Below are 228,993 nucleotides of genomic sequence, written 5' to 3' on the forward strand. Positions count from 1 at the left end.
GCCATGCCCTTGTGCACGGCATTCAAGACAGCGCGATCCTCGTCGAATGCCCCGCGCACCGAAGAGGCGAACTGGCGCGAGACCTCCTGGTCGTCGGGCGCGAAGTTGCGCATCTGGAACCAGTAGTATTTCGTCTGGTTCTCATCGACCGGCGTCATGAAATTGTAGCTGTCCATCAGGAAGACGTCGTCGTGATATGGCTTGCCTTCGCCGCCGGTACGGGCGGGCACGAAAATCGCCTTGATGATGGCGTTGCTGGGGTAGCGCACCTCATAGTGCTGCTTGCGGTCGCAATGGCCCGAGAATTTCAGGAACGGCGCGTAGAACGGTGCTGGCTCGACATCGACCATCCAACGCCAGACGGTCACCCCGTTCTCACCCACGGTTGTTTCGAGCGGCGCATCCTCCATCGCCTGAACACCGCCAAACGATGACTGATGGACCCAGGAGACATGCGAGGGGTCCAGCAGATTGTCGGTCATGTAGAGGTAGTTGCAATCAAGCGTCATGGACTCGCCGCGATTGACGCCCCATGCCGGATCCCCCCAGTGCTCGACTTCGAAGATCCGCGCGGGATCGGCCTTCTGCATCTCGCCCATCCAGACCCAGAGCAAGCCATAACGTTCGGCGATCGGATAGGAACGCACACAGGCCACATGCGGTATCTTTTCGGCCCCGGGCACGCGGGTGCAGGTTCCGGTGCTGTCGAACGTCAAGCCATGATAGCCGCACTCGACCGTATCGCCCTTGATGCGGCCCATCGACAACGGCAGCTTGCGATGCGGACAGGCATCTTCGAGTGCGGCCACGACGCCATCGGTCTTGCGGTAGAGAACGATGTCTTCGCCCAGTATGCGCACAGGCTTGAGCCCACCGCTGACCTCCGCGTCCCACGCCGCTACGTACCAACAATTGCGAAGAAACATGGCCGTCCTCCCGAGCTTGCGACCAGCAAACTGATAGCTTTCGGGCAGGCGACGACAAAGGGCTTGCATCTGCGTTCTATTTTAGAAATGCTAAAACAAAACCGACCCCAGGATCGTCCCAGGTGAAGAACGCGCTCCCCCTCCGTGCGATCGAGGCCTTCGAGGCTTTCGGCCGTTGCGGCAGCGTTACGGCGGCGGCTGTCGAGCTTGGTGTTTCGGTCGGTGCAGTCAGCCAGCAGATCCGCAAGGCGGAAGATGCGCTCGGGCTCAGCTTGCTCGAACGCCGCGGCAGAAGCGTCGCGCTGACGTCCTGGGGGCGGACCTACCACGCCGCGATTTCTTCCGGATTCGAGAAGCTCCGCGACGCGCAGCACATTGTCGAGCGGGCGCGCTCGGAAAGCGCGCTGACGATCTCGTGCCTTCCCTCGCTTGCCAGCAAATGGCTGGCGCCACAGCTTCTGGATTGGCAGACAGCGCATGCCGGCGCGACGGTGCGCCTGATCGGCGCCGAGCAGGAGCCGCACTTTGGCAGCGATCAGGTGGATTTTCGGATCTCATACGGCACCAAGATTCACGAGTTCGATCATTATGCCGAGTTGTTCACGGATTGGGTGGTGCCTGCCTGCGCGCCTGGACTGCTGGCCAGCCGCCCTGTGAAGAGACCTTCGGACATCCTCGATTTCCCACTGCTTGGCATAGAATGGGCAAGCGACCATCAATCGCCGCCGGGCTGGGCCGAATGGGCCAGGACGATCGGCGCATCACATCGAAGGACTTCCGGCGAAGTGGCCTTTTCCCTGTCCAGCGCCGCGATAGACGCCGCGATCAATGGTAGAGGCTTCGTTCTTGCTCAATTGTCCATGGCCGCCGAAGACATCGCATCCGGCCGGCTAATCGTGCCGTTCAACGAGCGTGTGCAATTGCCTGCGGCCTATTTTCTTGCCTGGGACCGCGCTGCGCTGGACAAGCCATTCGGACCGCAGTTGCGGACCTGGATCGTTTCTATCTCCAAGCGGCTCGCTGCTTCTTGATCGAACCCACGGGGCTGCGGCGATGTTGTTGCAGAGCAACCGCGCGCCTATCGATCTCTTCCGGGGATGGCATGTTCTGCTCTTTGCCTTCGATGTTTGCAGGACACTCCAAGCAGTTACGCCTTCCCCTTAAGGGGAATGTGAGGAGCATGCGTCCCACCGTATGGTCCGAAGGTCTTTGTGAGCCGCGGCGTTGGACGCCCAAAGGCTGATCAAAAGCTTTCCTAACGCTTTGGATTGGTAGTGAAATATGCATGACGTCATCGTTGTCGGAGGCGGTCACAATGGACTGACAGCCGCAGCCTATCTCAGTGCCTCTGGTTTCAAGACGCTTGTCCTGGAACGGAGAGCTTTCGTTGGGGGGGCGGCCGTCACGGAAGAGATTGCTCCGGGATACCGCACCTCAACGGCCTCCTATGTGGTCAGTCTCCTGCGGCAAGAGGTTGTCGATGACCTGGACCTTAAACGTTACGGCTATGACCCGATTCCGATCGAGGCGAGCTTCGGGCCGGAACTGGATGGCCGCTATCTGCTCACCGATGGTTCCCCTGCGGACAAAGGCGAAATCGAAAAATTCTCCAAGAAAGATTACGACGCGAAAAAGCTGTTCGAAGCGCGATTGGAAAAAATTGCCGACGTCCTTCGCCGGGAAATGCTTGTCGAACCGCCTAAACTCCACGGGGCCTCGATCGGCACACTGTTCCGGGCCTTTGGGACAGCCAGACGACTGTCAAAACTATCTGCCGAAGAGCGTCAGCTCTTCGTCCAGATCATGACTTCGAGCGCGGCAACTATCCTCGATCGCTGGTTCGAGAGTGACGCCCTCAAGAGATATTATGCTTCATCGGCTACCGCCGGCAGCTTCAACAGCCTCCATACTCCCGGCAGTGCGCTCAACCTTCTTCATCTGAAGATTGGGGAACTCGAAGGTGTCCGGGGCGAGTGGGCGGTTTGCAGGGGCGGAATGGGGACGATTTCCCAAGCCCTGGCGCTTGCAGCTCAGAAACGTGGCACGGAGATCAGAACCAGCGCTGAAGTCCAGAAAATCGAGATATCCAACGGGCGCGCGGGCGGTGTCCTGTTATCAGATGGTTCGCGTATTGCATCGCGGATCGTGCTTGCGAATACCGATCCCAAGAGAACCTTTCTCACACTGGTCGGAGAGGAGCACCTGCCGGAGGAATTCGCTTCCGACATCAGATCATACCGCATGGGATCGGGGACACTGCGCATAAACATCGCGCTCAGCGAACTCCCTAGCTTCTCCTCGTTGCCGGGCAACCAGGTCGCCAGGCATCACAAGGCATTCATTCGCTTCATGCCCGACCTTGCCGCAATGGAGCGGAACTATCTCCGCGCGCGGGATGGTTTTGTGCCGGAAATACCTATCATCGACGCGATAATTCCCTCCGCACTGGATGCCAGCCTCGCGCCTCCCGGCGGGCACATTCTCTCCCTGCTTTGCCAGCATTATCCCTTTGATCTTGCGGAGGGATCCTGGGACGATCTGAAGGAGGATATCGCTGACAGCATCCTGATCCACCTCGAACAGTACATTCCAGGTCTGCGTTCAATTGTTGTCGGTCGTAGGATTCTTTCACCGCTCGATCTGGAGCGTGATTTCGGGCTTACGCGCGGCGACGTTTATCATGGTGCCTTGAGTATCGATCAGATGTTCAGCATGCGCCCACACCCTGAGGCGGCACAATACAGGACGCCTATCGCGAACCTCTATATCGGGGGAGCCGGCAGCCACCCCGGGGGCGGCGTTTCAGGAGCTCCCGGCTACAATGCCGCTCACCGGATCATCAGGTCGCATCGGCCCGGACCATGACTCATCGAGCTTGATGCAATCACCCACCCTTTCAGGGAATACTCGACCAGACGCCTTTCTCTAAAAGTAGCGAGAAAGAGATTTCACAATGGCTGCACTCAGGCTCCAATCATCGGTTTTTGACCATCAATGGTACAGTCGTATCGGCAGTGCGCTTTCGGCAGCAGGAACCGAAGGCTTCGTTTCCGAGTTGAAGGCCGCACTCTCCCTCGTGCTTTCCTTGGAATGTGTGCAGTTCGCTCTTGAGCGCGAAGGCGAACAACCCGTTTTGCTCTATGAGGAAGGTATCCCCGAAAACACCCATGCCGGGCTGATCGGCCGGTATTTCGACTTCGGCTACTTCCTGGATCCGCTCTGCCTCGCGGTTCAAGGCGGCATTGCGCAAGGCTTCTACTCCATGACGGAGGTTGCGCCGGACAACTTCACGAAGAGCGAATACTACAAACGCTTCTACGCGGCCAATGGCGTCTCCGAGGACTGCTACTTTGTCGTCGATCTCGATCCGGCCACCAAACTGACCTTGTGTTTTTTTCAGGGGCGCAGCGGAAGCCGGTTCACGACGAAGGAACTGGACTTCCTGCGCGCGGTCGAACCTCTGGTCAGGCAAATGCTGCTGTTGCACGCCCGCACAAAGCGGATCGGCGAACGGCACGGCCCGGTATCGGATGAGCGCGCCCAACAGCGCCACCTTGTTGCCGACCACATCAAGCAAGCCTTCGATACGTTTGGAAGCCAGACATTGTCACCGAGGGAACGTCATGTCGCCAAACTGATCTTGCGCGGGCATTCGGCAAAATCTGCATCCGACATTTTGCGCGTCTCGGTCGAAACTGTCCGAATGCACCGCCGTCACCTGTACGCCAAGCTCAACATCAACGCACAATCGGAGCTGTTCGCCAGCTTCCTCGATTGGCTTTCCACATCCGAAGTTTCTCCGAACACACCAGACAATGAGGCATCCAAGTGAACCACATCGTTGGCACTGCGGTGCGCGCCATGGGCGATGAGATCGCGGGTCTACAATATATCGACGCCCTGTGCGTGGATACGAATGGAGGTTTGCGTGGCAAGAGACTGCCTCGCGCCGATTTCGAGAAGCTCGAAAAAGGCCGGCTGAACCTGCCGCAGGCAGTGTTTGCGCTGTCGGTAAGAGGTGAAGCGCTGGACGGAGGTGGACGTGGGATCAGTGACGGCGATCCTGACGGCTACTGCTACCCGATCCGCTCCACATTCGCGCCAACACCATGGGCCCTTCAACCGAGTGCCCAGGTGTTGCTGGGGATGTGCGATTCCGAAGGAATGGCACTCGATATCGACCCGAGACGGTTGCTCAACGATGTGGCCCGCCGGATGCGAGCGCTCGGCTATACGCCGGTCGTCGCGCTCGAGCTCGAATTCTACCTGCTCGAAAAGGAAAAAAGCAGCTCATTTAGCCCGCGGCCCGTCGCGCTCCGAAACCTTGCGGGTGGTACGTGCTCGCAGAATTATGGCGTGGACGTGTTGGATGACCACGCGCGGGTGCTCAACACAATTGCCGACTACGCGGCGGCGATGGGGGTTCCGGGTCGCGCTGTCTCGGCGGAATCGGGCGTCGGGCAGTTCGAGATCAATCTCTCGCATGTCGCCGATCCCATCCTTGCGGCCGACCATGCAATATTGTTGAGACAGGCCGTCAAGAAGGCCGCGGACGCGCACGGAGTTGTAGCCACGTTCATGGCCAAGCCGTTTGGCGATCAGCCCGGCAGCGGAATGCATGTTCACATGAGCCTTCTCGATGGCCAAGGCGCCAACGCTTTTGACCCGGGTCATGCAGCACCACAGCTTGAGCACGCGATCGCGGGCCTGCAAGCGCTCATGCCGGGAAGTCTCTCATTTCTCGCGCCTAACGTGAATGCTTTCCGGCGGTTCAGACCTGGAAGCTTCGCACCGGTCAACAGGAGTTGGGGATACGATAATCGGTCGGTGGCGTTGCGTGTGCCAAGAGGCGAGCCCGCCAGCAGCCGCATAGAGCACCGTGTCGCCGGTGCTGACGCCAACCCCTTGCTGGTCACGGCCTGCATCCTTGCCGGCGCGATCCACGGCATCGAAAACCGACTGAAGCCGACACCACCGGCGACTGGAAACAACAACATCGGAGACGATCCGATGTTCCCCGCCAATTTTGCCGAGGCACTATTGGCTACCGAAAACGATACCGATCTCGCTCGCTACTTTGGCAGACACTATCTTCACTTTTACGCCGATCTGAAGCGACGCGAGCTTGCGGCGTTCATGAACGAGTACTCCGAGAAGGAGTACCAATGGTTCCTTTGATGGTGAGTGCAATGTGGAAGCCACTCGACGAAGGCCCTCGTGCGCATGCGACGAGAAAAGGGCAAGCCAAATCCGATGCCGGGTTGCCCGATCTGGCCCAGCATGGCGGCCAGCGCAATCCCGGCCCAGATCGGCTGCTCGCCATGGTCGCCTCTCTGCACGCCGAACGAGACCGTGATCATGACCAGTTCCCGCGCCATGAGGGCGGCGAGATCACGTATGTCCTGTGCCGCAGGTGCTGGCCGCCCAGTCAGGATTCTTGGGCTGGCCGTCCGACTCGCCCGTCAGATAGTTTCTGAACGCCGGCCAGCCGCTCGGGTAGCGCTGAAGATAGGCTGCGTCGTGCCAGTCGTTGCTGTGCAGTTAACGTGCCAGGGCGAGCATCAATGCTGTGTCGGTTCCCGGCCGCATTTGCATCCAGCTGGCGTTCTAGACTGCATCCAGATCGCTGCGGACAGGCGACACATTGATGATTCTGGCGCCATTCCCGGCCATTTTGTTGAGCTGCAGCGCGAGAGGCGCGAACACAGCAAGACGGCCTTCTGGCGGGCGGGCAATTGGCTTTGTCGAGACTTGCCTGCTCTGAACAACGGTTGGAGCAGTGCACCGCCGATGGAAGCGGTGAACTGCTCCAGCTCCTTTGCCCCTGGTGCAATTCCTGGGAGGTAAGCGTTTCGTGCTTTGCTGGAATTGCTCCGAGGGTCAAAATCCCGTCATCAATTGCCAGCCCAGGGGGCGCGGTCAGCCGGGCCGCTGTCGGGCTGCTGCTGCGCGTTCTGCTTGGCAATCTCATAGCGCGGCAGGGATGCCGCGTGGCTGATGGAAGAAGTGGTCTGGCTGTCGACGCCGGTAGCGAAGCCGCGGGTCGGATCACGATCCGGATTCTGGTTCGCGGCGAAAGAGATGCTGGTCGTTGCGACGAGGAGCATCAGGGCGGTTACAAGCTTATTCATGGTATTTCCTTTCCTTGATCGAGCAGATCCACCGATCAGTGCCTCAAACGGAATATTTGATCCGTTTTGATCAACTTTTCATGGCTTCCAGTCACATCACCGTGATTGACTTCCTGCTTACCTCTGAAATTTAAACTCGACCTGTCGCAGGTGTTTGCCCGGAATCGCTGAAATTGTATGAAAATGTACCAGAGGGCATCACCGCCTTCATCGCGTCAGCATAGCTGAGGACAACCGCGCTGACGGCGGAGGTGCGGTGGCCGGGGCATTGAACGCAAATGCCCTGATGCGGTCCAGCGGACGCACCAGGGCACAGGCTTGTGTCGAGAAGAGATTGCCAGGTCAGCGCTCGGCCACGACAGGCCCCGGCTGCTCGTCGATATGGCCGATTCTCGCCACAGGCTTGAACAGCTTGCGGGTGGTGACGAAGAGCAACGGGATGAAGAACACACCAAGCACGGTCGCCGAAATCATCCCGCCCATGACGCCGATGCCGATCGAATTCTGGCTGCCTGATCCGGGACCGTGTGCGATCGCCAGCGGCAGCACACCGAGAATGAAGGCGAGCGACGTCATCAGGATCGGCCGCAGCCGCTGACGGGCGGCTTCGAGTGTGGCGGCCACCAGTTCCTTGCCGGCCTTCTGCTGGTCGATGGCGAATTCGACGATCAGGATGGCGTTCTTGGCGGCGAGCCCGATCGTCGTCAGCAGGCCGACCTTGAAATAGACGTCGTTGGACTGGCCGAAAAGCATTGCGGCGGCCAGCGCGCCGAACACGCCGATCGGCACCGCCAGCATGACCGCGAAGGGGATCGACCAGCTTTCATAGAGCGCGGCGAGCGCCAGGAAGACGACCAGTATGGATATCGCATAGAGCTGCATGGCCTGGCTGCCGGAAAGCTTCTCCTGCGCCGACAGGCTCGTCCATTCGTGGCTGAAACCTTGCGGCAGCCGCGCCATCAGCGCGTCGACCTCGTTCATGGCGTCGCCGGAGCTGGCGCCAGCCGCCGCCGATCCTTGGATCGCGACGGCCGAGGCGCCATTGTACCGCTCAAGGCGTGGCGAGCCGTAGGTCCATTTGCCGGTGGCAAAGGCGGAGAACGGCACCATGGCGCCGTCGGAATTGCGCACATACCAGCGATCGAAATCGTCGGGCTGCATGCGGAAATTGCGGTCCGCCTGGACATAGACGCGCTTGACGCGGCCGCGGTCGACAAAGTCGTTCACATAGGTGCCGCCCCATGCGGTCGACATGGTGTCGTTGATATCGGCCAGGCTGAGGTTCAGCGCGCTCGCCTTCTCCTGATCGATGGTGATGGCGTATTGCGGCGTATCGTCCAGGCCATTCGGCCTTGTACCGCTGAGCACCGGGCTTTGCGCCGCCATGCCCAGCATCTGGTTGCGCGCCGCCATCAGCGCATCATGTCCAGCCCCGCCAGTGTCCTTGATGAAGAGGTCGAAACCGGCGGAGCTGCCGAAGCCGGGAACCGCGGGCGGCGCCAGCGCGATCACACGCCCATCCTTTATCCCGGAGAAGGCGGCCATCGCCCTTCCGGCAATCGCCCGCGCGCTCGATTGCGGCGTGGTGCGCAAGTCAAAATCCTTCAGGTCGACAAAGGCGATGGCGACGTTCTGGCCCTGGCCGCTGAAGTTGAAGCCGACGCTGCCGAAGACGCCATCGACGTAGTCTTTTTCCTTTGTGTTGAAGTAGGTCATGACCTGATCGAGCACCCGTCTCGTGCGGTCGGCGGTAGCACCTGGAGGCAGTTGGATCGTCGTGATCAGCCGCCCTTGGTCCTCCTCCGGAATGAAAGAGCTCGGCAGGCGGTTGAACAGATAGCCGACGGCCACCGCGATCAGCACGAACATGGCGAGAAAGACGAACGAGCGCCGGATCATGCCGTGAATGCCGCGCTGGTAGAGCTGCGTGCCGCGCTCGAAACCCCGGTTGAAGATCCCGAAGACACCACGCTGGCGCGATCCGCGCGTCGGCTTTTTCAGGATGGTGGCGCAGAGCGCCGGCGTCAGGATCAGAGCAACGATCACCGACAGGATCATCGCCGACACGATGGTCACCGCGAACTGGCGATAGATGACGCCGACCGAGCCCGAGAAGAACGCCATCGGCACGAACACCGCCGACAGCACGGTAGCAATGCCGATGAGCGCGCCGGTGATTTCCTGCATCGACTTGATCGTCGCCTGACGTGGTGAGAGGTTTTCCTCCTCCATGACGCGCTCGACATTTTCGACCACCACGATTGCGTCATCGACCAGAAGCCCGATGGCCAGCACCATGCCGAACATGGTCAGCGTGTTGATCGAATAGCCGCAGACGGCAAGCACGCCGAACGTGCCGAGCAGCACGACTGGAACCGCGAGCGTTGGAATGAGCGTGGCGCGGATGTTCTGCAGGAAGACGAACATGACGACAAAGACCAGCACGATCGCCTCGAACAGCGTCATGACGACCTGCTCGATGGAGAGTCTGACGAAGGGCGTCGTATCGTAGGGATAGGTGACCTGCACGTTGGGCGGCAGCGTGGAGCGCAAGCTGTCGATCGTCGACTGGACGGCGGCGGCCGTGTCCATGGCGTTGGCGTCGCCCGCCAGGCTGATGCCGAGGCCCGCCGCCGGCATGCCGTTGAACACGCCTGAGGTCGTGTAGCTTTCGGCGCCAAGTTCGACCCTGGCGACGTCGGACAGCTTCACCAGGCTGCCGTCGGGCTGGCTTTTCAGAATGATCGCTTCAAACTGCCGCGGTGACTGAAGGCGGCTGCCGGCGGTGATGGTGGCATTGAGCTGCTGGCCGTCGCGTTGCGGCAAGGCGCCGAGTTGGCCAACGGAAACCTGGGTGTTCTGGGCCTGGATGGCGGTGGCGACATCCGACACCATCAGCTGGTATTTTGCCAGTTCGTCGGGATTGACCCAGATGCGCATGGCGTAGCGTGCGCCGAACAGCTGGGTGTCGCCAACACCGGGGACGCGCTTCAGCGTGTCGTTGAGATTGGTGTCGATGTAGTCCGCCAGGTCGCTCGGCGTCAGCTTGCTGTCGGTGGAAACGAAGCCGACGACCATGAAGAAATTCGATGTCGACTTGGCCACGGTAATGCCGGTGTTTTGCACCACTTGCGGCAATTGTGCCGTCACCAGTTGCAGCTTGTTCTGCACCTGCATCTGCGCGACATCGGGATCGGCCTTGTTCGTGAAGGTCAGAGAGATCGACGTCTGCCCGGTCGCGGTCGAGGTCGAGGCGATATAGTCGAGATTGTCGATGCCGGTCATGCCTTGCTCGATGACCTTCGTCACCGAGTTCTCCACCGTCTGGGCGTCGGCGCCCGGATAGGTCGCCGTGATGCGCACCGTGGTCGGCGCGATCTGCGGATATTGCGCCACCGACAGCGTCGTGATCGACAGCGCGCCCGCCAGCATGATGGTGATCGCGACAACCCATGCGAAGACAGGGCGGTCGATGAAAAAACGCGACATGGGTGCAGCTCAATTCAGGGAGGAGGTCGTCAGGCCGGCTGGCGAGAGCACTGCCTGGCCGGAAGGCGACGGCCTGGAGCCGGCGTCCGCCCTCAGCTCTCCGGTCGCGTCGTCGACAACGACCGCGCTGACGGCCACGTCCTGACCGTCCTGGGTGCGCTGGCCGCCTTCGACGACGATGCGATCGCCATCCGCTATGCCCTGGCTGACCAACCAGCTGTTGCCGACGATACGATCGATAGCCAGCGTGCGGCTCTCGATCTTGTTGGCGGCGTTGACGAATTTGGCGACCGGCTCGCCCCTGGCATTGCGCGAGACGGCGCGCTGCGGCACCAGGAAGCCATCGATCGCCGTGCCCTCCTGGACGCTGGCGCGAACATACATGCCGGGCAAAAGGATGCGGTCGGGGTTTGGAAAGACGGCCCTCAACGTCACCGTGCCGACGGTCTCGGCGACGGCCGTGTTGGAGAACTGCAATTCGCCCGGCTGGCTGTAGACCGAGCCATCCTCGAGCTCGAGCTGAACGGGGATGTCATTGCCGCTTGCCTTGATGCGGCCTTGCGCGATCGCTTTCCTCAGCCGCAAAAGGTTCATGCTCGACTGGGTGAGATCGACCTTGATCCGGTCGAGTTCCCGGATCGTCGTCAGCGCGGTCGTCTGATCGGCGGTGACCAGGGCGCCGACCGTGACGGCCGAGGCGTCGATGCGTCCGCTGATCGGCGCGCGGATGGTCGCGTAATCGAGATTGATGCGCGCTGTCTCCATTGCCGCTTTCGCCGACGCGACATCGGCGCGCGCCTGCAGCGCGGCGACCTCGGCGTCGCCGAGTGCCTCGGCGCTGACGATCTTCTGTGTTTGCAGCGATTTGGCGCGCTCCAGCTTCGCCTCGGCATTGGGCACCGCGCCCTGCGCATGCTCGAGTGCCGCAGCCGCGGTGTCGTAGGCTGCCTGCAAGGGCGCAGGGTCGATCTCGTAGAGAACGTCGCCCGCCTTGATTTCACTGCCCTCGACGAAATTGCGCTTTTGGATGATGCCGCTGACCCGTGGGCGCACTTCGGCAACCAGATAGGCACTGGTCCGGCCGGGCAGTTCGGCGGTGATCGGCGCCGGTTGGGGGCGCAGCGTCTGCGCGCTGACCTCGAGCTTCGCCGCCGGCGGCGGCGTGCGTTGTGCCGCTGCCTGCTGCTCGCATCCCGACAGCAGGAATGTCGCCGAAATGCCGGCAATGACGTGGAGGGGAAGGCTTTTCACGGTCGACCTGGTCCTCAGACATGATGGGGAGGCCGGAAGCTAGTTTTGCCTTGTCGCACAGCTGTGCCGCAGACCGGTGAAATTGTATCAGTCCGCTCAGGCGAACCCTTAGATATCAGCAGCTTAGATCCGGCTCTGCGACAGCTTGATACATTTTTGTGCGTGCTGTCGATGCGAAATCCAGTATAGTTTGGCCCAGTCTCAATCAACCAAGTACAAGCTTGTGAACGCCCAACCGCACATCATCGTCGTCGATGATCATCGTGATATCAGAGATCTCGTCGGCAAATATCTGTCGCAGCACGGCTACCGGGTCAGCGTTGCCGACGGCGGGCCATCGCTGCGCACGATGATGCAGGCGGCGGCGCCGGACCTCATCATCCTGGATATCATGATGCCGGGCGAAGACGGGCTGGCCGTGTGCCGGCAGATCAGGGCAACCAACCAACTGCCGATCATTTTCCTGACGGCGATGGCCGAGGATACCGATCGCATCATCGGCCTCGAACTCGGCGCCGACGATTATCTGATAAAGCCGTTCAATCCCAGGGAGTTGCTTGCCCGGGTACGGGCGGTCTTGCGACGCGCGACGAGTTTGCCGCATCAAAGCGAGATGCTGCGCAGCGAGGTCATCCGTTTCGATCGCTGGCAACTCAATCTTGGCAGGCGCGAACTGCAGCGCAACGACGGCGTCGGCATACCGCTGAGCACGGCGGAATTCCGGCTGCTCAAGGTGTTCCTCGAACGCCCGAGGCTGGTGCTGACGCGTGACCAGCTGCTGGATCTCACGGTCGGCAGATCCTCTCACCCGTTCGACCGCAGCATCGACAACCAGGTGAGCCGGTTGCGCAAGAAGATCGAAACCGATCCCAAGAACCCTGGCATCATCCAGACCCATTGGGGCGGCGGCTACAGCCTCGTGGCCGAGGTCGAAGCGCTATGAACTGGTGGAAGAGAAGCCTTGCCTGGCAGTTCATCGGCTTCATGCTGCTTGCCTTGGTCATCGGGCAATGCATGTCCTTTACCTATGCCTGGAACGAGCGACGGAGCACGCTGCGCGAGGCCGCGCAAAGCGAATTGATCAGCCGCACCGCCACGCTTGCCGAGGTGCTCGATTCAATGCCCTCCGATTTGAAGCGCAATGTTCTACTGGCAAGTGCCACGAGCTACATCAGATACTGGATTTCGGACACAGATCCGCGCGCCGGCAACACCAGCGACTGGTATCAGCGGGCGATCGGCTATCTCAGTCAGCCGCTGTCGGAAATCCTCGACCAGGATACGACATCTCAGGGGCCGGCTGTGCCGCCCGATCCAAAGGATTCGCCGGTGACGGCATGGAGCAATCTGAACTCGCCCTTGTGGACGGTTTCCAGACCGGCGAGCTCTCTCAATTTCAGCGGCGCGGACGGCATGGGCCTGGTCACGCCGCTGAAGGGCAATCTGTGGCTTAATGCAGCCCTCTATAAACCGCTGACTTCCGATCTCTGGCGCGCGCAGTCGCTGCTTTCGATTGGCATTACCGGCCTGGTACTGTGCGCGATCGGCGTTTTTTTCGCCAACCGGATTGCCCGTCCGCTGCGCGAGCTTACAAGCTCGGCCGAGGCCATCGGTCGTGGCGAGGCGATCGCCAACATTCCCGAAGCCGGGCCGGACGACATCCGCCGGTTGTGCGAAGCGTTCAACCGCATGCAGTCGCGGCTGCGGCGTTTCGTCGATGACCGGACCAAGATGCTGGCGGCAATCGGACATGATCTGAGGACGCCGCTGACTACGTTGCGGCTGCGCGCCGAATTCATCGCCGATGAGGAATTGCAGCAGAAGATCCTGGCCACGATCGCCGAAATGCAGAACATGACGGAAGCAACGCTTTCCTTCGCCAAGGACGAAGCAGCGGTCGAGGAAACCCGAACCGTGGACCTCAATGCATTGGTCGAGAGCCTCTGCGAAGACCTGTCCGAGATCGGTCACGACGTGGACTTTGTCGAAGGCGATCCCCTCGCCTATCGCTGCAGACCGGACGGTATAAAACGCGCGGTCCGCAACCTGATCGAGAACGCATTGCGCTATGGTGGCCATGCTTCGGTGCGGCTGGTGTCCAGCCCCTCCACGGTAGACATATTGGTCGACGACGAGGGACCCGGCATTCCTCCGGCGGAAATCGAGCAGGTCTTTACGCCCTTCTACCGGCTGGAGCAGTCACGCAGCCGCGAGACCGGCGGCGTGGGTCTCGGGCTCTCGATTGCTCGGGCGATCATTCGCCATCACGGCGGCGACATCGTGCTTTCGCCGAACAACCCCGGCCTTCGCGCCGCCGTGACGCTGCCGCGTCTGTAGGCGCTGGCTCCGCGAGCACGACACTTCGATACACAACGGTCGAAGCTTGGCAAACTTCTGCGACAGACAGCTTGCATCCTTGCCGCGTCCCAATCGGCATGAGGAACGGTCAAATGCGCGAGCCAGCCGACCAGCCCGCTGCTAAACCCCAACCCATCGCGAAACCAATGAGAACCGCAGACTGGAATTTTACCGTATGCGCACTTCTCATCGTAACCCTTGGCATGATTGCGGCGACCTTCGTCAACCAGGCCTCGTTCGGCCAGGCCGCCATGCAACCTACATCTGGGCAAATGGCTTCGATAGATCTGTTCAATCGTATCGCAACCGTCATCCAGCATCCACGCTGCATGAATTGCCACACCTCGACGGATTTTCCCGGGCAAGGAGACGACAGCCACGGCCTTCACGACACCGGTACCGCGGCGGTGCAATGCGCGACCTGTCATCAAGGCGCCACTCGGACCAGCGACGCTGCCATATCTTGCCCATGGTGACCAAGATGTGGCTTTGGACGTTAAGTTGTGATGCTGGCTCGGAGTCCCGATGATGCCGGTTCTTCGACCTTCGCCGCGCCGGTCATGATGGCGACGACGTCGGCCATGGTGTGGGTTTTCGGGCTCACCACGGCCGCGCGTCGCCCGAGGCGCATGATGTGGATGCGGTCGGCGATTTCGAAGACGTTCGGCATGTTGTGGCTGATCAGGACGACAGGCAGTCCGCGCTGGCGGATTGCCCGGATCAGGTCGAGAACCTGGCCCGTTTCCCGCACACCGAGTGCTGCCGTCGGCTCGTCCATGATCGCAAGCTTCTTGGCAAACAGGGCTGCCCTGGCGACCGCGACGCCCTGACGCTGTCCGCCCGACAGCGATTCGACCGCGCTGCCTATCGACGGCAGGTGGAATTTCAGGTCAGCCATGCTGCGCTCCGCCTCCGCCCGCATGCCCTTTTTGTCGAGCATGCGCAGCACATTGCCGAGGAAGCCGGGGCGGCGGCGTTCCCGGCCAAGGAACAGATTGCTTGAAATATCGAGCGCGGCCGCAACCGCGAGATCCTGATAGACGGTCTCGATACCCAGCTTGCGTGCATCCAGCGGCCCTTTGAAATGGACCGGCTGGCCATCGAGCAGGATTTCGCCGCTGTCGGGGATGAGCGCGCCGGTCAGTGCCTTGATCAGCGAACTCTTTCCAGCGCCATTGTCTCCAACCACCGCCAGGATTTCGCCGGAGCGCAGTTCGAAATCGACACCATCGAGGGCGGTCACGTGGCCATAGCGTTTGACCAGGTTGCGCGCCTCGAGGATGACGCCAGCCGGGGCAGTTACCACCGGCGCTCCGGATGCAGCAGCAGCCATCACCGCTTCCCCCTGGTCAACTGATCGAGCGCGACCGCCACGATCACGAGAATGCCGGTGATCAGATCCTGCCAGAGCGGATCGATGCCGGCGAGCGTCAGCCCGTTGCGCAGCACGCCGACGATCAGCGCACCAATCAGGGTTCCGAGCAACCCGCCCCTACCCCCAAAGAGGCTGGTGCCGCCGATGACGACGGCGGTGATGGAATCGAGATTGGCGGTCTGCAAGGCATTGGGATCGGCATTGGGGATGCGGCCGAGCGCCAGCCAGGCCGCGATGCCATAGATGAAGGCCGCAAGCACATAGACCGAGAGCAGAAGCCGGCCGACCGGTATGCCGACAAGACGGGCGGCCTCCGGATTGTTGCCGACCGCGTAGACGTGCCGTCCCCACTGGGTCTGGTTGAGCAGGAACCAGATCAGCCCGTAGAGGAGGAGCATGATGATGACGCCGTAGGTCAGGATGAACCCGTTCAGGCGGATGGTGTTTCCCGTCCAGCCGAGAAATGCGTCGGTGACCGAAAATGCGCCGCCGGCCGAAATCAGCCTGAGCGCAGCAGTGATGATGCCCAATATGCCGAGGGTCACGATGAAAGGCGGCAGGCGCAGGCCGGCGATCAGGCCACCGGCCGCCACGCCCGCCGCCGTGCAGGCAAGAACGGCGAGCGCCATGGCCAAGACAGGGTCATAGCCGCTGTTCGCCAGCTTGCCCGCAAGGATGGTGCCCAGCACGCATATCGCGCCGACCGCAAGGTCGATGCCGGCTGTCAGGATGATCAAGGTCTGGCCGATGGCCAGGGTGCCGATGATCACCGTCTGCTGCAGAATGATCGACAGGTTTTGCGTGGCGAGAAAACGTGGATTGGTCAGCGAGAAGATCACGCCGAAAGCAAGCAGCACTAGCAGTGGACCCACCGACGGCGTACCGATGACCTTCTTGGCAATGCTCCTGCCGGAAGAGAGTGCCGATGGCGAATTCATAAGTGCCCCTCTGGAACGATCGCCGCATTCCCGGCCTCAGGATCGGGCCGGAAACGAACGGGACCATGCCAATACAGATAGCGCCTTGTCGACGGTCTGTCCGACATGGCCCCGCCGGGAGGATTCAAAAGCAATTCCAGGAAAAGTGTGAAACGGTTTTCCGTCCGGAATTGCGTCAAAACGAAGGGTTGTCAGTCACCCCAGCAGTTCTTGAGGCCCCATTCGGTATCCTTGGAGTCGATCCCTGCGATCGGCTTGTCTGTAATCAGGAACGAACCTGTGTTGACGAAGCCACTCGGCTTCTTGCCGCTGGCCGCATATTCCACGACAGCGTCGACGCCATTGGCCGCCATCTTGTAGGGGAACTGCATGACGGTGGCAGCGATCTGGCCGGCCTTGACGTTGCGAACGCCGGCACAGCCGCCGTCGATCGAGGTCAGCATGACGTCGGCTTCCTTGCCAAAGGATTTTAGCGCCGCATAGGCGCCGGCGGCGGCGGGCTCGTTGATGGTGTAGACCGCGTTGATGTCGCCGTTCTTGGAGAGCAGGTTTTCCATGCCGACCTGGCCCTTGTCCTGCGCGCCATTGGTGATGGCCGAGCCGGCAATGGCCGGATCGCCTTCAGCCAGCCCGAAGCCTTTCAGGTAGCCATTGTGGCGGAATGTATCGACGGTGCCGCCCGGCGTTCCGTCGAGCATGGCCAGCACCGGCTTCTTGTCGCCGAGCGCCTTGCGGGCATAGGCGCCCTGCTGCACGCCGGCCTGGAAATTGTCGGTGGCGAAGGTGGCGTCGACCGCATCGGCGGGATCGGTCGCCGTATCGAGTGCGATCACCAGCACCCCTGCCTCGCGTGCTTTCTTGATGACACCCAGCATGCCGGTCGAGTTGTTCGGCGTCACGAGGATACCTTTGGCGCCGGCGCTGATCAGATCCTCGATCGCGGTGACCTGGCCTTCATTGTCGCCGTCGAACTTGCCGGCGCGGGCGATCAGCTTGACGCCCTTGGCCTTGGCCTCTTCTTCGGCAGCCTGACGCATTTTCACGAAGAACGGATTGACCTCCGTCTTGGTGACGAGACCGACAATGACCTCATCAGCCGAGGCATGGCCGGTGACCGCAAAGGCGGTTCCGAAGATCACAAGGCCCGCGGCCGTCGATCTCGCGACGGTTCCGGACCTGACGTCGGTTGAGATACGCAAACTGGACATGAAACTCCTCCCTGGTTGTTGAACCTTTCTCCTCAAAGGCTCAGCGAGTTACGCATATCTTTTGCATATGGTCAAACATTATATCCGCAATTATGTATTTTTTTATACATAATTACTTGCGACTGCAGGCACCGCCGCCGTGCGGCCTACCAAAGCGTGTAGCCGCCATCAGCGACCAGTATGGATCCGGTGATGAAGGACGACGCATCGCTTGCGAGCATTAGTGCAATGGGAGCGATTTCGTCCGGGGTGGCGTATCGCTGCATCGGCACCTCGTCACGCCAATAGTGCCGGTAGTCCTCGTATTCGGTGTTGGCGATTTCGGTCTTGACGTAGCCTGGAGCGATGGCGTTGACGCGGATCCCCTTGCTCGCCCATTCGGCGGCCAGCGATTTGGTCAAATGGTGCACCGCCGCCTTCGAGATTCCGTAAGGCGAGTGCCATTGTGGCCTGTTGACGATCAGGCCCGAGATCGAGCCGATGTTGATGATCGAGCCGGTGCCGCGCGCCGCCATCTGCTGGCCGACGATCTGGCTGACCTTCCAGACCGCATCGAGGTTGATTGCGAACACACGCTGCCATTCCTCGTCCGTCATGGTCAACGCGTCGGCGTGGAAGCCAATGCCGGCATTGTTGACCAGGACGTCGATGGGGCCGAGCTCGCGCGTGACGGTTTCGACCATGTTCGCAATATCGGCACGCTCGCTGACGTCAGCACGCACGGCAGTCGCCTTCACACCAAGCTTCCGAAGTTCGGCGACAGTCTCGTCGTTTCTTGTCTCGTCGCGCGCCACGATGGCGACCGCGGCACCCGCTTCGGCAAACCCGACGGCTATTGCCTTGCCGATGCTGCGATTTCCGCCTGTGACGACGGCGATTTTGCCATGCAGCGAGAACTTGTCGAATATTGACATCGGTATGTTGTCCCAGTGGTGATGGTGAACGGCAGTCTATGCCGCCCGAGGCGGGGCGATAAGCGCGGACTGCACAGCTTCCGGTTCAAGCGCGCCGGTCATCACCGCGACGACATCGCTTCTCGATGTCGATTTCGGGCTTACGACGGCGGCGCGGTGGCCGAGCCGGTGGATGTGGATGCGATCGGCAATGGCAAACACATCCGGCATGCTGTGGCTGATGAGAATGACCGAGAGGCCTTGGTCTTTAACCCGCCTGATCAGGTCGAGGACTTGCCCGGTCTCCCGCACGCCGAGAGCAGCGGTCGGCTCGTCCAGCACCACAACCTTGCGTCCCCAGGCGGCGGCGCGCGCGACCGCAACCGCCTGGCGCTGCCCGCCGGACAGCGTCTCGACCTTCTGGTTGATCGACTGGATGCGAATGCCGAGATTGCGCATGTGCTCGGCGGCCTGGTTGCGCATCAGCTTCTTGTCGAGCTGACGGAACACCGTCCCGGCTATTCCTGATTTTCGCACCTCGCGCCCAAGATAGAGGTTTTGCGCGATGTTGAGCTGGGTCGCGACTGCCAGTTCCTGGTAGACCGTCTCGATCCCGGCCAGACGAGCGTTCAGCGGCGACTTGAAATGCACCTTCCGGCCGTCGAGATAGACATCGCCCTCATCGGGAATGACGGCGCCGGTCAAGGCCTTGATGAGCGTCGACTTGCCGGCACCATTGTCTCCGACCACGGCGAGTATTTCGCCCTGGGCGAGCTCGAAATCCGCGTCGTCCAGCGCAACAACATGGCCGTAGTGTTTTTTCAGGCCGACGGCTTGCATGACAGGAATTCGCGCGCTTTGATCCTGGGTCATGCCCGCCTCCCCCGCCCGAGAAACTGGTCGACACCAACCGCGAGCATGACCAGGAAGCCCGTCGCGATCTGTTGGTAGAGCGAGTCGATACCCGCCTGGGTGAGGCCGTTCTTCAGGACAACGACGATCAGGGCGCCAACGAAGGTTCCCGCCACACCGCCGCGCCCGCCGAACAGGCTCGTGCCGCCGATCACCACGGCGGTGATGCTGTCCAGATTCGCGATCTGGTAGCCGCTTGGATCGGCGATCGGCGTACGGCCGAGCGCTTGCCAGGCACCGAACGCGTAGAAGACGCCGGCAAGTCCGTAGACGCCGAAGATCATGGCGTTAACGTTGATGCCGTTCAGCCGCGCCGCGATCGGCGAATTGCCGATTGCGTAGACCCGGACGCCCCAGGCGCTTTGCGTCAGCGCGTAGCCGAGAACGATCGTCAGCACGATCCAGAGCATGCTGCCATAGGTTATCGTGATGGTGCCGATGCTCGGCCCGGTTCCGAGCACGGTGATCAGATCGGAATTGATCGGGAAGCTGCGCGATTGCGAATAGAGGCGCGCCGCGGCGGTCAATATCGTGAACATGCCGAGCGTCGCGATGAAGGGCGGCAGCCGGAAGCGCGTGACGGCGAGGCCGTTGAGCGAGGCCGCGGCCACGCACACCACCAGGCCAAGCAACAGAGCGGTGACCGGATCGCCATGCGCGGCGTAGCTTCCGATCACGACCGTGGCCAGCACCATGATGGCGCCGTTTGCCAGGTCGATGCCCGAGACGAGAATGACAAGCGTCTGGCCAAGAGCCAGCGTGCCCACGACCACGGATTGCTGCAATATCAGCGAGAGATTTCCGGCATTGAGGAAGGTCGACGTCGTCAGCGAGAAGACGAGCACGATGACCACAAGTGCAAACAGCGGACCCGTTATCGGATAGCTGAACAGTTCACGCAGCGTGCTGCCGCTCCAGACCGAAGCGACGGCGGGCACGGGGCCCGCCGCTGCGGCACCGGCGTCGCTGCCGGCTGCAGTCGATGCCAGTTCAGGTTCCGGCATTGTCATTCTCCCCAGCAGTTTTGCAGGCCCCATTTCGAGTCCTTCGACTCAACGCCATCCGCGGGGTGATCGGTGATCAGGATTGTGCCCGAATTGTTGACACCACTCGGCTTCTCGCCACCGCCGATCGCCTTGGCCAGTGCATCGACGGCCATTTCGCCCATCTTCGTCGGGAACTGCATCACCGTCGCGCCGATCGTGCCGTCGGCTACACTGCGCACGCCCGAGCAGCTGCCGTCGATCGAGGTGATCAGCACATTGGCTTTCGCCTGCCTGATCGCCAGGAAGGCGCCCTGCGCCGCAGGCTCGTTGATGGTGTAGATGACGTTGATATCGGCATGGGCAGACAACAGGCTCTCCATCGCAGTCTGGCCTGTCTCAACATTGCCCATCGTCAGCGCGGTTCCGGCGATTTCCGGCGACTGGTCATCGATGCCAAAACCCTTCAGGAAGCCGTCGTGACGGGCCTTGGCGGTTTTATCGGACAGGTCGTAGTCCAGCATGGCAATGCGGGCCGCGGTCGAGCCGAGCCGCGCTTTCGCCCATTTGCCGATCAGAACGCCGGCCTCCAGATTGTCGGTTTCGTAGGAGGCGTCAGCCGATGTCGCCGGATCCATCGAGGTGTTCGTGGTCACGACGAAGATACCGGCATCGCGCGCCTTCTTGACGACGGGGATCAGCGCATAGGCATTGGCCGGGTCGACGACGATGCCCTTGACCTGGCGGTTGATCATGTTCTCGATGGCCGCGATCTGGGTCGCGGAATCGCCGGCGACAGTCGCTTCGGCCGTCATCGTCTCGAAGCCGTGCTTCTTGGCGGCATCCACCGCGGCTTGCTGCAATTTTCCAAAGAACGGATTTGACAGCTGCAGTTCGACGATGCCGATGCGGACCGGATCGGCGGCATGGGTCACGGATGCGCCGTATAGTGACACGCCCACCAAACTGGCTGCCATCAGTGCGGATCTCGCAAAGAGCTGCCGGCTGCATTTCGCGTTGCGCAGAATATTCATCTGTTTCCTCCCTGGTTGATGGGTCGTTGCCGTCAATGCCGCGATTGGCACGCCAGCCTGAGTGGCCTTGGCGTTGTGTTCGGCACTGCAATTTCTTTCCTGAGGTGCAAACACGACCCCTTGAGTCCGCGCCTCCCTGCACCTGCGGATTTTCTCTACCAAACGGCAAAAGTTATGTCTATAAAAAAACATAAGTGACGTTTCTTTTGTCGGATAATTTCTAAATTTGCACTCATCGGCCTTGAGCAACCCCAAAATCGCGATCCTTTTGGGTTTCGATGCTTCTGCTTCGACACCAGCGCACGTGGCATCCGAGGACGACCCAGACGCTATTCCGGCCTTCCTATTTGAAGGATAGCTGGCGAACGGCGGCATGGATCCGACAACCGTGCGGCCCGTATCACCAGATCGTATAGCCGGCGTCGACCAGGATGATCGCGCCGGTCATGGCACTTGCCGCGTCGGAGGCGAGGAAGAGATTGACGGACGCCACTTCCTCAGGCTCGACCATCCGCTTCATCGGCGTGCCCTCCATCCAGGGGCTGAAATATGCCGGGTCCCTGGCCGTCACATTCGACATGACCGTGTTGACATAGGTTGGCGCCACGCCATTGACGCGCACCCCGCGATCCGCCCACTCACCCGCGAGCGACCGCGTCAGGTGGTGAAGCCCGGCTTTCGAGGCGTTGTAGTGGACCTGGGATTGCGGCTTGTTCGAAATGAAACCCGACATAGATCCGACGGTCACGATCGAGCCGCGGCGGCGTTCGAGCATGTGCCGGCCAAACGCGCGGCAGCTCCAGAACGCGCCGCTCAGATTGACGTCGATGACCTTCGACCATGCCTGATCATCCAGATCTTCCGCCCGCGTATCCGCCCAGGCGATGCCGGCATTGGCGATGAGGATGTCGACCGACCCCACGTCCCGGTTCATCCGCGCCGCGATCTCTGTGCAGGCGGCGGAGTCGGTGATGTCGAGCAGAGTGCTCGAGACAGGATAACCCTTGCCGCGCAAGGCGCCGGCAGCCGCATCGAGCGATGCTTCGTTGAGGTCGGAAAGGATGACCCGGGCGCCGGCTTCAGCCAGGGCCTCCGCCGTGCAGAAACCGATGCCGCTGGCGGCACCCGTTATGAACGCGATGCGCCCGTCAAGGCGTTGTTTTGCTGCGTACATAGTCAAATCCTAATAGTCGGGGCAGGCTCCAACACGCGTACGCGCAGGACCTGGAACTTGCTTGTTATGGCGCCGCACAAGGCTGTCCGTCTGCAACTCGTTCAGGCCACCGATTTTGTCTCTTCCGTCGACTGGCTTGCGAGTGGCGATGTTTCCACCCTTGCCAGATCGTGCATGACATTGCGCACCGTCCGGCTGTCACTCAGTTGCCGATAGTTCCTGTAGAGAGATTGGTAGGCGGCGGTGCTTTCGCGGCGAGGATTACAGGCCGTGAAGGTGCGCGCACCGAACCGGGCGGTGCCTTCCGCGAAACCGCTCACCAGTTCCGCCGCGACCGCGCCATGAACCGCCGCGCCGACGGCCGTCGCGTGGGCAATGCTTGGAACCTCCACCACACGGCCCAGCACATCGGCCATGATCTGCACCAGCAACGGGTTGTTCTGCGCCAGTCCGCTCGTCAGGATGACGCGGTCGATGGTAAAATCGCCGACTTCGAAGAGGTCGACCACAGTGCGCGCGCCAAAACACAGAGCCTCGATCAGTGCGCGATAGATGTCGACGCCGGTGGTCTCAGTGGTGAGGCCGAGAAGCAGGCCGCTGAGGTTTGAATCGGCAAGCGGCACGCGGTTGCCGTTCCACCAGTCGAGCGCCACCAGATGATTGGCGCCGGGTTCAAGTCCGGCTGCCTCACGGTTGTAGATACGGAAACTTTCCGCCTCATCCGCGCCGCGCGGAAAGGCCCTCACGAACCAGGCGAGCATGTCGCCAAACCCGGCTTGGCCTGCCTCATAGCACCAGAGATCGCGAACCGATCCATCCTTGGCCACGCCTTCGATGCCGGGCGGCAAGGGACGGAACTGTTCGCTCAAGAACAGATAGACCGCCGATGTTCCAAGCGCGCCGACGAGGCAGCCGGATGACACCGCTCCTACAGCAGGCAGCACGACATGGGAATCGATGACCGCCACCGCGACGACGGCGCGACCGCTGATGCCGGTGCGCGCCCGCCATGCCTCGGACAGGCTGCCACCCGACGTGCCGATACGATGCGGCACCGACAGCCTTTCCGACAGGCCGGGCACGACACCCTGCGGATAGCCTTCAGCCTCCGAATACTGGGCCTTGTAGGCCGCGAAACCCAGACTGCGCACCTCACTGCCGGTCAACTGCCAGACAAGCCAGTCGCCGGACTCGATGAACCGGCCGGCAGCAGCCCAGATATGGGGTGCCTCGTCCGCGATCTCGGCCGCCTTCGGCAGCAACCATTCCCCGGAAAGCTTGCCGCCGAAATTGCGCAGGAACGCCCCTCCCCGGCGGTTGATGGCGTCCGCATAGGGCTGCGCGGCGCGATGTTTCCACAGCTTGACATAGGCGTGCGGCTCGCCGGGATAAAGTTCCGAAAGGGCCGTGCCATCGCTTGTGGTCGGCATCGGGGAGCTGGCCGAGAAGCCGAGCCCGATCGACTCGATCACCCGACCTCGCCCCAACGCGCCCAGGATTTCTTCCGCCGCCTCCAGATAGTCGGCGGCGTTCTGCAACGCCCATGATCGCGGCAGAGGCGTGCCGTCAGCAAGGCTCTGCGTCATGACGTCATGGCGATAGGCCTGTGTGTGACTGGCGATCTGCTCGCCGGTCGCAGCGTCGAGCAACACGCCACGGGCGGACCCAGTGCCGTAGTCCAGTCCGATGATGTAAGTCGCGATCATCTCGCCCGCTGCCTTCCCAAATCCGGCGATGCGGCGCGATGCTTCTCGAGTGCCCTGTCGACAGCCTTCGTGACAGTCTCGACGTTCACGTGGAAATGCTCGTAGAGGATTTCGGCCGGGGCCGATTCACCGAACGTATCGATGCCCACGCACTCGCCCTCGAGGCCGACATATTTGCGCCAGTAGTCCGTGACGCCGGCTTCGACGGAGATGCGTGGAATGCCCCACGGCAGTACCTCGGCCTTGTAGCCATCATCCTGCCGGTCAAAGGCGTTGGTGGACGGCATCGACACAACGCGAACATGAACCCCACGTTTGGCAAACTGCTCCTGGGCGCCGACCGCGAACTGCACTTCGGAGCCGGTCGCGATGATGACCGCGTCCAACCGGCCCGCCTCCCGGCGCAGCACATATCCACCCCTGCGGACTGCTTGCAACTGAGCCTGGTCACGCGGCTGGAACGGAAGATTCTGACGGCTGAGCGCCAGGCTTGTCGGCGTCGCCACCTGCTCCAGCGCAACCTGCCAGGCGACCGCCGTCTCAACGGTGTCGCACGGTCGCCAGACGTCCATGTTCGGCATCAACCGAAGTGTCGCCAATTGCTCAATGGGCTGATGCGTCGGGCCGTCCTGGCCGAGCGCGATGGAATCGTGAGTGAAGACATAGATGGCGCCGAGCTTCATCAGCGCCGCCATGCGCAGCGCATTGCGCGCGTATTCCGAAAACATCAGGAACGTACCGCCGAAGGGACGAAACCCGCCATGGACCATCAGGCCGTTCATGATCGCGGCCATGCCGAACTCACGCACGCCGTAGTAAATGTAGTTGCCGCCTGAGGCTGAGGTGATCGGTGCGGCGCCCTTCCAAAGCGTGAGGTTCGAACTGGCGAGATCGGCGGAACCGCCGATCAGTTCGGGAAGGAAGCCGGCAAAGGCCTGGATGGCATTCTGACTGGCCTTGCGTGTCGCCAACGTCTCGGCCTTTTCAACGGTTTGCGCAACGAAGGTATCCGCTTTGTCGGCGAAGCCTGCGGGAAGACGATGCGCGGCGCGGCGTTCGAACTCCGCTGCTTCATCGGGATAGGCCGCGCGGTATGCTTCGAAGCGGCGCTGCCAGTCAGCCTCCGATGCCGCCCCGCTGACCGATGCGTTCCACGCAGCGCCGATCTCTCCAGGAATGTCGAACGGCGGATACGGCCAGTCGAGTGCGAGCCGAGCTCCCGCGACCTCGTCCGCGCCCAACGGCGATCCATGGCTATCATGACTTCCGGCCTTGGTCGGCGCGCCCTTGCCGATTGTCGTCTTGCAGCAGATCAGCGTCGGGCGGGTTGCCTGTGCCTTTGCCCGGGAAATCGCCTGGTCGATGGCCTCGACATCATGCCCGTCGACATCGGCGATGACCTGCCAGCCATAGGCCTCGAAGCGCTTGGGAGTATCGTCCGAAAACCAGCTCTCGACATGGCCATCGATGGATATGCCGTTGTCGTCGTAAAGCACGATCAGCCTGCCCAGGCCGAGCGTTCCGGCAAGCGAGCACGCCTCATGCGAAATGCCTTCCATCAGGCAGCCATCACCTGCCAACACAAAGGTGTGGTGGTCGACAATGTTGTGTCCAGGCCGGTTGAAGGCGGCGGCCAAGGTCTTTTCGGCGATTGCCATGCCGACCGCATTGGCCAGCCCTTGCCCGAGCGGTCCGGTGGTCACTTCGACGCCCGGCGTATAGCCATATTCGGGATGGCCGGGCGTCCTGCTGTGCAGCTGCCGAAATTGCCTGATGTCGTCGATCGAGACATCGTATGCGGTGAGATGGAGCACGCTGTAGAGCAGCATGGAGCCGTGACCGTTGCTGAGCACAACGCGATCGCGGTTGGGCCAGGCGGGATTGGATGGATTGTGGCTGATATGCCGGTGCCAGAGCGCGACCGCGATCTCGGCCATGCCCATCGGCATGCCGGGATGGCCGGACCTGGCGTTCTCGACCGCATCCATGGACAGCGCGCGGATGGCGTTCGCCAGGAGATTTGAAGGGGCGAAGTCCTTTTGCGCTGGCAACATGTGAGATTCCGTCGATCGAGTGACGGCAGAAAACGCTGAAACGGGCGCGGGCTGGTCCACGCTCAGATCCGTCGTTTTCTCCCTGATGACACGACCTTATTCAATGATATATCTATAAGTCAACGGCTTATTGGATACTTCTATACAAAACTCACTCGACATTCTTGCAGACATGCCTTTATCTCCCCCGGGTTTGTCGGTACATCTCCGGCAAACGGAAAAATCGGAATGCCCAAGACAAATGGTACGGCGGAACGCCCCGCTCTTGTAAACAGTGGTGAAATCCTCTCGCTTATCGCCACCGGCACCGCCACTTCCCGGTCAGCGCTACTCGAAGCGTCGGGACTGTCACGCGTGACCGTCACCCAGCGGCTGAATGCGCTGATCGAGACGGGCCTGGTTCGGGAGACGGCACGCACGATGCCAAGCGGCGGCAGACCGACGCGGGTGCTTGGGATCAACGAACAGGCAGGGTTCTTTCTCGTCGCCAATATTGGCGAAACCTACATCCATCTTGCCGCCATGGACCTTGAACCCGCCATCGTCTCGCAAAGCACGATTCCGTTCAACGCGTCGGACGGACCGGCGGTGTCGCTGGCGCAGATTTCCGATGGGTTCGACATCCTTGCAGCGAAAGCCAGAGCCAGTCATGGCTCGCTTTTCGGCGTCAGCCTCAGCATGCCCACGCCCGTCGATTTCAAGCGCGGCCGGGTCGTCGGCCCCTCGGTCCTGCACGGATGGGACGAATTCGACATCATTGGCTGGCTGCGCGGTCGTTTCGATGCGCCGATCTACGTCGAAAACGACGTGAACCTGATGGCGACCCATGAGCATCGCCAGAATTTCCGGCACGTGGACGACATGTTCTTTATCAAGGCGGGAACGGGTATCGGCAGCGGCATTGTAGCTGGCGGCAAGATCTTTCGTGGCGCCCAGGGCGCCGCCGGCGACATCGGCCACATCCAGTTCAGTTCCGAGAACGCGCCGCTGTGTCGCTGCGGCAAGCTCGGCTGCGTCGAAGCCCGCGCCGGCGGCTGGGCGATTGCCCGGGATTTGTCGAGCCGAGGCTTCACGGCGGAGAATGCGCGCGATGTGATTTCGCTGGTTGAAATGCAAAAGCCGGAAGCCCTGATGCTGCTGCGCAGCGCCGGCCGGGTGATCGGCGAAGTTGCCTCCGATGTCGTCAGCATACTTAATCCGAGCCTGATCGTGGTCGGAGGCACGCTGGCCAGGGGCGGCGAATTCCTGCTCTCGGGCATCCGCGAACTCGTCTATCAGCGATGCCTTCCGCTTGCCACGCGCGAGCTGCAGATCGTGCTTGCCAACCCGCAAAAGGACAGCGCACTTTTTGGCGCCGCCTATCTGGCGCTGGAGGATATCTTCAGCCTTGGAAAAGTAGAGCAGTTGATCGATCGACATACGATCGACCGAGCGCGTCCCCCCTCACAGAGCGGTGCGATTGCGGGCTGACCTGCTTGCCGCCGCTGCCCGATTTCGTTCGGACTTTCCCACTCAGGTCACACCCATGATCATGGCGACAAGGTCCTTCTGGACACCTTGACGCACTGTCATCTCACCCACGCTTCTGCCTTGCCGCATGACGACGGCGCGGTCCGCCACGCGCACGACGTGGTCCATATTGTGGCTGACGATGATGACCGACAGGCCGCGCTCTGGCAGGCGTCTCACCATCGTCAGGATCTCGTCGGATTCGCGCACACCAAGTGCCGCCGTCGGCTCATCCAGGATGACCACACGGCGGGCAAACGCCACCGCCCGCGCAACCGCCACCGCCTGGCGCTGACCGCCCGACATCAGGCCGATCTCCTGGGAGGGCGAGACGTGGCTGACGCTCAGCGCGCTCGCATGCTCGCGCCACTGTTTCTGCTCCTGTCCGGCGGAAAGGAAGCCCAACGGACCAAGCCAGCGGGGCCACGTCTGCTCGCGTCCGATCAGGAAATTGTCGGAAACGGTCAGATTGTCGAAAACGGCAAGGTCCTGGAACACCGTCTCGATGCCCGACGCACGCGCGTCGGCTGGCGAACGCAATCGCAGCGGACGACTATCAAGCTCGATGGCGCCGGAGTCCAGTGTCACGATGCCGGTGATCGCCTTGATGAGGGTCGACTTGCCGGCGCCATTGTCGCCGAGCAAGGCCACGATCTCGCCCTCATGAAGGTCGAGCGACGCGCCGGCCAGCGCGGTCACGAAGCCGTACGCCTTGCGCGCATCGCGGACCGACAGAACAAGGCGTTTGTCCGAGACCCCATTTGGAAGACTTTCAGACGAGGCGGTGTTCATTGGTTGACCTGCCTCGCCCGCAACGTGCGAATGCGGTTCTCGATATGCTTGCGCAAGACATCGAGCTCAAGCGCCACCAGGATGCCGATGCCGATCGCCACCGACGACCAAAAGGGTGAGACGTCGAGCTGCTGCAGGCCGCTGCGAATGGTGGCGATGATGAGCGCACCGAACAGCACATTGGTGATGCTGCCGCGGCCGCCGAACAGGCTCGCGCCGCCGACAACCACCGCCGTGATGGCGTCGAGTTCATAGCCGATTCCGGAAAGCGGCGAAGCCGAGCCGGTCCGGCCGTGATAGAGCATGCCAGCGATGCCTGCTGTCGTTCCACAGATGGCATAGGCGCTCATGATCAGCGTGTCGCGGGGAAGGCCTACCCATTGCGCGACATCCGGATTGCCGCCCACGGCGTAGAGCCAGCGGCCCCACTGCGTACGCCGCAACATCAACCAAAACAGCCCCGCGAGGATCAGCACCATCAAAGCACCGGCCGGAATCCCCAGCACCTTGCCGTTCGCCAGCCAATGCACGGCAGGCGAAACGCCCACCAGCGTGTTGCCGCCGCTGATCAGCAAGGCGACGCCGGCGACGATGCCGAGCATGGCAACGGTGACCACCAGGGGCTGTGGAATGCCGCCCTTGACGATGAGCAACCCGTTGATCAGCCCGACCACAAGGCCGACAAGCGGGTAGATGACCAGCGCAAACGAGGTCGGCTGATCGACACCGGTCACCGCAGCCACCGTCACGACGCTGAGCGCGATGACGCTGCCGACCGAGACATCGACGCCGCGAACCAGAATGACGAGGAATTGCCCTAGGCCTAGCGCGCAGACGATCGCGCTCTGGGCGAGGAGATTCTGAAGATTGCGCACCGATATGAAATGCGGGGCAAGCAGGCCGAAGGCGACGACCAGGGTCACGAGAATGATGATCGGTCCAGCCTGCAGAAGCCACAGCAGGACGGAGAGGGAGTCGCGGCGGCCCGTCACCGTGTCGGACGACTTCCCAGCAATGCCGGCCTGCGTTTCCATCGAAGGCGTTATTTCACGACTTCATCGACGTTGCCGGCCACCACGTCGGAGACCATCTTCAGCATGCCGGCGGCATTCTGCGAGGTCTGGACGGGCTGCGCCGGCACGACCACGAGCTTTTCGACGCTCTTGCCCCGCACCAGGTCGGCAGTGGTGTCCGTGGCCGTCCTGGCGATCACTTCGAAGGGATAAGGCACCGTGAACTTCCAGTTCTTGTTGTCGGCGGCGATCGACTTCAGCGCGTATTCCTGGCCGCCCACCGAGCCAACGATGACATTGGATCCTGCCGCCTCAAGCGCCTGCAGCGTTCCCTGCGCCGAGACATCAAAGATGTCGTAGATGCCGACAAGATTTGGATGCGCGTTCAGCATACCCTCGGCGATCGTGCGCGATTTCTCGGGATCGCAACGGGCGTCGCCCTCGGCAACGATGTTGAACTTCGTACCCTTCAGCGCATCCTTGAAGGCATTGATGAACGCGTCGGTGTCCGCCAGGCCCGCGATACAGCGGATGACGCCGATCTCGCCTCCCGCCGGGACCTGTTTGGTGAATTCCTGCACGACGGCCTTTTCCGCGCCGACCGGATCGTAGTTCACCTGGGCGGTCAGGTCATCGATGGGCGGTGGTGCGCCGTCGAAGGACAACACCTTGATGCCTTGCTTGGTCGCGTCGTTGAGCGCGCTGACCAGTTCCTTGGAGGTGGCGCCGGTATTGACGGCGATAACCTTGTAGCCTTCGGCGGGCGCGTTGACGATTTCCTGGATGAAGAAATTGACGTCGCCGCGCGAGCTTCCCGATTTGACGTCGATCTGGACGTCGTCGATCTTGCCGGCCCGGCCTTTGGCGACATTGTACTGGCGCACATAGGCCTGGTCGCCGAGATAGGAGAAAAGCATCAGCCCTTTGGGCTTGTCACCGGCAAAGGCGCTAGAGGCAATGCAGCAGCCTGCCGCAAGCAAGGTGACTGCGGAAGCACGCGAAAACAGCTTCATTTTCATTTTGTCCTCCTGGGTTCTAGGCCGCCTCCCAACCCGCAGCCTCCGTGCTTCAATACACCACCTCCGTCAATATGTATATGTTCATCTTAATTTGAAGGCATTTTTGTGTGTTTTTAAACATAATGGTGATAGATTATCCAGGCGTCACCATGTTGTTCGCATGAGGAAATGCGCATTCGGCTGGGCGATTGTCCCCTCGCGCCGTTGCCTGGCAGCGCGCGTTGGCGGACGCGAAGTCGCAAAGTCAGCGTGACCAAGGCAGCGCCAAGCCTACGACGGGGTAGAGCCAGTTGCTTTTGACGCAAATTGGTGGATTCAGCGCTGCTCTCGCGGATGCCGTCCTGACCGGCCTGCCGCGAAGCGATCCGACGGCATGAACTTCGGCTCATCGTTCCCAGAAGCGCGGCGACTTCCCTCGCCACTTCAAACTCACACCGCGCTGCGTGGTATGGGGTACGAGGTTGAAGCCTGGCTGGAGCAGCGTCGCCGGGCCTATTTCGAAGGCCGCGCGAGGATCGCATCCGGGTCGGACGTCCATCAGCGCAAAACCCGTCCGGTGAAACCCGCATCGAGGTGAAAGAGCTACCGCGCCTCTGGCGCTGTAGCCCAAATCAGCCATAAGCGACCTTCGTCGCGCATCTGGCGAACAAGGACGGGACGTTTTCGAAGGTCATGGTGTCGCATATCCGCGATTGCGGAGAACCGTGATGTCGAGCCGGGCACAAAGCAAACCCGCCTATTTTCACGCTACTCTACGCCAGAACCCTCTCACCCTCTGCGACCGCTTTGCACAGGCTGGGACTTGGATGCAGGCTGGATTTGCTAATTCTTAGAAGGAAATGAACGCCACTCAGGGTGAGTAGGGAAAGACGGAACGGCAGCGCAATCGCCGCCGAAACTATGCTATTGCCTGCCCCTCACTCCCACTCGATTCTCTCAAACCATCGTAACGCGCTGATTTATAAGCGCAAAATCTTTCTTCTGACGGTCAAAACCCGACCGTCGAGCCGTCAAAATTTTTCGCTTTTGATTTCAAAGGGAAATTCGCACGATTTGGATTTAGCGCGATTTCATCGTCTATCGACAACGATCGGTCAATTTTTGGCGCCATCAACCATGCAGGGGCACTACGCGCCGATTCGAAAGAAGACCGTCACCATTCATAGTACAGGACGTTCGTGCTCGCTACGCTCGCCGTCTCCCTCCCCTTCCAGCTCTACTCACTGGGCCGGCTGGCTTGATGCAAGGCGGAGGAGCGAATAGACAAGCGCCTCTTGCTGCGGCGGTGTGGAAGGACACACGGCCAGAAAAGGTCCGAGATGGTGACGAGAAGGCAGCGGCGTAATGGCTCGGTGCGCTAAGCCCATCCACTAACCGGTTTCGAGTCCGGTCCGCAGCAAATCGTCGGGATCGGCATCGATGCCGCGACGCTCTATGCCTGTTGTATCAAGCCGCCGCTCTCTACACGATCCTGCAATATTGCGATAAGACCAGCCATGACCAAGAGCATGAAATGGCTGCAGGCGAAGGCGCCCGGATTCAATCATCTCGCCAAAGATGAGCAGATCGCGATTACTGACTTCGCGCTACTCTGGAGCCTGTTCGAGTCCCGCGTCCTCGACACCGAGGGCAACGTCAAGGCGATCTGCGGCGCGGTCGAGGCGTGGCAGGAGACCGGGAGGCTCGATGCTGACGCCTTCAACGCCGAACTCGGCTACTTCCGGCAGCGCTATTATGCCGATGGCGCCTTCACCTATCACTTCGACCATTTGCATTTCAGGAATCCCGACCGCGAGGCCTTGGTGCGCTCCGTGATCGACGGCAGCGACAACGACCCATGCAGCCGCATGGCCGCCGTCCTCATCATCGTCTTCCGCTATCGCAACAACCTCTTTCACGGCGTGAAATGGCAGTACAAGCTGCAAGGCTAGCTCGGCAATTTCAGCACCGCGAACGATGTGCTCATGAAGGTGCTGGAACGGCACGGCGCGCTCGCTGACGGATAAGAGCGCTGGCGCACGCCCCCGACGGCCGGAGCTGTCCATGCCCGACACCAACGACGCCATCCCGCCAAACCTCGCCAGCCTTCATGCCGGCGAAGAATTCCTGCGCAGCAAGGCGATCGGCCTCGTCGCCGGCGACGAGCGCCTGCGGCTACACCTGGCCATCACCGAAGCGGCCATGGATCTCGCAGATGTCCTACGCCAGTTCGACACCGCCGACGAGGACCTCAAGGTCGTCCAACTCCTCGGCATGCGCACCTTCAACGCCTTCGGCGCGAGCGTGAAGCTTGCTCTATCGGGCTACGGCCAAAACAGCGCGCTCATCCTGCGTGACGTGGTGGAGACGGTCTTTCTGATCGACTATTTCGCCGGCGACCGGACCCTGATCGAGCGCTGGCGCTTCGCCGACAAGAAGGCGCGCCTAAGGGACTTCGGACCGGTGAAGGTTCGCGAGGCCCTCGACGCCCGCCACGGCTTCACCGACAAGAAGCGCTTCGCGATGTACGAAATGTTCTCCGAACTCGCCGGGCATCCCACGATGAAGTCCGCCTTCATGATGCGCCCGCAGCGCGACGGCGACGCGGTCATCGGCCCGTTCATGGAGGCGACGACCCTGGAGGCCGTCGTCTCCGAATTGGGCCGCCTCGCGATCCAGGTTGGCGAACAGCTCAACCTCTTCTTTCCGGCCGACTGGCCGCAGGGCCTTCCGAGCCGGCTCGCCTTCGCCAAGCTCAAGCAGCGCTGGATCGCAACCTTCTACCCGAGCCCCAGCCCCGCAGCACCGAAGTCTGACGAGCCCGGCGGCGCGTGACCGCCGGGCTTGTCGTCTACGATCCGCCGGATATCCGGGCCCAGACACGGCGCCAGAAGCCCGGTTCCTCCCTGGGCGGAGCAGGCTGTTCCGAAGGTTCGACCTTCGGCGACTCCCCGTAGAAGCGGGCTTTGGCGGTGCGGTCCCGACGACGCTCGGCTTCGACCTGCTCGGCGCTCCAAGGGCCGGCTTCGACCACCTTGCCGCGGTCGATCACATAATGCGATCGGCACTTCAGCGTCCAATTGCCGATCGATGGGCGTAGCGAAATGGTCTCGCCGTCGAAGGTCATCTTCCAGTCCGTCGGCGTGAAGGGCGCCACCACCTCCTCGCCGCAACCGCAGCAGCAGCTGTGGGCCGATGTCGCATATTCCATCGAGACATAGAGAATGCCTGGCTCAAGGCGCTCGGGGATGTGCTCGACGAAACGATGCTCGAGTCGCTTGTGCCGTATCACCCGAAGTCTCCGTTGATCAGCATGTTGCCGTCGGTCGTGTAGGTGCAGTGATGCTCGCCCTCGAGATCACGGTAGAAGCCGCGGATCTTCTTCCACTTGACGACCGCGAGGACCGCATTCAGGGCGTTGAGGTCCGCGACCTGGATGTTGGAAGCGTAGATGTCCTTGGCGCCGCCGCCGACGAAGGAGATGCGCTGGCGCGCATGATCCCGCTTCTCCGGCGTGCTGGCGGTCACCCGCAGGATACCGCCGAGCGACCCCTCGTCGAGCTCGAGGCCCATGCCGACATCGACGAACGCGGCGCTGATCGCCTCGAGCTTCTCGACGATCAACCGCTTCGCTTCGCCGGCGTCGAGCGACAGGAACGCGAAGGTGACGCCGTCGAGAAGGTGCAGGTTGTCGGCTCCGAGCTCGACATCGTGCGCCACGATGTTGCGGTGCATCCGGCTGTAGATGCGCTTCAGATAGTCGACCTTCTTCGGCGCCTCGCGCAGCTCCTCCAGGGTCGGCGCGCCCGGTGCCCGAAAGGCGTTGTGGGTCAGGAACTCGTCGCTGTCGAAGAGCCGAATCTCGCGGACCGGCGTCTTGGCGACGAAGTCCAGGATGTAACCACCGGTGCCGCCGCCGCCGATGATGGCGACCCGCTCGTTAACGAGCCGCTCGGTCAGGATGCCGATACCGACACGGTCGGAGGCGGTCTCGACATAGTTGAAGACGCTGTCCTCCTCCTCTTCCGGCTCGCGGAAGGTGCGGGGGGTCATGCCGGGCTTCAGCACCGCGGCCGGGCCCGCGATGATGTTCGCGTAGCTCGTCATCTTGTGGTGGTAGTCCGTGTAGCCGCCATCCGGCTTGCTCGAGAAGCTGTGCGTGGCTTTCAGACCGTGGCCGAGGTCGAAGGCCCCGGCCTGATGCGAGATTCCCTGGATAGGCGTCCCATCGGCGCGGCACGGAAAGTCGCCGTCCCAATGGACAACATGGGTGTCGGGCCTGCGCGTAGCATCGCCGGCCAGCGTGAGGCTCGAGATGAGGGTGCCGATGCGCACCTCGCGACGCGCATCGACATAGGGCACCTCCCGCATGACGAGATGCCCGCCCTGCCGCAGGACGAAGTAGCCTTCGTCCCGCAGCCGCTTGAGGTCGGGATTACGACTGAACAGTTCGCGTGACATTGAACACCGTGCCTTTCTTCTTGACGTCCACCGAGCCGCCAGCCCCAAGTTCGCCCGCGTGCGGCGTCGACGCCGCGTGCCGGTAGGTCATCGAGAAGACGACGTTCGGCTCGTGCTGGCCCGGGAAAGCGAGCTGGACGATCTGCTCGAACGTGACCGTGCGGGCGTTCACCGTGCGCGGCCGCGAATTGACGATGATCTCGAACGTCAGCCGCGCGGTGATGAACCGCTCGATGCCGGGCTCGGCCAGATCGATCAGCTCGCCATGCTCGATCAGGCGATCTTCGCCGCCGGGGACCTCGAGGAAAACGGCCTCTCCCTCGCCGGGCTTGGCGAGGCCGTAGAGCACCGCGCCGCTGATGATCGGCTTACCCCAGCGCAGCTCGTCGTCCTTCAGCGTGAACTTGAAGTCGCGATCCGTCAGGAAGGCGACGAACCGCTCGGCGCCGTGCTCGCGCAAGTCGAAGGGCTCGTTCAGCCGCACGTCCTCGAAGTCGCCCGAGGGCAGAATCGCGAACAGGCTGTAGCCGTCCCGCGGGTCCAGGGTGCCGGCCTCAAGCAACTGACGGCCGAGCGGCACGGGATCGCTCACCTGACGGGACTGGAAGTTGAGATCGCCCTGCGCGAGGAGAAAGCGATACCCCCGCGCCGGACGCAGCGCCCGGCCTTCGCGCAGGGCGTCGCCGAGGTCGTCGTAATCAAGCAGTTCTTCGGTGTTCATGAGATTGGGTCCTTAGGTTCTGCCGAGGCGACGCCGCGGCTCTAAGGGTCCAATCGGGGCGGGATCCGCCGACCGGTAAGGTCAGGCGAACTTTTTTTGCAGGGGGCCGTCGGGGGTCTGCCCGCAGATGAAGAAGGCCGGGCAATTCGGGCAGGTGCGCGACGAGACTTCGGCCGGAAACCGCCCAGCGCGGATGTCGCCGAGAAACTTGGCGAGCTTATCCTTGCGACCCTTCAGCTCCCGATCCGACAAGGCGAGCGCATGCGTCTCGCCGTCGGAGAGATGGACAAGCTCGGCGACGGCGCCAGGGAAGGCCTGCTGGACCGCCAGCATCAGCGCCGCCGCGCCGACATCCTTGCTCTCGGCCGACCGCCTGTGGCCCGTGCGGATGCGGCGCACGGCGCGAACGCCGTCGGGCCGCACCAGCACTTCGTCCGGCCGAACGATGATCTCTTCGCCGCCGAAATTGAGGCTGAGTGCGACCGGAACCTCGGCGACCGCGTCGGCGCGATTGGCCAGGAGGAAGCGCAGCATCGCCAGCGCCAAGTCGCGGAATTCTGCGCGATAGCCATGGTCGGCGAGCCCCTGGCCTGCAAGCGCCGCGTCGATGCTGTCCTCCAGGTCCCGCTCGGTTATAGGGCTATCCGAGGTGATCACCCCCCCGACCACCACGCGCACTGCCTCGTGTAGGTGCATGAAGGCGGTCGCGGTCCGACGCCCGCCGACCTGCAAGACATGCGTGTAGAAGAAGCGGCGCGGGCAGGACTCATAAAGGGCGATTTGCGCGGCCCCGAACTGCAGCCGGCCATCGACGATCAACTCGATGCCCTGGGCTTCCGCCGCCATCGGAAGCGGCCGCGCCGGCACGACCGAACGGCGCGTCAAGTTGGTCCCGAGACGGTCGAGGAATGGCGATAGCGGTCGATTGTGGCCGTTGCTCTTCTCGGTCGGCGCATAAAGGACCAGGCGGTCGCGGGCGCGCGACTGCGCCACGTAGAATAGGCACTCTTGTTCCTCGGCCTGGTCCGCGCGGAACGCCTCCAGCGCGCTGCCTTCGGCGCCCGCGATCATGCCGTCGGGCGCCGGACAGGGCGGCGCCGGGGGCGTGCGCGGGATGGTGTCGCTGTTGAGCCCTGGAATATGGACGCCGCCGAACTCCAGGCCCTTAGCGCCGTGAATCGTCATCAGCCGCACGGCGTCGAGATGCTGGGCGGCCGCCGGCAACTGGCGCAGGTCGCGATCGTCGCCGAGACGGACCAGCCTGCGCACCCGATCGAGCACGCGCGTGATCCGCAGTCCGCGGCCTGCCGGCTGGACCCGCAGGAAGTTGAGGAACTGCCAGATCGCGATGCCGCGTGTGCGATCGGCGAGATCCGCTGACGCGCCAAGGCGCGCGGCGATGCGGGTGCGATCGAGCAGCAACGTCGCGAGCACTGTCCAGGGCCAGGCCGTTTGGTCGAAGCCCGCGAGCGCGACCCTTAGCTTATCGAGCGCCTGGTGGCCGGCACCGCTGACGCCGGGGATCGCATCCACCTGCTGGAGCCAGCTGCCCGGGGCGTGGTCGGCCGCCCGCAGATGCTCGAAGACCGCCGCCACGTCCGCAAAGGACATGGTGAAGTCGGGCCAGCAGGCGATGCGCACTAGGCCCATGGCGCGACGGTCGACAAGGATGGAGAGCAAGGCGAGGAAATCCTTGACCTCGGCCCGCTCGAACAGGCTGCCCAGAAACAGGATGGGCACCCCGAGCCGCTCAAGGTCCTGCCCGATCATCGACAGCTTCTCATTGCCGGTGCAGAGGACCGCCTGGTCGCGATAGGCATATCCCTCGCCGCGAAGCGCCTCGATCGCGTCGGCCAGCGCCACTTGCTGCTGCTCGGCGCGCTGCACCGTGCGCAGCTCGGGCTTCTGGCCATTGCCGTCGCGCTCCGCGTCGAGACCACTGTCCGCGTCGCCCGCGCGCATCGTGATCGCGAAGCCGGAAAAGCTGGCGACGATCTCCGGCACTGAGCGATAGTTGCGCTTCAAGCGGCCGCGCTTGCCGCCGGGAAAGTCCCCCTTCCCGAACCGGGTCATGTTGAAGGATGACGCGCCTCGAAACCGATAGATCGACTGCTTGGCGTCGCCGACCATCCAGAGATTGCGGCCGTCTGGCCGCAGCGCGCTCAGCAAGCGCACGCTGCTGCGGTTCACGTCCTGATACTCATCGACCAGGACGTGGTCATATTGCGCCTGCAGCGTTGCGCGGATGGCCGCCTCGGTCTCGAGCAGCTTGACCGGCAGGGCGACAAGATCGCCAAAGTCGACGCAATGCGCGTTGCGCTTGAGCTGTTCGTAGGCGGCATAGACGCGGGCCACCTCGCCGGCGCGTTCGGCGGCCTCGCGCGTCACGGCGTCCGCCGCCTTGGCAAGCATGGCGTCGGCGAGCCCAGTGTAGGTTTCGGCGTCGACCACCTCGTCCTTCGCCCGCGAGACGGCGGCCAGCATGTCGGCGATGATCTGAGTCGGATCATAGAGATTGCGGTAATGCGCGAGCCTCAGCCGCGGAAACTCCTCCTCGAGGAGCTCGACCGCCTCGGTCCGATCCATCATCCGCGGGTCTTTCGGCAGCCCGAGCTCGGCATGGAAACGACGGATGATGTCGAGACCGAATGCGTGGAACGTGCCGATCCACATCGCGGCCGCAGCCTCGGGCCGCTTGCGCGCAATGCGCTCCGCCATCTCGCCCGCGGCCTTGTTCGAGAAGGTGAGCAGCAAGATGCGCCGCGGATCGACACCTTCCTCCAGAAGGCCTTCGACACGCGCGATCAGCGTCTGCGTCTTGCCGGTGCCGGGGCCCGCCTCGAGCAGATAGGCTTCGCCGCGATGCGCTGCGGCATCGGCCTGCAGGGGATTGAGTGGCCGCTCGATATGCATCGCGGCCGCGACAGGCGGCACCGCTGGCAGGAGCAAAGCGTCGAACAGCTGCTGCGCGACGACCTCGAACGGCGCGCCGAGCTTCGCAGCGATTGCGGAGGCGGGGAGCCCTTGGTCAAGATGGAGCACGCGCGCGACAGTGCGCGGCAGCAGCAGCTCGCGCGCAAACAGGTCCATCTGGACCTCGCGGCGCTGCCGGCGTCCATAATCGACAACCCGATCCATCCCGACCGGCGAGGGTTCGGCCGCGCGAGCCGGATCGATCATCGGCGCGGGTTCGCTTTCGGGATCGTCGCCGAGCTCGACATGGCCAATCTCGTGCGCCACGAGGAAGGCCTGCTCGAAGCGAGACCCCGCGCTCTCGTGAAGGATCAGATCGTCGGCGGCGACGAAGGTCGCGCGGCCGCCGTTGAGGACGGCCGCGCCGACGGCCGTCGGTTCGACATCGATCCCGCGCCGCTTGGCCTCAGCGACCGCAAAGTCATAGGGCGACCAAGGATCGGCGCCGGATGCGACGAGGCGAGCATGAAGCTCGGCAGCGATTTGCCTGGCGAGCTCCACGCCGTCCATCTCAGTCGGTCTCCGCCAACAGCTGAGCGCGCTTCTCGGCCGGGACGCCGGCGTCGATCAGCACTTGCTCCAAGCTGACCTGCTCGCCGGCCGTCGGCTTACTGTCGGCCTTGTAGCTGCGCGCCCCGGCCAGCTGACCCGGCCCCCAAGACGCTTCCAACTGCGCCACGGAGCTTCTCGCCGCCTCGGCGAATCGCTGGAGAAACCGCCGTGGGATGCTCACGAGGGATACCCGCCGTTCGCGCAATGCGGTCACGACCTGTCGAGGCACATCCAGACCTCGGGCCACCGCGCGCCAGTCATCGACCGTCAGCGCCGCAAAAGGGTCGGCGGCCGCCGCCGGCGAAGCCGCGGCGTGTTGCGACCATGCCGTGTCGATCAAGGCCTGGTCGACACCGGAAAGTGGTGCCGCATCGTCACGGGCTTCGCGACTGAGTTCGCGCGAGAGGTCAATCAGCTCCCCGGCATATTCCGGGTAGAGCAGCAGATAGCGCTGCAAGGTCGGCCGACCAGGCTCGCTCTCGACCGCAAACGCGTCGAGCACAGCTTCGCGGGAGGGACGTGCGCCAGCGGGACTCACCGCTCATCTCCGTCGGCCATGGCTGTCCGTAGCGCGGCGAAGGCCTTGTCGCGATAGGTTCGAACAGTCTTTTCGGAGCGACCCAGGGCTTTCGCGATGGTCATGACGTCCGGCTCCTTGGAGTCGATGGGAAAGCCTTGCCTCAGCATGTGAATGATCCTGCTTTGTTCTGTCGGTAGAGCCTCAATCGCCGCATCCAGGCGCAACCGGTAAGCCGGATCGTCGAAATCCGACGCCGCGAACGGGTCGTAGACCCCCGCGGCCGCCTCGACCTCCGGCGACAGCTCGCCGCTCTCCTCGTCAAATTCGAGGGGCTGGGAACGGTTCTCGTCGCGCCAAGCCTGCTCCTGCGCGTCGCGCCGCAGACTTGCCAGCGCGCCGTCGAAGCGCACCTCGAAATAGTCGACCTTGTCGACATAGCCGGCGCGATCCGCCGAAAGCAGCTCGACGAACCGGCCGAACACCTTGTCGCGAATGACCCCGCGCGTCATCGACTCCGTCTCACGGTCGAAGCTTTCCGCTCTGGGCAGACTACGCAGCACCCGTTCGGTCAGTATCCGATAGAGGCGCTCGAACCCCGCCTCATTATTGTCATGGCGGCTCGCGCGGAGGAAATAGACGAGACATTCGCTGGGGATATGGCCTGGGTCGGCGCGCTTCGTGATCGCGGCCCTGGCGATCAACGCGTCACGCGGCAGGACCGCCAGTTCGGCGATGAGCGCTTCTATCTTCGGGTCGCGCGCATAGAGCTCTCCGGTGAGGCGCCGTTTTCGCAGCGGCGTCACCGCCGCCTCGTCCGCACGGTGCGCGTCAGCCTCCAGCTTCATGCCGGCACCCTCCCCGAGCCTCGCCCGATCGTTCCCATAAGAAGATCGACCTTCGTTTCGTTGTCGGTCAGTATCACCTTCAGTTTCCCCCGCAGTCGACGCTCTGGAAGTCTCGCGACGACCAATATTTCTTCACACCCGATAGCCGTAACGCAGGACTTTCCGCCAAGAACGACTCGCAATGCTAGCTGTTCTGAATAAATTCGCCGCCCAGCTTACTGAGATCGCGCCGACAATCCCTATTCTATGAAAGCGCGTCGCGGAGCGATTGTAACAACGCCTCCGCTTCGTCGATCTTCTTCAAGATATCTACGTCACCTTTGAGTTCCTGCAGGGTCGAGAAAGGGACCATTTTCATCGCGTCTACCGCAGCTTCAAGATCGCCGGATAGGCCGCCCTTGACCGGCTTAGGCGCGGGCCCAAGACGCAGCATCGCCGACTCCAAATCTCCCGCATCGCTCAGAAACTGCGAACGCGCGACTGGATCGGGCAAGATCGTGCGGAGCTTCCGAAGGTCTTTCGAATTGGTAATGCGCTTCTGGTTGACCTTCTTGACCACCGCCTCGATGACAGTCGGCGTCAGTAGCTTCTTGCTCACCCCCATCAACTCACGCGACCAGGTGATTGCAGCGCTCGGGTCACGGAGACTGGTGAATTTTTCTGAGAGCTCAAATACATCGACCAGCTTGTCGAGCTCACGCACCGTGATGCCGAGGATGTTGGCGGCGCTCGACCGGCCCATCATGTCGACCAGGCGATAGGCCACCATTTCCTTTTCCTTGGCGTCCCATTCCTTCCGCTGGCGATGGATATAAATCCAGACCCGAAGCCGGTCCTCCTCGCTCAAGGTTCGGTCGGTAACCTCGATTGGGATCTGCCGATAATCTTCCTTCCCTTGTTCCACCAGAACCCGCGAGTTGGTCCACCGGCGGTCACCGTCGATGATCCGGAATTTTCCCGATAGGTCAGGATGTGGCTCGACAAGTAAGGGTTCGAAGAGACCGCCATTCGCTTCGATCTGCCGCTGCAGCTCTTCATCGATCTTCGGGCCCATGCGGGGCTGCTTTTCGTTCGGCACGATGTCGTCGATATCGGCCTTGGTCCGGTATGTGCGCAGGACGGTACGATCGAGCCGACGCTCCTGAAGATTGATGATATTGTCGCGCTGCGGGATGACCTGCGGGCTCGTCATTGAGGACTCTCCGGCGCGGACGCCGTACCGATGATGGAGTCGATCTGATTGCGCAATTCAGCCTGCACTTTCATGGCGGCGCGGATGGCAAGACCCTGCTGCTTCCAGACGTTTTCGTGGGCTTTGACCTCCTTCGTCTGAATATCCAGCAGCGACTCCGCCAGTTCGTCCAGCCGCGCGAATGAATCGGCGCACTGCTGGGAAGTAATGAAACTGTACAGGGCCGCGGTTTTCTGGGTGCGTTCGGCGTTGCTCATGCGCAGGGTGTGAGATTGAACCAGATGGGCGCGAACGAGCTGGATGAGGGCGACGACCCGCGCCGGGCATGCGATCACGACACCATCCTGGATATGCAGCTGCCGGGCGCCGGCCGGGAACTTGCTGGACGACAAGACGGCGTGGTCGGCCTGCGCACTCAACTGGTCCGACCGCAGTTTGGTCACGAAATCATTTCGCCACGCGTTGTGGTTCTTCGAATCGTAGATGATCGTGCCGCACTCCTGTCCGTTGTGAATGACGGTGTGCAGGATGTCTGCGCCTTGCTGGCCCTTGGTCACGCGCACGATGCGATCACCATCGAACTCAGCCTTCAGCGCTTCAAACAGATTGATTTCGGCGCCTTCGCCGAGCTCTTCGGCGGTCTTCTTCTCAAGGGCGCGTTGCAGTTCTTCCACCTTGTTGGCCAACTTCTGGCGGTCTTCAAACGTGGCCGACTTCTCGGCGTTGACAGCCGCTGTCTTGTCGGCCTCGAGGGCCTCACGCTGTTCTTGCAGCCGCTCATTGAGCTGGGCTTCGTGGGATTCTTGGAGGCTTTTCGCCGTCGCCTCCGCAGCGGCCGCCTTGGCTTCGGCGTCAGCCTTGGCCTGTTCGGCGGCGCCAATCTGCAGCTGGGCCGCGGCCTCAGCGGTCGCGCTGACTTCAGCACGAACTTCCACTTCGCGGGCGGCCGCTTTTGCCTGGGCGTCCGCCAAGGCCTGTTCGCTGGTCAGCCTGGCTTGCGCCAGTTCGGCCTTCAGTGCCTCGCCGGCATTTTCGGCGGTCACTTTCTGAGCCTCCACTTCCGCCAGCCGACTCGCAGCCGCTTCCGTGGCGATGCGCGCCGCCTCTGAGCGGATCGCGTCTTCCTGCGCCGCCGCGTCCGCCTTCACCTTCTCGATCGCGGCGGCGGATTCACGCTGCACCTGTTCGAGTTGGCCCTGAAGCGCAACCTTCGCCGCGTCAGCGTCGGCCTTCTCGGTCGCGGCCTCGACGGTCTTGGCTTGAAGCGCATCCTGGGCTGCAACACGCGCCGCTTCCGCCGCGTCCACCCGCGCCTTCGACTGGAGCTCAGCAGCCAGGCGGGCCTGTTCTCTGGCCTCGGTGATTTTTTGGTCGGCTTCTAACCGTGCACGCTCGAGGGCCTCTGCCTTCTCGGTGTCGAACTTCTCCTGCAGCCGCGCGGTGACAGTGGCGGACTGCGCCTGGTCTCGCGCCTGCAACCGCTCGGCGACCTCGTCGGCGCGGTCGTGTGGGATGGCCTGCTCGCAAACCGGACAGACGTCGTCGACCGGATGAAGGTGGTGGATGGGACTGGAACGCACGGTCGACGCTACTGAGGTCTGCGGATTCGCCATCATGGCCTCCAGATTGTTCTGGGACCTATTTTCTCCTAATTTATCCTGAAGTCAACCCCTGTGGCCGAGCGGATGGCCCGCGGGCCGACACTGCAGACCACAAGCCGAGGCAGCTGGCCTCGATCCCGGCGAGTTCGGCACCGTGGACCGCCAGCAGTGCTGCGCGATGCACGTTGAGCTTCATCGGTGCAGATTAGCGGCGCGCTCAGTCGAAGGCCTGATGCATCAGGGCCGGGATCAAGTGATCAAGTTCAGCCGCGACCTCAACCTGACCCGCCTGAACAGCGCCGGCCTTTTGTTGAAGCTCGTCGAACCAGAGCTGCGCGTCCAGAGACGGCGCGGGCACGACGATCGACTCCAAACCCTTGAGCCCGAGCGTGCGGTTGCGGCCTGCGCCCCCTGGTGAGGCAGCGCCGAGACGCTCCGTCCCCTCCGCAGTGAGAAAGTAATACAGAAGGAATTTGGACGTTGCCCGCTGAGGATCGGGAACGCAGGTCAGGAACCTATGCGATCCTACCCGGCCATGATCCGCAGCGCTCGCCAGCGCGACCGCTCCCTCCCAGGCAAACACGATATTGAAGAGTAGATCGCCCTCGTGAATTTCGAAAAGCCGCTTGTTACCGACCTCAATTCCCGAGAGTGATGGTTTTCGGAATGTCCCTTTGCCGAACGACCGCACGCCAAGTTCGGGGTAACTTCCGTCTAGATCAACTGCGATCGGTCGCCGCACGAGCGGCGCAATGTCCATCATCGCGACGCGCGGAGCGCCTGCGATCACCTTCCGAAACGCTGCCTTCATCGTTGCGTTGAGCTCCGCGCGCGCGGCATCGGCCGTCCGACGCATCGTCTTCAGTTGCAGCGCCGCGCCGTCGAGCTTCGCAATGATCCGACGTTGCTGCTCGATCGGCGGAAGGGGGATGGCATGATCGAGAAGACGCGTGGGATGCAGCCTCTCTCGGCGGGCGCCGATTCCCTTCCCGTCCGAGGCCAGTTGGCGCCAGACGCAGTCCTGCTTGAAGTACCAGCCGAGGAATCCCGGCTCGAGTCCATGATGCAGGTCGAAGGTCGGGAATTCGTTCGAGACGAAATACCCGTCGACCTCTGGCGAAACGATCGCATAAGCGCCCTCAAAAGACTTCAGGCGGCTATAGACGAACTGGCCCGCCCGGATTCGAAACAACTGCGTGGCGGCCATCTCCCGCCCAGTGACCGCTGCGCGCTGAATCATCCCGCGACCGAATCCATAGATGCCCGCGATCGGATATTCGCCGTCGGGCTCCACCCCGTGAGGGTCCGGTGCGTAGGTAAGGAGTTCACCCAATCGGATAAGCGGAAAGCTTGGCATGACCTACGCGCGCTCCGCCACGAGCGCCTTGATCTCGTTCAAGATGGCCAGCACCTGTCGCTCTTTGTCGATCGCGCTATCGACAATTTCCGCAGGCAAGCGGTGATCAATCGCCGCCTTCGCATGTGGATTTCTCAGATCCAGATCAACCGCGACGACGCGTCCCTGCTCATCGCGCTTGATCAAATCGGGACCGGACACCTTCCATGCCTGCGCGCCTTCCTCGCGGTCAGACCACCAGGCTCGGCAATCGGCGAACTCCTCATACTGCAACGGCTGCGTCTTGGAGTATTTCCGCCGGCCTTCCGGAAGCGGTTGCTCCCAGTACCAGATGTCGCGCGTCGGACCTGACGTGTCGAAGAAGATGATGTTCGTCGGGATGTCTGTGTATGGTGCAAACGTGCCGTCGGGCAACCGGACGATCGTGTGAACATTGAACTGTTCCAGAAGATCGGCCTTGATCCGCGCAGCAATGCCGTCGCCGAAGAGGATCCCATGCGGCACGACAACGCCGGCGCGCCCGAGTCCGCCGCGCTTGAGCCGCCGCATGATGAGCTGCAGAAACAGCACGCGGTCTCAGCAGTGCGGCGATCATCCGGAAAATTCGTGAGGATGCCGGCTTCTTCCTCACCGCCGAACGGCGGATTGGTCAGGATGACTTCGACCCTGTCCCGCTCGCCGATCTCGGTCAGCTTGAACCGCAGTGCGTTGCCGAATTCGATGTCGGGCGCTTCGATCCCGTGCAGCAGCAGGTTCATCTGCGCGAGCAGGAACGGGAGCGAGGAATCTTCGCCGCCACGCAAAGTCTTGCGCTGAAGGATTTCGCGTTTCTCAACCGTGCCGGCCTGCGGCTTCATATGGTCGAAAGCAGCAGCCAGAAACCCGCCCGTGCCGCAGGCGGGATCGAGCACGACTTCGCCGAGCTTGGGATCGATCGCCTCGACCATGAAACGCACGACGGGACGCGGCGTATAGAACTCTCCGTTCTGACCCGCGGCGTCGCGCATCTCCCGCAACAAAGTCTCATACATCCGACCGAGGGTCTGAATGTCCTCGGTGCTATCAAAATGGATGCCGTTGATCAGGTTGATGACATCCCGCAGCACATACCCGCTGGTCGCGTAATTCCGCAGGTCGCGAAACACCGCGGAGACCACGTCGCGCCGCTGGCGGCCAGCGCCATTGCCACGCAAACTGCGGAGGAAGGCGAACAGACCTAGGCCCTGAGTACCGTCCGCGCGAACGGATTGCTCGCCGTTGATGAACGAGAGCAGATCCGGCCCGGTGATGCCCGCGGGATCGGCCGCCCAGTCTCGCCAGCGGTAAGGTGCATCGATCAGGAGCCGGTACGGTTCGCCGGCGAGCACTGCCTCATCCTCGTGGACGCGCTCCATGTCGTCGATGAATTTCAGGAACATCAGCCAGGTAAGCGTAGGCAGCCGCGTGAGGTCCGTCTTCAGCTCGCGGTCCTTGCGCATTTTGTTGCGCGCGGACTTGATGAGGCTGTCGAGCCGCTGCGCCGTGGTTTTCAGCGTAATGATCTTCTTCTCACGGGGCATTCGTGGGTCTTCCTTAAGCGGCGTACAAGAGGCCGGACATTTCGTTGACCGCGTCGCGGAGCTTGTCCGGGCCGCCGAAGCGGCGTGCGATTTCGCTCGGATTGCCGAATCCGGCCAGCGGCGGCACCTTCAAGATACCCGGCAGGACGAACTGCGCGGCGCCGTGCTCCGCGTATTTCTCCAGCAACGCCTCCAGTACGGTCCGTGCAGCGTCGCCATACCGATCGAAGAAATCGGTGCGATCGCGCTTGAGACGTTCGGCGCGTTCACGCCGCGTGCGGAGCGGCGCGTTCCAGGCGAGATGGCAAAGGAGATCGAACGGATCATCCTCCGGCCGCCCGGCTTCCTCTGACAAGCTCTCGAGGTCGATGCCCCGTTCAGCGAGCGCCTCGACGATCGCGTGGCGCTTGTCCGCGAGCACCCAGTCGGCGCGGAAGCTTGCCGCGGTCGGATAGAGCGTGCGGACTTTCTCTCCGGTCCAGTCCGTCAGCTTCTTGCACGTTAGCCGTTTGCCATCCGTATCGAGTTCGTAGACCAGATGCGCGACCACTTCGACCGTCCCGCCATCGACGTAGAGTTTGCGCGGCTCTCCGGGCTCCTCGTCGGGTGGAAGGCCACCGTCGGTTTCCGTCTCGATCTCGTCCGGCCCCTCCGGCGCTGGATTTTCCTCTTCTTGGGTGGTGACGATCTCACCCTCGGCGTCGATCTCCGTGATTGTCTCCGCGGTCGGCTTACCGTCGAAGTCCGGATCGGCGAATTTTTCAGTCGCGGTGCCGGTGTAGTCGAGGATGTTGAAGAACAGCTTGCCGTAGTCTTCGCGCAGCCGGGTCCCGCGGCCGATGATCTGTTTGAACTCCGTCATCGAGCCGACCACCCGCGCCAGCACGACGTTCTTGCAAGTCGGCGCGTCGACACCCGTGGTGAGAAGCTGAGATGTCGTCAGAATCACCGGAACCTTCGTCTCGACGTCCTGGAATCGGCTGAGTTTGCCCTTGCCGACGTCGCCTTCGTCGGCCGTCACACGGCAGGCATAGTCCGGGTCGCTAGCAACGAGATCGGCGTTGAGATTGGCGAGCGCGCGCCGCATTTCGCTTGCATGTTCCTGGTCCACGCAAAAAACGATCGTCTTTGCGAAACGATCGGTCTGCGCGAGGAAATGCGTGAGGTGGCGCGCGATCGCCTCGGTGCGCGCGCGTAGCGCGACGACACGCTCGAAATCCTTTGTGTGATATTCGTCATCGGGGATCTCGCGTCCGAAGCGGTCGAGCTCGCCCTTGGTTGGTCTCCACCCCGCCGCATCATAGTCCGTGACGACACGATGCACACGATAGGGAGCCAAGAATCCGTCCGCGATGCCTTGCGCCAGAGAGTAAGTATAGAGCGGCGCGCCGAAATAGGCGTAAGTGTCCCGGTTATCTTCCCGCAGCGGCGTCGCCGTCATGCCGAGTTGATAAGCCGGCTCGAAATACTCCAGGATTTCCCGCCAACTGCTATCGTCGCGCGCGCTCCCGCGGTGGCATTCATCGATGATGATCAGGTCGAAGAAGTCCGGGGCATATTCTCGATACAGACCCGGCCGCCGTTCGTCGCTGGCGATCGCCTGGTAAATCGCGAAATAGATGTCGCGGCCATGGCTGATCTCGCCATTTTCGATCTTGAACCGCGCATCGCCGAATGGCGCAAAGGTTTTGGCCATCGGGTCGTCGACGAGAATATTGCGGTCGGCGAGGAACAGGATCTTGGGTTTGCGGAAGTCCCCGCGCTTGTTCCATCCGGCAGTCCACAGCCGCCAAGCGATCTGGAATGCCACGGCGGTTTTGCCGGCGCCGGTGCAGAGGGTGAGGAGCGCCCGACGCTGGCCGGTCAAAACCACCTGAAGCGCGCGATTGACGGCGATCTCCTGATAGTAGCGCAGCGGCCTTGCGGGATCGGGAAAGCCAGGTGCGAGCAGGCGCTCGGCGGCTGCGTCGTCGGTCAGGCCGAGACCGGCCCGTTGCCGACCCCACAGCTCAGCGGGCGTGGGGAAATCGGTCCGCTCGGTTTCCAAGCCAGTGAGAAAGTCGAATTCGAGAATCTCCGCGCCATTGGTGGCATAGGCGAATTTCAGTCCGAGAATTTCAGCGTAATCCTTGGCCTGCTGCATGCCGTCGGCGGCGGATTTGTACGCGGCCTTCGCCTCGACGATAGCGATCGGGTAATCGGCGCGGTAGCGCAGGATGTAGTCGGCGCGCTTTTGCCGGCCGCGCTTCGCCTTGCCACCGACGAAGATCACTCGACCATCGGTGAACGTCCGCTGCTCATTGATAGCGTGGGGCGCGCCTTCCCAACCCGCCGTTTGCAGGCGCGGAACAACGAATTTTCGACAAGTATCCGCTTCAGTATTCAACGGGTCTCTCCGCGTGGCCGCCCTGCCCGCCTCGCACGTGGCGCCAGCGATTTGTCGCCAGATTTCCAAGCTTTGACGTTCTGTGCTTTCCACCGCAGGGCCGGACTGGCTTCGATCGCGGCGCGCACCTGCTCCGGCGCCTCCAGCGCGGACGCGTCGATCTCACCCCGGTCCAGTATGGCATCCAGAAATGCCCTCTCCCCCGCCGTGAACTGAAACAGCAGCGCGAGCTTGTTCCGGCACTCGGCCGTGACGCTCTCGATCCAGGCGGCGGGCCCACCGAAGGCGTCGAAATACCGATCGTGCAGGCACATGGTCAGCTTACCGGTGATATCGCCGACCTCGCAGCCGATCGCCGCGGGTGAGGCTGAACGCCAATCGACGCTCTTGGCGCTCGCGCCGATCATCAAGGTAGCCGCCTTGATCTTCGACCAGTCGAGCGAGGGCATGGCGATGATCCGATACGCGTCGAACAAGTCGCGCGCGGTGCGGCGCGTGACCAGCGCGACCATCTTGCCGGCGATGATCTCATGGATATCGAGAACCGGCACATTCGTGGCCTGATAAGAGCCGATTGCCACCGACGGCATGCGATCCACGCCGTATAGGGGGCCGCGATAGAGATAGTTGATGTCGATCTCGATGGTCCCCGCGCCGCCCAGCGCGGAGGCATAGCGATAAATCCATTTGCCGCCGGCGTGCTCGGACGGCTCACGCCGCGCGGCATAGCCTTTCGATTCCATCAAGCGCTCGATCCGGTCTTCCAATCCTGGCCGGTCGGCGTCCATCTGCTCTTTCTCGAGCGCGCCGACATAGTTGACGTCGATATCGACCGAAAGGCGGTCCAGATCGGAGTGGAAGACGTTGAGCGCCGTGCCGCCCTTCAAGGCGATCCGCGGCCCGATCAGCGTATCGGCGCCGAACGCATCCAGAATATCGATCAGCCGGATCACCCGTTCGAGCGTCGCGGGTTGAAGCTGCCGCTCTGCCGCAATATCCTGAAGCGTTTCTCGCGACGCGACCATCACACGCCCTCAAAAGCAGCGTCGACAGCCTGCCGCGGCAGAAGCACACGCCACGCCTCGACGAGCACGGCATGACCAGGTTCGGCGCCCAACGCGTAATGCTTCGATCGTGGAAGACGACGCCGCAGGCGCGTCAGGACGTCGTCCGTGACGCCGAGCGCCGAACGTCGCCTCTCGAGCCACCAGCCGGAAACGGAAGCGAGCGACCGGTTGTCCAGCAGTTCGACATAGTCGGCGACTTTCGTCGGATCGAGATAGCGCACCAGATCCAGCGACTGCAGAACCTCCTCGACGCCGCCAGCGAGTTCCGGCCGGTGCAAGGCATCGACAACCGTGCGTTCAACCGCCGTCACACGGACCGCCACGCCCTGCCGATCCATGGTCGTGGTCAGGTAGTCTGCCTTGCCGGCCGCGGCCAATGCCTTCGGCGGCGCGACGAAGCGGCAAGCGCCAAATGGCAGATCCACGCGTTCGGTTCGCCCCGCACTGATGAGCTGGACCTCGTTGAACTCGGAATAGGCTATGCCGTGCAACTCAAGGGCTGAGTGAAACCCCAAGACGCCATCGGGGCGCAGCTTGCTCGCTGCAGCGAAGCGGTCGATCACCATCCGCTCGACCGCCAAGTGGGCCGGCACCGCGGCAAACACCTCACGACTGATACGCTTGATATTGCCGGCCCGCAGGTGATGCCGGAGCAGGCTCGTAACATTGGCCCCGCCCGCCGGGTGGCCGAAGGCCGCCGCGAACTCAGCGCGGGTGAACACCGGATGAGCCGACAGAAAGCTGGCCGTTTTGTGCTGGCGAGGTTGCATAGCGGGTCTACGATTCTGCGTTAAAGTGGGCAAGAAATAGCCATTTTGATGCATATTTGTCAACATCCGAAGACACGCCGCCCTCGTCTAAGTCGTAAAACACGCTCCGTATGGGCTATATATTACCTTATCCACCGCACTTTCTGAAACCACTCTTCACCCGAACCGCCGTTTGACGGGGAAAGCCTTCCCCCACAGCCGAGCCTTTGGTCTCTGCCGCCCCCTTCTGCGGGGACACCCCGCAACGCCCCGAGAGTGAGAGGGCTGCGGCTGTCGCCGTGACGAGTTGAGGGTCGAGAGAGAGGCTCCCGGCCGGCCCGTCATGGAGATTCTGCCATGACCGAGTTACCCACCATCGCCGATCGGGACGCCTTCGGCGCCCCGCCGGTTTCAGCCGGCTATAAAGTTGACATCTCGCGCGGCGGCCGGATCGGGCGCGTGTCGTCCGAATGGTTTTCGCGCCCCGACGACGAGCGCTATCTGTCGCTCAGCGCGCTCTACGCCGCCGTTCGCGCACGCGCGGACCGCGCCACTGCCCGCACCGTCGAGACCCGGACCCTTCGTGTCGAAGCCAGTCGCGACAACGCCGAACGCCTGGCGCTGATCGTGCCCGATCGCGAGGAGCCCGTCGCTCCCACGCACTGGTCGTTCGGCCAGATGTGCAGCCTGGTCGGCGCGCCTGCCGGCTATATGCGCCAGCTCCCCGCGCCGCTTGCCGGCATCAACATGCAGCACGGGCTGCTCTCGCACCGGGCCTTATCTTGACTCTGTGATCCTGTCTCAGAATCAGGCATGGAGCCGCGTCACCGGTGCTGCGGTGAAGCTCTTCAGACGTCCGGGTCAAGCGTTCCCGCAGCGTAAGCGAGGACAACGCTTGACGCGGCGGCGACTCCACAAACTTGTCAAGGGGTGCAGGCAAAGTCCTGCACCCCTGCCACGCGGCGAGCGGGAGAGCGCGAGGGGAACCCCTCGCAATCTAAACAAAAAGAGTCGCGCCGAAGGCGCTCCGCTTGGGTGTGTGCGTGCAATTGTATTTTACGAACCTTGACGCGCTGTCGCGTCCGCTTTCCATTGATGGCCTTGCAGTGAGGATCGCGCCCGGCGCGCTCGACGTTGGCGAGCGCGCCGGGCTGATTGACGGCATGCCGTTCATTCTAATGGATGACGGGAGCTACGATCTCCATCTCAATCGGTTCTTCCGCGCCTGCCCAGGTATGGGCGCGCGCTCGCCGAACACCTGGCGCTCCTACGCGCGGGACATTCTGGTCTGGGCCCGCTTTCTTTGTGAGCGGCGCGGCGGGAAGACAGTCTGGCAGGCCGACCGTCATGACGTTCTGGCGTTCCATCGGGCCCGGCGGCTATCGGCGGCTCCCTATCGCATCTCGGCGGCGAGCTGGAATCGGAGCGTTGCGGCGTTCGATAAGCTCTATCGGTGGGCCGTCGAAGAAGGGATCATGGCGTTCTCGCCCTTCAGCTACAGCGTGACCCTTCGCAGGACGGCGGGGACTCGCGCGTTGTTGGCCGTGACGGCGAACCGCTCGCGCGAACGTGCCGCGCGGCGGCACGATATGCGTTTCGTCGATCTTGGCAGCTATCTGCTGTTTCGCGACGTGGGCTTGCGGGGAAGGCTGCCTGACGGTGCCGAAGACCCGACCTGGCGCGGCCGCAATGGCGAGCGCAACGCGCTGTTCGCCGAACTCCTGGTCACGACCGGTCTGCGGTTGTCCGAGGGCCGCAGCCTGTTACTCGCCGATCTTCCGCGCAAGGCGGACTCCGGCATGCGCTCGCTCCCGTTTGACCTTCCCGGCGCGGTCGCCAAGGGCGGACGACCGCGCCGCATTCGCATTCCCCGCCGGGTTTTGAGGCTCATCAACGACTACATCGATCTTGAACGCGCGATCTCGGCAGCCAGGTCAGAACCGATCGTGTCCAATCCGCTTTGGTTGACGCCGGATGGCGAGAAGGTCGTCGACGCGATGGGCAAGCGGGTCCGCGTCGACCGGCTGACGCCGGGCGAGCGCGACCGTGCGTTGACCGGCGCGCCCGGCAAGGCGCAGCATGCCCTCCTTTGGCTAACGGAAGGCGGCGAGCCCGTCCCGTCAGCAACCTGGGAGGCGGCCTTCGGCCGCGCCTGCGCGCGCTGCAGCCGTTTCGGCATCGACGTTAACGTGACGCCACACACGCTGCGGCACACCTTCGCCGTCAACATGCTTTCCATGCTGATCCGTGAGCAAATCGGGATGGTGTTCGATCCGCAGGATCGGCATGGCGCAGCCTACCGCCGGATTCTCGGGGATCCGCTGCAGAAGCTCCAGCACCTGTTAGGCCACGCCAGCGTGACCAGCACCTACGTCTATCTCGACAGTCTTGCCGAGGCGCAGGAACTGGTCGACGCGGCCGCTGATCGCTGGGCCGAAGATGCGGCCGGTGACGCGCAATGACCGATCTGACAGCTAGGCCGGTGTGCCGGCCGGGACGCCGCGCACTGTTTCCTGAGGCGTTGCCTGATCCCGAGGGCGAAGCCGCCATCGCCATCGCATCGCTCCGATTCACCGTCACCCTCGCGGATCGCAGTATTACGATCGATCTGACCGCGCTGTCTGGCCGCAAGGTGTTGGCCCAACCGCTTGCGGGCGCGCTCTGGCGCGCTTGTCAGGTCGGCGGCCCGGCCGGCTCGGTTTCGACCGCGGCAGCTTATGCCAACGCACTCAAGTTCTTCTGGCGCTATCTCGATTCCACAAAGCCCCGCGTCATTCGCATCTCAGATGTAAGCGCAGCTTGCATCGACGGATTCGATGCTTGGATGGACGAGAGTGGTCTGCATCCCAATCATCGGCTTCACCGCATGAGCAAGGTGCTCAATCTGTTCCGGCTCGCCGAGGCCGCCGAGCCGGGTTGTCTGCCACCCGATGCCTCGCGGCGGCTGATGTACACGAGCGATCGACCAGGCGTCCGTGCCCTGCCACGTGATGCTTATGGCGATCCCATCGCCACAGCATTGCGGAATGCTGCTCGCGCCGATCTCACCGCACTTATGGGTCGCTTTGCCGAGACGGATCGCATTTCGACGCTCAAGGATGCCGATCGGACCAACGCTTTGCAGGTTGCGCACGAACGCGCGATGGTTGTAGTCGACGCCGAAGGCGTCATTGGCCACCGGCATCCTATCTTCAAGCAGCTCTACACGCTTCGCCGCGAGAGTGGCTTGCCGAACGATCGCTTGGTCCACGATCTGCATGGCCGCAGGTATCTGCTCGCCGCCGATCTCGTGCCGCTGATGGTTCTGCTGTCGCTCGATACCGGGCTGGAGATCGAAGCGATCAAGGAGTTGCGGGCGGATTGCCTGAAGAACCCTGCAGGCGGCTATGTCGAGATCGAGTATTGTAAGCGGCGGGCGCGCGGTGCCGAGTGGAAGCGGTTGCGCGTGCGTGATGGAGCTTCATCGACACCGGGCGGCCTGATCCGTAAGGTGCTGCAATGGACCGCTCCGGCGCGAGGCCGGCTTGCCGCCGTCACGCTCTGGGTTCACTTCGCCTGGGGGCGGTTGACCCCGCGCGTCCTCGCCACGAGGGAACTCGTCGCCTCATGGACCGAGCGACATCGTATTCGCGATGAAGAGGGGAAGCCTCTCCGGCTCAACCTGACACGCCTGCGCAAGACGCATAAAGCAGCATGGTATCGGCAAACCGGCGGTCAACTCGACCGCTTTGCGGTCGGCCACAGCGTGGCCGTTGCGGCCAATCACTACGCCGATATCCCCGCGCTTCGCCATATCCACGAAGCCGCCATCGCCGACGCCATGGGGGACGCGCTCGACGCCGCCCTGCATCCGTGCGTCCTCTCATCAGAAGATGAGGCGGCCATTCGAGCCGATCCGGACGAGGCCATAGGTCTGCCGGTTTCCGGGCGTGCCGCGATCAATGAGCTGTTCAGCGGCGAGCAGGATGTCTGGCTCGCTAGTTGCGGTGGTTTCTACAAGGGCCCGTTTGGCGCCGAAGGGGACGCTTGTCCGTCACCATTCTGGGGGTGCCTCGAATGCGGCAATGCAGTGATCACCGCACGCAAGCTGCCAGCGCTTTTGTCGTTTCTCGGCTTCATCCGGGCGCAACGACAGTCGCTCAGTGAAGCCGACTGGATCGCCAAGTTCGGCCGCGTTCATGGGCGGATCGCCGATCAGATTTTGCCGCGGTTCAGTGCGGCCGAGATCGAACAGGCCGGCCAGCTCGCGGCATCGGACCCGACGCTCATTTACCTGCCACCCGAAGCTGGAGCACCATGATGTCCGCCGTCAACAACGCCTTGATGGAGCGCGCAACGCTTCCATCGGCCATCTATGGTGACGACGAGCCCGTGCTTGCCGGCATTCCGGTCAGGGAGGATGCCGACCGAGCGCAGTTCCCGCGCTTTGGCGATGACTACTGGGATTTGGGGGCTGCCATCTTCCGGGTGAACGCCCGCTACAGCAATTACCGGCTCAATTTCGCTCCTATCATCGATCCTGTGACGCGGCGGCTCGCCAAGGAGTATGTGCTCACGCGCCTGCGCATCCATGTGCCGGGATACCGGGCGCCATGTGGTGTCGCTTGGGCGATCCGGCTGCTGCGCTACATCCAGCATTTCGCGGCGTTCCTCATCGCGCACGTTGGCGCCGTCGATCTGCGCCGGATCGACCAGCCTTTGCTCGACTCTTATCTGGCGCATGCTGGTGACGGCGGCCGGCGAACACCGCACGAGACAGTGAAGTATGTCGAGGTGCCGATCGACCTGCATCATCTGTCGCCATGGCTCACGGGTGGTGGCATCAGCTTTCTGCCGTGGCGTGGGCGTGCGGCTCACCATGTCGCCAAGCGGCCGCCGGCACCCGCCGAGAATGCTACGCCGCGTATTCCCGAACCGATCATCGGCGCCATGCTGCGCTGGTCGCTCAAATACGTCGAGGTCTTTGCACCGGATATCCTCGCCGCGCGAGTAGAGCTTGATGCGCTCGAAGCCCGTTGCGAGCAACTGATGGCGCAGGACGCGCAGGCCGGACAGGCAGTCGCCGAGACTTATCGAGCGCGGATGGCCAAATGGCTCGAGGCGCGCCGGATGGCCGGCCGAGGCGTACCGATCTGGGAGCGCGCGCCCAATGTCGCCCGCCGCATCGACCCGCAAACCGGCGATGAGAGCCCTCCGTACAATCTTCACCTGATGCGCCTGCACGTAGGCGCTCGCGAGAGCGGCCGCATCAGCCAGTCCAAACAGACCGCACGGCTGATCGATCAGGCGGCGGCCGAGCTCGGGACCGAGGTCGGCGGTCTCGATACGCCGATCTCCATCGATCCGGACACTGGCCTGCCGTGGCGCGAACGCTTCGACGGCCTGAGTCTTGCGCGAGAGGAACGCATGCTGCAGGGCGCCTGCTACGTCATCTGCGCTTACCTCACTGGGATGCGCGACAGCGAGGTGCAGGCCATGCAGCCGGGCTGCGTGTCGGCAGAGCGCAGCGCCGACGGATTGATCGAACGCTACCGCGTGCGCGGCACCGTCTACAAGCGCCAGGGTGCCCGCGGCGTGACGGCTGACTGGATCACGATCGAACCTGTCGCCCGCGCCGTTGCGGTGATGGAGGTTCTCTCGGCTCGTAATCGTCGAGAGAAGGGACTATCGTCCCTCTGGGTGGCGCTAAAGGACTGGCCCTGGAGTGCTGATCATCTCGGCATTGGTGCGACGCCGACGCTTAATCTTCTCCGCGAAGGTCTCGATGCGCGTTCTGGCAACGAACCGGTCATTCCTCGGATCGCGGATGAGCCCTGGAAGTTCACGACCCGGCAGCTTCGCCGCACGATCGCGTGGTACATCGCCAACCGGCCGTTCGGCACGATCGCAGGCAAGATTCAATACAAGCATGCTTCCGTCGCCATGTTCGAAGGCTATGCGGGCTCGGCCCATGGCGATTTTCGCTTGGCGGTCGAGCGTGAACGCGCGCTCGGTCAGCTCGACGACATCGTTGCTCATTACGAAGCGTTTCTTCATCATGACGGTCCGGCGGGACCCGGTGCCACGCGATTGCGACGCGAGTTCGCGCGTGTGCAGGACGAGCTTGGCGATCTGCCCGGCCGGATCGTGGACCGCAAGCGGTTGCGCACGATGCTCGCCCATCTCGGTCGAACCTTGCACGTCGGCTTTCTCAACGATTGCCTGTTCGAAGCCGCGACCGCGCTCTGCCTTACAGAAGCGCCGGATTCCGAGCGGGCGGCGCCGGCCTTGTCCCGATGCAGCCCCGATCGCTGCCCGAACGCCTGTTTGACCGCGCGCCATCTCAAGCCATGGCAGGCCTCGATCATGGAGGGCGAAGCTTTGCTCAGCGACGGTCGCCTGACGCTGCTGCAACGCGCAGCCATTACGCAGGACAACGAGCGCAAGCGCCGGCTGATTGCACCCCTTATCGATGGTGGTACATGACCACACGAACGGGTCCGAAGAGCGAGGCGGCATTGAGGGCGGCAATGGCACGACTGCTCGACGGTCGGCCCGAGCGCACCGACGGCGCGCTCACCGTCTCCAATCTGGCGCGCGAGGCCGGCGTCAGCCGGGCAACGGCGAACCGCGCGGTCGATCTTCTCGCCGAGTTTCGTGCTGCCGAAGCCCGCCAGCGCCGATCATCTCCTCAAGCACTGAAGGATCGCGTCCGCTCCCTTGAAGCCGAGCTCCGGGCCGTGCGCGGTGCGGAGATGGCCGAACTGCGCGCGTTGACCCGCACGCTCGCGCAGCACATCCAGGTGCTGACGTTGCTGGTTGCCGAGCGTGACGAGGTGATTGCCGGCTTGAAGGATGAACTGGCGCGATTGAATGAGGCCAAGGTCGTTCCGCTGCGGCGCTCGCCGCGAGACGTCGCTGGCTGAGAGCCACGCAATATCCTCACGGCCGGCCGGTCCTGCGGCCATCGGTCATGGCCGACGTCTCTCGTGCTCGCCCGTCGAGGTAGGGGCTCGGTTGTGGCAGACGCTGCCGGCCCGTCAACCCTGTTCCGCACCAGCAACCGTGAACAGGGTGTGACGGCCCGGCTCGCCGCGTCTGCCCCTGCCGCTTCGCCCTCGACGGAGAGGGCGAGCACAGGAGCCACCCATGACCACCGATACCAACAGCCAGGCCCGGACCGGCAACGATATCTACGAGCGCGTCACCAACCAGATCATCGCCGCTATCGAGGTCGGCGCCGGCGAGTACCGGATGCCCTGGCATCACGACGGATCGGCCATCACCACGCCCGTCAACGTCGCCTCGCGCAAGGCCTATCGCGGCGTCAACATCCTCTCGCTCTGGGCTGCGGCGCAGGCGTCCGGTTATGCCGCCGGCATCTGGGGCACTTATCGCCAGTGGCAGGAGCTCGGCGCCCAAGTCCGCAAGGGCGAGCGCGGCCATCTGGTCGTATTCTGGAAGATCAACGATCGCAACGGCGAGGCGGAGCGTCAGGACGGCGACGCAGATCAGGACGCGGCCGCCCGACGTCTATTCGCCCGCGGCTACACCGTCTTCAACTGCGCCCAGGTCGACGGCTACACTCCGCCCGAGATGCCGGTGCTTCCCGAGGTCGAGCGGATCGCGCACGCCGAACGCTTCTGCGCGGCGCTGGGCATCGACATTCGCCACGGCGGATCGCAGGCCTGCTACATCCCATCGAAGGACTACGTGCAGATGCCCGAGTTCGCCTGCTTCCGGGATGCGGTTGCCTACTACGCGGTGCTGCTCCACGAATGCGGTCACGCGTCCGGCGCCAAGCATCGCCTCGACCGCGATCTGTCCGGACGGTTCGGCTCGGCCGCCTACGCCATGGAAGAATGCACGGTCGAGCTTCTCAGCGCCATGATCTGCGCCGACCTCAACCTCAGTGTTGAGCCACGACCCGACCACGCCCGCTACATCGCCTCCTGGCTCGAAGTGCTGCGCTCCGACAAGCGCGCCATCTTCACGGCTGCGAGCAAGGCACAAGAGATCGCCGACTGGATGAACGCCCGGCAAGCCAATGCTCATCGGCACGAAGTCAGGGGCGCCGCGTAGGCGCCCCCTCAGCGGGCCGTTTCACGGGCTCCACCGGGTGCGATCAGTTGACCGCACCCTCCTGGAACAGCGTCTCGATCAGCGGGCATTCCGGCAACGTCCCGTCGGCACATTGTGCGACAACCTTCTTGAGCACCCGCTCCATGCGCTTCAGATCGGCGATCTTCGCCTGCACGTCCTCAAGGTGTGCGGCGGCGACGGCGCGCGCCTCGGCACAGGGCTGGTCGCGCTCGTCGACGAGACGCAGCAGCTCACGGATTTCATCAAGGGAGAAGCCGAGCTCACGCGCCCGCAACACGAAGCGAAGGCGCCGCTCATGCGACGTGTCGTAGCTGCGATAGCCGCCAGCCGTGCGCGGCGGTTCGGGCAGAAGACCGACCTTCTCGTAATAGCGCACGGTCTCCAGGTTGCACCCCGTCCGTTGGGCGAGCTCGGCTCGCTGCAGGCCCTTCACCACGGCGTGATCGCGCATCGCAAAATCCCTCTTGACCCTGTAGCGACTACAGACCGCATGCTACGGCACGCATAGGATTTCGACAAGGAGAGAGAGAACGGCCATGGTCGCATCGCGATCCGGAACGGCAGGCACGGCGCCCCCTGCGGCGGATCTTTCCGCGTCCGAGCGCGGTGAGGTCGGACGGCAGCGTCTGATCGCCGTTGGCGGCATTTTCGGCGCGCTCGCTGCCTCGTCCTGCTGCATCGTGCCGCTGATCTTGTTTAGCCTCGGCATCGGCGGCGCCTGGATCGGCAATCTGACGGCGCTCGCACCTTATAAGCCGTTCTTCGTCGCGGGGACGGCAGGCCTGCTCGGCTATGGCTTCTACCTCGTTTATTGGAAGCCCAGACGGGCCTGTGCTGATGGCGCTGCCTGCGCACGCCCGATTCCCAGCCGCTTTGTTCAACTCGCGCTCTGGATGGCGACCGCGCTTGTGATTGCCGCCTTTGCCTTCGACTACGTCGCCCCGCTACTGCTTCGCACCTGACACCAAGAGGAGACCCGACCCATGAAGAAGAGTTTGGGCGCTTTCGCCCTGATCGCCTCAGTGATGACGGCATCGACTGCATTCGCTGGCGAGCGCACAATCACCTTCGCTGTCGACAACATGACCTGTGCCTCGTGTCCCTACATCGTGAAGAGTTCGATGGAGGGGGTCGTCGGCGTCGCAAAGGTCGCCGTTTCGTTCCGAGCCAAAACCGCAACCGTGACCTTCGACGACGCAAAGACAAACCCGGACGCCATCGCGACTGCCAGCGTGAGCGCGGGCTATCCGGCCCATCCGGTGAAGCAGGGCAGTTGAGGTGAATGACCGCGCCCGGATCCGTGCAGGCACGGCTGGCGCCGTCCTCGCTGCGATCTGTTGCGCGACGCCGTTTCTCGCCGGAGCCCTGCCAATGGCCAGCCTCGGCGCGTGGCTGGCAGGTGCGGGTCCGGTTGTGCTTCCCCTAATGGTCGCGTGCTTCGGTCTCGTCGCGTGGGCTATCCATCGTCGCCGTGCAAAAGCCGACCGCAGCGAGACCAAGATTCACAACGAAGGCGTGAAGCCATGAACGACTGTTGCGCATCCTCCTCGTCCCGGGACAAGCTTCCAGCTTCCGCATCCACGACGCTCCCGAGCTACACCGTGCGGCCGGGCGTGACGTTTCCGGATTGGTCTGTGGTCAAATCACCAGCGGTCAAGGATGCCCTGCAAGCAATGGTCGGGTCCGGCCATGTGTTCGATCGCTGGAGCGGCTACGATCCCGCCACGGACCGCGTTCGTGTTGCGCTGCTTAAGCTCTACGCCGAAGAAGGACGAGCCCCGACCACGGGCGCGCTTGCGGAGCGAGTGGGGTTGAACGAGACGTCCGTCCGGACTCTGCTCGAAGAGCTCCACCGTCGCGACCTGGCCGTGCTCGACGGCGAGCGGATCGTCGGCGCCTATCCGTTCACCGATAAGGACACGGGCCACCGGGTCACACTCGACGGTCGTGTCCTCAACGCCATGTGCGCGGTCGACGCACTCGGCATTGGCGCCATGACTGATCGCGACATCACAATTGCATCGCGCTGCCGCCATTGTGGCGCGCCAATCCGGATCGCCACGCGGGACCAAGGGCGGGCGCTGGCGCAGACCGAGCCGCGGACGGCTGTCATGTGGCAAAGCGTTCGCTACCAAGGCGCGTGTGCTGCGAACTCGCTGTGCGCGACCACCGCCTTTTTCTGTTCGGACGACCATCTCTCCGCCTGGCGCCGCGAACAAGCTGCGGACGAGGCCGGGTTCCGGCTGTCGATCGAGGAAGGGCTGGAGGCTGGTCGCGCTCTGTTCGGGCCGAGCCTCGCCGGCCTCGATACCGCGGCACAATCGTCGGTCGGTTCGACATCGAAGAGCGCTGCAGTGGCGGACCGTCGCTTTCGCACGAACGGTCGCAATGGCGCCTACGATCTCGTCGTCATCGGCGCCGGCTCGGCCGGCTTCTCGGCCTCGATCACGGCCGCCGATCAGGGCGCACAGGTGGCGCTCATCGGTTGCGGCACCATCGGCGGCACCTGCGTCAATATCGGCTGCGTGCCGTCGAAGACTCTGATCCGAGCCGCCGAGACACTTCACAACGCGCGCGTGGCAGCACGTTTTGCCGGCATCACGGCGGAGGCCGAACTGACCGACTGGCGCAGAACCGTTCGTCAGAAGGACGCACTCGTTTCCGAACTGCGCCAAGCCAAGTACACGAACCTGCTCCCCGCCTACAACGGCATCGCTTATCGCGAAGGACCAGCGCGCCTCATAGAGGGCGGCGTCGAGGTGGACGGCGCGCGCATTCCCGCCGGCAAGATCGTCATCGCGACCGGCGCGCGGCCCGCGGTGCCCGCCATCCCTGGCGTCGAGACTGTACCGTATCTCACCAGCACGACCGCGCTCGACCTTGAGGAGCTACCGCGATCGTTGATCATCGTCGGCGGCGGCTATATCGGGGCGGAGCTCGCCCAGATGTTCGCCCGCGCCGGCGTTAAGGTGACGCTCGTATGCCGGTCCCATTTGCTTGCCGAGGCCGAGCCCGAGATCGGTGCGGCGCTGACGGGATACTTCGAGGACGAAGGGATCACCGTGGTCTCCGGTATCGCCTACCGTGCGATCCGCAAGATCGAGAACGGTATTGCGTTCGATGTTTCGCGCGACGGCCAGAACACGACCATCGACGCCGATCAGGTGCTGATCACTACAGGGCGCGCGCCCAACATCGAAGGCCTTGGGCTCACCGAGCACGGCATCGCCCTCTCGCCGAAGGGCGGCATCGTCGTCGATGACCGCATGCGGACCACCAGGGCCGGCATCTATGCTGCTGGCGACGTCACCGGCCGCGACCAGTTTGTCTACATGGCCGCCTATGGCGCCAAGCTCGCCGCCAAGAACGCCCTCAACGGCGACAGCCTGCGCTACGACAACAGCGCCATGCCCGCCATCGTGTTCACCGATCCGCAGGTGGCGAGCGTCGGCCTGACCGAAGCCGCGGCGCGCGCGGCCGGGCATGCCATCCGTGTATCGACAATCGGTCTCGACCAGGTGCCGCGGGCGCTCGCCGCGCGCGATACCCGGGGGCTCATCAAGCTTGTGGCCGACGCCGGCAGCGGCCGGCTGCTCGGCGCGCATATCCTCGCACCGGAAGGCGCCGACAGCATCCAGACCGCGACGCTCGCGATCCGGCAGGGCCTCACCGTTGACGACCTCGCGGACACGATTTTTCCGTATCTCACCACCGTCGAGGGCCTAAAGCTCGCGGCACTCTCGTTCGGCAAGGATGTCGCCAAGCTGTCCTGCTGCGCCGGTTAAGCAACTGCTATCTCGCTGAGCGATCCACGAATCTGTCTCACGCGCCGAGATCGGTCGGAAGCCGTGGATTTTCAGGCAAACGCCGCTGAAAGATCCTGCTGAGACAGCTTGACTGTTCAGATAACGCGCCGAGCTGGTGAAGACGCTGGAGGCGGACGACGGGAGGATCGAGCTGCGCGCCGTCACCGGCCCGGACTATGGCCGTATCTGGGACCATGAACTGGTCGCCGCCGTCATGAAGATCGCCGGCGACGGCACCGGCGACACGCGCTGGAAGGTGCCGGGCCTGCTCGACTGGTCGACCATGACGCACAACCCGTTCGTCGAAGTGACCAAGGACACCACCACCCTCTACGCCTCCGATCGCGACGTCTTCCTCTTCCTGGTCGACGACGCCCATCCGATCGAAGCCGGCCGCCTGCCCAACGGCGACCCCGATCTCTACTTCCGGGGCTTCTATTGCTGGAACAGCGAGGTGGGCTCCAAAACGCTCGGCATGGCGTCCTTCTATCTCCGCGCCGTCTGCATGAACCGCAACATCTGGGGCGCCGAGGGCTTCGAGGAGATCTCGATCCGCCACAGCAAGTTCGCCAGCCACCGCTTTGCGCATCAGGCGGCGCCGGCGCTGGAACGCTTCGCCACATCGTCGCCCGCGCCGTTTCTGGCGGGGATCAGGGCCGCTCGCGAACAGATCGTCGCCCGCAAGGATGAGGATCGCGAGAGCTTCTTGCGCAGGCGCGGCTTCTCGCGTCCCGAGACCGAGAAGATCATCGCCACCGTGCTCGAGGAGGAAGGGCGGCCGCCGGAGTCGATCTTCGACTTCGTCCAGGGGATCACGGCGCTCGCGCGCGCCAAGCCGCACCAGGATGCGCGGCTGGGGCTGGAGGGAAAGGCCGCGAAGCTCCTTTCCAGCGTCCGGTAATACCGGGAGTCGCGGAGCCGGGTCCACGGCTCCGCGCCTTTACGATTCCGCGCAGCCCCAGCCTCCTAGAGGAAGAGGGCTGCGCTCGCTTCGTGACGGGTTGAGGCCGAGAGAGAGTCTCACGGCCGCCCGTCATGGAGAATGACCATGACCCGAGTTCAGAAAATCGTCCTGTCCTCATCGCGGGACATCCCGTTCAACAAGCTGGTGCTGAGCCAGTCCAATGTCCGCCGGATCAAGGCCGGCGTCTCGATCGACGAGCTGGCCGAGGACATCGCCCGGCGCACACTCCTGCAGAGCATCACCGTGCGGCCGGTTCGCGACACTGAAGGCGTCGAGACAGGCATGTTCGAGGTTCCGGCCGGCGGCCGCCGCTTCCGCGCGCTCGAACTCCTGGTCAAGCAGAAGCGCCTGGCCAAGACCGCGCCCGTGCCCTGCGTCGTGCGCGAGGACGGCATTCCCGAGGAAGACAGCCTCGCCGAGAACGTCCAGCGCGCGCCGCTTCACCCGCTCGATCAGTTCCGTGCCTTCCTAGCGCTACGCGAGAAAGGCCAGTCCGAGGAGGACATCGCGGCGGCCTTCTTCGTCGCCGTGTCCGTCGTCAAGCAGCGCCTCCGCCTTGCGGCCGTCTCGCCCAAGCTGCTCGACGTCTATGCCGACGACGGCATGACGCTGGACCAGCTCATGGCGTTCACGGTCAACGGCGACCACGAGCGTCAGGAGCAGGTGTTCGAGCGCCTGAGCCAGTCCTACTCCAAGGAGCCGCATGTCATCCGCCGGATGCTCACCGAGGGTGCCGTGCGGGCATCGGACAAGCGCGCGCAGTTCATCGGCCTCGACGCCTACACCGAGGCGGGCGGCGTGATTCTGCGCGACCTGTTCCAAGGTGATGATGGCGGGTGGCTGCAGGATGTCGGTCTCCTCGACATGCTGGTGGCCGAACAACTGCGCGATCAGTCCGAGGCGATCCGCGCTGAAGGCTGGAAGTGGATCGATGTCGCGCCCGACTTTGCCTACGGCCACACCTATGGCCTGCGGCAATTGCGCGGCGAGCAGGTTCCGCTCACCGACGATGAGCAGGCGACGCGTGACGCGCTGCAAGCCGAGATGGACGGTCTGGAGGGGACCTACGCCGAAGCCGAGGAACTGCCCGACGAGGTCGATCAGCGGCTCGGCGAGATCGAGACGGCGCTTGGCCAGCTCGACGATCGCCCCCAGGCCTTCGATCCCGAAGAAATCGCGCGAGCTGGCGCCTTCGTCAGCATCGACGGTTCGGGCGCGCTGCGCATCGAGCGTGGCTATGTCCGCCCCGAGGACGAACTTCCGATCGCCCCGGAGAACGACGCCGAGACCGATCCGGCCGACCAGCCGACGATCGCGGCGCGAACCGAGCATGACGGTACGAGCGTGGCCGCAGGCACGGAGCCTCCTGCGGATGAGCCCGAGGAAGACGATGGTATCAAGCCGATCCCCGACCGGCTGATGACTGAGCTGACGTCCCATCGGACCCTCGCACTTCGCCACGCCCTGGGCGAGAATCCCGACATCGCCTTCGCCGCCGCGCTTCACGCCCTGTGCCTCAAGGTGTTCTACCGCTACTCGCAGGACACCTGTCTGGAGCTCGACCTGAAGAGCGCGGGATTCAGCGCTCAGTCGCCGGGTCTTGCCGACAGCGCGCTCGCCGTCGCTTTCGACGCCCGGCATCAGGCTTGGCTCAACGCGCTGCCGAAGGAACCGGCCGATCTTTGGGATGGGCTCATTTCGTTCGACACAGACAGCCGCCAGGCGCTGTTCGCTCATTGCGTCTCGCTGTCGGTCAACGCGATTTATGAGGCCTACAATCGCAAGCCTCGCGCGCTGGCCCACGCCGACCGGATCGCCCAGGCCGTCGATCTCGACATGGTCGCAGCCGGCTGGACGCCGACGATCGGCAATTATTTCGGCCGGGTGACCAAGGCTCGCATCCTCGCAGCCGTGCGGCAGGCGAAAGGTGAGCGGGCGGGTGACCGCATCGAGCACCTCAAGAAGGCCGAGATGGCGGAGCAGGCCGAGACGCTGCTCGCGGGGTCCGGATGGCTGCCGGAGCCGCTCCGCACGCCCGGTCGCGATGTGCCGAATGCCGTTGAGTCCGACGCCATTGACCCTGTGGAAGCAGACGCCGATGCGGCGGGCGAAGAAACGACGGCGGACGGCGGCGAAACGGCCGTGGTGGAAGATGAGGAAGTGGCCGAGGATGACTCGATCGCGCTCGAAGCCCACGCGACCGCGGCCGAATAACGAAGGAGCTAACCGCACTGCCAGGGGCCCGCCAGCGATGGCGGGCCCTTTTTCGTCTCGGAGGACACGATGTCGGAAGATGCATCCGATCTGGCACGCCGTATGGCCAGGCAGGCTGAGGCGGCCTGCCGTCATTATCTTTCCAACGGCCGCCGTGAAGGACGTTATTGGCTGGTCGGCGATGCCCGCAACACGCCGGGGCGGTCCATGTTCGTCCGCTTGAAGGGCGCCGAATCCGGCAAGGGCGCTGCCGGCAAATGGACCGACGCCGCCACTGGCGAGCACGGCGATCTACTCGACATCATCCGCGAGAGCCGCGGCCTGGTCGACTTCAAGGACGTCGCCGATGAGGCGCGAACCTTCCTCAGCCTTCCCCATCCCGAGCCCGAGCGGCAATCAAATCCGCGGCAGACGCCAGCTCCGACGGGATCGCCGGAGGCGGCACGCCGGCTCTTCGCCATGTCGCAACCGATACCAGGCACGGCCGTGGAAACGTACTTACGCCAACGCGGCATCACGGCTTTGCACGAAACCGGATCGCTGCGCTTCCATCCCCGATGCTATTATAGGCCGGACGAGCACAGTCCGACCGAGAACTGGCCGGCGATGATCGCATCCGTCACCGATCTTGGCGGCCGGATCACCGGCGCGCATCGTACCTGGCTTGCACCCGACGGCAGCGGCAAGGCGCCGATTGACACGCCGCGGCGAGCGATGGGCGACCTCCTCGGCCATGCGGTCCGTTTTGGCGTGGCGCGTGACGTGATGGCGGCCGGCGAAGGAATCGAAACCAATCTGTCGCTGCGAATGGCGGCGCCCCGCATGCCGATTGTCGCCGCTCTATCGGCCGCGCACCTCGCAGCCATCCTGTTCCCGGCAACTCTACGCCGACTCTACATCGTGCGTGACGACGATCCGGCCGGCGACGGCGCGCGCGACAGCCTGATCGAACGGGCGAACGCTGTCGGGATCGAGGCGATTGTTCTGTCGCCGACGCTCGGAGACTTCAACGAGGATCTCAGACTGATCGGCATCGTCGCGCTCCGGGCCAACGTCCGCGTCCAGCTCGCCCCGGAAGATGTCGCGCGCTTCATTGCGGCCGAGGCGATGTAGTTCCGGAGGGGTGCGACAAGAGCGGCGGCGCTGTCAGCGCGATCGCCCTGGCTGCTTCCCATCTCGCCGGAGAGACCGCGACCCGGCCTTCGAGAGGGCGATCGGCCGTCAAACGGTCCAGCCCCGCAATGGCTGCGCCCGGTTCTTTTCCGCCGGCCCTTCGGGCCTTTGCATCGCGAAGCAAAACAACCGGGCTTCGCCATCCTCCGCTGACGCTTCGGCCCTGCGCTTCGCTTCGGGTGCAGGCCCGGCCCGCCCGACGGCTTTCGTCGCCAGAAGGCCGCGAGGGTCGCGGTCAGACCGACGAAGGAGCATCCCATGACGAGCGATCGTGACGACTTCGAGCCCCATCACGCTTCATCGCCTACCGACCACGTTCTCACCGAACTTCAGCTTTACGGCTTTCGCCCCTTCCAGGACGAACTCGACCCGAGGCCGCTGCCCGAGGGAAACGCCGTCGCCGGCGCCATCGCCGACATCTTCGACGCTCTCATTGTCACCTTGCAGGAAACCCGCCTCGAGCCCGACCTCGACGATCTGCTCTGGTCGACGGTCAATCTCTTCCACCGCGCCACCGGCCGGATCGAGCGCGAGCTCGACGACAACGAGCAGGCGCAGCGGCGGAGCCAGCGGGAGCAGGACGGCTCCGAGGTGAAGTCCGTCGAGCTGGAGCGGCTCACCGCCGAGGGACAGACGCTCATCGAACGCCGTGACGCCTTCGAATTGATGCGCGACCAGGCTGCCGAGCACTTCGAGCGCCATACCGGATCATCCTGGCGCCCGCGCGGCGGATCGATGGTCAACCACCGCACCATGACTTCGGCCATGATCGACAGCCGTGATTTTCTCGCCGCCAAGCGCCGCGCCGAAACCGAAGTGATGCTGCCGGCCGGTCCGAAGATCGCCTTCACCGGCGGTCTCGACTTCAACGACCACCGGCTCATCTGGGCCAAGCTCGATCAGGTGCACGCCAAGCATCCCGACATGGTGCTGCTGCATGGCGGATCGCCGAAGGGCGCCGAGCGCCTCGCTGCCCGCTGGGCCGACCATCGCAAGGTTCCGCAGGTCGCCTTTAAGCCCGACTGGACGAAACACGCCAAGGCTGCACCGTTCAAGCGCAACGATCAGATGCTCGAAGTCCTGCCCATTGGTGCCATGGTATTTCCGGGAACCGGCATCCAGGGCAATCTTGCGGACAAGGCTCGCAAGCTCGGCATCCCGGTTTGGAAGTTCGGCGGCGCGTGAGCGCCTCCCAGCTCAACCTGCTCGCGGGAGCGGAAGTCCAGCCGGATTTCCACTCCCGTTTTCACTCAATTTCAGCTACGCTCAGGTCGCGCCATGGTGGTGGTGGAAGGCGCGACCGTCAGACCTTTTCTCACGGGAGACCATCGCCATGATCTTCATCGGCATTCTCGCTAGCATCGCGGCAATCGGCGCCCTTTGCTGGCTTCTGTTCACACTCGCCGTATTTGCGCTGCCGGTCTTTGCCGGCGCCACCGCTGGCGCTTGGGCTTATCAGACCGGCGCAGGATGGATCGGCGGCATCGTCGTCGGCATCGTCGCCGCCGCACTGACGTTCGGCATCGGCCAGTTCCTGCTCGCCTTCGTGCGGCCGCTCTGGCTGCGCCTCGCGATCGCGATCGCCTTCGTCGCGCCCGCTGCGCTCGCCGGCTATCACGCCACCCATGGCATCGTGCAGCACACCATGCCCTCCGATACGTGGCAGATCGTCTTTTCCGTCATCGGCGCGATCGCGGTTGGCGTCACCGCGTTCGTGCGGGTGACGGCTATGGCGGCGCCCGGACCGTCGGGGCGGGGCTTGGCGCGCGCCTGACGCTATCAGCAGCAGAGGCGGGACCATCGGCCGATCTTCACCGCGCCGCCCTCGTGATCGAAACCCCGAGATGGCGGTCGGCGCCGCTTGGACCTTTGCCTCGGCCAACCCGTGTCGCGTCATCGCAGCCTTACGCCGGAGCAGCGAGACGCCGTTCAGTCACGCGATCAAAACACCGGTGCGCTGGCTTTCTTGCCGGAGCGGTGTCGGCGTCGAGATGCGGTCAAGCCTGGACTGGTTCTGTGGAATCGCCGACTCCGTTGTTGCCGATATCCGTAACGGCAGTGCCGTGCTCGCCACGTTCTCCTTGATCCATCTCTGTCTAACCGACCGCTCCAAAACGGCCTCTTCAATGGGCTGATCTGGCCGAAGGCCGGCTGCGCCTCGATCGCCTATGCGGCAATGGCGCCGATCGACTTTCTTCCCCTGCCGGCTGCGCCGTCATTCCTCGCGAAACAACAAAGTCGCCTGGCTGCCATCCTCCGCTGCGCTCCGGTCGCAAGCGATGCCGCGTCAATCGCCTTCGGCCTGCCGATCGCCATCGAGGCCGCAATGGTGCGGGCTCGGAACAGAGTTCAAGGAGAACTACCATGGCGACCATCGGCACCTTCAAGAAGACCGGCAACAACTACACCGGCGAAATCGTCACCCTCAGCGTCCAGGCCAAGAACGTCCGCATCGTCCCTGAGGAGACTCGCTCCAACGACAATGCCCCTTCGCACCGCGTCTTCGCCGGCAAGGCCGAGATCGGCGCCGCCTGGTCCAAGCGCTCGAACGAAGGCCGCGACTATCTGGGCCTCAAACTCGACGATCCGAGCTTCACCGCCCCGATCTTCGCCAACCTCTTCGACGACGAGGACGGCGAGGGCTACAGCCTCATCTGGTCCCGCCCCAGCCGCCGCAACGCGGATTGACCGCCTGGCTCTGGACGCCCCGCCCGAACCTCGGGCGGGGCAAGTCCTTCAGAGTTCGTCATACCGTTTTTCGCATTGTCGGCTTTACGTGTCGGCGCTTTAACGGCTTTGCCCGTTTCCGCCGATCCGGCTGTGCTTGGGCCTCGCCGAGACTCACGTCTCAGCTTCCTCCACCCTCTCATCCAGAAGATCGGCGGGTCTCACGCCCAACGCTTCCGACAAATGCCACATGGTCAACAGCGTGACGTTCTGCTGGCCCCGCTCCATCCCGCTCACATAGGCGCGGTCCACACCCATTTTCACGGCGACCGCCTCCTGGCTCAGACCGGCCGCGATGCGATACCTCCTGACGTTGGCTCCAAAGATTCTGCGAATGTCCATCCGCAGGATAGGAGACAATCGTGCATTATATCGCTACGTGCTATAATACACGGCCACGCCGTCTGCGCGTGATGCCTACGGCGGGCTGCCGCGATGCGTGAAAAGCATCGGGAAATTTCAGCTATCGGTCTGGTTTGCATTGGGAATGCGGATACGATCGGTTAACCAAAGAAGATGAGCGCGCCGATGACCGTCATTACCTTCCAGGACCGTCCGCCCGATGGCGACCGCCTGACAGGCTACGATGAAAGCCATCTTGCTCTCTATATCCGGCTCCTCGACGCCGCCGCCGAAGGCGCCGACTGGCGCGAGGCTGTGCAGATTCTTTTCGCGCTCGATCCCGACCGCGATCCCGACCGCGCCCGGATGGTTCATGACAGCCATCTCGCCCGCGCCCGCTGGATGACCACCACCGGCTATCGCGAGCTCCTCCGTCCCCGCGTGTCATAAAGCGGGACACTCCTCCCGGTTGTAAGAGGCATCACGCCGCGCAGTTTCGGGGGCTTCCGCCGCGCCTCGTCAGCGGCGAGGCTCAGCGCGTAGGGGGCCACTCAAAGCGCGGGCGAGGAGACGCGTATGGCCGAGCCGCCCGATTGGCGATTGCAGACAACCGAACGCGCGCTGAACCGGCTGGAGCGGCAGGGGCTCGCGTGGGAGTTCCTGCGCCGGAATCCCGACTATCGCAGCGACTATGACCGTCTGCGCGGCACGCCGGCCATCCGGTCAAGCGCTTCATTGCCCCATAGGAGCGCAGCCCAGAAGTGGGGGCTGCGATTTCCTGCTGGAGCCCGATCGCTCCGCTGACGAGACCGCGATCTTCTGGCGGCCCGAGCTGGTCGCCAGTGTTCTGATGCTTGAAGTCGCGCCGGCCGTCTTTCGCACGGCCCGGCGGCTCGAACAACTCGACCTGACCCAGGCCATCCTGCACGCGCAGCCTGGCGGTGAAGGCGCGATCGTACTGGCCGATCCCGACGGTGATCATCATTTGGTCGTCGGCGCCATCGACCTGACCCAACCGCTCGCCGTCCTCCTGCCACTCGACGATAGCTTCCACAGCCGCGCCGAAGCAGCCTTGCGATTCCAACGCCGCCTATTTGGACGCGCCGCCGGTCCGCTACCGCGCGCGCTCACGCTCACGCCGCGTCACCGCTTGCGACTGGTGCGCATGGTGCGCGCGCTCGATGGCCGATCCACTGGCGCGACTTATCGCGAAATCGCCGGCGTGCTTTTCGACACACCCCGGCAATCCGCCACCGAATGGAAAACCTCGTCCATCCGCGCTCAGACGATCCGGTTGGTCAAGGACGCGCAGACAATGATGCGCGGCGGCTATCTCCGCTTGCTCGCCGGCCGCTGATCGCGCTCCGGCTCCCCTCCGATGTGACCACCAGGGGGGTACGCGCACGCAGGGGCCTCACTCCGTCATCCACCCGGACGCCGGTGGTTCGCCATCGTGGTCGCCGCTTCGCCACTACACGCCGGCGGGGCAGCCGATGCACCGGAGGCCCCAATGTCAGCTGCGCGACCCGACCCCCCGCCACGCTATCTCCGCACACCCGAGGCGGCGCGCTTCCTCGGCCTATCCGGTCGCACGCTGGAGAAGCACCGCACCTACGGCACGGGACCGGTCTATCGCAAGCTGGGTGGCCGCATTGTCTATGCCCTCGACGATCTACAGGCTTGGGCGGATCGCGGCACACGGCAGTCGACATCAGATCCGGGCCACGGTGTTGTCCACCCTGCAAAACGACAGGCGACGCCCGCCGGGGGAATGCCCGTGCGACGCGGCGGCGCATCATGATCGTCGCGCTCCTCAATCAGAAGGGTGGCGTCGGCAAGACGACGCTCGCGCTGCATATCGCCGGTGAATGGGCTCGGCGAGGAAAGCGCGTCGTTCTCATCGACGCCGATCCACAAGGCTCGGCGCTCGACTGGTCGCAGCAGCGCGCGCGCGAAGGCCTGGCACGCCTGTTTGGTGTCGTCGGTCTGGCGCGAGATACGCTTCATAGCGAAGCGCCGGAACTGGCGCGAAGCGCCGATCACGTCGTGATCGACGGGCCACCGCGTGTCGCCAGCCTGATGCGGTCCGCGCTGCTTGCCGCCGACCTGGTGCTGATCCCCGTGCAGCCATCGCCTTTCGATGGCTGGGCGTCGGCGGAGATGCTCTCGCTGCTCGGCGAGGCGCGGATCTATCGTCCCCAGCTCGCCGCCCGCTTCGTCCTCAATCGATGCGCCGCGCGCACCATCATCGCCCGCGAGACTGCTGAAACGCTCGCCGACCATGATCCGCCGGTGCTCGCGTCCACCATCGGTCAGCGCGTCGCTTTCGCTGACACCGCGCGGTCCGGACGCCTCGTCTCGGAAATCAACGAGCACGGCCCGGCAGCGCGCGAGATCACCGCGCTCTGCGCCGAGATCGGGAGGATCGCGCCATGACAGAGCGATCCAACAAACGTGCCTTCGCTGCACGTCCCGCCGATCCTGAGAGCTGGATCAAAGCCTCTGATCCGCGCCCCGCGCGCGGCGGCGACGCGGCGAATTTCTCCGCGCGGCTCACCATCGACGTGACGCCCGACCTTCGCGGCCAGATCAAGATCGCCGCGTTCCAGCGCGGCGTGACGGTCGCCGAGATGCTGCGCGAATTGCTCGCTCGCGAATTTGCCCCGATCGAAGGAGGGACGCCATGAGCGGTGCGCCCCACTTGCGTCGCGTGGCGACGCCGACCGTGGTTGGTCTGACCCACGTCGAGCTGACCTGGATTGAAAAGAAGGTCGAATACTGGATTCGGTTCGGCCAGGACGTTCAGGAACAGATTCTCGACCGACGCCGGCGCGTGGTCAGCTTCCCGCCCCACAGTGTCTTCGCCTTCGTCCGTTGGGCGGCCAACGACTTTGGCACGATCATCTCGCGCATCGACATCGTGCGTGCGATCTCGCCAGGCGAACACTACCAAACTCTGCCGTTCGTGCGTCCCGGCGGCGACATCCTGCTGAGGATGGACGGCTGGCCCAAGGTTGAACGCGTTCTGCAGATCGTCGACGCCATCGAGTCGATCGGCATCAATCCTGCGGAGGTCTCGCCGCATCATTGGCGGCACGTTCACAATCGTCTCGCTGCCGGCCAAGAGCCGCGCAGCTACACGGCCGAGCAGCATCGCGCCATCCTTCTGCGCCGAAGGGTCGAGCCATGAGCCGCTTCGGCTACGTCATGACGACGTACTTCACCGTGATGCTGATCGGTGGCCTGTCCTTCATCCACATCACGCCCCGGCTGATCTGGAACGCGTCCGCCAGCACGCCAATCGGACTCTATTCGCTCGATCGGTCGCCGCAGCTCGAAGTGACGGACCTCGTCGCCGTGGACGCCCCGGAGCCGCTCGCATCGTTCCTCGCCGAGCGTGGCTACGTGCCGCGCGGCGTCCCCCTCATGAAACGTGTCGCGGCTCTTCCCGGCCAGCAGGTCTGCCGCGCCGACGCACACGTCACCGTCGACGGCGTCGCGATGGGCGAAGCGCTGACGCGCGACCGTCTCGGCCGCGATCTGCCCGTTTGGCAGGGCTGCCGGCGCATCGCGGGCGGCGAAATCTTCCTCATGAACTGGTCCGTCGAGGACAGCCTCGACGGTCGCTACTTCGGTCCGATTTCCACCCGCTCGATCATCGGTCGCGCAACGCCCGTGTGGACCGATGAAGACGGGAGCGGCCGCTTCCAGTGGCGCGCCGCGACGCGGTGAACGACGCGCCTATCCGACCTCACCGCACAGCAAAGGAGTCTTCCCATGCCGCAGATCGGCGAATTCACCCGTACGAAGAACGGCTACGCCGGCCACATCCGCACGCTCTCGCTGGACGTCGAGATCGTGCTCGTCCCCGCTGAGCACACCGACGCCGAGAATGCGCCGGACTATCGTGTTCACCACGGCAACGATGACGGACCTGAGATCGGCGCCGGATGGAAACGCACCGGCGAAAAAGCCGGCGATTACGTCTCCCTGCAGATCGACGATCCCACCTTGGTCCAGCCGATCCGCGCGAACCTGTTCCAATCGACCGAGGACAAATCGGCCTGGAACCTGCACTGGAATCGTCCGCCCAAGCGCGGCGAGCGGGACTGAACGATGTCCGGCCCGCGCCATCAAACTGTCGTCGGGCGGCCAAATGCCGTCCGACTGACAGCCATCCTTCTCCTTTCCGGCCTGCTCCTCGGCGCGCCGTTCAACGCCACAGCGAACGCTCAGAACGCACCGGCCACGCGCACGGCGCCGGCCCATCCGTTCGCCACCTACATTGAAGAGGCCGCACAGCGTTTTCGCATCCCGGCCGCGTGGATTCGCGCCGTCATGCGCGCGGAAAGCGCTGGCGATGTGCGTGCGATCTCCTCTGCTGGCGCGATGGGCCTGATGCAGATCATGCCGGATACCTGGGCGGAGCTGCGCGTCCGCCATAGGCTCGGGCGTAATCCTTACGATCCGCGCGACAACATCCTGGCCGGCGCGGCGTATTTGCGCGAGATGTATGATCGCTACGGTTCGCCGGGTTTTCTTGCGGCCTACAATGCGGGACCAGGGCGCTACGAAGAGTATCTCGCGGGCCGCCCGTTGCCGGCCGAGACCCGCGCGTATGTGGCCGCATTGGTCCCTTCCTTCGGCGGCGGTGACCTGCCCGGTGCAATCACCGTCGCCGCGGCTGATCCTCGCGCCTGGACTCGCGCGCCGTTGTTCATCACGCGCGCTGACGGCGTGACCAGCGTCGATCCAGCGCAGACGGAAGTCCCTCCGGACGACGCTTCGGCAGCAGCTCCGGTGCGCGAGGCTTCCGCTAACACGCCGCAGTCTGCGGGCCTGTTCGTCGCGCGATCGGATGGTGGAGGCCCGCGATGACGGCGCTTCGCCCGGATCGTGGTCTGGCGGGCTCCAGCGCATCATGGAGTGCGTGGAGGGGGAAGCAGGGCAACACAACCGCACGATGGCAGGATAAAGGGGCGCGATGTGCGCCTCGGTTCGGTTGTGCTTTTTCAATGGCTTACGCTGCGAATTCGCGAGGTGCGCCTGTTCGGCGCAGCCTGCGGCTCCGGCGATTTCATAAGCAAATCAGCGCTATCGCGCGATGTGCGGTCTTGCCGCCATGAGCGACGACAACGATTTCCGCGTCCGGCCAGGCCGCATCCGCTCGACGCGCGCGCAGCGCGCGAGACCGTTCATCGCCCAAGCGTTGGCCGCCGCCCAGCGCGCGGGCGGATCGGTCTCCCGGCAAGGGACGATCGGTCCCGGCCACCGCTCTCGGTTCGGCCGCGGCCAGCGTGCATCGTTGCAGGCCAATCGGCTCATCACCTCCCGCTCGCGCGGCGCTGTCGTCAAGGCGCGTGTGGTCCGCCACGGCGGACGCAACGCACCGCTCGCGACCCACCTGAACTATCTGCGCCGCGAGGGCGTCACCCGGGATGGAGAGAAGGCCCGGCTGTTCGGGCCTGGCGCCGATGACGCTGACCCGAAGGCGTTCGCGGAGCGGTGCGAGAATGACCGGCATCATTTCCGGTTCATCGTATCGCCCGACGACGCCGTCGAAATGGCGGACCTCAAGACCTTCGCGCGCGATCTCGTCGGGCAGATGGAAAAAGACCTCGGCGCCAAGCTCGATTGGGTCGCCGTCGACCATTGGAACACCGAGCATCCGCACCTCCACCTGATTGTGCGTGGCGTGCGCGAGGATGGCGAAAACCTCGTCATCTCCCGCGACTACATCAAGGAGGGCATGCGCGACCGGGCGCGCGACCTGATCACCCAAGAACTCGGACCGCGCACCGATCATGAAATCCGCCGCACGCTCGAGCGCCAAGTCGACACGGAGCGCTGGACCAATCTTGATCGGCAGCTCGCCCGCGACAGCTACCGCACCGGCGTCGTCGACCTCGCGCCGCGGCCCGACCGCCAGCCTGACGAATTTCATGCGCTCAAGGTCGGACGCCTGCGAAAGCTTGAGTCCCTCGGCCTCGCCGATCAGATCGGTCCCGGCCAGTGGGCGATTTCGGAGAACGCCGAGACGACGCTACGCCAGCTCGGTGAACGCGGCGACATCATAAAGCGCATCCATCGCGGCCTGACCGAACACGGCATCGAGCGCGGCGCGTCCAACTATGTGCTCGCCGGGGAAAGCCTGGACGATCCTGTCGTCGGCCGGCTGGTCGCCCGCGGTCTCGACGATGAGCTGAAGGGTACAGCCTATGCCGTGGTCGACGGCATGGACGGCCGCACCCATCACATCAAGCTGCCCGATCTCGACGCCGCCGGCGATAGCGCGCCCGGCTCAATCGTCGAGCTGCGCAGGTTCGACGACGCGAAGGGGCAGCGTCGCGTCGCGATGGCGGTCCGATCAGACCTCACCATCGAGCAGCAGATCACCGCGACCGGCGCCACTTGGCTTGATCGACAGGCGATCGCCCGCGAGCCGGTTGCGCTCGGTGGCGGGGGCTTCGGCGCGGAGGTGCGCGACGCCCTGGACCGGCGCGCCGAACACCTGATTGGGCGAGGTCTGGCCGAACGTCAGAACCGCGGCGTCAGCTTCAGCCGCAACCTGATCGAGACGCTCCGCCGGCGCGAGTTGGACGCCGTGGGCGCCAAGATCGCGGCAGAGAGCGGCCGCCCATTCAATAAGGCTGCGGCGGGGGAATACGTCGCTGGCGCCTACCAGCGGCGCATCGCGCTCGCCTCCGGCCGCTTCGCGATGATCGATGACGGCCTCGGCTTCCAGCTCGTGCCCTGGTCGCCCTCACTCGAAAAGAAACTCGGCCGGCATGTCTCCGGTCTCGCGCGCAGCGATGGCGGCATCGACTGGAGCTTCGGCCGCAAGCGGAGGCTGAGCCTGTGAACAGCGCGCCTCATCAAGAAAGGACTCCACTATGTCGGCCACCAAAATCCTCTGGGGCCAGATCCTTGTCGTCTCCCTGATTGTGCTCGCGACCACCTGGGCCGCGACGCAGTGGACGGCATGGCAGCTCGGCTTCCAGCCGCAGCTCGGCCGGCCATGGTTCGAACTCTTCGGCTGGCCGATCTACTATCCGCCGGCCTTCTTCTGGTGGTGGTACTTCTACGATGCCTATGCACCGCACGTTTTCGTCGAGGGCGCCTATATCGCGGCATCCGGCGGCTTCATCGCCATCGCGGTCGCCATCGGTATGTCGGTCTGGCGCGCGCGCGAGGCCAAGAATGTCGAGACCTACGGCTCGGCGCGCTGGGCGCGAGCCGATGAAGTCCGGGCGGCCGGCCTGCTTGGACCCGATGGTGTGGTGCTCGGCAGGTTCGACGGCGCCTATCTTCGTCATGACGGACCTGAGCATGTGCTGTGCTTCGCCCCGACCCGCTCCGGCAAGGGCGTCGGCCTTGTTGTGCCGTCGCTGCTGACCTGGCCAGGCTCCGCCATTGTTCACGACATCAAGGGCGAGAACTGGCAGCTCACCGCCGGCTTCCGCGCCCGACACGGCCGGGTGCTGCTGTTCGACCCGACCAACGCGAAGTCGTCCGCCTACAACCCGCTGCTCGAGGTCCGCCACGGCGAATGGGAGGTTCGCGACGTCCAGAACATCGCCGACATTCTCGTCGATCCCGAAGGGAGTTTGGAACGCCGCAATCATTGGGAGAAGACGTCCCACGCGCTGCTGGTCGGCGCCATTCTGCACGTTCTATACGCCGAGACCGACAAGACGCTCGCCGGCGTCGCCGCCTTCCTGTCCGACCCCAAGCGGCCGATCGAGTCGACGCTCGCCGCCATGATGAAGACGGCGCATCTCGGCGAAGCTGGACCGCACCCGGTCATCGCGTCGGCGGCGCGTGAGCTGCTGAACAAATCAGACAATGAGCGGTCCGGCGTGCTGTCCACCGCCATGTCGTTCCTCGGGCTTTACCGCGATCCGGTAGTGGCCGAAGTGACTCGCCGCTGTGATTGGCGCATCACCGACATCGTCGGCGGGACGCGGCCATCGACGCTCTACCTCGTGGTGCCGCCGTCCGACATCGCGCGCACCAAGCCGCTGATCCGGCTTCTCCTCAACCAGATCGGACGCCGCCTGACCGAGGACCTGCGGGCAAAGGGAGGCCGACACCGTCTGCTCCTCATGCTCGACGAGTTTCCAGCGCTCGGGCGCCTCGACTTCTTCGAGTCCGCGTTGGCCTTTATGGCCGGCTATGGCCTGAAGAGCTTCCTGATCGCGCAGTCGTTGAACCAGATCGAGAAAGCCTATGGCCCGAACAACTCGATCCTCGACAACTGCCATGTCCGCGTCAGCTTCGCGACCAATGACGAGCGGACGGCCAAGCGCGTGTCGGATGCGCTTGGCACCGCGACCGAGATGCGGGCAATGCGGAACTATGCCGGGCACAGGCTGAGCCCATGGCTCGGCCATCTGATGGTGTCGCGATCGGAGACCGCGCGCCCGCTGCTGACGCCGGGCGAGGTGATGCAGCTCCCACCCGCCGACGAGATCGTCATGGTTTCCGGAACGCCGCCGATCCGCGCGAAGAAGGCGCGCTACTTCGAGGATCGTCGGTTTCAGGAACGCATCCTGCCACCGCCGGCGCTGGCAAAGACAGCGGCGGCAAAGCCGGACGACTGGAGCAAGATGCCGCTGCCGCCGCGGCCGGAGATCGAGGGCGCCGCCGCAAAGGATGGCCAGGGCGACGACGAGGATCCGACCGGCTCGGAACGCCGCCACCAGCCCGAGCTGAACAAGGCCGGGACCGTCGAGAAGAAGGCGCCGATCAACAACGAGTTCGACCTCGATGGTCCCGACGACGCCGATGACGACGCCGCGCGCGCACGCCGGCTGAATCAGGTGATGCAGGGCGTCGCGCGGCAGGTCTCGCTCGATCCCAACGATGGGATGGACCTCTGAGCGTGGCGATCATGAAGATTCCGAAGAAGCAGCGCCTCTCGGTCTATCTCGATCCGGACATCATGAAGGCGCTCACCGCTTATGCCGCGCGTCGCGATCAATCGCGATCCTTGGTCGCGGAAGCGGCGATCGCATCCTTCCTGTCACCCGACACCGCCGAGCGCCAGGAAGCCGCGACCACCAAGCGATTGGACCAGCTCGACCGGCGCATGACACGCATGGAACGCGACCTCGGCATTTCCGTGGAAATGCTCGCGGTGTTCGTCCGCCACTGGCTCACCACCAACCCGCCGTTGCCGGAGCCAGCCCAGGCGGCCGCACGCGCACAGGCGGGCGAGCGGTACGACGCCTTCGTCGCCGCGCTCGGCCGGCGACTCGCGAAGGGACCGAAGGTGCGTGAGGAGATTTCCGAAGACGTCGCAGGTGTCCCGGGCGCGTAATAATCGTCGCCCCGGGCATCGCAAGAGTTTGTCCGTTCCGCCGTCGCCCTGTCTTTGTACGCCAGAGCACTACGACCCCATCCTGCTTGTTGTCATGACCTGATTTCTGCCTCTTCTACTGATCCCCGATCCAGGGCCGCGTGTTTGCGGTCCCGCGCAGAACGGGGACGACATGGCGGTTTCTCACCAGCAATCAGAGGCGATCCTGCGAGGCGCGCGCATGTTGCGCACAGCCCTCGGCCCCGCCATCGCCGGATTCCTGGAAGACCCGTCGATCGTCGAGGTGATGCTCAATCCCGACGGGCGGCTCTGGATCGACCGCCTGTCCGAGGGGCTCTCCGACACCGGAGAACGGCTCTCGCCCGCCGACGGCGAACGCATTGTTCGCCTCGTTGCGCATCATGTCGGCGCCGAGGTCCATTCCGGTTCACCGCGCGTTTCGGCGGAGCTTCCCGAAACGGGAGAGCGGTTCGAAGGCCTCCTGCCTCCGGTCGTGACGGCCCCGGCGTTCGCAATCCGCAAGCCTGCCGTCGCCGTCTTCACGCTCGCTGATTACGTCGCCGCCGAGATCATGTCGGCCGAACAGGCTGAGATCCTCCGCCGCGCCGTCGCGGACCGCCGCAACATCTTGGTTGCCGGCGGCACCTCGACCGGCAAGACGACACTCACCAACGCCTTGCTCGCCGAAGTGTCGAAGACCTTCGACCGCGTCGTTCTGATCGAGGACACGCGCGAGCTGCAATGCGCCGCGCCCAACCTGGTCGCCATGCGGACGAAGGATGGCGTCGCATCGCTCTCCGATCTCGTCCGCTCCTCGCTTCGCTTGCGCCCCGATCGCATTCCGATCGGAGAGGTGCGCGGCGCCGAGGCGTTGGATTTGCTCAAGGCATGGGGGACGGGCCACCCGGGCGGCATCGGCACGATCCACGCCGGCACCGCGATCGGCGCGCTGCGCCGCCTCGAGCAGCTCATTCAGGAAGCCGTCATCACCGTCCCGCGCGCGCTGATCGCCGAGACCATCGATCTCGTCGCCGTGCTCAGCGGCCGCGGCTCGACCCGTCGCCTCGCCGCACTCGCCCGCGTCGAAGGCCTTCAGCCGGACGGCGACTACCGCGTCATCCCCGCAACCCAGCCCGTCTCAGGAGACCCCGAATGATCCGTCATGCCTTGCTCGCGCGCCGTCATATCGCGACAGCCGTGTCCGTCACCGTCGTCAGCATGATGCTGGCGCCGGCGGCTTATGCTTCCGGCTCATCGATGCCGTGGGAAGCGCCGCTGCAATCGATCCTCGAATCCATCGAGGGGCCAGTCGCCAAGATCATCGCGGTGATCATCATCATCATCACCGGCCTCACGCTCGCCTTCGGCGATACGTCAGGCGGCGCGCGGAAGCTGATCCAGATCGTCTTCGGCCTGTCGATCGCCTTCGCCGCGTCGAGCTTCTTCCTGTCGTTCTTCTCTTTCGGCGGCGGAGCGCTCGTTTGATGGCGAGCTTGATCGATAGCGCCGGCGAAGTGCCAGGCTACGCCGTCCCGGTCCATCGCGCGCTCACCGAGCACATCCTGCTCGGCGGCGCGCCGCGTTCGATCGCCATCCTCAACGGCACGCTGGCGGCGGCGCTCGGCCTTGGCCTCCGCCTCTGGCTGGTCGGTCTCGGACTCTGGGCGATCGGCCATTTCGCCGCCGTGTGGGCGGCAAAACGCGATCCGCAATTCGTCGACGTGGTGCGCCGCCACCTGCGCATCCCCGGCCATCTGAGCGCGTGAGGCCACTCCGATGATGAACCTCGCCGAATATCGCCGGACCTCAACCCGCCTCGCGGATTTCCTGCCCTGGGCCGCGCTCGCGGGCGAGGGCATCGTCCTCAACAAGGACGGCAGCTTCCAACGCACCGCTCGCTTTCGCGGTCCCGACCTCGATTCCGCGGTGCCGGCCGAACTTGTCGCCGTCGCCGGCCGCCTCAACAACGCCTTCCGCCGGCTTGGCTCGGGATGGGCGATCTTCGTCGAGGCGCAGCGGCATGGCGCCGGCGCCTATCCGGCGAGCCGCTTTCCCGAGGCCGCGTCCGCCCTGGTCGACGCCGAACGCAAAGCCGATTTCGAGGAAGACGCCTCGCACTTTGAGTCCAGCTACTTCCTGACCTTCGTCTACCTGCCACCGGCCGAGGACGCCGCCCGCGCCGAAAGCTGGCTGTATGAAGGCAAGGCCGACAACGGTCTTGACCCACATGAGGCGTTACGCGGCTTCGCTGATCGCACCGATCGCGTGCTCCAGCTCGTCGAGAACTTCATGCCGGAATGTGCATGGCTCGATGACGGCGAGACGCTGACTTATCTTCATTCGACCGTCTCGACCAAACGCCATCGTGTGCGCGTGCCCGAGACGCCCATGTATCTCGATGCGCTGCTGGCCGATCAGCCGCTCACGGGCGGATTGGAGCCGCGCCTCGGCGACAAGCATCTCCGCATCCTGACCATCGTCGGCTTTCCGACCGCGACCACGCCCGGGCTGCTCGATGACCTCAACCGGCTCGCCTTCCCGTATCGCTGGTCGACGCGCGCCGTCCTTCTCGACAAGACCGACGCCACCAAGCTGCTCACCAAGATCCGCCGGCAATGGTTCGCCAAGCGCAAGAGCATCATGGCGATCCTGAAGGAGGTGATGACCAACGAGGCGTCGGTCCTCGTCGACACCGATGCGGCGAACAAGGCGGCCGATGCCGATCTCGCGCTTCAGGAACTCGGCGCGGACTATGCCGGTCAGGCCTATGTCACCGCGACGGTCGCCGTCTGGGACGCCGATCCACGCATCGCCGCCGAGAAGCTGCGCCTGGTGGAGAAGATCGTTCAGGGCCGCGACTTCACCGCGATGGCTGAGACGATCAACGCCGTCGACGCCTGGCTTGGCTCGCTGCCCGGCCATGTCTACGCCAACGTCCGGCAACCGCCGATCTCGACGCTCAATCTCGCCCACATGATTCCGCTGTCGGCGGTGTGGGCGGGGCCGGAGCGGGACGAGCATTTCGGGCAACCCCCCTTGCTTTATGGCAGGACCGAAGGCTCGACCCCGTTCCGGTTTTCCCTTCATGTCGGCGATGTCGGTCACACGCTCGTCGTCGGACCGACGGGCGCCGGCAAATCCGTGCTCCTGGCGCTGATGGCGCTCCAGTTCCGGCGCTATCCCAACTCACAGGTTTTCGCCTTCGACTTCGGGGGAAGCATCCGAGCCGCGGCGCTCGCGATGGGCGGTGACTGGCACGATCTCGGCGGCGGTTTGACCGAGGGCGTGGCCGACAGCGTGTCGCTGCAACCGCTCTCCGGCATCCACCACGTGCCGGAACGCGCGTGGGCGGCGGATTGGATCGTCGCCATCCTGCAGCGCGAGGGCGTGACGATCGAGCCGGAGGTGAAGGAATACATCTGGACTGCGCTGACCTCGCTGGCGAGCGCGCCCGTCGGCGAACGCACGCTCACCGGACTGGCCGTCCTCCTTCAATCGAACGATCTCAAACAGGCGCTCCGGCCCTATTGCGTCGGCGGCGCCTGTGGCCGGCTGCTCGACGCCGAGAACGAGCATCTTGGCGAAGCCTCTGTGCAGGCGTTCGAGACCGAGGGCCTGATTGGCACCGGCGCCGCACCGGCCGTGCTCGCCTATCTCTTCCACCGCATCGAGGACCGCCTTGACGGCAGCCCCACGCTGCTCATCGTCGATGAAGGCTGGCTGGCGCTCGACGACGAGGATTTCGCTGGTCAGCTCCGCGAGTGGCTGAAGACACTGCGCAAGAAGAACGCCTCCGTCGTCTTCGCCACCCAATCGCTTTCCGACATCGACAGCTCGGCGATCGCGCCCGCCATTGTCGAAAGCTGCCAGACCCGGCTGCTGCTGCCGAACGAGCGCGCGATCGAGCCGCAGATCACCGCGATCTACCGTCGCTTCGGACTCAACGACCGCCAGATCGAGATCCTCGCCCGCGCGATGCCGAAGCGCGACTACTACTGCCAATCCCGGCGGGGCAACCGGCTCTTCGAGCTCGGTCTGTCCGAGGTGGCGCTGGCGCTGTGCGCCGCTTCCTCGAAGACCGATCAAGCCGCCATCGAACGCGTCATCGCCGAACATGGACGCGAGGGCTTTCTGCCGGCCTGGCTGCGGCTGCGTGGCGTCGCCTGGGCCGCCGACCTCATCCCCAACCTTAACAACCTGGAGACACAGCCATGATCTTCCGTCGCTCACGCGCGGCGCTTCTTGCCGCGTCGATCCTTTCCATTCCCGTGGCGATGTCGCCCGTGATGGTCCAGCCGGCGTCCGCGCAATGGATCGTCTACGATCCAACGAACTACGTGCAGAATGTGCTCTCAGCGGCTCGCGCGCTGGAGCAGATCAACAACCAGATCAGCTCGCTTCAGAACGAAGCGACGATGCTGATCAACCAGGCGCGCAACCTCGCAAGCCTGCCTTACTCCTCGCTTCAACGCCTGCAGCAGTCCGTGCAGCGGACGCAACAGCTCCTCGGCCAGACGCAGCGCATCGCCTACGACGTCCAGCAAATCGACCAGGCGTTCACATCGACTTACGGCAATGCGTCGATGTCGGCGTCCGACCAGCAGCTCGTCGCGCAAGCGCGCGAGCGCTGGCAGAACACGGTCGGCGGCTTGCAGGACGCCATGCGGGTGCAGGCCGGCGTCGTCGGCAACATCGATACCAACCGCGCCGAGATGTCGGCGCTCATCGGCCAAAGCCAGGGCGCGACCGGCGCCTTGCAGGCGGCGCAGGCCGGCAATCAGCTCCTCGCGCTCCAGGCCCAGCAGCTCGCCGATCTCACGGCCGTCGTCGCTGCGAACGGACGGGCCCAGGCGCTGACCGAAGCCGAGCGCGCGGCGGCTGCCGAGCAGGGTCGCGAGCAGCGCCGCCGCTTCCTGACCCCCGGCAGCGGCTATCAGCCCGGCAACGCCCGCATGTTCCCGAATGGCAACTAAGGCCCCTCGCGAGGATCAGGTCATGGACGGCAAGCTCCTGGCGCGCCTCGGCGCCGTCGTCTTCGTCGCCGTCGCCATCACCGCGGCGGCGATCGAGATGACCCGGAAAGAGGAACAACCGCCCGTTCCAGCGTCACCGCCAAGCGAAGACATGCCGGCCGATCCGCTGCGCGAAGCGCAGCGGCGGTGCCAATTGCTTGGCGAGGCCGCCGCGCGCGATACCGAATGCCTGCGCACCTGGGCCGAAACCCGCGACCGCTTCCTCGGCATTACGCCCGCACCAGCGCGGACATCGCCGCAGCATGACGACGGGCGGTGATCCATGGGCGGCACCGGCGTCATCGACCAATTCCTGGAGGTCTTCACCCGCTATATCGATAGCGGCTTTGGCCTGCTCGGCGGCGAGGTGGCGTTCATCGCCACGACGCTGATCGTCATCGACGTGACCTTGGCCGCACTGTTTTGGAGTTGGGGCGCCGACGACGACATCATGGCGCGCCTGGTCAAGAAGACGCTGTTCGTCGGCGTCTTCGCCTACATCATCGGCAACTGGAATAGCCTCGCGCGCATCGTGTTCGAGAGCTTCGCGGGGCTGGGCCTGAAAGCGTCAGGCACCGGATTCACCGTCGAAGATCTCATGCGCCCCGGCCGCGTTGCGCAGACTGGCCTCGATGCCGGCCGACCGCTGCTCGATTCGATCTCCAACCTGATGGGCTGGATCGCCTTCTTCGAGAACTTCATCCAGATCGCCTGCCTGCTGTTCGCCTGGGCCCTGGTGCTGCTTGCCTTCTTCATTCTCGCCATCCAGCTCTTCGTCACTCTGATCGAGTTCAAACTGACGACGCTTGCCGGCTTCGTGCTGATCCCCTTCGGCCTGTTCGGCAAATCCGCGTTCATGGCCGAACGCGTCCTCGGCAACGTCATCTCGAGCGGCATCAAGGTGCTGGTCCTCGCCGTCATCATCGGCATCGGCTCAACCTTGTTCTCCCAGTTCACCGCCGGTTTCGCTGGCCAGACGCCGACGATCGACCAGGCCATGGCGATCGTGCTCGCCGCGCTCTCGCTGCTGGGCCTCGGAATCTTCGGCCCCGGCATCGCCAACGGCCTTGTCTCCGGCGGGCCGCAGCTCGGCGCCGGCGCGGCGGTCGGAACCGGACTCGCGGCGGGCGGGGCTCTGGTCGCGGCCGGCGCGGCTGGCGGAATGGCCCTGCGCGGCGGCGCCGCTGCTCTTTCCGGAACTGCCGCTGCCGCTCGAGGGGGAGCGGCCTTGGCCGGTGGCGCCTCGACGGCCTACAGCCTCGGCGCTGCCGGCCAGTCGGGCGCGGCCGCCGTCGGGTCCGGACTCGGTGGCGTTGCTCGCGCCGCTGGCGCGGCCGCCAGCTCGCCGCTGCGTCGCGCGGCCTCCCAGGCAGCAGACAGCATGAAGTCGAGCTTCTCCGAGGGCGCCAAATCCGCGTTCGCGGCCACCGGCGGCACGTCGACCATGGGCACGATCGGTGGAAGCGCGGCCGAGGCTGCGTCACCCGTTGCGGCTGACGGACCGCCGGCCTGGGCCCAGCGCATGAAGCGCTCACAAGCCCTGAGCCACGGTGTGACGGCCGCCGCCCACGCCGTTCGCAGCGGCGACAGCCATGGCGGCGGCTCCTCCATCAACCTCTCCCAAGGCGATCGCTGATGTTCAAAAGACCTTCTACTCACTACGGCAAAGCACCAGAACCCGAGACGCCATATCAGCGCGCCGCTCAGGTCTGGGACGAGCGTATCGGCGCCGCGCGCGTCCAGGCGAAGAATTGGCGGCTCATGGCCTTCGGTTCTTTGGTCCTGTCCGCCAGCTTTGCGGCGGCGCTGGTCTGGCAATCGGCCCGCGGCACGATCGTGCCATGGGTTGTGCAGGTCGACCGGCTCGGCCAGGCGCAGGCGGTGGCGCCAGCGGTCGCCGACTATCGTCCGACCGATCCCCAGATCGCCTTTCATCTCGCACGCTTCATCGAGCAGGTGCGCTCGATTCCGTCCGACGCCATCATCGTTCGGCAGAACTGGCTGCGCGCCTACGATTTCACGACGGATCGCGGCGCCATGGCGCTCAACGACTACGCGCGATCGAACGACCCCTTCACCAAGGTCGGCCGGCAGCAGGTCGCCGTCGACGTCTCCAGCGTCATCCGGGCTTCGCCCAACAGCTTCCGCGTCGCATGGGCCGAACGCCGGTACGAGAATGGCCAGCTCGCCGAGACGACCCGCTGGACCGCCATCCTCACCATCGTCGTGCAGGTGCCCCGCAACGCCGACCGGCTGCGCGCCAACCCGCTCGGAATCTACGTCAACGCCATCAACTGGTCACGGGAGCTTGGGCAATGAAACCGTCTTTCCGTAAAGCCGGCGACCCGGCTTTCCGCACTTCCACACTTGCGATTTTGCTCTGCACGTCGGCGCTCGCCGGCTGCGCCACGGCGAACAGGCCGCCGGAGATCTCCTACGACAACGCCGTCCCTGCGGCGCTAAGCGCTGATCCTCCGGCGCCCGTGCGCGTGGTCGAAATCCCGAGGCCGCTCCCACTGCCCGGGCAACTGCAGCCCGTTGAATCGACGCGCCGACCGCCGGAGCCGGCCGAGCCCACAGCGCGCGTCAACCAGGCCAATGCCGCCGCGCGCGTTCAGCCCGTCCGCGACGGCTTCATCAACGCCATGCAGGTTTATCCCTATACGGGCGGCGCGCTCTATCAGGTTTACACCGCCGTCGGCCAGATCACCGACATCGCCCTCCAGCCGGGCGAACAATTGGTCGGCTCCGGCCCGGTCGCCGCTGGCGACACCGTGCGGTGGATCATCGGCGACACGGTGAGCGGTTCGGGCGCCACCCAACAAGTCCACATCCTGGTCAAGCCGACCCGCGCCGACTTGATGACGAATCTCATCATCAACACCAATCTGCGCACCTATCACATGGAGCTGCGCTCGACCGAACGCACCTATATGGCTTCGGTGTCCTGGCAGTATCCGCAGGATCAGCTCATCGCGCTGCGCCGCCAGAACGCGCAGGCCGAGGCCAGCAGTCCCGTCGCCACCGGCGTCGACCTCGCCAACATCAATTTCCGCTATGCCATCGAAGGCGATCGTGCGCCGTGGCGGCCACTGCGCGCCTACGATGATGGACGCCAGGTCTTCATCGAGTTTCCGCGTGGCATCGGTCAGGGCGAGATGCCGCCGCTGTTTGTGGTCGGTCCGGAGGGCAACACCTCCGAGCTCGTGAACTACCGCGTCCGTGCCAACTACATGATCGTCGACCGGCTGTTCGCGGCCGCGGAGCTGCGCTTCGGCGCTGGCGACCGCCAGAAGCGCGTCCGGATCGTCCGCACCGATGGGAGGCCGGCGTCGTGAGCGAGCCAGAACCCCGGAAAGAAGAAGACGAGGCGCCGCTGACCGGGTCGGCCGGCGACGCGGCCGTCCCGATGCGGCTCCGTGGTGAGGCGCCGCGTGTCACGCGGCTCTCGCGAAAGGTGCTCGCCGGCATCGGACTCGTGGCGAGCGTCGGCATCGGCGGTGCGTTGATCTATGCGCTCCAGACTCGCGATGGGGGTAAGCCCGCCGACGAACTCTATTCGACCGACAATCGCTCGACCGCCGACGGTCTGGCCGGGTTGCCGCGCGATTACAGCGGCATTCCTCAGCTCGGTCCACCACTCCCGGGCGACCTCGGGCGTCCCATCCTGGGCGCGCAAAATCGTGGCCAGCCATTGCCGAACCAGCCCAATCCCGGCCTCAGCGCGGAGGAGCAGCGACGGCTGCAGGAGATCGAAACCGCCCGCGTCAGCAGGCTCTTCAGCGGCACCGAAAACAGGTCCATGGCCTCGACGGGCCCCGGCGCCGCGACGATCGCGCCGCCGCCCACTCCGGACCTCACCGGCCTCGGCCTCGCTCCGCCACCCGCCACCCCATCGGCCCAGGATCGGCAGCTCGCATTTCTCAATGCGGCGGCCGATCGGCGCACCGTCGCACCCGATCGCGTCGCCGCACCGGCGTCGCCTTACATCCTTCAGGCAGGCGCCGTGATCGCGGCGGCGCTCATCACCGGCATCCGCTCCGACCTACCCGGCCAGATCACCGCGCAGGTGACCGAAAATATCTATGACAGCCCAACGGGACGTATCCTCCTGGTGCCGCAAGGCACGCGGATCATTGGCCAGTATGACAACAATGTTCAGTTCGGCCAAAGCCGCGTCCTCTTGGTCTGGAATCGTCTGATCTTCCCGAACGGACGCTCGATCGTTCTCGAGCGTCAGCCCGGCGCCGATGCCGAGGGCTATGCCGGCCTTCAGGATGGCGTCGATTATCACTGGTGGGAGCTGGCCAAGGCAGCGGGGCTTTCCACGCTGCTGAGCGTCGGCGCCGAACTCGCCGCCAACGACGATGACCGCTTGATTCAGGCCATCCGCAACGGCGGGCAGGACACTATCAACGATGCCGGCCAGCAGATCGTGCGCCGTCAGCTGAACGTCGCGCCGACGCTGACGATCCGGCCGGGCTTTCCCGTGCGCGTGATTGTCACCCGGGACATGGTGCTCGAACCTTACGGAGGCTAGCCGATGGCCAAGCTGAAGCTCGGGCCGCTCGAAGACGACAAGCCGGTGAAGATCTCGGTGGAACTGCCCGCCGCCCTTCACCGCGATCTCATCGCGTATGCAGAAATCCTTGGCCGAGAAAGCGGGCAAGCCGTCGAGCCCGCTAAGCTGATCGCACCAATGATTGAGCGTTTTATGGCGACGGATCGGGGATTCGCGAAGATGCGCCACGCGGCCCGTTCCCGTTCGCAACCGGCGGGTAGCGCTCCTCCAAGAGGCGAATGAAGTTCCGGAGCGCCGGGTTGTCGTTGCCGTCTCGCCAATAGGCGCGATACCCGATCCGGGTCGAGCCGTTGCCGTCGCGCGCCTCGCGGTAGACGACGCCGGTATAGCTGGCTCCCATGCAGGCCTCACACATAAGGCTGACGCCTCGGTTGGCCCCAACCAGGCTCTTGATGTTCTCCGGGCTCACATCGTGCCGGACGACGTTGGGCAGATCGCCAGGGGAACTGAGCTTGGCCACGAGGATGTCTTGGATCTCCGGTCCCGGATCGCGCTCGCTCAGCAAGAAGCGCTCATGTTTTAAGTCTGTCCAATAGATGACTTCGTTCGCTGCGAGCGGATGATCCTCGGGCAGAGCGACGATGATGCGCTCGCTCCAGAGCACCATCGAGCGATTGCAATCTGAAGCCGGCTCCCCGGTGACGATGGCGATGTCGATCATGCTATTCTGTATTCCGTCGAACAATCGCGTTCGCGATCCTTCGATAGTTTTGATCTCAACCTGGGGAAAGCGACGGCCGTACTCGACAAGACTTGCCCTGAGATTGCCGGCTGAGAGGGACGTGTAGAAGCCGATCGTCAAGTACCCGGCCTCGCCGCGTCCGACGGCCTTGGCTCCGTCGACGACAATCTGCAAATCATTGAGAACCCGGCGAACGCCGTTCACAAAGTCCCGGCCTGCCGCCGTCGGCCTGACGCCGCCATTCGTTCGTTCGAACAACGCTACGCCGAGTTGCTCCTCCAGATGTCGAATTCGTCGGCTGAGATTAGACTGCTTGAGGGCGAGCAGATCTGCCGCCTTGCGAAAACTGCCACAGCGTTCCGCCGCCTCAGCGTATCGCAGATGTTTAATCTCGATCGACACGAGAGCGCTCGTTTCGCCGCGCGGAAACAGCGCTGTCGAAGAACGCACCGCGTTCCGCATACATCGGAAGCGCTCGGTAGACGTCGTCTACGCATTTCATCATCTGTGACGCTCCTCACGCAGTTCAATATTCGCCCCGAACCTACCGGACTTGGAGACTAACGTAGCCGCTCATCTATGGCGGCTTGGGACTTCGCTCTCAAAAGCAAACATAGTACCTCCAAGTCATTCAGAAGGTGCTCTGGATCGCGGTCGACTGCGGTCCTAAGAGCGTCCTTCAGCCAGTCGCTCATGCCAGGATGGGCGAGCACCCACGCAATCTGCTTTTCGGCCTCGAGGAGAGGCTCAACGGGCGATTGCGAAGCGGCCATTCTGCTCTCCCTTCGTTCCCTTGGTCACGGGTTGCACTCCCCACATTGCCCCGGGTCCGCTGTCGCCGCCTTCACCGCGCGCTCTTCCCGGTAACCGCACCCCTCACAGCTATAGACATCAGCTTTCAGCGCGAGCGTTGGGCCTCCGCACCATGAGCATGGCAGGCCGGATAGCCGTTTGGTGATGGCAAATCCGGGTCGAGCGCAGATCGGGCACAGGCTCCGAAACCGGCGGACAAGGTCCAGCGTCGCGCGTTTGATGGTGCGCATTCGGGTGGGATTGCGATGGGCGCGCATATCGGTCTCAACGAAGGCGGCGCCGCAGATCGTGATCACCTCCTCAATCGCCCTTTGCAGTCCAGCCCAAGCGTCAATGTCCTTGATCAGCGCGCGCCTGGGCGCCGGCTGCTGATCGACGCAGCCCATGACGATCACCCCATGTCCGGGAAATCGCGCGCGTTCGGCGAACGCACTGGCGCCGGCCAGGTCCGTAACGACCGTGTGGCCAAAATTCGTCGACAGGCCCGCATAATGCCCGATCAATTCGAGACCGCTGACGCGGTCCCTCATTACGACAATCTCGCGGCCGAGCGGGACGAAGGGAATATACGGATGCGGACCAAAGCTGCCTTCGCTGGCCAGCGCGACGTTGACATCGGGCGCGGCCGCGAATGCCGCGGCGATCTTAGCCCGCGCCGCATCGAGCTGCGAACCGGTTCGTTCGACGTCACGACTGAAGGTGCCAAAGCGGTCGGTGTCGACATTCGTCGTCGCGGCGACCCGCAATCCCAGTGCCCGCTCCAGGAGGGGTGCGATTACCCGCTCCTTGCCGTGCATCGTCGCGAGGACGGCCTCCGTGCGCTCGTAGGGTCGTGGCGCGCTGGTCATCGCTAGAAATACCCCTCGCGCTTCTTCTGCTCGAGCGAGCCGCCATCCTCGCCGTCGCTGATCCGGCCCTGACGTTCGGAGCCCGAGGCCGCCAAGGTTTCCTGGACGACGGAGGGGAGGTCGGTCGCCTCGGACGCGATCGCCGCGGTGACCGGCCAACAGCCTAGCGTTCGGAAGCGCACGGCCCTTGTTTCGACGGTCTCCCCTGTCCGGAGGGGCATGCGGGATTCTTCGTCGATGACGATCAAACCCCCGCCCCGCTCAACCACCGGCCTCGGAGCCGCGAAGTAGAGCGGGGCGAGCGCGATGTCGTGGGCAAGCGCGTAGGTCCAGACGTCGGTTTCGGTCCAGTTCGACAGCGGGAACACCCGCGCCGACTGGTCTTTGCCAAGACGGGCATTATAGAGGCTCCAGAGCTCGGGGCGCTGTTGGCGCGGATCCCAAGCGTGGCCAGCAGAGCGGACCGAGAAGATCCGCTCCTTCGCCCGCGACTTCTCCTCGTCGCGGCGGGCGCCGCCGAAGACGATGTCATAGCCGCCTTGGTCGAGCGCGTCCTTGAGCGGTTCGGTCCGCATCGCCAGCGTGTAGCGGTCGCCATGGTCGAAGGGATTGAGGCCGGCCGCTCGCCCCTCCTCATTGGCATGGACGATGAGCTCGAACCCATGCTCGCGCGCAAACGCGTCGCGGAAGTCGAGGAGCGACCGGAACTCCCAGGTGGAGTCGATATGGAGCAGCGGGAACGGCGGGCGGCCCGGAAAGAAGGCGCGCAGCGCGAGATGCGCCAGCACCGTCGAGTCCTTGCCCGCCGAGAACAGCATCACCGGCTTGCGTCCTTCGGCGACCGCTTCTCGTAGGATATGGATCGCTTCGGATTCCAGTCGCGCGAGATGGGAGAGCCGGGCGGTCACGTCGCGGCCTCCCATCGCAAATCGCCGGCATAGCGGCGGATTGTCCACCCCTCGTCCCCGAGACGGAACAGGTGGACCCAGCCGTTGTCGATAAGTTGCCGGACGCTGGCGTGCGCATCGATGACACGGTTCAGCGCGTCCTCGGGCGCCTCGATGAAGACGGTGAGCCGCAGCGGCTCGTGGACGAAGCGTGTCCCGTCATGCACCGACTGCCAAGGCAGCCCGACCTTCAGATCGCCGGTATTGCCTTCGAGGACGCCGAGCTGGCCGACGACGTTGTGGAGCAGCTTGTTGCCGCTGCCAAAGGCGCGGTTGTTCACGGTCGAGGCGTAATATTGCAGGTTAATCCAGCTCGCGACGACCATGGGGGCAGTCATGATGAGTTCGAGCACGCTGAACCCGGCGTCCTTCTGCCAGTCGTAATCGTGCAGGAAGGCGCGGCCGGCGAGGTCGAGCCCGCGCGTGCGCTCGCGCGGCGCGGCGATGAAGGCGGCATTTCCTGCCAGGCCCCATTCGGGACGCACCTGCGCCCAGTCGCGGCTGCGCGCCCTTACCGCGCGATCGACATCCTCGCTCTTGCCGATGCCGAGCAGCTGTGCCCGCTCATCGCGGGCGAGCGAGGAGGCCTTGGCGAGCGCTTCGCGCAGCCGCGCGAGATCGCCGGCATGCGACGCCGGCAGCCGATCGGCATCGAAGATGCGCACCTCGTCGGTCGTGGTGTCGTGCAGGCAGCCGATGAACCAGCTGTCCTTCGGGATGTCGATGCCCTTGGCGGCCAGCCCCACCCGGACGCCGGGATCGTTGAGGATGGCGGCGGCGATCCGCGCGTTCGCCTCGCCCGTGTGCCCGCCACACGCTCCGCAATCCAGCCCCGAAGCATGGGGATTGTTGACGGTCGTGCTGCCGTGTCCCGTCAGCAGGACCAGCCGCGCGAAGTCTTGGGTCATCGACATCGCCCGCAGCACCGCCTCGGCCATGGCGACGCGCTGCCCGTCGTCGAAGCCGGTGACCCGACCGCCCACCGCGCCCGGTTCGAGCCGCGGTCCGATGCGGCCGATCACACCCTTGTCGAGGCCATCGGTATTGGGGTCGCTGACCGTCCGCGTCAGGCGCGCGCTGTCACCGACGAGCTTGGCGGCAAACAACAACCCCACCGTCTCGACATAGGTGAACGACGACACCGCCGAGAGCTTGAACGCCTTCCACGCCTTCGCCGCGCGGCGGCGCAGCAGGCGGAGGTTCATGATCTCCGCCTCCTCGGCTTCCGACGCATTGGCGACTGCCTCGCACACCACGAAGGCGGGCTTCAACAGCACCGGGCACTGCGCCCCACCGGTCTCGCGGCCGATCGGCACATATTCGATCGGGAAGCCGAAGAAGCCAGCGAACCCGATCGTCTCGGCGTCGGGGCAGACGGTCTCGAGCGCGCGTCGATAGACTTCGGAGCGAACGTCGATGCAGAATGCCGCCTGGAACGCCTTACGCGTGGCGGCGGGCTTTGACACGGGCGCCTCGAAATGCTGCGACAGCCGCGCGAGCAGCCGACGCCGGTAGGCCGCTTCATAGGCTTCGTGCAGGATGAGATCGAGCGCGAGCTCTGGATCGTCGCCGAGCCGCTCGTCTTTGGGCAGTGTCGCTGCGTCGGCCATCGCCTTTGCCCAGGCCGCCGTGAACGCGGTGTCGGGGCGTTCGAGGAACAGCGCGTAGCCCCAGACGACGCGGATCGCGAGCAACTCCACCAGCGTATCGTCGTCGCGCCCGTAAAGTGCATTGTCCCAGACGAGATAGCGTGCATAGGCCGCCCAGCCGCCGATATCGATCAGCGCCCGGTGCAGATAATCCTCGATGGCGCGATCAGGGATGCCCAGCGCCAGGACGACCGCCGCGATCGCCTCGCGTGGGTCCTTGGGCATGGCGGCGACGGCCTTGCGGAAGCCCCGGATGCCCATCGTCTCCGGGTTGCGGTCGAACCGCATCGCGGCACGCCACGCGGTATAGGCCGGGAGCGCGCGCGACGGCAGCTTCCAGGCGGCTTGTCCTTCGTCGAAATAGGCGGCGCACCATTTCGAGATCTCGTCGACCATGAACGCGGTGCGCGAGGCCTGACGGTCGCCGGCCGCCAAGCCGTCCAGGACCTCGGCGACGGTCGCGACGACCGGGCCCGGCCGACTGGTCCAGACGGGATCGCGCGCTGCGGCTAAGCGGAGCGAGGCGGCGTCGTGCGCGAAGGCCGGATGGCCGGACGTAGCAGCAGCCATGGCTGCCTCCAGGTCGTGCTCCTCGATGGTCCCCGCCGCCAGCGCCTGGCGGTAGAAGGCGCGCGGCATCAGCATATCGACTCCGGCAACCCGGCGAAGCGTAGCGCAGGTCGCAGCGAAGCTCTGGTCACTGAAGCCGAGGAATGGGTTCACCGCGACGAAATGCTTGAGCGGCCAGAGCGGCGCGATCTTGTCGCACGCTTGGGCGATGGCCGCCTCGATCGAGGCTGTCTTCGCGCCTGGTCTTTCGCAGGTTACAGCGATGGGGCTTCGCGGACCGGTCTCGGAGGCGATGGCGATACTCATGGGCGGACCCCGCCGGCGGACGTAGTGGAGGGGGATCGTGCGCCGTAACCAGGTGGCGGGCTGGGCCAGAAGTGCAGCACAAGCCGGTTCGCGAGCGTGTTGACGTAGAGACCGTTGGCGAGGTGGACGTAGAACGCCTGCCAGCGCGGCGCGGCGGCTCGGCCCGGCAGCAGGCTCTGGAAAACGGTCACCGTGCCGAAGGCAAGCACAACCAGAGCGACGATGGCGAGGTCGAAGGGGCCGCGTAGCGCCTGAACCGGCGGCAGCGAGCCGGCCAGTAGATGCTCGGTCGCGAACTGGAGCCAGAAATAGGCGAGCCCAACTACAACTGCGAGCGCCACCGTGCGGCCGATGACATAGACGCTCGGCCGTTCATCGAGCGCTTGCGTGACCAGATGAGCGAGGCCGAGCATCACCACCGCGCCGAGCGCGAAGACGCCGGGTTGCTGCGTTATCGTAGCGCCGAACAACGTGCCGATCGCGAGCGTCACCGCCAGCACGAGGCCAACGACCATCGCCATCCGCGCCCTGTGCGGCCGCCCGCTAGGGCTCGGTGACCACGACGCCCGCGCCAGATCAATGACGCTGCCCGACGATAGGAAGGCGTGCGCCTTGTAGAGTGAGTGGGCGACGATGTGCAGCAGCGCGGCGGAGAAGGCGCCGAGCCCGCATTGCAGCATCATGAAACCCATCTGCGCGATCGTCGAATAGGCCAACGAGACTTTGACGCTGGTCTGTGTGAGCATTACCGTCGAGCCGAACAAGGCCGTGAAGCCGCCGACGATGACGAGGACCTCCAGCGAGGGCGACGACAGCGAGATCACGCCGGCGAAGCGCAGCACCAGGAAGCCGCCGGCATTGATTACGCCGGCGTGAAGCAACGCCGACACCGGCGTCGGCGTCTCCATCACCTCGGTCAGCCAGCCATGCAGCGGAAACTGCGCCGATTTGAGCAGCGCGGCGATGACCAGCAACACCGCGACGGCGTGGATTGTGCCCGGAACGACTCCGGCGACGCGCATCGCCTCGGCGCCGGCGAACAGGACCGCATAATCGAGGCTGTCGAACGTCTGGTGGAGCAACACCATCGCGGCGACCAGACAGACATCGCCGACACGGCTGGCGATGAACTTCTTACGTGCCGCGAGCACGGCCGCCTGTCGTTCGGGATAGAAGAGCAGGAGCTTGTTGAGACCAACGCTCGTCGCGATCCAGGCGAGCGCGAACTGGAACAAATTGCCTGAGACGATCAGCAGCAGCACTGCCGCGAGCGTCAGGCACAGCCACTGGGTGAAACGGTCCTGGCCGGGATCGCCGTCGAGATAGTTTCGGCTGTAGACGACCACGATCAGGCCAACGAAGGCGACGAGCGCGAACATGATCGCGCTCAGCGCATCGACATAGAAGCCGAGCCCCACGCCCTCGATCCCGACGGTGACCGTTGCGAACGGACCGTGCAGTGCGACGGCAACGCCCGCGGCGACAGCCACGGCCAGTGCAAACGCCGCCACGAGGGCTGCGCTCGTCCCGGCCTGTCGGCGAGGCAGCTTGGCGGCACCAGCCACCAGGCCGGACACTACGAGTGCGAGGGGCCCGAGAGCAAGGCACCAGGGCAGCGCTGAGGTCATGGTCGTCTCCGGCGAGAAGCGACCCCTTACCTAGCGCCCATCCACCCTTCTTGATAATATAAAGATTGTGGGAATTCGTTCGTTTCCATAAAACTATGCCAATGACCCGCCTCAACTACCACCATCTGCGTTACTTCTGGGCGATCGCCCACGAGGGCAGCCTTACGCGCGCCGCCGAACGCCTCAACATGTCTCAGTCGGCGCTCTCGGTGCAGTTGGGAAAGCTCGAGCAGCAGCTCGGGCATCCGCTGTTCGAGCGGACAGGCAAGCGCCTCGTGCTCACAGAGGCGGGCCGCATCGCGCTCGACTACTCCGACACCGTGTTCCAGGCCGGCGATGAACTCGTCAGCACTATGCAAGGACGACCGCTCGATCGGCGACAGGCGTTCCGGGTCGGGGCGTTGACGACCCTGTCGCGCAACTTCCAGCTGGAGTTCCTCCGTCCCCTGGTCGGCCGCGCGGATGTCGAGCTGATTGTGCGCTCGGGTACGATGTATGATCTACTCGCCCAGCTTAAGGCGCACACGGTCGACGTCGTGCTCGCCAACAGCGCGCCGCAGCAGGACGCACAGTCCTCGTTTCGGAGCCATCTGCTCGCTCAGCAGCCGGTCGGCCTGGTCCGCCGGCCCGGCGCGGCGGCGTCACCGTTCCGCTTTCCGGAAGACCTGGCCTCCGAACCAATCCTCCTGCCAAGTTTGGACAGCGAGATTCGCCAGGCGTTTGACCGGATCCTTGAGCGTGCCGGGGTGCGCCCGGTCATCCTGGCCGAGGTCGACGACATGGCTATGTTGCGCCTGCTCGCCCGCGACAGCGAGGGTCTCACGTTGGTGCCCCCGATCGTAGTCCGCGACGAACTGGCCTCCGGCGCCCTCGTCGAGGTCTGTCGAATCCCGACGCTCAGCGAGAGCTTCTACGCGATCACGCAGAAGCGGCGGTTCCCGAACCCACTGCTCGCCGAACTTATGGCACGAGCTGCGAGGCAGGAGCAGTCGTAATCGAGCCGACCGAGCGAGTCGATCAGGGTAATCTTGCAAGCGGTTGCCACTCCCAGTAGTAGGCAGGTTCGAGAGCCTGACCCCCGCTGAAAGTTGATCGGCACGTCTTCCATTCCGCCGAGACGCGGTGTGTGCAGGGGGATTTCTAGAGTTGAACACGACCAGGCTGAATCGGGATTCCGTTTTGGTCGGGTTTCTGATTCAACATGCTGGCTGGGAAGGAGGCCGGCATGGATGGGCAAGCCTTATTCTGAAGATTTGCGTGATCGGGTGGTGGCGGCGATGGTGTCGGGGCGGAGCTGCCGCGAGGTTGGCGAGGCGTTCGACGTGGCGCCGAGCACGGCGGGTAACTGGTATCGCCTTTACCGACGTACGAAGAGCTATGCGGCCCGTCCGATGGGCGGCGACCGTCGCTCGAAGCTGATCGGCGAGGCGGACTGGATCGCCGAGCGCCTGGCGAAGGCTTGCGAGCTGACGCTGAGCGAAGTTCGCGAGGAGCTGGCCGGGCGCGGCGTCGAGGTCAGTTACACGAGCGTGTGGCGCATGGTCAGGCGGCTCGGGCTGCGGCACAAAAAAAAGGACGATCTTCGCCACTGAGCAGGACCGGCCGGACGTCGCTTTGGCCCGCGAGATCTGGCGCGCCGCGCAGCAGGGACTCCACTTCGACTCACTCGTCTTCGTCGACGAGACCGGCACCACCACCAACATGACGCGGACCCATGGCTGGGGACCCAAGGGCAAGCCGGTCCTCGGCAAGGCGCCGCACGGCCACTGGATGACCTCAACCTTCGTCGCCGGCCTCAAACATGACGGCATCCTGGCGCCGATGCTGATCGACACCGCCATGACGGGCGCCCTCTTCCACCAGTGGCTGGCCGAGCACCTCATCCCCGAAATGGCGCCGGGCAGCATCGTCGTCATGGACAACCTGCCCGCCCACAAGGTCGCGCAGGTCCGCCAATGCCTCGAGAAGGCCGGAATGGGACTGCTCTACCTCCCCGCCTACAGCCCCGACTTCAACCCGATCGAGCAAGTCTTCGCCAAGACCAAGGCGCTGCTGCGACGAGCCGCGCCCCGATCCTTCGACGCCATCTGCGAAGCCCTCAAAGCCATCCTCGACCGCTTCAGCCCGGCCGAATGCTCAAACTACATCCGCCACGCAGGCTATGTGCAAACATGATCGAGTCTGACTCTAGAAGGCGTGTGTGTCTGTTTCGCTGCAACATCGTTACATGTGCATGGCGGCATTAATTCGTTGCTGGGCAATGGGCGCAGTCGCGTGTTTCGATTGGATCTGGCCCGAGCTTCGCGTTCATTTGGGAATTAGGATAGTTCCGCGCTCACGCTGGTAAACGATGGCCACCCACCTAAAAAAGACAATTAGAAGAAGCGCAATGGTCCGAATGGATGCAATTCTTACGCGATTGCTCACACTCCATCCCAAGCGGATCGATCTCTCGCTCGACCGTATGGGGCGCATTCTCGACCGCCTTGGCCATCCCGAGCGTCGTTTGCCGCCAGTGATCCACGTCGCTGGCACCAATGGCAAGGGTTCGACCGTCGCCTTTCTGCGTGCGATCCTGGAAGCGGCCGGGTTCGGCGTTCACGTCTACACCTCGCCCCACCTCGTGCACTTCAACGAGCGCATCCGTCTTGCGCGACCGGGCGGCGGCGCGCTGGTGGCGGACGACGAACTCGCGGATGCACTTGCGACCTGCGAGCGGTTGAATGCCGGCGATCCAATCACGTTCTTCGAGATTACCACCGCCGCAGCTTTCCTGCTGTTCGCGCGCCATCCCGCCGATGTGCTGCTGCTCGAGGTCGGCCTGGGTGGCCGGCTCGACGCGACCAACGTGATCGAACGCTTGCTTGCGAGCGTGATCACCCCGATCTCGTTCGACCATCAAGAGTTCCTCGGCAACACCATCGAGCTGATCGCGGCGGAGAAGGCGGGTATCCTCAAGCCCAATGTGCTGGCGGTAACCGCGCCGCAGTCGCGGGAGGCGCTCACGGTGATCGAGCGGCAGGCCGCGCGCATGTGCGCGCCGGTTCGTATTGCTGGCAAGCACTGGGTCGTGACGCCAGAGCGCGGCCGCATGGTCTATCAGGACGAGAACGGGCTCATCGACCTGCCGGCGCCTCGTCTGTCTGGCCGTCATCAGTTCGACAACGCGGGTACCGCAATCGCCACCTTGCGCAACATCCCTGCGCTGCGGATTCCGCACGCGGCCTTCAAGCAAGGCGTCGCCAAGGTCGAATGGCCAGCGCGCATGCAGCGCCTCGCCCACGGCCGGCTGGTGGAACTGGCGCCGGACGGCAGCGAAGTGTGGCTCGACGGCGGCCACAATCCGGACTGCGGCCGCGCAGTTGTGGGCGCGCTCGCCGATCTTGAGAAGCGCGGTCCGCGGCCGCTCATACTCATCGTCGGCATGCTCGCGAGCAAGGATTGCGAAGGCTTTCTCATGAACTTCGCCGTGCTCATCTGCCGTGTCATCGCGGTGCCGATCCAGCAAGACACGGCTCTGCCGTCCGAAGAGATCGCACAAGTCGCCCGCCGCGTCGGCATCCCGGCCGAGACCCGCGACAGTGTCGGGGACGCGCTTGCCACAATCTCCGCGCTTGGCCTCGATCCGGCCCCCCGAATCCTCATTACCGGCTCGCTCTATCTCGCTGGGGAGGTGCTTGCCGCGAACGGCACGCTGCCGATCTGATCTGATACGCGTGGTCGCAATGGCATGCCTTAGCGGCACCCATAAAATTTGCTGCTTTTCGCGTAAAAAGCGGCTTGGTCACATTGCTTGTCGAGGAACACAGAAATGAACTTCAGATGAATAACAAGAACGCGGACGGCAAAGAGCAAAAAATATGAGGCCGCCCCGGCTGGGTTAGAAATGCTAAACTCAAGCCAAAGGGATCAGGGCCAAATCAGCGCCCGCATAACTCCGTAGATGCTGGTGATCGTGAGCACAATGCCGACCAGGATGAGAAGCGGCTTAGCCGGAACCCGCTTCGCCACCAACGCGCCCAGCGGCGCTGCGGCAATGCCCCCGATGAGCAACCCAGCCGTGGCGGCGGTGAAGGCTGCGAGGCCGAGGGTGGCGATGAAAGTGGCGGAGATGGTCACTGCCAAGAAGAACTCGGCGGTGTTCACTGTGCCGACGACTTTTCGCGGACTCCCGCCCTGTACCAACAGATTGCTGGTCACCACGGGACCCCAGCCGCCGCCGCCTGCTGCATCCAGGAAGCCCCCGACAAGCCCAAGCGGCGCGACAAACTTGGGCCTCTTTTCCACAGGAGGAAATCTGACGCCGCGCCAGAGCAGATATAGGCCGATGGCGCTCAAGTAAGCGAGCACGAATGGTCGGGCCGTTTCGGCACTAATCCTAGTCAGCACATAGGCGCCCAAGATGCCACCGGCCACGCCGGGTATCACCAGCCGCCAGAAGAGCTGCCAATTCACGTTGCGATGGGCGATGTGGCTGATGCCTGATGCTGCGGTGGTGAAGCTCTCGGCCGCGTGGACGCCCGCCGATGCTGCGGCCGGGGGAACGCCAAGGCTCACCAGCAGCGTATTCGAGATGACGCCGAATGCCATGCCAAGCGCACCGTCGACGAGTTGCGCCGCAAAGCCGATGGCGATGAAGGGCAGAAGCGCCTCAAGAGGGAAAGTCGATAGGTCCACGCGGCCATTCCCTTCTCAAGCTCGAGCTATGGAGGCCGCTTTTTTGTTTGATGGCCTAACTTCCGCGAGCTGCTAGGCCAACCATCCCGGACAAACGGGTCGGCTCGATTGGGCGACGACCGCCTCGACGCATTGGTTTTCAATGCGCGCGGCACCTTCCAAACAGGCGTCGGTCCGTGGACGAGTCCCCACTTGGGACCGTGTGCATCACGGTGCTGATTTAACGTCGCTGGCCCATGAACTGGAGGAGGAAGGTGAACATGTTGACAAAGTCGAGATAGAGCGACAGCGCGCCCATGATCACGGTCTTGCCCATCATGTCGGTGCCCGCCACCTGCGCGTACAGGCTCTTGATCCGCTGCGTGTCGTAGGCGGTGAGGCCGGCGAACAGCAGCACGCCGATGAAGCTGATCACCAGGCTCATGGTCCCCGACTGGAGAAACAGGTTGATGATCATCGCCACCAGCAAGCCGACCACGCCCATGATCAGGAAGATGCCGAAGGCCGACAGGTCACGCTTGGTCGTATAGCCGTAAAGGCTGAGCCCCGCAAAAGCCGCCGCGGTCGCGAAGAAGGTGGTCGCGATCGAGGTTCCCGTGAACACCAGGAAGATCGACGCCATCGACAGACCCATCACCGTCGCAAACGCCCAGAACAGCAATTGGGCCGTCCCGGTCGAAAGACGAGTGATGCCGAAGCTGAGCACCAGGACGAACGCCAGGGGCGCGAACATGATGCCGTACTTGAGGATCCCCGGCCCGCCGAGCACGGCAGCCGCGTAGCCGCTGTTGGCGAACAACAGCGCCACGATGCCCGTCAGCAGCACCCCGGAGGCCATGTAGTTGTACACGGACAGCATGTAGGACCGTAGGCCCACATCGATCGCCGTGTCTTCACGGCCGATCCGGGTCGGTTCCGGCACTGCTGTTATCCGTGGATCAAATCCGTTTGCCACTTTCATTCTCCAATTTCCGAAGAATACCTGCCCGTCAGCGAGGAATATCGGGTGGCTTCGGACTACTTTCAATCTGCCTTCACCCGCGACCAGCGTGACGGGCCTAGGTGCTGATAGGGGGACGTTGCATCGGGCTCGAGATTAAGTCCATTCGAAAGGATACCCCGAACGTGATAGGTATTGGCTATCGCGTTATGGAGTCTTCCCATGCCAACGTTGCGCCAGCTGGAATATCTCATTGCCGTGGCTGACCTTCAGAATTTCGGACGCGCGGCCGATGCCTGCCACGTCTCCCAACCCACGCTCAGCCAGCAGCTGCGCGCGCTGGAGGATCGGCTCGGAGTCGCCCTGATCGAACGAAGAACCTCGGGCGCGGAGTTGACGCCGATCGGACGCGAGATCACCGCGCGGGCTCGACGTTTGGTGATTGAGGTGCAGGACATTCGCGACCTCGCGCGGCGGGCCGGCGAGCGTCTCGTGGGCACACTCCGCTTCGGAGTGACGCCCACCCTGGGTCCCTATTTGATGCCGCCCATCGTCGCCGCGCTTCACCGCGAGCAGCCCGATCTCAGGCTTCATATCAGGGAGGGCATTCCGGAAGAGCAGGCACTCGCGCTTTCGCGAGGCGCGCTCGACATGCTGCTCGGGCCGCTGCCGATCGAGGGCGGTGACCTTGAAGTCCAGCCCTTGTTTCGCGAGCGATTGTTCCTCGTCGCACCTCCCGACCATCCGCTCGCCATGCGCCCCGAACTTTGCATCGAGGATTTGAAAGGCGCCCAGGTTCTCAGCCTCGGCAGGTCCCACCATCTGCATCGCCAAGTGGCCGATATCTGCGCCGAACTCGGCATGGAACTGCTACGCGACTATGAGGGCACAAGCCTCGATAGCGTTCATCAAATGGCCAGCTCAGGAGTGGGGCTTGCGGTCCTCCCGGAGCTTTACATCGGCTCAGATGTCGGAGGCCGAGCGGGCATCGACGTGCTGGAGCCTCTGGGATGGAAATTCACGCGCAGCATCGCTGCGGCGTGGCGATCCAGTGCTGCTTACGGGGATGCCTATCGGGCGATTGCTGAACGGATTCAGGAAGAGGCCCGCACCCAGATCGGGTGAAACGCTTACCGACCGCAGGCGGTAGCGATAGCCTGTTGCTATTGCTCCGCGGGCGAAATCCGATTGGCGGTCAATCGCGCATAAGCCTAGATCGGTTTTCGCGGACCGGGCCCCTCTGGCGGCTGTCCTCCCTGACAACCGCGATGTCGGACCGCTTCGGGCCAGCTCAATGCAGTTCACGCCCCCTGTTGCTGCATTGTGGTTGGCCCGATCGATCAAATCATCGATTGGAGGAAAGGCTATGAACGCACTCAATTACCGACTGCTCCTGGTCCACAGCAAGCTGGACGCCGAGGTGCGTCGGGAGCACAAGCGGCGCTTCCCGGACGCGTTGCGGCTGTTGCGGCTGAAGAAGCTCAGGCTCGCAATCAAGGATCGCATGTACCGGCTCGCGTTCGTCCGCCAAACTGGGGCGGCATGAGCCATGCGAACCGCAGAAACAGTCGCCGCGATGCCCTGTCCGATCTGCAAGACGGGGCTGACTTTATCCGATCGCCAAGGCGTCGAGATCGACTTTTGCCCCACTTGTCGCGGTGTGTGGCTGGACCGTGGAGAGCTGGACAAGGTCATCGAACGCAGCATCGAAGATGCGGCGCCGGCCCGCCGCGAAGCCGGCCCCTCGGGCCGGGGCTACAGATCCGGTGGATATGACAACGATGACAGCCGCTATCGCCACGGCAAGCGGAAGAAGTCGTTCCTGTCGGAGCTGTTCGACTGAAGGGAGCAGCCGCTTGCGTCAAGCAGGCGGCGTCTCTCCTTCCGCGGCCCTGTATCGACGCCGCAACGCCTAAAGCGGCGACCTCGATATCGCATCCCTCATCATGGTCGATCTCCGCAGCTCATGCACAATCACCGCGGAGCTTGCTCCTAACCCAGAGCCGCGTGACGCGGTCAATGTGAAGCAGCCGATCAATTGAGGAGATAAGAGAATGGCTTTCAAGGATGTCCTGCTCCAGTTGAGCAGCTACCCCGAACCGACCCCGGTTGCCGCGATCGAGCAAGCGATCGGTTTCGCTGAAGCGCTGGGTGCTCACATCTCGGCGCTGACTTGCAAAATAGAGATTCCGAACGCTGGCAACGCACTTGCGAATGCACTGCTTAACATCCCCGGCATGATTGCGGCCGAGCGTCAGAAGAGTGTGGCGAATACCCAAAATCTGATCAGCGTGTTCGAAAGCATGGCGACGCAGCGTGGCGTTGCACACGACCAGATCCTCGGGTCGTGCCCGAGCTCGCAGCTCGCGACCATCGTGACTGAACACGCCAGGATGCACGACGTCGTGATGATCCCGATCGGCGAGCAGGCTCTTCAGCGATATGTCGCCGAGTGTGTGATATTCGGCTCCGGACGACCGACGATTGTCTTCCCGGAAGTGCCGAAAAGCAGCAATTCCTTTTCCCTCGACATCGTCGGTGTGGCTTGGGATTTCAGCCGGCCCGCGGCGCGGGCAGTGGCCGATGCCCTACCGATCCTACAGCGCGCCAAGACCATACGGGTGGTGACGATCACACAGGAGAAGACGATCGATACGAGGCACTCAGGCGAGGATTTGGCGAAGTATCTCGCCTGGCATGGCATCGAGGTTGTCCTGGAGGAGGAAGGCGCCGCGGGCCGCACGATCGGACAGGCTCTAGAGGAATATGCAACCGCGCACGACCTCGACCTGCTCGTAATGGGAGCCTACGGGCACTCACGGATGCACGACTTCATCCTGGGCGGCGCGACAAAGACCATCGTCGCCAACCCGCCGCTGCCAGTCCTCCTCTCACATTGAGATGCTGCGTCCACGGCTGCGCAACGGCGAGAACCAGGACGACACCACCACGAGCCCATGGACGCAATGGGGAGCCTGTAACGCATTCGACGGGTACTCCCAAACACCCGAAAAGTAAGGATTACCGATGGAACTGCTCGCCGAATTTCTGACCAGCGATTTCCTTGGGAAGTCTGCTTGGCTCTGGTTCGCGTTTCTCGGCGTGGTCGGCGCGCTGCTCGCCTTCGACCTCGGAATACTCCACAAGCAGGACAAAGAGCTCGGTGTCGGCGAGAGCTTGATCTTGTCCGCGTTCTACATCGCGATCGCGCTGGTGTTCGGCACCTGGGTGTGGTGGTCCATGGGCCCGACCTCGGGCATGGAGTATTTCACGGGCTATGCCCTCGAGAAGGCGCTTTCGATCGACAACGTCTTCGTAATCTCGCTCATCTTCGGCTACTTCGCCATTCCCGCCAAATACCAGTACCGGGCGCTGCTCTGGGGTATCCTCGCGGTGCTGGTCTTGCGCGGCATTATGATCGGGCTCGGCGCGGCGCTCGTGCAGCAGTACGAGTGGGTGCTCTACATCTTCGGCGCCTTCCTGATCGCCACGGGGATCAAGATGCTCGTCATGGGAGAGAGCGAGCAGGACGTGTCGAAGAATCCGATCGTGCGCTTCCTGTCCAAGCGCATGCGGGTCTCGGCCGAGTTGCACGGTTCGCACTTCTTCGTCCGCAAGCTCGACCCTGAGACGGGCAAGCTTGCGCGCTTCGCGACGCCCCTGTTTCTGGCGCTCGTCGTGATCAACATCGCCGATCTCGTGTTCGCGGTCGACTCGGTGCCGGCGATTTTCGCCATCACGACCGACACCTACATCGTGTTCACGGCCAATATCATGGCGATCCTCGGTCTCCGCGCACTCTATTTCGCCCTCGCCGCTATGGTGCACCGCTTCGAGTATCTGAAATACGCGCTCGCAATCGTGCTCGTATTCATCGGGGCCAAAATCTTCTGGAATCAGATCGTCGGCAAGGTCGACCCCGCGATCTCGCTCGGAGTGACCCTGTCCATCATCGCGGGCGGTGTCATCTTCTCGCTCTGGAAAACCCGTGCGGCCGCGACAGACGAAGCCGCTAGCCACGCCCTGACAGCTCCACTCCCGGATTCCATCGGAAAACGGTCCTCCACTCGCCCTGCCGGAGAGGATTGATGACCAACGGTGCTCCATCTGCTCCCGTCAGGCACATCACTGCATCCGGGGCTACCTCCGCCAGGTCGCGGGCGAGCGCCTCACCGCGCCGCGCAATGCGACGGTCATTACCGAACCCGAGTGTGCCGGCGGCCACGAGGCCTTCCCTCCAGATCGACGAGGCACATTCGCCCAGCGTCGTCGAGGAGCATGGGCAGGGCCTCGCCGCAGGCCTAAGGGGCGCAAGCATGTCGTTACCCTGCACACCTACGGCAAGGCTCTGGGCTGCTGGAGTACGCTCGCCTGTGCACCCCAGACCTTGCACGACTAACTCGTCATCCGCGCGCGGCTTTAGCTTCTCGAAAGCCCCCTCACCGCTTATGCCCCGCCTCGTCCTCTCCGCGCTGCAAATCCTGCAGGGCAAGCAGGGCGCTCCGCGCGCTTGCAGGCGCTGGTCCGGGCGGCAGGTGCCCCCGGGGCGGGGCATTTCAGTGACGCTCCACATCGACGTGGACGACGTGCGTGTGCTAGCCACAGCGAACAGTGTGGTGTTCCCTTGAAGATCGTCGTCACGGGGACAGACACGGGAGTTGGGAAGACTATCTTCGCCGCCGCGCTGACCCGGGCGATCGGCGCGAGCTACTGGAAGCCGATCCAGTCTGGTCTTGAAGATGAGACCGACAGCGAACTGGTCGCACGCTTGGGTGGGATCCCTGCGGAGCGGATCCTGCCCGAAGCCTATCGACTCACGCAGCCACTGTCGCCGCATCGCTCAGCAGAACTCGATGGCGTTGCGATTGATACGCGGCGACTTGTGTTGCCGGAGGTTTCCGGGCCGCTCGTCGCCGAAGGTGCGGGTGGGCTGCTCGTCCCGGTCACCCGCGGTATCCTGTTCGCCGATTTGTTCCGGGCCTGGGGTATTCCCGTGGTGCTGGTGGCACGCACCACGCTGGGAACGATCAACCACAGCCTGCTTTCGATCGAGGCGCTACGCGCCCGTCAGATCCCGCTCCTTGGTGTCGCCTTCGTCGGCGATAGCGTGCCGGATACCGAGGCGGTGATCCCCCAACTTGGGAAAACCCGTTGCCTGGGCCGGCTGCCGTTGCTGGAACGGCTGGATTCGGCAGCGCTCGCGGCGGCCTTTGCGGATGCGTTCCATCTGAAGGACTTTACATGACCCGTTCGCCTGTCTGGCGTTTTTTCCCACGCGGACTCCGGGAACCCATCCCCTTGTGGGAGGCCCGTCCCAGCCGCGAGCGAGCCGATCGCGAGGGCACCATCCCCCGCCGTTTCGCCTCCCGCCATCCGCGGCCAAGCCCATGACCACGACACGACTGACCATCATCCGCCCAGACGATTGGCATGTACACCTTCGGGACGAGGCCATGCTGCAGATGGCGCTGCCCTGGACGGCACGCACGTTCGGACGCGCCATCGTCATGCCGAACCTCGATCCGCCGGTGACGACGGCCGCCCAGGCGGCCGCCTATCGCGATCGGATCCGGCGCGTGTTGCCCGACGGCTCCAGGTTCGAGCCATTGATGACGTGTTTCCTGACCGATGAGACCGGTCCCGAAGACATCGCAAGAGGCTTCGCTGAAAGGGTGTTAACGGCGGTCAAGATGTATCCGGCGCGCAGCACCACGAATTCCGCCGCCGGCGTGACAGACTTTCGCCGGGTCTACCGGGTGTTGGAGAGGATGCAGGCCGTCGGCATGCCACTTTTGATCCATGGTGAGGTGGCCGATCAGGAAACGGACGTTTTCGACAGGGAGAAGGCGTTCATAGACCGGGTGCTTGTCCGGCTGCGAGCCGATTTCCCGGCGCTGCGGATCGTCCTGGAGCACATCACGACCGCCGAAGCCGTGGACTATGTGCAGGACGCCGCGGGTCCCATCGGCGCCACCATCACAGCGCACCACCTCATGATCAACCGTAATGCGATGTTCGCAGGCGGCATCCGGCCGCATATGTACTGTTTGCCCGTGGCCAAGCGGGAGAGTCACCGCCTCGCATTGAGAAAGGCCGCGATCTCCGGCGACCCCCGATTCTTCCTCGGTACAGATTCGGCGCCGCACCTGATCCAGGACAAGGAATCGGCATGCGGCTGCGCCGGCATCTTCACCGCGCCCCTTGCGCTTGAGCTCTACGCCCAGGTTTTCGAGGAGGAACGAGCTCTCGATCGGCTCGCGGCCTTCGCGTCGCTCAACGGCGCGCGGTTTTACGGCCTGCCGCCGAACACCGAGGCAGTCACGCTCGTGCAATCGCCGTGGCAACCGCCAGAATTGCTGCCGGTCGGTGAGGCCGATCAAGTGCGCGTGTTCTGCCCGGAGGGCAAAGCTCGTTGGCGCCTGCTCGAACCGGCGGACTGAAAGAGCTTGATCCCAGTTCAATGCGAGAACCCGATCCATGACACATCACTACGACAAATCCAGACTGCCGAGCCGTCACACGACAGTCGGCCCGGAGCGGGCGCCGCATCGGTCGTTCCTCTACGCCATGGGATTGACCGATGCAGAGATCGCACAGCCCTTCGTCGGTGTCGCCACTTGCTGGAACGAGGCGGCCCCGTGCAACATCACCCTCAGCCGCCAGGCGCAGGCTGTCAAACTGGGCGTCAAGGCGGGTGGCGGCACGCCGCGCGAGTTCACCACCATCACAGTGACCGACGGCATCGCCATGGGCCACCAGGGCATGAAGTCGTCGCTGGTGAGCCGCGAGGTGATCGCCGATTCGGTCGAACTCACCATGCGCGGCCATTGCTACGACGCGCTGGTAGGCCTTGCCGGGTGCGACAAGTCACTGCCCGGCATGATGATGGCCATGGTCCGCCTCAACGTGCCGAGCGTGTTCATATACGGCGGTACGATCCTGCCGGGGCGCTTCCGCGGCAAGGACGTCACCGTGCAGGACGTCTATGAAGCGGTGGGAAGCTACCAGGCCGGCCAAATCTCCGAGGACGAGCTACACGCTCTCGAATGTGTCGCTTGCCCTTCCGCTGGTTCGTGCGGCGGCCAGTTTACCGCCAACACCATGGCTTGCGTCTCCGAGGCGCTCGGCCTCGCACTGCCCGGTTCGACCGGTGCGCCGGCGCCCTACGAGAGCCGTGACGCCTTCGCGGAAGCGTCCGGCAAGGCGGTGATGAACCTGCTTGCTCTCGACCTCAGGCCGCGCGACATCGTCACCCGCAAGGCGCTGGAGAACGCCGCCGCCGTGGTGGCGGCCTCCGGCGGGTCGACCAATGTGGCGCTGCATCTGCCGGCGATCGCACACGAGGCGGGTATCGACTTCGACCTGCATGCGGTCGCCGAGATTTTCAAGCGCACCCCCTATATCGCCGACCTCAAGCCTGGAGGGCGCTACCTCGCCAAGGATCTGTTCGAGATCGGCGGCGTGTCGGTGATCCTGAAGGCGCTGCTCGACGGCGGCCACTTGCACGGCGACTGCATCACGGTGACAGGCAAGATGATCGCCGAAAACCTGGCCGACGTGGTCTTCCCGACCAACCAGGACATTGTTCGCCCGATCTCCGACCCGATCACCACCAGCGGCGGCGTAGTCGGTCTGCGCGGCACACTCGCCCCGGAGGGCGCGATCGTCAAAGTGGCCGGCATGACGGACCTCAAGTTCCGCGGGCCGGCCCGGTGCTTCGACTCCGAGGAAGCGGCTTTCGACGCCGTGCAGAAGCGTGAGTACAAGCCGGGCGAGGTCATTGTCATTCGCTACGAAGGGCCGAAAGGCGGTCCCGGCATGCGCGAGATGCTGGCGACCACGGCGGCGATTTACGGCCAGGGCATGGGCGACAAGGTGGCGCTGATCACGGACGGACGCTTCTCCGGCGCCACGCGCGGCTTCTGCGTTGGCCATGTCGGCCCCGAAGCAGCAGTTGGCGGCCCGATCGCTCTGCTGAAGGACGGAGACATCATCGCCATCGATGCCGAATTGGGCACGCTCGATGTCGAGTTCTCGGCCGAGGAATTGGAGGCTCGCCGCAAGGAGTGGCGCCCGCGCCGTCACGATTTCCAGTCGGGGGCACTATGGAAATATGCGCAAACCGTGGGGCCTGCGGCAATGGGCGCAGTCACCCACCCCGGGGCCGCTGCGGAGACACACACCTACGCCAATGTCTGACTCTCGCAACACATCAATCGAGTCGATCTTTGATTGGGCCTACCGACAACAGTTCCGCCACGACAACGCAAAGCGATCGAAGAGGCTCGGGCCATGCAAGAATATATTCATGGCAATACGTGAGGGAGCTCCGGAAATTAGTCTATAGTCTAGACAGTGGGTTAGTGTGGGTTCGTGTGTGGGTTCGACTAAGGGTCGAGACTTCCGGGTCCTGATCCGAGCGGATGTATTCCGGCGTCGCACGGTAGAAGGGAGTGCGGTGAAGGGCTCGATCGAGGGTGTCGGGGCGAGCACGGCCTACATCGAGAAGGGGAGCCTGTGGGAGAATTCAGGCCACGCTTATCAATCAGTCGTAGTGGCTTTGGCGCGCCTCGGATGCTTCCGGCGGCACTCGCAAGCCGACGACTGGAATATCATAGCGCTCCAGCGGAAACGTAGTTATCAGTTTCATCAACGCTGGGGCGGCGCTTTGTGGGAGCACGATCGGATGCACCTGCGTACGGTATCGTATCGTCGGGTTAGCGGTCGCAGTCTAGCGTAGGTGGCGCGCCCGACAGGATTCGAACTAGTCGAGCGTTTCCATAATTCGAATCCTATCGCGCGGCCTTTTCGAGCCTGTAGGACCAGGTATGAACGACGGGGTTCTGGTTGAAGTGATCCATGGCAGCCATGATGCGGTCCTTGAGTTCTTGTTTGGATGCGACACGAATGTGGCGCAGGACAGAGCGGGCAAGTTTGGAAAAGAAGCCCTCGACCAGATTCAACCAGGAGCCGTGCTTGGGCGTGAAGGTGAACTCGAAGCGGCCCGGTCGGGCGGCGAGCCATGCATTCGTCTCTTTGGATATGTGGGCGGAATGATTGTCGAGGATCAAACGGATGGCCGTGTGCGCCGGATAGGCGGCATCGACCAGCTTGAGAAAGTCGATGAACTCGCGGCTTCGGTGGCGGTCCATGACCAGAGCGTGGATTTTTCCGGTGACGAGATCGATGCCGGCCAGCAAGCTGACCGTGCCGTGGCGCTTGTATTCGAACTCACGCGTGACGGTCGGGTGCACGCCGGGATCGGGTGGCAAGTCGGGGGCCGTGGTTGCGATGGCTTGAATGCCGGGCTTCTCGTCATAGGTGTAGAAGCTGACACTTGATCGGACAGTTGGCGCCTTCGAGTGGTCAGCATGGGCCTGTCCGGTAGGATCAGGCCGCGATCATCTTCTCCTTCGCCAGCGGCATTGCGTCAACAAAGGTCTGCATGGGGGTTTTGCCGAAGCACCAGCGGCCCTGATGCGGCCTTTGCTCGTTGTAGCTCGTGACCCACTCATCGAGATCGGCCTGCAACTCGTCGATTGAGCGGTATATCTTCTTGCGGAAGGCGATCCGGTAGAACTCGTTCAGCATGGTCTTGTGCAGCCGCTCGACGATCCCGTTGGTCTGCGGGCTCTTGGTCTTGGTGCGGGAGTGATCCACGTCCTCCACCGCCAGGTAGAGCTCGTATTCGTGATGTTCGGGGGTGCCGCAATATTCGGTTCCGCGGTCGGTCAGCACCCGCAGCAGCCTCACCTCGCGGGCATCGAAGAAGGGGATCACCCGATCGTTGAGCAGATCGGCCGCAGTGATCGGTGTCTTGCGGTCATAGAGCTTGGCGAAGGCGACTTTCGAGTAGGTGTCGACGAAGGTCTGCTGGTAGATCCGCCCCACGCCCTTCATGTTGCCAACGTAGAACGTGTCCTGGGCGCCGCAGTAGCCGGGGCATTCGCTCTCGAACTCGCCGTGGGCTTCCTTCTCGCTCTTGGCCTTTTCCAGCGCGGCAAGCTGGCTCTCGGTGAGGATGATGCCTTCCTGGGCGACCTTGGCCTCCAGCGCCTTGAGCCGCTTTTTCATCGTTTCCAGATCATGCCGCTGCCATACGCCGCGCACGCCGGCCGGTGAGATCGAATGGCCCAGCTTGCGCACTTCGTTGGCGATCCGCACCTGGCCGAAGGCCGGCTGCTCCATCGTCAGCTCGAGAATGATGGCTTCCACGTGGGGCGGTGTCCGGTTGGCCAGCAAAGGCTTCCTGCGCGTCAGTTCCTGCAGCGCCATCTCGCCGCCGGTGTCGTACAGCTCCTTGAACCGGTAGAAGCTGTCGCGCGAATAGCCCATCATCTTGCAAGCCTGGCTGACATTGCCCAACTGCTTGGCGAGTTCCAGCAGCCCGACCTTGCCGCGAATGACTTTCTGATCCTTGGTCATGGTGGTGTCCTTCGAATAGCCGGGGCCGGGCGCTGCGTAACCCCGACCACTCCGCGCCCGGCCCCGGCAATGCCTTGAGCCTTATGACACCGCCTGTCAGATTAAGTCCAAACTTCTACATCATAGGAGATGACCGCCATCGCGTCGCTCGGCTTCTTGTGTTTCTTTATCGCCGCGGCCGCGGCCTTCTTCAGGACGCTCACCTTGCGGTAGACGCACAGCACCTGCGCCATCTTGGCCTTGAACTTCGGATCCCGGCGTTCGAGATAGTAGCGCACCTTGTGCGGCTTCACCTCTTGCGCGTCGAGGATTTTGCAGACCGTACCTTGGGCCAGCCTGCTCAGGCACGAATGTCCCGCCGCAGGCCCGTGCTCGCGGGCATGATCGGCCAGAAGCTGCGTCGTCCACACCTCATGCGGATAGCCCAACTCCTTTGCCTTTCGGCAGGCCAGCGCTACCACCCACGTTTTGGCCTCGACGGTGATCGTCGGCTCCTTGCCCGGACGGGCGCGCTCATCCAGCGCCGCCAGCGCACCCTCCGCCTTGGCTCGCTCAATGCAGCGCTGGACAGTTTGAGCATGCAATCCCATGGTCCGGGCCACCGCATAGAACGAAGGGTCTTGCCGGTAAGCCAGCAGAATCCGCGATCGCTCGACCCGGCCAGCAGGCTCCGTCCGCGACCGTGCAATCGACTCAAGCTGCGCCAAATCCACTTTGTTGATCGTCAACTTGATCGAACTTCGCGATGTTGCCATGACCCATACCTTCATTCCACGAATCAAACCTCGGTCAGGCTACAACCCTTCCATCGTCAGTTGAATCCCGGAACAATAGAACAAGTTTCATGGAATCGATGGTCTAGTGACCGTGCCTTCAGCGCGATGGGTGCATCGATCGCCAGGCCAGACAGCTTTCTATTTGTACGCCACAGTATCCTGTTATCCGACACCTGAATTTGCTCCCTTCCCTTTCGGGGCCTATCGCGCTCATTTCCTCAAGACGACGAACTGAGGAGACGATGATGGCTCACCGAAATGACATTCCAATCAAGCGGACCATCCGTCGACAGCAACTCCGCGAAATGGTGCCCCTTGCCGACAGCACCATCTACGAAATGGAACTGCGGGGAGACTTTCCCCAGCGCTTCGCTCTCTCACCGCGCTGCGTCGTCTGGGATTTGGCGGAGGTCGAAGCCTGGTTGGCCTCCCGCCGATCGATCCCCATCACGCGCGCTCAATCTCCTGATGTCAGGCAGCGGCGGTCGCGCCCTGTTCGAGAGCCGGATCTGGCTCAAACAGCGGCATCGAAGGCGGGATGAGCACCGGCATGCGCTTCTTGCCGCCGACCCAGGCGTCGATGATGTCCGACCATTCCTGCATCATGTGGCGGCGTTGCACCTCGTATTCCGCTTTGTTGTAAACGCCGCGCGAGGAACGGCCATCCTCGTGTGCCAAGCACTTCTCGATCCAGTCGCTGTTGAAGCCCAACTCGTTCAGCAGCGTGGAGCCCGTCCTTCGCAGATCGTGAACTGTGAACGGCGCCAGCGGTAAGCCCTCCTTCTTCGCCTGTTCGACAACCGCGTAGGTGACGCGATTGAACGTCGCACGCGACATGGGCGCATCCGCGTCGTAGCGCGACGGCAGGAGGTACTTCGAATTCCCGGCGCACGTCTTCAGCGCGATCATGATGTCGAGGACCTGGCGCGAGAGGTAGACGTTGTGCGCCTTCGAGCGCTTCATCCGCTCCTTTGGGATCGTCCAAACGGCGTTCTCGAAATCGACCTCGTCCCAGGTAGCGTCCTGCAGCTCGCTCTTTCGCACCATGGTCTGCAGATAGAGGCGCATGCCGAGCCTGATGGTCGGCAGCGTCGCCACTTTCTCAAGCAGCTTGAGCATGACCCTGATTTCGGTGGGAGAGAGTGACCGATCCTTCGGCACGAAGGTCGCGATCGAGGCCGGCCCGACGTCATCAGCCGGGTTGGCGACCTTCTCACCGTGCAAGATGGCGAAACCGTAAATTTGCTTGAGAATGTCCCGGACGTGGATAGCAGTCGCCGGCGCGCCACGCTCGACGATGGCACCGCAATGAGCGCGTAGATCATCGGGCGTGATCTCCGTTAGAAGCCTGTTCCGCCACGCTGGTAGCAACTCGCGCTCAAAGATCGATCGGCGCATCGCCCGCGTGCTGTCCGCCATCGGCGCCGCGGTCAGCCACTTTTCGCCGAACTCGCCAAAGCTCTTTGCTTCCAGGAGACGGCGCTTGTCCCGCTGCTTTTCAATCGCCGGCGACCGCCCCTCGGCAATAGCCCGCTTGGCGTCGATGCACAGCTCTCGAGCCCGAGCAAGGGACAGGCCGGCCGGGCCGTACTTGCCGAACGTGACGGTCTCGCGCCGCCCGTTCATCCGATAATCGAGCTGGAAAGTGAGTATCCCCGACGGCCTTACGAGCACATACATGCCGTCGCGGTCGGTGACCTTGTATAATTTGTCTTTCGGTTTCAGGTGCTTAAGGGCTGCATCGGTCAGCATTTTGGCCGCCTCCACGAAAAAAGACCGTCAGGCCGTTTTCGGGCACCAACTAGACAGAAATTCTTTTTCTTTCAGTAAGTCACAAAGAAAAAAAGACCGTCATGGGCGCTCAGACCCTGACGGTATCGGACGAAATCAGCTTTTGCAATGGGGAAGCATACCGTCAGAAAGTACGTCAAGCCCGATCTCTACCGCCCGATAGCCACCGAACGGTACTGAACGATTCTCTTTGTTATTTCAGTGTTTTATGTCGTATTTCTGGATACCGCCGGATACTCTGGGATGGGCAAAAATCATTCCCACTCGATGGTTCCCGGCGGCTTCGAGGTCACGTCGTAGACGACGCGGTTGATGCCCTTCACCTCGTTGATGATGCGGGTGGCGGCGGCACCGAGGAAATTCATGTCGTAGTGGTAGAAATCGGCCGTCATGCCGTCGACGGAGGTGACCGCACGCAGCGCGCAGACGAATTCGTAGGTGCGGCCGTCGCCCATGACGCCCACTGTCTGCACCGGCAACAGCACCGCGAAGGCCTGCCAGATGGCGTCGTAGAGACCAGCCTTGCGGATCTCGTCGAGATAGATGGCATCGGCCTCGCGCAGGATGTCGAGCTTGTCGCGGGTGATGCCGCCGGGGCAGCGTATGGCAAGGCCCGGTCCGGGGAAGGGATGGCGGCCGATGAAGCTCTCGGGCAGGCCGAGTTCCTTGCCGAGCGCCCTCACCTCGTCCTTGAACAGTTCGCGCAGCGGCTCGACCAGTTGCATGTTCATGCGTTCGGGCAGGCCGCCGACATTGTGGTGCGACTTGATGGTCACCGACGGACCGCCGGTGAAGGAGACGCTCTCGATGACATCGGGATAGAGCGTGCCCTGGGCCAGGAAATCGGCGCCGCCGAGTTTTGCCGCTTCTTCCTCGAACACCTCGATGAACAGGCGGCCGATGGTCTTGCGCTTCTTTTCGGGATCGGCCTCGCCTTCCAGCGCCGAGATGAATTTTTCGGAGGCATCGACCAGGATCAGCGGCAGGTTGTAGTGCTGGCGGAACATCGCCACCACGCCTGCCGCCTCGTCCTTGCGCATCAGGCCATGGTCGACGAGGATGCAGGTGAGCTGGTCGCCAACCGCTTCATGGATCAGCAGCGCCGCCACGGAAGAATCCACGCCGCCCGACAGCGCACAGATCACCTTGCCCTTGCCGACCTGCTTGCGGATCGCTTCGACCGCGTGTTCGCGATAGGCGCGCATCGTCCAGTCGCCCTCGATGCCGGCGATATTGTGGACGAAGTTCCTGAGCAGCCGCGCGCCATCGGGCGTATGCACCACTTCGGGGTGGAACATGATGCCGTACATCTTGCGCTCGACATTGCCGAAGATCGCGAAGGGCGAGCTTTCCGACTTGCCGAACACCTGAAAGCCCGGCGGCAGGGCGATGACGCGGTCGCCATGGCTCATCCACACCTGGTGGCGCTGGCCGGTCGCCCAAAGGCCGTCAAACAGCGGGCTGTCCTTCTCGATCTCGACGAAGGCGCGGCCGAATTCGCGGTGGTTGGAGCTTTCGGCGACACCGCCCATCTGCACGCACATGGCCATCTGGCCGTAGCAGATGCCCAGCACCGGCACACCGGCATCGAAGACGATCTGCGGTGCGCGCGGACTGCCGACATCGCCGGTCGACGCGGGACCGCCCGACAGGATCACCGCCTTGGGGTTAATGCGCTTGAAGGCCGCCTCGGCCGATTGGAACGGCACGATCTCGGAGAACACGCCGGCCTCGCGGATACGGCGGGCGATCAACTGCGTAAACTGGCTGCCGAAATCGACAATCAGGACGGTGTCGGGGTGATTGGCTGTTGTCATGGCGAGCGTTTAGAGAAAGAAATGAGTCTGCGCAATGGGTTGCGTGGCCTGAGTTTCAGACTGGTCTGGCCTTGTCGGGAGACGTCTCCTTGACCAGCGTGCCCGATCCAAGCGCGCGTTCGAGGCGCATGACGGCGTCAGCCAGTCTTTCGTCGATGACATGCAGGTATTCGGTCCAGTCGCCGACATGCCTGAGATCGGCCGCGCCGTCGGAGATGCCGCGCAGCCCGATCAACGGCAGATCGAACAATTGGCATGCGCGCAGGCAGGCGAAGGTCTCCATGTCCACCATATCGGCGGAAATCGCATCATAGGCCGCGCCGGTGATGATCGCGCCGCCGGTCGACAGCGTCGCCGGCTTGATATCGGGAACACGCAAGGGCAATGGCACAGTCACCGGCAGGTCCAGGAACGGCGTCGCGCCCTTCTCGAAGCCAAGCGGCGAGGCATCGATGTCGCGGTAGCTGACCGAGACCGCCTGATAGATTTCGGTCTGTTCCAGCGTGCGGCTGCCGGCGGAGCCAAGCGAGACGACGATATCGGGCAATGCCTTCTGCGACTTCAGCCAGGAAAGTTCGGCGCCAAGGCGGACGCCGGCCTCCACCGGCCCGACGCCGGTCATCAAGGGCGTGAACAGTCTTTTCAGGTGCGGGCCGTATTCAGCCTCGGCCGCCATGACGAAGAGAACATCCTTGCCGCCAATTCGCACGACGTTGCCAGCCACGACGATCTCCTCCTGCCGCACTACGTTGTTACCGCCGGCCGTGCCGGGCTCTCACCCGGCTATCCCGTCACGGCCTACCACGGTCATCATGGTGCCGGTCATGGTGGCGATCAGTTTGGCCTCACCATCGGCGGCAAAGGCGTAGGCCTGGCCGTCGGCAACGATGATGGTGCGGCCGGGCTTGGTCACCGAACCGCGGAACAGGAAGCGCTCGCCCCGGCCGGGCGCCAGCAGGTTGACCTTGAATTCGATGGTCAGCACGCCAGAATTCTCTGGCATCAGTGAGAAGGCGGCGTAGCCGCAGGCCGAGTCCAGCGCCGTCGAGATGACGCCGGCATGGAGAAAACCGTGCTGCTGGGTCAGCGCCGCCGAATAGGGCATCTCTATTTCGATGATACCGGGCGTCACCAGTGTCAGTTCGGCTCCGATCGTCGCCATTGCCTGCTGGCGCGCGAAGGACGCCCTGACGCGATCCTCATAGTCGGGAGCCGGTACGATCTTTGCTGCCATCGCCAATGCCTTCAATTTTGCCGGAAAAGCTTATTGCAGAGGCATGAGCGGGACGCAAATGCTTTTGCTGCACTGCAACAAAACCCGTTCAGTTCAACCAGAGGAGCGAGGCGTTGAGCAATGTCGCGAAGGCCACCCACGCCGCATAGGGGATAAACAGCCAGCCGGCAGGCCGATCACGGTTCCAGACATTGGCGATGAACAGCACGATGCTGGCCAGAAGAAGCATGATGATGACCAGCGCCGGGCCCATCATTTTCGCACCGAAGAAGGTTGGCGACCACAGGAAGTTCAGCACCAGCTGGACACCCCAGATCTTCATTGCGGCTCCCGCGGGCTCTCGTTGCCATGTCCGCCGGCCGGCCACGGCGATCAGCACATAAAGTGTGGTCCAGGCCGGTGCGAACACCCAGTTGGGCGGATTGAAGGGGGGCTTGGCCAGCGAAGCGTACCAGGCGCCCGGCAGCGTCGCGTAGCCGATCAGCAGGCCGCCACCCAGCACCAGGACGAGGAAAAACAGAAGCGACAGATATCTTTGCAAGACCTGATCCCATGGCAGCGCAATGCCGCCACCGTGCAACTGGGGCGCCGCCGCTGCCTGTCAACGGCGGGCGTCACTTCGCCCGACGCATGGCGCAGAAATAGAAGCCGTCCGTGCCGCTTTGCGCCGGCGAAAGCGAAACACCGCCATCACTGGCGATCCGGACAGCGGCCTCGTGTCCAGGAAAACGGCTTTCCCACAGAGCGCGGTGATCGACCGGCGCAAAGCCGGGGTCGCGCTTGCGGAACGCGTCGATCTGGTCGCCATTTTCCTCGTCGAACACCGAACAGGTGATATAGACCAGCAGGCCGCCCGGTTTGACGTAGGCTTTGGCGGCATCGAGGATCGCCGACTGCTCCCCCTTGCGGGCATCTAGCTGTCTTTGCGTCAGCCGCCACTTGGCGTCGGGACGACGCCGCCAGGTGCCGCTGCCGGTGCAGGGCGCGTCGACCAGCACGATGTCCATGTGGTTGACGAGCGGCGCGAGTTCGGCCGGCCTGGCGACGACCTGCACATTGCGGTTTTCCGAACGGCGGATGCGGTCGAAGATCGGCGCCAGACGGGCCTTTTCAGCGTCGTGGGCGAAGACCTGGCCGGTATTGGCCATCGCCGCCGACAGCGCCAGCGTCTTGCCACCGGCGCCGGCGCAGAAGTCGAGCACCTGCATGCCGGCCTCGGCGCCGGCAAGGATCGCCGCGATTTGCGACCCCTCGTCCTGGACCTCGAACCAGCCTTTCTGGAAGGCCGGTTCGGCCTGGACGTTGGGATGCCTGCCATCGCCGTCGATCGGCGGGATACGGATGCCGTTGGGTGCGATCCGCGCGGCCTGCGCCCCGGTATCGGCCAGTTCCTTGAGGACCTTGGCGCGATCGGCCTGCAGCGTGTTGACCCTGATGTCGAGCGGCGGCCGTGTCGCCAATGCGGCGCCTTCCTCGACCCATGGCGTGCCAAAGGCGCGCTCGAAGAGCGGCTCGCACCAATCGGGTATGTCGGCCCGCACGGCGCCCGGCGCGTCCGCGAGCCGGCGCTCCGCGATTGCCTGAAGCTCGGTGTCGCTGAGCAGCGGCGGCGCGAACTTGTCGCCGTCGAGCGCGCCGTTGAGCGACTGTGCCGTCTGGCGCCATTCGAGCAGCAAGGCCCCGAAGCCTACGGCGCGCGGCGTATCCTCACCCAGCAACCAGCCGGCGGAGCGCTTGTGGCGCAGCGCGTCGTAGACGATGTTGCCGATCGCGGCACGATCGCCGCCACCGGCGAAGCGGTGAGACAAGCCCCAATCCTTCAGCGCATCGGCCACCGGCCGATGGCGCCGGCCAATGTCCTCCAGCACTTCGATGGCCGCAGCCAGCCGTCCGCCCAGTCGCATTCGTCAGTCCACCAAAATCCAACACATCATCACGGCCTGCTCTTAGAGCCTTTCACGTCCGGATTGAACCCCGGCCGTCGCGCGGCCGCGAGACGGTCCCGATCCGTGCCGGCCACGTGCCCAGCCAACAAATTCCGCTCACCGGCCAAAGCAGATCGATCAATAGATGAAAGGTCTCTAATGTTCATGACTGATGAGCGCAAGCACGGCGCATGGCGCTACAGCTCTGCTTTCCAAGCTTTTCGGTTGGGAATACTCTTGACGCCATGATTCGCGGCACAGGAAACGTGGACCGGCGGATCGTCATGAGGAGAGGGCAATGAAGACTTATCTGGCGGAAGTTCTAGGGACATTTCTGTTGGTGTTCATCGGCACGGCATCGGTGGTGACCGGTGGCTTCGGCGGCGCGCTGCCGCTCGGCCAAGAGGGCATTGGCCTGGCATTCGGCATCGGCCTCATCGCCGCGGCCTACGCGATCGGCCCGATTTCGGGCGCGCACCTCAACCCCGCGGTAACGCTCGGCGTCTTTCTCGCCGGCCGGCTGCCGGCCAAGGACGTCATCCCCTACTGGATCGCGCAGATCATCGGCGCCATCCTCGCCTCGCTGGCGCTGTGGATCATCGTTTCGGGCCAGACGGGCGGGCACACCGGCGGCTTCGGCGCCAATGGCTGGGACGAGACGAAATGGGGCATGAGCTCGGCGTTCCTGTGGGAGCTGATCGGCACCTTCACCTTCGTCACCGTGATCCTCGGCGTCACCGCCGAGAAGCACTCGACGGCATTTGCCGGACTGGTCATCGGCCTGACGCTGGCGGGCATCCACTTCGCCATGATCCCGGTCACCGGCACCTCGGTCAATCCGGCCCGCTCGATCGGCCCGGCGCTGTTCACGGGCGGCGCGGCGCTCAGCCAGCTCTGGCTGTTCATCGTCGCGCCACTGATCGGCGGCGCCATCGCCGGCGTCGTCGCCAAGGCACGCATCTTCGAGAAGGACTGATTTCGAAGCCGGAATGCAAAAGGCGCGGGCCATGGCCCGCGCCTTTTTTATTGGATGGGAGCTCCGGCTGGATCAGCCGGCGATGTCGAAGCGGTCGGCGTTCATCACCTTGGTCCAGGCCACGACGAAGTCTTTCGCGAACTTCGTCTTGGCATCTGAAGTGGCATAGACTTCGGCCAGCGCACGCAGCTGCGAGTGCGAACCGAAGATGAGGTCGGCGCGGGTGCCGGTCCACTTGACTGCGCCGGTCTTGCGGTCGCGGCCCTCGAAGACGTCCTTGGCATCGGATGCCGCCTTCCACTCCGTACCCATGTCGAGCAGGTTGACGAAGAAGTCGTTGCTCAGCGTTCCGGGCCGCGTGGTGAAGACGCCGTGCTTGGAGTTGCCGGCATTGGCGCCGAGAACGCGCAGGCCGCCGACAAGGACCGTCATTTCCGGAGCCGTCAGCGTCAGCAGCTGCGCCCGATCGACAAGCGCCTCCTCCACCGTCAGCCGCTGCTTGCCGCTGACATAGTTGCGGAAGCCATCGACGGTCGGCTCCAGCGGGGCGAAGGAGTGGATGTCCGTCTGCTCCTGCGAGGCGTCCATGCGGCCGGGCCAGAAAGGAACCGCCACACCGTTGCCTGCGGCCTTCTCGATTGCAGCGTTGCCGCCGAGAACGATCAGGTCGGCAAGCGAGACCTTCTTGCCGCCGGTCTGCTCGGCATTGAACGCCTTGCGGATCGCCTCGAGCTTGTCGAGCACTTCAGCGAGATCCGCCGGCTGGTTGACGGCCCAGTCTTTCTGCGGCGCGAGCCGGACGCGCGCGCCGTTGGCGCCGCCGCGTTTGTCGGAACCGCGGAAGGTCGAAGCCGACGCCCACGCGACCGAAACCAGCTGCGACACCGACAGGCCGGACGCCAGGATGCTGGCCTTCAGCGCTTCGGCATCCTGCTCGTCGATCAGGACGTGATCGACAGCCGGGATGATGTCCTGCCAGGGCAGCTCTTCCTCGGGAACGAGCGGGCCGAGATAGCGCGCGACGGGACCCATGTCGCGATGGGTCAGCTTGTACCAGGCGCGGGCGAACGCGTCGGCGAACTGATCCGGATTCTCATGGAAGCGCCGCGAGATGGTCTCATAGGAAGGGTCGAACCGCAGCGCCAGGTCGCTGGTCAGCATGGCGGGCGCGTGGCGCTTGGCCGGATTGTGCGCATCCGGCACGGTGCCGGCGCCGGCGCCACCCTTCGGCGTCCATTGATGGGCGCCCGCCGGGCTCTTCGTCAGCTCCCATTCGTAGTTGAACAGATTGTCGAAAAAGTCGTTGCTCCACTTGGTCGGCGTGGTCGTCCAGGTAACTTCCAGGCCGCTGCCGATGGCATCGCCGCCCTTGCCCGTGCCGAACTTGCTCGCCCAGCCGAGGCCCTGCTGCTCGATGTCGGCGCCTTCCGGCTCCACACCAACCAGTGTTGCATCGCCGGCGCCATGGGTCTTGCCGAAGGTATGACCGCCGGCGATGAGCGCGACGGTTTCTTCGTCGTTCATGGCCATGCGGGCGAAGGTGTCCCTGATGTCGCGCGCCGAAGCCAGCGGATCGGGCTTGCCGTTCGGTCCTTCCGGATTGACGTAGATCAGGCCCATCTGCACGGCGCCGAGCGGGTTCTGGAGGTCGCGGTCGCCGCTGTAGCGCTCATCAGCCAGCCACTTGCCTTCGGGACCCCAGTAGACGTCCTGCTCGGGCTCCCAGACGTCGGCGCGGCCGCCGGCGAAACCGAAGGTCTTGAAGCCCATCGATTCCAGGGCCACGTTGCCGGTGAGGATCAGCAGATCGGCCCAGGAAATCTTGCGGCCATATTTCTGCTTGATCGGCCAGAGCAGGCGGCGGGCCTTGTCGAGATTGACATTGTCCGGCCAGCTGTTCAGCGGCGCGAAACGCTGCTGGCCGGCGCCGGCGCCGCCACGGCCGTCCGCGATGCGGTAGGTGCCGGCGCTGTGCCATGCCATGCGGATGAAGAGCGGGCCGTAGTGGCCGAAATCGGCGGGCCACCATTCCTGCGAATCCGTCATCAGCGCATGCAGGTCCTTGATCACCGCGTCGAGGTCGAGGCTCTTGAATTCCTCGGCATAGTCGAACGCCTCGCCCATCGGATCGGACAGCGAGGACTGCTGGTGCAGGATCTGGACGTTGAGTTGGTTCGGCCACCAGTCACGGTTGGTCCTGCCGGCGGAGCCATGCGCGACCGGGCATTTGCCCGCGCTGTTGTCGTCGGTTTTCGCGTCCATCTCTCACTCCAATTCTGCCGGGGTTTGACTTTGCCGAGGTTTGATTTTTTGCCGAGATCTAGGGGCCAGCCAGTGGCCGCGCCAATCTGGAACGATTCCAGACTAGGCCACTCGCCCGATAAAAACAAATTGCCTTTCCTGTTCATTTCGATAGGATTTTCTTATGATAGGATTGACAGTTCGCCAGATGCATTATTTCGACGCGCTGGCCCAGACGCTGCATTTCGGGCGCGCCGCTAAACTTGCCGGTGTCAGCCAGCCGGCGCTGTCCTCGCAGATCGCCGAAATGGAACAGCGGCTGAATTGCCGGCTGTTCGAACGCGGCGGCAAATCCGTCCGCATGACCGACGAAGCCATCGCCCTGTTGCCCCGCATCGAGCGCATCCTGGCTGACATACGTGACGTTGAAACGACGGCCAGGCGTGGCCGAACCGCCATGGAGGGGCGCTTCCGGCTGGGCATCATTCCCACGGTCGCGCCCTATCTCCTGCCGCGCGCCCTGCCCGAGTTGAAAAAGCACTTTCCCGCCTTGCAGCTCGAATTGCGCGAGGCCGTGACCGCCACGCTGGTCGAGGACATCGCATCGCGAAAGCTTGACGCCTTCGTCGCCGCGCTGCCCCTGGATCACCCTGGCCTGATCACCGAGACGCTGTTTCCCGACCGGTTCTTCCTGGCCGTGCCCTCGGGCGACCCGGCCTTCGCCTCGCCGCCAGTGCCGCCGGAAAGCCCGGCGCTGGAGCGGCTGATGCTGCTGGAGGAAGGCCATTGCCTGCGCGAACAGGCGCTGGCCGTCTGCGGCAATGTGCGGCCGGTGGCCATGGCAAGCTATGGCGCCACCAGCCTCACCACATTGCTGCAGATGGTGGCGCATGGGCTCGGCGTGACGCTCATCCCCGAAATGGCGTCCGGACCCGCCAGCGCCATCCCCGACCTCAAGATCGTGCCGTTCCAGGAACCGATGCCGCAACGCATGATCTGCCTTGCCTGGCGGCGCAACAATGCCCGGCACGGCGAATGCGTCGAACTCGCCAAGATCATCCGCAGCCTTGGCGCGGCAGTGCTGGCGGCGTGAGAACCAGCCGACCGGACACTACAGAACCCGCGACAGGAATTCGCGGGTGCGCGGCGATTGCGGGCTGGCGATCATTTCGCGCGGCGCGCCGCGCTCGACGATGACGCCGCCGTCCATGAAGACGAGCTGATCGCCGATTTCGCGGGCGAAGCCGATCTCGTGGGTCACGACGACCATCGTCATGCCGCTTTCGGCGAGGTCGCGCATGACCTGCAGCACCTCGCCGACCAGTTCCGGATCAAGCGCCGAGGTCGGTTCGTCGAAGAGCAGCACCTTGGGCTTCATGGCCATGGCGCGCGCGATCGCCACGCGCTGCTGCTGGCCGCCGGAGAGTTCGCGCGGATAGCGGTCGACCTTGTCGGCGAGGCCGACGCGCCGCAGCAGGACTTCCGCCTCGGTCTTGGCCTGCTCGATCGGGATGCGCCGCACCTGCGTCGGCGCCTCGATCAGGTTCTCCATCACAGTCATGTGCGAGAACAGGTTGAACGACTGGAACAGCATGCCGATCTCCGCGCGGCGCTGGCACAGCAGATCGTCCTTCACCTCATGGAGCCTGTCGCCGCGCAGGTCGTAGCCGACGAACTGGCTGTCGACGAGCAGGATGCCGCCGCTGAGTTTCTCCAGGTGGTTGATGCAGCGCAGGAACGTACTCTTGCCGGAGCCCGACGGGCCGATGATGCAGGCCACCGAACCCTCCGGCACATCGAGATCGACGCCTTTGAGAACCTCGAGCTGGCCATAGGTCTTGCGCACGCCGCGCGCGAACACCATGGAGTCTGCTGGCACGCCGAAGCGGGCACGATTTTCGGATTTCACATCGCTCATCGGGCAACGCCACGCAAGTTGAAGGCGTTGCGCAGGGCGCGCATCGTCAGGGGATCGCGCCTGACATCGCTGCGGCCGAAATGACGCTCCAGGAAATGCTGCCCGACAGACATGATGCTGACCACGGCGAGATACCAGAAGGCGACCACGATCAGCAGCGGGATCGTCTCGAAGGTGCGCGCATAGATGCTCTGCGCGGTATAGAAGAGGTCGTCGACGGCGATGAACGTCACCAGCGAGGTCATCTTCAGGAGATTGATCGCCTCGTTGCCGGTCGGCGGCAGCACGAAGCGCATGGCTTGCGGCAGCGTGATGCGCTTCAGGATCATGCGGTAGGGCATGCCGAGCGCGCTTGCCGCTTCCGACTGACCCGACGGCACCGATTTGATGCCGGCGCGGATGATCTCGGCCATGTAGCCGGCCTCGCACAGCGAAAGCGCGACGACCGCGGAGAAGAACGGCGTCATGAAGTCATTGGTGCGCACGGAAAACAGCGTGCCGAGGAACGGCAGGCTGAGCGAGATCTCGCGCACCAGCAGCGACAGGTTGAACCAGAAGATCAGCTGGATCAGCGCCGGCACGCCACGGAAGAACCAGACATAGACGCCGGAGAAGCCGCGCAGCACCGGGCTTGGCGACACCCGCATGATGGCGATGACGGTGCCGACCACGATCGCCAGCACCATGATGATGACGGTGAGCATCAACGTGTTGCCAAGGCCGCGCATGATCGAGGGATGGAACAGGTAGCCGGCGGCCGTTCCCCAGGCAAAGGCCGGATTGCTGGCGAAGGCGCGGATGATGAGGAACGCCAAAAGCAAGGCGAGCGCCGTGCCGATCCAGATGCCATAACGGCGCTGCGGCACGACGGTCAGCCGCGACACGGCGGCGGCAGCGCCCGGCTCGACGCCGATCTCGGTCGGGTGGGCCACGCCCATCGCAAGTCTCCAGTCTTGCCGGCGCCTGTCCGATGGCCAGGCGCCGGGTCATCTCTATTCGGCGCGGAGCGCGTCCATGGAACCAACGAAGTAGGGTTCCTTGATCGCATAGGCGCCCATGCCGTACTTCTCCAGGATAGCCTTGTACGTGCCGTTCTTGAACAGCTCGGAAAGCGCGGCAACCATCATGTCGGCGGTTTCCTTGTCGTCCTTGGCGATCGCCATGCCGAGCGGCGCGACCTCATAAAGCGTCGGCAGGACCACAAGCTGGCCCTTGCTCGTCACCTCGAAATAGCTGGACGCGGTGGCGTCGTCCATGCGCGCGTCGACGCGGTCGGACAGCACCGCCTGGACGATGTCGGTGGAGGAGTTGAAGACCGACTTCTCGATGGGCTTCTGGCCCTTGTCGGTGCATTCCTTGGTGAGTTTGTCGACCAGGAAATCGGAAGCGCTGCCGGCCGAGACGCCGATGCGCTTGCCGCAGAGCGGTGTCTCGCCGCTGAAGCTTGCCTTCTTGTCGGGCGACGTCGAGACGGCAAGGCCTGCCTTCAGGAACATGATGAAATCGACCTGTTTCAAGCGCTCCGGCGTGGCCGAGAAGGTTTCCCAGGCGATCTTGAAGCGGCCGGCGGCGAGGCCGGGGATCATCGACGGGAACGGCGTGCGCTGGACGTCCAGCTTGGCGTCGACGAGCTTGGCCACCTCGCCGGCAAGCTCGATGATGATGCCGGTCTGCTTGCCGTCGGCGTCGAGATATTCGAACGGCGCGAAGTCCAGCGTGTTGGCGACGGCGAGCGTTCCGCTCTGCTTGACGTCAGTCGATTTCGGCACGTCGGCGGCCCTGGAAACCCCGCCCCAGACGGTGGCGGACATCGCCAGCGCGAGGCCGGTCATTCGCAGATATCTGTTCATTGCTGTTCCCCTTTCTTGTCGTTGTCTGCAGTCTGTAACGAAACCCGGGCCGGCCACTCGCACCAGCCCGGGCTCGGCGATCCTACGAAGCGGCGGCCTCGGCCGCCTTCTTCTTGCGATAGTGATAGTTCTTGTCGATGCGCTCCATCAGATAGTCGCCATAGAGCACCGGCTCGTATTTCGGCTGGCTGCCCGCCGGCACGCAGACCGGAAGCGCTTCGATCGTTTCTTCCATCGAGGGATCGAAGAAGAAGGGCTGCGAGTAGCGCTCGCGCCCCGAGCGGTTGATGACGCGGTGCGGCGTCGAGACGAACTGGTCGTTCGACCAGCGCGCCAGTATGTCGCCGACATTCATGACGAAGGAATCGGGGACCGGCGGCGCGGGCACCCAGTCGCCCGCCTTGTTCTTCACTTCCAGCCCGCCGACATTGTCCTGCGCGAGCAAGGTGATGAAGCCGTAATCGGTGTGTGGCGCCGAACCGAAGAGCCCCTCTTCCTGGGGCTGCGTGGGATAGTGCAGCAAGCGCAGGAAGGTCGTCGGCTGCTCGAAATAGTGGTCGAGGCTGTCCGACGGCAGGCCCAGCGACAGCGCGATGGCGCGCACCATCTTGCGGGCGAGCGTGCTCATCTCCTGGACATAGCGCTCGATCGTTTCCCGGAATCCGGCAAGAGCCGCCTCGTCGGGCCACTGGTTCGGGCCTTGCAGCGGTTTGTCGGCAAGGGCGCGCGGGTCGTCCGCGGCGACCTCGTGCATGAAGAAGATCGATTCGCTCTGGTTCGGCTTGCTGACGGTCGCCACCGACGAGGTGACGATAGTGGAGCCGGCAAAGGGCAGGAAGCCGCGGAAATTCTTGTCGATCTTGAGCTTCGCCTTCTCCTCGTCGGGCAAGGCGAAGAAGCGCTTGGAGGCCTCGCGGACGGCTTCGACATCGGCGCGCGGGATAGGATGGCCGGTGACATAGAGGAAGCCGATCGTCTCGAGATAGCGGCGCAGAGTCGCTGCCGTCTCCCGGATCGCCGCTTCGTCGTCGCCATAAAGCGCCGAAACGTCGAGGATCGGAATCTCGGAAAAATCACCGCGCTCTTGTGCATCCATTTTCGAACACCCTGTCTTGAACATAAGATACAGTACTGTATTTCTACACATCCCGACGGCCTCATCAATAGGCTTTCGATCGCAAAACGGAAGGACGCGGCATCATGGCACCACGCAAGATCATCATCGACACCGATCCGGGCCAGGACGACGCGTTCGCGATCCTTTTCGCGCTGGGCTCGCCCGCTGACCTCGACGTGGTCGGCATCACCACCGTGGGCGGCAATGTGCCGCTCGCGCTGACGGCGAAGAACGCGCTGAAGGTGGTCGAACTTGCCGGGCGGCCCGACGTGCCGGTCCATGCCGGATGCCCGGCGCCGATGGTGCGCAAGCTGATCACGGCCGAATATGTGCACGGCGAAACCGGTCTCGACGGCGCAGATCTTCCCGAGCCGGTAACGCCGCTGCAAAGCGAGCATGGCGTGAACTATCTGGTGCGCACCATCATGGACGCGCCGGAAGGCGAGCTGACCGTCTGCACGCTCGGACCAATGACCAATCTGGCGATGGCGATGACAATGGAGCCGCGGATCGTGCCACGCCTGCGCGAAGTGGTGCTGATGGGCGGCGGCTTCTTCCAGGGCGGCAACGCCACGCCGGCAGCCGAGTTCAACATCTTCGTGGACCCGCATGCCGCGCACAAGGTGTTCGACAGCGGCGTGCCGGTGACCATGGCCGGCATAGACTGCACCTACACCGCGCTGATGACGCCCGAATGGCTCGACCGGCTGCGTGCAACCGGCAGTCGCACCGCGATCGAGGCCGCCAACATGGCGGACTTCTATCGCCAGTACGGCACGCACAAATTCGAGACGGCGGCGCGCCCGATCCATGACGCCTGCGTCACCGGCTACCTGCTGGCGCCGCATCTCTACGAGCAGCGCCAGTGCGCGGTGACGGTCGATATCGTCTCGCCCGAGACGATCGGCATGACGGTGGTCGACTGGTGGCACGTGACCGGCCGGCGCAAGAACTGCAACGTGCTGCGGCGCATCGATCCGGCGCCGTTCTTCGAGCTGATGCTGGAGCGGATCAGCGCATTGCCCTGAGATGCGCGTTCCGCGATAGATAGACGCTTGATGAGTCGCGAAGCGCACCGAAGCCGGCGAACGGGTTGCAAGCGTTGCGCATGGCGATGAAGGTCTTGATCAGATGAAAGCGGACAGCGCGCCGGCAAGAGCCAGAAAGCAACCCGAGGGCGCCTCGCGCCCCAAGACGGCTCGGCAGACGCTGAGCCGCGAGGCCTGGATCGCGGCGGCCCGCAAGGTGCTTGAGAAGCGCGGCATCGGCGAGGTCAAGATCGACCGCCTCGCCCACCAGTTCAAGGTGACGCGCGGCTCCTTCTACTTCCACTTCACCAGCCTGGCCGACCTTCGCGAGGGCCTGCTGCAGAAATGGCGCGACATCAATTGCCAGCCCTTCTGGGCCATGCGCGAGATGCGCGAGATCGATGGCCTGCAGTTCTTCACCGACATCGTGCATGTCTGGGTCGACGAGGCGCCGTTCAGCCCGCTGCTCGATCTCGCCGTGCGCGACTGGTCGCGAACCTCGCGAAAGCTCGAGCAGGAGGTCAAGGACATTGACGATTTGCGCATCGAGCTCCTGATCCGCTCTTTCCGCGCCATGGGTTACCCGCCGGACGAGAGCCTGGTCAGGGCCCGCATCACCTATTTCCACCAGATCGGCCAGTATGCCCTGTCCTTCAAGGAGGATCCGGCGGTGCGCAGGAGCTACCAGCCGCTGTTCGGAGAGGTGCTGCTCGGACCGCTCGTGCAGGAACCGGGTACGGCACCGAGGCCGAGCGAGGGGCGCGGCGGGCGGCGTTAGCCCCTCACGCCGTCTTCTGCGCCACCAGTCCCAGTTCCTCGACCATCGCTTCGCGCATCAAAAACTTCTGCGGCTTGCCGGTCACCGTCATCGGCAGTTCGGTGCGGAAGCGGATGTGGCGCGGGATCTTGTAGTGGGCGATCTGGCCGGCGCAGAAGTTCCTGATCTCCTGCTCGGTTGCGATCTGGCCGGGTTTCAGCACGATCCAGGCGCACAGTTCCTCGCCATATTTCTGGTCGGGAATGCCGAACACCTGCACTTCCCGGACCTTGGGGTGGCGGTAGAGGAATTCCTCGACCTCTCGGGGGTAGACGTTCTCGCCGCCGCGGATGACCATGTCCTTGACCCGGCCGACGATGTTGCAATAGCCCTCGGCGTCGATGGTGGCGAGGTCGCCGGTGTGCATCCAGCCGTCGCTGTCGATCGCCTCGCGGGTCTTGTCGTCGTCGTCCCAATAGCCCTTCATTACCGAATAGCCGCGCGTGCAAAGCTCGCCCGAAGCACCCACGGCGACGGTGGCGCCATCGGTATCGACCGCCTTGACCTCGACATGCGGGTGGATGCGCCCGACGGTGGAAACCCGCTTTTCCAGCGGATCGTCGGTGCTGCTCTGGAAGGAGACCGGGCTGGTCTCGGTCATGCCGTAGGCGATGGTCACCTCGGCCATATGCATCAGCGACACCACCTTCTTCATCACCTCGATCGGACATGGCGAGCCGGCCATGATGCCGGTGCGCAGGCTGGAGAGATCGAAGCTCGAAAAATCTGGATGGTCGAGCATGCCGACGAACATGGTCGGCACGCCGTAGAGGCCGGTGCAGCGCTCCTGCGCCACCGCCTTCAGCGTCAGGCCGGGATCGAACCCCTCGCAGGGGAAAACCATGGTGGCACCCTTGGTGACGCAACCCATGGTGCCCATCGACATGCCGAAGCAGTGGTAAAGCGGCACCGGAATGCAGAGCCGGTCGTCGGCCGTGAGTTTGATCGCCGAGGTGACGAAATTGCCGTTGTTGACGATGTTGAGATGGGTAAGTGTGGCCCCCTTGGGCGCGCCGGTCGTTCCCGAGGTGAACTGGATGTTGATCGCGTCGCTCGGCTTCAGCCCCTCGGAAATTCGGTCGAGGCTGTCATGCTCGTCGCGGCCGGCCATGGCCAGCACGTCGCCGAAATTGAACATGCCCGGCGAGTTCTCCTCGCCCATGCGGATGACGATCCTGAGCGAAGGCACCTTCGCCGCTTTCAGCTTTCCCGGCGTCGCCGCGGCCAGTTCCGGCGCCAGCGTCTCGATCATTCCCAGATAGTCCGAGGTCTTGAAGCTGGCCGCGGTGACCAGCGCCTTGCAGCCTACCTTGTTCAGCGCATAGTCCAGCTCGGTCAGTCGATAGGCCGGATTGATGTTGACCAGGATCAGGCCTATGCGAGCGGTGGCGAATTGCGTCACCAGCCACTCCCAGCGATTGGGCGACCAGATGCCGACGCGGTCGCCCTTCTCCAGGCCAAGCGCCAGGAAACCGGCGGCCAGCGCGTCCACGGCGTCGGACAGTTCGCTCCAGGTGAAGCGCTTGTCCTGGCCGACGAAGACGGCGGCGTCGAGCGTGCCGTATCTGCTGACGGTGTCGGAAAACAGTGCAGGAATGGTCTTGTCGAGCAGCGCTACCTTGCGCTCGCCCGAGACATGCGCCCTGCCGTCCACGGGGGCGATGAAGACGCCGCCGGCGCGCGCGCCTCGTCCACGCAGATTGGTGGCGTTCATGAGCTCGTCGAGTTTGATCGCCATCGCCGTTTCCTCCCGGGATGAGTGAACCTATCAGCCCGCCGGGGCAGAGGGAACCTCGTCGATGGTTGGAGGCAAATCGCCGTTATCCGATCGCCACCGCCATTTTGGCGGCGATGTCGCGCAACAGGAGCTCATCGGCAGCGTCGCGCTGTTTGCGCGAGGCCACCAGACAGGCCTGCGACTTCAAGACGATACCGTCGCCCAGGACCTTGAGATGGTTGGCGCGCAGCGTCGAGCCTGACGAGGTGATGTCGACAATGACATCGGCAAGGCCGGCCGCCGGCGCACCCTCGGTGGCGCCGAGGCTCTCGACGATGCGGTAGACCTGGATGCCATGCTTCTGCGAGAAGAACTGCTGGGTCAGCCGCCAGTATTTGGTGGCGATCCTGAGCCGCCGGCCATGGCGCTGGCGGAAATCGGCGGCGACGTCGTCGAGATCGGCCATCGTGTCGACGTCGAGCCAGATTTCGGGCACGGCGACCACGACATCGGCATGGCCGAAGCCGAGACGGGCGACGATCTCGGCGCGGGCTTCCCAGTCGGCGAGATTTTCGCGCACGAGATCCTCGCCGGTAATGCCCAGATCGACCGCGCCCTGGCCGATCTCGCCGGCTATCTCCGAAGCCGACAGGAAGGCCACCTCGACATTGTCCAGGCCCTCGACGCGAGCGTGATACTTGCGCTCGTCGCCGGGCAGGCTGACCGCGAGCCCGGCCCTGGCAAGCACGTCCAGCGCCTGCTCTTTCAGACGGCCCTTCGACGGGATCGCGAGCGTGATCATGATGCCGTCTCCCGCAACGCCTCGATGCGGTCGAGCCAGACCGAGAAGCCGACGCCGGGGATCGCCGTCCTGGCGCCCAGCAGCGTCAGCAACCGATCGTAGCGGCCGCCACCGGCCAAGGGACGCTCGCCGTTGGCGGCGGCGATTTCGAAGACAACACCCGTGTAGTAATCCAGCGGACGGCCGAAGGCCGCGTCATAGCGGATGTCCCTGGCCGGCAGGCCATGCGCTTCGATCGCCTTGGCGCGGGCGGAAAACTTCTGCAGGGCCACGCCCAGCGAAAGCCCGGCGCCGGCGGCGAAAGCCTCCAGGGCGCGAGCCGCGCTGTCGAGCGGCACGTCGATCGCCAGAAAATCCTTCAGGGCAGCGAAGGCCTCGCTGGAAAGCCGCACGCTGCGCAATTCGGCCTTTTCTATCAGCCGGCGGGCAATGTCGGCGGGCGCGCGCCCGGCGGATGCCGGCAGACCGGCCTCTTCCATGCCGCCGGCGATATGGGCCGAAAGACCTTCGACGTCGCCGTCCAGGACAAGGGTGGCGACATCGCCTGACAGCTGGCCGTTGCGCGGCGGGTTGGCGAGGTCGGCAAGGGCGGCCTCGAGCATCGGCGCCGAGCCGAAGGCGCGGGCAAGCCGCATGCGCCAGCCGCGCGGCAGGCCGAGTGCCGCCAGCACCGCCTCGAAGATGCCCTGGTCGCCAAGCGTGATCGCCAGCGGCTGGCCCGGCAGCACCAGCGAAAGCAGCGCATGCGCGTCTGCCACAGAGCGGGCGTCGGCCTCGGCCGTGTCGCGGTCGCCCAGATCCTCGATGCCGGCCTGGAAGAACTCGTTGCCGCCTTCGCGCCGCTGGCGGAACACTTCGCCCAGATAGGAATAGCGGCGCGGCGTGCCGGCCTGGCTGGCGATGTGGTCGAGGCAGACCGGAATGGTGAATTCCGGCCGCAGGCACAGCGTCTTGCCGGTCTCGCTCTCGGTCAGGAAGATGCGGCGCCGCAAATCCTCGCCGGCCATGTCGAGGAAGGGATCGGCCGGCTGCAGCACGGCGACCTCGACCGCGTGGGTGTTACGGGCGGCGAAGAGGTTTGTGATGTCCGTGGAGATGGAGGGGTAGCGGGAGGTCATGTGCTGCGCCCTTGCATCGCCCGACCCTCTGGTTTGGGAACAGAAGGTCGACCAACGATTGGCGCTCTACGGCGCCCCCCTCTGTCCTGCCGGACATCTCCCCCACGAGGGGGGAGATTGGCAGTTGCGCCGACGGCGCTTTTTCTGAACGGTTGGTGGTTGGCGGAAGCAGTCATGACATCCGATCTCCCCCCTCGTGGGGGAGATGTCCGGCAGAACAGAGGGGGGCGCGACGGAACGCGGCCTCTACTTGCCACGCGCCCTCTCCTCGGCCTGCGCCGCCAAAATCTTTCTCACCTCTGCCACCAGCTCACCTTCCGCCACCGTCACCTGCGCCGGCCTTGCCGCGCGCCATTCGGCGTTGTCGGTGATTTCAGCGGACATGCGCGCGCCTTCGATCAGGTCCTTGATCTGTATCTCGCCCTTGGCGCGCTCGTCGCCGCCCTGGATGATGGCGACCGGGCAGCCGCGCCGGTCGGCGTATTTCAGTTGCGCCTTCATGCCGGCGCCGCCGAGATACATTTCCGAACGGATGCCGGCGGCACGCAACTCACTCACCATTTTCTGGTAGCGGCCAAGGCTTTCGGTGTCCTTGTCCATGACCAGCACCACGACGGGCGCGATCACGTCGGCGCTGTCGAGCTTGCCGAGATTCTTCAGCGCCGTCATCAGCCTGGAAACGCCGATGGAGAAACCGGTCGCCGGGACTGGCTCGCCGCGGAAGCGCGAGACCAGGCCGTCATAACGTCCGCCGCCGCCGACCGAACCGAAGCGCACGATCTGGCCGTCCTCGTTGGGAATCTCGGCCAGAAGCTCGGCCTCGAAGACCGGGCCGGTATAATATTCCAGGCCGCGCACGACGGAACGATCCATGGCGACGCGGTCCTCAGCGTACCCTGCCGCCCTGACCAGGGCTTCGATCGTTGCCAGCTCGCCAACGCCTTCCTGGTAGGTCGGGTTGGCGCTGACGCTGCCATCCTGGCCGGCCTGCGCGTTGCGCGCGGTTGCCAGGAGAACCGCCTCGGCCTGCTTATCATCCAGCCCCGCGCCCTTGGCGAAGTCGCCCTCGCCTTCCTTACCGCCGTCCCAGCGCCCCGGGCCGAGCAGAAGCCGCACACCGTCCGGTCCCAGCTTGTCCAGCTTGTCGATGGCGCGCAGCACCGTCAGCCGGCGGCCGGCATTACCCTCGCCGCCGAGGCCGATCGCCTCCAGAACGCCGTCCAGAACCTTGCGGTTGTTGACGCGAATGACGTAGTCGCCGCGCCTGATGCCGAGCGCCTCCATGACATCGGCCATCATCATCGCCATCTCGGCGTCGGCAGCGACGCCCGGGGTGCCGATCGTGTCGGCATCGAACTGCATGAACTGGCGGAAGCGGCCGGGGCCGGGCTTTTCATTGCGGAACACCCAGCCGGAGCGATAGCTGCGGTAAGGCTTCGGCAACCGTTCGAAATTCTCGGCGACGAAACGCGCCGTCGGCGCGGTCAGGTCATAGCGCAGCGACAGCCACTGGTCGTCATCGTCCTGGAAGGAGAACACGCCCTCGTTCGGGCGGTCCTGGTCGGGCAGGAATTTGCCCAGCGCATCGGTGTATTCGATCAGCGGCTGGTCGGCCGGCTCGAAGCCATAGAGCTCATAGACCGAGCGGATCGTCGCCATCATCTTCTCGACGGCGCGAATATCCTCGGCACTGCGGTCGGCAAAACCGCGCGGCAGCCGCGCTTTCGTCTTTTCCGATTTGTCGGCCATGGGATTTCGTCCGGTGTTTCGTGTTGCTGAAAACTCAACAGCGCTGCGATTTTCGCAACGCGCGTGTCCTAACTTATGAGGCTCTACCCGGCAAGACCGGCGGCGGGCACGGTTATCCCTATGCGGAGTGGTACGCGGGGGCGTCCGCCGAAACAAAAACGCACCGAAAATGAAACAATCCCGCCATCAGTGCAGCATCGTGCCGACACAATCGCGGCCGATATAGCCGACCACAGTGAAGGGGCACGGGACATGACCAGCGCGGTGAAATTCCACAATGAAAGCAGTGCAGGCGAAATGCCGGCGCGGCTGCGCCCGGCACATGTCCACACTGCCAGGGTGGCCGGCCAGCCGGCCGGACCGTTCGAGGTTCCCGCCGATACCGGCAAAGGATCGTCCATGCGCGAGGCGCTGGTGACCGGCCTGCTGGTGATCTATCCGGCCGTCGCCACGGTGACGGCGATCGTGGTGGGCCTTTTCCTGGCCGGCGCCAGCGGCGCCTGAGACTATCCCGGCCGCCTGAAAGCCTTGCGCTGCTTCTCGACCTCCTTGCGGCAGACACAACCCTCGAGATGGTCGTTGACCAGGCCCATCGCCTGCATGAAGGCATAGACCGTGGTCGGACCGACGAACGTCCAGCCGCGCTTCTTCAGTTCCTTGGAGATCCGGACCGACACCGCGGTGGTCGGGTTTGCGCGCAGATGCGCGAGGTCGACAATCGCGGGCCGTTCGTCCTTGCCGGGCTCGAACTTCCAGAACCACGCGGCGAGCGAGCCGAATTCGTCGACCATTTCGCGGGCACGCTTGGCATTGTTGATGGTCGAGACGATCTTGCCGCGATGGCGGATGATGCCGGCATTGCCGAGCAGGCGCTCGACATCCTTGTCGGTGAAGGCGGCGACCTTGTCGAAATCGAAGCCGGCGAAGGCCTCGCGAAAATTCTCGCGCTTGCGCAGGATGGTCAGCCAGGACAGGCCCGACTGGAACCCCTCCAGGCAGATCTTCTCGAACAGCCTGCGGTCGTCGGCCACCGGCCGGCCCCATTCGTGATCGTGGTAGTGCAGGTAGTCCGGCAGATTTCCATGCCAGAAGCAGCGCACCGCACCGTCAGGACCGGCAAGCAGGCCGGTATTTTCATCGCTCATTGCGCAAGATCCATCCGTTAACGCGCTTTCGCGCTGCTTTTACCGTGGCTTTACCAGATTCCTGAACCGGCCGGTAACCACACCAAAAGGTTTACCGGCAGAACGGCATTTTACGCATTCCGATTCATGTTTCGGTTGCTGCTCGCCGCCAATGATCGCGAAAACCGGGAGCGTTTCTTGCCCGGGTGTCCGACGATCAAGGTGCGTTCCGATGAAATTCCTGCTTCCTTTGTTCAGTGCGGCGATCCTTGCCGCAAGCGTCATGCCTTCGCACGCAGACGACCGCTATGCCGACAGGCCGCCGGTGATGGTGAGCCCCGATCTTTCCGCACCCTGGGTGCTGCAGCTCGGCCACGCACCGGGCATCGTGCGGCAGAACCGGCAGGCCGTGCAGCAGCAGCCCCGCGTGCGCTATGCGCAGCCCAACCGGGTGCAGACGGCGGGTGTGCCGGCGCCGGCCAAACGCATGGTGATGCGCCCGCAGATCAACCCGATGTACCTGCCGCAGGAAGTTGCCTATGACGGCAAGCAGAAGCCCGGCACGATCGTTATCGACACCCACCAGAACTTCCTCTTCCTGATCGAGAAGGACGGCAAGGCGCGGCGCTACGGCGTCGGCACCGGCAAGCCGGGCTTCGAATGGTCGGGCACGCACAAGATCACCAACAAGCGCGAGTGGCCGGATTGGCGCCCGCCGACCGAGATGATCAAGCGCGAGGCCGCCAAGGGCCGCTACCTGCCGACCTACCTCGCCGGCGGCATCGAGAACCCGCTCGGCGCCCGCGCGCTCTACCTCGGCACGACCGAGTACCGCATCCACGGCACGAACCAGCCCTGGACGATCGGCGGCGCGGTGTCGTCGGGCTGCATCCGCATGCGCAACGAGGACGTGGTCGACCTCTATGAGAGGGTCAATGTCGGAACCACCGTCGAGGTGATATGATCGCCGTGACGAATCACTGATCCAGCTCCGGCTGGATCGGAAGGAATAACGGGGGACGGGTCGTATGGGGATGCGGCCGGTCAGAAAGGGCAGCGCGGGAAACCGCGCTGCCCTTTTCGTTTAAGGTTCGTGCCGCAGGGAGCGGCAAGTCGTCCCGGAAGCAGGACGGTTCGCATTTCGGGGCTGATTTCCCGGCCTGCCTCTGCTATTGCAGCGCACAATTAGTAGTTTTGCGTAATTCCGCAGGGAGACCGGCTTCGGATTTTCCCTGGAATTGCCTGAGAAGGCAGAGGTGCCCATCATGAACCGGATCGACGACAGCCGCTATCTCAGGGGTGGCCCGGTCGCCCAGCGCATCATCGCCTCGGTGCGCGAAGACGCGGCGATCGCCACAGCGGAAGGCTTTCCGCCGAAACTGGTTTCTATCACCGTTGGCGACACCGACGCCGTCGACGTCTATGTGCGCAACCAGCGCGCCAAGGCCGCCCTTGCCGGCATCAGCTTCGAGGAGAGGCGCTTCGCCGCCGACATCACCGCGGGTGAGCTCGAAGCCGCCATCCACGGCCTCAATGCCGATCCACGCGTCACCGGCATCATCATCCAGCGGCCGGTTCCCGCGCATATTCCGATCAAGACATTGCAGGCGGCAGTGCATCCGCTGAAGGATGTCGAAGGCATGCATCCGGCCTCGATCGGCAACATCGTCTACAACCAGCTCGATCTGGCGCCCTGCACGGCGGCGGCCTCGGTCGAACTGCTGAAGGAAACCGGGCTCGAGCTCAAAGGGCTCGAGGTCGTCGTCGTCGGCCATTCCGAGATCGTCGGCAAGCCGATCGCCTTCCTGCTGATGAGCGAGGGCGCGACAGTGACGGTCTGCCATCACATGACCCGCTCGCTCGCCGCGCACGCGAGGCGCGCCGATGCGCTGTTCGTCGCCGTTGGCAAGCCGCGGCTGATCAAGGCCGATATGGTGAAGCCCGGCGCCTGCGTCATCGACATCGGCATCAATTCGGAAATCGGCCCCGATGGCGAAAGCCGCATCGTCGGCGACGTCGACACCGACAGCGTCAAGGAAGTGGCGTCCTGGATCACGCCGGTGCCGGGCGGCGTCGGCCCGCTTACTGTGGCGATCCTGCTTCGCAACACCATGGTGGCGCTCAACCGCCAGCGCGCGCTCTATCGCGCGACCTACGGCGTGGCGGACCAGCTCGCGGCGGAATAGCGCGGCCGCGTCCTATTCTGCGGCTACGAGACTTTCTTCCCGGACACCTTCGGGCCTTGGACCGCCATAAGCCCAGTCGAGCAGCTTTACCGTGTGCACGACCGGCATGCTGGCGGCCGAAGCGATCTGCGTGATACAGCCGATGTTCCCGGTGGCGACGATTGCGGCGCCGGTCGCCTCGATATTCTTCACCTTGCGGTCGCGTAGCCTGGCCGAAATCTCGGACTGCAGGATGTTGTAGGTGCCGGCCGAACCGCAGCACAGGTGTCCCTCGCGCGGCTCGCGCACGATGAACCCGGCCTTGGCCAGAAGCTCCTTCGGCTGGCGGGTGATTTTCTGCCCGTGCTGCATCGAACAGGCCGAGTGATAGGCCACGACCGTGCCGGGCTTGCGCGCCGGCTCCGGCAGCTCGATGCCGGCCAGATATTCGGTAATGTCCTTGGCCAGGGCGGAGACTCGCGCGGCCTTGGCGGCGTAGGCCGGGTCGAGGCGCAGCATGAAGCCGTAATCCTTGATCGTCGTGCCGCAGCCGGACGCGGTGATGATGATGGCGTCGAGCCCACCCTGATCGATGGCGCGCGTCCAGGCATCGACATTTTGCCTCGCCGAGGCAAGGGCCGCCTCTTCGCGCCCCATATGATGGACCAGCGCGCCGCAACAGCCTTCGCCGGGCGGCACCACGACCTCGATCCCAAGCCGCGTCAGCAGCGAGATGGTGGTTTCGTTGATGGCCGGATCAAGGACCGACTGGGCGCAGCCGGTCAGGATCGCGACACGGCCTCGTTTCGCTCCCTGCCCGGCATGACTGCCCGGAGAGGCCATCGGCGAGGCCGCCGGGATTGAAGCCGGTGCGAGCTTCAGCATCGCGGCCAGCGGCTTCAGCGCCTGTATCCTCTCGAACAGGCCGATGAAGGGCCTGCCCAGTTTCGCCAGTTTGAGCGCGGCGCGGAACCGCCGGGGATAGGGCAGAACGAAGGCCAGCATCGCGCGGGTCAGCCGGTCAATCAGCGGTCGCTTGTAGGTCTCCTGGATATGGGCGCGGGCATGGTCGACCAGATGCATGTAATTGACGCCGGACGGACAGGTGGTCATGCACGCCAAACAGGACAGGCAGCGGTCGATATGGGTGACGATCTCCTTGTCGGCCGGACGGCCGTTTTCCAGCATGTCCTTGATGAGATAGATGCGGCCGCGCGGCGAATCCAGCTCGTTGCCCAGCGTCACATAGGTCGGGCAGGTGGCGGTACAGAAGCCGCAATGCACGCATTTGCGCAGGATTTTCTCCGACTCAGCAACGTGGGGGTCGGCAAGCTGGTTGGGCGAAAAATTGGTCTGCATCTCTGACGCTCTGTTTAGACGCAATTCCCGAGCGAAAACCGTTTCACAGTTTTCCTGGAATTGCTCTAGGCCATGCGGCCGGGATTGAGGATGTTCTTGGGATCGAATTCCTGCTTCAGCCGCTGGCCGAGCGCGGCCAGCGCCGGCGGCTGCGGCTCGAACACCGGCAGGGCGGCGCGATGGGCAGGCGCAGCGCGCGCCAGCGTCGCATGACCGCCGCCATGTTTCCTCAACAAGCCTCGCAGCAGGGCGGCCTCAGGGTCGCCCTCCTCCATGCGTAGCCAGACCAGCCCGCCCTGCCAGTCGTAGAAGGCGCTGACGGCGGCCTGCATGCGCAGCGTCAGCACCATCTGGTGAGCCTGCGAAGGCGCCATCGACACACGCCAGACCGGTTTGTCGCTGCCGTCGGCAAAAGGCTTGCAATCGCGCACATCGCGCCAGATCAGCTGCGAAGCCTCGCCGGCAATCTCCTCCAGCGGCCCGGCCTTGCCGAACAGCGTCTTCAGCGCCGCAATACGATAGGCGACGGACGGGCCAAAACCTTCGACGCGCAGCAGCGTAGCGGCTTCGCTGCCGAGCGCGCCACCGGCGACCCGCGCGGCGATGCGCTCCGGCAGATGGGCGGCGCTCGACACTTCGGCGCTGGAGCCGAGCGCCAGCGCCATGGCGCTTGCCGCAGCATCGTCGAGCAGGCCGCGCACCGCGAGCGTCACCTCGGTCTCGGCTGATGGCAGCACCTTGAAGGTGACGTCGGTGAACACGGCCAGCGTGCCCCAGCTGTTGGCCATCAGCTTGGACAGGTCGTAGCCGGTGACGTTCTTGACGACGCGACCACCGGACTTGAAGGCCTCGCCGCGCCCGGACACGACGTTGATACCCAGGATATGATCGCGCGCCGCACCAGCCTTCAGCCGGCGCGGCCCTGACAGGTTCGCGGCAAGGACGCCGCCGATCGTGCCTTTGCCTGGCTCGCCGCCAAGCAGCGGGCCATAATCCATCGGCTCGAAGGCAAGCTGTTGGCCATTTTGCGCCAACAACATCTCGATCTCGGCCAGCGGCGTGCCGGCCTTGGCCTGCAGCACCAGCTCGGCGGGCTCGTAAAGCGCGACGCCGGTGAGTTTCGACAGGTCAAGCGTGTGCTCCGTCTGCAGCGGACGGCCGATGCCGCGCTTGGAGCCGTGACCGAGGATTTCGAGCGGCGACTCTTCCGCCACCGCCCAGGCAATGGAGGAGAGGACTTCGTCCGGGGTGGTCGGGGTGAAGGTGGTCAAAGCCTGTGCTCCCCACTCTGTGGCCACCTGAACTCGCTTTCACAGAGGCGAGGAAACATCGATGGTCGAAATCGCTGCCTTGGAAGGCTTGGGTTCCTCGCCCCCACAAAGTGGGGGAGAGGTGGCTCGGGCGAAGCCCGAGACGGAGATGGGGCCATCATAGAGCGCCACCTGCGGATTTTTTAGCTGTAAAAACGAACCTCAGATCCGTGGCGATCACGCCGTCAGCTAGTCGTCCTTCGAGTGCCGCAAGAATGGTTTCGCAGACACTCCGGGGGCTCTTGAGAACATCGACGTTCCAGAAGCGAAGCACTGAAAACCCCTCGCCGCGCATGAATTCATCGCGTCGTCTGTCATAGGAGCTCTCGGCGTGCTGCCCCCCATCCAACTCGACGACCAGCTTTTCGCTGCGACAGGCAAAGTCTGCGAAGTACGAACCAAGCGGCATCTGCCGAACGAATTTGTAGCCGCCCAGCCTTTTGGCCTTCAGTTCACTCCAGAGGGTAGCCTCAGCCTGGTTGTCCCCGTGACGGAGCACGCGAGCACGGGCGATCTTTTCGGGCGACCGGCGGCTTGGCTGATAGGGTGTCCCCCTCTCCGTCTCGGGCTTCGCCCGAGCCACCTCTCCCCCGCTTTGCGGGGGCGAGGAACCCCCGTTCTGATAAGCCATCCTCAAAACCTCGGAATGTCCGGAAAGGCCACCTGCCCCCGGTGCACGTGCATGCGCCCGAGTTCGGCGCAGCGGCGCAGTTGCGGGAAGACCTTGCCCGGGTTGAGCAGGTGGTTGGGGTCGAACGCGCATTTGACGCGCATCTGCTGGTCAAGGTCGACCTGGCTGAACATCTCCGGCATCAGGTCGCGTTTTTCGACGCCCACGCCATGCTCACCCGTCAGCACGCCGCCAACCTTGACGCACAGCCGCAATATGTCGGCGCCAAAGCTTTCGGCCTTGTCGAGCTCGCCCGGCACGTTGGCGTCGTAGAGGATCAACGGATGAAGATTGCCGTCGCCGGCGTGGAAGACGTTGGCGACGCCGAGGCCGTATTTTTCCGACAGTTCGCGCATGCCGGCCAGGACGCGCGGGAGTTCCTTGCGCGGGATCGTGCCGTCCATGCAGTAGTAGTCCGGTGAGATGCGGCCGACCGCCGGGAAGGCCGCCTTGCGGCCGGCCCAGAAACTCAGCCGCTCCTGCTCGGACTGCGAGATGCGGCAGGTGGTCGAGCCGTTGCGGATAGCGATCGCCTCGACCGCGGTGATGAGATGATCGACCTCGACACCGGGACCGTCGAGTTCGACGATCAGCAAAGCCTCGACATCCAGGGGATAACCGGCATGGACGAAATCCTCGGCCGCGTGAATCGCCGGCCGGTCCATCATTTCCATGCCGCCCGGAATGATGCCGGCGCCGATGATGTCGGCGACGCATTGGCCGCCCTGCTCGCTGGTCGGGAAGCCGATCAGCAGCGCGCGGGCCGTTTCCGGCTTCTTCAATATGCGGACGGTGACCTCGGTGACGACACCGAGCAGGCCTTCCGAACCGGTCATGACGCCAAGCAGGTCATAGCCTTCGGCGTCGAGATGACTACCGCCGAGCCGCACCACCTCGCCATTCATCAGCACCATCTCGATGCCCAGCACATTGTTGGCGGTGAGGCCGTATTTCAGACAGTGCACGCCGCCGGAATTCTCCGCGACATTGCCGCCGATCGAGCAGGCGATCTGGGAGGATGGATCGGGGGCGTAGTAGAAGCCCTCCTGCTCGACAGCGACGGTGATGCCGAGATTGGTGACACCCGGCTGGGCGACGACGATGCGGTTGGGATAGTCGACCTGGAGGATGCGGTTGAAGCGGCTCATGACCAGCAGAACCGCGTCTTCCAGCGGCAATGCGCCGCCCGACAGCGACGTTCCGGATCCGCGCGGCACGACGCGGATGTTGCGGTCGTTGCAATATTTCAGCACCCGCGAGACCTGGGCCACCGTCTCGGGCAGCACCACCACCAGCGGCAGCTGACGATAGGCGGTCAGACCGTCGCTCTCGAAGGCGCGCATGGCGTTTGCCGCGTCGACCACGCCCTCGCCCGGCACGATGATGCGCATGTCGGCGACAATCTCGTCGCGCCGGCGCATCGTGGCGTCGTCTGGTTTCGGCATCGCAAGGCCGGACATCAGCAGCCCCATTTCCGCTACACTGGTCAAAATCTTTTACCAGTGAAGCGCGTCCGTTGCAAATGCTGCGATAGTGGAGACCATCACTCGATGGCCAGGACAAGCTTCCGCAGCGGCAATCTGCCGCTATCTTACCCTCCCCATCGTGGGGAGTGTCGCGAACGAAGTGAGCGGGGTGGGGGCTGCGCGGCGCTCTACGAGGACCCCCACCCCGTCTCACGATCTTCGCTTCGCTGCGATCATGAGCCGACCCGCCCCACAGGTGGGAGGGTAAAGACGCCGCTACTCGCCCGGGTGCCTGGCCGGTTCGGAATGCATCCGCCGCACGCGGCGCACGCCCCACCAGACCAGCAGGATGGCGACAGGCACGGAGGCGGCGGTGACGACTTCCGGCGCGAAGGCGTGGCCGAAAACAGAAACGCCCTTGGCAACGTAACCGATCAGCCCGACGACGTAATAGGAGACGGCGGCGACCGAGAGGCCTTCGACCGTCTGCTGCAGGCGCAGTTGCAGGCGGGCGCGGTTGTTCATCGAGGCAAGCAGGTCGCGGTTCTGCTTCTCGACCTCGACATCGACCCAGGTGCGCAGCAGCGTCGTGGCGCGGGTGAGCTTGCGCGACAGGTTGGCCTGACGCTCCTCCACCGAGCGGCAGGTGCGCATGGCCGGCGCCATGCGCCGCAGCAGAAACCCCGCCCAGGTGTCGTAGCCCTGGACAGCCTCCTCCTCCAGCGCCTCCAGCCGTTCCGTAACGATGCCGTCATAGGCGCGGCTGGCGCCGAAGCGGTAGAGGCTGGAGGCGGCATCGGCCTCAAGCTCGGCGGCCAGTTCGGTCAGGTCTGCAAGCAGGGTCTGGCTGTCGCGGGTCTGCGCCACCTTCATTTCCAGCGTGGTCTGCGCCAGCCGGTCTTCGATGCGGCGGGCGCGGCCGGACAAGGTCAGCGCCAGCGGCAGACCGAGCATGGCCAGCGTCCGATAGGTCTCGATGTCGATCAGCCGCTGGCACAGGGCGCCGGTGCTGGCCGGCGTCAGGCCGCGATCAAGCACCAGCATGCGGGTCATGCCGTCACCATCCTGCCGGAAATCGGTGATGATGGCGGCCGCGCCCCGCTCGACCAGCGAATAGCACAGGCTCGTCGGATCGAAGGCGGCGATAAGGCGCTCGCTGGCCTGCGTCCATTTGCGGATTTCGAGCCGGATGCCCGAGATGACGGTGCCAGGCGGCGAAAAGCCGTTGCCGAACGGCGAGTCCTCCTGGGTGCGGCCATTTTCGGAAAGCGGCCCTTCCCAGAGATAGGTCGAGAATTCCGTATGCCGCTCCCAGCGCAGCGACCCCTTGCCCCATTTCATGGCATGGTGGCGGGCATGCCGTTCAGGGGCGGCGATGCCGAGGCGGCGCGAGAGTTCCGAGAGCACGGCATGATCGACCGCGGACCCTCCTTCGGTCATGAAGGAGAGCTGGACCAGCACACGCGGCTTATCGACCAGCGGATGCGGACGGGCATGAACCTCGCCAAGCGCGCCCGGGCGTCCCTCATGCGCCGGGAAGCCCATGACGCTGCCCTGGGTGCGCGGCTGGAATTCAAGATTGGACGTCTCGTCCGCCACGGCTGGTCCCCCTGTTCTCGACCTCGCGTGCAGTCGCGTCCCTCTAGGGCGAAACACCAGATGACGCAAACAGCGAGTTTAGCCGGGAACGATCCGCTTCCAGAGCCCCGGAAGCGACCGCCTTCGACGAATTGGATAAATAATTTGACCAGTTGGCGACGCAGGCTTTATTCTGCGCGACACCGGTTCACCTTCCAGGCATGTCCGTTGAGCGATATTTTTTCCAGGATCGAGCATTCGCGCACCGCCGACGAGGTGGTGCAGCAGATCGAGAGCCTCATCCTCGAAGGCGTACTGCGCACCGGCGACCGGCTGCCGGGCGAGCGCGAGCTGGCGCGCCAGTTCGATGTGTCGCGGCCGATCCTGCGCGATGCGCTGAAAGCGCTCGAAGGGCGCGGCCTGCTGAGCACCAAGGCCGGCGGCGGCACCCATGTCGCCGACATCATCGGCCAGCTGTTCACCAAACCGGTGGCGGACCTGATCTCGATGCATCGCAAGGCGGTGACCGATTATCTGGAATACCGGCGCGAGGTCGAAGGCATAGCCGCCGAATACGCGGCGCGGCGCGCCACTCCCGAGGATCTGGCACTGCTCGACCGCATCATGGCGCGCATGGACGATGCGCACCGCACCGGCGATTTCGACGACGAGGCCGAAATCGATGTCGAATTCCATCATGCGATCTGCGAATGCGCCCACAACATCCTGCTCCTGCACACGCTGCGCTCCTGCTACCGGCTTTTGTCGGAAGGCGTGTTCCAGAACCGGCTGCTGGTGTTCACCGTGCCCGGCGCGCGCGAGGCGCTGCTGGCGCAGCACCGGGCAATCCATGCCGCCGTCAAAGCCGGCGATCCGGCCGGCGCGCGGCAGGCGGCCATGGACCACATCACCTATGTCGAGCGATCGATGGCGGAAGCCGAACGCAGCGGCGACTGGCAACGCGTCTCGCGGCTGCGGCTGCGGCAACGTTCGGAAGCCGGCGAGATCGAACCGGCACGCAGCCGCTCCTAATCAACTGATCCAGCGGGGAACCCTCATGAGCGACATTCTAACCATCGCAGACCTCAAGGACCTCGCGCGGCGGCGGGTGCCGAAGATGTTCTTCGACTATGCCGATTCCGGCGCCTGGACGGAGAGCACCTACCGGGCGAACGAAGAGGACTTCCAGAAGATCAAGTTCCGCCAGCGCGTCCTGGTCGACATGAGCAACCGCTCGCTGGAATCGACCATGATCGGCCAGAAGGTGGCGATGCCGGTGGCGCTGGCCCCGACCGGCCTGACGGGCATGCAGCATGCCGACGGCGAGATGCTGGCCGCGCAGGCCGCCGAGGAATTCGGCGTGCCGTTCACGCTGTCGACGATGAGCATCTGTTCCATCGAGGATGTCGCCTCGGCGACGAAGAAACCGTTCTGGTTCCAGCTCTATGTGCTGCGCGACAAGGATTTCGTGCTCAATCTGATAGACCGGGCGAAGGCGGCCAAGTGTTCCGCACTGGTGCTGACGCTCGACCTGCAGATTCTCGGCCAGCGCCACAAGGATGTCCGCAACGGGCTTTCAGCGCCGCCCAAGATGACGCTGGCCAACATCATCGACCTCGCCACCAAGCCACGCTGGTGCCTGGGGATAGCCGGCACCAAGCGGCGCACCTTCCGCAACATCGTCGGCCACGCCAAGGGTGTCGGCGACGTCTCTTCGCTGGCGTCCTGGACGACGGAGCAGTTCGACCCGCAGCTTTCCTGGAAAGACGTTGCCTGGATCAAGGAGCGTTGGGGCGGCAAGCTGATCCTCAAGGGCATTCTCGACAAGGAGGATGCACTGATGGCCGCCAAGACCGGCGCCGACGCGATCGTGGTTTCCAACCATGGCGGGCGCCAGCTCGATGGCGCGTCGTCCTCGATCATGGCGCTGGAAGAGATTGCGGACGCGGTCGGCGACCAGATAGAAGTGCATATGGACGGCGGCATCCGCTCCGGCCAGGATGTACTCAAGGCGCTTTGCCTCGGCGCCAAGGGCACCTATATCGGCAGGCCCTTTCTTTACGGCCTGGGCGCGCTCGGCAAGGAAGGGGTTACCAAAGCACTGGAAATCATCCGCAAGGAGATGGACATCACGCTGGCGCTGTGCGGAAAGCGTCTGGTCACCGACATGGGCAAGGACCAGCTCCGGCGCTAGCCCGCGACATCTGACCACGGAGATGACAAGACGTTGGCGGAATCCGGCATCCATTTCCTCGACGCACAAGGGCCGGACGGTGTGCGTCTCTATGCGATCGGCGACGTACACGGCCGGTTCGACCTGCTCGCCGCAATGCACGGCCAGATCGAGGCCGAGATCGCGAGAGATCGGGTTCGGGACTGGCGCATCATCCATCTTGGCGACTATGTCGACCGCGGCCCCGATTCGAAGGGCGTGATCGATTTCCTGATCGAGGCGCGGGAACGCGATCCGCGAAACCTGATGCTGGCCGGCAACCACGACATCGGCTTTCTCGACTTTCTCAAGACCCCCGACCCCGAAGGCCTGTTCATCCGCTTCGGCGGCATCCAGACCGCGCAGTCCTATGGGGTCGCGATGAACAATGGCAGCGGCATATGGTTCGGAAAGGCCGATTCCGCCTTGCGCAGGGGGCATCAGGCCCTGCTGGAGGCCATGCCGCAAGGCCATGTCGACTTCCTGCGCTCACTGCCGTTCTCAATGAGCTTCGGCGACTTCTTCTTCTGCCATGCCGGCATCCGGCCGGGCGTGGCGCTGGAGAAGCAGAACCCGCAGGACCTGATCTGGATCCGCGATGCTTTTCACGATCACAGCGGTCTCTTCCCGAAGATCGTGGTGCATGGCCACACCCCGGTGCCGGAAGCGGAAGTGATGGCCAATCGTGTCAATGTCGACACGCTCGCCTGGCAATCCGGCATGCTTACCGCGCTCGTCGTGGACGAAGCGGACAAGCGCATACTGGAAATGGCGATAAAGGAAGCCTGATCGCGCGTCGTGGGCGCGAAGGCTGTTCCTGCTTAGCGAAGGGAAGCGGTAACGCCGTAGCCGTCGACGGCGTTGTGATTGTTGGCGGCATCCGCGGCGTAGATACCCAGACCGCAAAGCACGATGGCGGACAGCATGGCAAAGGACAGAAGCGCTGCTTTCACGGAAGTCATCTCTTGTTGAGCTTTCTGCATCTGTGCATGGGACGGTTACCAATGCGTTGAAACGGAAAATACGTCTCAAAGTTTCGACGATTTCGCGCTTCTAGGCGTGTTCTGTATCGGTGGTGTGTCGCACGGGTCACACAAAAGGTTCATCCCGGTTGCACAGCCGATTGCGGAGCGCGCGCCTTCTAGGATGTCGGGCGCACACAAGCCAAGGATGAAAGGTGTTTTCCCCAGACGGATTCAGGGCCGCGTGCCAATTATGTCACGCCTTGCGTCAGGCCGCCTTTTCGCGCCTGGGCAGGCAGCGCTGCATCCTTGCCCACAGACCGTGGCGGGCAATGAACTCCTGGTATTCGCGATAGGCCGGATCGGCCGCGAGATGGCGCTCCTCGGTTACCGCGCGCAGCCAGTAGACCGCATTCACGCCGGCGAGCAGCAGGCACGACTGCACGGCCGTCGTCCAGCCCATCGTGCTCAGGAACGGCATCGAGATCATCCACCAGCTGATGCTCTTGCAGAGATAGGCGGGATGCTTGACCCAGCGATATGGCCCGTTGGTTATGATGCCGCGATTGGTGAGGTTCGAGAACCGCAGGCCAAAGGAGACGGTCGCCCAGACATAGACCAGAACCAATGCCAGAATGATGCTGCCCCAGAGTCCGTAAAGCAACGGGTACGGCCCGAGGAAATGAACCCAATAGGCGCCGTCCTGATCATAGGCCAGATATTGGACCCCGACCGAACCCCAGAATGGCGGATAGCAGAACAGGCAGACCACCCATCCTGCGACAGTCGGCTCGGCCGAGCGTATCTGGCTGTCGGTCAGGCGCAAGGTGAGCGCATAGGCGACCGTGCCGAAGAGAACGTCGACCAGATAGAGAAAGTCCATGCCGAAGGAGAAGAAATGCTCGAAATTGTCCATCGGCATCGGTGGCGAACGTGCCCAGAGCGCGGCGAGATCATTGCTGGTGTAGATGAACATCAAGGGCAGGAAGAAACCCTTGATGATCCAGCCTCGGCCATGTGCCGCGAGCATCGACCGGTCGGGTCGACCGCCGGCGATGAGGCGGCCAAGCTCGGCATAGGCATCCTCGGGCTGGCGCTGCCGGCGGTCGACAAAGGCGATGTACACGGGTGAAAGCAACACCAGCGCCGGCAGGCAGTAGAACGCCGCCTGCTTGAAGGGATCGTAAAAACCATCGGCATAGACCGGCAGCAGCCAGTAGAGCGCCGCGACGACGCCGATGGTGAGCCACAGCCCGGCCAGCTTGCGCAGGGTTCGCCTTGCATCGAACGGCCGCAGCGGCGCCGCGGACAGGCCGGATGACGCATTGAGGTGCACCCGGTAGACCTGAAGGTCGACGACGACCATGGCGAGCGCGACGACGGCGAGAACGGCGAGCGTCTTGACGTAATCCGGCTGCTGCCACGAACGCAACGCAACCACAGCCGCGACCATGGCTGCAAGACCGGCGATGCCACTCCATGCCCCGGTTGCCGATCGCGGCGGCGCATCGGCGGCACGCAGCCTCTTCGGATCATCCAGCAAGGTCAGCCAGCGCCGCTAGTGCCACCGGAGGTGTTGCCCGAAGTCTGGCCGCTGCTGCCGCTCGTGCCGCCGCTGGTGCCACCGGAGGTGTTGCCCGAGGTCTGGCCGCTGCTGCCGCTCGTGCCGCCGCTGGTGCCACCGGAGGTATTGCCCGAGGTCTGGCCGCTGCTGCCGCTCGTGCCGCCGCTGGTGCCACCGGAGGTATTGCCCGAAGTCTGGCCGCTGCTGCCGCTCGTGCCACTCGATCCATCGCTGATCTTTCGTGACCTGGGCTCATTGCCTCCCCAGAAATCACAGGCTCCGCCGCGAGGCGTGCACATCGAGGCCAATTGCACCTCCGGGGCGCCGATTGCCGGTTTCATCAACCGCCGCAAGTCGCCGGCGACATGCGCGACCGCGACGCATGTGCCACCGGCGACAAGCGTGAACCCTACGACAAACCCAACGAGCCTCATGACAAGCCCCCCTGCCAAGAGCGACACGAGGCAATGCGCAAGAGTTGCTGCCTTGGAGACGCAGCCAGAGATCCCGCTGGACCCACCCAGCGGGGTATCATTGCCCTCGCGCACGACCGCTATGTGCTCAATCTGCAGTCAGTAGAAGGCAGCATCGCGAACGGCGCCAGTCGTCATATGACGGTTGCGCTGCGTTTTCATGTTGGGGCCCCCGCGGCCCCGTTCAGGCCGTAATCCTGGGGATCTCCGCGATGCCATGGCACGGTGTCATGGCAATAGCGATACGCGGCTTCGGTCGATCGGCGGCTCGGTTGCCGGCTCAAATCGTCGCCACCCAGGCGCGGGCGATCGCGAGGCCCGCGGCATCGGCCTGCGGCCCGTTGCGGGCCATCTCGCCATCGAGCTTGCCGGCCCAGTCGGGATGGCGCGCGGCGATGGTCGGCGCGAAGGAGGAACTCCAGTCCTTCACCATCGGGCGGTCGGCCTCGAAATGGAACTGGAAGCCGTAGACGGCGCGGCCGACGCGAAACGCCTGGTTTGCGGCAACTTCGTTGCCGGCCAGCCGAACTGCATTCTCCGGCAGTTCGAACGTATCGTCGTGCCATTGGAAGATCGGGAATTTTTCCGGCAGGTCAGCCAGCACCGGATCGGCTTTGGCGTCCGGCGTCAGCGACACGCCACGCCAGCCGAACTCATTGGCGCCGCCGATGCGGTTCTCGCCACCAAAGGCGCGGGCGACGAGCTGGCTGCCGAGACAGATGCCAAGCACGGAACGATCCTTGCCAGCAAAATCCCCGATAAGTTCGAGCAGTGCCGGGAAATAGGGGTACTCAGCGTCGGCCAGCGCGTTCTGGCCGCCACCAAGCACCACCATGGCATCGTGGCCGGTTGCGTCCTGCGGCAGCGGATCACCCTTGTAGGGCGAGCGCACGTCGAGATCGGCACCCGTTTCGGCGAGCGCCGCACCGACCTGACCGAGGCCGGTATTGTCGTAGTTCTGGACCACCAGCACCCGCATCGCAAACCCTGCTGACATGAAAAAGATGCCAGGAGCGATATCATGGCGCCGGCATTCCAGCCAAGATGCGTATCCCAGGAGAGAACTATGCCACTGCAGAACCGGGTCGATCCGTTCGGCGCCATCCATGCGGTGCCGGAGCGCGGGCTGTTCACCGGCAACCGCGGCATCATCCACGACCCCGCGACGAAGACGCTGTTGAAGAAGCGCTGGGCGCTTCACGCCTGGATCATCTGCGTGTGCCAATTCCGCAACGTGCGACGCGAGCCGATGGGCCGCAACCGGCCGGGAGGCAAGGCCGGCTGGACCGAACTGTTCTTCCTCGACGAGGTGACGGCGCTCGCCGCCGGGCATCGCCCCTGTTTCTTCTGCCAGCGCGAACGCGCCAAGGAATTCGTCGGCCGCTTCGGCGAAGCCTTCGCGATTGCCGAACCGCGCGCGCCGCAAGTGGACAAACGGCTGCACAAGGAGCGGCTGGCTGCGGGCGGCAAACCGCCGGCCGTGACGGTGGCCGAGCTTGCCCGCCTGCCCGACGGCGCGATGGTCTCGGCTGGCGGCAACGCCGCCTATGCCTTGCGTCACGGCAGCGCGATGCGCTGGTCTTTCGGCGGATATGGACCGCCAGCCGCCCTTGCCCAATTCGGTGATGAGCCACTGGCATTGCTGACGCCGGCGACGACGCTTGCCGTCCTGCGTCACGGCTTTCGGCCGGTGTGGCATCCCTCCGCCGAGGCTTGACGCCGGCGACCGCCTCGCCCATTCCTCGGCCATGCGCGCAAACTACAAGATGCAACGCCTGTTCGTGCCCGATGATCTCGGGCCTGAAGCCGAATTCGAGCCTGGTCAGCAGCAGAGCCATTATCTCCTGCATGTGCTGCGGCTTGACGAAGGCGCGGAGATCCTTGTCTTCAACGGCCGCGACGGCGAATGGTCGGCGGTCATCGCGGCGAAATCGAAGCGCGCGGTGCGGCTCAAGGTGCTGGCGCCGCAACGGCCGCAGCCGCCGCTGCCCGACCTCGTCTATTGCTTCGCGCCGCTGAAGCAGGGCAGGCTCGATTATCTCGTGCAGAAGGCGGTCGAGATGGGCGCCGGCGTCCTGCAACCGGTCATCACCCAGCACACGCAAGTGCCGAAACCCTCGATCGACAAGCTGCGCGCCAATGTCGTCGAGGCCGCGGAACAATGCGGCATCCTGGCCGTGCCGGAAGTGCGCGAGGCTGAAAAGTTCGAGCGCATGCTGACGGGTTGGGACAAGGAGCGCCGGTTGATCTTCTGCGACGAGGATGCCTCCACCAACAATCCGCTGCCGGCCCTGCAGGTGGTGAAGGACAGGAAACTCGCATTGCTGGTGGGTCCGGAAGGTGGCTTTTCTGACGAGGAACGCAGGATGTTGCGCGCCCTTCCCTTCGTCACCGCGATCCCGCTCGGACCACGCATCCTGCGCGCCGACACGGCGGCGGTGGCCGCGCTTGCCGTGATGCAGGCAACGATCGGAGACTGGTAAGCGCTCTTCCTTCCCGCTTGCCTTCAATTCCTCTTGACCTGTGGCTCAGGATTTTTCGCTTGATCGGCTGCTGACAATTCGTCCATTTACCGCCGGCGGTCGCTCGACCGTCTCTGAGGGCACAGCCATGGCGCGCGATACCACCGATTTCCGGCCGATCGAGGACTTCGAAGAACTCGTCTCCCATCTGGCCGAGGGCAACAAGCCGCGCGACAAGTGGCGCATCGGCACCGAGCACGAAAAATTCCCCTTCTATGTCGACGGCAACGAGCCGGTGCCCTATGGCGGCGAACGCGGCATCCGCGCCATCCTCGAAGGCATGCAGCACAAACTCGGCTGGGATCCGATCGTCGATGACGGCCGCATCATCGGCCTCGTCGAGCCGACCGGCCAGGGCGCGATCTCGCTGGAGCCCGGTGGCCAGTTCGAGCTTTCCGGCGCGCCGCTGGAGACGATCCACCAGACCTGCCGCGAGGGCAATGCGCATCTGGCGCAGGTGCGCGAGATCGCCGAACCGATGGGCATCCGCTTCCTTGGCCTTGGCGGCAGCCCGAAATGGTCGCTGGCGGAAACGCCGAAAATGCCGAAGTCGCGCTATGAAATCATGACGCGCTACATGCCCAAGGTCGGCACCAAGGGCCTCGACATGATGTACCGCACCTGCACGATCCAGGTGAACCTCGACTTCGAGAGCGAGGCCGACATGCGCCGCAAGATGCAGGTGTCGCTGAAGCTGCAGCCGCTGTCGACGGCGCTATTCGCCAACTCGCCCTTCACCGACGCGCGGCCGAATGGCTTGCAAAGCTGGCGCGGCGACATCTGGCGCGACACCGACAACCAGCGTTCCGGCCTGCTCGAATTCTGCTTCTCGCCCGACTTCGGCTTTGCCGACTATGTCGAATGGGCGCTCGACGTGCCGATGTATTTCGTCATTCGCGACGGCCACTATCACGACATGACGCACCATACCTTCCGCCAGTTCATGGCCGGTGCGGCGCGCAACGAAGTGCCGGACGGTTTGCCGACGATGGGCGACTGGGCGAACCATCTGTCGACCCTGTTCCCGGATGTGCGCCTGAAGCGCTTCCTCGAAATGCGCGGCGCCGATGGCGGCCCCTGGCGGCGCATCTGCGCGCTGCCGGCGTTCTGGGTCGGCCTGCTCTACGACGAAGCCGCGCTCGACGCGGCCGAGGCGCTGACTTCGAGCTGGACCTATGGGGAAGTGCTGGCGATGCGCAATGCCGTGCCTGAGCTCGGCATATCCGCGCCCTTCCGCAACACCACGCTGCGCGAGATCGCGCGCGATGTTATGGCCATTTCGCGCATGGGGCTGAAGAACCGCGGCAGGAAGAACCGCGACGGCTATGATGAAACCTCGTTCCTCAACACGCTGGACGAGGTCGTGGCGCGCGGCACCACCAGCGCCGAGGAGATGCTTTCGGCCTATCACACACGCTGGGGCGGCTCGATCGAGCCGGTGTTCATGGAATACGCCTATTGAGCGATCCGGATCGTCGCGGCCGCTCGCAAGAGAAAGCCGCTTCAATCGGCGATTGAAAGGAACTAGGTTTCTCCGAAGAGGATACTTCCGGAGGAGAAGCCGATGCCCACACTGTTCGACATGCTGACCCAGGCCCAGAACGGCAATGGCATGCAGGCGCTTGCCCAACAATACGGACTTTCCATGCAGCAGACGCAAGCAGCGGTCGCCGCGTTGCTGCCGGCCTTTTCGCAGGGGCTGCAGCGCAACACCGCCGATCCCTACGGGCTCGGCGCCTTCATGACGGCGATGGCGAGCGGCCAGCACGCCAAGTATTTCGAGGACGCCACCAGAGCCTTCTCGCCGCAGGGCCTCGACGAGGGCAACGGCATTCTGGGGCATCTGTTCGGGTCGAAGGATATTTCGCGGGCCGTGGCCAGCCAGGCGGCGCAGGCGACGGGTTTGAGCCAGCAGGTCCTGCAACAGATGCTGCCCGCCATCGCCTCGATGGTGATGGGCGGATTGTTCAAGCAGACAACAAGCCAGTTTACCGGGGGCCAGATGCAGGCCGCCGGCGGTCTCGGGGGCGGCAGCAATCCGCTGGGCGAGATCATCGAGCAGATGATGCGCCAAGGCGGAGGCATGCAGGCGCCGGCGCCGCAACAGCGCCAGGCACCGCCGCCGCAAAACCCGATGGACAATCCACTGGGCAAGGTCCTGCAGGACATGTTCGGCGGCGGGACGCCGCAGCCGCAAAGCCAGCCGCAGCAGGCTCCCAATCCCTATGGCGACAATCCGCTGGGCAAGGTGCTGCAGGATATGTTCGGCGGTGGCGCGCAACAGCAGCAGCAAGGCCGTGCACAGCCGCAGCAGACACAGAGCCCCTACGGCGACAATCCGCTGGGAAAGATTTTCGAGGACATGCTGCGGCAGGGTGGCGGCGGGTTCGGCCTGCCTGGCGCACAGCCGGCACCGCAGCCCCAGACACCGCAGCAGCGTCAGCCGCCACAACCGCAGACCAATCCGAGCGGCAGGCCGCGCAACCCGTTCGACGATCTGTTCGGCAAGATGTTCGAGACTGGCGCCCAGCAGCGAGACGACTACCAGAAGGGCGTCGAAAGCATCTTCGATCAGTTCAAGCGGGATATGGACCGGCGGTAGGAAACCCTCGCTTCGTCATCCTGGGGCGAAGCAAGGAGCGAAGCGACGCGGCGCAGACCCCAGGATGACGAAGCGAAGCAAAAGAAAAGCCCGGTCCTGGAGGGGGACCGGGCAGTGTGCAGGCTGGCCGGCGGGGAACCGGCAGGGAGTGGGGAGCCTGCATGAACCTTGGTCGGGCTGAACCGGGAAAAGGTTCAGCGAGACCGACACTCAGCCGATCAGGCGACCTTGCGGGCGAAGTCCTCGATCGTTTCGACGCGATCGCTCGTGATCTCACGCAGGATCGCCGTCGGGTCGCGGCCGAACGGCACATCGATGGCAACGTGGAGGTCGGCGCGGGTCAGGCCGATATCGGCGAGCTCGGCATCCGACATCTCGCCCAGGCGGTAGAAGGCGCGGCGATTTTTCCAGGCGCGGTAGAAATTGACGGCGGTGTTGGCCACGCGCTTCGCAACGGCCGGACGCGAAGTGATGCGCGGGGTCTCGGAGGCGAATTCGATCGTGGTCATGGCAATTTCTCCTTCGGAGTCGAACGGACAAAACCAGGCGATCGGCGCTGGCGACAGCGACCGTTCCGGCTTCGATTCACATGCCTTCATGTGGACGATGCCAATTTGCCATTGCTCGATTGATTAATCCAACGAATGTTTCTAATCTTTAGCATCAACATCAATGATAGGTTGGACCGATGAAAGCGCCGCTCGATCTCGATCAGTTGCAGACATTCGTCTCGATCGCCGACACCGGCAGCTTCACCCGGGCGGCGGAAGAAGTGCTGCGCACCCAGTCGGCGGTGTCGATGCAGATGCGGCGGCTGGAGGAGCGGATCGGCAAGCCGCTTTTCGAAAAGGAAGGGCGCACCAACAGGCTGACCGAGGAAGGCGACAAGCTGCTCTCCTACGCAAGACGGCTGCTCTATCTCAACCGCGAGACGCTGGCGGCCTTCGACGACCAGCGGCTCGAAGGCACGATCCGCATCGGCACGCCGGATGACTATGCAGACCGTTTCCTGCCCGAAATCATGGCGCGTTTCACGCGCTCCAACCCGCGCGTCGAACTGACCGTCATCTGCGAACCGACGCCGGGGCTGGTCGATCATATCAAACGCGGCAATCTCGACCTGGCGCTGGTGACGCACAATGACGTGCGCGGCCAGTCCGAGGTCGTGCGGCGCGAACCGCTGCTGTGGGTCACCTCCGCCAACCATGCCACGCATGAGCAGGAAATCCTGCCGATGGCCTTTGGCCGGCCGAACTGCATCTGGCGGCGCGCCGCCGTCGATGTGCTGGACCAGCAGAACCGCGACTATCGCATCCTGTTCACCAGTTTCTCGGCAACCGTGATCACCGCCGCGGTGCTTTCGGGCCTGGCGATCTCCGTGCTTCCGGAATGCGCGCTGAGACCCGGCATGCGCGTGCTCGGCGAAGCCGACGGCTTTGGAGCGCTGCCCGACTGCCGCATCGGCATCATGCGCGGCCAGACCTCTCGACCCGAGATCGTCGACGCGCTTGCCCGCCACATTTCGGAAAGCCTAGACAACATCTCGGTGCCGCTGGGCGAGGAGACAGGAACGTTCGACTTCGCGGCCCTCGCCTTCGCCAAGATGAAGCGGACAAGGCCGAACCAGATTCTGCCGGGCTGGTAGGCCGGATCCGGGGCCGAGCCGACAGAGCGCCTTGACGCGAAGCGCCAACCGGCCCCCAATCGGCAGATGAGCGAAGCAGCATCCGAATCACGCACCAACGCCACCGAATATACGGTGAGCGAGATATCAGGCGCGCTGAAGCGCACGGTCGAGGATGTCTTCGGCAATGTGCGGGTGCGCGGCGAAATTTCAGGCTATCGCGGGCCGCACTCCTCGGGCCACGCCTATTTCGCGCTGAAGGACGATCGCGCCCGGCTCGACGCCGTGGTGTGGAAAGGCACGATGAGCCGGCTGAAATTCCGCCCCGAGGAAGGGATGGAGGTGATCGCCACCGGCAAGCTCACCACCTATCCCGGCAAGTCCAATTATCAGATCGTCATCGACAATCTGGAGCCGGCGGGCGCCGGCGCGCTGATGGCGCTGCTGGAGGAGCGCAAGCGCCGGCTGCAGGCCGAAGGGCTTTTCGATGCGGGCCGCAAACGCCGGCTGCCCTACATGCCGCGCATCATCGGCGTCGTCACCTCGCCGACCGGGTCGGTCATCCGCGACATCATCCATCGCATCAAGGACCGCTTTCCGCTGCACGTGCTGGTCTGGCCGGTTCGAGTGCAGGGCGAGACGGCGGGCGCGGAGGTGACCAATGCCGTCAGCGGCTTCAACGCGCTGACCTGGGACGGCCCGATCGCGCGCCCTGATCTGCTGATCGTGGCGCGCGGCGGCGGCAGCCTGGAGGATCTCTGGGGCTTCAACGACGAGGCGCTGGCGCGCGCCGTCGCCGCCTCCGGCATCCCGGTGATCTCGGCCGTTGGCCACGAAACCGACTGGACGCTGATCGATCTCGTCGCCGATGTGCGAGCGCCGACGCCGACGGGAGCGGCCGAATTCGCCGTGCCGGTGAAGGCCGACCTCGAGGCAACGCTGGCCAGCCTCGGCGCGCGGCTCAAGGCCGCCGTGCTGCGCAATTTCGAACGCAAGCGGCAGGCGGCCCGCGCGGCCGCGCGTGCGCTGCCCTCGCCCGACCAGTTGCTGGCGCTGCCGCGCCGGCGCCTCGACGAGGCGACCAGCCGGCTGGGCCGTGGCCTGTCGGTGAGCGTCGACCGAAAAAGGGCGCGCCTTCGGGGCCAGAGGCTGACGCCGGCGACCCTGTCGCGCCGCATCAACGAGGCACGCACGCTGACCGGCCGCGACCTCGCCCGTGCCCAGGCCGCGTTCTTCGCCATCGTGCGCGAACGGCGCTCACGCTTTTCGCGTGCCGCCGCGCGGCTCTCGCCGGCACCGATCGTGCGCCGCCAGAAGGTGCAGGCGGACACGCTGGCGGCGCTCGCAAGGCGACAGGACCGGGCCGTCTCGCTTCGGCTAGACCGCCTGCGCGGCCAGTTGAGCCAGGCCGAACGCCTACTGACCACGCTTTCGCACAAGGCCGTGCTGGCGCGCGGCTTCGCCCTGGTGAAGGACGCCGATGGCGCCGTCATCAAGCAGGCGGCCGACGTGGCGTCGGGGATGGCGCTTTCGCTGGAGTTCGCCGACGGCACGGCAGATGCCGTTGCGACCAGCGGTGCGGCACGGCAAAAGCCGGCGGCCAGGCCGGCCGCCAAACCCAGGGAACCCGGCAATCAGGGATCGCTGTTCTGATATCATGACCGACAATCCGCACCATCTGACAACGCCATCCGGCAAGCCCCGCGCACGACGTTTCGGCATCGGCTTCGACGGCACGCCGGGACCGTTCAACGCCATCACGGACGTGGCCGGCGTCGCGGTCGGCTATGCGACGCTGATATCAGGCGACGGCCCGCTTGTCGTCGGCAAGGGGCCGGTTCGCACCGGAGTCACGGCGATCCTGCCCAGGCCACTGGCCGAACTGGCCACACCGGTCTTTGCCGGTGTTTTCAGCCAGAACGGCAATGGCGAGCTCACCGGCACCCATATCATCGAGGAAACCGGCGCCTTCAACTTCCCGATCACGATCACCAATACGCATTCCTGCGGCGTCTCGCGTGACGGCACGCTGCGCTGGATGAGCAAGGTGCTGCCATCCGCCGTCGACAGCGCCTGGGGCCTGCCGGTGGCGGCCGAGACCTATGACGGCTTCCTCAACGACATCAACGGCCATCATCTGACCTCTGCGCACGTTGCGGAAGCTCTCGATGCCGCGGCCGGCGGCGCGATCGAGGAAGGCAGCGTGGGCGGCGGCACGGGCATGATCACTTTCGGCTTCAAGGCCGGCTCCGGCACGGCCTCGCGCATCGTCGCATGGCAAGGGCACAACTACACGGTCGGTGCTTTCGTGCAGTCGAATTTCGGCAAGCGACGCAATTTCACCCTTCGCGGCCTGCGCGCCGGACAGGAACTCGTCGAACCGGCGATCCGCGAGGGGACGCCGCGCGCCGAAAAGGGCTCGATCATCGCCGTGATCGCCACCGACGCGCCGTTCCTGCCGCACCAGATGAAGCGGCTGGCCCGTCGCGTGCCGCTCGGCATCGCCATGACCGGCGGCTTCGGCTACCACAGCTCGGGTGATATTTTTCTCGCCTTCTCCACCGCCAATCCAGCCGCCGCGCTGGCGGCGCCGGGCCGGATGGCCAATGCCGATTTCATTCCCGACACCGACATCGATCCGTTTTTCGACGCGGTGATCCAGACCGTCGAGGAATCGATCCTAAATGCCCTGATTGCCAACGAAGACATGACCGGGCGCGACGGCAATTTCGTACCAGCACTGCCGAAAGCATGGTTGGGAGAAAAATTCGGCTGAAGCCGACGTCGTCCGAAGGACGAAACGAAAAAGCGGGCCGAACAGCCCGCATTTTCTTAACCGACCGCGGTGATCCTGGCGCTATTTCGCCGCGTTACCGGATGCTTGCTGTTCATCGGCCTCGGCTGCTTCCTCGAGCCGCGAAGCAATCAATTCCTGGATGTCGCCAACCTCTTCCTGGATGTCCTCCAGGGGGATGCCGACTTCGGCTGCCTTGGCGGCGCATTCCCTGGCCAATGTCTCGGCCTGCTTTTCGATCCGTGCGTGTGACTGGCAATGAACCTTCTCGCCAATCCATCCGCGCAAGAACTCGATCGCATGTTCACTCATACTTTTGTTCCCTGGCGGCAAAGCCGGTTGGTAATCATAAACGTCGGCACCCCGCGAAGGATGCATGTTCCCATTCCAGCCGAGTCGTCACCGGCCCGCAAGCCGACGCCGTCCAAGGTCCACAGAGCCGAAGGAAATCGAGGATTGGAGAACATTTTCTGATTCTAAGAGACTGATACCGTTGCGGGAATCCTATCCCGCCAAGAGAGACTGCTTCACCTTGCTTCTTACGGCTTTCAGTCCGTTTTCATCTCACTGGCTGTTACGACAGCTGCCTGGTGACGTCGCCCTTCGCGGACATCCATCATCGAGGCCGCCGCTATATAGTGATATCCTCATGCAATGTCGACTCTCCTCGCCATGGTGCCCACAGGGCCGTGTGAAGGTTCGCAAAATCAGAAATTTTCCACCCAGGGCCAAAGCTCCAGTTCCCACGTCCAGGCGCTGCGATGCTGGCGATGGATACCGAGATAGGCCTGCGCGATCGCGTCCGGGGAGAGGCGGCGATCCGACGGCTCGGACGGATCGCCGGCCACGGCAGAGGCTATCGCCCCGTCGATGATGAAATGCACGACGTGAATGTTCTTCGGCGCCAGCTCACGCGCCATGGACTGGGCCAATCCGCGCAGGCCGAATTTGGGCATGGCAAAGCCGGCCGAGCCCGCAAACCCCTTCACACTTGCCGTCGCACCGGTGAAGAAGATCGACCCCGAGCCGGTGGCCAACAGCCGCCGGGCCGCTTGCTGGCCGACCAGGAAACCGCCATATGCGCCGACCAGCAGAGCCTGCCGTACTGCCTCGGGATCGAGCTCGGCCACCGGCCCCCGGGCGCGGCCGCTGGCGTTGAAAACCACCAGCGACAGCGGGCCAGCCTTGTCGGCGACCTCGAACAGACGCCCGACCGAGGCGGGATCGGAGACATCCGTCGCCAGGGCCTGTGCGCCGGTCTGGGCCTGCAGGTCGCTCAGCTTTTCAATGTTGCGGGCGGCCAGGATCACATGAAAGCCCTCGCCGGCGAGGAGACGCGCCAGCGACGCGCTCAAGCCCGAGCCCGCGCCGGCGATGACGGCAACCTTGGATGTCATGAGACCCTCCTTCTTTGCGTTGGTTCTCGCCAATGACTGGCGCACAAGCCGAAGCTTGCAGGATCGGCGCGGTGGCGGCAACGCGCAAGCACCCCGGAAAAAATGGCCGGGCGCGAAAGCGGCCCGGCCAAAAGAAGGTCATAACCTTCAGAGGGGAACACCGTCCGGCGAAATGGGAGGAAAACACCGAACGGGTTTTTCTCTTTTGGACCGATTTCTGTCCGGATACGACGAATGACATTCCAAAGATCGCCGCAGACGTGCAAAAATCCTGTCGTTTCCTGTCTAAACGCTCAGCCCGCTCCGATGTTCGCCCGCAGCAGATCCGCATAATGGCGCCGCGCGACATCAGGATGCGAGCGCAGCCGGCTCTTGAGCACGTTGGCTCCGACCTCGCGAAACAGCGGATTATCAGGATCGCTGGCGGGTCCGCGCGCCTGGGCGGCCAGTTCCTCGGACAGGCCAAGCAGCGGAATCGTCGCATCGAGCCTGGCGCTGAAGAAGAACGGCACCGAAATGCGCTCCACGCCGGCGGGCGGCGTGACCACGCGATGCACGGTCGCGCGCAGATAGCCGTTCGAGGCGAGTTCGAGCAGTTCGCCGATGTTGACGACCAGCGTGCCGGGAATGGGGTCGACATCGACCCAACTGCCGTCATAATCGACCTGCAGACCCTTGTTGTCGTCCTGGAGGAGCAGCGTCAGGAAGCCGCCATCCTTATGCGCGCCGACGCCTTGGTCGCCGCCGGTCGCGTCCCGGCCGGGATAGCGCACGATCTTCATGCGATGGTTGGGCTCGTTGCGATAGATCGGATCGAACGCATCCTCCGGCTGGTCGAGTGACTGGGCAAATGCCTTCAACAGGCGGATCGCCACGGCGGTGACCTTTTCCTGCCATGCGATGAGGACCGATTTGAGATCGGGCAAAGCCGCCGGCCACTGGTTCGGCCCCTGAAGCCTTGTCCAGGCCGGAATGCCTGGCCCTTGCGCTATGGGCTGACGCTCGACGCCGATATCGAGCTGCTCGCGCCAGTCCTCCTTGCCCTTGGTCAGTTCACCGCCGGCCCGCGTATAACCTCGGAACTGCGAGGACTTGACCATCTCGATGGCGAGCTTGTCGGCTTCCGGCAAGGCGAAGAAGCGGCGCGAGGCGGTGAGCACCTCGCTGATCTCCGCCCAGGAAATGCCGTGTCCGGCCAGATAGAAGAAACCGATATCGCGCGAGGCGGAACGCAGATCAGCCAGAAATGTCCGGCGCTCCGACGCGCCTTGCTCGAGACGGCTGAGATCAAGCACAGGCACTATTCTGGGCATATCAAGCTCCTTTCCTGGGTCTTTCCGGATGTTGCTTGAAAGAAACCCAGCCGATTGACCATGCAGGCACTTTCGACGAACGGGATCGTCATGGATGCTCGCAAGTCTCATCGACTTCAGCTTGGCGGGAAAGGAACGATCGGCCCTTCGTCGCAGCCGCGACGAACAATTTTTCCATTCGCGCGGGAAGGCTGATGATAAGCACCATCATGCCGGGCCATAGGGTTGACCAGCGGCCAGCGCCGGCTTCATCACGTGGAGATCATTTGCGGTCCTTGCAGGCGTTCCGTTCAGTCCTGGCGATGCGCGTTGTGCGCCTTCATCATCGCGGCGAGCGCCGGATCGCCCTCCTCCAAGGCATCGATCGCGCCGGACGTGTCATAAAGGCGCTCGTCCTGCCCCATCTTGAACTTGGCCTCGAGGCGCTCGATCGGCAGATCGAAGCCGATGATGTGGGGGATGCGCCGCTCCATGCCGCCGGGGCCGAGTTCGCGCATGCGCCAGCGGTCCGGGCGATCCTTTTCCAGGACGTCGACCAATTGCAGCAGATGTCGCGCCGTGCCGTGGTCGTCGAGCGGCACGGGATGCCCGTGACAATGCACGACGGCGAAATTCCAGGTCGGCGCGCTGTCACGCACCGGATTGCGGGGATACCAGGAGGAGGAGATGTAGCCGTGCGGCCCCTGGAAAACAGCGACCGTCCCGCTCCCCTGCGCGATCAGCGCGCTGTGTGGATTGGCCCTGGCGAGATGCGATACAAGCGTTCCGTTCCTTCCCTTGCCCCGATCGAGCACGAACGGCAGATGTGAGACGACCAGCCCTTGAGGCCCCGCCGTCACCACCGTTGCGAAAGCCGCCGCCTCGATCAGGCCGAACACGTCGTCGCGCGACAGCGGTTCAAATTCCGGCTTGCTGTACATGGAGAATCCCGGCGATCAGCTTCGCTGGACGCGAACGGCCGGGATGAGACCCTGCGGACGCAGCAGCAGCACCGCGATGACGCCCGACAGCACGATCGCGTCGCGGTAAGGCGCGATCGCCGCCGGCAAGGTCGCCTGCAGCAGAACCTCTATGATGCCAAGCAGGAAGCCACCGGCGACAGCGCCCGGAAGGCTGCCGAGGCCGCCGACAACCGCGGCGATGAAGGCCTTCAACACCGGTGTGAAGCCCATCAGCGGATCGACGGAGGCGCGCTGCGCCACCCACAGCATCGCCGCCAGGCCGGCGAGCAATCCCGAGAGCAGGAAGGCGGTGGCGATGATCCGGCTGGCCGGAATCCCCATCAGGCGCACGACGTTGAAATCCTCGGCCGCCGCCCGCATCGCCGTGCCGGTGACCGACCTGCGCAGGAAGACTTCGAGCGCAATCAGCGCCAGCGCGGAGACGACGATGGAAATGCTGGGGCCGACCCCGATGGTGAAGTCGCCGAAGGAGAAGGCGCCCGTCATCCAGCCCGGCATGGCGACAGCCTGCGGCCGCGCCGAGATGCCGTTCTGGAAGACGACTTTCAAAAGACTGGACACGGCAAAGCTGGTCAGGAGCAAACTGGTGACGCTGGCGCCGCGCATCGGGCGAAAAGCGATGCGCTCCATGGCCACGGCGGCGAGCGCGCCGCAGGAAACCGCGACCAGCACCGCCAGCGGGAAAGGCAGGCCGAAGACCAATGCCGCCAGCAGCGCGTAGCCCGACAGGGTCATCAGCTCGCCATGGGCGAAATTGATCAGTCCGACGATGGAAAAGACGATCGCCAGCCCGAGCGCCAGCAGCGCATAGACGCCGCCGAGGCTCACCGCATTGATGATCTGCTGCGCGATCATGCTTCTCAAGCTCCCAGATAGGCCTGGCGGACAAGGTCCGAGGAGGCGAGTTCCCTTGCGGTGCCCGACAGCACCACCTCGCCATTGGCGAGCACGACGGCGCGGTCGGCGATTTCGAGCGCCAGCGCCACATTCTGCTCGACCAGCAGGATGGTCAGGCCCTTGCGGCGCAGCTCGGCGATCAGGTCGAAGACGGTATCGATCAGTTGCGGAGCAAGGCCGAGCGACGGCTCGTCGAGCAGGATCATGCGTGGCTTGCTCATCAGCGCGCGGGCGATCGCCAGCATCTGCTGTTCGCCGCCCGACAGGTTGCCGCCCTTGACGCGATGATAGCGGCGCAGGATCGGAAACAGTTCCAGCATCTCCTCCTCGCGCAGCTTCGCTTCGGCCGCGGACTGATGCACGGCGCCGCCAAGGCGCAGATTGTCCGCCACGGTCAGGCTCGCAAAGATGCGCCGGCCTTCCGGGACCAGCGCGACGCCCTTGCGGGCGATGGCCTCGGGCGCCATGCCGGTTATGGCGGCGCCATCGAAAACCACCTTCCCGGAAGCCGCCGGCACCAGCCCGGCGATGGCGCCGAGCGTCGAGCTCTTGCCGGCGCCATTGGCGCCGACGAGCGCAATGATCTCGCCGCTGTCCACGGTGAGATCGACGCGGCGCACCGCCTCGACCTCGCCGTAGCGTATCTTGAGGGCTTCGACGCTCAGCATGGCATCACGGCGCCGGAACGTCTGATGCGTCCGGGATCAGGGTCTCGACATGCTTGCCCTCGCCGCCCTCGTAGCGCATCAACGCCACCGGCCTGAGCGGCATGCGGTTGGTGCCGGCATAGGTGATCTTGCCGGTGATGCCCTCGAAATCCTTGAGGTTGGCAATGGCATCGCGGATAGCCTTCGGATCATCCGAGCCGGCGGTCTTCACCGCCTGGTCGAGGATCAGGCCGATCTCGTAGCCGTTGACCTCATAGGTCGATTCCGGCGCATGGCCGGCATATTTCGTGAAGGCGGCATTGAAGGCTTCGAGCTTGCTGCCCGGTTCGGCATAGCCGGCGGCCGTGTAGACAACGCCGTCGACCAACTTGCCCAAAGCCTTGATGGTCGGCGTGCCGATCGCATCGGCGCCATAGACGGGAATGGTGACGCCGGCGCCGCGCAGTTGCTGGATGAAGGCCGGGAAGTCGGGCTCGTAGGCCGCCGTCATGATCAGGTCGGGCTTGTCGGCCAGGCCCTTGATGTTGGTGATCTCGGCGGAAAAGTCCGGCTGGCCCATGGTGAAGGTGCCGCGCCCGACAATCGCGCCGCCCTTCTTCTCGAACACCTTGCCGAAATATTCCGGCAGATTGGCGGTGTAGGTGGTGTCCGGCGAGGTCAGCAGGAAGACCTTCTTCTTGCCCTCGGATACGGCGAAGTCGGCAACCGCGGTGGCCTGGACATTGTCGGCCGGATAGGTGCCGAACATGACGTCGCCGACCGCGCCGGTGAGCACGGGCGCGGAGCCGCACAGGGTCAGGGTCGGGATGCCGAGCGGCTGGGTCAACTGGCCGGCGGAAATCGAGGGATCGGCGTCGCAAGGCGTGATCATGATCTTGGCGCCGGCGTCGATCAGTTCCTGGGCGACGGTGGCGGTCTGCGCGGTATCGGAGCGCGTGTCCTTGATCATCAGCTTGACGGTGTATTTGCCGGCGAGCCCGCCCTTGGCATTGAGTTCGTCGAGCGCCATGCGCAGGCCCGCGAGGGCCGGCTGGTCGTAGGGGGCGAGGACGCCAGTCTGCGCGGTCGCCGCGCCGATGATGATTTCCTCGGCGCTGGCCATCGAAACGGCGGCAATGCTGAACGCCGCTGCGTAAAGAGCGGCGCGATGGAGGCGATAGAGGCTTGGCATGTCGGTTCTCCTTCTGGATTTTTATCGTTTTCGTTGCGGTCTAGGCGGGCTGGTTTTCAGGGCTTGCGGCCTTGGCGCGCGCCGTGCGGCTGCCGAGATAGGCGGCGATGACGGCGGGGTTGTTCTGGACATCGGCCGGCGTGCCGTCGGCGATGACGCGGCCATGATCGATGACGACGATGCGCTCACACAGATTCATCACCAACCGCATGTCGTGCTCAATCAGCACCACGCCGATGCGGCGCTCCGCACGCACCGCCGAGAGGATAGACACCAGTTCGGCGGTTTCGACGGCGTTCATGCCGGCCGCCGGCTCATCGAGCAGCAGGAAGCGCGGCTTCAGTGCAAGCGCACGCGCCACTTCCAGACGCCGGCGCTGGCCGTAGGCGAGCCGCGCCGCCGGCTGATCCGCAAACTTGTCCAGGCCCATGCGGAACAGTTCGCGCATCGCGGCCGCCTCGGCGTGCGCGAGATCCGGCTCGACCTGCCTTGCCGCGACGACGACATTCTCCAGCACGGTCATGCTCGGGAAGACGCGAATGTTCTGGAAGGTGCGGGCGATGCCGGACCGGGCAAAGCGGAATGCGGAAGCCTGCCTCTGTACGCCGCCGACCGAAACCGTCCCCGCACTCGGCTGGACATCGCCGGCCAGCATGTTGAGCAAGGTCGTCTTGCCGGCCCCGTTGGGACCGATGATGCCGGTAATGCTATCGGTCTCGAAACTCAGGCTGACGTCGTCCACCGCGACCACGCCGGCATAGCGGCGCGACAGATGGTCGGCCACCAGGCGGTCCGCACCGACCTGTCGCGGCGGGGCCGAAGCCATCTCCGGCGTCCGGCCGGACCTGCGCAGAAGATTGAGCTCCCGCTCGCCGAAAAGGCCGGTCGGCCGGCGCCAGATGACGAGGATCATGGCGATGGCGAGAACGCCCTGGGTCAGGCCGAACAGGACAGGCAGGTGCAGGCCGAGCATTTCGCCACCGCCCTCGAAGCGCCGCACGACCTCGATCACCACGATGGTGACGATGACGCCGGCAAAGGCGCCGAGCGAGGACGTCATGCCGCCGACGATCAGCATGGCAAGCATCGTGAAGCCGAGGTCGAAATAGAAATCGCGCGGTGAGAAGGCGCCGAGGAACTGGGCCATCATGGCGCCGGCGGCCATGGCCGCGATGACGCCCACCACCCAGGCGACGAGCCGCGCGATGCGCTGGTCGACGCCAACGGCGGCCGCACCGCGCTCGTCATTGGCCGCGGCGCGGCTGGCAAGCCCGAAAGAGGTTTCGCGAAACAGCCTCGCCGCTATCAGCGCGACGGAGGCAACCGCCGCCGCCGTCCACAGCCCGACCTCGCGCGGCACGCCGTAGAAAGGCTGGCTGCCGCGCGTGATCTCGCGGCCCGCGACCAGCAGCGTGTAGACGATGATCAGCATGGCGAGCGTCGCGATGGAAGCGCTCGACCCAGTAAGTCTCATCAGGGGCGTGCCGGTCAGCAACCCGATGAAGACGGCCAGCGCGAGCACAAGCGCAAGCGCGGCGAAAAAGGAGAGTTCGTGCCCGGCAAGGAACTGCGGCAGGTCGCGCAGCGCCGTCCGCTGCAAGGCGGCGGGCATGGTTAGGATGCCGGTGGCGTAGGCGCCGAGGCCAACAAAGGCGGCCTGGCCGAACGACACGATGCCGCTGTTGCCCGAGAATATCTGCAGGCCAAGCACCGCCGTCAGCATGATCGCGGCGTAGGTGACCACACGCTGCATGGCGACGCCGCCGAAGAAGAAGGCGGCAAGCGCCACCAGCAGCAGCACGGCCACCATGCACAGGGCGTCGGCGGTGGCGTTGCGGAACGCCGCCGGCATGAAGCCGCGCGGCTTGCTCTCGGTCCTTGCCGCGGCCACCATTACGCTGCCCTGAAACGGTCGGGCGAAAACGGCGCCAGGATCGGCTGCGCGCCCTCGGTGACGAGCTTCGCGATTGCCTCCCCGACCGCCGGCCCGGTCTTGAAGCCGTGACCTGAGGAACCGGCCGACACCACGAGGCCGCCCACGCCGGGCATGGCGCCGATGACCGGCAGATCGTCCGGGCTCATGTCATAGAGCCCGGCATAGCCCGGCCGGATACCGAGTTCAGCCATGGCCGGTACGCGGGTGGCGAAGGTTTCGAGGATATCGACCGATTCAGCCTCCTCGACGCCTTCCATGTAGGTGTCGGGGTTCTCGACGAAGCGCGGGCGGCCGGCATGTTCGTGGCGCAGGCCGGTGCCGCCGCCGGCCCAGGTGCCGGCGAGAATGACGCCGTCATTATCGGGCCGGGCGTAATTGCAGGAAATGTCGTCGCACCAGGCAAAAGGCATGACTTTTCGCGCCTGCCCGGCCGCATCGAGCACGGCCATTGGATGGCGCTCGACGTGCAGCGGCAGGTCGAGCCCGACCGTCGCCAGCAGGCGGCGTGTCCACGGCCCGGCGGCCAGCACGACGGTGTCGGCTTCCAACACCGTCCCGTCGGCGAAGGTCACACCCGTAATGCGGTCTCCTTTCCTCTGAAGACCCTCCACAAGCGTGTTCTGCAGGATCTTAGCGCCATGAGCGCGCGCGGTCCTGGCGATGGCGTTGGTGGCGCCGAAGGCGTCGGCATAGCCATATTCGGGCTCCCACAACGCCAGCGCCACATCGTCCAGCGCGAAATCCGGCGCGGCTTCGGCGAAGGCCTGCGGCGACAAGGTCTCGATGCGAGCCCCCTCGCCGCGGATGCGTTGAGCGGCAGCCTTCCAGCTCGCCTCGTTGTCCTTGCCGCAGACCCACATCATGCCGATTTCGGTGACGAACGACCCTTCGCCCGCGATCTCGGGCAGCGACACCAGGATTTCACGGCCGCGGATGGAAAGCTGCGAAAGCTCCGGCATCAGATAGAAGGCATGCAGCAGCGCCGACGATTTCCCGGAAGGGCCGCCAGCAGGATGGGTCTGCTCGACCAGCGTGACGTCCACACCGGCCTTGGCCAGATGGTAGGCGGTGCTCGATCCAACGATTCCAGCACCAACGACGATGACGTCGTTTCCGTTTCCCATGATTGTTCCCCACAGTCTCTTGGCTGCTTTCCGACAAGCTAAGGCTACTCTTCCAACTATGTCAACATCTCTTCATTGTTGACCCGAATTAAAATCCCTGTAATAAACTCGACACAACGAGGCTGAGAGCCCAATACGCGTTTTCGGGGAGGCCAATGGCGATACGCGATGTTCTGATGCGCGGGGATCTGGCGCTGACGCCGTCGGAAGAGAAGATCGTCCGACTGCTGTTGACCGACTATCCTACCTCTGGCCTCGGCACCGCCTCGTCGCTCGCCCGGCGCGCCGGCGTCAGCGATCCGACCGTGGTCAGGTTGGTCGTCAAGCTCGGCTATGAAGGCTTTCCCGATTTCCAGGCAAAGCTGCTGGCGGAAGTCGAAGCCAGGCTGCATTCACCGCTGTTGATGATGGAAGCCAAGCGTCAGAGTGGCTCCAGCGACAGCGCGGTACTCGCCTATCTCGATTCCGTCACCACGGCCTTGCAGAAGGCCACCGCCGCGACCCCTGTCCAGACCTATGAGCGGGCCGCCCGCCTGCTCATGGAGGCCAAGGGCGAGATCGTGCTGCTCGGCGGCCGGTTCAGCCGCCACATCGCCGGCATGCTGGCAGGATACCTCGTGCAGTTCCGTTCCGGTGTGCGCGATCTCGGCGTGCTCTCGCCGCAGACATTCGACACGCTGGCCGACCTTGGTCGCCGCGACGTGCTGGTGGTGTTCGACTATCGCCGCTACCAGCTCGACGTGATGGCCTATGCGCGGCAGGCGGCCGCGCTCGACGTGCGCATCCTGCTCTTCACCGACCAGTGGCTGTCGCCGATATCGGACCTCGCCGAAGTCACCATCGTCAGCCCCCTGGAAGTCGCCTCGCCCTATGACACGTTGGCGCCAGCCATCGCGCAGATGGAAGCGCTGACCGCCCATATCGTCTCGACGCTGGGTGACGACGCCCGCGCCCGCATCGAGAGGATCGAGAAGGTGCGGCACGCCAATGCGGTGACGCTCGACAGCGATCCGCAAGAGAACGGCGCGCGCGCAGCATCCGGCCCCCGCAAGATACCTGGACCCAAATCAGCAAAGCAGGACGACAAAGCATGACCCAAGCCTTATCCAAACAGGCCCTACCCAAGCGAGACGAAGCCTTCCGTGCCGGCGAGACGGCCTTGCTGCTCGTCGACATGCAGCGCATCTGGCTGGAGCCGGGCGCCGATCCCTCGCATCCGGAGCGCGGCCCCGACCACTATTTCTACCGTCAGACATCGTCGCAGACGATCCCGAACCAGGAGCGGTTGCTGGCTGCGGCACGCGCCAACGGGGTGGAAGTGCTGCACACCATCATCCAGAGCCTGACCGAGGACGGACGCGACCGTTCGCTCGACCACAAACTGACGCCGATCCATGTCGCGCCGAGCCTCCCGGAAGGTCTTCCTGTGCCGTCGCTGGCCCCGGTCGGCGACGAGATCATGCTGCCGAAGACCTCGTCCGGCCTCTTCAACTCGACCAATGTCGACTATCTCCTGAAGAACCTCGGCATCCGCTATCTCGTCGTGGTCGGCGTGCTGACCGACCAATGCGTCGACATGACGGTGCGCGATGGCGCCGACCGCGGTTATCTCGTCACCTGCGTGTCGGATGCCTGCGCCACCATCACCCAGGAACGCCACGACATCGCGCTCAAGGCCTTCGGCGGTTATTGCTGGGTCGCCGATACCGACACCGTCGTCGACCGCTTCAACGATCTGGGAAAAACGGCATGACATCTGCTGTCGAGCCCCTCGTCGCCGTCGTCACCACGGATCTTTCGGCCATTACGCGCGGACGTTTCGTTGTCGAAAGCAGGCTGCAGAAAACCGCCGCGACCGGTGTCGGCTGGCTGCAGGCCAACCTGTCGATGACGCCGTTCAATTCGATCGTCGATCCCAATCCCTGGGGTTCGTCCGGCGACCTCAGGCTGATCCCCGATCTCAAGGCGCGTTTCCGCACAACGCGCACTGGAACGGCGACGCCGTTCGACATGGTGGCCGGCGACATCGTCGAGCTCGACGGCAGTCCCTGGCTCGGCTGCACGCGCACCATGCTCAGGGACGCGCTGGCGGAGCTGAAGGCCGCGACCGGGCTTTCGGTCGTCGCGGCCTTCGAGCATGAATTCCATATCGCCGACGGCGATTTCGCGGCCGCCCATTCGATGTCCTTCGCCGCGCTGCGCCGCACCGACCCGTTCGCCCCGAACCTGATGGCGGCGCTCGAGGAGGCAGGCGTCGGACCCGAAGTGGTCATCGCGGAATTCGGCAACGAGCAGTTTGAGGTGACGCACGAACCCGCCGATGCGCTGACGGCCGCCGACCGCGCCGTCGCCATCCGCGAAATCACGCGCGAAGTGGCGCGCAATCTTGGCTGGCGCGCCAGCTTCGCGCCCAAGATCGCGCCTGACGCCGTCGGCAATGGCGTGCACATTCATTTCAGCTTCGTCGACAAGGACGGCAAGCCCGTGACCTACGACGCGGCAAAGCCCGGTGGTCTGTCGGCGAAGGCCGGCGCCTTCTGTGCCGGCGTGCTTCGCCATCTCCCCGCCATCACCGCCATGACGGCGTCGAGCGTGTCGTCCTTCTACCGGCTGAAGCCGCACAGCTGGAGCTCGTCCTATACCTGGCTCGCCGACCGCGACCGCGAGGCCTCGCTGCGCATCTGCCCGACCGTGACCATCGGCGGTCGCGATCCGGCGCGGCAGTACAATGTCGAGTACCGCGCCGCCGATGCCACCGGCAATCCGTACCTGTCGCTGGCGGCGATCATCCGCGCCGGGCTCGAGGGACTGAAGGCCGACCTGCCGTCACCGCCGCTGGTCACCGGCGACCCCACGCTCATGAGTGACGCCGAACGGGCAAAGCTCGGCCTCGTGCGGCTGCCCGAAACCTTGCCGGCGGCGCTCGACGCGCTTGTCGCCGACAAGACCGTCACGGGATGGTTCGCGCCGGTATTCATAGAGACCTTCGTCGGCCTGAAACAGCATGAGGCCGGGCGTCTGGCCGGTCTCGACCCGGCCGCCATCTGCGATCTCTACCGGACGCTCTATTGATGACCGCACAGCCTGAGAGAAACGTCCTTCCCGAAAAAGACTGGCCCGAGGCGGTCGAGGTCCTCAACGAGCATGGCCGCTCGGATGTCGTGCTTTTGTGCGAACACGCGTCCAACCACATGCCGGCGGAGTATGCCCGGCTCGGGCTCGAAACAAGCCATCTGCAGCGCCACATCGCCTGGGACATCGGCGCTGCGGAAGTAACGCGGCTGTTGTCGGCACGGCTCGATGCGGCGGCCTTCCTCAGCGGTTATTCGCGGCTGCTGATCGACCTCAACCGACCATTGGGCAGCGCTGGCAGCATTCCGATCCTGTCCGAGGACACCGACATCCCCGGAAATGTCGGCATCGATACGGCGGAGCGCAAACGGCGCGCGGAGATCATGTTCGCGCCGTTCCATGAGCGGGTGGCCGCGCATCTCGACCATCGGATCGCTCAGGGCAGGCCGACACGCATCGTCACGATCCACTCCTTCACGCCGGTCTTCCTGGGTGTCGCCAGGCCCTGGCACGCGGGCATTCTGCACGACCAGGCCGCCGGTCTTGCCGAGTCGATCCTTTCGGGCCTGCGCGCCGACCCGGCACTCAACGTGGCGGCCAACGTGCCCTACGTGATCAGCCGCGATGCCGATTACGCCGTGCCGGTCCACGGCGATGATCGCGGCATCGCCGCGGTGCTTATCGAGATCCGGCAAGACCTGCTGGCGAACCGCGCCGGCGTCGAGGAATGGGCGGGCAGGCTGGCAGCCGTGCTGTCGGCAAACGAGGCGGAGGCGATCAGGTGAGCAATCTCAGCCTGCGCGAGCGTGACGCAGCAGCGATCGCACAGATCGGCAAGCTCCGCTTTTCTCCGCTCAGCGTCGTCGGCGGCAAGGGCAACCGGCTGATCGAGGAAGGCGGCCGCTCGCTGCTCGACCTGTCCGGCTCCGCCGGCCCGGCGATCCTGGGCTATGGGCACCCGGCGATCGTGGAGGCGGTGGAAGGCTCGATCCGCGACATGGCGGGCGCCAGCCTGCTGCTCTACCCGAACGAACCCGCCGTCTCGCTGGCCGAGCGGCTGCTGGCGATCACGCCGGGAGACGGCGAGCGGCGCGTCTGGTTCGGACATTCCGGCTCGGACGCCAATGATTGCGCCGTGCGCGTGCTGCGGGCGGCCACGGGCCGTTCGCGCTTCATCTCCTTCATCGGCTCCTATCACGGCAATCTCTCGGGCTCGATGGGCATAAGCGGCCACACCGCCATGACGCACACGCTGCCGCGTGCGGGCGTGGTGCTGCTGCCTTACCCCGACCCGTACCGGCCGAAATTCAACGGCGAGGACGTGCTTGCCCTGCTCGACTATCAGTTCGAGACCACCTGTCCGCCGCATCAGGTCGCGGCTGTGTTCATCGAGCCACTTATGTCGGATGGCGGGCTGATCGTGCCGCCGCCGGGATTCCTCAAGGCGCTGCAGGAGCGCTGCCGCAAGCACGGCATCAGGATCGTCGTCGACGAGGTCAAGGTCGGGCTCGCCCGCAGCGGCATGATGCACTGCTTCCAGCATGAAGGATTGACGCCGGACCTCGTCGTGTTCGGCAAGGGCATCGGCGGCGGGCTGCCGCTGTCGGCCGTGGTCGGACCGAAGGAGATCATGGACCATGCGCCAGCCTTCGCCCTGCAGACGACCGCGGGCAATCCGGTGGCGACGTCGGCCGGCAATGCGGTGCTGAAGACCATCGAGAGCGAAGGCCTGGTCGAACGCTCGGCACGGACCGGCAAACTCTTTTCCGAGGCGCTGCGGACGCTTGGCGAAAAGCACGAGATCATCGGCGACGTGCGCGGGCGCGGGCTGGCGATCGGCGTCGACCTCGTCAAGGACCGTGCGACGCGCGAGCCGGTCGCGGCCACGACGACCGCCAAGATCATCTATCGCGGCTATGAGCTGGGCGCTGCGTTCTCTTATGTCGGGCTGAAGGCCAACGTGCTGGAATTCATGCCTCCGCTGACCTTGACCGAGGGCGAAGTGGCGGATGGCATCGCGATCATCGACCAGGCCATCGCCGACGTGAATGCCGGCAAGGTCAGCGACGCGGATGTCGCCTCGTTCATGATGTGGTGAGGGCGCGGCCCGTCGATCTAGAGAGAAGGTCCCAGTTTGATCGGGCTTCCGTCGCTGAAGCGCGATTGGCGGAACCTCTGCAGCTTGTGTCCGGTCTCGTTGCCCTGAATCAGGTCGGACAGGATGCGGCCCATGCCCGGGCCTATGCCAAAGCCATGGCCGCTCATTCCCGTCGCGACGACGACGCCCGGGATCGCCTCCACCCGGTCGACCACCGGCACGACATCGGGCATGGCATCGATCATGCCTCCCCAACTGGCCTTGAGCGGCACCGACTTGAACTGCGGGAAAAGTTTGCGGAAGCCGGTATCGATGGCGCGAAGCGCCTTGGCCTCCGGGGCGGGGTTGAGGATGCGCATCCTCTCGAACGGACTTTGCTCGTCCGCATCCCATTTGCGCGGCGTCGTCCAGCCGTCCGGATACGCATGGGGCGCCACCGGCAGATAACGCGTGCCGAAAGGATTGGCCCTGAGCGCGGGCAGATATTTCAGCGCGTGACGAAACGCATCCGGCCCGACATAGAGCATATGACTGCCTCCCGCCGCCAAAGTGTATCCGCCGTCCTTTCGGCGCCGGAAAGCGATGTCCTCGTCGGCCGCTGCGCCAGCATAGACTTCCGGCAGCGGCGCTGTTGCAGCCACGGTTGTCCGCACGCTGAGCTGCGGGATCGAGACACCGTGCGCGCGCAGGAAAAGTGAGGTCCAGGCGCCGCTGGCGACAAGCACGTTCGACGTGGCGACGAAGCCTTGTTCGGTCCACACTCCGCTGACACGCCCGGCCGAAACATCAAGCATGCGCACCGCGCAGCTCTCGATAATGGTGACGCCCTGGCGAACGGCGAGACGAGCAAGCGCGGGCACGGCGACCCAGGGCTCGGCGCGCATGTCCGAAGGCGTGGTCATCGCGCCCGTGAAAGCGTGCGCCATGGCCGGGATCAGCTTGGCGGTCTCGCTCCGGCCGAGCAGACGCGTGTCGACGCCATGAGCCTCGGCGATCTCGAGGAACTTGGCGAAATCAGCCATTTCCTTGTCGGTGCGCGCAAGATAGGTGACGCCCGTCTGCGCCAAGCCGATGTCCTCACCGCACTCCTGCGCCAATTGCCGCCACAGACGCTGCGCTTCGATGACGATCGGCAGTTCGTCCGCGTCACGTCCCTGCTGGCGTATCCAGCCCCAGTTGCGCGAGGATTGTTCCGCCGCGACGCGCCCCTTCTCCAGCAAGGTCACCGAAATATTGCGGCGTGCCAGGAACAATGCCGTGGTCACGCCGATGATGCCGCCGCCGATAATCACCACATCCGACGTTTTCGGCAGCGGCGCCTGGAACTGAACCGGACTGGCCTCGGTGAAAGGGAAGGTCGTCAAAGGTAATCCTTTTTCTTAAGCACAGCCTCGCGCTGACGCCTGGTTGCGGCGACGCAAAAGTCATCGCGTCGATCAGACGACGGACCAGCGTGAAGAGCGCAGCAAGCATTGCACGGCCGGCCTGGAAAAGTTGCGGGCCAGCTCAGTGAAACGGTTGACCACTGCGCCAGCGACCATGCTGGTGCTGAGCCGAAGAGCGGGAAGATCAGGATGCATATCGTCCAGATCGCCGCGGCGGTCCTTTCACGCCAATCCGAACTTCTCCACGGCGCGCATGATGCCGCGCAGTTCGGCTAGGCCTTTCAGGCGGCCGATCAACGAGTAGCCGGGATTGATCTTCTTCTTGCCGATGTCGTCGGCGAGCAGATGGCCATGGTCCGGCCGCATCGGAATGCGCCAGTCGGCGCGATTTTCCCCACGACGGCGCGCCTCCTCCTGCATCAGAGCCAGTATGACATGCGCCATGTCGGTCCCGCCTTCGAGGTGCTCGGCTTCGTAGAAAGAGCCATCGTCCTCGATGGTGATGTTGCGCAGATGGACGAAATGAATGCGGCTGGCGAACTCCTTGACCATGGCGACGATGTCGTTGTCGGCGCGCGTGCCGTAGGAGCCGGTGCAGAAGGTCAGCCCATTGGCAGGGCTATCGATAGCGTTGAGGATAAAGCGCGCATCCTCAGCCGTCGAAACCACTCGGGGCAGGCCATAGAGCGAGAAAGGCGGGTCGTCAGGATGAATGCACATGCGCACTCCTTCCTCTTCGGCCGCCGGGATGATCTCGCGCAGAAACCAGCCGAGATTGTCGCGCAATTCCTTCGGTCCGATCCCGTCATATTCCGCCAAGGCCTCGCGGAAACTGTCGCGGTCATATTTTCGCTCGGTTGCCGGCAGGCCGGCGATAAGGTTGCGCTCGATCTGATCGACCTGCTCGGCACTCAGTTCCTTCAACCGCGCCTCCGCTGCAGCGATACGCGCCGGCGTGTAGCTGGCGGCGCCGTTCTTGCGTTGCAGCACAAAGAGATCATAAGCGGCAAAATCGATGGCATCGAAGCGCAGGGCATAGCCGGTGGTCGGCAGGCGATGCATGAGATCGGTGCGCGTCCAGTCCACCACCGGCATGAAGTTGTAGCAGATCGTCTTGATGCCGGCCCTGGCGAGCGTGCGGATCGAGTCGCGATAGTAGCCGGCATAGCGCTCGCGTTCTGGTGCGCCGATCTTGAAGGAATTGTGGACCGGAATGCTTTCGACGACCGACCAGGTCAGCCCGGCGGCCTCTATGACCCGCTTGCGCTCCAGCACGTCGGCCTCGGGCCAGGCCCTGCCGTCATAGATATGATGGAGAGCCGAAACCACGCCGGTGGCGCCAGCCTGCTTGACATGATCAAGGGTGACCGGATCATCCGGACCATACCAGCGCCAACACTGTTCCATTACCACTTTCCTTTTTGCGTGAGACCGGCAACCTATTGTCGGAGAAGGACGAGTGTCAAACAAAGAGCAGGCCCGGCCTGGCGAATGAAGGAGTTGCCGCGATGAAGGATTTCGAAGGCAAGGTTGCACTGGTGACAGGAACCACGGGCATTGGCCTGGCGACCGCGAGGCGCCTGGCGGCCGGAGGCGCCGCGATCATCGCCTGCGGCATCGACAAGGCTGCGAATGCCGCGATGCAGGAAAGCCTGGCCAAGGCGGGAGCGGACGCCTTGGTGCGCGCGGTCGACGTTTCGGTTTCAGATGAGGTTCGCGATGCGGTGGCGGCCGGCGTCGAGCGGTTCGGCGGCATAGACGTGATCGTCAATTCGGCAGCCGTCCATCCCTACGGAACCGCGACGACGACGGATTGGGAAACCTGGAACCGCGCAATGACCGTCAATGTCGGGTCGATCTATCTCACCGCGCATTTCGGCATACCGGAAATGATCAAGCGTGGCGGCGGGGCCATCGTCAACGTCGCCTCGGTGCAGGGCTTCGCCTGCCAGCAGAACGTGGCGGCCTATGCGACGACGAAGGGCGCGATCCATACGCTCACACGCTCCCTGGCGCTCGACTACGCGGCGTCGGGCATCCGCGTCAATTCGGTCAGTCCGGGCTCGATCCGCACGCCAATCCTCGAGAGGGCGGCGCGCGCTGACGGGGGCAAGGGGGTCGATATCGAAGAGGCTTACAGGCGCTTCGGCGCCGCGCATCCGCTGGGGCGCATCGGCGAGCCAGAAGAAGTCGCCGAGCTTATCGCCTTCCTCTGTTCGTCGAAAGCAAGCTTCTGTACCGGTTCGGACTACAGGATCGATGGCGGCCTGACTGCCGGTATCGGCGTGAAATAGAAGGCGCGCTTGGGCCGGCGGCAAGGCCTCGCGATCAAGCCGGCCTGTCACGCTTCGGAGCCAACTGATCCGGCGGCGGTTCCCAGCCGAAGACACTGCGGCCGCCAAGCAGATGCGACTGGTCGAATTCGCCGGCGACAATCTCCTTGAGACTTGGGCCGGTGACATATTTCTCGACTTGCCGCGACTGATCGTCGAGGCGCTTCAGGGCGCCGATTTCCTCCTCGCGGCCGAGCTTTGCCTTGCGCACGGCCGATTTCATGACGCCGATGGTCTCGTCGTAGACCTTGAGCGGAACGGGAAAGGGATGCCTGTCCTTGCCGCCATGGGCGATCGAGAAACGGCCGGGATCGGAAAAACGGCAAGGCGCGCCGTGGACGACTTCGGCCACGAGAGCCAAAGCGCGCACCGTGCGTGCGCCGACGCCGGGCACCAGGAGAAGCTCCGAGAAATCGGTTGGGCCGCGTTCGGCGGCGGCCGCCATGTTGCCATGCAGGCGGCGCATGACGATATCGCTTTCGCGCACATCGTGGTGAGCCGGCATTACCAGATGCGGCAGCAGCGGCTGCTCGGGAGCCGCTTCCGCGACGGGATCCAGGGCAGCGAATTCCCGCAGGATACGGTCCGGGCCGAGGTCCTGCAGAAGGTTCAGTTGCCCCTGCCGCGAAGCTTCGGCGCGATGGTCGGTCAGGTTGACGATCTCCCCCTGGTTGGCGCCCTCGATGGCGGCATGGGGCTGGTCGACGAAGCTCTTCAGCCCTTCGGACAGCCAATGGTAGCGGCGCGCCACCTTGCTGTCGCCGTTCATGCCCTGCTGCACAACCACCCAGTGGCCGTCATCCGTGACGATGAAGCCATGCAGATAGAGGTCGAACCCGTCCTGCACCGCGGCGCTATCAACCTTCGCGACAAGCCTGCTGACGGTAGCGAGGCGCGATCCGTCGAAGCCGATGCGCTCGCCTATGGCAGTCAGCTCGTGCGGCGTCTTGCGCGAATGGGCGCCACGACCGCCGCAGACATGGATGCCGAGTTCGCCGGACAGCGGCGTCAGCCCGCGCTTCAAGGCGCCGACGACGCTGGTGGTGATGCCGGACGAATGCCAGTCCATGCCCATGACGGCGCCGAAGGACTGGAACTAGAATGGGTGGGCCAGCCGCCGCAGCAACTCGTCCCGGCCATAGTGATGGATGATCGCCTCGCACATCACGGCGCCAAGGCGCGTCATGCGCTCGCCCAGCCATTTCGGCACGCGTCCCCCATGAAGGGGAAGATCCGCACTGCCCGATCGTTGCGCCACGCCTGCTCCTGTTCCGCTGTCCGCAGGGAGAGATAGGTATCGCAGGCCATGCAGGGAAGCATGGAACGGGAAACCATTGCGATCTCGGCCCGCTCGCGGCCCGGCCCGGGCCGCTATCGCACCACGCGCTTCTCGAGCTTGCGGGCCAAGGTGCGCCGGTGCAGCCCGAGCCGGCGCGCCGTTTCGGAAATGTTGAAACCGGTCTCGACGAGCGTTTCGTGGATGCGCTCCCATTCGAGGTTCTTGATCGAGGTGGGACGGCTGGAAAGCGGTACGGAAACATCCCCTTCGCTGCGGCCGAAGGCAGCTTCGATGTCGTCGGTGTTGGCGGGCTTTGCCAGATAGTGGCTTGCGCCTAGCTTGATCGCCTCGACAGCCGTGGCGATGCTGGCGAAGCCGGTGAGCACGACGATTTTCATGGCGGCATCCCGGGCGCTGAGCAGCTTGACGCATTCAAGCCCGGACCCGCCGGCGCCAAGCTTTAGGTCGACGACCGCATAGGCCGGAACGGCCGTTTTAAGGGCACGCAGAAGCTCTTCCCTGTCATGGCAGACCGCCACGTCATAGTCGCGCTTCTCGAAGGAGCGTTTGAGCGTCCTGGCGAAGGTGTCGTCGTCCTCGACGATAAACAGGGATCGATCAGGCCTCATGATCATCTCCATCGGTCAGTGCCGCCAAAGGCAGCGAAAGGGTAACACAGGCGCCCTGTTCCATGTTGCGCGCCGAAAAATCTCCTCCCAGTTTCCGGACGACGTTGATGACGAGGAACAGTCCGAGACCGCCGCCGGGGCGTCCCTTGCTCGACATATAGGGCTGGCCGAGCGCGGCGAGAATGCCGGCGTCGAAACCCGGCCCGCGGTCGCGCACGGAAATCACCAGTTTCTCGCCCCGCCTTTCGGCCGTGACGCCGACCCAATGCGGCGATGCTTCAAGCGCGTTGTCGAAGACGTTGAAGATGACCTGCCTGAGCGCCGTGTCGGACACGATCTGCTCGTCGGGTTCGACATCGTTCCTGTATTCCAACCTGATCGGCTGGCGGCTCACCCGCCACTCCTGGACGAGATCGTCGAGGAAATGTCGGATGCTGGTGCGGATCGTGCCTTCGCCCCTCGCCTGCCCCGAAGACATCAGGATACCCGAGACGATGCTCTTGCAGCGCTCTATCTGCGCCTGCATTTCCAAGAGGTCGCCGACCAGTTCGCGATTGCGGGTCACGCTTCGCATCTGACGCCAGTCGGAGAGGATGACCGCGATGGTCGAAAGCGGGGTGCCCAGTTCATGCGCCGCACCGGATGCCAGTAGTCCCATGCGCACGATGTGATCTTCTTCCGCCGAGCGCTGGCGCAGATCGGCGAGATAGGCATCGCGCTCACGCAGATTGCGGTTGATGCGCGTCATGAAGATCACGATCAGGCCCGCCGCCAGCACGAAGCAGATGAACATGCCCCTGATATGCAGGGCCAGAAGGTCGCTGCCGCCGTGATGCGGGATGGCGATCGGCTGGAACTGGAAGATAAGGAAGACGAAGCAGGCCGAAGCGGCCACCACCAGGATCCAGGTGGACCAGGGCGTCAGCAGCGCCGCGCCAAGGGTGATCTGCAGGAGGTAGAGCGACACGAACGGATTGGAGGCGCCGCCGCTGAGATAAAGTTGCGTCGTTAGCGCCGCCATGTCGAAGATCAGCGCCACGAACAGCTGCGCATTGCTGATCGGACGCCGGCCGCGCAGGGCCAGGAGGCTGAATATGTTCAGCCCGATGAGGAAAATGACGACGCCCGCCATTTCCGCCAGCGGCAGCGGAATTTCGAACCAGTACTCCGTGGCCAGAATGGTCAGCACCTGTCCGGCAACCGCCAGCCAGCGCAACTGGATGAGCAGGAGCAGGTTCTTCCTGTTCGCCGCGTCCGGATCGGCCGCACCGCCCTTGGCCGCAAGGGTCCCGGCGAAGGATTTCTCGTTGCGAAGCATTGGCGCCGTGAGGCTCATCCTGCCTATCCTTGCCGCCCGCGGCCGCCGATCGCCAGCCTGGCCAGAGCAAAAGCGAGCATGGCAGCGAGCGTGAACCAGGTCAAAGCATAGACAAGGTGGCTGTTGCGGAAACTCACGACAGTCAGGCCGCCGCGCGGCCAGCTGTCGATGCCGGATGCTTGCGCATCGACGAAATAGGGGGCGACATCACCGGTCAGGCCGCGCGCGGCAGCAATGGCCGCAACGTCGCGCGAATACCAGCGATTGCCGGCGGCGTCATTGTTGCGCAGGAAGCCGCCGCCGGGTTCGGTGACGCGCAGGAGACCGTCGATGGTGGCCGGCGCGCTGGAGCCACTGCCTTCGCTTTCGAATTCCGCCTTGCGTTCCTGCGGAATGAAGCCACGATTGACCAGCACCACGAAGCCGCGATCCGTCCGCATCGGGGTCAGCACCCAATAGCCGCCGCCAAGCTCGGTCACGGCCTGCACCAAGGTGTTGGCGCCATCCATGAACCGTCCAGCCAATCGCACATGGCTGTATTCGTAGCCGGCAGCGGTCATGCCGCTCCAGCTTTCCGGACCGGGCGCGGCGACTGCCGGGGCATGAATGCGCTGGTCGACGCGGGCGATCAGGTCGAGCTTCCAGACGCGCCTTTCCAACTGCCAGACACCGAGCCCGACGAACACCAGCACGCCGAGGAGGGCGAGCAACAAGAGGCCAAGGCGCGTCGCTGGAGACCTGCCTGCGCCCTCCCGCCGCGCGGAAGGCAAACCACTGCCATCCGGCGCGATCTCTCCGGGAATAATCCTCCCCGCGCCCGGCGCCGGGCTCATGGCATTTCGCGCATGTCGTGAAGACCCGGCATCATGTTGGCGTTGAGGTGGTACATCACCCAAAGCGAGCCGGTCAGCACGATGACCACCAGGATCAGTGTGAAGATCAGCGCCAGCATCGACCAGCCGCCTTCCGAGGCGGTGTTCATATGCAGGAAGAAGACCATGTGGACCACGATCTGCACCGCCGCGAAGGCCATGATCACGATGGCAGTGGCCTGCTTGTTGTCGATGGCGCCGGTCATCACCAGCCAGAACGGAACGGCGGTGAGGATCACCGACAGGACGAAGCCGATCAGGTAGGTTTTAAGCGATCCGTGCGCGGCTCCGCCATGGGCGTGACCGTGATCGGCTGCATGATCATGAGCGCTCATCGCAACATTCCCATCAAATAGACGAAGGTGAAGACGCCGATCCAGATGACGTCGAGGAAGTGCCAGAACATGGAGAGGCACATCAGCCGGCGGCGGTTGGCCTCGATCAGGCCGAACCGCGCGACCTGCACCATCAGCGTCACCAGCCAGATGATGCCGAAGGTGACATGCAGGCCGTGCGTGCCGACCAGGGTGAAGAAGGAGGACAGGAAGGCGCTGCGCTGCGGCGTGGCGCCCTCGTGGATCATGTGCGCGAATTCGTAGAGTTCGATCGACAGGAACGCCAGGCCGAACAGCCCGGTCACGGCGAGCCAGGCCTGCGTTGCCGCCACGCGGCCCTTGTCCATGGTCAGCATGGCAAAGCCATAGGTGATCGAGGAGAACAGCAGCATGGCGGTGTTGACCGCAACCAGATTGAGATCGAACAGATCCTTCGGCGCCGGGCCGGCCGCGTAGTTGCCGCCCAGCACGCCATAGGCGGCGAACAGCATCGCGAAGATCAGGCAGTCGCTCATCAGATAGAGCCAGAAGCCGAGCATGGTGCTGCTGCCCTCTGCATGCGCATGCTCTTCTTCCAGGTGAAAGACCGGTTCAGTGCCGGCCGCTGTCGCCGTCGATGCCATGCTCGTACCCTAGCCCTGTGCGGCGAGGAGCGACGTCCTCGCCTCTTCCGTGCGCGTGACTTCGCCTGCCGGAATGTGGAAGTCTCTGACATAATTGAAGGTGTGGCCGATCGCGGTGGCGATGAGACAGACGAAGCTCAGCGCGGCCAGCCACCAGATGTACCAGATCATGGCGAAGCCGAGCGTGACGCTGAAGCCCGCCAGGATGATGCCGGTGCCGGTGTTGCTGGGCATGTGGATCGGCTTGAAGCCTGAGAGCGGCCTGACATAGCCGGCCTTCTTCATGTCCCACCAGGCGTCGTTGTCGCGCACGACGGGCGTGAAGGCGAAGTTATAGGCCGGCGGCGGCGAGGAGGTGGACCATTCGAGCGTGCGGCCGTCCCAAGGATCGCCTGTCGGATCGGTCAGCGCCTCGCGCCTGCGGATGGAGACGAAGATCTGGACCAGGAAAGCGGCGATGCCGGCGGCGATCAGCACCGCGCCGAAGGCGGCGATCACAAACCAGATCTGCAGCGAAGGGTCGTCGAAGACGCGCATGCGGCGCGTCACACCCATCAGGCCGAGAATGTAGAGCGGCATGAAGGCGAACCAGAAGCCGACCACCCAGCACCAGAACGAGACCTTGCCCCAGAACGGATCGAGCTTGAAGCCGAAGGCCTTGGGCCACCAGTAGGCGATGCCGGCGAACAGACCGAACAGCACGCCGCCGATGATGACGTTGTGGAAGTGCGCGATCAGGAACAGGCTGTTGTGCAGGACGAAATCCGCCGGCGGCACGGCAAGCAGCACGCCGGTCATGCCGCCGACGGTGAAGGTGAGCATGAAGGCCACCGTCCACATCATCGGCAGTTCGAAGCGGATGCGGCCGCGATACATCGTGAACAGCCAGTTGAATATCTTCGCCCCTGTGGGGATCGAGATGATCATCGTGGTGATGCCGAAGAAGGAATTGACGCTGGCGCCGGAGCCCATGGTGAAGAAGTGGTGCAGCCAGACCAGATACGACAGGATGGTGATGACAACCGTGGCGTAGACCATCGAGGTATAGCCGAACAGGCGCTTGCCGGAGAAGGTCGAGGTGACCTCGGAGAAGACGCCGAACAGCGGCAGGATGAGGATATAGACCTCGGGGTGACCCCATATCCAGATGAGGTTCACATACATCATCGGGTTGCCGCCGAAGTCGTTGGTGAAGAAATTGGTACCGACGTAGCGGTCGAGCGACAGCATGGCGAGCACCGCCGTCAGCACCGGGAAGGATGCCACGATCAGCACGTTGGTGCAGAGCGAGGTCCAGGTGAAGACCGGCATGCGCATCATCGTCATGCCGGGAGCGCGCATCTTGATGATGGTGCAGATCAGGTTGATGCCCGACAATGTCGTGCCGACACCCGCCACCTGCAGCGCCCAGATGTAATAATCGACGCCGACGTCGGGACTGTAGCCTATACCGGAAAGCGGCGGATAGGCGAGCCAGCCGGTGCGGGCGAACTCGCCCACGAACAGCGAGGCCATCACCAGCACGGCGCCGCCGACCGTCATCCAGAAGGAGAAATTGTTGAGGAAGGGGAACGAGACGTCGCGCGCGCCGATCTGTAGCGGCACGACGAAATTCATCAGCCCGGTGACGAAAGGCATCGCCACGAAGAAGATCATGATCACGCCGTGCGCGGTGAAGATCTGGTCGTAGTGGTGCGAGTTGAGATAGCCCTCGGAGCCATTGAAGGCGATCGCCTGCTGCAGCCGCATCATGATGGCGTCGGAGAAGCCGCGCAGCAGCATGACCAGGCCGAGCACCATGTACATGATGCCGATCTTCTTGTGGTCGACGCTGGTGAACCATTCGCGCCAGAGATAGGTCCACAGCTTGAAATAGGTGATCGCGCCAAGAAGCGCGATGCCGCCGAGCGCTACCGCGATGAAGGTCGCCACCACAATCGGCTCGTGCAGCGGCAGCGAGTCCCAGCTGAGGCGGCCGAAAATGAACTTGGTCAGCGTATCGGGCATCGGCTATCTCTCACAATTCGCGCCGCAACAGGCCGAAGGACGGCGTGTCCGCCTCGGCGCTGCGGCTCTCAGTTCCCGGCCGCAGCAAACCAGCTCCGCGAAGCGGCGACAGATTCTTGGCGGGCCAGTAGGTCGGCCAGTCCTCGCGGGACGCGCGGGAAACGGCAGCGGCCTCTTCCGCCGTGCAGATGCTGGCGACATAGGAGGGGTCGTTTCCGAATATGGCGCCGCGCCGGGCGACCTTGTCGTATTGCAGCGGCAGCGTGTTGCGCACTCCCGCCAGGCCAAGACCGCCCTTGGCGTCGATCGACATCATCTCGCTCATGCACATCTTGCCGCGCTCGACGCAAAGATTGAGGATGGCGCCGTAGAGATCGGGGTCGACGGAGGCATAATGGCGCACCGGTTCGTTCTCGCTCGGCTTTTCCAAGTCGAGATAGCTGTCGCGATCAAGCTTCGCCGAGGCGGTCCTGGTCTGCGCCACCCACTGGCCGAAGGCATCGTCGGACATGCCGTGGAAGGCGAAGCGCATCCCCGAAAAGCCGGCGCCGCTGTAGTTGGCGGAAAAGCCGCTATAGGTGCCCGCCTGATTGATGACCGCGTGCAGCTTGGTCTCCATGCCGGGCATGGCGTAGATCTGTCCGGCAAGGGCGGGAATGTAGAAGGAATTCATCACCGCCGACGAGGTGATGCGGAAGTCGATCGGCTGGTTGACCGGAGCGGCGAGCTCGTTGACGGAGGCGATGCCGTAGTCGGGGTAGATGAAGAGCCATTTCCAGTCGAGCGCCACGACCTCGACCCTGAGCGGCTTGTGGTTCTGGGTGACAGGCTGGCCGGGCTCGATGCGGTCGATGCGGCGATACGGATCGAGCAAATGCGTGCCGAGCCAGGTCAGCGCGCCGAGGCAGATGATGATGAGCAGCGGGGCGGCCCAGATCACCAGTTCCAGCTTCGTCGAATGGTCCCAGTCCGGCGCATAGGTCGCGGCGGCGTTCGACTGCCGGTAGCGCCAGGCGAAGAAGACGGTCAGCGCCATGACCGGCACGATGATGATCAGCATCAAAAGGGTCGAGACCACGAGCAGGTCGCGCTGCTGGGCCGCGACGTCGCCCGCCGGTGCGAGCACGACAAGATCGCAACCACTCAACAGCCCGGCCAGCGGGAACAGAAGCAAGGCTCCAAATCGTTTCATCAGACGCTGCCCTCGATCGACCGCGGCAACCGGATTGTAAATGTTGCAGTGCGGTATCGATCAAAGGGCTACTGCCGGCGACGGCGCGGTGACATTGGACAATTTGTCCAATGCCCAGTCAGCCTGGCTTTGGCGCAGTGTGCAGCGCACAATGGGATGGCTGGAATTGCGTCCCCGGGATTTCATTCCACGCGTTGGCGACGGACAAGATGGCTCAGACTTCGACTGCCGAAACAAACAGCGAGCTGATCGGCTCGCATCATGGCCAGGTCAGCGCGGGCGACATCGCGGTCGGCGTGATCGTGGGCAGGACGTCGGAGTTCTTCGACTTCTTCGTCTACGCGATCGCCTCCGTCATCGTGTTCCCCAAGCTGGTCTTTCCGGCGCACGATCCTTTCGTTGGCACGCTCTATTCCTTCGCCATCTTCGCGCTGGCCTTCGTCGCGCGTCCGTTCGGCTCGGTTCTGTTCATGGCGGTCGACCGCGCCTATGGCCGCGGGGCGAAACTGACGATCGCATTGTTCCTGCTCGGCACATCGACGGTCGCCATCGCGTTTCTTCCGGCCTCCGGCGATATCGGCGCGGTCGCGGTCTGGCTGCTGGCGCTCGCCCGCATCGGACAGGGGCTGGCGCTCGGAGGCACCTGGGACGGACTGCCCTCGCTGCTGGCCCTGAACGCCCCGCACAACCGGCGCGGCATCTATGCCATGATCCCGCAGCTCGGCGCGCCGATCGGTCTCATCGTGGCAAGCCTGCTCTTTGCCTTCTTCGTCGCCAACCTTTCAGCCGAAGACTTCTTCTCGTGGGGCTGGCGCTACCCCTTCTTCGTCGCTTTCGCCATCAACGTCGTGGCCCTGTTCGCCAGGCTGCGCATCGTGGTGACGCCCGAATTCTCGAAATTGTACGAAAGCGGCGACCTGCAGCCGACGCGCATCCGGGACACCATCAAGTCCGAGGGCCGCAACGTCGTCATCGGAGCCTTCGCGCCGCTGGCAAGTTTCGCCCTGTTCCACATGGTGACGGTGTTTCCGCTCTCCTGGGTGTTCCTGTTCACCAATGAGGGGCCGGCGCGCTTCCTGCTGATCGAGGCGGTGAGCGCCCTGTTCGGCATCGCGGCCATCGTCGCGTCCGGCCCGCTGGCCGACCGCGTCGGGCGCCGAGCCCTGCTCGGCGGCTCGGCCATCGCCATCGCCACGTTCAGCGGCTTTGCCCCGCAACTTCTCGATGGCGGTACGGTCGGGGAGGCCGTGTTCATGGTGCTTGGCTTCATCCTGCTTGGCCTCAGTTTCGGGCAATCATCCGGTGTCGTCGCGTCGAGCTTCTCCCGGCGCCATCGCTATACCGGCTCGGCCATAACCTCGGATCTTGCGTGGATGTTCGGCGCCGGCTTCGCGCCGCTGGCGGCCCTGCTGCTGGCAGGCAATTTCGGCCTGATCGCCGCCGGCGCATACCTGCTCTCGGGCGCGGCCTGCACGCTGGTTGCGCTCTGGATCGACGGACGGCGCTCCGTGGCCGACCGAGCCGCCGACTGAGCCGCCATCACGGTCACGGTCAGGCCGCGCTGCCGCTATGTGGATTGCGCAGTGCGACCTGCGCGGGATCGAACAGCGCTTCCGCCGCGACCGACGTGCTGGAAAGCCGTGCGTCGAAGGCAAGTGCTTCATGCCTGGGAAGCGCAGCGGAGAAGAGAAAGCCCTGAGCGACCACGCAGCCGAGCGATCGCAGGATCATGCGATCGGCATCCGTCTCGACGCCCTCCGCCATGACCTCTATGCCCAGCGTCCGCCCGAGATCTATCACGGCCTTGACCAGCGCCTGATCCTCCACCGACTTGGCGAGGTCGCGCACGAAGTCCTTGTCGATCTTGATCTTGCGGATGCGGCTGTCCTTCAGGGAGACCAGGGTCGAGAAGCCGGTGCCGAAATCATCGAGCACAATCGATATGCCAGCGTCCGCGAGATGTCCGACCTTCTCGTCGACCCTGTCGCGGTCGACCGGGGCTTCCTCGGTGATCTCGATCTCGAGCATCGCTGTTGGAACGTTACGGGCCTTGACGATGTCCAGGATCATGTCGTCGACATTGCCGGCTTCGAGCTCGCGGGGAGAAAGGTTCATGGCGACCCGGACATCGTGGCGTCCAGCCCTGGCGAGGTCCTCGATCATGGAGCAGCAATTGCGGAACACAGTCTCGGTCAGCAGCGACAGCAGGCCGGTTTCTCGCGCCGCCGTGACAATCTCGGGCGGCGAGATGGCGCCATGGGTTGCGTGTTGCCAGCGCAGCAGCGCCTCGAATCCGACGACGGCATAATTGTCCAGGCGAACCAGCGGCTGGAACCACGAGCAAAGCGTGCCGGCCTCGATAGCGCCGCGCAGATCCCGCTCGATGCAATGCTTGCGTTCGAGCGCTCCGTCGAGTTCGGCATCGAAGAGGCAGTATTCGTTCCTGCCGCCGCGCTTGGCCGCGTAGAGCGCGAAGTCCGCCCTCAACAGCATGTCGGTCAGTTTCGGCCTGTCCGACTGGTAGATGCCGATCGATGCGCCGACACGCACCGAAACCAGGTCCGGGTCAGGGTTCGAAATGGCCGCGATGATGGCCGGGGCAAGCTCATCGGGTGAACGCGAGGATGCGCCGACTGGAAAAAGCAGAACAAACTCGTCGCCGCCGATACGCGCGATGACCGCCCCCTTCGGCGCATGCTCCTCTATTCTGCGCGCGACCTTGACCAGCAGGGCGTCGCCAATGTTGTGGCCATAGGTATCATTGACGGATTTAAAGCCGTCGAGGTCGATCAGCATGGCCACGAACGGGCCATCGGAAGAGCCTAGCCGGGATATTGCGTGTTCGAGCCCATGCCTGTTGAGCAGGTTCGTCAGCGGATCGCGTCTGGAGCTTTGCTCCATCTCGGCGGCGAACGCCCTCGCCTCGTATTTGAGGCGGCTCGTCTCCCTGAAGCGGGATTGCCCGAGCATCGCGCTTCTTACCATCCCGCCGAGAAAGAGCAGGATGGTGAAGGCGAGGACGTAATTCTCGATGCCGCCTTTCGTCGCGACGCATCCGGCGGCGATCAGAAGCGGCATCGTTATGAAATTTATCGAGGCCGGCGCATATGATGTTCCGTATGTGACCGAACCGGCGCACGTTCCGGCAAGCACGATCAGGTAAAGCGTTGCCTGGGGCGTGGTGTAGCCGTTGGTCAGCAGGGCCAGGCAAGACCAGGCGATGCCCGAGCCAAGGGCCAGCATTCCATAGAGGGAAAGCCGGGCACCGACCGCCTTCGGCCTGCTGTCGGGCGCGCCCAGTCTGGCGAGGGCCAGCGCAATGCGCGCGGCATTCAGCGTGCTGACCGCCGCAAACCACAGCACCGCCGCGACACCGCCACCCGACAGCATCTGCACAGCCAGGATCAACGCCGACAGCACCGTGCCGATGGGCATGGAGATGAAGACGCCCTTCCTCAGATCGGCCAGCTGATCGCGCAGAATGCCGGCTTCCACGGCTCCGCCCTGCCCCTCGAGAATGGAGCCTGCAACCCGCCGCTCGAAATGCCGTGCCATGGCATAGTGGTTAGGGCAGCGAGATAAAAATCGCGTTAAGGATTTCAGCCCCTGCGTGGCGCTATTTGCGCGCCGGCGCGCAGCTCTCCCGTTCGACAAGGGCAGGCGCCAGAATCTCGCGGCGCGAGGGTGCTTCCGGCCCCCCGAGACGCTGCATGAGCAGGCTGACCGCGCGTGTGCCGATCTTCTCCACCGGCTGCGCGATGGTCGTCAAAGGCGGCCACGTCGTCACGGCATAGGGTATGTCGTCGAAACCGACGATCGACATCTCATCTGGAACGCGCAGCCCACGGCCACGCAGCACCGTGAGCGCGCCCATCGCCATCAGGTCGTTGCAGGCAAAGAGCGCGGTGATGCCGGGCGCCTGCGCCATCAGCTGTTCCATCGCGACACGGCCACCGACGAAATGATAGTCGGAATCGACCACCGACGACGCAGGCAGATCGAGGCCCGCTTCCTGAAGCGCCCGAACGAAACCCTGCAGGCGGGCGGGGCTGGAGCTCGAATCCCGCGGCCCGCCGATGACGCCGAATTTTTTGTGACCGAGGCCAACCAGATACCGCCCGGCGAGATAGCCGCCATGATCGTGATCGACCAGAACCGAATCGACATTGACCGAATGGATCTCGCGGTCGAGCAGCACCGCCGGCACGCTGGGCAAAAGGCTCGAGAACACGCGCGCATGGTCGGACGAGCCGGCAAAGATCAGCCCATCGATCTGCTTGGCCATCAGCACCTGGAGGTAGCGCTCCTCCTTTTCGGCGCTGCCGTCGGAGTTGCACAGGATCACCGTGTAGCCGGCGACGAACCCCGCATCCTCGATCTGGCGCGCCACGCTGGCGAAAAAGGGATTGGCGTTGTCGGGCACGAGCAGGCCGATGGTCTTGGTCTCTCCCCGCCGCAGGCTTCGCGCCAGGGAGTTCGGGTTGTAGCGCAATGCGGCGATCGCCGAACGCACGCGCTCGGCGGTCTCCGGCTCGACGTGGCGCGTGCGGTTCATCACATGCGAAACGGTGGCGACGGATACACCGGCATAGCGCGCGACATCGGCAATCGTCGTCATGACCCTTTGTCCCCGGCGGCTAGATCTTCCAGACTCCAGATGGAAAGCCGCTATCCACTTCCTGGAATCGTTCTTAGCGGATTCTGCGCAACAGCCTCTCGCGGTATGCGTCTAGGATGACGGCAAGCACAATGACAAGACCGATCACGATCGGTTTAAAATTGTCGCCCACGCCAAGCAGTTGCAGCCCGGTCGAGAGCACCTGAAGGATGCAGGCGCCGACCAGCGTGCCGATGATCGAGCCCTTGCCGCCGCTCAAGGAGGTGCCGCCGATGATGACGGCGGCGATCGCGTTGAGCTCGTAGCCGACGCCGGCGATCGGGCTGCCGATGTTCAGGCGCAGGAGATACACCATGGCCGCGATGCCGGCGGTCAGCCCGCTGATGGTGAAGGCGGCGACCTTGTAGAAATCCGGATTGTGGCCGGAGAGGCGCACCGCCTCGTCATTGGTGCCGACGGCGAAGATCATGCGGCCGAAGACGGTGAAGCGCAGCACGAACCAGCCGGCCGCGATCACCAACACCGCGACCAGGAAGATCGAAGGCAGGAAGCCGCCGATGATGAGGTTGCCGAAATCGACGAAGCTCTGTGGCAGGCCGGTGATGGTCGAATTGTCGCTGACGACGCGGGCAGCGCCCGCGGCCATGTTCAGCATGCCGAGCGTGACGATGAAGGAGGGGATCTTCCAGCGCGTCGAGATCCAGCCATTGAGGAAGCCGCAGACCGCACCGGTCGCCATGCAGGCCAGCAGCGCCAGTGTGATGGCGACGGCGGGTGAGAGGCTTTCGTCGATCATGACCGTAGCACCGACGACCGTGCAGAGCGCCAGCACCGAACCGACCGAAAGGTCGATGCCGCCGGTGAGGATGACGAAGGTCATGCCCGCGGCGAGCACCGTGTTGATGGCGATCTGCACGAAGATCTTCAGCGCATTACCCGAGGTGGCGAAATAAGGCGCGGTGAGCGAGAAGAACAAGGTGATCAGCACCAGCGCCAGCAGCACTCCGGCATCGCGCACCAGAAAGCGCAGCAATTTGGCCCTTGCCGGTGAAACGGGCGCCGCCGCGACGGGTTGGGACGTCTCGCTCATGGTCGCACATACTCCTGATAGGCGAGCGACAGGATGTGTTCCTGGTCGAACGCGGCGCGCGGCACTTCGCCGACGATCTTGTTCCTGGAAAAGACGATGATGCGATGGCACATGCCCATCAGTTCGGGCAGGTCGGACGAGACCATGATGATGCCCTTCTGCGCTGCCGCCAGCATCCACAGCAACTGGTAGATCTCGCGGCGCGCGCCGATGTCGACGCCGCGCGTCGGCTCGTCGAGGATCAGCGTCGAGGTGCCGCGGAACAGCCATTTGGCCAACACCACCTTCTGCTGGTTGCCGCCGGAGAGATTGCGCACCGCCTGCTCGATCGAGCCTGCCTTGACGCGCAACTGCCCGACCAGGTCGTTGGCCGCGGCAGCCTCCGCCCGGCGACGGATCAACCCGTTGCGCGAGACCTTGCCGAGATCGGTGATGGTGATGTTCTTGTCCACCGGCATGTCGAGCAGCAGGCCCTGCCCCTTGCGGTCCTCGGTAAGCAGGCTCAGCCCATGCCGCACCGCGTCCTTGGGCGCGGCGATCGCCACCGGCTTGCCGCCAATCTCGACAAGGCCATCGAGCTTCGGATCGGCGCCGAACAATGCGCGCATGGCTTCCGTGCGGCCGCTGCCGACAAGCCCGGCGACGCCCAGTATCTCGCCATGGCGCACATTGAAGGAAATGGCTGGTGTGGCGGCATCCCGTTTGAGATTGGTGACGCGGAGCGCGACCTCACCCTGCATGATGGAAGCATCGAAACCGTATTCGTCCGCGATGTCGCGGCCGATCATCATGCGCACAAGATCAGGCACGGTGAGACCCTGCAGATCGCGGGTCGAGACCAGCCTGCCGTTGCGAAGCACCGTCACCCTGTCGCCGATCTCGAACACCTCATGCAGCCGGTGCGAGATGTAGATGATGGTGACGCCCCTGGCCTTGAGGCGCTTGATGATGGAAAACAGCCGTTCGATCTCGGGGGGCGTCAGCGTCGCCGTCGGCTCGTCCAGCACCAGGAGTTTCGAGTCGTAGCTCAGCGCCTTGGCGATTTCGACCAGCTGCATCTGTGCCACGCCGAGCGCTTCGACGCGGGTCCTGGGATCGATGTCGAGCCCGACCTCCTTCAACAGCGCCACGGCGCGACTGTTGAGCGCCTTGCCGTCGACGATGCCGAAGGCACGCCGCGGCAGGTTTTCCAGCATCAGATTCTCGGCGATGCTCAGATACGGCAGCAGGTTCAGCTCCTGGTGCACGATGCGGATGCCGGAGAGCTGCGCGTCATGCGGCGTCTTCGGCTGGTAGGGCTGACCGTTGAAGGCGATCGATCCGGAGTCCGGCTGGTAGATGCCGGCGAGCAGCTTGATCAGCGTCGACTTGCCGGCGCCGTTTTCGCCCAGGATGATGTGGGTCTCGCCACGCGCGATCGAGAGCGAGACGTCGCTGAGCGCGACGGCGCCGGGAAAGATCTTTCCAACCCCTTCAAGGGAGAGAATCGCATCCATGAGCAGAAGAATCCTAAACCGCGCTCTCAAGCAATTCCAGGAAAAGCGCGTAGCGGCTTTCCGTCCGGAATCGCGTAAAAACAAATAGTTAGAGCCCTCGATAGCGGCGTCGGCGCATCGTCACCGCCGCCGGAACTGCCGGCGGCGGTGACGACAAAGGCGAACGGATAGCGCCAGAGGGAGTACTGGCGCCCGCGCTTGCCTCAAGCGGTGATCAGCTTGATGTCGGTCTTGACCCAGCCGGTGAACTTCTCGCCGGCGAGTTCGCGCAGCCCGTAGTCGATGCCCATGGCGGCCATCTGCGCGCCATACTGCTCGACGGTGGCCAGCATCTTGCCTTCCTTCAGCAGCTTGCCGACAGCGGGGATGTTGTCGAAGCCGACGACCTTGATCTGGCCGGACTTGCCGGCCGCGTCGATCGCCTTGACGACGCCGAGCGCCATGGAGTCGTTGGCCGCCATCACACCCTGGATATCGGGATGCTGGGTGAGGAAGTTGGTCATCAGCGTGTTGGCTTCCTCGGTCTCCCAATGCGCGGTCTTGGAATCGAGCAGGTCGAGGCCGTTTTCCTTGACCGCGTCGTCGAAGCCGAGCTTGCGCTCCTTGGCGTTGTCGGCCTCGGGATTGCCTTCCAGGATGACGACCTTGCCGCCCTTGCCCAGCGCCTTGCCGAGTGCGTCGCCGGAGAGCTTGGCGCCGGCGCGGTTGTCGGGACCGAAGAAGGCGAGATCGATGCCGGCCTTCTTCTTGGCTTCGTCGTCGAGCGAGACGTCGATGTTGATGATCTTGATGCCGGCCTTCAGCGCCTTGGCGATCGGCGTCACCATGGCCTTCGAATCGGCCGGGGCAACGACGATGATGTTATAGTTCTGGGTGATGAAGTTCTCGATCGCGTCGACCTGGGACGCGAAGTCGCGCTCATCCTTCATGCCGACGGCGGCGAAATCGAACTTGTCCTTGTTCTTGGCGGCATAGTCTTCGGCGCCGGCCTGCATCTGCTTGAAGAACTCGTTTGCGAGCGACTTCATGACCAGCCCGACCTTCGGCTTGTCGGCGGCCAGGACGGGACCGAGCGGCAGCGCCAGCGCGCCCGCGGCCAACGCGCTGGTCTTGAGGAACTGACGACGCGAGAAGCGGCCTAGACCGAGACCGGACGCGTTTGAACCCTTGCTCATGTTTCTCCTCCACTTTGTTTGATCCGTAATCGGTTACGTAACCGATTACGCCACAAGCTAGAGCCGAGCTTCCGGAGATGTCAAGGTCGATGTGAGGACTGACCCGGCATGCGAACGCATACTGGCGGCGACGGAGGGCATCATCATCAAGAAAGGATGCAGTCGCGCACCTTCGATGAGGTGGCCGACCAGACCGGGGTCGGCAAGGGCGGCAGACTGCATCATGTCTCCAACAAGGATGCACTGACCCGCACCATGGCCGAAGAGTTCGTGGAACAGTTCGAAAGCGATTTGTCGGGGCCGGCGAGAGAAGACCATTACGGCGGTGGCCGCTATACGCGGGCGGTGGTGTCACGCCTGATGGAACGGACAAAGCAGCCCGGATCGGCACCGCGCAATGACGCATAAGAATTGAGCTGGAGGCCTACCAGGCTAGGGGTCGGTTGCCGAAATCGACGAAATGAATGCCACGGGCGCCCGAACGGGCAATCAATGTCTCGGCAATTCCGCTGGCGCTCGTCTCTACGTCCAGCGGCGCCCCCTCGCCACCCATCTCCGTGCGTACCCATCCCGGCGACATGGCGATATAGGTTCGCCCGTCTCCTTTGCGGATCGCGAAACTTTTCATCATCTGATTGAGGGCAGCCTTGCTGGCGCGATAGATCTCCCATCCGCCGCCGGCATTGTCGCTGACGCTGCCCATGCCCGAAGACATCGCCGCCACGACGCCTTCCGGACCGACCAGATCGTGGAGCGCTCCCATGACGCGCAGCGGGGAAAGCGCGTTCGTGACCATGACGTCCACGAAGTCCTGTGTCGCGACGTCTTCCGCGGCGATGGAAGGGTCGATGGAAACGCCGGCATTGACGAACAGAACATCGAGCACGCGCGCAGAGAGCCGCTTGCGAAGGGCGGTGATGTCTTCCGGTCTGTTGATGTCCAGGTGCTCGATGGAAACCAGCCCATTGCCGGCAAGGGTCTCCAGGGCGTCGCGGCCATGCGCGTCGCGCACGGTCGCGATCGCCTCCCATCCCCGCGACACGAAGGCCTGAACCAGCCCGAGACCCAGGCCTCGCGAGGCGCCGACGACGAGGGCGACTTTCCGATCCGGCATCCCAGTCCCTTTCAGCGGCCTGCTCCGGCCTGGCGACCAACAGGGGTCATGCTTGACCCACTTTCAATCCGCCGAAGCAGGCATATTTGAGCTCTACATATTCCTCGATGCCGTATTTGGAGCCTTCGCGGCCAAAACCGCTTTCCTTGATGCCGCCGAAAGGCGCAAGCTCGGTGGAGATCAGGCCTTCGTTGATGCCGACCATGCCGAACTGCAACTCTTCGAGGACGTGCCAGATGCGGTTGACGTCACGGGCGTAGAAATAGGCCATCAGGCCGTAGCGCGTGTCGTTGGCGAGGCGGATGACTTCCGCTTCGTCCTTGAAGCGAAAGACCGGCGCGATCGGACCGAAGGCTTCTTCCCGTGCCAGCCGCATCGGTGCCTGCATTCCGCTCAGCACGGTCGGTTCGAACCAGGTGCCGCCGAGCGCATGCGGCTTGCCGCCGGTCTCGACGCGCGCGCCGCGATCCACGGCGTCGGCGATGAGCTCCGCCACCTTGGCCACGGCCTTCGCGTTGATGAGCGGGCCCTGCACCACCTCCGGCGCGCCGCCGTCGCCGACTTTCAGGCCAGCGACCTGCTCGGTCAGCTTTGCCACGAAGGCGGCATGGATGCCGTCCTGCACATAGATGCGGTTCGTGCAGACGCAGGTCTGGCCGGAATTGCGGAATTTCGAGGCGATGGCGCCGGCGACGGCGAGATCGAGATCGGCGTCGTCGAAGACGATGAACGGCGCATTGCCGCCGAGTTCCAGCGACAGCTTTTTGAGCGTATCGGCGCATTGCCGCATCAGGAGCTTGCCGACGGCTGTCGAACCGGTGAAGGAGAGTTTCCTGATCACCGGATGCTCGCAAAGCAGGCGCCCGATGCCGGCGGCATCCTTCGACGGCACGATGTTGAGAACGCCGGCGGGAATGCCGGCCCGCCGGGCGAGCTCAGCCATGGCGAGCGCCGTCAGCGGCGTCTCCTCGGAAGGCTTGACGACCATGGTGCAGCCGGCGGCAAGTGCCGCCGCTGCTTTTCGGGTGATCATCGCCAATGGAAAATTCCAGGGCGTGATGGCGGCACAGACACCGATCGGCTGTTTCAACACGACAAAACGCCGGTCGCGACCGGCCGAGGGAATAACGTCGCCATAGACGCGCTTCGCCTCCTCCGAGAACCAGTCGACGAAGGAGGCGCCGAAGGCCACCTCGCCACGTGCCTCATAAAGTGGCTTGCCCTGCTCGGCCGTGATCAGTTGGGCGAGATCTTCCGTATGGGCGGTGATGAGGTCGAACCAGGCGCGCAGCAGCTTGGCGCGTTCCTTGGCCGGTCGTTGGCGCCAGTCCCCCTGCGCGCGCTCGGCCGCCAGGATCGCCCGCTCGACATCGGCGGCTGCAAGATCGGCGACGCGGGCGAGAACCGCGCCTGTCGCCGGATTGCGAACCTCGAAGGTCGCGCCGGTGTCCGCCCCGACCCAGGCGCCGTCGATGAAAGCCTGGTCGTGAAGCAGCGCTGGCGTCATCATGTGTTCTCCACCTTTTCCAGCGCCGCCCGCAGGCTGTCCTTGAGGATGGCGACGCCCTCGTCGAGATGGTCGAAGGGAATGGTCAGCGGCGTCAGCACGCGCACGACATTGCCGTGCACGCCGCAGGAGAGCAGCAGCAGGCCTTTTTCGGCGGCGGTGTGCGTGATGGCTTTGACCAGTTCCGGCCAGGGCTGGCGCGTCTCGCGGTCACGCACGAATTCGATCGCCACCATGGCGCCAAGGCCGCGCACCTCGCCGATGCAGGAAAACTCGTTGCCCTCCTGCCAGCCCTCGAAGACCGCCTTCAGCCGGCGGCCGACCTCGTTGGCGCGGTCGATCAGCTTCTCCTCCTCGATGATCTCCAGCACCGCGATCGACGCCGCGCAGGACAGCGGATTGCCGGCAAAGGTGGAGCCGACGCCGCCCATCGGGATCTTGTCCATGATATCGGCGCGGCCGGTGACGGCGGCGATGGGAAAGCCACCCCCAAGCCCCTTGGCCATGGTCACGATATCGGCGGCGACGCCGGCATGTTCCATGGCGAACATTTTTCCCGTGCGGGCGAAGCCGGTCTGGATCTCGTCGGCGATCAGCAGGATGCCGTGCCTGTCGCAAATCTCGCGCAGCGTGCGCAGGAAGGTGACGGGCGCCGGGTAGAAGCCGCCCTCACCCTGCACCGGTTCGACGAAAATGCCGGCGACGCGCGTCGGGTCGACCTCGGAGCGGAAGAAACGGTCGAGCGCGGTCAGCGATTCCTGTTCGGAAATGCCGTGATAGGGGATCGGGAACGGCAGATGGAAGACGTCGGGCACCAGCGGACCGAAGCCGGCCTTGTAAGGGGTAGTCTTGCCGGTCAGCGTCATGGCCATCAGGGTACGGCCGTGGAATCCCCCGGAGAAGGCGACGAAGGCCGAGCGGCCGGTTGCGGCGCGCGCAATCTTGGCGGCATTTTCCACGGCCTCGGCGCCGGTGGAGACGAGAAAAGTCTTTTTCGGGAAGTCACCGGGCACCAGTTCGTTCAGCTTCTCGCAGACCGCGACATAATCGATATAGGGCGTGGTCTGGAACGAGGTGTGGGTGACCTTGTCGAGCTGGCTGCGCACCCGCTCGACCACCTTCGGATGGCGATGGCCGGTGTTGTTGACGGCGATGCCGGCGGCGAAATCGATGTAGCGCTTGCCTTCGACGTCCCACAGTTCGGCGTTCTCCGCCTTCTCGATATAGACGTCGAGATGTTTCGACAGGCCGGCCGGAATAGCGGCGGCGCGCCGCGCCGTGAAGGCAGCGTTCGTGGACATGGATGTCTCCTTGGACAGTTTGTTATGGCGCAGCGCTATCGCGGCGCTTCAAGTGACCGGCCCCATCTGCGAAGGACGAGGCCGGCGCATCAATCTCTAGATGGCGGCCTTGGCGCGGCGGGCGTCCCGGTCGAGCTTCCAGTCGACGCATTCCTTGGAGCAGTAGATGCTCCCCTCATGCACCTTCTTGCGGGCCGAATCCTCGGCCGAGGCCTCGTAGATCAGCACGCCGCAATTGGCGCATTTCGTGTAGCTTTCGATGTAAAGCCCGTTCAGCGAAAACTTCATGGTCTCAGGCCTCCTGGTAGCCGTAATGTCTCTGCGCAGCAGCCTTCGAGACGTAGCCCTCGCGGACATCCTCCGCGACCGCCGCCGGATCGCGCTTTGCCGGTTCGCCGTAGCCACCACCGCCGGGGGTGACGAGCCGCACGCGGTCGCCGCGGCGGATCGAGACGTTGGAATAGCGGCTGGTCGAGGCCTTGCCATACGCCTCGCGCATCGTCTGCCAGTCCTGGCGGCCGTTCTTCATGACCAGCGTCGCGCCGACGCCGCCTTCCGTGCCGCCGTTCAGGCCCCAGGGGGCGAGCAAATGGCGGTCGGTCATCTGCGAGCAGATGATCTCGTCGTTGAGGCACAGCATCTGCTTGGAATAGCCGACGCCGCCACGATACTCGCCGGCACCGCCAGCATCGACGTTGAAGGCGAGGCTTTCGATGCGCCAGGGGAAACGCGTCTCGTAGACTTCGACCGGGGTGATGCGGCAATTGCCGTTGATCGAGTCGACGCCGTCATTGCCATCGGCAAAGGCGCGGCCGCCCCAGCCGACCGCTTCGAGGTCGTAGCAGGCGAAATATTCGCCTGTGTCGGCATCGACGCCGCCGAAGACGAAGTTGCAGTGGGTGGCGCCCTCGGCCGCCATCACCCGGTTCGGGATCGCCGGGGCCATGGCGCCGAGGATCGTGCCGACGATGCGCGGATGGGTTTCGGTGTTGCCGCCGACTTCCGGCGCTGGAAAATCCACGTTGACGATGGTGCCGGGCGGCGCCATGACGCGGATCGGCCGGAAGCAGCCGGAATTGCGCGGGATCGTCGGGTCGGTCATGTGCAGCACGGCGTTGTAGGCCGCCGATGTGGCAACGCCGAGCGTCGCGTTGATCGGGCCGGAGGCCTGCGGCGAGGAACCGTTGTAATCGACGATGATCTCGCCGCCGCGCTTATGCACCTCGACGGCGACCGTGTAAGTGCGGTCGGCGTCGATGCCGTCGCTCTCGATCTTGTCGGAGAAGGCGTAGATGCCGTCCGGGATCGCCTCCAGTTCGGCACGCATGCGGCGCTCCGAATAGAGCAGCAGGTCGTTCACCGTCTCCTTGATTTTCTGCTTGCCGTATTTCTGGTAGATCTGCGTCATCTGCTTTTCGCCGAGATCGACGGCGGCGATGAGCGCGCGCAGATCGCCATAGTTGACGCGCGGCGTGCGCACGTTGGCGAGAAGCAGCTTCCAGACCTCGATATTGTCCTTGCCGCGCTTCTTGATCTTGACCGGCGGAATGCGCAGGCCTTCCTGGAAGATTTCCGTCGCCTCGCCGCAGAAGCCGCCGGGCGCCATGCCGCCGACTTCGGCGATATGGCCGATGGCGACGGCAAAGCCCATGATCTCGCCGTCGACGAAGATCGGCTTGAAGAAGGTGTGCTCCGGCGTGTGCAGACCCCCGCGATAGGGGTCGTTGTGCAGGATGACGTCGCCCTCCTCGATCTCGTCGATCGGGATTTCCTTGAGGCAGGATTTGACCAGCAGCGGCATGCCGCCGATCTGCGCCGGGCAATAGTCTGCGACCGCGATCATGTCGCCGTTCATGTCGGCAAGCCCGCAGGTGAAGTCGAGCGCTTCGTTGAAGATCGTCGAATAGGACGTCTTCATCAACACGATCCCCATCTCCTTGCAGAGCGAGACCATGCTGGATTCCAGGATGTTCATCGTAACGAAGTCCATGATGGTACTCCTCAGGCCGAAATGATCAGATTGCCGAGCCGGTCGACACGAAGCGTCTGTTTCGGCTGCAAAATGGTGACGGAGGCGCTTTCCTCCACGATGGCGGGGCCGGCGACGGTCTGCCCCTGCTTGAACGTGCCGCGGTCGTAGGTCTTCACCTCGTGCCAGCCGTCCTCGAAGCGCACCTTGCGGCTGCCCGAGGACGCCGGCGTGCCCTCGCCCTTTTCGAGCTCCCGCATCGTCGGCTTCTCCGAGATGGCGACGGCGACGACCTTGAGATTGACGGTCTCGATGGTCTCCCCCGGAATGGAGAAGCCGAAGCGGTTCTGATGCTCCTCGTGGAAGCGCTCCCAGAGGCTCGCTATGCTCTCCTCGGTGAACTGGTTGGCCGGGAAGCTCAGTTCCAGCTCGTGGTTCTGGCCGAAGTAGCGGGCCTCGATGGAGCGGTAGACCTCCACCTTCTGCTGGTAGCCCTGCGAGACCAGTTCGGCGATGGCACCATCCACCAGTTCCGTCATCGCCGCGGTGGCGCGGGCGCCGTCGAAGTATTTCGAGATCTGCTGCACCGTGCGATGCCGGTCGACGCGCGCATCGGTCATGATGAAGCCGAAGGCGGAGAACTGGCCGGGATAGTTCGGCACGATGCCCTGCGGAATACCCGAAATATCCATCAGGTCGCAGATATGCACCGGCCCCGCGCCACCCGACGCGACCAGCGAGAAGTCGCGCGGGTCGAGGCCGCGCTGGAGGAGAACGGCCCGCAGCGCGCCAAGCATGTTGTTGTTGGCGATCTGCACCATGGCGAAGGCAGCCGCGTCGACCTCGAGGTTGAGCTGGTCGGCGATCCTCTTGACCGCGCGATGCGCCGCCTCGGCGTCGAGCTTCATCTTGCCCCCGAGGAAATAGTCGGGGTTGATGCGGCCGAGCACGACATTGGCGTCCGTCACCGTGGCATTCTCGCCGCCACGGCCGTAGCAGGCAGGCCCTGGTGCCGCACCGGCCGATTGCGGACCCATGCGCAACATGCCGCCCTTATCGATCCAGGCAATGGAGCCGCCGCCGGCGCCGATCGTGTGGATGTCGATCATCGGGATCTGGATCGGCAGGCCCCATTCGATCTCGAAACTCGTCGTCACATGCTCCATGCCGTCCACGACGGTGGAGCAATCGGTCGAGGTTCCGCCCATATCGAAGGTGACGAGGTTCTTGATGCCGGTGAGTTCCGAGAGGACGCGGGTGGCGACGACCGCACCGGTCGGGCCGGAGAGCGTCATCTGCACCGGCGCCTCGGCGGCCCCCTTCAGGGTCGATTCACCGCCATTCGACTTGATCACGCCGATCCTGTCCCCGATGCCTATGCCATCGAGGCGCTTCTGCATGCGGTGGAAATTGTCGGAGACGATGGGCTTCAGATAGGCGTCGGCAATCGTGGTCGAGGCGCGGTCGTATTCCTTCCACTTCGGCAGCACCTCGTAGGAGATCGAGATCGGCATGCCGGGCAGTTCTTCCGCCAGGATGTCACGAATGCGCTGCTCGTGGCTCGGATCGATGTAGGAAAACAGCGTGCAGACGGCGATCGCCTCGATCGTGCCGTCGGCCTTGATGGTTGCGGCCAGCTCGCGCACGGCCGCCTCATCCAGCGCCGTGACAAGTTCGCCCTTGGCGCTGAAACGCCCGCCGATCTCATAGGTGTCGGCACGTTTCATCAGCGGCTTGGTCTTGATCCAGGTTATGTCGTAGTGGCTGCGGCGATCGCCGCGCTGGATAAAGGGAACATCGCGAAAACCGGTGGTGGTGACATAGGCGACTTTCGCGCCACGCCTCGTCAGCAACGCGTTTGTGGCGATCGTGGTGCCAAGACGGATCTTGTCGACGCTTGCGACATCGTCCACCTGCGCAAGCCCCTGCAGCACGCCTTCGATCGGTTCGGAAGGTGTCGTCAGGTTCTTCCAGTTTTCGATGGTGCCGCTCGCCGCATCGTAGGAAACGAAGTCGGTAAACGTTCCCCCGATGTCGATGCCGATGATTTTCCTGTCAGGCATTATGTCCTCGTTTCTCATGGATAGGATCAGGACGAGCGGGGTTTTTCCCGGTCGTAAGCTTCAAGCAGGTGGCGCCAGGAGTCGCGGATGTGATCGCGGATGGCATCCATCGCCTTTTCGAGATTGCGGGTGCGCAGTGCCTCGACCACCGGCCAGTGGTCGACGGCCGCCGCCATCTGGCTCTCGAACTGGCGTTCCGCCATGGTGATCAGCATCTGCACTTCGGCCTGGATGTTGGTGAAGGCGTGCAGCGTCTGGCGGTTTTTCGAGAGCCGGCAGATTTCGAGGTGGAAGGCGAGGTCGTTTTCGACCAGCGCGATCTCGTCATTGGCATTGGCAGCCGCGACCATGGCGTCGACGAACCCGGCAATCCGGTCGATGTCGGCATCCTTCATCTGCGGCAGCGCCTGTTCCATCGCGAAACGTTCCACGACGACGCGGAAGGAGAAGATCTCGTCGATATCGCTGTGCAGGAAGGTGCGGACGAAGGTGCCCTTGCGGGGAACCGCGACGAGCAGGCCGCGCTCCTCCAGCCGGCGGATCGCCTCGCGGATGGGGTTGCGGCTGATCCCGAGCTGGCGGGCCAGTTCCGCTTCGTTGATGCGCTGGCCGGGCTGGAGCCGGCCGAAGATCAGTTCGCGCACGAGGAACGTCGAAACCTGATCGGACAGCATCCGGTGGTCGATGATGCCGATCGGCTCGTCCGTGTTGAAGAGATTGTTAGCCATTGATGAGCCCCTTCTCGCGCTGTGGCTGCTGCGGCAGGGCTATTTCTCGCCCTGCCATGATCCCGTCTTTGCGGAAGACCAGTATCAACAGCATAAAGGCCGCGATGATAAGTTCCTGCGTGCCCGCCGGCAGCGACCATTGCTGGCCGCCGATCGAGATTCCGCCTTCGAGACGGCGGAAGATGTCGACCATCGCCGTGATGACGACGACGCCGACCACCGCGCCGGCAAGGCTTCCCATGCCGCCGACGATGAGCATGGCGAGCGCCAGGAAGGTGAAGCCCAGGAAGAAGTTGTTGATCGACACGGTGCCGAGGTAATGGGCCTGCAGCACGCCGCCGAGGCCGACCAGGAAGCCCGAGAGCGTGAAGGCAATGAGCCGCGACCAGTAGAGCGAGATGCCCGACGCGGCGGCCGCGACCTCGTCTTCCCGCGTCGCGCGGATGGCAAGGCCGAAGGCTGAAATCTGGTAGAGATAGGCGACGACGATCGCCAGAACGGCGCAGCCCAGCGCCAGCCAGGCCGTCACATAGGTCGGCAGGCCGACGATCGAGGCGGAGCCCATCGTAACGCTGTCCCAGTTGGAATAGACCACGTTCAGGATGAAGAGCACGGCTAGCGTGGCGATCGATGCCGCAAGGCCCGTGAGCCGCATGATGACGAGGCCGGTGAGGAAGGCAGCGGCGCCAGCGAGCAGCACCGAGACGATGGCGGACGGCAGCAGCGGGATGCTCTGGTCGCGCAGGAAATGCGGCAGGCCGGACATGGTGATCGGCTTCAGCATCTCGCAGCACGTCTGCCAGGCCGAGCCATAGGCGGCGATCGCCATGAAGGTGGCATGCCCGAAGGAAATGATGCCGGAATTGCCGACGAAGACGTAAAGCCCGACGACGATGACGATGCTGATCAGCATTTCGACGACCGTGCGCTGCAGGGACAGACCGCCGAACTGGCCGGTGACCACGACGATGAGCACAAGCGGCACGACAAGCGCCAGCACCGGCAGCCAGAAGCGGCCGATCGAGGCAAGGGACGGCATGGCATTGCTCTTCATTACACACGCTCCTTCGCGGCGCTGGTGACGATCAGGCCTTGCGGGCGCACGAGGAGGATCAGGATGACGAGCGTGAACACACCGGCATCGCGGAAGGGGCGCAGATCGGCCGGCAGGTAGGTCTGCAGGAGGACGCTGGCGACACCCACGAGGAACCCGCCGAGCGCCGCCCCCGGCAGCGAGCCCATGCCGCCGATGACGGTGGCGAAGAAACCGTAGACGACGGGCATCAGGCCCATGCGCAGGTCGAGCGTGCCCGTCTGGATCGTGAGCAGCAGGGAGACGGCACCGCTGAGCAGGCCCGAAATGGCGAAAGCGAGTGCGATGACACGGTTCGCCGGCATGCCGAGCAGGCGGGCCATCTGGAAGTTCTCGGCGGCCGCCCGCATCTGGACGCCCAGCGGGGTCCTCTTGAGGAAGAGAACCAGCGCGACGAGCAGGCCGGCGGTGACGACCATAGTCAGGAGCTGTACGCCCGGAACGCGCACGCCGCCGATCTCCACCGCATTTGCGAGGCTCTGCCCGATCCCGACCGATTTGGGTCGGCCCGTATGGATGAGCATGACCAGGTTCTGCAGGAAATAGCTGACGGCGAAGGAGGAGATGAGCAGCGTGGACGGGTTGGAATTGCGCAGCGGCCGGAAGGCGACGCGCTCCGTCAGAAGCGCCAGCACGACAACCACCAGCAGCACGCCGCCGATCATGACGGCGGCGGGAAGAGCACCGAGCAGCAGCGGCGGCGTGACGCTCGCCGTCGGCACGACCAGCGCATAAGCGCCGATGGTGATGTAATCGGCCTGCGCGAAATTGACGAGCCGCATGACGCCGAAGACGAGGCCGATCGCCAGCGCGACAAGGGCATAGAGGCTGCCCAGCGCGATGGCATCGACGAGAACTTGAACGATGTTGGCCATGGCGGTCCTAGATCGCGAGGGTGCTGTCGGCAGCCTTTTCGCCCAGATAGGCGCGGCGGACGGCTGGGTTCATCCGGATATCCTGCGGCGAGCCTTCGGCGAGGCTCTGTCCGCCATCGAGCACGTGGATGCGCTGGCACACCCCCATGATCACCTTCATATTGTGTTCGATCAGCAGCACGCCGCAGCCGAAGCGGGCCGGTAACTCGGCGATGACCTCCATAAGCGCCTCGCACTCCGCGTCGTTCATGCCGGAGGCCGGCTCGTCGAGCAGCGCGAAGGACGGCTGCAAGGCGAGCGCCCGGGCAATGCCGACACGCCTTTCGTCGCCATAGGAGAGGCTGTCGCAACGGTGATCGGCCTTCGCCGCGAGGCCCATCCAGTCGAGGATGTCGAGCGCCCGCTCCCGGGCGTCGCGACGAGATTGCCCACTGCCGATCGCGGCAACCGAGAGGTTCTGCTCCACCGTCATCGTCCTAAACAGCCGCGCGGCCTGGAAGCTGCGGCCGATGCCGGCCTGGGCGATCTTGCGGGCGGTCAGCCGCGAGACGTCGATGCCGTCAAGCCGGATACTGCCGCTCGTCGGCCGCTGGAAGCCGCTCAGCACATTGACCATGGTGGTCTTGCCGGCGCCATTCGGACCGATGAGGCCGAGGATTTCGCCACGCCTGACTTCGAGGTCGACGCCGCTGAGCGCCCGGATACCGCCAAAGGCGACGGCAACTCCGCGGGCTTCCAGCCGTTCTTTCGATCCCGATCTTTTTGATGGGCGTGACATATCGGGCGAGACCTGTCCTTGAGCTCGGCTGTGAATCTTCCAGGAGATTGGTTCCGCCAGCCGCACCACCGTGCGGCCGGCGGATCGTGGTCGGTTACTGGCCGACGCGGAACAGCAGCTTCATGTCAGGCTTGAACGAGTTGCGGTAGACCTCGACAGCATGGAAGGAGCCGTTCTCGACCTTCATGATCAGCCAGGGACGGTCGACCTGAATATGCAGCTGGTCGGTAAACGAGGTCGGCCCGGCGGTGAACGGCTGGTCTTTGAAGCTGTTCATGACGCCGACCACGGCTTCGGATTCAGTCGTCTTGGCCTGCTCGACCGCATAAGCCCACTGTTCGATGAGGCTGTAGCCCAGCACCGCGTAGGACGAGACCGGCGGCTCGCCGTAACGCGCCTTGTGGCTTTCAAGGAACTTGGCCATTTCCGGCCGCGGATCATCGCCGTAAAGCGACATAAAGGCGGGCAGGTAGAAATCCTTCAGGCCTGGTACGGCGTTGAGCCAGTAATTGTCGACCATCGCGGTGTTGGCGAGGATCGGCAGGTCGATGCCGGCGGCGCGCAGCTGGCGCACGGCCGAAGCCCCACCCGGCGTGAACGAGCAGACGAAGACCGCTTCCGGCTGCTTGGCAAGCCCCTTGAGGCGGGTGATCTGCGAGGCGATCGACGGGTCGTCGTTCTTGAAGGTGTCGTTGCCGAGGATCGTTTCCTGACCTCCACCCGCGGCCCATGCCGCGCGGAAGCCGGCGCAAGCCGACTTGTTGTATTCGATCGTCAGGTCCTCGAGCACGTAGACCGACTTCAGGTTCATCTTCTTCTGGGCATACTCGGCAATGGCGATGCCTTCCGACTGCGCCGCGCTATTGGCGGTGAAGGTGAGCGAACCAACGCCCTGCACGCCCATCTTCGGATCGGCGGCGCACAAGCTGAAGGCGATCTTGCCGGCCTGCTTGGCCGCGAGCGCCGACGGCGCGCCAAAATCGTAATCGCAGGAGACGACCAGCATGTCGACGCCACCATCGACGAGCTGCGCGCCGACGGTCGCCGCGCGAGCCTGGTCTGTCTTGGTGTCCATGACGGAATATTCGATCTGGCGGCCGAGCAGGCCGCCGGCCTTGTTGATCTCCTCGATCTTCATGACCGCCGCCTTGAAAGGCGCGCTGTCGTAGTTCGAAAGCCAGCCTGATTCAGCGATGGCGAAGCCGATCTTGATCGGTTCCTCGGCGCGCACGCCGGTCGAAGGCAACAGGAGGGCGATTGCGGCCGAAGCGGCCACAGCAAAAGATTTCATCGTCGTTCCCCTTGGCGGTGTGTGCACCGCCTCAATTATTTGCACATAGTCCTCTGTGGACAGAAGACAGAATGCGGGTTAGATTTTTTTTGTCAACGGCAAAAATGCGGCGGGCAGTTCCGAGTTCTATCGGCGCCCACAGACCGCCAAAGGGGAACGACATGCTTGAGATCCGCGGCCTCACCGCCGGCTATGGCCGGCTTGCTGCCCTGAAATCGGTCGATCTTGAGGTCCGGAAGGGCGAGATCATTTTCGTCGTCGGCCCCAACGGCGCCGGCAAATCCACGCTTCTGAAGTCGATTTCCGGGCTGATGACGCCGACGGGCGGCACTCTTGCCTTCAATGGCCAGTCGATTCTCGGACAGGCGCCGGAGAAGCTTTGCCGGAAAGGTCTGGCACTGGTGCCGGAAGGCCGCAGCATCTTCCGCACGCTGACGGTGCAGGAGAACCTTCTGCTCGGCGGCATGATCCGCAAGGACAAGGCCGAAGCGGCCGCCGATCTGGAGCGCGTTCTGGAAACCTTTCCGGTCCTCAGGAACCGCTACCGCGGCGTCGCCGGCCATCTTTCCGGCGGCGAGCAGCAGCAACTCGCCATTGCCCGCGCCATCCTGCAGCGCCCGTCGCTGATGATGATCGATGAACCGTCGCTCGGCCTCGCGCCGCTGGTGATCGACCAGGTCTACGAAAGCCTCCGCCAGCTCAACGCCGGCGGACTGACCCTGCTCGTGGTCGAACAGTCCACCGCCCGCATTCTCGACCTTGCCTCGCGCATCTACGTGCTGCGCAACGGCCATGTCGCGCTCGAGGGCTCGGCAAGCGAGCTTGCGGACGGCCATGCGCTGGAAGAGGCCTATTTCGGCTATGGCGACCGTCAGACGGCGCACGCATAGTCAGGCAGACAAGGGCAGGACATATGATTTTCGACTATTGCGTCATCGGCGGCGGCATCGTCGGCCTGGCGACGGCCATGCGGCTGCTTCAAACCTATCCCGGCTCCAGCCTGATCCTGCTGGAGAAGGAAGGGGCTCTCGGCAAGCACCAGACCGGCCACAACAGCGGCGTCATCCATGCCGGCATCTACTACCCGCCGGGCAGCCTGAAGGCCGAGCTCTGCCGCAAGGGCGCGGAGGCCACCAAGGCCTTCTGTCAGGAGAACGGCATCCGCTTCGATGTCTGCGGCAAACTGCTCGTCGCCACCTCCGCACTCGAAATGCAACGCATGGAGGCGCTCCACGAACGCTCGAAGCAGAACACGATCGATGTCCGCCGCGTCAGCCAGGGCGAGTTGAAGGAACGGGAACCGAACATCAGCGGTCTTGGCGCGCTTTTCGTGCCCTCGACCGGCATCGTCAGCTATGCCGACGTCTGCCAGGCCATGGGTCGCAGCATCAGGGCGCTCGGCGGCGAAATCCGCCTGTCGACGCGTGTCACCGGCATTCGCGAAGCCGTCGATTGCGTCGATATCGCGGCCGCCGGCGAAAACTGGCAGGCAAGGAAACTCGTGGTCTGCGGCGGTCTCCAATCGGACCGGCTGGCCGTGCTTGCCGGGCTTTCGATCGAGCATCGCATCGTTCCCTTCCGCGGCGAATACTATCGCCTTCCCGCGTCCAAGAACGACATCGTCCGCCACCTGATCTATCCCGTTCCGGATCCCGCCCTGCCCTTCCTGGGCGTACACCTGACACGGATGATCGACGGCAGCGTCACGGTCGGGCCGAATGCGGTGATCGGCTTTGCCCGCGAGGGTTATCCACGGCTTTCGTTCAATGTTTCCGATGTAGCCGACTACGCGTTGTTTCCCGGCTTCTGGAAAACCGTATTCGCCAACCGCGGATCGGCGGTGACGGAGCTGCGCAACTCGCTCTGGAAGCCAGGCTATCTGGAGGAGTGCCGGAAATACTGCCCGAGCCTCGACCTCGCCGACCTGCTTCCCCACGAAGCAGGCATCCGCGCGCAAGCCGTGCGCAAAGACGGCGCCCTCATCCACGATTTCCTGTTCGCGCAGACGGAGCGCATGCTGCACGTCTGCAACGCCCCCTCGCCCGCCGCCACGTCGGCGATCCCGATCGCGGAGATGATCGTGGGGCGCATGGCGGGTGAACGCCGCCCCATGTCCGCGAACTGAGGAACGGCAGATCGCGACGCTGACGGAAGGCGTCCTACTGCATCGTCTGCGGACCTTGGACGCAGGTCGTGGCGTCACCGCTGACAGCACAAACCATCGTTCCGTCGAAACGAGGGTCGGCAATCACAGTGCGGCTGCCGTCCGCCAATTCGGTTGCCCCGGAGATCATGGCATTGGCGGGCCCGAACCGGCCGACATTGAAGGTCGGCGCGATGGCGCTGGCCGACGTACCGGGCGGCGGCGTCAATGCCTGTTCCACGGTGAGGACACTCGGGACGTAGCTCATGGTGTAGTTGGCTGATGCCGTGAGCGAGCCTTGCGTGATAGCATAATTCCCGGGAGCACTGAGATTGGTTGCCGTCGTGGCGAGGCTTCCCGAGAGCGTATCTCCGTTGACAAGGCCCGCGCCGCCGACCGTCCAGCCGAGCGGAGGATTGACGGCGCCAAAGCCACGGCTGACGGGGCTCGCGGTAACCGTGATATCACGCGGATTCACCGTGAGTTCGGCACCGGCGAAGGAGATGGCGTAGTTCGCGTTGCCGAGTGTTCCCTGGGTGATGGCGTAAGCACCGACCCCGGAATATTGACCTGCCACCGTCGTGAGGGCTCCGGCCAGGACATCGTCGTCGACGAGACCGCTGACGGAATAGCTCAGCGCCGGGACAGCATCGCCATACGTCTTGGCAAGCGAATCCGCTTCGACCGTTAGCGCACGCCTGGCGATATCGGCGGTGGTCGCCGCTGTTGCGGCGATGGTGTAGTTGCCTGCATCGGCTCCCGCCAATGTGATGCCCGACAGCGTCACGATCTTGCCGGAACCGGCGTCCTTGTCCGCGAAACTCGCGCCCGAGTAACCAAACGAGACAGCGTCGTCCAGAAAGACGCCCGACAAGTTTCCTGCATTGCTGATCTGCGCGCCGGTCGTGCCGTCATAGGTCTTGTTGCTTGCCGTGAAGCCCGCAAGGGTCAAGGTTGCCGTCGTGATGTCCGCGCTGCTCGTCGCCGTGCTGGTGGCCAGCGTATAGTTGCCGGCATCGGTGCCGCCGAGGCTCAGGCCTGAGATATTGACCATCTTGGCCGTTCCCACATTCTTGTCGCTGAAGGCGCCGGCAGCGTCGGCCACCGTCAGGATGTCGTTGGCGACGATTCCGTTGAAGATCGCACCGCCCGTATGGAGCGTCGCATTCGTGGTGCCGTCATATGTCCTGTTGGAGGCCGCGATGCCATCTATCGAGGAAATCACCGCCTTGGCGATATCGGCCGTCGTCGTGGCCGTGGTCGAGGCCAGCGTATAGTTGCTGGCATCCGCGCCGGACAGCGTGAGGTCACCGATATTGACCGTCTTGCCCGTCCCCGCGTTCTTGTCGGTGAAGGCGCCTGTGGCACCGCCCACCGTCAGGACGTCGTTCTCGACCATGCCGGCAAAGCTTGCGCCGGACGTGTCGAGCGTAGCAGTTCTCGTTCCGTCATAGGTCTTGCCACTGGCGGTGATGCCGCTGACGGCCGTGATCTGTGCTTTCGCGATGTCTGCAAACGTCGTGGCGGTTGTGGAGGCCAGCGTGTAGTTCGCAGCGTCCGCGCCGGACAGCGCCAGATCGGCGATGCTTACGGTTTTGCCCGTGGCGGCATTCTTGTCGCTGAAAGAGCCGGTGGCGTTGCCCACAGTCAGGTCGTCGTTATCGACCTTGCCGACAAAGTGCGCGTTGGATGCATCGAGCGTCGCATTCGACGTACCGTCATAGATCCGGCTATAGGCGGTAATGCCCGCGATCGAGGTGATCTGCGCCCTGGCGATGTCGGCGGTGGCCGTCGCGGTCGTAGAGGCCAGCGTATAGTTCCCGGCATCGGTGCCGCCGAGGCTCAGGCCTGAGATGTTGACGGTCTTGCCTGCCCCCGCGTTCTTGTCGGCAAAGGCGCCGCTCGAACTGCCGACGGTCAGGTTGTCGCCGAGGACAATTCCCTCGAACTCCGCGCCATCGACGCTCAGCGCAGCCATCGTCGTGCCGTCATAAACCCTGTTGCCGGCCGTGATGCCGGTGATGGCGATGATCTGCGCCTTGGCGATATCGGCCGTGGCCGTGGCTGTGGTGGCGACCAGCGTATAGTTGCTTGCATCGGCGCCGGACAGTGTAAGACCGCCGATGTTGACCGTCTTGCCCGTCCCCGCATTCTTGTCGGTGAAGGCGCCGGTGGCGTTGCCGACGGTCAGGATGTCGTTCTCGACCATGCCGGCAAAGCTTGCGCCGGATGTATCGAGCGTCGCGACGGTCGTGCTATCATAAGTCTTGTTGCCTGCAACTATGCCGGTGATGGCCGTAATCTGCGCCTTCGCAATGTCTGCGCTGGTGGCCGCCGTGCCGTTGGCCAGCGTATAGTTGCCGGCATCGGTACCGCCGAGGGCCAGGCCTGAAATGTTGACGGTTTTGCCGGAAGCCGCGTTCTTGTCGGTGAAGGCACCAGTGGCACTACCGACTGTCAGGACGTCATTCGAAACCATTCCGTTGAAGATCGCGCCACCCGTAAGCAGCGTTGCATTCGTCGTGCCGTCATATGTCTTGTTGGCGGCGGCCACGCCATCTACCGACGAGATCACAGCTTTGGCGATGTCGGCCGTCGTGATGGCGGTTGTGGAGACCAGCGTATAGTTGGCCGCATCCGCGCCCGACAGGGTAAGACCGCCGATGTTGACCGTCTTGCCCGCCCCCGCATTCTTGTCGATGAAGGCGCCGGTGGCATTGCCGACGGTCAGGATGTCGTTATCCACCATGCCGGTAAAGCTTGCGCCGGATGTGTCCAGCGTCGCAGCCCTCGTTCCATCATAGGTTCTGTTGTTGGCGGTGATGCCGCTGATGGAGATAATCTGCGCCCTGGCGATGTCGGCCACGGTGCTTGCCTCTAACGAGACCGTGTAGTTTCCGGCATCGGCGCCCCCTAACGTAATGCCAGAGATTGTCACCGTCTTGCCGGTGCCGGCGTTCTTATCGGAGAACGCGCCGCTTGCACTGCCGACTGAAAGGTTGTCGTTGGCGAACACACCGCCCAGGACTGCCTGACCGAGGTTGAGCGTCGCACTCGACGTGCCGTCATAGGTCTTGTTGTTGGCGGTGATGCCGGTGATCGAGGTGATCTGGGCTCTGGCGATCTCGGCCGTCGTCGTGACCGAAGACGCAATCGTGTAGTTACCGGAATCGGTGCCCGACAGCGTCAGGCCGACGACGTTGACTGTCTTGGCCGCGCCCGCGTTCTTGTCGGCGAAGCTGGCGCCCGAAGAGCTGAACGAGACCGCATCGTTAAAGAATACGCCCGACAGGCTTCCGCCGTTGCTGATGGTTACCGCCGTGGTGCCGTCATAGACCTTGTTGTCGGCGGTGATGCCTGTGAGCGTCAGACTGGCCTTTGCGATGTCGGCCGTGGTCGTCGCGGTCGAGGCGATGGTGTAGTTCCCCGCATCCGCGCCTGACAATGTCAGCCCACAGATATTGACCGTCTTTGCCGTCCCGGCGTTCCTGTCGGCGAAGCTGGCACCCGAAGAATTGAACGAGACCGCATCGTTAAAGAATACGCCCGACAGGCTTCCGCCGTTGCTGATGGTTACCGCCGTGGTGCCATCATAGACCTTGTTGTTGGCCGTGACGCCCGTGAGCGTCAGGGTGGCCTTGGCGACATCGACCGTGTAGGTGCCACCGGACAGCGTATAGTTTGACGCCGCGCCGCCGTTGCCATTTCCGAGAGCCAATGTCCCAAGCGAGACCGATTTGCCGGAGCCGGCATTCTTGTCGGCCATCGTGCCCGTGCCCGACAGTGTCAGCGTCTCGCCATTGGCGAGATTGGAGAGCGTGAAGATCGACGCATCCAGGCCGTTCGAGCCGTTGTATATCCGGCTGCCGGACAGCGACAGCGGCCGCGGCGTCACGGTGACCTGGCCGGGGAGGTATACGAAGCGATACGCCGCGTTCGACGCGCTCGCGCCGCTGGCAGACACCGTATAGGTGCCGACCGGCGTCGTGGTAAGGATGGCGCCAAGGGTTGCCTGCGACGTTATGAAGTCACCGGCACGCAATCCGTAATATTGAGCCAGGAGGGTTGGGGCGCCATCGCCGTAGACGGTCGTGGCCGGGCTCGGCGCGACGCTGACGACGCGGCTCAGCGCATAGAGCTGCGGGTAATAGGCGGTTGCCGAATTGTTGTTCTGCCCAACCCTGTTGGGCGGCGCCCAGACGCCGTTGAAATCCCAGCCTGCATAGGTGGAGGAAAAGCTCGACAAATCCTGCATCTGGGCCGTGGTCAGGCCGGTCGCGCCGATGGTGCCAGAACTATAGAGGCCGACTCCGTTCGACCTGCCCGAGGTCAGCGTATCCCAGTAGCTGTTGCTGATCGTGCCGGATTGCATGGATCCGACCAGCCCGCCATAGTAGTTGCCGCCCGTGGCCGATATCCTGCCGGTGGCGTAGGACTGCGTAATCGTCCCCGTGCCCGCGAAAGTGGCATTGAACCCCACGAGACCGCCGTAATTGTAGCCATACGCGGTCGAAGAGACGGCGCCGGTGGCGTAGGACTGGGTGATCGAACCGTTATTGTATCCGACCAATCCGCCGCCATTGTAGCTGTCACCCAGGCCAGTGGTCGCGCCAGTGAGGGCGCCCGTGGCGTAGGACTGGCTGATCGAACCATTATTTTGTCCGACCAGGCCGCCGAACGAGTTCTTGCCGGTGACCGCGCCTGTCGCATACGACCGGGTGATCGTGCCGGTCGTGTCGTTGTATCCGACGAGCCCGCCGGCGCCCTGGCTAAGGACCAGACTTGCGATCGAGACGCTGGAGTAGGATTGCGTGATCGTGCCGGCGTTGTTTCCCGCCAGCCCGCCGACGAAGCGCCTGCCAGCCACGCTGCCACCGGCAAGGCCGATATTTTGCACCGCGCCGGTTGTATAGCCGATGAGGCCGACGTAATTGTTGCCCGCATCGGCGATGGTCAGATTGCTCACTGTATGGCCCAAGCCCTCCAGGACGCCCGAAAAAGCAGCCGGATAAGGATCTCCTTGCGTGTTCCCTTGCGTGGTTCCGCCCGCGATGACGCCGGCCGTGTAGGTTGTGCCGGCGGCGTTGAGGTTGCCGGCTAGGGCGTACTTGCCGGCCAGGCCCGGTCCATAGGCCGTGACGCTGGCGCCGGTGACCGCGCTGACCCCGTCGATGGCATCGAGATCCGCCATCGAATAGACCAGCGTGTAGGCGTTGCCGTTGATCGTCAGGCCCTGGTTGCCTGGCGCCGTCGACAAGGCATTTCCGCTTGCGTCGCGATACGTCAAGCTGCCGGCGAAGCCGTTGTCGGCGAGGCCGAAGGAAAGGTTTGCGGACGAAGACGGATTGTAGGTCAGAGCGACAGCGCCCGCGCCCTTCACCGTGATCGGCGCATTTATGGCGAGCCCGGTGGTGGCGTTGAGGTTCAGGCCCGCTCCAGCCACCCCGCCAAGGCTGATCGGGGCATTGATGGCGATCGCGCCCGCGGCGTTGAGCGACAGGGTGGTCGGCGCGCTCCATGAAAGCGGCGCGGCAACCGTGATGTTGCCGGCCTGGCTGCCGGGTGCGCCGGTGGAGACGGTAACGTTCGCGCCTGAGAGCGCGGACTGCAGCGTCGCGGCATTGATGACGCTGTCATTTCCGGTAGCGGTAAAACCGGCCGCGTTGTTTGCCGTGCCCGTGGAGATCGTGACGTTGTAGGGATCGAGCAGCAGATTGCCGAAGGAGCCGTGTGCCGCCGTCAGGTCCGTGAAGCCGCTATACGACAACAACGCGCTGCCCGAAACCTCCGCCTCGCCACCGTTGCCGGAGACGGAACCGCCCTTTGCCGAGATCATGCCGGCGAAGCTGGTGAGATCGTCGGACCACAGCACGACATCGCCGCCATTGCCGACCGAGTTTGCGTCGGCCTTGATCACGCTGGTCGCATCCACGCTCAGTGTCTTGGCGCGCTGGAGGGTACCCTTGCCTTGCCGGCCGCCGCCGATCTTGACACTGCCGCCGCCGGTCTCACCGGAGGCATCTATCCTGGCGCCCTTCAGTTTGATGTTGCGTCCCGTGACGGTGATCCTGCCGCCCGCGCCCTTGCGGCTGGAGGCGTCGAGCTTGCCGGAGACCGCGACCTCGCCGTCCGAGCCACCGAGGATGATGTCGCCGCTCCTGCCGCCCACGGTCTTGGCCTCTATCGTGCCAGACATGTTGACCGCTTGGCGTGCCATGTCGCGGGCAGCCGCCGCCGTCAGCTGAACCATGCCGCCATCGGCCGAAATCCTGCCGCTGTTGCTGACAAGCGCCTTTTTGCCTGGAGCCTTGGTCGGTATCGCGATCTGCATGAAACCGTCGCCTGAAAGGTCGAGCGTTGCCTGCTCACCCGAACTCAGCGCCACCTTGCCCATCGGAACGGTGATGGTCCCAGTATTGTCGACGGAGCCGCCGATGAGTGCCATGTAGCCGCCACGGTCGATGGTGATTGCCCCCGCATTGGTTACCGCCGCCGACGCCCCCTTGCCGGTGAAAGTGCGCTTGCCAGCCATGAAATCATCGTCGGAGATCCCGAGCGTCGAGGCCACGAATGCGCCGGTGTCGACAGTGCCCGTCGATGTGATGGCAATACCGTTGGGGTTTATGAGATAGACCTGACCGTTGGCGTTGAGCTGGCCCGCGATGGTCGTCGTGGTCGTGCCGGTGACGCGGTTGAGAACGGCGGACGATGCGTCCGGCTGGACGAACGTAACGCTGTTGCCCTGGCCGATATTGAAACTCTGCCAGTTGATGACGGCGCTGTTGCTGGTCTGGGTAATTGTCATCGAGCCGTTCGACTGCGCGCCAATCGACGCGCTCCCGGCCGTGACCTGACCGTTGGTCGGCAATGATTGCGCGAACGCCGAATTGACGGCGACCACCGCCGTCGAGGCGAGCAGCGCGACCAGTCTTGCCCGATGTGTATTCAATCCGAGATTTTGCAAAATGAGCATGACGGAGGCCTTTAGAACTGGAACGCTGTCGAGAGCGCGAAGCGGTTGTCGTTTGCGCCATAGCCGAAGCGTTCGACGCGGCCGTATTCGAGATTGAGAGTCGCGCTGTTGAAGCTGGATTGTTGAGCCGCGCCAAATCTGAGGCCGACGCCATAGGCTGCGCCGCGCGAGGATCCTTGCTCCAGCACGGTGGGATCATAGAGTTTGACGCCGCCATAGGCGCCGAACAGATAGGGCGAGACCAGGAGCGCACCCCTGGTCTCGCTGCCTTGCGGCAGGCCAGTTCCTTGTTGTTCAGGGAATTGAGGCAGGCTGAAGGGCAGCGTAAACGCCGTGGTGAAGGGGAACTGCGCCTCTCCGCGCAGCACATAGCCGGAATCGCCCTGGACGGAGCCCAGCGGAAAACTGGACAGGCCGCCAGGCGCCGCGAGACCGATCTGTTCGGAGTTCAGAAGTGGTTGGCCAAACGACGTCTGGGCTCTGGCCTTGAAGTCCAGGGTGAGATGCTCGGCGACGGGCTGGCGATAGCCGAGAGTGAGTTCCAGCTTCTGGAAATCCGCATCCGCCCCTTGCCTCGACAGCGGCGTGCCGCTGGCGGCGGCGTCTGCTTTGCTGCGCGCACCAAGCCCGTCGATGCCGAAGGACCCCGTGAGACTGCCGAAGACCAGCGCGTCGCCCGGCGCGTACCAGGAGAAGTCGGTGCCGGCGCGCAGCACACGCAACCGGTCTTGTGATATGATTATGCCGCCGCCATTGCGAAGTGTCAGCGATTCATCCTGGGCGTCGAATACGCCTTTGACATTAAGCGTGAAATCGCGCGAACGGATAACCGGATAGGCAAGTCGGGCCGAAGCACGCGTAAGGTCCGACAGAAAGGCTAGGCCCGCCGGTGCCGCTTCTGGCGCGGTGCGCGAGAGTGTGCCTTCGAGGTTCAGCGTCAGGCCATCGAGGCCGAGCGGCATGACGACGCCGGCAGCGAGCGCCCGATTGCGCGGATCGTTGGAGAAGAAGCTGTCATCCCCATTGGAGCGAGGCGCGCCTGACGCGCGCAGGTAGATCAACTCGCCGAAGCGGAGGACGGAGTTGAAGTCGGCGCCGAGACCGACATTATAGGTTCCAAGCGACTGGGACAGGCTGTTGTCGAGGGTCAATGATCCGGTCACCGCCTTGTAGCGGGCCTCGATCGTCAGCACGCTGCCGCCTGGCTGCAGCCCCTGGGAGAGAGTCGAACGCATGACCGTGCCAGGCGTGTCGGCGGCCAACAGCAGGCGCCGCTCTATAGCCGCATTGGTGAGTTGCCGCTGTCCGACAAGCGGAGCAAGAATGCGGTCTATATGGGCCCGGATATTGGCAGGCAGATGCGATGTATCGATCTGCTCGATGAAACCGTCGACCACGACGAGACGCAATGTTGCGCCATTGGTCAGGCGTTGCGCCGGCAGGATGACACGCACCAACCCATAGCCTTTGACGGCATAAGCTTCCTGCAATTGGCTGGCGGCCGCGAACAGGTCGGTGGCCCTGACAGTCTTGCCGGCCAGCCTGGCCACGATTTCAGCCGTCTCGGCGGACAGCGCCGGAAGACCGCCTTCGACGGTGACATGTGATATTTGAACGTGAAGTTTCTCTGCCCCCGCCGGTGCCGAGGGACCCGCGCCTTCGGGTATGACGATGCCCTGGCCCCGCTTCTGCGTTTGCGGTTCGAATGTCTGCGGGGTCACCTGGGAGGCTGTCTGCGCCAGACCGGAGCCTGTGCAGGACAAGACGACGGCAATTCCCGCCAGAATTCCTCGGCAATAGTCGAATTGATAAATCAAAATTTCACACGATTTTCAGCGGTTGCGATGTTCGGGTTAAAATCAAGGCGGCCGCTAGCTGCCGCACGCCAGACAGAAATCAAAATGATGGTGGCGCGCCGAACAGGCCGAGCGCATTCCGATATGAATGAAGTTCCGGGCTGAAACGGCATGCTTGGGCTTTGCCGCCACGCAGCCCACTAGCCCTGGGCAGGGATTTCGAATCCCAGCAGCCTGCATATCGCCCCCGCGAACACACCATTCTTGCGCTTGTCTGGCTCTGACTGTAGCCAACGCCGTTTGGATCTATTCATGCGGTATCGGCGTTGAAGAATGCAACGCAACAAATTGGTACGATTTTCCCGGCACTTAAACAGAACTTCGACGACACGCGCGTTCCATCGTTTTGAGGACGTATCTGACAAGGATTTATCGGCAATGGTGGCAACGACGAATGATAGCGAGGGTACCTTTTCGGGTTGGGCTCATGTGGAATACCGGTCGGCCGCGGAAATTCGAGGCAATCCTTCCTTTGAGGAAGCGCATGATTGCCTCGTGGATGGTCTGCTTTCGCTCTACGGTCAGAATCGCGTTCTTCTACGCGGCCTGATGGAGTTTGTGCGCGCCGTCTCCTTCATGGTCATTGTTTGCCTGGACGCACTCCACGACGCGGAGAACCCCTCGACTTGGGTGACGCTCGCGCGTCTGCGGACTTCGCTGAAGGCGATGGGCATAGACGATGCCCGCCGCGTCGCCAACATCGTCAATGGGCTTGAGCTCGACGGCTTTCTGAAACGCGAGGTTTCTCCCGTCGATCGTCGCATCCATATCCTCAAGCCAACCGAGAAGATGCTGGCCACGGATCGCGAATGGCTTGCCGTGTTTCATGCGCCGCTGGCGCTGCTTTATCCCGGTGAGCCGGCCTTTGAGGCTGCGACCGCACGCGATCCAACCTATCAGGCAGCCTACCGTCGCATTTCTCTTTCCACGTTGGGCGTCGCCGACCAGATCAGCCGCAACAATCCAATCATTGGCTTCTTCCTCAGCCGCAATGTCGGCATCCGGGTTCTGATGGCGCTGGCGGCAACGGTGCGCGGAAGGTCGCCGGCGAGAACGCCGCCGGGTTTCTATACCGCCGCTGCCGAGCGCGCCGGCGTATCGCGGACGCATGTCAGCAACCTGATGCGGGAGGCCGCCGAGCGCGGTCTCGTCCTGCTGTCCAACCCGGCCGGAGAGTATGTAGAGATGCTGCCCGCCCTGCAGGAGGCGTTGGCGCAGTGGATCGCCGACAGCCTGTCTGGTGTCGACCTTGTGTCGACCTTGGCAATGGACGAAATGCGTCGCTAGTTCAAACCATCCCGTTTGCACGCCGTCAGCATGCCCTGGCGCCCCCGCAGAACCCTCAACTCAGTCCGAAATACAGGCGCTCTATCCGGTTGAGCACCAGGGACGGCTCACCGTCATAGTCGCGCCAGATCGGCTCTTCGCCTTCGACCTCGACGAAGATCCGCCATCTGCCGCCCGATTGGTTCAACTGGCAGGCCGGAAACATCATGTGATGATGCCAGGGCTTGCCGGAGGAGATGGCGGCCGCGATCCCGTCGAGCAGCGCGCGGTCGGCGTTCGCGATATCGCCGGCGGCCATTGCCTTGTCCAGGAGAGCATCGGCCCCATGCAGCAGGGCCAGCAGCTCCTTGTTCACGGCCACGGGCTTTTCGTCGAAGAAACTGCAGATCACACGGTCCTGGTCGGTGAGTTCGAGCAGGAAGGCGTAGGCCTGCCTGTCGGGGCTGAACGTGCAGCCGGGCGCGAGCACATGGAAATGCCATGCCTCGCCCGCGTCATGCGCGGCCCGCGCGGCGGCGGCCATCGATTGCTCATCCAGCGTTTCGAAGGCGAACCGATGCTCGTCGCATGCCTTGCACATCGCCGTCGCTCCCGTGTCACTCGCAGCCGATGACGGCGACCGCGGCGATCTCGACCAGCACGCCGGGAACCGGGAAGGCAACGACGAGCGCAGCGTTGGTCGGCAGGACGTCCTTGAAGATCACCCCGAGTTCCGGTCCGACCTCCTTGAAAACCTCCGGCGCGCTGACATAGGTGGTGATCTGGACGATGTCCTTGAGCGAACCGCCCGCCGCCTTCAGCGCCGGTTCGAAATTCTTGATGATCTGACGCAACTGGCCGACGGCATCCTCGGGCATCTTGCCCGCTGCGTAGTCCATGCCGATCGTGCCCGAAATATAGAGCGTATCGCCCGCCTTGACGGCGCGCGAATAGCCGTATGCCTTCTCGAACTGGGAGCCCGAGGAAATATTCTGCCGCTTGACCATTTTTTCTCCGATCGATGGTTCGTTCACATGAGATAGCCGTTCGCCAGCCAGCCACCATCCACCCTGAGATGATGGCCGGTGACCATTCCTGCTTCCTGGCCGACAAGGAAGCCGCAGGCAGCAGCCACCTCTTCCGGCTCCGCGAGGCGCCTGAGCGGCGTGCGGCGCGACACGGCGTCGACATTGTAGATGCCGCGGTCGATGAGGCCCTGCACCATGGGCGTGCGCGTTCCGGTCGGCACGACGCTGTTGACGCGAATGTTGAGCGGACCCCATTCGACCGCGAGCGAGTCCGTCAGCGCGACGACGGCGCCCTTGGAGGCACAATAGGCCGTCCGGTTCGGGGCGCCCTGAAACCCGTAGACGGAACTGATGTTGACGATGGCGCCGCCGCCATTCACCGCCATGTGCCGCGCCGCTGCCTGGGAAACGATCCAGGTGCCGGTGAGGTTGATGTCAAGCACGCGCCGGAAGGTTTCAATGGACCCTTCGAGCGCCGGCTCGACCACGACGACGCCGGCTGAATTGACGACGGCGTCGATGCCGCCATAGCAGCCGATCATGTCATCCACGGCCTCCTTCACCGCTGCTTCGTCGGTAACCGAGAGATGACGCAGAACCACGTCGCCGGCCTGGGCAAGGTCGGGCACGCTCGCTTCAAGCGGCGAGCCGGGCAGGTCGACCAGATACAGCCTGGCGCCCTCCCGAGCGAAGAAACGCGCCGTCGCCAAGCCGATCCCGCCAGCCGCACCGGTCACGAGAATGCGTTTGTCCTGATGGCGTTTCATAAGTTTTCCTCTGTCGTTTTATATAACAAATTACATTTTAGACCTGTTGGCAAGACGGGAGCCGTGGGTAGCTCGCAGTCCCATCGGCGCCTCTGGGGGCGTCACAAATCAATACGCACTCTAAAGAATACCCTTTAATATCAGATCATTACCGTATTACATGCTGCTCGATACCGGCTTGATCGCAAAACTCCGTTTGACAGCGCCGCAAAAATTTTATTTGATATAACAAAATGAGGAGTTCGGGGGAAACCCGACACAAGGAGCCCGTGCGCAATGCGCCGGCACAGATAGGGGAATAAGACATGGAAATCGCAAGTTTATGGAAACAGGCCGTTGCGCGCTGCGCACGCGGCGCACGTTCGGGCCTGATCGGCCTCCTGGTCGTCGCCGGTGGGATGCACATCGCCCCGGCAATGGCCGACGGCTTCTGGAAGGAAGTGCAGAATCGCGGCGCGCTGCGCTGCGCGGCGGCGATTTCTCCGCCCTATGTGATGAAGGACCTGAAGACCGGCGAATATGGCGGCGCCTATCTCGACCTTTGCAAGGAGTTCGCCGATGTGCTGAAGGTGAAGGTCCAGTTCGTCGACACGACCTGGGACAACATCGTGGCCGGCCTGCAGGCGGGCAAATGGGACATGTCCCCTGCCCTCAATCGCACGCCAGCCCGCGCCCTCGTCATCAACTACAGCACGGTCGCCGGCTATGATGAAATGAACTTCGCCTACATGCTCGCCAACGACAAGGTGAAGGACCCGGCGGCGGACCTGTCGACCTTCGACAAGCCTGGCATCCGCGTCGGCGTGATGTCCGGCTCGGCTCAGGACCACAAGGTCACGGACCGCTTCAAGCAGGCCGAGATCGTGCGCCTTCCCGACGCCAACGGCCTGAACCTCGCCCTGCTGTCCGGCCGCGTCGACGTCGCCGGCGCCGATTCGACCACCAACCTGCTGCTCAAGACGGCCAATCCCGACAAAGTCGGCCTCGTCGAAGCCGTGCCCGCCTTGATGAAGCAGGGCATCAGCTTCGGCCTGCCGCCGACGATCTCGCAGCGCGACCTCGACGTGCTCAACATCTTCCTCGAGGAGAAAGTGGCGTTGGGCGAGGTCGACCGCGATCTGAAGCACTGGAGCGAGATCTATCTCGCCGGCGCGAAGTAAGCCAAATTCCGCCCTGCAACGGATGCCGCTGAGGCGGCATCCGTTTTCATTCCAGAACAAGGAGGGGTGGCCGCGTGTCGTCTTGTTTCCTGAAAGTGCAGAACCTGCGCAAGTCCTATGGCGGACTGGTGCATGTGCTGGACGGCATGAACTTCCAGATGGAGCCGAAGGAGCGCATCGTCGTCATCGGCCCAAGCGGCAGCGGCAAGAGCACGCTTCTGCGCTGCATCATGGGCCTGGAGAAGATCGACGACGGCCGCATCGAATTCGAAGGCGCACGCTACATCGAGGCGCAGGCGAACCGCCGCAAGGACAATCTGGTCGACACGGCCGTGCGCGCCAAGATCGGCATGGTCTTCCAGCACTACACGCTGTTTCCGCATCTGACGGTCCTCGGCAATCTGGTGCTTTCGCCGATCCGGGCGCGCGGCGAAAGCCGGGCGTCGGCCACCGAGCGCGCCATGCAACTGCTCAAGCGGCTCGGCCTCGATAACCGCGCCAATGCCTATCCCGGCATGTTGTCGGGCGGCCAGAAGCAGCGTGTGGCGATCGCGCGCGCATTGCTTCTGGACCCCAAGATCATGCTGTTCGACGAGGTGACCTCGGCGCTCGATCCGGAGCTGGTGGCGGAGGTCGAGGGTCTGATGCTCGAACTCGCCGAACAGAAGATGTCGATGATGATCGTCACCCATGACATGTGGTTCGCCAAGCGCATCGCCACGCGGGTGATCTTCTGCGCCGACGGCCATATCGTCGAGGACGCGCCGCCGGCGAAGATCTTCTCCGATCCGGCCGAGCCCCGGACGGCGGATTTCCTGAAGAAGGTCCTGCACGTCGACACGGTCTCCTGAGGGGCAGCAATGAACGGTTACACCTGGGATTCATCCGTCGTCTTCTCGAGCCTGCCGCAGCTGATGAGCGGGCTGGCCGTCACGCTGCAGCTCACGGGGATCTGCGCGGTCATCGGCCTCGTCGGCGGTTTCCTGGTCTGTCTTATGGCGATGAGCCGCATCCTGCCGCTGCGCTGGATCGCGGTCATCTTCATCGAGCTGTTCCGCTGCACGCCGGCGCTGGTGCAGATCATCTGGATCTTCTACTGCGTGCCCTTCTTCTTCGGCATCTTCATGGATCCCTTCACCATGGCGGTGCTGGCGCTCGGCATGAACATCACCGCCTTCAACGCGGAAGCCTACAGGGCCGCGATCCAGGCCATCCCATCCTCCCATTACGACGCCTGCACGGCGCTTGGACTGTCGTCCCTGAAGAGGACGATCTATGTCATCCTGCCCCAGGCGGTGCTGCTTGCCATTCCGGTGCTGCTCACCAACACGATCGGCCTGCTGCAGCAGACAGCGCTCGTCGCCATCGTGGCGATCAGCGACCTGATGTACCAGGGCAAGAGCCTGGCGACGCAGACCTACCGGCCGATCGAGATCTATTCGACCGTCGCCTTCATCTATTTCATCCTCTCGCTGCCGCTCTCCCAGGTCGTCGGCTTCTGCGAGAAGCGGCTGCGCGCCCGGCTGGCCTGAGGAGCGAAACCATGAACCTGGCAACCTCGCTCTCCTTCCTCTACGACTACCGGCTGGCGCTGTTCACCGGGCTCGGCAACACGCTCTATTTCACGTCGCTCGGGCTGGCCATCGGCCTGCCGCTCGGCTTCATCGTCAGCATCATCCGGCAGAGCGGCCATCCGATCCTGAAGGCGATCGCCACGACCTATGTCGAGATATTCCGCGGCACGCCGGTGCTGGTGCAACTGTTCTGGTTCTTCTTCTGCCTGCCGGCTCTGCTTGGCGTCGATCTCGGCAATGTCACCTCGACCATCACCACGCTCGCCCTCTACATGGGCGCCATTTCCAGCGAGAGCTGCCGCGCCGCCTTGAAGTCGATCGGCGCCGAGCAGCGCGACGCGTGCATCGCGCTCGGCCTGCCTGCCCGCGTCAGCGTCCCTTATGTCATCTTGCCGCAGACCATCATGCGCGCGGTGCCGACGCTTCTGTCCAACTGCGTGACCCTGTTCAAGGAAAGCGCGCTGGTTTCGGCGGTCGGCATGGCCGACCTGATGTACCAGGGCCAGATGATCGCCGACTCCACCGCGCGGCCCATCGAGATCCTGACCGCCACCGCGTTGATCTACTTCTTCATCGCCTTCAGCGTCACCCGCATCGTAACCTATTACGAGCAGAGCTTCCTCAAGCGCCTGAAGCTCTGACGCGACGGGCTCTGGATCTTTGCGGGCGACGCGATCTCGAAGACACAATGAAAACGCCGCGGTCCGGAAGGGCCGCGGCGTTGCTTGTCGTCAGCGCATCGGCGCGTGTTTGACTACCTGACGCCTTGCCGGCCGAGCGATGCCAGCGTCGCGGCATTGAGAGCGCTCCAGGGAATGTAGGCGTCGAGCCAGGCGGCTGCGCGGCCGGTATAGAGGATCAGCTCGTCAAGCACATCGGCCACCGCATCCGGATCGGCAAGCAGCGGCTTTGCGCTCTCGAGCAGGCTGCCCGCCGCATGCAGACCGCAGAAGCCGTCGATGCGCGCATTGAAGGCATCGATCAGGAAGGCCATGACCTTGGCGCGGTCGCCGCCGCCAATGCCGTATTTCGGATCCCGCAGCCGCCACAGCAATTCGTGCAGCTTGCGAAACTCGCCTTCAGCCATGGCCAGCGGGCCGTAAGGCAGCATCATGCCGTCGCGCTTGAGCAGCGTGAACATCTCGTCGGGAGCCGCCGTCCACAGTGCCTTGCGCGCCTCTCGCAATGCGACAAGGCCCGGCGAGGCAAGCGGCTTCTCCGGGGTCGCCAGCGCCAGAGCGTCATCGCCGGCCTTCAGCTCCGCGAACAACAGCTCCTGGCCGTGGCTTTCGACGACGCGGCGGCCAAAGGCCTTGAGCCAGCCGATGTCGCCCGTTAGCCGGCCAAGCACGCAAACCTGCGCCTTCTCGGCCTGCAGCTCGCCGTAGATGAGCTCGAGGAACTGTCGTTCTGGCCAGTAGAGGAAGGTGCCGGCCGGAAGGGTGAGGATATCCTGCGCCTTCTCGATGTCGGCCAGCAACGGCGCATGCCAGAAGATGTGCTGGCCAGCAATCTTGGCACAATGGATGTCGATCCTGGCCGGCAATGAGGCGACGAGCTTGCCGATCGTACGCGGCGCCAGATCCGGATAGAGTTCGATCTCGTGCGAGACCCCGTCCAGGGTGAAGAAAACGCAAGCCATGTGAACCTCACTGTCTGGAAAAATGCGAGCCGCCGACGGTCTGCCGCGTCGGCATCATCTCGATCGTGGAAAGGTCGACGGAAGGCGGGCTGGTGACCGCATGCAGGACCGTGTCCGCGACGTTTTCGGGCAGCAGGCATTCGTAGCCGTCATACAAATCCTCCCCGCTGGCGAGTTGCTCGTGGATGCCGGTGCGTACGCGGCCGAGCAGTATCTCGCAGACGCGCAGACCGGAGCCGCGAAGGTCGTATCTGAGGTTCGCGGCCATGGAATGCAGGGCAGCCTTTGTGGCGCTGTATAATGCCGGGCCGGTGCCGGGCGCCGTGCCGCAGATCGAGCCGAGCAAAACGATCGTTCCCCTGTCGCGGCGGCGCATCGACGGCACGACCTCGCGAAGGACGTTCACCGTTCCCAGGATGTTGACGGAGACCAGCCTGGCCGCCAGCTCGTCCGGAGTTTCGTAAAGCGGCAGTTGCGGGCCGAGGACGCCGGCGGCATGCACCAGCACGTCGGCTTCGATCCCGGCAAGCGCGGCCTGCGTTGCACCGGCATCGCCGATATCGAGCGCCAGCGTGCGGCAGCCGGTCTCCTCCAGCACCGAGAGCTGCTGTGGTTTCGTGCCCAGCGCCAGGACGGAAAAGCCCGTTTGCGCCAACCGGTCGACGATCGCCTTGCCGATGCCGCCGGTCGCGCCCGTCACAATCGCCGTCGCCTTCATGGCGCCTCTACCTTCACAATGCGGCTTTGACGTTTTGCAGGATGAGGCGCGCCACGGTCACCGGATCCTCCACATGCGGCATGTGGCCGGCCCCGGGGAGGAAATGCAATGCCGCAGCAGCCCCGGTGTGCATGGCATGGCGTTTGGGAATGATGCGGTCCTGTTCGCCCCAGATGATCTTCAGCGGTACGGCAAGGCGCTTCAGCACCTCGCGGAATTCCGTGGCCTGTGTCCCGTCCGGGAAGATCGCGTCGGCGAGTTCGTCCTGCGCGTCGCGTAGCGCGGCGCTGGAGCGCGCCTTCAAAGTCGTCGACACGAAGCCCGGCGTGACGATCGAAGCGTCGGCGAACAGCCTGAGCAGCCAGGGCCGCAGACTGTCGGCGCGGGTCGCGCGGGCATAGCCCTGGACAAAGGCACCATCGATCTCCGGACCAAGGCCCGCCGGCGCCAGAAGCGTCAGCGAGCGGATGGCGATAGCGCCACTCTCGGCAAGCGCCAGCGCCACGCCGCCGCCAAGCGAGTGGCCGACGAGATGCACATCGTCCAGACCCTGACCGTGAAGCGCCTCGGCAACATTGCCGGCAAAGCCATGGATCGACGGGCGGCCATTCGGTTTGGCCGAACGGCCGTGCCCCGGCAGATCGACCAGGACGATCGACGCGCTGTCGCCGAGGGCTGCCACCAGCGGTTGCCAGGAGAGGCTGTCGGCGCCGAAACCGTGGAGCAACACCAACGTATTGCCGTTCGCCGCGCCCCGCCGCGTCAGGTGGAGCGAGTCTCCCGACGATCGATCGGTCGGCCTGGCCGCAAGCGGCGGCTGAGCAGCCGGTGCTTTCTCGGAGCGGGCCTCATACGCCTCGACATCGCGCAGCTTGATCCTGCCGGAGGCACTGGATGCCGTCAGCGCCGAAAGATCGATGCTCTTCTGCGCCGCGATGCGCCGGGCCAGCGGCGAAGCAAGCACGCGGCCGTTCGAGGCGGACCGGGTGGCGACGGGACTGGTCTCGGCCACCGCAGCCGTCTCGGACGGCTTGGCCGCCGGCTTGTCTTCGGCCGGTCGTGCAGCCATGGCAGCGGGATCCGCGATCACCCCCAGAACGCCGCCGACCTCGATCTCCTGGCCGACCTCGGCCCTGACCTCGGCGAGCACGCCCGAGGCCGGCGCCTCGATCTCGGTAGCGGCCTTGGCCGTCTCGACGGTCACCACCAGTTCGCCCGCCGCGACCATGTCGCCAGGCTTCTTGTGCCATTCGACGACGACGACCGATTCCATGTATTCGCCGCCGGCGCCAACCACAGTGATGTCGGTCACGTCTGGTCCTCCTTAGCGCAGCGTGGCGCGCGCCGCGTCGGCGATCTTGGCCGCGTTGGGCAGAACCGCCATTTCGAGCGGCTCGCTGTAGGGCACTGGCATGTCCGGCAGCGTCACGCGTGCCACCGGCCCGTCGAGATCGTCGAAGGCGTGATCCATGATCGTCGCCGAGAGTTCGGCCGCGTAGCCGCAGAAGCGCCACCCCTCATTGACCACCACAGCGTGATGCGTTTTGGCGATGGACGTCTTGATGGCGGAAAGGTCGAGCGGGCGCAGGCTGCGCAGATCTATGACCTCGGCGCTGATGCCGTCTGCGGCCAGCAGTTCGGCCGCCTTGTGGCTTTCCAGCACCATGCGCGAGGTGGCGAAGATCGAGATGTCGGCGCCCTCGCATACGGTCCGCGCCTTGCCGATCTCGACGGTGAAGTCGGGATCGTCGGGCACGTCGTCGCGCAGATTGTAGAGCAGCTTGTGCTCCAGGAAGATCACCGGCTGGCTGTCACGAATGGCGGTCTTGAGCAGCCCCTTGGCGTCGGCGGGCGTGACCGGTGCGACGACCTTGAGGCCTGGAATGTGCGCCACCAGCGAATCGAGGCTCTTGGAGTGCTGCGCGCCGGCGCCGGCGCCGCCGCCGCCCTGGGTCCGCAGCACGAAGGGCATCGAGACATCGTTCCACAGATATTCGTAGATCGACGCCTGGTTGATCAGCGCGTCCAGCACCAACGGCATGAAATCGGCATACATGATTTCGAGGATCGGCCGCGTCCCGGTCATCGCCGCCGTGACCGCCATGGCGGCGAGCGTCTGTTCGGAGATCGGCGTGTCGCGTACGCGTCCCTCGCCGAATTCATCCATCAGCCCGCGCGTGACCTTGAAGACGCCGCCATAGCGCGCGATGTCCTCGCCGAACAGGAAGACGGAAGGATCGCGCTGCATCTCCTCGCGCAGGGCCTGGTTGAGCGCTTCGGCGTATCGCAGCTTGGCCATCTCAGAAGGACTCCGCATAAGGGGCGGTCTTCTCAAAGACCGCGAAGGTCGGCAGCGGCGCTTCGAGCGCCGCTTCTATCGCGGCGTCGACTTCGGCAACCGCTTCCTGCTCAACTTGCTC

General features: G+C 64.0%; 205 protein-coding genes and 6 pseudogenes (2 of these 211 running past the window's edge). 96 read left to right on the top strand and 115 right to left on the bottom strand.

The annotated features are described in order from the left end of the window. On the bottom strand, positions 1-926 hold the 5' portion of the coding sequence (locus FFS37_RS14200) for an aromatic ring-hydroxylating dioxygenase subunit alpha (RefSeq protein WP_137931587.1). Its footprint begins 115 nt before the window's first position; the window shows 926 of its 1,041 coding nt (coding positions 1-926); the start codon lies at positions 924-926; its stop codon lies off the left edge, out of view. A 122-nt stretch (positions 927-1,048) separates the two neighbouring features. Here FFS37_RS14200 and FFS37_RS14205 point away from each other — a divergent pair, with 122 nt between their 5' ends. The 4 genes from FFS37_RS14205 (at position 1,049) to FFS37_RS14220 (ending at position 6,104) form a co-directional block, all read left to right on the top strand. Beyond that, the gene (locus tag FFS37_RS14205) at positions 1,049-1,957 is read left to right on the top strand and encodes a LysR substrate-binding domain-containing protein (protein WP_137931588.1); all 909 of its coding nucleotides are present in this window, start codon (positions 1,049-1,051) and stop codon (positions 1,955-1,957) included. Positions 1,958-2,207: 250 nt separating this feature from the next. Then, positions 2,208-3,791, top strand: coding sequence for a phytoene desaturase family protein (locus FFS37_RS14210; RefSeq protein WP_137931589.1), 1,584 nt, complete (start codon positions 2,208-2,210; stop codon positions 3,789-3,791). An 88-nt stretch (positions 3,792-3,879) separates the two neighbouring features. Next, positions 3,880-4,758 (top strand): helix-turn-helix transcriptional regulator, encoded by an 879-nt coding sequence (locus tag FFS37_RS14215; RefSeq protein WP_137931590.1) that lies wholly within the window; start codon positions 3,880-3,882, stop codon positions 4,756-4,758. Beyond that, positions 4,755-6,104 carry a glutamine synthetase family protein gene (locus tag FFS37_RS14220; RefSeq protein ID WP_137931591.1) on the top strand — a complete coding sequence of 450 codons (1,350 nt, stop codon included), beginning with the start codon at positions 4,755-4,757 and terminating at the stop codon, positions 6,102-6,104. Before FFS37_RS14215 ends, FFS37_RS14220 begins: the two co-directional genes overlap by 4 nt. A 716-nt stretch (positions 6,105-6,820) precedes the next feature. Here FFS37_RS14220 and FFS37_RS14230 read toward each other — a convergent pair. The 3 genes from FFS37_RS14230 to FFS37_RS14240 all read right to left on the bottom strand — a co-directional run bounded on the left by FFS37_RS14230 (position 6,821) and on the right by FFS37_RS14240 (position 11,797). Next, positions 6,821-7,057 (bottom strand): hypothetical protein, encoded by a 237-nt coding sequence (locus FFS37_RS14230; protein ID WP_137931593.1) that lies wholly within the window; start codon positions 7,055-7,057, stop codon positions 6,821-6,823. 342 nt (positions 7,058-7,399) lie between these two features. Then, entirely contained in the window at positions 7,400-10,546 is a 3,147-nt protein-coding gene (locus FFS37_RS14235) for an efflux RND transporter permease subunit (protein WP_137931594.1), read from the bottom strand. Positions 10,547-10,555: 9 nt separating this feature from the next. Then, complete coding sequence (locus FFS37_RS14240) at positions 10,556-11,797, bottom strand: efflux RND transporter periplasmic adaptor subunit (protein ID WP_137931595.1); 1,242 nt, start codon at positions 11,795-11,797, stop codon at positions 10,556-10,558. A 223-nt stretch (positions 11,798-12,020) separates the two neighbouring features. Between FFS37_RS14240 and FFS37_RS14245 the strand changes: the two genes are divergently transcribed. From FFS37_RS14245 to FFS37_RS14255, 3 genes are all read left to right on the top strand, one after another. After that, entirely contained in the window at positions 12,021-12,740 is a 720-nt protein-coding gene (locus FFS37_RS14245) for a response regulator (protein WP_137931596.1), read from the top strand. Continuing rightward, on the top strand, positions 12,737-14,134 hold the full coding sequence (locus FFS37_RS14250) for an ATP-binding protein (RefSeq protein WP_137931597.1): 1,398 nt from the start codon (positions 12,737-12,739) through the stop codon (positions 14,132-14,134). The genes FFS37_RS14245 and FFS37_RS14250 overlap by 4 nt, the downstream gene beginning before the upstream one ends. Before the next feature lie 113 nt (positions 14,135-14,247). Next, complete coding sequence (locus FFS37_RS14255; RefSeq protein ID WP_137931598.1) at positions 14,248-14,631, top strand: hypothetical protein; 384 nt, start codon at positions 14,248-14,250, stop codon at positions 14,629-14,631. Between the two features lie 20 nt (positions 14,632-14,651). Here the strand turns inward: FFS37_RS14255 and FFS37_RS14260 are convergent, their stop codons facing one another. The 10 genes from FFS37_RS14260 to tkt form a co-directional block, all read right to left on the bottom strand. After that, a complete protein-coding gene (locus FFS37_RS14260; protein WP_137931599.1) occupies positions 14,652-15,488 on the bottom strand; it encodes an ATP-binding cassette domain-containing protein in 837 nt (278 codons plus the stop codon). Next, positions 15,488-16,468: an ABC transporter permease gene (locus tag FFS37_RS14265; protein ID WP_137931600.1), complete on the bottom strand. Its 981-nt coding sequence runs from the start codon at positions 16,466-16,468 to the stop codon at positions 15,488-15,490. Before FFS37_RS14265 ends, FFS37_RS14260 begins: the two co-directional genes overlap by 1 nt. A gap of 191 nt (positions 16,469-16,659) precedes the next feature. Beyond that, positions 16,660-17,676 carry a substrate-binding domain-containing protein gene (locus tag FFS37_RS14270; protein WP_137931601.1) on the bottom strand — a complete coding sequence of 339 codons (1,017 nt, stop codon included), beginning with the start codon at positions 17,674-17,676 and terminating at the stop codon, positions 16,660-16,662. Positions 17,677-17,822: 146 nt separating this feature from the next. Further along, a complete protein-coding gene (locus FFS37_RS14275; RefSeq protein WP_137931602.1) occupies positions 17,823-18,590 on the bottom strand; it encodes an SDR family NAD(P)-dependent oxidoreductase in 768 nt (255 codons plus the stop codon). A gap of 36 nt (positions 18,591-18,626) precedes the next feature. Then, the gene (locus tag FFS37_RS14280; RefSeq protein WP_137931603.1) at positions 18,627-19,442 is read right to left on the bottom strand and encodes an ATP-binding cassette domain-containing protein; all 816 of its coding nucleotides are present in this window, start codon (positions 19,440-19,442) and stop codon (positions 18,627-18,629) included. Continuing rightward, the gene (locus FFS37_RS14285; protein WP_137931604.1) at positions 19,439-20,485 is read right to left on the bottom strand and encodes an ABC transporter permease; all 1,047 of its coding nucleotides are present in this window, start codon (positions 20,483-20,485) and stop codon (positions 19,439-19,441) included. Before FFS37_RS14285 ends, FFS37_RS14280 begins: the two co-directional genes overlap by 4 nt. Before the next feature lie 2 nt (positions 20,486-20,487). After that, the gene (locus FFS37_RS14290; protein WP_171026283.1) at positions 20,488-21,753 is read right to left on the bottom strand and encodes a substrate-binding domain-containing protein; all 1,266 of its coding nucleotides are present in this window, start codon (positions 21,751-21,753) and stop codon (positions 20,488-20,490) included. 145 nt (positions 21,754-21,898) lie between these two features. After that, positions 21,899-22,672 carry an SDR family NAD(P)-dependent oxidoreductase gene (locus tag FFS37_RS14295; protein ID WP_137931606.1) on the bottom strand — a complete coding sequence of 258 codons (774 nt, stop codon included), beginning with the start codon at positions 22,670-22,672 and terminating at the stop codon, positions 21,899-21,901. Between the two features lie 101 nt (positions 22,673-22,773). Then, complete coding sequence (locus tag FFS37_RS14300; RefSeq protein WP_137931607.1) at positions 22,774-24,378, bottom strand: FGGY-family carbohydrate kinase; 1,605 nt, start codon at positions 24,376-24,378, stop codon at positions 22,774-22,776. Beyond that, positions 24,375-26,432, bottom strand: a complete 2,058-nt coding sequence (gene tkt, locus FFS37_RS14305; RefSeq protein WP_137931608.1) for a transketolase — start codon at positions 26,430-26,432, stop codon at positions 24,375-24,377. The genes FFS37_RS14300 and tkt overlap by 4 nt, the downstream gene beginning before the upstream one ends. A 420-nt stretch (positions 26,433-26,852) precedes the next feature. Here tkt and FFS37_RS14310 point away from each other — a divergent pair, with 420 nt between their 5' ends. After that, on the top strand, positions 26,853-27,902 hold the full coding sequence (locus FFS37_RS14310) for an ROK family protein (RefSeq protein ID WP_269750879.1): 1,050 nt from the start codon (positions 26,853-26,855) through the stop codon (positions 27,900-27,902). A 42-nt stretch (positions 27,903-27,944) separates the two neighbouring features. On the opposite strand, the gene FFS37_RS14315 is transcribed toward FFS37_RS14310, so the two are convergent. Genes FFS37_RS14315 through FFS37_RS14325 form a run of 3 tightly spaced genes read right to left on the bottom strand, consistent with a single transcriptional unit; the run spans position 27,945 to position 30,765 of the window. Beyond that, complete coding sequence (locus FFS37_RS14315) at positions 27,945-28,733, bottom strand: ATP-binding cassette domain-containing protein (protein WP_137931610.1); 789 nt, start codon at positions 28,731-28,733, stop codon at positions 27,945-27,947. Next, positions 28,730-29,767 (bottom strand): ABC transporter permease, encoded by a 1,038-nt coding sequence (locus FFS37_RS14320; RefSeq protein WP_137931611.1) that lies wholly within the window; start codon positions 29,765-29,767, stop codon positions 28,730-28,732. The genes FFS37_RS14315 and FFS37_RS14320 overlap by 4 nt, the downstream gene beginning before the upstream one ends. An 8-nt stretch (positions 29,768-29,775) precedes the next feature. Further along, positions 29,776-30,765: a sugar ABC transporter substrate-binding protein gene (locus FFS37_RS14325; RefSeq protein ID WP_137931612.1), complete on the bottom strand. Its 990-nt coding sequence runs from the start codon at positions 30,763-30,765 to the stop codon at positions 29,776-29,778. A 1,508-nt stretch (positions 30,766-32,273) separates the two neighbouring features. Between FFS37_RS14325 and FFS37_RS14335 the strand changes: the two genes are divergently transcribed. Together FFS37_RS14335 and FFS37_RS14340 are read left to right on the top strand one after the other, a co-directional pair. Beyond that, positions 32,274-32,696 carry a hypothetical protein gene (locus FFS37_RS14335; protein ID WP_232375661.1) on the top strand — a complete coding sequence of 141 codons (423 nt, stop codon included), beginning with the start codon at positions 32,274-32,276 and terminating at the stop codon, positions 32,694-32,696. A gap of 112 nt (positions 32,697-32,808) precedes the next feature. Beyond that, positions 32,809-33,579 (top strand): hypothetical protein, encoded by a 771-nt coding sequence (locus FFS37_RS14340; RefSeq protein WP_137931613.1) that lies wholly within the window; start codon positions 32,809-32,811, stop codon positions 33,577-33,579. 16 nt (positions 33,580-33,595) lie between these two features. On the opposite strand, the gene FFS37_RS14345 is transcribed toward FFS37_RS14340, so the two are convergent. The 15 genes and pseudogenes from FFS37_RS14345 to FFS37_RS14405 all read right to left on the bottom strand — a co-directional run bounded on the left by FFS37_RS14345 (position 33,596) and on the right by FFS37_RS14405 (position 50,748). Next, positions 33,596-34,036 carry a DUF6527 family protein gene (locus FFS37_RS14345; protein ID WP_137931614.1) on the bottom strand — a complete coding sequence of 147 codons (441 nt, stop codon included), beginning with the start codon at positions 34,034-34,036 and terminating at the stop codon, positions 33,596-33,598. Continuing rightward, positions 34,033-35,205: a ThiF family adenylyltransferase gene (locus tag FFS37_RS14350; protein WP_137931615.1), complete on the bottom strand. Its 1,173-nt coding sequence runs from the start codon at positions 35,203-35,205 to the stop codon at positions 34,033-34,035. Before FFS37_RS14350 ends, FFS37_RS14345 begins: the two co-directional genes overlap by 4 nt. Then, positions 35,180-35,926, bottom strand: coding sequence for a multiubiquitin domain-containing protein (locus FFS37_RS14355; RefSeq protein WP_137931616.1), 747 nt, complete (start codon positions 35,924-35,926; stop codon positions 35,180-35,182). Before FFS37_RS14355 ends, FFS37_RS14350 begins: the two co-directional genes overlap by 26 nt. An 81-nt stretch (positions 35,927-36,007) precedes the next feature. Then, a complete protein-coding gene (locus tag FFS37_RS14360; protein WP_137931617.1) occupies positions 36,008-39,409 on the bottom strand; it encodes a UvrD-helicase domain-containing protein in 3,402 nt (1,133 codons plus the stop codon). Position 39,410: 1 nt separating this feature from the next. Then, positions 39,411-39,908 carry a hypothetical protein gene (locus FFS37_RS14365; RefSeq protein WP_232375662.1) on the bottom strand — a complete coding sequence of 166 codons (498 nt, stop codon included), beginning with the start codon at positions 39,906-39,908 and terminating at the stop codon, positions 39,411-39,413. A 77-nt stretch (positions 39,909-39,985) separates the two neighbouring features. Further along, positions 39,986-40,816, bottom strand: a complete 831-nt coding sequence (locus FFS37_RS14370) for an RNA polymerase sigma factor (RefSeq protein WP_137931619.1) — start codon at positions 40,814-40,816, stop codon at positions 39,986-39,988. 244 nt (positions 40,817-41,060) lie between these two features. After that, positions 41,061-42,008, bottom strand: coding sequence for a ParB/RepB/Spo0J family partition protein (locus tag FFS37_RS14375; protein WP_137931620.1), 948 nt, complete (start codon positions 42,006-42,008; stop codon positions 41,061-41,063). Continuing rightward, complete coding sequence (locus FFS37_RS14380; protein ID WP_171026284.1) at positions 42,005-43,621, bottom strand: DUF2130 domain-containing protein; 1,617 nt, start codon at positions 43,619-43,621, stop codon at positions 42,005-42,007. Before FFS37_RS14380 ends, FFS37_RS14375 begins: the two co-directional genes overlap by 4 nt. Positions 43,622-43,826: 205 nt before the next feature. Then, positions 43,827-44,966, bottom strand: a complete 1,140-nt coding sequence (locus FFS37_RS14385) for a restriction endonuclease subunit S domain-containing protein (RefSeq protein ID WP_137931622.1) — start codon at positions 44,964-44,966, stop codon at positions 43,827-43,829. A gap of 3 nt (positions 44,967-44,969) precedes the next feature. Then, entirely contained in the window at positions 44,970-45,152 is a 183-nt protein-coding gene (locus tag FFS37_RS36155) for a hypothetical protein (protein ID WP_232375681.1), read from the bottom strand. Positions 45,153-45,194: 42 nt separating this feature from the next. Further along, positions 45,195-45,515: pseudogene (locus tag FFS37_RS36445) on the bottom strand (N-6 DNA methylase); the annotation flags it as partial. Between the two features lie 122 nt (positions 45,516-45,637). Next, positions 45,638-46,525: pseudogene (locus FFS37_RS36580) on the bottom strand (N-6 DNA methylase); the annotation flags it as partial. Between the two features lie 13 nt (positions 46,526-46,538). Further along, positions 46,539-48,911 (bottom strand): EcoAI/FtnUII family type I restriction enzme subunit R, encoded by a 2,373-nt coding sequence (hsdR, locus tag FFS37_RS14395; RefSeq protein WP_137931623.1) that lies wholly within the window; start codon positions 48,909-48,911, stop codon positions 46,539-46,541. Further along, positions 48,908-49,936 carry a nucleotidyl transferase AbiEii/AbiGii toxin family protein gene (locus tag FFS37_RS14400; RefSeq protein WP_137931624.1) on the bottom strand — a complete coding sequence of 343 codons (1,029 nt, stop codon included), beginning with the start codon at positions 49,934-49,936 and terminating at the stop codon, positions 48,908-48,910. The genes hsdR and FFS37_RS14400 overlap by 4 nt, the downstream gene beginning before the upstream one ends. Further along, positions 49,936-50,748: a type IV toxin-antitoxin system AbiEi family antitoxin domain-containing protein gene (locus tag FFS37_RS14405; RefSeq protein ID WP_137931625.1), complete on the bottom strand. Its 813-nt coding sequence runs from the start codon at positions 50,746-50,748 to the stop codon at positions 49,936-49,938. The genes FFS37_RS14400 and FFS37_RS14405 overlap by 1 nt, the downstream gene beginning before the upstream one ends. A 336-nt stretch (positions 50,749-51,084) precedes the next feature. On the opposite strand from FFS37_RS14405, the pseudogene FFS37_RS14410 reads away from it, so the two are divergent. From FFS37_RS14410 to FFS37_RS14435, 6 genes and pseudogenes are all read left to right on the top strand, one after another. After that, positions 51,085-51,504 (top strand): annotated as a pseudogene (locus tag FFS37_RS14410) (DUF932 domain-containing protein); the annotation flags it as partial. 266 nt (positions 51,505-51,770) lie between these two features. Next, complete coding sequence (locus FFS37_RS14415; protein ID WP_137931626.1) at positions 51,771-53,189, top strand: tyrosine-type recombinase/integrase; 1,419 nt, start codon at positions 51,771-51,773, stop codon at positions 53,187-53,189. After that, positions 53,186-55,027: a hypothetical protein gene (locus tag FFS37_RS14420; protein ID WP_137931627.1), complete on the top strand. Its 1,842-nt coding sequence runs from the start codon at positions 53,186-53,188 to the stop codon at positions 55,025-55,027. Before FFS37_RS14415 ends, FFS37_RS14420 begins: the two co-directional genes overlap by 4 nt. After that, entirely contained in the window at positions 55,027-57,192 is a 2,166-nt protein-coding gene (locus FFS37_RS14425; RefSeq protein ID WP_210240457.1) for a hypothetical protein, read from the top strand. The genes FFS37_RS14420 and FFS37_RS14425 overlap by 1 nt, the downstream gene beginning before the upstream one ends. Before the next feature lie 44 nt (positions 57,193-57,236). Next, positions 57,237-57,632, top strand: a complete 396-nt coding sequence (locus FFS37_RS14430) for a hypothetical protein (protein WP_232375663.1) — start codon at positions 57,237-57,239, stop codon at positions 57,630-57,632. A 223-nt stretch (positions 57,633-57,855) separates the two neighbouring features. Further along, positions 57,856-58,788: an ArdC family protein gene (locus FFS37_RS14435; protein ID WP_137931629.1), complete on the top strand. Its 933-nt coding sequence runs from the start codon at positions 57,856-57,858 to the stop codon at positions 58,786-58,788. A 43-nt stretch (positions 58,789-58,831) separates the two neighbouring features. Here FFS37_RS14435 and FFS37_RS14440 read toward each other — a convergent pair whose 3' ends face one another. Next, on the bottom strand, positions 58,832-59,260 hold the full coding sequence (locus FFS37_RS14440) for a MerR family transcriptional regulator (protein WP_137931630.1): 429 nt from the start codon (positions 59,258-59,260) through the stop codon (positions 58,832-58,834). Between the two features lie 85 nt (positions 59,261-59,345). Between FFS37_RS14440 and FFS37_RS14445 the strand changes: the two genes are divergently transcribed. The 11 genes and pseudogenes from FFS37_RS14445 (at position 59,346) to FFS37_RS14500 (ending at position 69,654) form a co-directional block, all read left to right on the top strand. Further along, on the top strand, positions 59,346-59,771 hold the full coding sequence (locus FFS37_RS14445) for a mercuric transporter MerT family protein (protein ID WP_137931631.1): 426 nt from the start codon (positions 59,346-59,348) through the stop codon (positions 59,769-59,771). A 21-nt stretch (positions 59,772-59,792) separates the two neighbouring features. After that, a complete protein-coding gene (locus tag FFS37_RS14450; RefSeq protein ID WP_137931632.1) occupies positions 59,793-60,086 on the top strand; it encodes a cation transporter in 294 nt (97 codons plus the stop codon). A 94-nt stretch (positions 60,087-60,180) separates the two neighbouring features. After that, positions 60,181-60,336 carry a hypothetical protein gene (locus FFS37_RS36165; RefSeq protein ID WP_232375664.1) on the top strand — a complete coding sequence of 52 codons (156 nt, stop codon included), beginning with the start codon at positions 60,181-60,183 and terminating at the stop codon, positions 60,334-60,336. Beyond that, complete coding sequence (gene merBA, locus FFS37_RS14460) at positions 60,333-62,594, top strand: bifunctional organomercurial lyase/mercury(II) reductase MerBA (protein WP_137931634.1); 2,262 nt, start codon at positions 60,333-60,335, stop codon at positions 62,592-62,594. The genes FFS37_RS36165 and merBA overlap by 4 nt, the downstream gene beginning before the upstream one ends. A 124-nt stretch (positions 62,595-62,718) precedes the next feature. Next, a pseudogene (locus FFS37_RS14465) lies at positions 62,719-63,516 on the top strand (DUF932 domain-containing protein); the annotation flags it as partial. A gap of 147 nt (positions 63,517-63,663) precedes the next feature. After that, positions 63,664-65,793, top strand: coding sequence for a ParB/RepB/Spo0J family partition protein (locus tag FFS37_RS14470; RefSeq protein ID WP_137931635.1), 2,130 nt, complete (start codon positions 63,664-63,666; stop codon positions 65,791-65,793). 69 nt (positions 65,794-65,862) lie between these two features. Next, entirely contained in the window at positions 65,863-66,906 is a 1,044-nt protein-coding gene (locus tag FFS37_RS14475; protein ID WP_137931636.1) for a DUF7146 domain-containing protein, read from the top strand. A 318-nt stretch (positions 66,907-67,224) separates the two neighbouring features. Beyond that, positions 67,225-68,151, top strand: coding sequence for a DUF2493 domain-containing protein (locus FFS37_RS14480; protein ID WP_137931637.1), 927 nt, complete (start codon positions 67,225-67,227; stop codon positions 68,149-68,151). A 148-nt stretch (positions 68,152-68,299) separates the two neighbouring features. After that, positions 68,300-68,740, top strand: a complete 441-nt coding sequence (locus tag FFS37_RS14485; RefSeq protein ID WP_137931638.1) for a DUF4175 domain-containing protein — start codon at positions 68,300-68,302, stop codon at positions 68,738-68,740. Between the two features lie 70 nt (positions 68,741-68,810). Beyond that, on the top strand, positions 68,811-69,101 hold the full coding sequence (locus FFS37_RS14490; protein WP_137931639.1) for a hypothetical protein: 291 nt from the start codon (positions 68,811-68,813) through the stop codon (positions 69,099-69,101). A gap of 229 nt (positions 69,102-69,330) precedes the next feature. After that, positions 69,331-69,654, top strand: coding sequence for a DUF736 domain-containing protein (locus tag FFS37_RS14500; RefSeq protein ID WP_137931640.1), 324 nt, complete (start codon positions 69,331-69,333; stop codon positions 69,652-69,654). A gap of 153 nt (positions 69,655-69,807) precedes the next feature. Here the strand turns inward: FFS37_RS14500 and FFS37_RS14505 are convergent, their stop codons facing one another. Further along, the gene (locus FFS37_RS14505) at positions 69,808-70,035 is read right to left on the bottom strand and encodes a helix-turn-helix domain-containing protein (protein ID WP_137931805.1); all 228 of its coding nucleotides are present in this window, start codon (positions 70,033-70,035) and stop codon (positions 69,808-69,810) included. 186 nt (positions 70,036-70,221) lie between these two features. Here FFS37_RS14505 and FFS37_RS14510 point away from each other — a divergent pair, with 186 nt between their 5' ends. From FFS37_RS14510 to FFS37_RS14620, 24 genes are all read left to right on the top strand, one after another. Next, entirely contained in the window at positions 70,222-70,485 is a 264-nt protein-coding gene (locus FFS37_RS14510; RefSeq protein WP_137931641.1) for a DNA -binding domain-containing protein, read from the top strand. A 126-nt stretch (positions 70,486-70,611) separates the two neighbouring features. After that, positions 70,612-70,839, top strand: a complete 228-nt coding sequence (locus tag FFS37_RS35770; RefSeq protein WP_171026274.1) for a transcriptional regulator domain-containing protein — start codon at positions 70,612-70,614, stop codon at positions 70,837-70,839. A 46-nt stretch (positions 70,840-70,885) separates the two neighbouring features. Further along, positions 70,886-71,392: a DUF2285 domain-containing protein gene (locus tag FFS37_RS14515; protein ID WP_232375666.1), complete on the top strand. Its 507-nt coding sequence runs from the start codon at positions 70,886-70,888 to the stop codon at positions 71,390-71,392. Between the two features lie 153 nt (positions 71,393-71,545). Continuing rightward, positions 71,546-71,836: a helix-turn-helix transcriptional regulator gene (locus FFS37_RS14520; protein WP_137931643.1), complete on the top strand. Its 291-nt coding sequence runs from the start codon at positions 71,546-71,548 to the stop codon at positions 71,834-71,836. Beyond that, the gene (gene parA, locus FFS37_RS14525; protein ID WP_137931644.1) at positions 71,833-72,471 is read left to right on the top strand and encodes a ParA family partition ATPase; all 639 of its coding nucleotides are present in this window, start codon (positions 71,833-71,835) and stop codon (positions 72,469-72,471) included. The genes FFS37_RS14520 and parA overlap by 4 nt, the downstream gene beginning before the upstream one ends. Next, positions 72,468-72,722, top strand: a complete 255-nt coding sequence (locus FFS37_RS14530) for a hypothetical protein (protein WP_137931645.1) — start codon at positions 72,468-72,470, stop codon at positions 72,720-72,722. Before parA ends, FFS37_RS14530 begins: the two co-directional genes overlap by 4 nt. After that, positions 72,719-73,225: a DUF2840 domain-containing protein gene (locus FFS37_RS14535; RefSeq protein WP_137931646.1), complete on the top strand. Its 507-nt coding sequence runs from the start codon at positions 72,719-72,721 to the stop codon at positions 73,223-73,225. Before FFS37_RS14530 ends, FFS37_RS14535 begins: the two co-directional genes overlap by 4 nt. Next, the gene (locus tag FFS37_RS14540; RefSeq protein WP_137931647.1) at positions 73,222-73,767 is read left to right on the top strand and encodes a S26 family signal peptidase; all 546 of its coding nucleotides are present in this window, start codon (positions 73,222-73,224) and stop codon (positions 73,765-73,767) included. The genes FFS37_RS14535 and FFS37_RS14540 overlap by 4 nt, the downstream gene beginning before the upstream one ends. 45 nt (positions 73,768-73,812) lie before the next feature. Beyond that, positions 73,813-74,148 carry a DUF736 domain-containing protein gene (locus FFS37_RS14545; RefSeq protein WP_137931648.1) on the top strand — a complete coding sequence of 112 codons (336 nt, stop codon included), beginning with the start codon at positions 73,813-73,815 and terminating at the stop codon, positions 74,146-74,148. A 3-nt stretch (positions 74,149-74,151) separates the two neighbouring features. Continuing rightward, positions 74,152-74,913, top strand: coding sequence for a lytic transglycosylase domain-containing protein (locus tag FFS37_RS14550; protein WP_137931649.1), 762 nt, complete (start codon positions 74,152-74,154; stop codon positions 74,911-74,913). Positions 74,914-75,157: 244 nt separating this feature from the next. Beyond that, positions 75,158-76,897: a relaxase/mobilization nuclease domain-containing protein gene (locus FFS37_RS14555; protein ID WP_137931650.1), complete on the top strand. Its 1,740-nt coding sequence runs from the start codon at positions 75,158-75,160 to the stop codon at positions 76,895-76,897. A gap of 31 nt (positions 76,898-76,928) precedes the next feature. After that, a complete protein-coding gene (locus tag FFS37_RS14560; RefSeq protein WP_137931651.1) occupies positions 76,929-78,917 on the top strand; it encodes a conjugal transfer protein TraG in 1,989 nt (662 codons plus the stop codon). Positions 78,918-78,925: 8 nt separating this feature from the next. Beyond that, a complete protein-coding gene (locus FFS37_RS14565; RefSeq protein WP_137931806.1) occupies positions 78,926-79,357 on the top strand; it encodes a ribbon-helix-helix protein, CopG family in 432 nt (143 codons plus the stop codon). 172 nt (positions 79,358-79,529) lie between these two features. Continuing rightward, positions 79,530-80,513: a P-type conjugative transfer ATPase TrbB gene (trbB, locus tag FFS37_RS14570; protein WP_137931652.1), complete on the top strand. Its 984-nt coding sequence runs from the start codon at positions 79,530-79,532 to the stop codon at positions 80,511-80,513. Further along, complete coding sequence (locus FFS37_RS14575) at positions 80,510-80,842, top strand: TrbC/VirB2 family protein (protein WP_137931653.1); 333 nt, start codon at positions 80,510-80,512, stop codon at positions 80,840-80,842. The genes trbB and FFS37_RS14575 overlap by 4 nt, the downstream gene beginning before the upstream one ends. Continuing rightward, a complete protein-coding gene (locus FFS37_RS14580) occupies positions 80,842-81,123 on the top strand; it encodes a VirB3 family type IV secretion system protein (RefSeq protein ID WP_012112765.1) in 282 nt (93 codons plus the stop codon). The genes FFS37_RS14575 and FFS37_RS14580 overlap by 1 nt, the downstream gene beginning before the upstream one ends. 10 nt (positions 81,124-81,133) lie before the next feature. Next, positions 81,134-83,572: a conjugal transfer protein TrbE gene (trbE, locus tag FFS37_RS14585; protein ID WP_024924695.1), complete on the top strand. Its 2,439-nt coding sequence runs from the start codon at positions 81,134-81,136 to the stop codon at positions 83,570-83,572. Further along, on the top strand, positions 83,569-84,330 hold the full coding sequence (gene trbJ, locus FFS37_RS14590) for a P-type conjugative transfer protein TrbJ (protein ID WP_024924694.1): 762 nt from the start codon (positions 83,569-83,571) through the stop codon (positions 84,328-84,330). The genes trbE and trbJ overlap by 4 nt, the downstream gene beginning before the upstream one ends. 22 nt (positions 84,331-84,352) lie before the next feature. Beyond that, on the top strand, positions 84,353-84,649 hold the full coding sequence (gene trbK-alt, locus FFS37_RS14595; protein WP_137931654.1) for a putative entry exclusion protein TrbK-alt: 297 nt from the start codon (positions 84,353-84,355) through the stop codon (positions 84,647-84,649). A 3-nt stretch (positions 84,650-84,652) separates the two neighbouring features. Continuing rightward, positions 84,653-86,005: a P-type conjugative transfer protein TrbL gene (gene trbL / locus FFS37_RS14600; RefSeq protein ID WP_137931655.1), complete on the top strand. Its 1,353-nt coding sequence runs from the start codon at positions 84,653-84,655 to the stop codon at positions 86,003-86,005. Next, positions 86,005-86,688, top strand: coding sequence for a conjugal transfer protein TrbF (trbF, locus tag FFS37_RS14605; protein ID WP_024924691.1), 684 nt, complete (start codon positions 86,005-86,007; stop codon positions 86,686-86,688). The genes trbL and trbF overlap by 1 nt, the downstream gene beginning before the upstream one ends. Beyond that, a complete protein-coding gene (trbG, locus tag FFS37_RS14610; RefSeq protein WP_046193819.1) occupies positions 86,685-87,707 on the top strand; it encodes a P-type conjugative transfer protein TrbG in 1,023 nt (340 codons plus the stop codon). Before trbF ends, trbG begins: the two co-directional genes overlap by 4 nt. Continuing rightward, a complete protein-coding gene (locus FFS37_RS14615) occupies positions 87,704-88,909 on the top strand; it encodes a TrbI/VirB10 family protein (protein WP_137931656.1) in 1,206 nt (401 codons plus the stop codon). The genes trbG and FFS37_RS14615 overlap by 4 nt, the downstream gene beginning before the upstream one ends. 3 nt (positions 88,910-88,912) lie before the next feature. Beyond that, a complete protein-coding gene (locus FFS37_RS14620) occupies positions 88,913-89,173 on the top strand; it encodes a DUF2274 domain-containing protein (protein WP_072598055.1) in 261 nt (86 codons plus the stop codon). Here the strand turns inward: FFS37_RS14620 and FFS37_RS14625 are convergent. From FFS37_RS14625 to FFS37_RS14650, 5 genes are all read right to left on the bottom strand, one after another. Then, positions 89,082-90,035, bottom strand: coding sequence for a LysR family transcriptional regulator (locus tag FFS37_RS14625; RefSeq protein ID WP_232375667.1), 954 nt, complete (start codon positions 90,033-90,035; stop codon positions 89,082-89,084). The genes FFS37_RS14620 and FFS37_RS14625 overlap by 92 nt on opposite strands. A 395-nt stretch (positions 90,036-90,430) precedes the next feature. Then, the gene (locus FFS37_RS14635; RefSeq protein ID WP_137931659.1) at positions 90,431-91,294 is read right to left on the bottom strand and encodes a DUF6671 family protein; all 864 of its coding nucleotides are present in this window, start codon (positions 91,292-91,294) and stop codon (positions 90,431-90,433) included. A gap of 2 nt (positions 91,295-91,296) precedes the next feature. Next, entirely contained in the window at positions 91,297-92,202 is a 906-nt protein-coding gene (gene cysD / locus FFS37_RS14640; protein WP_072598815.1) for a sulfate adenylyltransferase subunit CysD, read from the bottom strand. Next, positions 92,199-94,766, bottom strand: a complete 2,568-nt coding sequence (locus FFS37_RS14645) for a YbcC family protein (RefSeq protein ID WP_072598056.1) — start codon at positions 94,764-94,766, stop codon at positions 92,199-92,201. Before FFS37_RS14645 ends, cysD begins: the two co-directional genes overlap by 4 nt. Then, positions 94,763-96,394: an NADH-quinone oxidoreductase subunit L gene (locus tag FFS37_RS14650; RefSeq protein ID WP_137931660.1), complete on the bottom strand. Its 1,632-nt coding sequence runs from the start codon at positions 96,392-96,394 to the stop codon at positions 94,763-94,765. Before FFS37_RS14650 ends, FFS37_RS14645 begins: the two co-directional genes overlap by 4 nt. 101 nt (positions 96,395-96,495) lie before the next feature. On the opposite strand from FFS37_RS14650, the gene FFS37_RS14655 reads away from it, so the two are divergent. The 4 genes from FFS37_RS14655 (at position 96,496) to FFS37_RS14670 (ending at position 100,100) form a co-directional block, all read left to right on the top strand. Beyond that, complete coding sequence (locus FFS37_RS14655) at positions 96,496-97,389, top strand: LysR family transcriptional regulator (protein WP_137931661.1); 894 nt, start codon at positions 96,496-96,498, stop codon at positions 97,387-97,389. Between the two features lie 234 nt (positions 97,390-97,623). Beyond that, the gene (locus FFS37_RS14660; RefSeq protein WP_137931662.1) at positions 97,624-97,986 is read left to right on the top strand and encodes a transposase; all 363 of its coding nucleotides are present in this window, start codon (positions 97,624-97,626) and stop codon (positions 97,984-97,986) included. Between the two features lie 22 nt (positions 97,987-98,008). Further along, positions 98,009-98,569, top strand: coding sequence for an IS630 family transposase (locus FFS37_RS14665; protein WP_232375668.1), 561 nt, complete (start codon positions 98,009-98,011; stop codon positions 98,567-98,569). A gap of 214 nt (positions 98,570-98,783) precedes the next feature. After that, complete coding sequence (locus tag FFS37_RS14670) at positions 98,784-100,100, top strand: bifunctional folylpolyglutamate synthase/dihydrofolate synthase (protein WP_137931664.1); 1,317 nt, start codon at positions 98,784-98,786, stop codon at positions 100,098-100,100. Between the two features lie 203 nt (positions 100,101-100,303). Here FFS37_RS14670 and FFS37_RS14675 read toward each other — a convergent pair whose 3' ends face one another. Together FFS37_RS14675 and FFS37_RS14680 are read right to left on the bottom strand one after the other, a co-directional pair. Then, complete coding sequence (locus tag FFS37_RS14675; protein ID WP_137931665.1) at positions 100,304-101,071, bottom strand: sulfite exporter TauE/SafE family protein; 768 nt, start codon at positions 101,069-101,071, stop codon at positions 100,304-100,306. A 220-nt stretch (positions 101,072-101,291) separates the two neighbouring features. After that, on the bottom strand, positions 101,292-102,032 hold the full coding sequence (locus FFS37_RS14680; RefSeq protein ID WP_137931666.1) for a Bax inhibitor-1/YccA family protein: 741 nt from the start codon (positions 102,030-102,032) through the stop codon (positions 101,292-101,294). Positions 102,033-102,233: 201 nt separating this feature from the next. On the opposite strand from FFS37_RS14680, the gene FFS37_RS14685 reads away from it, so the two are divergent. The 8 genes from FFS37_RS14685 to ilvD all read left to right on the top strand — a co-directional run bounded on the left by FFS37_RS14685 (position 102,234) and on the right by ilvD (position 110,210). Beyond that, positions 102,234-103,136 carry a hydrogen peroxide-inducible genes activator gene (locus FFS37_RS14685; protein ID WP_137931667.1) on the top strand — a complete coding sequence of 301 codons (903 nt, stop codon included), beginning with the start codon at positions 102,234-102,236 and terminating at the stop codon, positions 103,134-103,136. Between the two features lie 241 nt (positions 103,137-103,377). After that, the gene (locus FFS37_RS14690) at positions 103,378-103,557 is read left to right on the top strand and encodes a DUF465 domain-containing protein (protein ID WP_137931668.1); all 180 of its coding nucleotides are present in this window, start codon (positions 103,378-103,380) and stop codon (positions 103,555-103,557) included. Between the two features lie 3 nt (positions 103,558-103,560). After that, positions 103,561-103,854 (top strand): TFIIB-type zinc ribbon-containing protein, encoded by a 294-nt coding sequence (locus tag FFS37_RS14695; RefSeq protein WP_137931669.1) that lies wholly within the window; start codon positions 103,561-103,563, stop codon positions 103,852-103,854. Positions 103,855-104,065: 211 nt separating this feature from the next. Next, on the top strand, positions 104,066-104,911 hold the full coding sequence (locus tag FFS37_RS14700) for a universal stress protein (RefSeq protein WP_137931670.1): 846 nt from the start codon (positions 104,066-104,068) through the stop codon (positions 104,909-104,911). 127 nt (positions 104,912-105,038) lie between these two features. After that, a complete protein-coding gene (locus FFS37_RS14705; RefSeq protein WP_137931671.1) occupies positions 105,039-106,100 on the top strand; it encodes a TerC family protein in 1,062 nt (353 codons plus the stop codon). A 535-nt stretch (positions 106,101-106,635) separates the two neighbouring features. Next, on the top strand, positions 106,636-107,256 hold the full coding sequence (bioD, locus tag FFS37_RS14710; RefSeq protein ID WP_137931672.1) for a dethiobiotin synthase: 621 nt from the start codon (positions 106,636-106,638) through the stop codon (positions 107,254-107,256). 142 nt (positions 107,257-107,398) lie between these two features. Then, positions 107,399-108,451, top strand: a complete 1,053-nt coding sequence (gene pyrC, locus FFS37_RS14715; protein ID WP_137931673.1) for a dihydroorotase — start codon at positions 107,399-107,401, stop codon at positions 108,449-108,451. Between the two features lie 37 nt (positions 108,452-108,488). Continuing rightward, positions 108,489-110,210: a dihydroxy-acid dehydratase gene (gene ilvD, locus FFS37_RS14720; RefSeq protein ID WP_137931674.1), complete on the top strand. Its 1,722-nt coding sequence runs from the start codon at positions 108,489-108,491 to the stop codon at positions 110,208-110,210. A gap of 593 nt (positions 110,211-110,803) precedes the next feature. Here the strand turns inward: ilvD and FFS37_RS14725 are convergent. The 3 genes and pseudogenes from FFS37_RS14725 to FFS37_RS14735 all read right to left on the bottom strand — a co-directional run. After that, positions 110,804-111,328: pseudogene (locus FFS37_RS14725) on the bottom strand (IS630 family transposase); the annotation flags it as partial. Positions 111,329-111,401: 73 nt separating this feature from the next. Continuing rightward, on the bottom strand, positions 111,402-112,436 hold the full coding sequence (locus FFS37_RS14730; protein WP_137931675.1) for an IS481 family transposase: 1,035 nt from the start codon (positions 112,434-112,436) through the stop codon (positions 111,402-111,404). Between the two features lie 101 nt (positions 112,437-112,537). Beyond that, the gene (locus tag FFS37_RS14735; protein WP_171026286.1) at positions 112,538-113,191 is read right to left on the bottom strand and encodes a helix-turn-helix domain-containing protein; all 654 of its coding nucleotides are present in this window, start codon (positions 113,189-113,191) and stop codon (positions 112,538-112,540) included. A 266-nt stretch (positions 113,192-113,457) separates the two neighbouring features. On the opposite strand from FFS37_RS14735, the gene FFS37_RS14740 reads away from it, so the two are divergent. Beyond that, positions 113,458-113,754: a helix-turn-helix transcriptional regulator gene (locus FFS37_RS14740; RefSeq protein ID WP_137931677.1), complete on the top strand. Its 297-nt coding sequence runs from the start codon at positions 113,458-113,460 to the stop codon at positions 113,752-113,754. Here FFS37_RS14740 and FFS37_RS14745 read toward each other — a convergent pair. The 6 genes from FFS37_RS14745 to FFS37_RS14770 all read right to left on the bottom strand — a co-directional run bounded on the left by FFS37_RS14745 (position 113,684) and on the right by FFS37_RS14770 (position 119,958). Beyond that, positions 113,684-114,964, bottom strand: a complete 1,281-nt coding sequence (locus tag FFS37_RS14745; RefSeq protein ID WP_137931678.1) for a tyrosine-type recombinase/integrase — start codon at positions 114,962-114,964, stop codon at positions 113,684-113,686. The two genes, FFS37_RS14740 and FFS37_RS14745, sit on opposite strands and share 71 nt — an antisense overlap. Before the next feature lie 293 nt (positions 114,965-115,257). Beyond that, positions 115,258-116,820, bottom strand: coding sequence for a glutamine-hydrolyzing GMP synthase (guaA, locus tag FFS37_RS14750; RefSeq protein WP_137931679.1), 1,563 nt, complete (start codon positions 116,818-116,820; stop codon positions 115,258-115,260). Positions 116,821-116,875: 55 nt separating this feature from the next. Then, a complete protein-coding gene (locus tag FFS37_RS14755) occupies positions 116,876-117,544 on the bottom strand; it encodes a 5'-methylthioadenosine/S-adenosylhomocysteine nucleosidase (protein WP_137931680.1) in 669 nt (222 codons plus the stop codon). A 51-nt stretch (positions 117,545-117,595) separates the two neighbouring features. Continuing rightward, positions 117,596-118,054 (bottom strand): PaaI family thioesterase, encoded by a 459-nt coding sequence (locus tag FFS37_RS14760; protein ID WP_023686843.1) that lies wholly within the window; start codon positions 118,052-118,054, stop codon positions 117,596-117,598. 88 nt (positions 118,055-118,142) lie between these two features. After that, positions 118,143-118,595, bottom strand: a complete 453-nt coding sequence (locus FFS37_RS14765; RefSeq protein WP_137931681.1) for a TspO/MBR family protein — start codon at positions 118,593-118,595, stop codon at positions 118,143-118,145. 73 nt (positions 118,596-118,668) lie between these two features. Then, entirely contained in the window at positions 118,669-119,958 is a 1,290-nt protein-coding gene (locus FFS37_RS14770; RefSeq protein ID WP_137931682.1) for an RsmB/NOP family class I SAM-dependent RNA methyltransferase, read from the bottom strand. A 319-nt stretch (positions 119,959-120,277) separates the two neighbouring features. Between FFS37_RS14770 and FFS37_RS14775 the strand changes: the two genes are divergently transcribed. Next, positions 120,278-120,955, top strand: coding sequence for an MIP family channel protein (locus FFS37_RS14775; RefSeq protein ID WP_064989240.1), 678 nt, complete (start codon positions 120,278-120,280; stop codon positions 120,953-120,955). Between the two features lie 72 nt (positions 120,956-121,027). On the opposite strand, the gene katG is transcribed toward FFS37_RS14775, so the two are convergent. Continuing rightward, positions 121,028-123,217 (bottom strand): catalase/peroxidase HPI, encoded by a 2,190-nt coding sequence (katG, locus tag FFS37_RS14780; protein ID WP_137931683.1) that lies wholly within the window; start codon positions 123,215-123,217, stop codon positions 121,028-121,030. Between the two features lie 163 nt (positions 123,218-123,380). Here katG and FFS37_RS14785 point away from each other — a divergent pair, with 163 nt between their 5' ends. Continuing rightward, positions 123,381-124,289: a hydrogen peroxide-inducible genes activator gene (locus FFS37_RS14785; protein ID WP_137931684.1), complete on the top strand. Its 909-nt coding sequence runs from the start codon at positions 123,381-123,383 to the stop codon at positions 124,287-124,289. Between the two features lie 18 nt (positions 124,290-124,307). Here FFS37_RS14785 and FFS37_RS14790 read toward each other — a convergent pair whose 3' ends face one another. The 4 genes from FFS37_RS14790 to FFS37_RS14805 form a co-directional block, all read right to left on the bottom strand. Then, positions 124,308-125,114 (bottom strand): amino acid ABC transporter ATP-binding protein, encoded by an 807-nt coding sequence (locus tag FFS37_RS14790; protein ID WP_137931685.1) that lies wholly within the window; start codon positions 125,112-125,114, stop codon positions 124,308-124,310. Continuing rightward, positions 125,111-126,052 (bottom strand): amino acid ABC transporter permease, encoded by a 942-nt coding sequence (locus FFS37_RS14795; RefSeq protein WP_137931686.1) that lies wholly within the window; start codon positions 126,050-126,052, stop codon positions 125,111-125,113. Before FFS37_RS14795 ends, FFS37_RS14790 begins: the two co-directional genes overlap by 4 nt. Positions 126,053-126,106: 54 nt before the next feature. Then, on the bottom strand, positions 126,107-126,964 hold the full coding sequence (locus tag FFS37_RS14800) for an ABC transporter substrate-binding protein (RefSeq protein WP_137931687.1): 858 nt from the start codon (positions 126,962-126,964) through the stop codon (positions 126,107-126,109). 82 nt (positions 126,965-127,046) lie between these two features. Next, the gene (locus FFS37_RS14805) at positions 127,047-128,060 is read right to left on the bottom strand and encodes an isopenicillin N synthase family dioxygenase (protein ID WP_137931688.1); all 1,014 of its coding nucleotides are present in this window, start codon (positions 128,058-128,060) and stop codon (positions 127,047-127,049) included. A gap of 104 nt (positions 128,061-128,164) precedes the next feature. On the opposite strand from FFS37_RS14805, the gene FFS37_RS14810 reads away from it, so the two are divergent. Further along, positions 128,165-129,109: a nucleoside hydrolase gene (locus FFS37_RS14810; RefSeq protein WP_137931689.1), complete on the top strand. Its 945-nt coding sequence runs from the start codon at positions 128,165-128,167 to the stop codon at positions 129,107-129,109. A 103-nt stretch (positions 129,110-129,212) separates the two neighbouring features. Further along, the gene (locus FFS37_RS14815) at positions 129,213-129,887 is read left to right on the top strand and encodes a TetR/AcrR family transcriptional regulator (protein ID WP_137931690.1); all 675 of its coding nucleotides are present in this window, start codon (positions 129,213-129,215) and stop codon (positions 129,885-129,887) included. 4 nt (positions 129,888-129,891) lie between these two features. Here the strand turns inward: FFS37_RS14815 and FFS37_RS14820 are convergent, their stop codons facing one another. The 4 genes from FFS37_RS14820 to hisS all read right to left on the bottom strand — a co-directional run bounded on the left by FFS37_RS14820 (position 129,892) and on the right by hisS (position 135,312). After that, entirely contained in the window at positions 129,892-131,664 is a 1,773-nt protein-coding gene (locus FFS37_RS14820; RefSeq protein WP_137931691.1) for an AMP-binding protein, read from the bottom strand. Between the two features lie 82 nt (positions 131,665-131,746). After that, a complete protein-coding gene (gene hisG / locus FFS37_RS14825; RefSeq protein ID WP_137931692.1) occupies positions 131,747-132,445 on the bottom strand; it encodes an ATP phosphoribosyltransferase in 699 nt (232 codons plus the stop codon). Next, complete coding sequence (locus tag FFS37_RS14830; RefSeq protein WP_137931693.1) at positions 132,442-133,563, bottom strand: ATP phosphoribosyltransferase regulatory subunit; 1,122 nt, start codon at positions 133,561-133,563, stop codon at positions 132,442-132,444. Before FFS37_RS14830 ends, hisG begins: the two co-directional genes overlap by 4 nt. Positions 133,564-133,809: 246 nt before the next feature. Next, positions 133,810-135,312 carry a histidine--tRNA ligase gene (gene hisS, locus FFS37_RS14840; RefSeq protein WP_137931694.1) on the bottom strand — a complete coding sequence of 501 codons (1,503 nt, stop codon included), beginning with the start codon at positions 135,310-135,312 and terminating at the stop codon, positions 133,810-133,812. A 252-nt stretch (positions 135,313-135,564) separates the two neighbouring features. On the opposite strand from hisS, the gene FFS37_RS14845 reads away from it, so the two are divergent. Then, on the top strand, positions 135,565-135,816 hold the full coding sequence (locus FFS37_RS14845) for a hypothetical protein (RefSeq protein WP_137931695.1): 252 nt from the start codon (positions 135,565-135,567) through the stop codon (positions 135,814-135,816). 2 nt (positions 135,817-135,818) lie between these two features. Here FFS37_RS14845 and FFS37_RS14850 read toward each other — a convergent pair whose 3' ends face one another. Continuing rightward, on the bottom strand, positions 135,819-136,457 hold the full coding sequence (locus tag FFS37_RS14850) for a DNA-3-methyladenine glycosylase I (protein WP_137931696.1): 639 nt from the start codon (positions 136,455-136,457) through the stop codon (positions 135,819-135,821). A gap of 211 nt (positions 136,458-136,668) precedes the next feature. Between FFS37_RS14850 and FFS37_RS14855 the strand changes: the two genes are divergently transcribed. Together FFS37_RS14855 and FFS37_RS14860 are read left to right on the top strand one after the other, a co-directional pair. Beyond that, positions 136,669-137,400, top strand: coding sequence for a L,D-transpeptidase (locus tag FFS37_RS14855; RefSeq protein ID WP_137931697.1), 732 nt, complete (start codon positions 136,669-136,671; stop codon positions 137,398-137,400). A 301-nt stretch (positions 137,401-137,701) separates the two neighbouring features. Next, entirely contained in the window at positions 137,702-138,622 is a 921-nt protein-coding gene (locus FFS37_RS14860) for a bifunctional 5,10-methylenetetrahydrofolate dehydrogenase/5,10-methenyltetrahydrofolate cyclohydrolase (RefSeq protein WP_137931698.1), read from the top strand. A 12-nt stretch (positions 138,623-138,634) separates the two neighbouring features. Here the strand turns inward: FFS37_RS14860 and glcF are convergent, their stop codons facing one another. The 5 genes from glcF to FFS37_RS14885 all read right to left on the bottom strand — a co-directional run bounded on the left by glcF (position 138,635) and on the right by FFS37_RS14885 (position 145,005). Then, on the bottom strand, positions 138,635-139,960 hold the full coding sequence (gene glcF / locus FFS37_RS14865) for a glycolate oxidase subunit GlcF (RefSeq protein WP_137931699.1): 1,326 nt from the start codon (positions 139,958-139,960) through the stop codon (positions 138,635-138,637). 65 nt (positions 139,961-140,025) lie between these two features. Further along, entirely contained in the window at positions 140,026-141,231 is a 1,206-nt protein-coding gene (locus FFS37_RS14870; protein ID WP_137931700.1) for an FAD-binding protein, read from the bottom strand. 157 nt (positions 141,232-141,388) lie between these two features. After that, on the bottom strand, positions 141,389-141,901 hold the full coding sequence (locus FFS37_RS14875) for an endonuclease domain-containing protein (protein ID WP_137931701.1): 513 nt from the start codon (positions 141,899-141,901) through the stop codon (positions 141,389-141,391). Positions 141,902-141,903: 2 nt separating this feature from the next. Continuing rightward, complete coding sequence (locus FFS37_RS14880) at positions 141,904-143,400, bottom strand: FAD-linked oxidase C-terminal domain-containing protein (protein ID WP_137931702.1); 1,497 nt, start codon at positions 143,398-143,400, stop codon at positions 141,904-141,906. Positions 143,401-143,682: 282 nt separating this feature from the next. Continuing rightward, positions 143,683-145,005: a DUF3422 family protein gene (locus FFS37_RS14885; protein ID WP_137931703.1), complete on the bottom strand. Its 1,323-nt coding sequence runs from the start codon at positions 145,003-145,005 to the stop codon at positions 143,683-143,685. A 207-nt stretch (positions 145,006-145,212) separates the two neighbouring features. Here FFS37_RS14885 and FFS37_RS14890 point away from each other — a divergent pair, with 207 nt between their 5' ends. The 3 genes from FFS37_RS14890 to FFS37_RS14900 are packed head-to-tail and all read left to right on the top strand — an operon-like array spanning position 145,213 to position 147,985. Further along, positions 145,213-146,016: a FadR/GntR family transcriptional regulator gene (locus tag FFS37_RS14890; RefSeq protein ID WP_137931704.1), complete on the top strand. Its 804-nt coding sequence runs from the start codon at positions 145,213-145,215 to the stop codon at positions 146,014-146,016. Between the two features lie 25 nt (positions 146,017-146,041). Then, positions 146,042-147,178: an alpha-hydroxy acid oxidase gene (locus tag FFS37_RS14895; protein WP_137931705.1), complete on the top strand. Its 1,137-nt coding sequence runs from the start codon at positions 146,042-146,044 to the stop codon at positions 147,176-147,178. A 33-nt stretch (positions 147,179-147,211) separates the two neighbouring features. Next, on the top strand, positions 147,212-147,985 hold the full coding sequence (locus FFS37_RS14900; RefSeq protein WP_137931706.1) for a metallophosphoesterase: 774 nt from the start codon (positions 147,212-147,214) through the stop codon (positions 147,983-147,985). Between the two features lie 32 nt (positions 147,986-148,017). Here the strand turns inward: FFS37_RS14900 and FFS37_RS36455 are convergent, their stop codons facing one another. The 4 genes from FFS37_RS36455 to FFS37_RS14920 form a co-directional block, all read right to left on the bottom strand. Then, a complete protein-coding gene (locus tag FFS37_RS36455; protein ID WP_013893872.1) occupies positions 148,018-148,149 on the bottom strand; it encodes a hypothetical protein in 132 nt (43 codons plus the stop codon). A 277-nt stretch (positions 148,150-148,426) separates the two neighbouring features. Next, positions 148,427-149,701, bottom strand: coding sequence for a methyltransferase family protein (locus FFS37_RS14910; protein WP_137931707.1), 1,275 nt, complete (start codon positions 149,699-149,701; stop codon positions 148,427-148,429). Between the two features lie 2 nt (positions 149,702-149,703). Next, on the bottom strand, positions 149,704-150,156 hold the full coding sequence (locus tag FFS37_RS36015) for a hypothetical protein (protein WP_210240458.1): 453 nt from the start codon (positions 150,154-150,156) through the stop codon (positions 149,704-149,706). A 319-nt stretch (positions 150,157-150,475) separates the two neighbouring features. After that, complete coding sequence (locus tag FFS37_RS14920; protein WP_137931807.1) at positions 150,476-151,174, bottom strand: type 1 glutamine amidotransferase; 699 nt, start codon at positions 151,172-151,174, stop codon at positions 150,476-150,478. An 87-nt stretch (positions 151,175-151,261) separates the two neighbouring features. Between FFS37_RS14920 and FFS37_RS14925 the strand changes: the two genes are divergently transcribed. The 4 genes from FFS37_RS14925 (at position 151,262) to FFS37_RS14940 (ending at position 155,319) form a co-directional block, all read left to right on the top strand. Continuing rightward, positions 151,262-151,912: a hypothetical protein gene (locus FFS37_RS14925; protein ID WP_137931708.1), complete on the top strand. Its 651-nt coding sequence runs from the start codon at positions 151,262-151,264 to the stop codon at positions 151,910-151,912. Positions 151,913-151,943: 31 nt separating this feature from the next. Beyond that, positions 151,944-152,678 carry a 16S rRNA (uracil(1498)-N(3))-methyltransferase gene (locus FFS37_RS14930; protein ID WP_137931709.1) on the top strand — a complete coding sequence of 245 codons (735 nt, stop codon included), beginning with the start codon at positions 151,944-151,946 and terminating at the stop codon, positions 152,676-152,678. Between the two features lie 127 nt (positions 152,679-152,805). Then, positions 152,806-154,179, top strand: a complete 1,374-nt coding sequence (locus FFS37_RS14935; RefSeq protein WP_137931710.1) for a glutamate--cysteine ligase — start codon at positions 152,806-152,808, stop codon at positions 154,177-154,179. 102 nt (positions 154,180-154,281) lie between these two features. Then, complete coding sequence (locus tag FFS37_RS14940; protein WP_137931711.1) at positions 154,282-155,319, top strand: DUF937 domain-containing protein; 1,038 nt, start codon at positions 154,282-154,284, stop codon at positions 155,317-155,319. 218 nt (positions 155,320-155,537) lie between these two features. Here FFS37_RS14940 and FFS37_RS14945 read toward each other — a convergent pair whose 3' ends face one another. After that, positions 155,538-155,828 carry a DUF1127 domain-containing protein gene (locus tag FFS37_RS14945; protein ID WP_137931712.1) on the bottom strand — a complete coding sequence of 97 codons (291 nt, stop codon included), beginning with the start codon at positions 155,826-155,828 and terminating at the stop codon, positions 155,538-155,540. A 179-nt stretch (positions 155,829-156,007) separates the two neighbouring features. On the opposite strand from FFS37_RS14945, the gene FFS37_RS14950 reads away from it, so the two are divergent. From FFS37_RS14950 to FFS37_RS14960, 3 genes are all read left to right on the top strand, one after another. Then, entirely contained in the window at positions 156,008-156,964 is a 957-nt protein-coding gene (locus tag FFS37_RS14950) for a LysR substrate-binding domain-containing protein (protein WP_137931713.1), read from the top strand. 66 nt (positions 156,965-157,030) lie between these two features. Then, positions 157,031-158,596: an exodeoxyribonuclease VII large subunit gene (gene xseA / locus FFS37_RS14955; RefSeq protein WP_137931714.1), complete on the top strand. Its 1,566-nt coding sequence runs from the start codon at positions 157,031-157,033 to the stop codon at positions 158,594-158,596. Positions 158,597-158,600: 4 nt separating this feature from the next. Next, positions 158,601-159,719: a DmpA family aminopeptidase gene (locus FFS37_RS14960; RefSeq protein ID WP_137931715.1), complete on the top strand. Its 1,119-nt coding sequence runs from the start codon at positions 158,601-158,603 to the stop codon at positions 159,717-159,719. Positions 159,720-159,800: 81 nt separating this feature from the next. Here the strand turns inward: FFS37_RS14960 and FFS37_RS14965 are convergent, their stop codons facing one another. From FFS37_RS14965 to FFS37_RS15005, 9 genes are all read right to left on the bottom strand, one after another. Beyond that, positions 159,801-160,115: a hypothetical protein gene (locus FFS37_RS14965; RefSeq protein WP_232375669.1), complete on the bottom strand. Its 315-nt coding sequence runs from the start codon at positions 160,113-160,115 to the stop codon at positions 159,801-159,803. A gap of 329 nt (positions 160,116-160,444) precedes the next feature. Continuing rightward, positions 160,445-161,134, bottom strand: coding sequence for an SDR family NAD(P)-dependent oxidoreductase (locus tag FFS37_RS14970; RefSeq protein WP_137931716.1), 690 nt, complete (start codon positions 161,132-161,134; stop codon positions 160,445-160,447). A gap of 293 nt (positions 161,135-161,427) precedes the next feature. Then, positions 161,428-162,447 (bottom strand): isopenicillin N synthase family dioxygenase, encoded by a 1,020-nt coding sequence (locus FFS37_RS14975; RefSeq protein WP_137931717.1) that lies wholly within the window; start codon positions 162,445-162,447, stop codon positions 161,428-161,430. Positions 162,448-162,737: 290 nt separating this feature from the next. Then, positions 162,738-163,367 (bottom strand): FMN-binding negative transcriptional regulator, encoded by a 630-nt coding sequence (locus FFS37_RS14980; protein ID WP_137931718.1) that lies wholly within the window; start codon positions 163,365-163,367, stop codon positions 162,738-162,740. A 15-nt stretch (positions 163,368-163,382) separates the two neighbouring features. Next, entirely contained in the window at positions 163,383-164,264 is an 882-nt protein-coding gene (locus FFS37_RS14985; RefSeq protein WP_137931719.1) for a branched-chain amino acid ABC transporter permease, read from the bottom strand. A 5-nt stretch (positions 164,265-164,269) separates the two neighbouring features. Next, entirely contained in the window at positions 164,270-164,974 is a 705-nt protein-coding gene (locus FFS37_RS14990; protein ID WP_137931720.1) for an ABC transporter ATP-binding protein, read from the bottom strand. 4 nt (positions 164,975-164,978) lie between these two features. Continuing rightward, complete coding sequence (locus FFS37_RS14995; protein WP_137931721.1) at positions 164,979-166,145, bottom strand: ABC transporter substrate-binding protein; 1,167 nt, start codon at positions 166,143-166,145, stop codon at positions 164,979-164,981. Positions 166,146-166,185: 40 nt separating this feature from the next. Then, positions 166,186-168,039 (bottom strand): branched-chain amino acid ABC transporter ATP-binding protein/permease, encoded by a 1,854-nt coding sequence (locus tag FFS37_RS15000; protein WP_137931722.1) that lies wholly within the window; start codon positions 168,037-168,039, stop codon positions 166,186-166,188. Next, entirely contained in the window at positions 168,039-169,205 is a 1,167-nt protein-coding gene (locus tag FFS37_RS15005) for an NAD(P)/FAD-dependent oxidoreductase (protein WP_137931723.1), read from the bottom strand. Before FFS37_RS15005 ends, FFS37_RS15000 begins: the two co-directional genes overlap by 1 nt. Before the next feature lie 155 nt (positions 169,206-169,360). Here FFS37_RS15005 and FFS37_RS15010 point away from each other — a divergent pair, with 155 nt between their 5' ends. Genes FFS37_RS15010 through FFS37_RS15030 form a run of 5 tightly spaced genes read left to right on the top strand, consistent with a single transcriptional unit; the run spans position 169,361 to position 174,375 of the window. Next, the gene (locus FFS37_RS15010; protein WP_137931724.1) at positions 169,361-170,299 is read left to right on the top strand and encodes a MurR/RpiR family transcriptional regulator; all 939 of its coding nucleotides are present in this window, start codon (positions 169,361-169,363) and stop codon (positions 170,297-170,299) included. Continuing rightward, complete coding sequence (locus tag FFS37_RS15015; RefSeq protein WP_137931725.1) at positions 170,296-170,958, top strand: cysteine hydrolase family protein; 663 nt, start codon at positions 170,296-170,298, stop codon at positions 170,956-170,958. The genes FFS37_RS15010 and FFS37_RS15015 overlap by 4 nt, the downstream gene beginning before the upstream one ends. Beyond that, entirely contained in the window at positions 170,955-172,277 is a 1,323-nt protein-coding gene (locus tag FFS37_RS15020) for a glutamine synthetase family protein (protein ID WP_137931726.1), read from the top strand. Before FFS37_RS15015 ends, FFS37_RS15020 begins: the two co-directional genes overlap by 4 nt. Beyond that, positions 172,277-173,062: an N-formylglutamate amidohydrolase gene (locus tag FFS37_RS15025; protein ID WP_137931727.1), complete on the top strand. Its 786-nt coding sequence runs from the start codon at positions 172,277-172,279 to the stop codon at positions 173,060-173,062. The genes FFS37_RS15020 and FFS37_RS15025 overlap by 1 nt, the downstream gene beginning before the upstream one ends. Beyond that, positions 173,059-174,375, top strand: coding sequence for an aspartate aminotransferase family protein (locus FFS37_RS15030; RefSeq protein WP_137931728.1), 1,317 nt, complete (start codon positions 173,059-173,061; stop codon positions 174,373-174,375). The genes FFS37_RS15025 and FFS37_RS15030 overlap by 4 nt, the downstream gene beginning before the upstream one ends. Before the next feature lie 17 nt (positions 174,376-174,392). Here the strand turns inward: FFS37_RS15030 and FFS37_RS15035 are convergent, their stop codons facing one another. Next, entirely contained in the window at positions 174,393-175,739 is a 1,347-nt protein-coding gene (locus tag FFS37_RS15035; RefSeq protein ID WP_137931729.1) for an NAD(P)/FAD-dependent oxidoreductase, read from the bottom strand. Between the two features lie 243 nt (positions 175,740-175,982). After that, a complete protein-coding gene (gene uxuA / locus FFS37_RS15040; RefSeq protein ID WP_137931730.1) occupies positions 175,983-177,167 on the bottom strand; it encodes a mannonate dehydratase in 1,185 nt (394 codons plus the stop codon). A gap of 101 nt (positions 177,168-177,268) precedes the next feature. Here uxuA and FFS37_RS15045 point away from each other — a divergent pair, with 101 nt between their 5' ends. Continuing rightward, a complete protein-coding gene (locus FFS37_RS15045; RefSeq protein WP_137931731.1) occupies positions 177,269-178,054 on the top strand; it encodes an SDR family NAD(P)-dependent oxidoreductase in 786 nt (261 codons plus the stop codon). 34 nt (positions 178,055-178,088) lie between these two features. Here the strand turns inward: FFS37_RS15045 and FFS37_RS15050 are convergent. From FFS37_RS15050 to cyoA, 8 genes and pseudogenes are all read right to left on the bottom strand, one after another. Further along, positions 178,089-179,351, bottom strand: a pseudogene (locus FFS37_RS15050) (DUF763 domain-containing protein). 113 nt (positions 179,352-179,464) lie between these two features. Further along, the gene (locus FFS37_RS15055; protein WP_171026287.1) at positions 179,465-180,001 is read right to left on the bottom strand and encodes a response regulator transcription factor; all 537 of its coding nucleotides are present in this window, start codon (positions 179,999-180,001) and stop codon (positions 179,465-179,467) included. Continuing rightward, positions 179,991-181,337, bottom strand: a complete 1,347-nt coding sequence (locus FFS37_RS15060) for an ATP-binding protein (protein ID WP_137931733.1) — start codon at positions 181,335-181,337, stop codon at positions 179,991-179,993. Before FFS37_RS15060 ends, FFS37_RS15055 begins: the two co-directional genes overlap by 11 nt. Before the next feature lie 5 nt (positions 181,338-181,342). Continuing rightward, positions 181,343-182,032, bottom strand: a complete 690-nt coding sequence (locus FFS37_RS15065) for an SURF1 family protein (RefSeq protein WP_232375670.1) — start codon at positions 182,030-182,032, stop codon at positions 181,343-181,345. A 116-nt stretch (positions 182,033-182,148) separates the two neighbouring features. Further along, positions 182,149-182,526, bottom strand: coding sequence for a cytochrome o ubiquinol oxidase subunit IV (gene cyoD, locus FFS37_RS15070; RefSeq protein WP_137931735.1), 378 nt, complete (start codon positions 182,524-182,526; stop codon positions 182,149-182,151). Further along, the gene (cyoC, locus tag FFS37_RS15075; protein ID WP_137931736.1) at positions 182,523-183,149 is read right to left on the bottom strand and encodes a cytochrome o ubiquinol oxidase subunit III; all 627 of its coding nucleotides are present in this window, start codon (positions 183,147-183,149) and stop codon (positions 182,523-182,525) included. The genes cyoD and cyoC overlap by 4 nt, the downstream gene beginning before the upstream one ends. Positions 183,150-183,158: 9 nt before the next feature. After that, positions 183,159-185,156 (bottom strand): cytochrome o ubiquinol oxidase subunit I, encoded by a 1,998-nt coding sequence (gene cyoB / locus FFS37_RS15080; RefSeq protein ID WP_137931737.1) that lies wholly within the window; start codon positions 185,154-185,156, stop codon positions 183,159-183,161. A gap of 10 nt (positions 185,157-185,166) precedes the next feature. Next, positions 185,167-186,348, bottom strand: coding sequence for a ubiquinol oxidase subunit II (gene cyoA / locus FFS37_RS15085; RefSeq protein ID WP_137931738.1), 1,182 nt, complete (start codon positions 186,346-186,348; stop codon positions 185,167-185,169). A 209-nt stretch (positions 186,349-186,557) separates the two neighbouring features. On the opposite strand from cyoA, the gene FFS37_RS15090 reads away from it, so the two are divergent. Next, positions 186,558-187,880, top strand: a complete 1,323-nt coding sequence (locus tag FFS37_RS15090; protein WP_137931739.1) for an MFS transporter — start codon at positions 186,558-186,560, stop codon at positions 187,878-187,880. Positions 187,881-187,899: 19 nt separating this feature from the next. On the opposite strand, the gene FFS37_RS15095 is transcribed toward FFS37_RS15090, so the two are convergent. From FFS37_RS15095 to FFS37_RS15115, 5 genes are all read right to left on the bottom strand, one after another. Next, positions 187,900-189,903: a putative bifunctional diguanylate cyclase/phosphodiesterase gene (locus tag FFS37_RS15095; protein WP_137931740.1), complete on the bottom strand. Its 2,004-nt coding sequence runs from the start codon at positions 189,901-189,903 to the stop codon at positions 187,900-187,902. 61 nt (positions 189,904-189,964) lie between these two features. Next, positions 189,965-190,966 carry a LacI family DNA-binding transcriptional regulator gene (locus tag FFS37_RS15100; protein WP_137931741.1) on the bottom strand — a complete coding sequence of 334 codons (1,002 nt, stop codon included), beginning with the start codon at positions 190,964-190,966 and terminating at the stop codon, positions 189,965-189,967. Positions 190,967-191,039: 73 nt separating this feature from the next. Further along, the gene (locus FFS37_RS15105; RefSeq protein ID WP_137931742.1) at positions 191,040-192,056 is read right to left on the bottom strand and encodes an ABC transporter permease; all 1,017 of its coding nucleotides are present in this window, start codon (positions 192,054-192,056) and stop codon (positions 191,040-191,042) included. Next, entirely contained in the window at positions 192,053-193,552 is a 1,500-nt protein-coding gene (locus FFS37_RS15110; RefSeq protein WP_137931743.1) for a sugar ABC transporter ATP-binding protein, read from the bottom strand. Before FFS37_RS15110 ends, FFS37_RS15105 begins: the two co-directional genes overlap by 4 nt. Positions 193,553-193,755: 203 nt before the next feature. Beyond that, entirely contained in the window at positions 193,756-194,727 is a 972-nt protein-coding gene (locus FFS37_RS15115) for a sugar ABC transporter substrate-binding protein (protein WP_137931744.1), read from the bottom strand. 156 nt (positions 194,728-194,883) lie between these two features. Here FFS37_RS15115 and FFS37_RS15120 point away from each other — a divergent pair, with 156 nt between their 5' ends. Further along, positions 194,884-195,135: a hypothetical protein gene (locus tag FFS37_RS15120; RefSeq protein WP_137931745.1), complete on the top strand. Its 252-nt coding sequence runs from the start codon at positions 194,884-194,886 to the stop codon at positions 195,133-195,135. A 16-nt stretch (positions 195,136-195,151) separates the two neighbouring features. On the opposite strand, the gene FFS37_RS15125 is transcribed toward FFS37_RS15120, so the two are convergent. The 11 genes from FFS37_RS15125 to FFS37_RS15175 all read right to left on the bottom strand — a co-directional run bounded on the left by FFS37_RS15125 (position 195,152) and on the right by FFS37_RS15175 (position 207,446). After that, a complete protein-coding gene (locus tag FFS37_RS15125; RefSeq protein ID WP_137931746.1) occupies positions 195,152-195,841 on the bottom strand; it encodes an SDR family NAD(P)-dependent oxidoreductase in 690 nt (229 codons plus the stop codon). Between the two features lie 46 nt (positions 195,842-195,887). Beyond that, positions 195,888-197,351 (bottom strand): NAD-dependent succinate-semialdehyde dehydrogenase, encoded by a 1,464-nt coding sequence (locus FFS37_RS15130; RefSeq protein ID WP_137931747.1) that lies wholly within the window; start codon positions 197,349-197,351, stop codon positions 195,888-195,890. Continuing rightward, the gene (gene gabT, locus FFS37_RS15135; protein WP_137931748.1) at positions 197,348-198,649 is read right to left on the bottom strand and encodes a 4-aminobutyrate--2-oxoglutarate transaminase; all 1,302 of its coding nucleotides are present in this window, start codon (positions 198,647-198,649) and stop codon (positions 197,348-197,350) included. Before gabT ends, FFS37_RS15130 begins: the two co-directional genes overlap by 4 nt. Positions 198,650-198,745: 96 nt before the next feature. Next, positions 198,746-198,937 carry a hypothetical protein gene (locus FFS37_RS15140; protein WP_137931749.1) on the bottom strand — a complete coding sequence of 64 codons (192 nt, stop codon included), beginning with the start codon at positions 198,935-198,937 and terminating at the stop codon, positions 198,746-198,748. A gap of 4 nt (positions 198,938-198,941) precedes the next feature. Then, entirely contained in the window at positions 198,942-200,639 is a 1,698-nt protein-coding gene (locus FFS37_RS15145) for a hydantoinase B/oxoprolinase family protein (RefSeq protein ID WP_137931750.1), read from the bottom strand. An 11-nt stretch (positions 200,640-200,650) separates the two neighbouring features. Further along, a complete protein-coding gene (locus FFS37_RS15150) occupies positions 200,651-202,681 on the bottom strand; it encodes a hydantoinase/oxoprolinase family protein (protein WP_137931751.1) in 2,031 nt (676 codons plus the stop codon). A 26-nt stretch (positions 202,682-202,707) separates the two neighbouring features. After that, the gene (locus tag FFS37_RS15155) at positions 202,708-203,409 is read right to left on the bottom strand and encodes a GntR family transcriptional regulator (protein ID WP_137931752.1); all 702 of its coding nucleotides are present in this window, start codon (positions 203,407-203,409) and stop codon (positions 202,708-202,710) included. Then, complete coding sequence (locus FFS37_RS15160) at positions 203,402-204,463, bottom strand: branched-chain amino acid ABC transporter permease (RefSeq protein ID WP_232375671.1); 1,062 nt, start codon at positions 204,461-204,463, stop codon at positions 203,402-203,404. Before FFS37_RS15160 ends, FFS37_RS15155 begins: the two co-directional genes overlap by 8 nt. Beyond that, on the bottom strand, positions 204,463-205,377 hold the full coding sequence (locus FFS37_RS15165) for a branched-chain amino acid ABC transporter permease (RefSeq protein ID WP_137931753.1): 915 nt from the start codon (positions 205,375-205,377) through the stop codon (positions 204,463-204,465). The genes FFS37_RS15160 and FFS37_RS15165 overlap by 1 nt, the downstream gene beginning before the upstream one ends. Before the next feature lie 7 nt (positions 205,378-205,384). Continuing rightward, positions 205,385-206,155 (bottom strand): ABC transporter ATP-binding protein, encoded by a 771-nt coding sequence (locus FFS37_RS15170; RefSeq protein WP_137931754.1) that lies wholly within the window; start codon positions 206,153-206,155, stop codon positions 205,385-205,387. A 94-nt stretch (positions 206,156-206,249) separates the two neighbouring features. Further along, positions 206,250-207,446 (bottom strand): ABC transporter substrate-binding protein, encoded by a 1,197-nt coding sequence (locus FFS37_RS15175; protein ID WP_137931755.1) that lies wholly within the window; start codon positions 207,444-207,446, stop codon positions 206,250-206,252. Positions 207,447-207,607: 161 nt separating this feature from the next. On the opposite strand from FFS37_RS15175, the gene FFS37_RS15180 reads away from it, so the two are divergent. Then, complete coding sequence (locus FFS37_RS15180; protein ID WP_137931756.1) at positions 207,608-208,336, top strand: ABC transporter ATP-binding protein; 729 nt, start codon at positions 207,608-207,610, stop codon at positions 208,334-208,336. A 26-nt stretch (positions 208,337-208,362) separates the two neighbouring features. Next, positions 208,363-209,571, top strand: coding sequence for an L-2-hydroxyglutarate oxidase (gene lhgO / locus FFS37_RS15185; RefSeq protein WP_232375679.1), 1,209 nt, complete (start codon positions 208,363-208,365; stop codon positions 209,569-209,571). Positions 209,572-209,605: 34 nt separating this feature from the next. Here lhgO and FFS37_RS15190 read toward each other — a convergent pair whose 3' ends face one another. Both FFS37_RS15190 and FFS37_RS15195 read right to left on the bottom strand, forming a co-directional pair. Beyond that, positions 209,606-216,562 carry a YDG domain-containing protein gene (locus FFS37_RS15190; protein WP_137931758.1) on the bottom strand — a complete coding sequence of 2,319 codons (6,957 nt, stop codon included), beginning with the start codon at positions 216,560-216,562 and terminating at the stop codon, positions 209,606-209,608. An 11-nt stretch (positions 216,563-216,573) separates the two neighbouring features. Further along, positions 216,574-218,283 carry a ShlB/FhaC/HecB family hemolysin secretion/activation protein gene (locus tag FFS37_RS15195; RefSeq protein ID WP_232375672.1) on the bottom strand — a complete coding sequence of 570 codons (1,710 nt, stop codon included), beginning with the start codon at positions 218,281-218,283 and terminating at the stop codon, positions 216,574-216,576. 408 nt (positions 218,284-218,691) lie between these two features. Here FFS37_RS15195 and FFS37_RS15200 point away from each other — a divergent pair, with 408 nt between their 5' ends. Continuing rightward, positions 218,692-219,705, top strand: coding sequence for a helix-turn-helix domain-containing protein (locus tag FFS37_RS15200; protein WP_137931760.1), 1,014 nt, complete (start codon positions 218,692-218,694; stop codon positions 219,703-219,705). Between the two features lie 55 nt (positions 219,706-219,760). On the opposite strand, the gene FFS37_RS15205 is transcribed toward FFS37_RS15200, so the two are convergent. The 3 genes from FFS37_RS15205 to FFS37_RS15215 form a co-directional block, all read right to left on the bottom strand. Next, positions 219,761-220,228 carry a hypothetical protein gene (locus tag FFS37_RS15205; protein WP_137931761.1) on the bottom strand — a complete coding sequence of 156 codons (468 nt, stop codon included), beginning with the start codon at positions 220,226-220,228 and terminating at the stop codon, positions 219,761-219,763. A 73-nt stretch (positions 220,229-220,301) separates the two neighbouring features. Next, the gene (locus FFS37_RS15210) at positions 220,302-220,691 is read right to left on the bottom strand and encodes a Rid family hydrolase (protein ID WP_137931762.1); all 390 of its coding nucleotides are present in this window, start codon (positions 220,689-220,691) and stop codon (positions 220,302-220,304) included. 23 nt (positions 220,692-220,714) lie between these two features. Continuing rightward, positions 220,715-221,479: an SDR family NAD(P)-dependent oxidoreductase gene (locus tag FFS37_RS15215; protein ID WP_137931763.1), complete on the bottom strand. Its 765-nt coding sequence runs from the start codon at positions 221,477-221,479 to the stop codon at positions 220,715-220,717. Between the two features lie 305 nt (positions 221,480-221,784). Here FFS37_RS15215 and FFS37_RS15220 point away from each other — a divergent pair, with 305 nt between their 5' ends. The 4 genes from FFS37_RS15220 (at position 221,785) to FFS37_RS15235 (ending at position 224,854) form a co-directional block, all read left to right on the top strand. Continuing rightward, a complete protein-coding gene (locus tag FFS37_RS15220) occupies positions 221,785-222,639 on the top strand; it encodes a substrate-binding periplasmic protein (protein WP_137931764.1) in 855 nt (284 codons plus the stop codon). Between the two features lie 74 nt (positions 222,640-222,713). Then, positions 222,714-223,490, top strand: a complete 777-nt coding sequence (locus FFS37_RS15225) for an amino acid ABC transporter ATP-binding protein (RefSeq protein WP_269750878.1) — start codon at positions 222,714-222,716, stop codon at positions 223,488-223,490. 9 nt (positions 223,491-223,499) lie between these two features. Further along, positions 223,500-224,171: an amino acid ABC transporter permease gene (locus tag FFS37_RS15230; protein WP_137931765.1), complete on the top strand. Its 672-nt coding sequence runs from the start codon at positions 223,500-223,502 to the stop codon at positions 224,169-224,171. An 11-nt stretch (positions 224,172-224,182) separates the two neighbouring features. Beyond that, positions 224,183-224,854 carry an amino acid ABC transporter permease gene (locus FFS37_RS15235; RefSeq protein WP_137931766.1) on the top strand — a complete coding sequence of 224 codons (672 nt, stop codon included), beginning with the start codon at positions 224,183-224,185 and terminating at the stop codon, positions 224,852-224,854. A gap of 113 nt (positions 224,855-224,967) precedes the next feature. Here the strand turns inward: FFS37_RS15235 and FFS37_RS15240 are convergent, their stop codons facing one another. The 5 genes in view from FFS37_RS15240 to FFS37_RS15260 are tightly spaced (at most 13 nt apart) and all read right to left on the bottom strand, a layout consistent with a single transcriptional unit that may run on beyond the window. Then, positions 224,968-225,855 carry a hypothetical protein gene (locus FFS37_RS15240; RefSeq protein ID WP_137931767.1) on the bottom strand — a complete coding sequence of 296 codons (888 nt, stop codon included), beginning with the start codon at positions 225,853-225,855 and terminating at the stop codon, positions 224,968-224,970. A 7-nt stretch (positions 225,856-225,862) separates the two neighbouring features. Further along, positions 225,863-226,573, bottom strand: coding sequence for an SDR family oxidoreductase (locus FFS37_RS15245; protein ID WP_137931768.1), 711 nt, complete (start codon positions 226,571-226,573; stop codon positions 225,863-225,865). 13 nt (positions 226,574-226,586) lie between these two features. Continuing rightward, entirely contained in the window at positions 226,587-227,885 is a 1,299-nt protein-coding gene (locus tag FFS37_RS15250; RefSeq protein ID WP_137931769.1) for an acetoin dehydrogenase dihydrolipoyllysine-residue acetyltransferase subunit, read from the bottom strand. Positions 227,886-227,897: 12 nt separating this feature from the next. Next, entirely contained in the window at positions 227,898-228,872 is a 975-nt protein-coding gene (locus FFS37_RS15255; protein ID WP_137931770.1) for an alpha-ketoacid dehydrogenase subunit beta, read from the bottom strand. A 1-nt stretch (position 228,873) separates the two neighbouring features. Beyond that, positions 228,874-228,993: the 3' portion of a thiamine pyrophosphate-dependent dehydrogenase E1 component subunit alpha gene (locus tag FFS37_RS15260; RefSeq protein WP_137931771.1), read on the bottom strand. The gene runs 852 nt beyond the window's last position; the window shows 120 of its 972 coding nt (coding positions 853-972); its start codon lies beyond the right edge, outside the window; the stop codon is at positions 228,874-228,876.

Origin of the sequence: Mesorhizobium comanense, from assembly GCF_005503535.1 — a bacterium.
Lineage (GTDB): Bacteria > Pseudomonadota > Alphaproteobacteria > Rhizobiales > Rhizobiaceae > Mesorhizobium > Mesorhizobium comanense.

Excerpts from the sequence above, each read along its gene's own strand:
- FFS37_RS14210 (WP_137931589.1), top strand. The coding sequence starts at position 2,208 with ATGCATGACGTCATCGTTGTCGGAGGCGGTCACAATGGACTGACAGCC.
- FFS37_RS14215 (WP_137931590.1), top strand. The coding sequence starts at position 3,880 with ATGGCTGCACTCAGGCTCCAATCATCGGTTTTTGACCATCAATGGTAC.
- FFS37_RS14230 (WP_137931593.1), bottom strand. The coding sequence starts at position 7,057 with ATGAATAAGCTTGTAACCGCCCTGATGCTCCTCGTCGCAACGACCAGC.
- FFS37_RS14235 (WP_137931594.1), bottom strand. The coding sequence starts at position 10,546 with ATGTCGCGTTTTTTCATCGACCGCCCTGTCTTCGCATGGGTTGTCGCG.
- FFS37_RS14250 (WP_137931597.1), top strand. The coding sequence starts at position 12,737 with ATGAACTGGTGGAAGAGAAGCCTTGCCTGGCAGTTCATCGGCTTCATG.
- FFS37_RS14255 (WP_137931598.1), top strand. The coding sequence starts at position 14,248 with ATGCGCGAGCCAGCCGACCAGCCCGCTGCTAAACCCCAACCCATCGCG.
- FFS37_RS14260 (WP_137931599.1), bottom strand. The coding sequence starts at position 15,488 with ATGGCTGCTGCTGCATCCGGAGCGCCGGTGGTAACTGCCCCGGCTGGC.
- FFS37_RS14265 (WP_137931600.1), bottom strand. The coding sequence starts at position 16,468 with ATGAATTCGCCATCGGCACTCTCTTCCGGCAGGAGCATTGCCAAGAAG.
- FFS37_RS14270 (WP_137931601.1), bottom strand. The coding sequence starts at position 17,676 with ATGTCCAGTTTGCGTATCTCAACCGACGTCAGGTCCGGAACCGTCGCG.
- FFS37_RS14275 (WP_137931602.1), bottom strand. The coding sequence starts at position 18,590 with ATGTCAATATTCGACAAGTTCTCGCTGCATGGCAAAATCGCCGTCGTC.
- FFS37_RS14280 (WP_137931603.1), bottom strand. The coding sequence starts at position 19,442 with ATGACCCAGGATCAAAGCGCGCGAATTCCTGTCATGCAAGCCGTCGGC.
- FFS37_RS14285 (WP_137931604.1), bottom strand. The coding sequence starts at position 20,485 with ATGCCGGAACCTGAACTGGCATCGACTGCAGCCGGCAGCGACGCCGGT.
- FFS37_RS14295 (WP_137931606.1), bottom strand. The coding sequence starts at position 22,672 with ATGTACGCAGCAAAACAACGCCTTGACGGGCGCATCGCGTTCATAACG.
- FFS37_RS14300 (WP_137931607.1), bottom strand. The coding sequence starts at position 24,378 with ATGATCGCGACTTACATCATCGGACTGGACTACGGCACTGGGTCCGCC.
- tkt (WP_137931608.1), bottom strand. The coding sequence starts at position 26,432 with ATGTTGCCAGCGCAAAAGGACTTCGCCCCTTCAAATCTCCTGGCGAAC.
- FFS37_RS14310 (WP_269750879.1), top strand. The coding sequence starts at position 26,853 with ATGCCAAGCGGCGGCAGACCGACGCGGGTGCTTGGGATCAACGAACAG.
- FFS37_RS14315 (WP_137931610.1), bottom strand. The coding sequence starts at position 28,733 with ATGAACACCGCCTCGTCTGAAAGTCTTCCAAATGGGGTCTCGGACAAA.
- FFS37_RS14320 (WP_137931611.1), bottom strand. The coding sequence starts at position 29,767 with ATGGAAACGCAGGCCGGCATTGCTGGGAAGTCGTCCGACACGGTGACG.
- FFS37_RS14325 (WP_137931612.1), bottom strand. The coding sequence starts at position 30,765 with ATGAAAATGAAGCTGTTTTCGCGTGCTTCCGCAGTCACCTTGCTTGCG.
- FFS37_RS14335 (WP_232375661.1), top strand. The coding sequence starts at position 32,274 with ATGAAATGGCTGCAGGCGAAGGCGCCCGGATTCAATCATCTCGCCAAA.
- FFS37_RS14340 (WP_137931613.1), top strand. The coding sequence starts at position 32,809 with ATGCCCGACACCAACGACGCCATCCCGCCAAACCTCGCCAGCCTTCAT.
- FFS37_RS14350 (WP_137931615.1), bottom strand. The coding sequence starts at position 35,205 with ATGTCACGCGAACTGTTCAGTCGTAATCCCGACCTCAAGCGGCTGCGG.
- FFS37_RS14355 (WP_137931616.1), bottom strand. The coding sequence starts at position 35,926 with ATGAACACCGAAGAACTGCTTGATTACGACGACCTCGGCGACGCCCTG.
- FFS37_RS14360 (WP_137931617.1), bottom strand. The coding sequence starts at position 39,409 with ATGGACGGCGTGGAGCTCGCCAGGCAAATCGCTGCCGAGCTTCATGCT.
- FFS37_RS14370 (WP_137931619.1), bottom strand. The coding sequence starts at position 40,816 with ATGAAGCTGGAGGCTGACGCGCACCGTGCGGACGAGGCGGCGGTGACG.
- FFS37_RS14375 (WP_137931620.1), bottom strand. The coding sequence starts at position 42,008 with ATGACGAGCCCGCAGGTCATCCCGCAGCGCGACAATATCATCAATCTT.
- FFS37_RS14380 (WP_171026284.1), bottom strand. The coding sequence starts at position 43,621 with ATGGCGAATCCGCAGACCTCAGTAGCGTCGACCGTGCGTTCCAGTCCC.
- FFS37_RS14385 (WP_137931622.1), bottom strand. The coding sequence starts at position 44,966 with ATGCCAAGCTTTCCGCTTATCCGATTGGGTGAACTCCTTACCTACGCA.
- FFS37_RS14400 (WP_137931624.1), bottom strand. The coding sequence starts at position 49,936 with ATGGTCGCGTCGCGAGAAACGCTTCAGGATATTGCGGCAGAGCGGCAG.
- FFS37_RS14405 (WP_137931625.1), bottom strand. The coding sequence starts at position 50,748 with ATGCAACCTCGCCAGCACAAAACGGCCAGCTTTCTGTCGGCTCATCCG.
- FFS37_RS14420 (WP_137931627.1), top strand. The coding sequence starts at position 53,186 with ATGACCGATCTGACAGCTAGGCCGGTGTGCCGGCCGGGACGCCGCGCA.
- FFS37_RS14425 (WP_210240457.1), top strand. The coding sequence starts at position 55,027 with ATGTCCGCCGTCAACAACGCCTTGATGGAGCGCGCAACGCTTCCATCG.
- FFS37_RS14430 (WP_232375663.1), top strand. The coding sequence starts at position 57,237 with ATGGCACGACTGCTCGACGGTCGGCCCGAGCGCACCGACGGCGCGCTC.
- FFS37_RS14435 (WP_137931629.1), top strand. The coding sequence starts at position 57,856 with ATGACCACCGATACCAACAGCCAGGCCCGGACCGGCAACGATATCTAC.
- FFS37_RS14440 (WP_137931630.1), bottom strand. The coding sequence starts at position 59,260 with ATGCGCGATCACGCCGTGGTGAAGGGCCTGCAGCGAGCCGAGCTCGCC.
- FFS37_RS14445 (WP_137931631.1), top strand. The coding sequence starts at position 59,346 with ATGGTCGCATCGCGATCCGGAACGGCAGGCACGGCGCCCCCTGCGGCG.
- FFS37_RS14450 (WP_137931632.1), top strand. The coding sequence starts at position 59,793 with ATGAAGAAGAGTTTGGGCGCTTTCGCCCTGATCGCCTCAGTGATGACG.
- FFS37_RS36165 (WP_232375664.1), top strand. The coding sequence starts at position 60,181 with ATGGCCAGCCTCGGCGCGTGGCTGGCAGGTGCGGGTCCGGTTGTGCTT.
- merBA (WP_137931634.1), top strand. The coding sequence starts at position 60,333 with ATGAACGACTGTTGCGCATCCTCCTCGTCCCGGGACAAGCTTCCAGCT.
- FFS37_RS14470 (WP_137931635.1), top strand. The coding sequence starts at position 63,664 with ATGACCCGAGTTCAGAAAATCGTCCTGTCCTCATCGCGGGACATCCCG.
- FFS37_RS14475 (WP_137931636.1), top strand. The coding sequence starts at position 65,863 with ATGTCGGAAGATGCATCCGATCTGGCACGCCGTATGGCCAGGCAGGCT.
- FFS37_RS14480 (WP_137931637.1), top strand. The coding sequence starts at position 67,225 with ATGACGAGCGATCGTGACGACTTCGAGCCCCATCACGCTTCATCGCCT.
- FFS37_RS14485 (WP_137931638.1), top strand. The coding sequence starts at position 68,300 with ATGATCTTCATCGGCATTCTCGCTAGCATCGCGGCAATCGGCGCCCTT.
- FFS37_RS14490 (WP_137931639.1), top strand. The coding sequence starts at position 68,811 with ATGGCGGTCGGCGCCGCTTGGACCTTTGCCTCGGCCAACCCGTGTCGC.
- FFS37_RS14500 (WP_137931640.1), top strand. The coding sequence starts at position 69,331 with ATGGCGACCATCGGCACCTTCAAGAAGACCGGCAACAACTACACCGGC.
- FFS37_RS14505 (WP_137931805.1), bottom strand. The coding sequence starts at position 70,035 with ATGGACATTCGCAGAATCTTTGGAGCCAACGTCAGGAGGTATCGCATC.
- FFS37_RS14510 (WP_137931641.1), top strand. The coding sequence starts at position 70,222 with ATGACCGTCATTACCTTCCAGGACCGTCCGCCCGATGGCGACCGCCTG.
- FFS37_RS35770 (WP_171026274.1), top strand. The coding sequence starts at position 70,612 with ATGGCCGAGCCGCCCGATTGGCGATTGCAGACAACCGAACGCGCGCTG.
- FFS37_RS14515 (WP_232375666.1), top strand. The coding sequence starts at position 70,886 with ATGCTTGAAGTCGCGCCGGCCGTCTTTCGCACGGCCCGGCGGCTCGAA.
- FFS37_RS14520 (WP_137931643.1), top strand. The coding sequence starts at position 71,546 with ATGTCAGCTGCGCGACCCGACCCCCCGCCACGCTATCTCCGCACACCC.
- parA (WP_137931644.1), top strand. The coding sequence starts at position 71,833 with ATGATCGTCGCGCTCCTCAATCAGAAGGGTGGCGTCGGCAAGACGACG.
- FFS37_RS14530 (WP_137931645.1), top strand. The coding sequence starts at position 72,468 with ATGACAGAGCGATCCAACAAACGTGCCTTCGCTGCACGTCCCGCCGAT.
- FFS37_RS14535 (WP_137931646.1), top strand. The coding sequence starts at position 72,719 with ATGAGCGGTGCGCCCCACTTGCGTCGCGTGGCGACGCCGACCGTGGTT.
- FFS37_RS14540 (WP_137931647.1), top strand. The coding sequence starts at position 73,222 with ATGAGCCGCTTCGGCTACGTCATGACGACGTACTTCACCGTGATGCTG.
- FFS37_RS14545 (WP_137931648.1), top strand. The coding sequence starts at position 73,813 with ATGCCGCAGATCGGCGAATTCACCCGTACGAAGAACGGCTACGCCGGC.
- FFS37_RS14550 (WP_137931649.1), top strand. The coding sequence starts at position 74,152 with ATGTCCGGCCCGCGCCATCAAACTGTCGTCGGGCGGCCAAATGCCGTC.
- FFS37_RS14555 (WP_137931650.1), top strand. The coding sequence starts at position 75,158 with ATGAGCGACGACAACGATTTCCGCGTCCGGCCAGGCCGCATCCGCTCG.
- FFS37_RS14560 (WP_137931651.1), top strand. The coding sequence starts at position 76,929 with ATGTCGGCCACCAAAATCCTCTGGGGCCAGATCCTTGTCGTCTCCCTG.
- trbB (WP_137931652.1), top strand. The coding sequence starts at position 79,530 with ATGGCGGTTTCTCACCAGCAATCAGAGGCGATCCTGCGAGGCGCGCGC.
- FFS37_RS14575 (WP_137931653.1), top strand. The coding sequence starts at position 80,510 with ATGATCCGTCATGCCTTGCTCGCGCGCCGTCATATCGCGACAGCCGTG.
- FFS37_RS14580 (WP_012112765.1), top strand. The coding sequence starts at position 80,842 with ATGGCGAGCTTGATCGATAGCGCCGGCGAAGTGCCAGGCTACGCCGTC.
- trbE (WP_024924695.1), top strand. The coding sequence starts at position 81,134 with ATGATGAACCTCGCCGAATATCGCCGGACCTCAACCCGCCTCGCGGAT.
- trbJ (WP_024924694.1), top strand. The coding sequence starts at position 83,569 with ATGATCTTCCGTCGCTCACGCGCGGCGCTTCTTGCCGCGTCGATCCTT.
- trbK-alt (WP_137931654.1), top strand. The coding sequence starts at position 84,353 with ATGGACGGCAAGCTCCTGGCGCGCCTCGGCGCCGTCGTCTTCGTCGCC.
- trbL (WP_137931655.1), top strand. The coding sequence starts at position 84,653 with ATGGGCGGCACCGGCGTCATCGACCAATTCCTGGAGGTCTTCACCCGC.
- trbF (WP_024924691.1), top strand. The coding sequence starts at position 86,005 with ATGTTCAAAAGACCTTCTACTCACTACGGCAAAGCACCAGAACCCGAG.
- trbG (WP_046193819.1), top strand. The coding sequence starts at position 86,685 with ATGAAACCGTCTTTCCGTAAAGCCGGCGACCCGGCTTTCCGCACTTCC.
- FFS37_RS14620 (WP_072598055.1), top strand. The coding sequence starts at position 88,913 with ATGGCCAAGCTGAAGCTCGGGCCGCTCGAAGACGACAAGCCGGTGAAG.
- FFS37_RS14635 (WP_137931659.1), bottom strand. The coding sequence starts at position 91,294 with ATGACCAGCGCGCCACGACCCTACGAGCGCACGGAGGCCGTCCTCGCG.
- FFS37_RS14645 (WP_072598056.1), bottom strand. The coding sequence starts at position 94,766 with ATGAGTATCGCCATCGCCTCCGAGACCGGTCCGCGAAGCCCCATCGCT.
- FFS37_RS14650 (WP_137931660.1), bottom strand. The coding sequence starts at position 96,394 with ATGACCTCAGCGCTGCCCTGGTGCCTTGCTCTCGGGCCCCTCGCACTC.
- FFS37_RS14655 (WP_137931661.1), top strand. The coding sequence starts at position 96,496 with ATGACCCGCCTCAACTACCACCATCTGCGTTACTTCTGGGCGATCGCC.
- FFS37_RS14660 (WP_137931662.1), top strand. The coding sequence starts at position 97,624 with ATGGGCAAGCCTTATTCTGAAGATTTGCGTGATCGGGTGGTGGCGGCG.
- FFS37_RS14670 (WP_137931664.1), top strand. The coding sequence starts at position 98,784 with ATGGTCCGAATGGATGCAATTCTTACGCGATTGCTCACACTCCATCCC.
- FFS37_RS14680 (WP_137931666.1), bottom strand. The coding sequence starts at position 102,032 with ATGAAAGTGGCAAACGGATTTGATCCACGGATAACAGCAGTGCCGGAA.
- FFS37_RS14685 (WP_137931667.1), top strand. The coding sequence starts at position 102,234 with ATGCCAACGTTGCGCCAGCTGGAATATCTCATTGCCGTGGCTGACCTT.
- FFS37_RS14690 (WP_137931668.1), top strand. The coding sequence starts at position 103,378 with ATGAACGCACTCAATTACCGACTGCTCCTGGTCCACAGCAAGCTGGAC.
- FFS37_RS14695 (WP_137931669.1), top strand. The coding sequence starts at position 103,561 with ATGCGAACCGCAGAAACAGTCGCCGCGATGCCCTGTCCGATCTGCAAG.
- FFS37_RS14700 (WP_137931670.1), top strand. The coding sequence starts at position 104,066 with ATGGCTTTCAAGGATGTCCTGCTCCAGTTGAGCAGCTACCCCGAACCG.
- FFS37_RS14705 (WP_137931671.1), top strand. The coding sequence starts at position 105,039 with ATGGAACTGCTCGCCGAATTTCTGACCAGCGATTTCCTTGGGAAGTCT.
- pyrC (WP_137931673.1), top strand. The coding sequence starts at position 107,399 with ATGACCACGACACGACTGACCATCATCCGCCCAGACGATTGGCATGTA.
- ilvD (WP_137931674.1), top strand. The coding sequence starts at position 108,489 with ATGACACATCACTACGACAAATCCAGACTGCCGAGCCGTCACACGACA.
- FFS37_RS14730 (WP_137931675.1), bottom strand. The coding sequence starts at position 112,436 with ATGACCAAGGATCAGAAAGTCATTCGCGGCAAGGTCGGGCTGCTGGAA.
- FFS37_RS14735 (WP_171026286.1), bottom strand. The coding sequence starts at position 113,191 with ATGGCAACATCGCGAAGTTCGATCAAGTTGACGATCAACAAAGTGGAT.
- FFS37_RS14740 (WP_137931677.1), top strand. The coding sequence starts at position 113,458 with ATGGCTCACCGAAATGACATTCCAATCAAGCGGACCATCCGTCGACAG.
- FFS37_RS14745 (WP_137931678.1), bottom strand. The coding sequence starts at position 114,964 with ATGCTGACCGATGCAGCCCTTAAGCACCTGAAACCGAAAGACAAATTA.
- guaA (WP_137931679.1), bottom strand. The coding sequence starts at position 116,820 with ATGACAACAGCCAATCACCCCGACACCGTCCTGATTGTCGATTTCGGC.
- FFS37_RS14760 (WP_023686843.1), bottom strand. The coding sequence starts at position 118,054 with ATGGCAGCAAAGATCGTACCGGCTCCCGACTATGAGGATCGCGTCAGG.
- FFS37_RS14770 (WP_137931682.1), bottom strand. The coding sequence starts at position 119,958 with ATGCGACTGGGCGGACGGCTGGCTGCGGCCATCGAAGTGCTGGAGGAC.
- FFS37_RS14775 (WP_064989240.1), top strand. The coding sequence starts at position 120,278 with ATGAAGACTTATCTGGCGGAAGTTCTAGGGACATTTCTGTTGGTGTTC.
- katG (WP_137931683.1), bottom strand. The coding sequence starts at position 123,217 with ATGGACGCGAAAACCGACGACAACAGCGCGGGCAAATGCCCGGTCGCG.
- FFS37_RS14785 (WP_137931684.1), top strand. The coding sequence starts at position 123,381 with ATGATAGGATTGACAGTTCGCCAGATGCATTATTTCGACGCGCTGGCC.
- FFS37_RS14790 (WP_137931685.1), bottom strand. The coding sequence starts at position 125,114 with ATGAGCGATGTGAAATCCGAAAATCGTGCCCGCTTCGGCGTGCCAGCA.
- FFS37_RS14795 (WP_137931686.1), bottom strand. The coding sequence starts at position 126,052 with ATGGGCGTGGCCCACCCGACCGAGATCGGCGTCGAGCCGGGCGCTGCC.
- FFS37_RS14800 (WP_137931687.1), bottom strand. The coding sequence starts at position 126,964 with ATGAACAGATATCTGCGAATGACCGGCCTCGCGCTGGCGATGTCCGCC.
- FFS37_RS14805 (WP_137931688.1), bottom strand. The coding sequence starts at position 128,060 with ATGGATGCACAAGAGCGCGGTGATTTTTCCGAGATTCCGATCCTCGAC.
- FFS37_RS14810 (WP_137931689.1), top strand. The coding sequence starts at position 128,165 with ATGGCACCACGCAAGATCATCATCGACACCGATCCGGGCCAGGACGAC.
- FFS37_RS14815 (WP_137931690.1), top strand. The coding sequence starts at position 129,213 with ATGAAAGCGGACAGCGCGCCGGCAAGAGCCAGAAAGCAACCCGAGGGC.
- FFS37_RS14820 (WP_137931691.1), bottom strand. The coding sequence starts at position 131,664 with ATGGCGATCAAACTCGACGAGCTCATGAACGCCACCAATCTGCGTGGA.
- hisG (WP_137931692.1), bottom strand. The coding sequence starts at position 132,445 with ATGATCACGCTCGCGATCCCGTCGAAGGGCCGTCTGAAAGAGCAGGCG.
- FFS37_RS14830 (WP_137931693.1), bottom strand. The coding sequence starts at position 133,563 with ATGACCTCCCGCTACCCCTCCATCTCCACGGACATCACAAACCTCTTC.
- hisS (WP_137931694.1), bottom strand. The coding sequence starts at position 135,312 with ATGGCCGACAAATCGGAAAAGACGAAAGCGCGGCTGCCGCGCGGTTTT.
- FFS37_RS14845 (WP_137931695.1), top strand. The coding sequence starts at position 135,565 with ATGACCAGCGCGGTGAAATTCCACAATGAAAGCAGTGCAGGCGAAATG.
- FFS37_RS14850 (WP_137931696.1), bottom strand. The coding sequence starts at position 136,457 with ATGAGCGATGAAAATACCGGCCTGCTTGCCGGTCCTGACGGTGCGGTG.
- FFS37_RS14855 (WP_137931697.1), top strand. The coding sequence starts at position 136,669 with ATGAAATTCCTGCTTCCTTTGTTCAGTGCGGCGATCCTTGCCGCAAGC.
- FFS37_RS14860 (WP_137931698.1), top strand. The coding sequence starts at position 137,702 with ATGAACCGGATCGACGACAGCCGCTATCTCAGGGGTGGCCCGGTCGCC.
- glcF (WP_137931699.1), bottom strand. The coding sequence starts at position 139,960 with ATGCAGACCAATTTTTCGCCCAACCAGCTTGCCGACCCCCACGTTGCT.
- FFS37_RS14875 (WP_137931701.1), bottom strand. The coding sequence starts at position 141,901 with ATGGCTTATCAGAACGGGGGTTCCTCGCCCCCGCAAAGCGGGGGAGAG.
- FFS37_RS14880 (WP_137931702.1), bottom strand. The coding sequence starts at position 143,400 with ATGTCCGGCCTTGCGATGCCGAAACCAGACGACGCCACGATGCGCCGG.
- FFS37_RS14895 (WP_137931705.1), top strand. The coding sequence starts at position 146,042 with ATGAGCGACATTCTAACCATCGCAGACCTCAAGGACCTCGCGCGGCGG.
- FFS37_RS36015 (WP_210240458.1), bottom strand. The coding sequence starts at position 150,156 with ATGAGGCTCGTTGGGTTTGTCGTAGGGTTCACGCTTGTCGCCGGTGGC.
- FFS37_RS14920 (WP_137931807.1), bottom strand. The coding sequence starts at position 151,174 with ATGCGGGTGCTGGTGGTCCAGAACTACGACAATACCGGCCTCGGTCAG.
- FFS37_RS14925 (WP_137931708.1), top strand. The coding sequence starts at position 151,262 with ATGCCACTGCAGAACCGGGTCGATCCGTTCGGCGCCATCCATGCGGTG.
- FFS37_RS14930 (WP_137931709.1), top strand. The coding sequence starts at position 151,944 with ATGCGCGCAAACTACAAGATGCAACGCCTGTTCGTGCCCGATGATCTC.
- FFS37_RS14935 (WP_137931710.1), top strand. The coding sequence starts at position 152,806 with ATGGCGCGCGATACCACCGATTTCCGGCCGATCGAGGACTTCGAAGAA.
- FFS37_RS14940 (WP_137931711.1), top strand. The coding sequence starts at position 154,282 with ATGCCCACACTGTTCGACATGCTGACCCAGGCCCAGAACGGCAATGGC.
- FFS37_RS14945 (WP_137931712.1), bottom strand. The coding sequence starts at position 155,828 with ATGACCACGATCGAATTCGCCTCCGAGACCCCGCGCATCACTTCGCGT.
- FFS37_RS14950 (WP_137931713.1), top strand. The coding sequence starts at position 156,008 with ATGAAAGCGCCGCTCGATCTCGATCAGTTGCAGACATTCGTCTCGATC.
- xseA (WP_137931714.1), top strand. The coding sequence starts at position 157,031 with ATGAGCGAAGCAGCATCCGAATCACGCACCAACGCCACCGAATATACG.
- FFS37_RS14960 (WP_137931715.1), top strand. The coding sequence starts at position 158,601 with ATGACCGACAATCCGCACCATCTGACAACGCCATCCGGCAAGCCCCGC.
- FFS37_RS14965 (WP_232375669.1), bottom strand. The coding sequence starts at position 160,115 with ATGCATCCTTCGCGGGGTGCCGACGTTTATGATTACCAACCGGCTTTG.
- FFS37_RS14970 (WP_137931716.1), bottom strand. The coding sequence starts at position 161,134 with ATGACATCCAAGGTTGCCGTCATCGCCGGCGCGGGCTCGGGCTTGAGC.
- FFS37_RS14975 (WP_137931717.1), bottom strand. The coding sequence starts at position 162,447 with ATGCCCAGAATAGTGCCTGTGCTTGATCTCAGCCGTCTCGAGCAAGGC.
- FFS37_RS14980 (WP_137931718.1), bottom strand. The coding sequence starts at position 163,367 with ATGTACAGCAAGCCGGAATTTGAACCGCTGTCGCGCGACGACGTGTTC.
- FFS37_RS14985 (WP_137931719.1), bottom strand. The coding sequence starts at position 164,264 with ATGATCGCGCAGCAGATCATCAATGCGGTGAGCCTCGGCGGCGTCTAT.
- FFS37_RS14990 (WP_137931720.1), bottom strand. The coding sequence starts at position 164,974 with ATGCTGAGCGTCGAAGCCCTCAAGATACGCTACGGCGAGGTCGAGGCG.
- FFS37_RS14995 (WP_137931721.1), bottom strand. The coding sequence starts at position 166,145 with ATGCCAAGCCTCTATCGCCTCCATCGCGCCGCTCTTTACGCAGCGGCG.
- FFS37_RS15000 (WP_137931722.1), bottom strand. The coding sequence starts at position 168,039 with ATGGTGGCCGCGGCAAGGACCGAGAGCAAGCCGCGCGGCTTCATGCCG.
- FFS37_RS15005 (WP_137931723.1), bottom strand. The coding sequence starts at position 169,205 with ATGGGAAACGGAAACGACGTCATCGTCGTTGGTGCTGGAATCGTTGGA.
- FFS37_RS15010 (WP_137931724.1), top strand. The coding sequence starts at position 169,361 with ATGGCGATACGCGATGTTCTGATGCGCGGGGATCTGGCGCTGACGCCG.
- FFS37_RS15015 (WP_137931725.1), top strand. The coding sequence starts at position 170,296 with ATGACCCAAGCCTTATCCAAACAGGCCCTACCCAAGCGAGACGAAGCC.
- FFS37_RS15020 (WP_137931726.1), top strand. The coding sequence starts at position 170,955 with ATGACATCTGCTGTCGAGCCCCTCGTCGCCGTCGTCACCACGGATCTT.
- FFS37_RS15025 (WP_137931727.1), top strand. The coding sequence starts at position 172,277 with ATGACCGCACAGCCTGAGAGAAACGTCCTTCCCGAAAAAGACTGGCCC.
- uxuA (WP_137931730.1), bottom strand. The coding sequence starts at position 177,167 with ATGGAACAGTGTTGGCGCTGGTATGGTCCGGATGATCCGGTCACCCTT.
- FFS37_RS15045 (WP_137931731.1), top strand. The coding sequence starts at position 177,269 with ATGAAGGATTTCGAAGGCAAGGTTGCACTGGTGACAGGAACCACGGGC.
- FFS37_RS15055 (WP_171026287.1), bottom strand. The coding sequence starts at position 180,001 with ATGAGGCCTGATCGATCCCTGTTTATCGTCGAGGACGACGACACCTTC.
- FFS37_RS15060 (WP_137931733.1), bottom strand. The coding sequence starts at position 181,337 with ATGAGCCTCACGGCGCCAATGCTTCGCAACGAGAAATCCTTCGCCGGG.
- cyoD (WP_137931735.1), bottom strand. The coding sequence starts at position 182,526 with ATGAGCGCTCATGATCATGCAGCCGATCACGGTCACGCCCATGGCGGA.
- cyoC (WP_137931736.1), bottom strand. The coding sequence starts at position 183,149 with ATGGCATCGACGGCGACAGCGGCCGGCACTGAACCGGTCTTTCACCTG.
- cyoB (WP_137931737.1), bottom strand. The coding sequence starts at position 185,156 with ATGCCCGATACGCTGACCAAGTTCATTTTCGGCCGCCTCAGCTGGGAC.
- cyoA (WP_137931738.1), bottom strand. The coding sequence starts at position 186,348 with ATGAAACGATTTGGAGCCTTGCTTCTGTTCCCGCTGGCCGGGCTGTTG.
- FFS37_RS15090 (WP_137931739.1), top strand. The coding sequence starts at position 186,558 with ATGGCTCAGACTTCGACTGCCGAAACAAACAGCGAGCTGATCGGCTCG.
- FFS37_RS15095 (WP_137931740.1), bottom strand. The coding sequence starts at position 189,903 with ATGGCACGGCATTTCGAGCGGCGGGTTGCAGGCTCCATTCTCGAGGGG.
- FFS37_RS15100 (WP_137931741.1), bottom strand. The coding sequence starts at position 190,966 with ATGACGACGATTGCCGATGTCGCGCGCTATGCCGGTGTATCCGTCGCC.
- FFS37_RS15105 (WP_137931742.1), bottom strand. The coding sequence starts at position 192,056 with ATGAGCGAGACGTCCCAACCCGTCGCGGCGGCGCCCGTTTCACCGGCA.
- FFS37_RS15110 (WP_137931743.1), bottom strand. The coding sequence starts at position 193,552 with ATGGATGCGATTCTCTCCCTTGAAGGGGTTGGAAAGATCTTTCCCGGC.
- FFS37_RS15115 (WP_137931744.1), bottom strand. The coding sequence starts at position 194,727 with ATGAGCAAGGGTTCAAACGCGTCCGGTCTCGGTCTAGGCCGCTTCTCG.
- FFS37_RS15120 (WP_137931745.1), top strand. The coding sequence starts at position 194,884 with ATGCAGTCGCGCACCTTCGATGAGGTGGCCGACCAGACCGGGGTCGGC.
- FFS37_RS15125 (WP_137931746.1), bottom strand. The coding sequence starts at position 195,841 with ATGCCGGATCGGAAAGTCGCCCTCGTCGTCGGCGCCTCGCGAGGCCTG.
- FFS37_RS15130 (WP_137931747.1), bottom strand. The coding sequence starts at position 197,351 with ATGATGACGCCAGCGCTGCTTCACGACCAGGCTTTCATCGACGGCGCC.
- gabT (WP_137931748.1), bottom strand. The coding sequence starts at position 198,649 with ATGTCCACGAACGCTGCCTTCACGGCGCGGCGCGCCGCCGCTATTCCG.
- FFS37_RS15140 (WP_137931749.1), bottom strand. The coding sequence starts at position 198,937 with ATGAAGTTTTCGCTGAACGGGCTTTACATCGAAAGCTACACGAAATGC.
- FFS37_RS15145 (WP_137931750.1), bottom strand. The coding sequence starts at position 200,639 with ATGGACTTCGTTACGATGAACATCCTGGAATCCAGCATGGTCTCGCTC.
- FFS37_RS15150 (WP_137931751.1), bottom strand. The coding sequence starts at position 202,681 with ATGCCTGACAGGAAAATCATCGGCATCGACATCGGGGGAACGTTTACC.
- FFS37_RS15155 (WP_137931752.1), bottom strand. The coding sequence starts at position 203,409 with ATGGCTAACAATCTCTTCAACACGGACGAGCCGATCGGCATCATCGAC.
- FFS37_RS15160 (WP_232375671.1), bottom strand. The coding sequence starts at position 204,463 with ATGAAGAGCAATGCCATGCCGTCCCTTGCCTCGATCGGCCGCTTCTGG.
- FFS37_RS15165 (WP_137931753.1), bottom strand. The coding sequence starts at position 205,377 with ATGGCCAACATCGTTCAAGTTCTCGTCGATGCCATCGCGCTGGGCAGC.
- FFS37_RS15170 (WP_137931754.1), bottom strand. The coding sequence starts at position 206,155 with ATGTCACGCCCATCAAAAAGATCGGGATCGAAAGAACGGCTGGAAGCC.
- FFS37_RS15175 (WP_137931755.1), bottom strand. The coding sequence starts at position 207,446 with ATGAAATCTTTTGCTGTGGCCGCTTCGGCCGCAATCGCCCTCCTGTTG.
- FFS37_RS15180 (WP_137931756.1), top strand. The coding sequence starts at position 207,608 with ATGCTTGAGATCCGCGGCCTCACCGCCGGCTATGGCCGGCTTGCTGCC.
- FFS37_RS15190 (WP_137931758.1), bottom strand. The coding sequence starts at position 216,562 with ATGCTCATTTTGCAAAATCTCGGATTGAATACACATCGGGCAAGACTG.
- FFS37_RS15200 (WP_137931760.1), top strand. The coding sequence starts at position 218,692 with ATGCAACGCAACAAATTGGTACGATTTTCCCGGCACTTAAACAGAACT.
- FFS37_RS15205 (WP_137931761.1), bottom strand. The coding sequence starts at position 220,228 with ATGGCCGCCGCCGCGCGGGCCGCGCATGACGCGGGCGAGGCATGGCAT.
- FFS37_RS15210 (WP_137931762.1), bottom strand. The coding sequence starts at position 220,691 with ATGGTCAAGCGGCAGAATATTTCCTCGGGCTCCCAGTTCGAGAAGGCA.
- FFS37_RS15215 (WP_137931763.1), bottom strand. The coding sequence starts at position 221,479 with ATGAAACGCCATCAGGACAAACGCATTCTCGTGACCGGTGCGGCTGGC.
- FFS37_RS15220 (WP_137931764.1), top strand. The coding sequence starts at position 221,785 with ATGGAAATCGCAAGTTTATGGAAACAGGCCGTTGCGCGCTGCGCACGC.
- FFS37_RS15230 (WP_137931765.1), top strand. The coding sequence starts at position 223,500 with ATGAACGGTTACACCTGGGATTCATCCGTCGTCTTCTCGAGCCTGCCG.
- FFS37_RS15235 (WP_137931766.1), top strand. The coding sequence starts at position 224,183 with ATGAACCTGGCAACCTCGCTCTCCTTCCTCTACGACTACCGGCTGGCG.
- FFS37_RS15240 (WP_137931767.1), bottom strand. The coding sequence starts at position 225,855 with ATGGCTTGCGTTTTCTTCACCCTGGACGGGGTCTCGCACGAGATCGAA.
- FFS37_RS15245 (WP_137931768.1), bottom strand. The coding sequence starts at position 226,573 with ATGAAGGCGACGGCGATTGTGACGGGCGCGACCGGCGGCATCGGCAAG.
- FFS37_RS15255 (WP_137931770.1), bottom strand. The coding sequence starts at position 228,872 with ATGGCCAAGCTGCGATACGCCGAAGCGCTCAACCAGGCCCTGCGCGAG.